177 protein-coding genes and 1 riboswitch (2 of these 178 cut by a window edge) are annotated in these 230,686 nt (G+C 58.2%); of the genes, 70 read left to right on the forward strand and 107 right to left on the reverse strand.

What is annotated here, in order from left to right:
* Positions 1 to 1,429, forward strand: the end of a protein-coding gene (locus GSQ81_RS13915; protein WP_158911301.1) for a glycosyl hydrolase. The gene continues 1,613 nt to the left of window position 1, outside the view; the window shows 1,429 of its 3,042 coding nt (coding positions 1,614–3,042); its start codon lies off the left edge, out of view; the stop codon is at positions 1,427 to 1,429.
* Positions 1,430 to 1,492: 63 nt separating this feature from the next.
* Here the strand turns inward: GSQ81_RS13915 and GSQ81_RS13920 are convergent, their stop codons facing one another.
* A complete protein-coding gene (locus tag GSQ81_RS13920) occupies positions 1,493 to 2,338 on the reverse strand; it encodes a FadR/GntR family transcriptional regulator (protein ID WP_158911302.1) in 846 nt (281 codons plus the stop codon).
* A gap of 277 nt (positions 2,339 to 2,615) precedes the next feature.
* On the opposite strand from GSQ81_RS13920, the gene GSQ81_RS13925 reads away from it, so the two are divergent.
* The 7 genes from GSQ81_RS13925 to GSQ81_RS13955 all read left to right on the forward strand — a co-directional run bounded on the left by GSQ81_RS13925 (position 2,616) and on the right by GSQ81_RS13955 (position 14,356).
* Complete coding sequence (locus GSQ81_RS13925; protein ID WP_158911303.1) at positions 2,616 to 5,918, forward strand: TonB-dependent receptor; 3,303 nt, start codon at positions 2,616 to 2,618, stop codon at positions 5,916 to 5,918.
* A 17-nt stretch (positions 5,919 to 5,935) separates the two neighbouring features.
* On the forward strand, positions 5,936 to 7,681 hold the full coding sequence (locus GSQ81_RS13930; protein ID WP_158911304.1) for a beta-xylosidase: 1,746 nt from the start codon (positions 5,936 to 5,938) through the stop codon (positions 7,679 to 7,681).
* A gap of 13 nt (positions 7,682 to 7,694) precedes the next feature.
* Positions 7,695 to 8,984 (forward strand): MFS transporter, encoded by a 1,290-nt coding sequence (locus GSQ81_RS13935; RefSeq protein WP_158911305.1) that lies wholly within the window; start codon positions 7,695 to 7,697, stop codon positions 8,982 to 8,984.
* Positions 8,981 to 10,153, forward strand: coding sequence for an L-rhamnonate dehydratase (locus GSQ81_RS13940; protein WP_158911306.1), 1,173 nt, complete (start codon positions 8,981 to 8,983; stop codon positions 10,151 to 10,153). The genes GSQ81_RS13935 and GSQ81_RS13940 overlap by 4 nt, the downstream gene beginning before the upstream one ends.
* A 10-nt stretch (positions 10,154 to 10,163) precedes the next feature.
* Positions 10,164 to 11,180, forward strand: coding sequence for an AraD1 family protein (araD1, locus tag GSQ81_RS13945; RefSeq protein ID WP_174237968.1), 1,017 nt, complete (start codon positions 10,164 to 10,166; stop codon positions 11,178 to 11,180).
* 26 nt (positions 11,181 to 11,206) lie between these two features.
* Positions 11,207 to 12,094: an NAD(P)-dependent oxidoreductase gene (locus GSQ81_RS13950; protein WP_256369689.1), complete on the forward strand. Its 888-nt coding sequence runs from the start codon at positions 11,207 to 11,209 to the stop codon at positions 12,092 to 12,094.
* A 105-nt stretch (positions 12,095 to 12,199) separates the two neighbouring features.
* Complete coding sequence (locus GSQ81_RS13955; protein ID WP_158911308.1) at positions 12,200 to 14,356, forward strand: glycoside hydrolase family 3 C-terminal domain-containing protein; 2,157 nt, start codon at positions 12,200 to 12,202, stop codon at positions 14,354 to 14,356.
* Here the strand turns inward: GSQ81_RS13955 and GSQ81_RS20095 are convergent.
* The 8 genes from GSQ81_RS20095 to GSQ81_RS13995 form a co-directional block, all read right to left on the reverse strand.
* Positions 14,353 to 14,580 carry a cytochrome P460 family protein gene (locus tag GSQ81_RS20095; RefSeq protein ID WP_254060190.1) on the reverse strand — a complete coding sequence of 76 codons (228 nt, stop codon included), beginning with the start codon at positions 14,578 to 14,580 and terminating at the stop codon, positions 14,353 to 14,355. The two genes, GSQ81_RS13955 and GSQ81_RS20095, sit on opposite strands and share 4 nt — an antisense overlap.
* A gap of 1,025 nt (positions 14,581 to 15,605) precedes the next feature.
* A complete protein-coding gene (locus tag GSQ81_RS13965) occupies positions 15,606 to 17,075 on the reverse strand; it encodes an efflux transporter outer membrane subunit (protein ID WP_254060191.1) in 1,470 nt (489 codons plus the stop codon).
* Positions 17,072 to 18,334 carry an efflux RND transporter periplasmic adaptor subunit gene (locus GSQ81_RS13970; protein WP_158911309.1) on the reverse strand — a complete coding sequence of 421 codons (1,263 nt, stop codon included), beginning with the start codon at positions 18,332 to 18,334 and terminating at the stop codon, positions 17,072 to 17,074. Before GSQ81_RS13970 ends, GSQ81_RS13965 begins: the two co-directional genes overlap by 4 nt.
* A 3-nt stretch (positions 18,335 to 18,337) precedes the next feature.
* On the reverse strand, positions 18,338 to 21,622 hold the full coding sequence (locus GSQ81_RS13975) for an efflux RND transporter permease subunit (protein WP_158911310.1): 3,285 nt from the start codon (positions 21,620 to 21,622) through the stop codon (positions 18,338 to 18,340).
* Positions 21,623 to 22,146: 524 nt separating this feature from the next.
* On the reverse strand, positions 22,147 to 23,226 hold the full coding sequence (locus GSQ81_RS13980) for a hypothetical protein (protein ID WP_254060192.1): 1,080 nt from the start codon (positions 23,224 to 23,226) through the stop codon (positions 22,147 to 22,149).
* Positions 23,227 to 23,356: 130 nt separating this feature from the next.
* On the reverse strand, positions 23,357 to 24,412 hold the full coding sequence (locus GSQ81_RS13985) for a hypothetical protein (RefSeq protein WP_254060193.1): 1,056 nt from the start codon (positions 24,410 to 24,412) through the stop codon (positions 23,357 to 23,359).
* Between the two features lie 238 nt (positions 24,413 to 24,650).
* Positions 24,651 to 26,066 (reverse strand): tetratricopeptide repeat protein, encoded by a 1,416-nt coding sequence (locus GSQ81_RS13990; RefSeq protein ID WP_254060194.1) that lies wholly within the window; start codon positions 26,064 to 26,066, stop codon positions 24,651 to 24,653.
* 96 nt (positions 26,067 to 26,162) lie between these two features.
* Complete coding sequence (locus GSQ81_RS13995; protein ID WP_158911314.1) at positions 26,163 to 29,975, reverse strand: TonB-dependent receptor; 3,813 nt, start codon at positions 29,973 to 29,975, stop codon at positions 26,163 to 26,165.
* A gap of 338 nt (positions 29,976 to 30,313) precedes the next feature.
* On the opposite strand from GSQ81_RS13995, the gene GSQ81_RS14000 reads away from it, so the two are divergent.
* Positions 30,314 to 34,147 (forward strand): FG-GAP-like repeat-containing protein, encoded by a 3,834-nt coding sequence (locus GSQ81_RS14000; RefSeq protein WP_158911315.1) that lies wholly within the window; start codon positions 30,314 to 30,316, stop codon positions 34,145 to 34,147.
* Positions 34,148 to 34,346: 199 nt separating this feature from the next.
* Complete coding sequence (locus GSQ81_RS14005) at positions 34,347 to 36,023, forward strand: CRTAC1 family protein (protein WP_254060195.1); 1,677 nt, start codon at positions 34,347 to 34,349, stop codon at positions 36,021 to 36,023.
* Positions 36,024 to 36,084: 61 nt separating this feature from the next.
* On the opposite strand, the gene GSQ81_RS14010 is transcribed toward GSQ81_RS14005, so the two are convergent.
* Entirely contained in the window at positions 36,085 to 37,728 is a 1,644-nt protein-coding gene (locus GSQ81_RS14010; RefSeq protein ID WP_158911317.1) for a tetratricopeptide repeat protein, read from the reverse strand.
* A 477-nt stretch (positions 37,729 to 38,205) separates the two neighbouring features.
* Between GSQ81_RS14010 and GSQ81_RS14015 the strand changes: the two genes are divergently transcribed.
* Positions 38,206 to 41,499, forward strand: a complete 3,294-nt coding sequence (locus GSQ81_RS14015) for a carboxypeptidase regulatory-like domain-containing protein (RefSeq protein ID WP_371715345.1) — start codon at positions 38,206 to 38,208, stop codon at positions 41,497 to 41,499.
* A 36-nt stretch (positions 41,500 to 41,535) separates the two neighbouring features.
* Here GSQ81_RS14015 and GSQ81_RS14020 read toward each other — a convergent pair whose 3' ends face one another.
* Both GSQ81_RS14020 and GSQ81_RS14025 read right to left on the reverse strand, forming a co-directional pair.
* Positions 41,536 to 43,434, reverse strand: a complete 1,899-nt coding sequence (locus GSQ81_RS14020; protein ID WP_158911318.1) for a family 2A encapsulin nanocompartment cargo protein cysteine desulfurase — start codon at positions 43,432 to 43,434, stop codon at positions 41,536 to 41,538.
* On the reverse strand, positions 43,421 to 44,338 hold the full coding sequence (locus GSQ81_RS14025) for a family 2A encapsulin nanocompartment shell protein (RefSeq protein WP_158911319.1): 918 nt from the start codon (positions 44,336 to 44,338) through the stop codon (positions 43,421 to 43,423). Before GSQ81_RS14025 ends, GSQ81_RS14020 begins: the two co-directional genes overlap by 14 nt.
* A gap of 238 nt (positions 44,339 to 44,576) precedes the next feature.
* Between GSQ81_RS14025 and GSQ81_RS14030 the strand changes: the two genes are divergently transcribed.
* Positions 44,577 to 45,080 carry an Lrp/AsnC family transcriptional regulator gene (locus GSQ81_RS14030; protein WP_158911320.1) on the forward strand — a complete coding sequence of 168 codons (504 nt, stop codon included), beginning with the start codon at positions 44,577 to 44,579 and terminating at the stop codon, positions 45,078 to 45,080.
* Between the two features lie 257 nt (positions 45,081 to 45,337).
* Here GSQ81_RS14030 and GSQ81_RS20365 read toward each other — a convergent pair whose 3' ends face one another.
* Positions 45,338 to 45,400: a hypothetical protein gene (locus GSQ81_RS20365; RefSeq protein ID WP_371715346.1), complete on the reverse strand. Its 63-nt coding sequence runs from the start codon at positions 45,398 to 45,400 to the stop codon at positions 45,338 to 45,340.
* A gap of 344 nt (positions 45,401 to 45,744) precedes the next feature.
* Here GSQ81_RS20365 and GSQ81_RS14035 point away from each other — a divergent pair, with 344 nt between their 5' ends.
* Positions 45,745 to 47,574, forward strand: a complete 1,830-nt coding sequence (locus GSQ81_RS14035; protein ID WP_158911321.1) for an MFS transporter — start codon at positions 45,745 to 45,747, stop codon at positions 47,572 to 47,574.
* Between the two features lie 231 nt (positions 47,575 to 47,805).
* A complete protein-coding gene (gene agaR / locus GSQ81_RS14040) occupies positions 47,806 to 48,627 on the forward strand; it encodes a transcriptional repressor AgaR (RefSeq protein WP_254060198.1) in 822 nt (273 codons plus the stop codon).
* A 68-nt stretch (positions 48,628 to 48,695) separates the two neighbouring features.
* Here agaR and GSQ81_RS14045 read toward each other — a convergent pair whose 3' ends face one another.
* Together GSQ81_RS14045 and GSQ81_RS14050 are read right to left on the reverse strand one after the other, a co-directional pair.
* Positions 48,696 to 50,462, reverse strand: a complete 1,767-nt coding sequence (locus GSQ81_RS14045; protein WP_254060199.1) for a chloride channel protein — start codon at positions 50,460 to 50,462, stop codon at positions 48,696 to 48,698.
* Complete coding sequence (locus GSQ81_RS14050) at positions 50,459 to 51,643, reverse strand: tetratricopeptide repeat protein (RefSeq protein ID WP_158911322.1); 1,185 nt, start codon at positions 51,641 to 51,643, stop codon at positions 50,459 to 50,461. The genes GSQ81_RS14045 and GSQ81_RS14050 overlap by 4 nt, the downstream gene beginning before the upstream one ends.
* A gap of 475 nt (positions 51,644 to 52,118) precedes the next feature.
* Between GSQ81_RS14050 and GSQ81_RS14055 the strand changes: the two genes are divergently transcribed.
* From GSQ81_RS14055 to GSQ81_RS14065, 3 genes are all read left to right on the forward strand, one after another.
* On the forward strand, positions 52,119 to 53,945 hold the full coding sequence (locus GSQ81_RS14055) for an ABC transporter ATP-binding protein (protein ID WP_158911323.1): 1,827 nt from the start codon (positions 52,119 to 52,121) through the stop codon (positions 53,943 to 53,945).
* Between the two features lie 84 nt (positions 53,946 to 54,029).
* Complete coding sequence (locus tag GSQ81_RS14060; RefSeq protein WP_158911324.1) at positions 54,030 to 58,529, forward strand: glucoamylase family protein; 4,500 nt, start codon at positions 54,030 to 54,032, stop codon at positions 58,527 to 58,529.
* An 84-nt stretch (positions 58,530 to 58,613) separates the two neighbouring features.
* Entirely contained in the window at positions 58,614 to 59,909 is a 1,296-nt protein-coding gene (locus GSQ81_RS14065; protein WP_254060200.1) for a DUF2264 domain-containing protein, read from the forward strand.
* Between the two features lie 12 nt (positions 59,910 to 59,921).
* Here GSQ81_RS14065 and tdh read toward each other — a convergent pair whose 3' ends face one another.
* The gene (gene tdh / locus GSQ81_RS14070; RefSeq protein ID WP_158911325.1) at positions 59,922 to 60,959 is read right to left on the reverse strand and encodes an L-threonine 3-dehydrogenase; all 1,038 of its coding nucleotides are present in this window, start codon (positions 60,957 to 60,959) and stop codon (positions 59,922 to 59,924) included.
* 377 nt (positions 60,960 to 61,336) lie between these two features.
* A riboswitch (cobalamin riboswitch) is annotated at positions 61,337 to 61,539 on the forward strand.
* A gap of 100 nt (positions 61,540 to 61,639) precedes the next feature.
* Between tdh and GSQ81_RS14075 the strand changes: the two genes are divergently transcribed.
* Both GSQ81_RS14075 and GSQ81_RS14080 read left to right on the forward strand, forming a co-directional pair.
* The gene (locus GSQ81_RS14075) at positions 61,640 to 64,036 is read left to right on the forward strand and encodes a ribonucleoside-diphosphate reductase subunit alpha (protein ID WP_254060201.1); all 2,397 of its coding nucleotides are present in this window, start codon (positions 61,640 to 61,642) and stop codon (positions 64,034 to 64,036) included.
* Between the two features lie 15 nt (positions 64,037 to 64,051).
* Positions 64,052 to 65,071 (forward strand): ribonucleotide-diphosphate reductase subunit beta, encoded by a 1,020-nt coding sequence (locus tag GSQ81_RS14080; RefSeq protein ID WP_158911326.1) that lies wholly within the window; start codon positions 64,052 to 64,054, stop codon positions 65,069 to 65,071.
* A 17-nt stretch (positions 65,072 to 65,088) separates the two neighbouring features.
* On the opposite strand, the gene GSQ81_RS14085 is transcribed toward GSQ81_RS14080, so the two are convergent.
* The 5 genes from GSQ81_RS14085 to fusA form a co-directional block, all read right to left on the reverse strand.
* Positions 65,089 to 66,615 carry an efflux transporter outer membrane subunit gene (locus tag GSQ81_RS14085; RefSeq protein WP_158911327.1) on the reverse strand — a complete coding sequence of 509 codons (1,527 nt, stop codon included), beginning with the start codon at positions 66,613 to 66,615 and terminating at the stop codon, positions 65,089 to 65,091.
* Positions 66,616 to 66,639: 24 nt separating this feature from the next.
* Positions 66,640 to 69,762: an efflux RND transporter permease subunit gene (locus GSQ81_RS14090; RefSeq protein ID WP_158911328.1), complete on the reverse strand. Its 3,123-nt coding sequence runs from the start codon at positions 69,760 to 69,762 to the stop codon at positions 66,640 to 66,642.
* Entirely contained in the window at positions 69,759 to 73,073 is a 3,315-nt protein-coding gene (locus GSQ81_RS14095) for an efflux RND transporter permease subunit (protein ID WP_158911329.1), read from the reverse strand. The genes GSQ81_RS14090 and GSQ81_RS14095 overlap by 4 nt, the downstream gene beginning before the upstream one ends.
* Entirely contained in the window at positions 73,070 to 74,305 is a 1,236-nt protein-coding gene (locus GSQ81_RS14100) for an efflux RND transporter periplasmic adaptor subunit (RefSeq protein WP_158911330.1), read from the reverse strand. The genes GSQ81_RS14095 and GSQ81_RS14100 overlap by 4 nt, the downstream gene beginning before the upstream one ends.
* A gap of 263 nt (positions 74,306 to 74,568) precedes the next feature.
* Positions 74,569 to 76,740: an elongation factor G gene (gene fusA, locus GSQ81_RS14105; protein WP_158911331.1), complete on the reverse strand. Its 2,172-nt coding sequence runs from the start codon at positions 76,738 to 76,740 to the stop codon at positions 74,569 to 74,571.
* Between the two features lie 565 nt (positions 76,741 to 77,305).
* Here fusA and GSQ81_RS14110 point away from each other — a divergent pair.
* The 3 genes from GSQ81_RS14110 to GSQ81_RS14120 all read left to right on the forward strand — a co-directional run bounded on the left by GSQ81_RS14110 (position 77,306) and on the right by GSQ81_RS14120 (position 86,252).
* A complete protein-coding gene (locus GSQ81_RS14110) occupies positions 77,306 to 80,650 on the forward strand; it encodes a glycoside hydrolase family 38 C-terminal domain-containing protein (RefSeq protein ID WP_158911332.1) in 3,345 nt (1,114 codons plus the stop codon).
* Positions 80,651 to 81,033: 383 nt separating this feature from the next.
* Entirely contained in the window at positions 81,034 to 84,585 is a 3,552-nt protein-coding gene (locus GSQ81_RS14115) for a carboxypeptidase regulatory-like domain-containing protein (RefSeq protein ID WP_158911333.1), read from the forward strand.
* Between the two features lie 59 nt (positions 84,586 to 84,644).
* On the forward strand, positions 84,645 to 86,252 hold the full coding sequence (locus GSQ81_RS14120) for a glycosyl hydrolase family 39 (RefSeq protein WP_158911334.1): 1,608 nt from the start codon (positions 84,645 to 84,647) through the stop codon (positions 86,250 to 86,252).
* Positions 86,253 to 86,262: 10 nt separating this feature from the next.
* Here GSQ81_RS14120 and ligA read toward each other — a convergent pair whose 3' ends face one another.
* The 3 genes from ligA to GSQ81_RS14135 form a co-directional block, all read right to left on the reverse strand.
* Positions 86,263 to 88,383: an NAD-dependent DNA ligase LigA gene (gene ligA / locus GSQ81_RS14125; protein WP_158911335.1), complete on the reverse strand. Its 2,121-nt coding sequence runs from the start codon at positions 88,381 to 88,383 to the stop codon at positions 86,263 to 86,265.
* 237 nt (positions 88,384 to 88,620) lie between these two features.
* Positions 88,621 to 89,481 (reverse strand): hypothetical protein, encoded by an 861-nt coding sequence (locus tag GSQ81_RS14130; protein ID WP_254060202.1) that lies wholly within the window; start codon positions 89,479 to 89,481, stop codon positions 88,621 to 88,623.
* 32 nt (positions 89,482 to 89,513) lie between these two features.
* Positions 89,514 to 90,731, reverse strand: coding sequence for a glycine C-acetyltransferase (locus GSQ81_RS14135; RefSeq protein ID WP_158911336.1), 1,218 nt, complete (start codon positions 90,729 to 90,731; stop codon positions 89,514 to 89,516).
* Between the two features lie 182 nt (positions 90,732 to 90,913).
* Between GSQ81_RS14135 and GSQ81_RS14140 the strand changes: the two genes are divergently transcribed.
* The gene (locus GSQ81_RS14140) at positions 90,914 to 91,783 is read left to right on the forward strand and encodes a hypothetical protein (protein ID WP_254060203.1); all 870 of its coding nucleotides are present in this window, start codon (positions 90,914 to 90,916) and stop codon (positions 91,781 to 91,783) included.
* A gap of 103 nt (positions 91,784 to 91,886) precedes the next feature.
* Positions 91,887 to 93,323, forward strand: a complete 1,437-nt coding sequence (locus GSQ81_RS14145; RefSeq protein ID WP_158911337.1) for an MBL fold metallo-hydrolase RNA specificity domain-containing protein — start codon at positions 91,887 to 91,889, stop codon at positions 93,321 to 93,323.
* Between the two features lie 121 nt (positions 93,324 to 93,444).
* Here GSQ81_RS14145 and GSQ81_RS14150 read toward each other — a convergent pair whose 3' ends face one another.
* The 5 genes from GSQ81_RS14150 to GSQ81_RS14170 are packed head-to-tail and all read right to left on the reverse strand — an operon-like array spanning position 93,445 to position 97,030.
* A complete protein-coding gene (locus GSQ81_RS14150; RefSeq protein ID WP_158911338.1) occupies positions 93,445 to 93,942 on the reverse strand; it encodes a cytochrome P460 family protein in 498 nt (165 codons plus the stop codon).
* A 2-nt stretch (positions 93,943 to 93,944) separates the two neighbouring features.
* The gene (locus GSQ81_RS14155; protein WP_158911339.1) at positions 93,945 to 94,898 is read right to left on the reverse strand and encodes a heme-binding domain-containing protein; all 954 of its coding nucleotides are present in this window, start codon (positions 94,896 to 94,898) and stop codon (positions 93,945 to 93,947) included.
* Between the two features lie 33 nt (positions 94,899 to 94,931).
* Complete coding sequence (miaA, locus tag GSQ81_RS14160) at positions 94,932 to 95,861, reverse strand: tRNA (adenosine(37)-N6)-dimethylallyltransferase MiaA (protein ID WP_158911340.1); 930 nt, start codon at positions 95,859 to 95,861, stop codon at positions 94,932 to 94,934.
* Complete coding sequence (locus GSQ81_RS14165) at positions 95,855 to 96,013, reverse strand: hypothetical protein (protein ID WP_158911341.1); 159 nt, start codon at positions 96,011 to 96,013, stop codon at positions 95,855 to 95,857. The genes miaA and GSQ81_RS14165 overlap by 7 nt, the downstream gene beginning before the upstream one ends.
* A gap of 6 nt (positions 96,014 to 96,019) precedes the next feature.
* Positions 96,020 to 97,030, reverse strand: a complete 1,011-nt coding sequence (locus tag GSQ81_RS14170; protein ID WP_158911342.1) for a TonB family protein — start codon at positions 97,028 to 97,030, stop codon at positions 96,020 to 96,022.
* Positions 97,031 to 97,185: 155 nt separating this feature from the next.
* Between GSQ81_RS14170 and GSQ81_RS14175 the strand changes: the two genes are divergently transcribed.
* Positions 97,186 to 97,698: a molybdenum cofactor biosynthesis protein B gene (locus GSQ81_RS14175; protein WP_158911343.1), complete on the forward strand. Its 513-nt coding sequence runs from the start codon at positions 97,186 to 97,188 to the stop codon at positions 97,696 to 97,698.
* Between the two features lie 14 nt (positions 97,699 to 97,712).
* The gene (locus GSQ81_RS14180) at positions 97,713 to 98,369 is read left to right on the forward strand and encodes a YqaA family protein (RefSeq protein ID WP_158911344.1); all 657 of its coding nucleotides are present in this window, start codon (positions 97,713 to 97,715) and stop codon (positions 98,367 to 98,369) included.
* 142 nt (positions 98,370 to 98,511) lie between these two features.
* Here GSQ81_RS14180 and GSQ81_RS14185 read toward each other — a convergent pair whose 3' ends face one another.
* The gene (locus GSQ81_RS14185) at positions 98,512 to 99,060 is read right to left on the reverse strand and encodes a DUF6580 family putative transport protein (protein ID WP_158911345.1); all 549 of its coding nucleotides are present in this window, start codon (positions 99,058 to 99,060) and stop codon (positions 98,512 to 98,514) included.
* Positions 99,061 to 99,316: 256 nt separating this feature from the next.
* Here GSQ81_RS14185 and GSQ81_RS14190 point away from each other — a divergent pair, with 256 nt between their 5' ends.
* From GSQ81_RS14190 to GSQ81_RS14200, 3 genes are read left to right on the forward strand one after another with little or no spacing between them, the layout of a single operon-like run.
* Positions 99,317 to 100,054 (forward strand): hypothetical protein, encoded by a 738-nt coding sequence (locus tag GSQ81_RS14190; RefSeq protein ID WP_158911346.1) that lies wholly within the window; start codon positions 99,317 to 99,319, stop codon positions 100,052 to 100,054.
* Positions 100,051 to 100,668 carry a class D sortase gene (locus tag GSQ81_RS14195; RefSeq protein ID WP_158911347.1) on the forward strand — a complete coding sequence of 206 codons (618 nt, stop codon included), beginning with the start codon at positions 100,051 to 100,053 and terminating at the stop codon, positions 100,666 to 100,668. Before GSQ81_RS14190 ends, GSQ81_RS14195 begins: the two co-directional genes overlap by 4 nt.
* A gap of 12 nt (positions 100,669 to 100,680) precedes the next feature.
* A complete protein-coding gene (locus GSQ81_RS14200) occupies positions 100,681 to 101,943 on the forward strand; it encodes a hypothetical protein (RefSeq protein WP_158911348.1) in 1,263 nt (420 codons plus the stop codon).
* Here GSQ81_RS14200 and GSQ81_RS14205 read toward each other — a convergent pair whose 3' ends face one another.
* From GSQ81_RS14205 to GSQ81_RS14240, 8 genes are all read right to left on the reverse strand, one after another.
* On the reverse strand, positions 101,944 to 104,658 hold the full coding sequence (locus GSQ81_RS14205; protein ID WP_158911349.1) for a TonB-dependent receptor: 2,715 nt from the start codon (positions 104,656 to 104,658) through the stop codon (positions 101,944 to 101,946).
* 137 nt (positions 104,659 to 104,795) lie between these two features.
* Entirely contained in the window at positions 104,796 to 105,101 is a 306-nt protein-coding gene (locus tag GSQ81_RS14210) for a carboxymuconolactone decarboxylase family protein (protein ID WP_158911350.1), read from the reverse strand.
* Between the two features lie 118 nt (positions 105,102 to 105,219).
* A complete protein-coding gene (locus GSQ81_RS14215; RefSeq protein WP_158911351.1) occupies positions 105,220 to 106,284 on the reverse strand; it encodes a metal-dependent hydrolase in 1,065 nt (354 codons plus the stop codon).
* Positions 106,285 to 106,319: 35 nt separating this feature from the next.
* The gene (locus GSQ81_RS14220) at positions 106,320 to 107,624 is read right to left on the reverse strand and encodes a dihydroorotase (RefSeq protein ID WP_158911352.1); all 1,305 of its coding nucleotides are present in this window, start codon (positions 107,622 to 107,624) and stop codon (positions 106,320 to 106,322) included.
* Positions 107,621 to 108,622, reverse strand: coding sequence for an aspartate carbamoyltransferase catalytic subunit (locus GSQ81_RS14225; protein ID WP_158911353.1), 1,002 nt, complete (start codon positions 108,620 to 108,622; stop codon positions 107,621 to 107,623). Before GSQ81_RS14225 ends, GSQ81_RS14220 begins: the two co-directional genes overlap by 4 nt.
* An 8-nt stretch (positions 108,623 to 108,630) precedes the next feature.
* Positions 108,631 to 109,212: a bifunctional pyr operon transcriptional regulator/uracil phosphoribosyltransferase PyrR gene (pyrR, locus tag GSQ81_RS14230; RefSeq protein WP_305794255.1), complete on the reverse strand. Its 582-nt coding sequence runs from the start codon at positions 109,210 to 109,212 to the stop codon at positions 108,631 to 108,633.
* 84 nt (positions 109,213 to 109,296) lie between these two features.
* Positions 109,297 to 109,983 (reverse strand): zinc ribbon domain-containing protein, encoded by a 687-nt coding sequence (locus tag GSQ81_RS14235; protein ID WP_216846441.1) that lies wholly within the window; start codon positions 109,981 to 109,983, stop codon positions 109,297 to 109,299.
* Between the two features lie 120 nt (positions 109,984 to 110,103).
* Complete coding sequence (locus tag GSQ81_RS14240) at positions 110,104 to 110,697, reverse strand: hypothetical protein (RefSeq protein WP_158911355.1); 594 nt, start codon at positions 110,695 to 110,697, stop codon at positions 110,104 to 110,106.
* Between the two features lie 178 nt (positions 110,698 to 110,875).
* Here GSQ81_RS14240 and GSQ81_RS14245 point away from each other — a divergent pair, with 178 nt between their 5' ends.
* Positions 110,876 to 111,394 carry a MerR family transcriptional regulator gene (locus GSQ81_RS14245; protein WP_158911356.1) on the forward strand — a complete coding sequence of 173 codons (519 nt, stop codon included), beginning with the start codon at positions 110,876 to 110,878 and terminating at the stop codon, positions 111,392 to 111,394.
* On the opposite strand, the gene GSQ81_RS19825 is transcribed toward GSQ81_RS14245, so the two are convergent.
* Entirely contained in the window at positions 111,391 to 111,768 is a 378-nt protein-coding gene (locus GSQ81_RS19825) for a hypothetical protein (RefSeq protein ID WP_216846442.1), read from the reverse strand. The genes GSQ81_RS14245 and GSQ81_RS19825 overlap by 4 nt on opposite strands.
* Between GSQ81_RS19825 and murJ the strand changes: the two genes are divergently transcribed.
* The 3 genes from murJ to GSQ81_RS14265 all read left to right on the forward strand — a co-directional run bounded on the left by murJ (position 111,758) and on the right by GSQ81_RS14265 (position 117,750).
* Positions 111,758 to 113,353: a murein biosynthesis integral membrane protein MurJ gene (gene murJ, locus GSQ81_RS14255; RefSeq protein WP_254060304.1), complete on the forward strand. Its 1,596-nt coding sequence runs from the start codon at positions 111,758 to 111,760 to the stop codon at positions 113,351 to 113,353. The genes GSQ81_RS19825 and murJ overlap by 11 nt on opposite strands.
* Before the next feature lie 39 nt (positions 113,354 to 113,392).
* Complete coding sequence (locus GSQ81_RS14260; RefSeq protein WP_158911358.1) at positions 113,393 to 114,538, forward strand: VWA domain-containing protein; 1,146 nt, start codon at positions 113,393 to 113,395, stop codon at positions 114,536 to 114,538.
* A 185-nt stretch (positions 114,539 to 114,723) separates the two neighbouring features.
* Positions 114,724 to 117,750 (forward strand): LssY C-terminal domain-containing protein, encoded by a 3,027-nt coding sequence (locus GSQ81_RS14265; protein WP_158911359.1) that lies wholly within the window; start codon positions 114,724 to 114,726, stop codon positions 117,748 to 117,750.
* Positions 117,751 to 118,108: 358 nt separating this feature from the next.
* Here the strand turns inward: GSQ81_RS14265 and fabF are convergent, their stop codons facing one another.
* From fabF to rmuC, 3 genes are all read right to left on the reverse strand, one after another.
* Positions 118,109 to 119,359 (reverse strand): beta-ketoacyl-ACP synthase II, encoded by a 1,251-nt coding sequence (gene fabF, locus GSQ81_RS14270; RefSeq protein WP_158911360.1) that lies wholly within the window; start codon positions 119,357 to 119,359, stop codon positions 118,109 to 118,111.
* Positions 119,360 to 119,364: 5 nt separating this feature from the next.
* Positions 119,365 to 119,610 carry an acyl carrier protein gene (locus tag GSQ81_RS14275; protein WP_158911361.1) on the reverse strand — a complete coding sequence of 82 codons (246 nt, stop codon included), beginning with the start codon at positions 119,608 to 119,610 and terminating at the stop codon, positions 119,365 to 119,367.
* A 145-nt stretch (positions 119,611 to 119,755) separates the two neighbouring features.
* Positions 119,756 to 121,246, reverse strand: a complete 1,491-nt coding sequence (gene rmuC / locus GSQ81_RS14280; protein WP_158911362.1) for a DNA recombination protein RmuC — start codon at positions 121,244 to 121,246, stop codon at positions 119,756 to 119,758.
* Between the two features lie 243 nt (positions 121,247 to 121,489).
* On the opposite strand from rmuC, the gene GSQ81_RS14285 reads away from it, so the two are divergent.
* Both GSQ81_RS14285 and GSQ81_RS14290 read left to right on the forward strand, forming a co-directional pair.
* On the forward strand, positions 121,490 to 122,539 hold the full coding sequence (locus GSQ81_RS14285; protein ID WP_158911363.1) for a VWA domain-containing protein: 1,050 nt from the start codon (positions 121,490 to 121,492) through the stop codon (positions 122,537 to 122,539).
* Positions 122,540 to 122,569: 30 nt separating this feature from the next.
* A complete protein-coding gene (locus GSQ81_RS14290) occupies positions 122,570 to 123,235 on the forward strand; it encodes a YukJ family protein (RefSeq protein WP_158911364.1) in 666 nt (221 codons plus the stop codon).
* Here the strand turns inward: GSQ81_RS14290 and folP are convergent.
* A complete protein-coding gene (folP, locus tag GSQ81_RS14295; RefSeq protein WP_254060204.1) occupies positions 123,232 to 124,134 on the reverse strand; it encodes a dihydropteroate synthase in 903 nt (300 codons plus the stop codon). The two genes, GSQ81_RS14290 and folP, sit on opposite strands and share 4 nt — an antisense overlap.
* A gap of 75 nt (positions 124,135 to 124,209) precedes the next feature.
* Between folP and dacB the strand changes: the two genes are divergently transcribed.
* The 4 genes from dacB to GSQ81_RS14315 all read left to right on the forward strand — a co-directional run bounded on the left by dacB (position 124,210) and on the right by GSQ81_RS14315 (position 127,544).
* The gene (gene dacB / locus GSQ81_RS14300) at positions 124,210 to 125,841 is read left to right on the forward strand and encodes a D-alanyl-D-alanine carboxypeptidase/D-alanyl-D-alanine-endopeptidase (protein ID WP_158911365.1); all 1,632 of its coding nucleotides are present in this window, start codon (positions 124,210 to 124,212) and stop codon (positions 125,839 to 125,841) included.
* Between the two features lie 209 nt (positions 125,842 to 126,050).
* A complete protein-coding gene (locus GSQ81_RS14305) occupies positions 126,051 to 126,791 on the forward strand; it encodes a sulfite exporter TauE/SafE family protein (protein WP_158911366.1) in 741 nt (246 codons plus the stop codon).
* 27 nt (positions 126,792 to 126,818) lie between these two features.
* On the forward strand, positions 126,819 to 127,163 hold the full coding sequence (locus tag GSQ81_RS14310; RefSeq protein WP_158911367.1) for a cytochrome c: 345 nt from the start codon (positions 126,819 to 126,821) through the stop codon (positions 127,161 to 127,163).
* An 18-nt stretch (positions 127,164 to 127,181) separates the two neighbouring features.
* Positions 127,182 to 127,544, forward strand: a complete 363-nt coding sequence (locus tag GSQ81_RS14315; protein ID WP_158911368.1) for a hypothetical protein — start codon at positions 127,182 to 127,184, stop codon at positions 127,542 to 127,544.
* Positions 127,545 to 127,766: 222 nt separating this feature from the next.
* Here GSQ81_RS14315 and GSQ81_RS14320 read toward each other — a convergent pair whose 3' ends face one another.
* The 14 genes from GSQ81_RS14320 to GSQ81_RS14385 all read right to left on the reverse strand — a co-directional run bounded on the left by GSQ81_RS14320 (position 127,767) and on the right by GSQ81_RS14385 (position 141,340).
* Complete coding sequence (locus tag GSQ81_RS14320; protein ID WP_158911369.1) at positions 127,767 to 128,522, reverse strand: YIP1 family protein; 756 nt, start codon at positions 128,520 to 128,522, stop codon at positions 127,767 to 127,769.
* Positions 128,523 to 128,692: 170 nt separating this feature from the next.
* A complete protein-coding gene (locus GSQ81_RS20275) occupies positions 128,693 to 129,184 on the reverse strand; it encodes a biotin/lipoyl-containing protein (RefSeq protein ID WP_158911370.1) in 492 nt (163 codons plus the stop codon).
* Positions 129,181 to 130,695 carry an acetyl/propionyl/methylcrotonyl-CoA carboxylase subunit alpha gene (locus tag GSQ81_RS14330; RefSeq protein ID WP_158911371.1) on the reverse strand — a complete coding sequence of 505 codons (1,515 nt, stop codon included), beginning with the start codon at positions 130,693 to 130,695 and terminating at the stop codon, positions 129,181 to 129,183. Before GSQ81_RS14330 ends, GSQ81_RS20275 begins: the two co-directional genes overlap by 4 nt.
* A gap of 117 nt (positions 130,696 to 130,812) precedes the next feature.
* Positions 130,813 to 131,631, reverse strand: coding sequence for a hypothetical protein (locus GSQ81_RS14335; protein ID WP_158911372.1), 819 nt, complete (start codon positions 131,629 to 131,631; stop codon positions 130,813 to 130,815).
* A 216-nt stretch (positions 131,632 to 131,847) separates the two neighbouring features.
* Entirely contained in the window at positions 131,848 to 132,282 is a 435-nt protein-coding gene (locus tag GSQ81_RS14340; RefSeq protein ID WP_158911373.1) for a biopolymer transporter ExbD, read from the reverse strand.
* A gap of 66 nt (positions 132,283 to 132,348) precedes the next feature.
* A complete protein-coding gene (locus tag GSQ81_RS14345) occupies positions 132,349 to 132,792 on the reverse strand; it encodes an ExbD/TolR family protein (RefSeq protein WP_158911374.1) in 444 nt (147 codons plus the stop codon).
* A 183-nt stretch (positions 132,793 to 132,975) separates the two neighbouring features.
* On the reverse strand, positions 132,976 to 133,716 hold the full coding sequence (locus GSQ81_RS14350; RefSeq protein ID WP_158911375.1) for a MotA/TolQ/ExbB proton channel family protein: 741 nt from the start codon (positions 133,714 to 133,716) through the stop codon (positions 132,976 to 132,978).
* 121 nt (positions 133,717 to 133,837) lie between these two features.
* On the reverse strand, positions 133,838 to 134,563 hold the full coding sequence (locus GSQ81_RS14355) for an energy transducer TonB (protein WP_158911376.1): 726 nt from the start codon (positions 134,561 to 134,563) through the stop codon (positions 133,838 to 133,840).
* Positions 134,564 to 134,679: 116 nt separating this feature from the next.
* A complete protein-coding gene (gene secF / locus GSQ81_RS14360; RefSeq protein ID WP_158911377.1) occupies positions 134,680 to 135,642 on the reverse strand; it encodes a protein translocase subunit SecF in 963 nt (320 codons plus the stop codon).
* Positions 135,643 to 135,706: 64 nt separating this feature from the next.
* Positions 135,707 to 137,314, reverse strand: a complete 1,608-nt coding sequence (gene secD / locus GSQ81_RS14365) for a protein translocase subunit SecD (RefSeq protein ID WP_158911378.1) — start codon at positions 137,312 to 137,314, stop codon at positions 135,707 to 135,709.
* A 157-nt stretch (positions 137,315 to 137,471) separates the two neighbouring features.
* Positions 137,472 to 137,789 (reverse strand): preprotein translocase subunit YajC, encoded by a 318-nt coding sequence (gene yajC / locus GSQ81_RS14370; RefSeq protein WP_158911379.1) that lies wholly within the window; start codon positions 137,787 to 137,789, stop codon positions 137,472 to 137,474.
* Between the two features lie 173 nt (positions 137,790 to 137,962).
* On the reverse strand, positions 137,963 to 138,376 hold the full coding sequence (locus GSQ81_RS14375; protein ID WP_254060205.1) for a DUF3037 domain-containing protein: 414 nt from the start codon (positions 138,374 to 138,376) through the stop codon (positions 137,963 to 137,965).
* Positions 138,360 to 139,142: a HipA family kinase gene (locus GSQ81_RS14380; RefSeq protein ID WP_174237969.1), complete on the reverse strand. Its 783-nt coding sequence runs from the start codon at positions 139,140 to 139,142 to the stop codon at positions 138,360 to 138,362. The genes GSQ81_RS14375 and GSQ81_RS14380 overlap by 17 nt, the downstream gene beginning before the upstream one ends.
* 107 nt (positions 139,143 to 139,249) lie before the next feature.
* Positions 139,250 to 141,340, reverse strand: a complete 2,091-nt coding sequence (locus tag GSQ81_RS14385; protein ID WP_216846443.1) for a M3 family metallopeptidase — start codon at positions 141,338 to 141,340, stop codon at positions 139,250 to 139,252.
* An 89-nt stretch (positions 141,341 to 141,429) separates the two neighbouring features.
* Here GSQ81_RS14385 and GSQ81_RS14390 point away from each other — a divergent pair, with 89 nt between their 5' ends.
* Positions 141,430 to 141,936 (forward strand): heme-degrading domain-containing protein, encoded by a 507-nt coding sequence (locus GSQ81_RS14390; protein WP_158911381.1) that lies wholly within the window; start codon positions 141,430 to 141,432, stop codon positions 141,934 to 141,936.
* Positions 141,937 to 142,037: 101 nt separating this feature from the next.
* Here the strand turns inward: GSQ81_RS14390 and GSQ81_RS14395 are convergent, their stop codons facing one another.
* The 3 genes from GSQ81_RS14395 to GSQ81_RS14405 form a co-directional block, all read right to left on the reverse strand.
* Complete coding sequence (locus tag GSQ81_RS14395; protein ID WP_254060206.1) at positions 142,038 to 143,459, reverse strand: NAD(P)/FAD-dependent oxidoreductase; 1,422 nt, start codon at positions 143,457 to 143,459, stop codon at positions 142,038 to 142,040.
* Positions 143,460 to 143,608: 149 nt separating this feature from the next.
* The gene (tgt, locus tag GSQ81_RS14400; protein ID WP_158912252.1) at positions 143,609 to 144,745 is read right to left on the reverse strand and encodes a tRNA guanosine(34) transglycosylase Tgt; all 1,137 of its coding nucleotides are present in this window, start codon (positions 144,743 to 144,745) and stop codon (positions 143,609 to 143,611) included.
* A gap of 102 nt (positions 144,746 to 144,847) precedes the next feature.
* Positions 144,848 to 145,468 (reverse strand): thioredoxin family protein, encoded by a 621-nt coding sequence (locus GSQ81_RS14405; RefSeq protein ID WP_158911382.1) that lies wholly within the window; start codon positions 145,466 to 145,468, stop codon positions 144,848 to 144,850.
* Positions 145,469 to 145,540: 72 nt separating this feature from the next.
* Here GSQ81_RS14405 and GSQ81_RS14410 point away from each other — a divergent pair, with 72 nt between their 5' ends.
* On the forward strand, positions 145,541 to 146,512 hold the full coding sequence (locus GSQ81_RS14410) for a LysR family transcriptional regulator (RefSeq protein ID WP_158911383.1): 972 nt from the start codon (positions 145,541 to 145,543) through the stop codon (positions 146,510 to 146,512).
* A 15-nt stretch (positions 146,513 to 146,527) separates the two neighbouring features.
* Here GSQ81_RS14410 and GSQ81_RS14415 read toward each other — a convergent pair whose 3' ends face one another.
* Together GSQ81_RS14415 and GSQ81_RS14420 are read right to left on the reverse strand one after the other, a co-directional pair.
* Entirely contained in the window at positions 146,528 to 146,680 is a 153-nt protein-coding gene (locus tag GSQ81_RS14415; protein ID WP_158911384.1) for a hypothetical protein, read from the reverse strand.
* Positions 146,681 to 146,803: 123 nt separating this feature from the next.
* Positions 146,804 to 149,149, reverse strand: a complete 2,346-nt coding sequence (locus GSQ81_RS14420; protein WP_371715336.1) for a GH92 family glycosyl hydrolase — start codon at positions 149,147 to 149,149, stop codon at positions 146,804 to 146,806.
* Between the two features lie 38 nt (positions 149,150 to 149,187).
* Here GSQ81_RS14420 and GSQ81_RS14425 point away from each other — a divergent pair, with 38 nt between their 5' ends.
* Together GSQ81_RS14425 and GSQ81_RS14430 are read left to right on the forward strand one after the other, a co-directional pair.
* Positions 149,188 to 149,355 carry a hypothetical protein gene (locus tag GSQ81_RS14425; protein ID WP_158911386.1) on the forward strand — a complete coding sequence of 56 codons (168 nt, stop codon included), beginning with the start codon at positions 149,188 to 149,190 and terminating at the stop codon, positions 149,353 to 149,355.
* Positions 149,356 to 149,535: 180 nt separating this feature from the next.
* Positions 149,536 to 150,051 (forward strand): hypothetical protein, encoded by a 516-nt coding sequence (locus GSQ81_RS14430; RefSeq protein ID WP_158911387.1) that lies wholly within the window; start codon positions 149,536 to 149,538, stop codon positions 150,049 to 150,051.
* 154 nt (positions 150,052 to 150,205) lie between these two features.
* Here the strand turns inward: GSQ81_RS14430 and GSQ81_RS14435 are convergent, their stop codons facing one another.
* The 6 genes from GSQ81_RS14435 to dnaB all read right to left on the reverse strand — a co-directional run bounded on the left by GSQ81_RS14435 (position 150,206) and on the right by dnaB (position 155,631).
* Positions 150,206 to 151,234, reverse strand: coding sequence for a Gfo/Idh/MocA family protein (locus GSQ81_RS14435; protein ID WP_158911388.1), 1,029 nt, complete (start codon positions 151,232 to 151,234; stop codon positions 150,206 to 150,208).
* Positions 151,235 to 151,441 carry a hypothetical protein gene (locus GSQ81_RS14440; protein ID WP_158911389.1) on the reverse strand — a complete coding sequence of 69 codons (207 nt, stop codon included), beginning with the start codon at positions 151,439 to 151,441 and terminating at the stop codon, positions 151,235 to 151,237.
* A gap of 94 nt (positions 151,442 to 151,535) precedes the next feature.
* The gene (alr, locus tag GSQ81_RS14445; protein WP_158911390.1) at positions 151,536 to 152,783 is read right to left on the reverse strand and encodes an alanine racemase; all 1,248 of its coding nucleotides are present in this window, start codon (positions 152,781 to 152,783) and stop codon (positions 151,536 to 151,538) included.
* 39 nt (positions 152,784 to 152,822) lie between these two features.
* Positions 152,823 to 153,551 (reverse strand): YafY family protein, encoded by a 729-nt coding sequence (locus GSQ81_RS14450; protein WP_158911391.1) that lies wholly within the window; start codon positions 153,549 to 153,551, stop codon positions 152,823 to 152,825.
* Positions 153,552 to 153,561: 10 nt separating this feature from the next.
* Complete coding sequence (locus GSQ81_RS14455) at positions 153,562 to 153,945, reverse strand: VOC family protein (RefSeq protein ID WP_158911392.1); 384 nt, start codon at positions 153,943 to 153,945, stop codon at positions 153,562 to 153,564.
* A 288-nt stretch (positions 153,946 to 154,233) separates the two neighbouring features.
* Complete coding sequence (gene dnaB / locus GSQ81_RS14460; protein WP_158911393.1) at positions 154,234 to 155,631, reverse strand: replicative DNA helicase; 1,398 nt, start codon at positions 155,629 to 155,631, stop codon at positions 154,234 to 154,236.
* A 299-nt stretch (positions 155,632 to 155,930) separates the two neighbouring features.
* Here dnaB and GSQ81_RS14465 point away from each other — a divergent pair, with 299 nt between their 5' ends.
* The gene (locus tag GSQ81_RS14465) at positions 155,931 to 156,230 is read left to right on the forward strand and encodes a DUF5076 domain-containing protein (protein WP_158911394.1); all 300 of its coding nucleotides are present in this window, start codon (positions 155,931 to 155,933) and stop codon (positions 156,228 to 156,230) included.
* On the opposite strand, the gene msrA is transcribed toward GSQ81_RS14465, so the two are convergent.
* Together msrA and mnmG are read right to left on the reverse strand one after the other, a co-directional pair.
* Complete coding sequence (gene msrA / locus GSQ81_RS14470) at positions 156,231 to 156,845, reverse strand: peptide-methionine (S)-S-oxide reductase MsrA (RefSeq protein ID WP_371715347.1); 615 nt, start codon at positions 156,843 to 156,845, stop codon at positions 156,231 to 156,233.
* 115 nt (positions 156,846 to 156,960) lie between these two features.
* The gene (mnmG, locus tag GSQ81_RS14475; protein WP_158911395.1) at positions 156,961 to 159,081 is read right to left on the reverse strand and encodes a tRNA uridine-5-carboxymethylaminomethyl(34) synthesis enzyme MnmG; all 2,121 of its coding nucleotides are present in this window, start codon (positions 159,079 to 159,081) and stop codon (positions 156,961 to 156,963) included.
* Between the two features lie 120 nt (positions 159,082 to 159,201).
* Here mnmG and GSQ81_RS14480 point away from each other — a divergent pair, with 120 nt between their 5' ends.
* A complete protein-coding gene (locus GSQ81_RS14480) occupies positions 159,202 to 159,573 on the forward strand; it encodes a VOC family protein (protein WP_158911396.1) in 372 nt (123 codons plus the stop codon).
* 280 nt (positions 159,574 to 159,853) lie between these two features.
* Here GSQ81_RS14480 and GSQ81_RS14485 read toward each other — a convergent pair whose 3' ends face one another.
* From GSQ81_RS14485 to lpxC, 7 genes are all read right to left on the reverse strand, one after another.
* Positions 159,854 to 163,114 carry a TonB-dependent receptor gene (locus tag GSQ81_RS14485; RefSeq protein ID WP_254060208.1) on the reverse strand — a complete coding sequence of 1,087 codons (3,261 nt, stop codon included), beginning with the start codon at positions 163,112 to 163,114 and terminating at the stop codon, positions 159,854 to 159,856.
* Between the two features lie 158 nt (positions 163,115 to 163,272).
* A complete protein-coding gene (locus GSQ81_RS14490; RefSeq protein ID WP_158911397.1) occupies positions 163,273 to 166,668 on the reverse strand; it encodes a TonB-dependent receptor in 3,396 nt (1,131 codons plus the stop codon).
* A 545-nt stretch (positions 166,669 to 167,213) separates the two neighbouring features.
* Complete coding sequence (locus tag GSQ81_RS14495; RefSeq protein WP_158911398.1) at positions 167,214 to 167,696, reverse strand: hypothetical protein; 483 nt, start codon at positions 167,694 to 167,696, stop codon at positions 167,214 to 167,216.
* Positions 167,693 to 168,244: an RNA polymerase sigma factor gene (locus GSQ81_RS14500; RefSeq protein WP_158911399.1), complete on the reverse strand. Its 552-nt coding sequence runs from the start codon at positions 168,242 to 168,244 to the stop codon at positions 167,693 to 167,695. The genes GSQ81_RS14495 and GSQ81_RS14500 overlap by 4 nt, the downstream gene beginning before the upstream one ends.
* A gap of 22 nt (positions 168,245 to 168,266) precedes the next feature.
* Positions 168,267 to 168,719, reverse strand: a complete 453-nt coding sequence (locus GSQ81_RS14505; protein ID WP_158911400.1) for a hypothetical protein — start codon at positions 168,717 to 168,719, stop codon at positions 168,267 to 168,269.
* A gap of 405 nt (positions 168,720 to 169,124) precedes the next feature.
* Positions 169,125 to 169,604 carry a 2-amino-4-hydroxy-6-hydroxymethyldihydropteridine diphosphokinase gene (gene folK, locus GSQ81_RS14510; protein ID WP_158911401.1) on the reverse strand — a complete coding sequence of 160 codons (480 nt, stop codon included), beginning with the start codon at positions 169,602 to 169,604 and terminating at the stop codon, positions 169,125 to 169,127.
* 164 nt (positions 169,605 to 169,768) lie between these two features.
* Positions 169,769 to 170,683, reverse strand: a complete 915-nt coding sequence (gene lpxC, locus GSQ81_RS14515) for a UDP-3-O-acyl-N-acetylglucosamine deacetylase (protein WP_158911402.1) — start codon at positions 170,681 to 170,683, stop codon at positions 169,769 to 169,771.
* A gap of 167 nt (positions 170,684 to 170,850) precedes the next feature.
* Between lpxC and GSQ81_RS14520 the strand changes: the two genes are divergently transcribed.
* Positions 170,851 to 171,987 (forward strand): M20 family metallopeptidase, encoded by a 1,137-nt coding sequence (locus GSQ81_RS14520; protein WP_158911403.1) that lies wholly within the window; start codon positions 170,851 to 170,853, stop codon positions 171,985 to 171,987.
* 131 nt (positions 171,988 to 172,118) lie between these two features.
* Here GSQ81_RS14520 and GSQ81_RS14525 read toward each other — a convergent pair whose 3' ends face one another.
* The 3 genes from GSQ81_RS14525 to GSQ81_RS14535 all read right to left on the reverse strand — a co-directional run bounded on the left by GSQ81_RS14525 (position 172,119) and on the right by GSQ81_RS14535 (position 174,761).
* Positions 172,119 to 172,706 carry a nucleoside triphosphate pyrophosphatase gene (locus GSQ81_RS14525; RefSeq protein WP_158911404.1) on the reverse strand — a complete coding sequence of 196 codons (588 nt, stop codon included), beginning with the start codon at positions 172,704 to 172,706 and terminating at the stop codon, positions 172,119 to 172,121.
* A gap of 317 nt (positions 172,707 to 173,023) precedes the next feature.
* The gene (locus GSQ81_RS14530; RefSeq protein WP_158911405.1) at positions 173,024 to 173,926 is read right to left on the reverse strand and encodes a D-hexose-6-phosphate mutarotase; all 903 of its coding nucleotides are present in this window, start codon (positions 173,924 to 173,926) and stop codon (positions 173,024 to 173,026) included.
* 40 nt (positions 173,927 to 173,966) lie between these two features.
* On the reverse strand, positions 173,967 to 174,761 hold the full coding sequence (locus GSQ81_RS14535) for an NIPSNAP family protein (RefSeq protein WP_158911406.1): 795 nt from the start codon (positions 174,759 to 174,761) through the stop codon (positions 173,967 to 173,969).
* A 10-nt stretch (positions 174,762 to 174,771) separates the two neighbouring features.
* Between GSQ81_RS14535 and GSQ81_RS14540 the strand changes: the two genes are divergently transcribed.
* On the forward strand, positions 174,772 to 175,476 hold the full coding sequence (locus tag GSQ81_RS14540) for a hypothetical protein (RefSeq protein WP_254060209.1): 705 nt from the start codon (positions 174,772 to 174,774) through the stop codon (positions 175,474 to 175,476).
* 10 nt (positions 175,477 to 175,486) lie between these two features.
* Here the strand turns inward: GSQ81_RS14540 and GSQ81_RS14545 are convergent, their stop codons facing one another.
* From GSQ81_RS14545 to greA, 3 genes are all read right to left on the reverse strand, one after another.
* Positions 175,487 to 176,599: a hypothetical protein gene (locus GSQ81_RS14545; RefSeq protein WP_216846445.1), complete on the reverse strand. Its 1,113-nt coding sequence runs from the start codon at positions 176,597 to 176,599 to the stop codon at positions 175,487 to 175,489.
* Between the two features lie 203 nt (positions 176,600 to 176,802).
* Positions 176,803 to 177,435 carry a CDP-alcohol phosphatidyltransferase family protein gene (locus GSQ81_RS14550; RefSeq protein WP_158911407.1) on the reverse strand — a complete coding sequence of 211 codons (633 nt, stop codon included), beginning with the start codon at positions 177,433 to 177,435 and terminating at the stop codon, positions 176,803 to 176,805.
* A gap of 60 nt (positions 177,436 to 177,495) precedes the next feature.
* On the reverse strand, positions 177,496 to 177,969 hold the full coding sequence (gene greA / locus GSQ81_RS14555) for a transcription elongation factor GreA (RefSeq protein WP_158911408.1): 474 nt from the start codon (positions 177,967 to 177,969) through the stop codon (positions 177,496 to 177,498).
* A gap of 435 nt (positions 177,970 to 178,404) precedes the next feature.
* Between greA and mltG the strand changes: the two genes are divergently transcribed.
* Positions 178,405 to 179,394 (forward strand): endolytic transglycosylase MltG, encoded by a 990-nt coding sequence (gene mltG / locus GSQ81_RS14560; RefSeq protein WP_158911409.1) that lies wholly within the window; start codon positions 178,405 to 178,407, stop codon positions 179,392 to 179,394.
* Between the two features lie 147 nt (positions 179,395 to 179,541).
* On the forward strand, positions 179,542 to 180,426 hold the full coding sequence (locus GSQ81_RS14565) for a DUF4292 domain-containing protein (protein ID WP_158911410.1): 885 nt from the start codon (positions 179,542 to 179,544) through the stop codon (positions 180,424 to 180,426).
* Here GSQ81_RS14565 and GSQ81_RS14570 read toward each other — a convergent pair.
* Positions 180,423 to 180,605 (reverse strand): hypothetical protein, encoded by a 183-nt coding sequence (locus GSQ81_RS14570; RefSeq protein WP_158911411.1) that lies wholly within the window; start codon positions 180,603 to 180,605, stop codon positions 180,423 to 180,425. The genes GSQ81_RS14565 and GSQ81_RS14570 overlap by 4 nt on opposite strands.
* A gap of 45 nt (positions 180,606 to 180,650) precedes the next feature.
* On the opposite strand from GSQ81_RS14570, the gene GSQ81_RS14575 reads away from it, so the two are divergent.
* Positions 180,651 to 182,252, forward strand: a complete 1,602-nt coding sequence (locus GSQ81_RS14575) for a VWA domain-containing protein (RefSeq protein ID WP_158911412.1) — start codon at positions 180,651 to 180,653, stop codon at positions 182,250 to 182,252.
* Between the two features lie 8 nt (positions 182,253 to 182,260).
* Here the strand turns inward: GSQ81_RS14575 and GSQ81_RS14580 are convergent, their stop codons facing one another.
* Together GSQ81_RS14580 and GSQ81_RS14585 are read right to left on the reverse strand one after the other, a co-directional pair.
* A complete protein-coding gene (locus GSQ81_RS14580; protein ID WP_158911413.1) occupies positions 182,261 to 183,331 on the reverse strand; it encodes a hypothetical protein in 1,071 nt (356 codons plus the stop codon).
* 37 nt (positions 183,332 to 183,368) lie between these two features.
* Positions 183,369 to 184,184 carry a GAF domain-containing protein gene (locus GSQ81_RS14585; protein ID WP_158911414.1) on the reverse strand — a complete coding sequence of 272 codons (816 nt, stop codon included), beginning with the start codon at positions 184,182 to 184,184 and terminating at the stop codon, positions 183,369 to 183,371.
* 155 nt (positions 184,185 to 184,339) lie between these two features.
* Here GSQ81_RS14585 and gnd point away from each other — a divergent pair, with 155 nt between their 5' ends.
* Positions 184,340 to 185,362 carry a phosphogluconate dehydrogenase (NAD(+)-dependent, decarboxylating) gene (gnd, locus tag GSQ81_RS14590; RefSeq protein ID WP_158911415.1) on the forward strand — a complete coding sequence of 341 codons (1,023 nt, stop codon included), beginning with the start codon at positions 184,340 to 184,342 and terminating at the stop codon, positions 185,360 to 185,362.
* 168 nt (positions 185,363 to 185,530) lie between these two features.
* Positions 185,531 to 186,943 carry a glucose-6-phosphate dehydrogenase gene (zwf, locus tag GSQ81_RS14595; protein WP_158911416.1) on the forward strand — a complete coding sequence of 471 codons (1,413 nt, stop codon included), beginning with the start codon at positions 185,531 to 185,533 and terminating at the stop codon, positions 186,941 to 186,943.
* A gap of 245 nt (positions 186,944 to 187,188) precedes the next feature.
* Here zwf and GSQ81_RS14600 read toward each other — a convergent pair whose 3' ends face one another.
* Positions 187,189 to 188,691: a sulfatase-like hydrolase/transferase gene (locus GSQ81_RS14600; protein WP_158911417.1), complete on the reverse strand. Its 1,503-nt coding sequence runs from the start codon at positions 188,689 to 188,691 to the stop codon at positions 187,189 to 187,191.
* A gap of 173 nt (positions 188,692 to 188,864) precedes the next feature.
* Between GSQ81_RS14600 and obgE the strand changes: the two genes are divergently transcribed.
* Complete coding sequence (obgE, locus tag GSQ81_RS14605) at positions 188,865 to 189,980, forward strand: GTPase ObgE (RefSeq protein ID WP_158911418.1); 1,116 nt, start codon at positions 188,865 to 188,867, stop codon at positions 189,978 to 189,980.
* A gap of 190 nt (positions 189,981 to 190,170) precedes the next feature.
* On the opposite strand, the gene GSQ81_RS14610 is transcribed toward obgE, so the two are convergent.
* The gene (locus GSQ81_RS14610) at positions 190,171 to 191,253 is read right to left on the reverse strand and encodes an oxidoreductase (RefSeq protein ID WP_254060210.1); all 1,083 of its coding nucleotides are present in this window, start codon (positions 191,251 to 191,253) and stop codon (positions 190,171 to 190,173) included.
* Positions 191,254 to 191,403: 150 nt separating this feature from the next.
* Here GSQ81_RS14610 and GSQ81_RS14615 point away from each other — a divergent pair, with 150 nt between their 5' ends.
* The 8 genes from GSQ81_RS14615 (at position 191,404) to rsfS (ending at position 200,791) form a co-directional block, all read left to right on the forward strand.
* Positions 191,404 to 192,351 (forward strand): substrate-binding domain-containing protein, encoded by a 948-nt coding sequence (locus GSQ81_RS14615; protein WP_158911420.1) that lies wholly within the window; start codon positions 191,404 to 191,406, stop codon positions 192,349 to 192,351.
* Positions 192,352 to 192,483: 132 nt separating this feature from the next.
* A complete protein-coding gene (locus tag GSQ81_RS14620; RefSeq protein WP_158911421.1) occupies positions 192,484 to 194,928 on the forward strand; it encodes a TonB-dependent receptor in 2,445 nt (814 codons plus the stop codon).
* 196 nt (positions 194,929 to 195,124) lie between these two features.
* A complete protein-coding gene (locus GSQ81_RS14625; RefSeq protein ID WP_158911422.1) occupies positions 195,125 to 195,730 on the forward strand; it encodes a hypothetical protein in 606 nt (201 codons plus the stop codon).
* A 93-nt stretch (positions 195,731 to 195,823) separates the two neighbouring features.
* A complete protein-coding gene (nadD, locus tag GSQ81_RS14630; RefSeq protein ID WP_158911423.1) occupies positions 195,824 to 196,435 on the forward strand; it encodes a nicotinate-nucleotide adenylyltransferase in 612 nt (203 codons plus the stop codon).
* Between the two features lie 286 nt (positions 196,436 to 196,721).
* Entirely contained in the window at positions 196,722 to 196,952 is a 231-nt protein-coding gene (locus GSQ81_RS14635) for a hypothetical protein (RefSeq protein ID WP_158911424.1), read from the forward strand.
* 1 nt (position 196,953) lies between these two features.
* Positions 196,954 to 198,375 (forward strand): bifunctional 2-polyprenyl-6-hydroxyphenol methylase/3-demethylubiquinol 3-O-methyltransferase UbiG, encoded by a 1,422-nt coding sequence (locus GSQ81_RS14640; RefSeq protein ID WP_158911425.1) that lies wholly within the window; start codon positions 196,954 to 196,956, stop codon positions 198,373 to 198,375.
* Positions 198,375 to 199,967 (forward strand): sulfatase-like hydrolase/transferase, encoded by a 1,593-nt coding sequence (locus GSQ81_RS14645; protein WP_158911426.1) that lies wholly within the window; start codon positions 198,375 to 198,377, stop codon positions 199,965 to 199,967. The genes GSQ81_RS14640 and GSQ81_RS14645 overlap by 1 nt, the downstream gene beginning before the upstream one ends.
* Before the next feature lie 248 nt (positions 199,968 to 200,215).
* The gene (rsfS, locus tag GSQ81_RS14650) at positions 200,216 to 200,791 is read left to right on the forward strand and encodes a ribosome silencing factor (RefSeq protein ID WP_158911427.1); all 576 of its coding nucleotides are present in this window, start codon (positions 200,216 to 200,218) and stop codon (positions 200,789 to 200,791) included.
* Between the two features lie 96 nt (positions 200,792 to 200,887).
* Here rsfS and GSQ81_RS14655 read toward each other — a convergent pair whose 3' ends face one another.
* A complete protein-coding gene (locus GSQ81_RS14655) occupies positions 200,888 to 204,289 on the reverse strand; it encodes a TonB-dependent receptor (RefSeq protein WP_158911428.1) in 3,402 nt (1,133 codons plus the stop codon).
* Between the two features lie 264 nt (positions 204,290 to 204,553).
* Here GSQ81_RS14655 and GSQ81_RS14660 point away from each other — a divergent pair, with 264 nt between their 5' ends.
* From GSQ81_RS14660 to GSQ81_RS14680, 5 genes are all read left to right on the forward strand, one after another.
* Positions 204,554 to 205,009: a 23S rRNA (pseudouridine(1915)-N(3))-methyltransferase RlmH gene (locus tag GSQ81_RS14660; RefSeq protein ID WP_158911429.1), complete on the forward strand. Its 456-nt coding sequence runs from the start codon at positions 204,554 to 204,556 to the stop codon at positions 205,007 to 205,009.
* A 373-nt stretch (positions 205,010 to 205,382) separates the two neighbouring features.
* Positions 205,383 to 206,240, forward strand: coding sequence for an acetyl-CoA carboxylase, carboxyltransferase subunit beta (gene accD / locus GSQ81_RS14665; RefSeq protein WP_158911430.1), 858 nt, complete (start codon positions 205,383 to 205,385; stop codon positions 206,238 to 206,240).
* A 308-nt stretch (positions 206,241 to 206,548) separates the two neighbouring features.
* Positions 206,549 to 207,394 (forward strand): class I SAM-dependent methyltransferase, encoded by an 846-nt coding sequence (locus GSQ81_RS14670; protein WP_158911431.1) that lies wholly within the window; start codon positions 206,549 to 206,551, stop codon positions 207,392 to 207,394.
* A 115-nt stretch (positions 207,395 to 207,509) separates the two neighbouring features.
* Positions 207,510 to 208,124, forward strand: coding sequence for a class I SAM-dependent methyltransferase (locus GSQ81_RS14675; RefSeq protein ID WP_158911432.1), 615 nt, complete (start codon positions 207,510 to 207,512; stop codon positions 208,122 to 208,124).
* A 175-nt stretch (positions 208,125 to 208,299) separates the two neighbouring features.
* Positions 208,300 to 208,911 (forward strand): hypothetical protein, encoded by a 612-nt coding sequence (locus GSQ81_RS14680; protein WP_158911433.1) that lies wholly within the window; start codon positions 208,300 to 208,302, stop codon positions 208,909 to 208,911.
* Positions 208,912 to 208,943: 32 nt separating this feature from the next.
* On the opposite strand, the gene GSQ81_RS14685 is transcribed toward GSQ81_RS14680, so the two are convergent.
* The gene (locus tag GSQ81_RS14685; protein ID WP_158911434.1) at positions 208,944 to 209,669 is read right to left on the reverse strand and encodes a DUF899 family protein; all 726 of its coding nucleotides are present in this window, start codon (positions 209,667 to 209,669) and stop codon (positions 208,944 to 208,946) included.
* A 144-nt stretch (positions 209,670 to 209,813) separates the two neighbouring features.
* Complete coding sequence (locus GSQ81_RS14690; protein WP_158911435.1) at positions 209,814 to 210,506, reverse strand: DUF2461 domain-containing protein; 693 nt, start codon at positions 210,504 to 210,506, stop codon at positions 209,814 to 209,816.
* 95 nt (positions 210,507 to 210,601) lie between these two features.
* Here GSQ81_RS14690 and GSQ81_RS14695 point away from each other — a divergent pair, with 95 nt between their 5' ends.
* Positions 210,602 to 211,522 (forward strand): SPFH domain-containing protein, encoded by a 921-nt coding sequence (locus GSQ81_RS14695; protein ID WP_158911436.1) that lies wholly within the window; start codon positions 210,602 to 210,604, stop codon positions 211,520 to 211,522.
* Positions 211,523 to 211,528: 6 nt separating this feature from the next.
* Here the strand turns inward: GSQ81_RS14695 and GSQ81_RS14700 are convergent, their stop codons facing one another.
* The 3 genes from GSQ81_RS14700 to GSQ81_RS14710 form a co-directional block, all read right to left on the reverse strand.
* Positions 211,529 to 212,506 carry a TIGR03435 family protein gene (locus GSQ81_RS14700; protein ID WP_158911437.1) on the reverse strand — a complete coding sequence of 326 codons (978 nt, stop codon included), beginning with the start codon at positions 212,504 to 212,506 and terminating at the stop codon, positions 211,529 to 211,531.
* 173 nt (positions 212,507 to 212,679) lie between these two features.
* Positions 212,680 to 213,759, reverse strand: coding sequence for a glycoside hydrolase family 105 protein (locus GSQ81_RS14705; protein WP_158911438.1), 1,080 nt, complete (start codon positions 213,757 to 213,759; stop codon positions 212,680 to 212,682).
* Between the two features lie 77 nt (positions 213,760 to 213,836).
* Positions 213,837 to 214,340, reverse strand: coding sequence for a GNAT family N-acetyltransferase (locus GSQ81_RS14710; protein WP_158911439.1), 504 nt, complete (start codon positions 214,338 to 214,340; stop codon positions 213,837 to 213,839).
* A 49-nt stretch (positions 214,341 to 214,389) separates the two neighbouring features.
* On the opposite strand from GSQ81_RS14710, the gene mnmE reads away from it, so the two are divergent.
* Positions 214,390 to 215,772, forward strand: coding sequence for a tRNA uridine-5-carboxymethylaminomethyl(34) synthesis GTPase MnmE (gene mnmE, locus GSQ81_RS14715; RefSeq protein WP_158911440.1), 1,383 nt, complete (start codon positions 214,390 to 214,392; stop codon positions 215,770 to 215,772).
* A gap of 96 nt (positions 215,773 to 215,868) precedes the next feature.
* Here mnmE and GSQ81_RS14720 read toward each other — a convergent pair whose 3' ends face one another.
* From GSQ81_RS14720 to GSQ81_RS14730, 3 genes are all read right to left on the reverse strand, one after another.
* Positions 215,869 to 216,891, reverse strand: a complete 1,023-nt coding sequence (locus GSQ81_RS14720) for an LLM class flavin-dependent oxidoreductase (RefSeq protein WP_158911441.1) — start codon at positions 216,889 to 216,891, stop codon at positions 215,869 to 215,871.
* A gap of 293 nt (positions 216,892 to 217,184) precedes the next feature.
* Positions 217,185 to 218,777, reverse strand: a complete 1,593-nt coding sequence (locus GSQ81_RS14725; RefSeq protein ID WP_158911442.1) for a diguanylate cyclase — start codon at positions 218,775 to 218,777, stop codon at positions 217,185 to 217,187.
* 223 nt (positions 218,778 to 219,000) lie between these two features.
* Positions 219,001 to 219,777, reverse strand: a complete 777-nt coding sequence (locus tag GSQ81_RS14730; RefSeq protein ID WP_158911443.1) for a hypothetical protein — start codon at positions 219,775 to 219,777, stop codon at positions 219,001 to 219,003.
* Between the two features lie 19 nt (positions 219,778 to 219,796).
* Between GSQ81_RS14730 and GSQ81_RS14735 the strand changes: the two genes are divergently transcribed.
* Positions 219,797 to 220,138 (forward strand): hypothetical protein, encoded by a 342-nt coding sequence (locus GSQ81_RS14735; protein ID WP_158911444.1) that lies wholly within the window; start codon positions 219,797 to 219,799, stop codon positions 220,136 to 220,138.
* A 64-nt stretch (positions 220,139 to 220,202) separates the two neighbouring features.
* Here GSQ81_RS14735 and GSQ81_RS14740 read toward each other — a convergent pair whose 3' ends face one another.
* Positions 220,203 to 220,604, reverse strand: coding sequence for a hypothetical protein (locus GSQ81_RS14740; protein ID WP_158911445.1), 402 nt, complete (start codon positions 220,602 to 220,604; stop codon positions 220,203 to 220,205).
* A gap of 86 nt (positions 220,605 to 220,690) precedes the next feature.
* Here GSQ81_RS14740 and GSQ81_RS14745 point away from each other — a divergent pair, with 86 nt between their 5' ends.
* Positions 220,691 to 220,987: an HU family DNA-binding protein gene (locus GSQ81_RS14745; RefSeq protein WP_158911446.1), complete on the forward strand. Its 297-nt coding sequence runs from the start codon at positions 220,691 to 220,693 to the stop codon at positions 220,985 to 220,987.
* A gap of 323 nt (positions 220,988 to 221,310) precedes the next feature.
* Here GSQ81_RS14745 and GSQ81_RS14750 read toward each other — a convergent pair whose 3' ends face one another.
* The 9 genes from GSQ81_RS14750 to GSQ81_RS14790 all read right to left on the reverse strand — a co-directional run.
* Complete coding sequence (locus tag GSQ81_RS14750) at positions 221,311 to 222,078, reverse strand: isoprenylcysteine carboxylmethyltransferase family protein (RefSeq protein WP_158911447.1); 768 nt, start codon at positions 222,076 to 222,078, stop codon at positions 221,311 to 221,313.
* 295 nt (positions 222,079 to 222,373) lie between these two features.
* Positions 222,374 to 223,294, reverse strand: coding sequence for a ParB/RepB/Spo0J family partition protein (locus tag GSQ81_RS14755; RefSeq protein WP_158911448.1), 921 nt, complete (start codon positions 223,292 to 223,294; stop codon positions 222,374 to 222,376).
* 181 nt (positions 223,295 to 223,475) lie between these two features.
* On the reverse strand, positions 223,476 to 224,507 hold the full coding sequence (locus GSQ81_RS14760) for a ParA family protein (protein WP_318523795.1): 1,032 nt from the start codon (positions 224,505 to 224,507) through the stop codon (positions 223,476 to 223,478).
* A 188-nt stretch (positions 224,508 to 224,695) separates the two neighbouring features.
* Positions 224,696 to 225,298, reverse strand: coding sequence for a 16S rRNA (guanine(527)-N(7))-methyltransferase RsmG (gene rsmG, locus GSQ81_RS14765; protein ID WP_158911449.1), 603 nt, complete (start codon positions 225,296 to 225,298; stop codon positions 224,696 to 224,698).
* A gap of 235 nt (positions 225,299 to 225,533) precedes the next feature.
* Positions 225,534 to 226,538, reverse strand: coding sequence for an aldo/keto reductase (locus GSQ81_RS14770; RefSeq protein ID WP_158911450.1), 1,005 nt, complete (start codon positions 226,536 to 226,538; stop codon positions 225,534 to 225,536).
* 304 nt (positions 226,539 to 226,842) lie between these two features.
* On the reverse strand, positions 226,843 to 227,619 hold the full coding sequence (locus GSQ81_RS14775) for a gamma-glutamyl-gamma-aminobutyrate hydrolase family protein (RefSeq protein ID WP_158911451.1): 777 nt from the start codon (positions 227,617 to 227,619) through the stop codon (positions 226,843 to 226,845).
* Between the two features lie 69 nt (positions 227,620 to 227,688).
* Positions 227,689 to 228,324: a hypothetical protein gene (locus GSQ81_RS14780; RefSeq protein WP_158911452.1), complete on the reverse strand. Its 636-nt coding sequence runs from the start codon at positions 228,322 to 228,324 to the stop codon at positions 227,689 to 227,691.
* A gap of 13 nt (positions 228,325 to 228,337) precedes the next feature.
* Positions 228,338 to 229,276, reverse strand: a complete 939-nt coding sequence (locus GSQ81_RS14785) for a 1-acyl-sn-glycerol-3-phosphate acyltransferase (RefSeq protein ID WP_158911453.1) — start codon at positions 229,274 to 229,276, stop codon at positions 228,338 to 228,340.
* Positions 229,273 to 230,686, reverse strand: the 3' portion of a protein-coding gene (locus GSQ81_RS14790) for a folylpolyglutamate synthase/dihydrofolate synthase family protein (RefSeq protein WP_158911454.1). 101 nt of this gene lie beyond the right edge of the window; only the last 1,414 of its 1,515 coding nucleotides appear in the window; its start codon lies beyond the right edge, outside the window — the gene reads right to left on this strand; it ends in the stop codon at positions 229,273 to 229,275. The genes GSQ81_RS14785 and GSQ81_RS14790 overlap by 4 nt, the downstream gene beginning before the upstream one ends.

Genomic DNA, 230,686 nt, shown 5'->3' on the forward strand with positions numbered 1-230,686 from the left:
TCAGAGCGCACCTTTCTTCACCTATATCAATCGCGCGCAGTTCCTCCTCCAGCAGGGCCACGCTGTCAATGATGTCCTTTACTTCTACGGCGACGAGGTGCCGAACTTCGTCCGGCTCAAACGCGACGACCCGGCACACGTCCTTCCCGGCTACGACTACGACGTCACCAACGAAGACGCCCTCCTCCATACTCTTTCCTTAACTCCCGCGGGCCTGCGCAATCCATCCGGCAACACCTACCGTCTTCTTTTCCTTCCTCATGGGCGCCGCCTTTCGCTCCCATCTCTTGCACGCATTGCCGCCTACGTGGACCAGGGTGGTAGTGTCATCGGCGAAGCCCCCTTAGCGCCCACCGGAAACTTACCACCACGCGGCGCGGCGCGTTTCAAGCAACTGACGCGTGACCTCTGGCAAACATGCCCGGTCCGGCACACGTATGGGAAAGGAATCGTCTTCTGCGGAACAGACACTCGTGCCGCCCTCGCCACGCTTCATCTGCCACCGGATCTCGAAGGGTTCGATAAGGAGCTCGACTACGTCCACCGTCGCGAGGGTGAGATCGACATTTACTTCATTCGCAACCGTACCGCAAAGGCGATCGACGTTCGGCCTTGCTTCCGCATCGACAACAGAATCCCCGAGCTCTGGAACCCTCTCGACGGAACCGTCACGCCACAACTTGCCTACACCGAAGCCGGCGGCCGCACGGAAGTCCCCCTTCACCTTGCCCCCTACGGTTCGACCTTCGTCCTCTTCGCCCAGACCGCCGCCTTGCACGTAACCGAAGTCCTGAAGGCAGGCACCCCTGTTTCGACTCCCGTATCCGGCAATCTGAAGACCGCGCTTTCCCTGCCCGACGCTGCGCCCGGAACCTATATTCTGAAGCTCTCCGATGGCAGTGAGTTGACCGCCGAAGTCCAGCCTGCGGTGCGGACCGATCTTGCCCCATCCCAGTGGACCCTTACCTTCCAACCCAATCGAGGCGCTCCGACCACGCCACAGCGCCTCACCGCCTTCGCGGACTGGTCCAGTTCAACCGACGCCGGTGTCCGTTTCTTCTCCGGCACCGCCACCTACCGCACCACCATCGAGCAGCCTCACGCAGGCAGCGGACGTACGATCCTGTCCCTCACCGGCCTGCATGAGATCTGCACGGTGCGGATCAATGGCAAGCTCGCCGGAACTATCTGGGCCAGACCTTACCGCCTCGATATCTCAAACAGCCTCGTCCCCGGCAGCAATCAGATTGAACTGGAGGTCACCAACCTCTGGCCGAACCGCATCATCGGCGATGCCCAGCCCAATGCAACCAAAACTTACACCCAAACCAACATCCGCAAATACCGCGCCGACTCGCCCCTCCTACCCTCCGGCCTCATTGGCCCGGTCACACTTGAGCGCGAACCTGCCATAACCACCCGGCAATAGCGCGCCGAACATCAAAACCTCGTCGACGTCGCACGCCAGACCATCGATAGAATTTCCTGTTTCTCAGCGTGAGGATGGACGGCCCGCGTGCCTAACTTTACCTGTGTCCTTAGCCTCTTTCGGAGCCTTTTTCACCGCAAGGGTTGCGGAGACCATGTGATCCCGCAGCGCCCGGGCTTTCTCCTTCTCTGAACTCAACGTCAGCAGGTCGTTTGCATCGGTTAAATGGGCCGTCATAAGACGTGCTGCCAGCGGCGCATCTCGTTGTTCAATTGCGGCCAAGATAGGTTTGTGAAACGCCAACGTGTGTTCCAGATCCACAAGCTGCGAGGTCACCATGATCATGTTGAGCATCGCGCGATGAATGGTGTAAAAAAGTCGTCCCGTCAGGCGATTCCCCGAGGCCTGGAAGATGGCGCGGTGAAAGAGAAGATCGGAGGCGACAAGTTTGACCCGGTCGCAATCGCTGTGTTCGAGATCCGTAATAGATTGCCGCAGCAGGGCGATGTCATCAGAGTTGGCGCGTTCCGCCGCTTTTGCAGCCAGAGCAGGCTCTATCATGAAGCGCAGTTCGGTCAGTTCACGGATCGAGGTGTCATCCAGTAAGAAAAGAAACTCCATCGGCACAGCGAGAACGGAAGATGCGTCCCGGTTCAGGTAACTTCCATCGCCAACCTTCTGCGTAATTACGCCCATAATCTCGAGCACTTTGAGCGCCTGACGTAACGAAGAACGTGCCACCTTGAAGTGTGTTGCAAGCTCTCGTTCTGATGGCAGCTTTGTCCCCGGCTTGAGAACGCCGTCGCTCAGCATCTGCTGAAAGCGAAGGATAAGCAGGTGGGTCACGTCCTCTTTATTGTTCAGCACCTGTTCTGAAGTGCCCACCGGCAGGATGTGACGACGATTCATCCTTCTATAGTGAGGAGTTGGCCCCACAAAGTCAAAGCATATAAAGCAAATATGAAGTCCATCGGTACTACCGGTAGCTGAAAATCAAGCTATCAAAGATGATGCCTTTCTTACAACAAATAAAGAGTATTTATCTATTAAATATGGTAAAAGTACCTTTTGAAGTTTTCACCGTTCGATTTCCTGTTGACATCAACATCTCATAGGTACTACCTTTATGCGCGCTCCAGAAAATAGCGCCACAACGATTGGTGAGTGTGTATCGATGAGGAGATTGATGAAGAACAGACGTTTTTTTCGTACGTTAGAGCTTTGTGTCCTTGCGATCATGACGATGTCGATCGCCGGGGTAGCATCGGCGCAGGTTGAGCAGGGCCGCTTTGTCGGTAGGATCTCCGATCCGCAGGGCTCGGTCATCTCCGGCGCATCTATCAAGGTGACCAATACAGGAACCAACATCACCCAGATGGCCATTACGGATAACAGCGGTGCCTTTGTCGTTACGCCGGTAGCGGCCGGTATATACACGGTGAGTGTTACCGCGCCAGGCTTTCAGACCTCAACAATCTCGAAGGTTGAGGTTCAGGTTGGACAGATCGTTCGCGAAGATCTGAGGCTTGCGATTGGGTCGTCGACGGTTACGATCGATGTAACAACGGCAGCACCGCTGTTGGCGACCGACTCAGCGACGGTGGGACAAGTCATTACCAACCAACAGCTCACTGGACTTCCTTTGAATGGCCGCGGGTTTTACCGGCTTGCAGAACTAACACCGGGCGCTGCTTTGCTAGCACCTACTGGAAACTCGCTGGCGATCCGGCCTGAAATCGTGAACGGTAATGTCATCAGCGGCATTCGCGGCAGTGCGACCTCGTTTCTTCTGGATGGTGTTGACGTAACTGAACAGCATCAAGGCGGCACATTTATCCAGACATCCATCGATGCGCTACAGGAGTTCTCGGTTCAGCAAAGTCCCTATTCGGCGGAATACAACCGAGGGGGCGCTTTCTTCAACGCTACCGTAAAGAGCGGAACGAACAAATTTCATGGCGGCATCTTCGAATTCATACGAAACGATAAGCTGGATGCACGCAACTACTTTTCGCCAACGCGACAGATCCTCAAGCGCAATCAGTTCGGCGGAGATCTGGGAGGCCCAGTTTCCATTCCTCACCTGTATAACGGCAAGGACAGAACATTCTTCTTCGTCGACTATGAAGGTCAACGTCTGCGCCAGGGCGAAGTATTCAACAGCATTGTTGCCAACCAAGCCCAGCGCGGCGGAAATTTTGGCACAAAGGTCATTTACGATCCTCTTCTCACGAAGACGGTGAACGGAGCCCCGGTTCGCACACCGTTTGCCAATAATACGATCCCGACTGACCGACTTTCGCCCCAGGCGCTTGCTATTCAAAATTACTTTGCTCTGCCCAATACCAACACAGGGACGTTTGCGTACGCTCCATCTCAGGCGATCGATTTCGACCAGTACACGGTTCGCCTTGATCACTCGATCAACGCGCATAACCGTCTCTTTGCCCGCTGGATCTATGTTACTAACCGGGAGGTCGACCCTAATTCGATGCCAGATCTCAAGACGGCATCGCTGACTTCAATCGGTCAGGATATTGCGGTGGGCGTGATTACGAACATTGGGGCCAACAAGGTCAATGAGGCCCGTGTTCACTACCTTCCAAGCCATGTTCGCCTGAGCGCTTTCCTGCAGGGGCCCGACTTCAATACACAGTTCGGCGTCGCCGGCTTTGCAGCTCAGGTTCGACCAGGAAGCGGAGGGGCATTTCCAGATTATTCATGGAGCGGATATACCGCTGTACAGGGATCCGCGTTTGATCAGCGTCCCAAGTCGCAAGACCGTAAAGCAATAGAAGGAACTGAAAATTTCACGATTTTGAAAGGTAAGCAGTCGATCAAGTTCGGATTGCTCATCCGCTATTACCAATGGCTCGGCTATGATAGCGAAACTTATGCAGGGCAATTCAACTTCAATGGGAACGAGTCAGGGGATGCTTATGCGGATTTCCTGCTGGGTTACCCTTCATCCGTTGCTCGTGCGTACCCGGCGGATAATTTTGGCGGACAACAGACGTACAAACAGTTCTTTGTGCAGGACGATATCCGTTTGAGTGAACGTCTGACTATTAACGCCGGGTTGCGTTATGAATATTCCCCGTGGATGGCAGGCTACAAGGGGCAAGTGGGCACTTTCGATCCCAGCCTCGCGAAACCTATTATCGTCTCGGGCTCGGGCACTATTCCGGACCTGTCATCACAGTTTGCGGCACCAGCAGCGTATCAGTTCTTTGGCCAGTATATCCAGACAAGCAGCGAGGCTGGGCTGCCATCGAACATCACCTACACGGATAAACACCAGTTCGGTCCACGCTTTGGCGTCACTTATTCTGTTACGAATAAAACCGTTGTGCGTGGTGGCTTCGGCATGTTTTATGAGCCCGAAGGTTCGAGTGGCCGCGTCAATCTCGACATGCTGCCCTTCCGACTTGCAGAAACGGTGAATCAGACACAAAATGTCGCGCCCACGCGCAGCCTCGACAATTTCTTCCTTGGGACAGCGCTTGGCTCAGCACAGGCAAATCCGACACTCGTGCCCAGCAAGACGCACCTCAACATGGGATATAACGAGCATTACAGCCTGGGATTGCAACAGCAACTTTCGGCGAACGATATGCTCGAAGTTGGGTATGTCGGCAACCATGGCGTTGACCTGAACGGCACAAACGACTTCAACGATCCCTCAGCTGGACCTGGTTCGATTCAGGGACGCAGGCCATATCAGCCGTGGGGAACAATCACCTATAACACGCAAGACACCTCTACTAACTACAATTCGCTCCAGGCAAAGTTAGAACATCGTACTGGATACGGCTTGTCTGCACTGGTCGCCTATACATATTCGAAGTTCTTCCAGTTCAATCAGGCTCCAGCTCTTGGGGGAAACGTAGGGTATGAATATGCCCTCTCTCCGTATGACACGCCACAAAATCTTGCTGCGAGCGGAAGTTACAAGTTGCCGGTAGGCAAGGGCCAGCACTTTCTGGGACACGCGAACAGCTTTGTCGACGGCGCCCTGGGGGGATGGCAACTACAGACGATCGTCGTTCTGCGAAGCGGCGTACCTTACACTCCTGTTATCTCCGGAGACGTTGCAAACACAGGTGTAGGCGGACAGCGTCCTAACCTTAATCCAGCAGGCGGAAATCCTAATTTCAAGCGCTCTATCGCCCACTGGTTCGATCAGACAAAGTATGTTGAGCCGGGGCAATATACCTATGGCACTGTGCACGCAAACACGCTGCGTTCAGATATGTATCGCCAGTATGATGCTTCGATCTTCAAAAACTTTACGCTTCCTGGGGAGAGCGTACTATCTTTCCGAGCCGAATTCTTTAATCTTTCGAATACCACCAGCTTCAGTCCGCCGAACGCGAGCATCACGACTTCGGGAGCTTCAGCTACTGTTGACACCCCCACCGGCGCGCAAATCACCAGCACTTCCGTTCCGTCGCGTGATATTCAGTTCGCGCTCAAATATAACTTCTAGCAATGAAAGGAATCGGGATGCCTCAGATCTCAGGTTGGTTGTCGCGGACGCTTCTAGCGAGTGGCATTGGAGGACTGCAGATCTTCGCAGTAAGTGCTGCGCTGGCACAGGGAACGGTGCCGCTACCGGCACCAGCATCGACCCAAACGCCCGTCTCGATTCAGGTGAATCTGGACAAGCCGGTTGGGCCATACAAGCCGATCTATAGCTGGTTCGGATATGACGAAGCTAACTACACCACAATGCTCCATGGAAGACTGCTATTGAAGGAGCTGCACGATCTCAGCCCCGTCCCAGTGCATATTCGCGTACATCATCTGCTTACCTCGGGTAATGGCGAGGCGGAACTGAAATTTAGTTCGACGAACGTCTACACAGAAGATGTCAATGGAAAACCGGTCTACGATTTCACCATTCTGGACGGCATCTTCGACGCGTACAAGGCGGCCGGTGTACGGCCCATGGTCGAGCTTGGGTTCATGCCCAAAGATCTGGCCGCAGACCTGGCCAATCGACATGAGCCGTACGAGGTTCACTATCCTCACTCGACAATTTCAGGTAAGTCGAATAACCCTCCAAAGGATTATGCGAAGTGGGGCGAGTTGGCGCGGGTCGTGACAGCGCACCTGGTAGAACGCTATGGCAAGGATGAGGTGCTGCGGTGGTACTTCGAGGTTTGGAACGAACCGGACATCGACTACTGGCACTCGTCACCGGAGGAGTATTGGAAGCTGTACGACTATGCAGTAGCGGGCGTAAAAGCTGCACTGCCCGGTGCGAAGGTAGGCGGCCCAGCCAGTACAAGTCCGGGTAATCCAAAGGCGGATGCGTTCCTCAATAACTTCCTTGAGCATGTGAACTCAGGTAAAAGCGCAGCGAACGGAAAGCCGGTCCCAATCGATTTCATCTCTTTCCATGCGAAAGGGTCTCCGACGATCGTTGACAACAAGGTCACCATGGGTATCCAGCATGAACTGAACGATGTCGACAAAGGTTTTGAGACTATAGCAAAGTTTCCACGCTTAAAGAGCCTGCCAATCATCATCAGCGAGGCTGACCCAGAGGGATGCGCAGCGTGCTCTTCGAAGGTGAACCGAGCGAATAACTATCGCAACGGCACGCTCTATCCCGCTTATACGGCAGCGGCCTTCAAAGGAATTTTCGCGTTGCAGGACAGGCATTCCGTCAATCTGTTAGCGATGCTGAGCTGGTCCTTCGAATTTGAGGATAAGGACTACTTTGAAGGCTTTCGCTCGCTTGCGACAAACGGTATCGACAAACCGATTCTGAATGTCTTTCGCATGTTCGCACTCATGTCCGGCAACCGCGTGAGAACAAGCAGCACTGGACAGGTGCCGCTCGATACGCTGTTAACCACGGGCGTGCGACAAGATCCCGACGTCGATGCATTCGCTACCTACGGCAATCATGTGGCCGCTGTGCTTGTGTGGAACTATCACGATGTCGATGGCGCAGCCGAAGCAACGCCTACTGCTGTGACGATCAGTGGAATTCCAGCGGGCGTTCATCGGGTATTGTTGGAGCATTACAGAATCGACGACGCACATAGCAATGCCTATACCGTGTGGAAGGACATGGGTTCTCCGCAGCATCCGACAACAAAGCAGTATGCCGATTTAAAATCAGCCGGTCAGCTTCAACTTCTTACTTCGCCGGTGTGGCTCGACGTAGACAATGGGAAGGTCACGGTCGTTACGGAGATGCCGCGACAGGGAATCTCTCTCCTACACCTGAAATGGTAAGAGCGAACCATTCATGAGTTTTTTGGACAAGCAAAGACACGACAAAGTACCGCGCAGCGAGGCCAGCCTACGTTGGTACGCCGTCGTGCTCGTCACCGCAGCTATCGCAATCAGTTACTTTGATCGGCAGACTTTGCCGGTCGCGATCTCCGCCATACAACGCAATATCCCCATCTCAAACCAGCAGTTTTCTTATCTACAGACTTCCTTTCTGATTTCATATGCCGCTCTTTATGTCATCGGCGGAAGATTACTCGACAAGCTCGGCACGCGGCGCGGTTTCATGCTGATCATGCTCTGGTGGTCCCTGGCATGTATGCTGCATGGCCTTGCCTCCGGATTCACGCTCCTGCTGTGCGCACGCTTTCTGCTCGGCATGGGTGAAGGCGGTGGCTTTCCTGCCGCGGTTCGCGTAGTAGCTGAGTGGGTTCCGCCTGAAGAGCGCTCGACGGCAATGGGCTTTATCAACGCTGGTACCGCACTCGGTTCTGTTCTGGCTCCGCCGCTTATTGGTTTTGTATTACTGCACAGCAGCTGGCGCACTGTCTTTGTCTCTTCAGGCGCAGTGGGACTTGCCTGGGTTCTCTGGTGGTCTGTCTCTTATCGTGGCAACCCACTGACCATATCCTCGAATACACTCGATGCTCGACTAGTCGCCCAGCAATTTACCTTTCGCGAAGTGCTTGGAATACGCAGTGTGCAGACGCTGGTTTTCGCGAAGTTCATGAGTGATTCAGCATGGTACTTCCTGCTCTTCTGGTTGCCGAAATATCTCTATGACGCGCGTGGCTTCGATATCAAACACGTAAGTTACTATGCATGGATTCCCTATGCTGCCTCGGGGATAGGCAGCTTTGTCGGCGGAGTGTACTCGAGCAGGCTGCTTCGTCGCGGAAACTCACTCGACCGCGCTCGGAAGCTTGCACTTGGCCTTAGCGCCGTTTTTATGCCCGTTGTGATGTTGGTACCGCTGGTTCCCGTACAGCTTGCGATTCTGCTGTTCAGCATCGCGTTTTTTTGCCAGCAATCCTGGTCTGGTCTCATCATGACGGTTCCTGCTGATATTTTTCCGCTCTCGCTTGTGGGAACAGTCTCGGGTCTTGTCGGATTCGGCGGCGCGATCGGCGGCGCCATCTTTGGCATGGTCGCCGGATATCTGCTTGGCCACGGCTTCACCTACGGGACACTCTTTGTCCTCGTCGGCACATTTCACCTCATCGGCTTCCTCGCCATTGTTTTATTCATCGGCAGGATTCAACCGCTTCGGACACCTGACCTCCTGGAGATAGAGAGCAACGTATGAAGATCACTGAAGTCCGCACGCGCGTCGTTCAGTGGGAAGGCAAGACAGTACCGCTTCCCCCCCACTTCTGCACTAACCCGATGGACCTCGTTACATTTCGTGACGCATCGATGGGCAACTTTGCCTTTCATGGCTGGGTTCTTGTAGAGATCTTTACAGATTCCGGTCTCGTAGGCCTGGGCAATGCTGCGCTCTCGCCGCTGGTGACAAAGACGCTGATTGACACCTATTTAAAACCAATCTTGATCGGCGCCGATCCATGGGATACCGAATATCTTTGGCAGCAGATGTATCGACGCACCATTGCTTTTGGCCGCAAGGGCGTCGCCATGACCGCAATCTCAGCCGTAGATATCGCGCTATGGGACCTGCTTGGCAAAGATGCGAAGCAGCCCGTGTATCGATTGTTGGGAGGTCGTACGAAGGAGCGCATTCCCGTCTATGCAAGCCGGCTCTACTCTATGCCACTCGACCAGTTACGCGTCGAAGCTCAAAACTACAAAAACCAGGGCTACAAAGCGATGAAGCTGCGTTTCGGTTGGGGTCCAATCGATGGGGCAGAAGGAATGCTACGAAATATCGAGCTTGTTAGCACTGTGCGCGAGGTAATCGGGGATGGCATCGATCTGATGACCGATGCCTACATGGGTTGGACACTGGATTATGCAAAGCGCATGCTGCCGCGATTGGAACAATTCAATCTTCGCTGGTTGGAGGAACCTGTCATTCCGGATGACACGCGAGGCTACAAAGAATTGAAAAGTTATGGACGCATTCCGATTGCCGGAGGCGAACACGAGTTCACCATCTTTGGATTTCGCGCATTGCTGGAGGCGAATGCCCTTGACTATATCCAGTTCGACACCAATCGCGTTGGAGGCATCAGCCAGGCACGCAAGATTTCAGCACTGGCTGAGTCGTTCCAAGTTCCCGTCGTGCCGCATGCAGGGCAGATGCATAACTATCACGTTGTCATGTCCAGCCTGAACTCGCCGATTGCGGAGTTCTTTCCAAAGGTGGATGTCGAGGTTGGCAATGAGCTCTTCTGGTACATCTTCGATGGTGAGCCTGTTCCTACGGACGGCCATATCGATCTCGATGATAAAACACCTGGCCTTGGTCTCACGGTCAATGAAGAGTCGCTTAAGCGCTTTACCGTGATTGGATAAAACAAAGATTATGATCATTCATCTTGTTCAAATCGCCGACTCTTCTTCTCGCCGCGTAGCGCTTGTGGAAGAGCCTTACCTGCGATGCCTCACGGGCATCTCATCCGTCTATGAACTGGCGCAGGAATGTTTGCGGGCATCCCGGTCCATCGCAGAAGACGCTGTCTCACGCGCGACCGGCGAGACGCTGTTATACGACGATGTCTACAACGGCAAATCATCTTGGCGGCTGCTGGCACCGATCGATGTGCCGGGGATACCTTCGCGCCTTCTTGTTGCCGGAACCGGCCTGACACATCTTGGAAGCGCCCAGCAACGTCAAGCAATGCACCTTGCCGATCAGCCGAAGCGGGAAGAGATATTGACGGACAGCATGCGGATGTTTCAGTGGGGCGTAGACGCCGGACGCCCGCCGGAAAACCAGATCGGCATCGCGCCGGAGTGGTTCTTCAAAGGCGACGGCTCTGTCGTACGCGCACATCTTGAACCGCTGGAAATTCCTGAATGTGCCGAGGATGGTGGCGAAGAGGCGGAGATTGCGGGGATATATATTGTCGCGGAAGATGGAACGCCATATCGCATCGGCATGGCCAATGGAAATGAGTTCTCCGATCACAAGTTTGAGAAGCGTAATTATCTGAATCTGGCGGGATCGAAGTTACGCACCTGCAGTCTGGGGCCGGAGTTGGTTGTCGGGGCAGAGTTTGGCGATATTCGGGGAAGAGTAAAGATACAACGCTCGGGCGAGAGCTTATGGCAGAAAAGCATCTCCACCGGCGAGAAAAATATGTGCCACAGCCTCGCCAATCTAGAGCACCATCACTTCAAGTTCGCGGGACATCGTCAGCCGGGCAGCGTGCATGTGCACTTCTTCGGCGCGGATGCACTTTCCTTTGCTGACGACATCGTTCTTCGCGAAGGCGACATCACTGAGGTGAGCTTTGAAGGCTATGGGCGACCGCTTCGGAACTCAATTACAGAAGAAGTTAAATCGACCCATCCGGTCCGCGTCCGTTCACTGGCGTAGCGACCCGAGCGATGTATGGAGGAATGATGGAAAAAGCGTCCGTGGCACTTCTTGGACTGGGAACTATGGGCAGCGGCATGGCGAGAAACCTCCTGAGGGGAGGCTTTTCGCTGACCATCTACAATCGCACGGCTGCGAAGTCGAAGGCGTTTAGCGCACAAGGGGCGCGGGTTGCGGCAACGCCCGCAGAGGCGGTGAAGGGAGCTCGAATAATTATTTCGATGCTTGCAGACGATGCAGCTTCGCGCCAAACCTGGACAGGAATGCATGGCGCTCTCGCGGCGGCTGATAGCGGCGCGGTGTTAATTGAATCGAGTACTGTAAGCCCCGCATGGATTGCAGAGTTGGCTTCCTTGGCGAATGCAAGGGGCCTCGATCTGCTGGATGCGCCAGTAACCGGTAGCAGAATCCAGGCTGAAGACGGCCAACTCTCATTTCTGGTTGGCGGTTCTGAGGCAGCACTCGCGATAGCCACTCCCGTACTTGGAACTATGAGTAAGGAGATTGTGCATCTCGGCGCTTCAGGTTCGGGCGCGAAGATGAAGCTTGTAAACAACTTTCTCTGCGGGGTACAGGTTGCATCCTTAGCCGAGGGCATTGCATGGCTTGAGCGTAGTGGCCTCGATCGTGACAAGGCGCTGGACATTCTCAAAAGAGGCGCGCCCGGAAGCCCCTTGCTGGCGAGCATCGCCACCCGAATGACAAGTCGCAATTACGATGTAAATTTTCTGCTGAAGCTGATGGCTAAAGATCTTGACTATGCCCACGCCGCCGCTGCGGAAAGCGGAATTAGCCTGACAACTGCCGCGAATGCGAACACGCTCTTTGAGCGGGCAATCATGGCCGGCTATGGCGAGAAGGATATGTCGTCGGTTGTGGAGCCGCTACGCGATCTTGCCGCCAGTCAGGGATGATTCGGCTGCCACAAATAAACTTCGCGCAGATGTGGCACATGATGGATTGCACCTGCGGCCATTGATAACAAATAAATCTAAATCTCGTTTCACGAGGGTCGTCGTATGAAACATGCCTTTCTCTCTTTTGTATGTCTCCTCTACTGCGGATTTGCCGTAGCGCAAACCCAGGCCGCGCCTGCCTACGTCGATCCTTCGAAGCCTGTGGAGCAACGCATTGCCGATCTGATTAGCCGGATGACGCTTGAAGAAAAAGCAGAACAGCTCAATCATCTCAACACTGGCATTCCGCGCTTGCATGTACCCATGTGGGGAGGATGGAATCAAACGTTGCACGGTGTCTGGTCCAAAGAGCCAACCACTCTTTTTCCCGCGCCGATTGCAATGGGAGCAACCTGGGACCCCGACCTGGTGCACTCAATCGCAGATGCTATGTCAGATGAAGCACGGGCCCTCTATAACAGTAACGCGGATGGTCCCCGTTCGAAGCATGGTCTCGTCTATCGTTCTCCTGTAATCAATCTCAGCCGCAATCCGCTATGGGGCCGTATTCAAGAAGTCTTCAGCGAAGACCCTTATCTAACAGGAAGAATGGCTGTGGCGTATGTGAAAGGACTTCAGGGCGACGACATCAATCATCTGAAACTGGCTGCGACCATAAAGCATTTCGCTGTGTATAACGTCGAGACCGGCAGGCAGCACTTATCCGTCCAAGTGGATGAACGCAGCTTCATGGAATACTGGATGGTTGCATGGAAGGCCGCGATCACCGAAGGACATGCACAGTCCGTTATGTCTTCATACAACGCCATCAATGGAACACCTGATGCCGTTAACCATCTTCTGCTGACGGATATTCTTCGCGACCAATGGGGCTTCGATGGTTTTGTGACTGACGATCTTGGTGCCGTCGCCTTGTTGACAGGGCGCGAAGGTTCTAGCGAACCGGGCCAGCGGATTACGGAAGATCCGGTCGTGGCAACTGCTCTCGCAATCAAAGCGGGCAATGATTCCGACGATACGGAGTTCCAGACCAATATCCCCCTTGCCGTCAAGCGTGGGCTTTTATCCACGCAGGATGTCGACCGTGCACTTACCCGTGTGTTGCGCGTCGGTTTTCGTCTCGGCGCATTTGATCCTCCCGGCAGCAGCCCCTACAGCAAAATTCCGATGAGCGTAGTGCGCTCTCCGGAGCATCTTGAACTGGCGCTGAAGACTGCCGAAGAATCGATGACGCTCTTGAGCAACCGCGACAAGTTTTTGCCGCTGAGACGCGATGCTGTCCACTCGCTTGCAGTAATCGGCCCTGCCGGAGATGAGGATTACGAAACGGGCAACTATTACGGGACGCCCGCACGCAAGATCGGCCCCCTGGAAGGCCTGCGGCAGTTGCTTGGCCCTGGTGTTAACGTGCAGTACGAAAAAGGCACGGGCTTTACCGAACCCGCGGATCCGGCTGCAATAGCGCGAGCTGTTGAACTCGCGCGCAAGTCCGATGTGGCGATACTCTTTCTCGGCACGAACCTGCACATCGAGGCTGAAGGGCGCGACCGGCGCGACCTAAACCTTCCGGGTGCGCAGCAACAACTTATGGAGGCCGTCGTCGCTGCGAATCCTCGAACGGTGCTGGTATTGATGAATGCAGGTCCGCTGGCCGTCACCTGGGCGCAGGATCATGTGCCCGCGATCCTCGATGCCTGGTATCCGGGTGAAGCGGGCGGCATCGCCATCGCACGCACACTTTTCGGCGACAACAATCCGAGTGGACATCTTCCTTACACCGTGTATGCGAGCCTTTACGGTGTTCCTCCACAAAATGAATACGACGTATCGAAGGGATTCACCTATCTCTATTTCAAGGGATTGCCTCTCTATCCCTTCGGCCATGGCCTCAGCTACACGCGCTTCTCATATAGCAATTTGAAGCTTTCGGCATCCTCGGTCTCGCAGACTGGCCAGATAGAGATCTCATTCGATCTCCGGAACATAGGCGATCGAGCAGGCACCGAGGTTCCCCAGCTTTACACTCATCAGGTGCAAAGCATGGCCGCGCAACCGATTAAGAGCCTGCGCGCATTTACGCGCGTCAGCTTGCAACCCGGTGAAACTACCCATGTGCAGATGCTCTTACGAACATCTGAGCTTTCTTTCTTTGATATCGGGACCAGGAAGTTCATCGTAGAGCCCGGCACTTTCAATCTGATGATCGGGTCCTCCTCAGAAGATATACGTCTCCGATCACAGGTGACCGTTCACAATTAGGCGAAATGATGATGGAAACAACACGATGCGTTTTCGCTTCGATGTCTCGGGTTTCCATTCTTCCTATCATCGCGCGTAGTGAGTAAAAACACAGTCCCGAGCTTGGCAGGTTCGTGGCAAGAAAAGCAGGCTTTGGGCTCCGCCTCGTTTGCCGGTTTACCATCAGCAAATTTGGCGAATCCCCAACCGCCTGTCTCGGCGTACTTTCTGGAGTCCTTGACCATGAACTGAACATTCGTGGGTGACCCGGCAACAAAGACTGTTCACGGTCAAGGACTTTGTTGTTTTCCTCAGACGGGAAGTAGCTCCAGGCCAGCCGGGCAATAATCATGCCATCCGGTAACGGCAGCTTTTCGCCCTGATAAGCCTTGCGGTCCCGACGGTGGCTTGTCCGCTGCTACTTTCAGGCAGCCTTGCGCTTCTTATATATCAATGACATAGTACATAGGTTGCATATGGGGAACGGGCATCGCCGCCGATAATTCGAAGCGGCCAAGGACTGACAATCTGAGCTGCGCGAGACAGATTTCCGCACTGGCTGCCCGCCAAAGGGGCCCTTTGGTGGTTGCCTGTTTCAAAGAGAGTTTACTCAAGAACTTTATAAGGAAGTATCCCCGCATGACTTTGCCATCTGGCTTTGATCGCCCGTTTCTGTCTTGCCTCCCCGGAATACCAACCGCAAGGCAGGAAGCATTGCGATGCACTTTGTCTGCTTCGCCGTGCGGGCGGTCGCCTGCCGGGCGGCCAGGGCGATACCCGGGCCAGCGGCGCACGCCGGAGGCACCATCCCGGTGGTGAGTGGCTTTAACTCTCCCCATAGTGTAGTGGTGGACGGGAGCGGGAACGATCCAGCGAATTCAATAATGCGCTTTTGATATGTGCGGCCTTCTGGCAGCAACGAACGTTCATGCGCAGTGGATGGCCTCTTTCACCTGGAGTTACAAGTGATGCGCTCAATCTCGTTGTGTCGGCAGGAGGAGACGTGGATATAGGTTTATCGTGCCACGTCTCTATAGGCTCTCGCATTGAACATTCCATTACATTAGACGCCTACCATATCTATAGCCGTACAAAGTACGACATTACACCCGCGAAATGCGTCACTCTTTGAGAAGGGAAGGTCTGTAAAGAGGTAACTCAGACACTTTACAGAAACTCTAATGAGTCGGCCGTTTCTGGAAGGATGTCTCTGGACACATGGATTGTTGAGGCTGATCTCTTCAAAAGGCTCTTTGAGCCTCAGGATTGATTATGGGTTGGGCAGTTGAGTAGTGTTCCAACCACCGCCTAAGGCTTTGATGAGAGCGACGCTGGCTGCGAACTGGCGCGTCGTGATATCGGCATCGGTTCGTTCGTTATTCAGTTGCGCCGTTTGCGCAGTCAGAACTTCGAGGTAGGTAGTGACACCGCCTTTATAGCGTTTCGTGCTGAGAAGCAACGATCGCTGGGCAGAATCGACGGCCGTCTTTTCAACAGCAGCTTCTTGATCAAGAACGCGCAATGCGACGAGGTTGTCTTCTACTTCCTGAAATGCGACGAGTACAGTTTGCCGATAGTTTGCCACTTGCATATCGTAGGCATCTCGCGCCTGCTGGGTGATAGCATGGCGGCGTCCCGCGTCGAAGAGCGTCTCAAGTGCTGAACCACCGAGTCCCCAAAGCGCGCTGGGGCCTTGAATCCAGGTGCCGGGATTGGTGCTTTCAAAACCACCAACTCCATTAAGAGAGATCGTTGGATAGTAGGCAGAGATCGCCACGCCAATCTGAGCGTTGGCAGCATCTACGCGACGCTCGGCTGCGGCAATATCAGGTCGCCGCTCCAGTAGTGCCGAAGGAACACCGGCAGGAACGGTGGGAAGCTGGAGATGAAGCGGCATGGCAGGCAGAGAGAAGCTGGATGCCGAGGTGCCGACAAGCGTTGCAATGGCATGCTCATACTGCGACCGGGCTACACCGATATCGATGGCTTGCGCTCTCGTGGTCCTCAACTGCGTCTCTGCTTCGGCGACATCCACGTCGGTGGCTACGCCACCTTTGAAGCGAACCTGGGTGAGATTGTAGTAATCCGTGTAAGCAATCACCGTGCTGTCGAGCAACGCCTGCTGCGTATCGAGACCACGCATCTCAAAATAATCTGTTGCAATCTCGGAACGGATGCTGAGTTCAACATTGGCCAGATCAGCGGCGCTTGCCTGTGCGTTGGCGCGCGCCTGCTCAACAGTGCGGCGCACCTGACCCCATAGATCGGGCTCCCACAGAGCCTGTCCTTCAAGGGCAAAGGTATTGTATTGATACTTGGTGACGGAGCGCTGCGTGTTGGGCTGGTTGTAGGATTCGCGAGTGCGCGAGACGGAAGGCCCTGCGCCTACCGTGGGGTAGTAGTTCGAGCGAGCAACACGCACCTGCTCACGCGCCTGGAAGTATTCACCCATCGCAGCTTTGAGCGTCTGGTTGGAGATGGCAATTTTGTCCTCCAGCGCATTCAACTGGGTATCGTGATAGATCTCCCACCATTTACCGCGTAGAACAGTATCTCCGGGCTGTGCCTGTTTCCAGCTTCCATTGAGAGGATTTGGCGGCGGCACCGTTTGACTGAAAGCAGGTGCCGTAGGCGCCGAAGGACGATGATAGTTCGGCCCGACGGTGCATCCAGCCAACCCGAAGCATATAGATCCGGCAAGCGTGATGCGTAAGAACGAAGATTGGCGATTGGTTCTCACTTGTCTTCACCCTGTTGCGCCTGAGAAGGTTGACCAGCCGATTGCGCTCCAGGCTTCACGATATGTACTTTTTCTCCGTCGATAAGCGAGTCCGGCGGGTTCTGGATCACTTCACTCTGTGGTTCCAGACCGGATACGACCTCGACAACTCGGCCATCGTCTCGGCCAATTGTGATAGGCACCAATCTGGCAGTATCGCCATGCTGCACGACACTGATGCGTAAACCTTCGGTGCGGAACATAAGCGTAGAGACGGGGACGATCAGCGACGGCTTAGCGTTATCGATCTTAAAGTGAACCTGCGTGTAAGCTCCGGGCAGTAATTCCCCTTTGCTGTTGTCGACATCGACCTCCACCAGCAAAGTGCGCGATACGGGGTCGATGGCTTTAGAAGTACGAACAACCTTGCCCTGAAAGCGGCGTCCCGGATATTCGTCGAAGGTAAGGTCGGCGGGGAGTCCGGGAACGCAGTCATGCGCATAGATCTGCGGGACATTAACATAGACGCGCAAAACACGCTCGGCGGCAATATGGAAGAGTTCTTTATTCGCGCCTGCGTCGATGAGCGTGCCTGTATCTACATCGCGTGCCGTAATCGTACCGTCGAACGGAGCGTAGACTTTTTCAAAGCCAACGAGTTGCTCCAGACGTTGAACATTCGCAAATGCAGATTTAACTGCGGTGCTGGTAGAAGCTGCCTGCGTCGTGAAGGTGTCCGTATCCTGCTTCGAGACCGCATTGGACTTGAGCAGGTCCTGATAGCGCTTTGATTGAATCTGCGCATTACCGGCATTAGCCTCCGCGGTGGCCAGATCGGCCTTTGCCTGCATCAGTTGTTGATCAATCTCCGGGCTCTCAATAATGGCAAGGAGTTGGCCTTCTTTAACATGCCCTCCGATGTCGAAGTACCATTTCTTCAGATAGCCGCTGGTGCGAGCATAGAGGGGCGAGTCTTGATAGGCATAGATATTGCCGGGGAGCACGACCTCTTGCGAAGGTTGCCCCATGGTTGGCTTCGCAGTGATGACATCGGGAGCAGCGAGAGCATCCGTCTGTTGTTGCAGGGTTGTACGTGCACGAAGTCGCGGAACGATGCCAGTAGCAGCGAGTATAACGGCGACCACTAGAAGAACGAGAACCAGCAGGATTGCCTTGCGTCCCGAGATAGGCGGTTTGCCGTTCCCTGTCGGGATATGGCTATCGTGCCCCTGAATAGGAGTTTGGTCATCGCGCAGTTCTGAGTGAGGTGATTGGCTCATGGGCTAAAACTCCGATGTGGCTGGCAGGCCGTGCTGCTGACGGGCCTCGCGTTCGCGGCGGCGTCTTTCGAGCCTGCCGTGCAGGACACTAAAGAAAGTAGGAACGAAGAAAAGAGTAGAAACAGTGGCGAAGAGCAAGCCGCCTATGACGGCGCGGCCCAGCGGTGCATTCTGTTCTCCGCCATCGCCTAACCCAAGCGCCATCGGCACCATGCCGATGATCATGGCGAGCGCGGTCATCAGCACCGGACGGAATCGCACGAAGCCGGCGCTCAGCGCAGCGCTGCGAGCGTCGCCCACGGTGGCGAGCAGTCGCTCGCGGGCAAAACTGACAACCAGGATCGAGTTGGCCGTTGCCACTCCCATACACATGATGGCGCCTGTAAGCGCAGGCACACTGACACGCGTGTGAGTGATAAACAGAAACCACACAATGCCGGAGATCGCGGCGGGCAAGGCCGAGATAATAATGAATGGGTCAAGCCACGATTGAAAATTGATGACGATTAGCAAGTAGACAAGCAGGATAGAAAGCGCAAGACCGCTGAACAGGCCAGCAAATGAAGTTCGCATGGTCTGCACCTGGCCGCGCACGCTGATCAGCGAACCATGCGGGAGTTGGGCCTTGGAATCGTCGAGAATTTTCTCTATTTGTTTGTCTACACTGGCAAGATCGGTGTTGACGACGTTGCCGTAGATATCGATGACTGGCGAAATGTTGTAGTGGCTAACGGTGCCAAGCTCGGTACCGGGAGTGATGGTAGCAACATTGCCCAAGATCTGTACTGGACGTCCACCCATCGGGGCATTCGCATTATCCGCATAACTTCCCGCTCCGTTACTGAATGTGCTTGCAAGGTTTGCACCTGTGCTGGTACTGGAGGTAAGAGGAATGTTTCTGATGTCCTGAAGCGTATCGAGGGAATATTGCGGCGACTGCACAGCAATGTTGTAGCTGACGCCATTACTTGGATCAAGCCAGAAACTGGGTGCAGTCTGAAAGCTGCCGCTGGTAGCGACGAGCAGACTTTGCGCAACATCGCGCTGTTGCAGACCTATCTGCTGCGCCTTGGTGCGATCGATATCGATCGTTAGATTTGGATTGTCGAACGGCTGTTGAATGCGCAGGTCCGCAGTCCCCGCAACGTGCTTGATCTTGTTGAGCAGTTGTTCGGCATACGTGCGATTGGCAGCCAGATCTGCGCCAACAACCTGAATGTCAATGGGAGCAGGCAATCCGAAGTTTAATATCTGCGTCACCATATCAACAGGCAACGTATAAAAGGTGACACCAGGAAAATCTCGCCCTAGCTTGCCGCGCAATCGCTGTACATAGTCGTCGGTGGGGTGATGCTTCTCCGTCAGCGACACCTGAATGTCCGCGTCGCCCGGCCCGACAGGCGCAGAGTTCGAATAGGATGTATTGATTCCGCTATAAGGCAAGCCGATGTTATCAATGATAGATACCAGCTCGCCTTTTGGGATGGTCTGCCGAATCACATTGTCGATGTGATCACAGAGTTCAGCCATGTCTTCGATGCGAGTTCCCGTACGGGCGCGCACATGCAGTTTGAACTGGCCGCTATCGACAGAGGGAAAGAAATCCTCGCCCAGAAAAGGATAGAGCGCGGCTGCAGACAAGATGGCGAATGCCATGAACAGCACCAGAAAAATTCCAGCATGATTGACGCAAAGCTCTAAGACCCTGTAGTAGCCGCCGCGAAATTTTTCGAAGTAATGCTCGAAGGTCTGTTGCATCCGCACAAAGGGATTGCGCGTGGTCCGCTTCTTTGCGTTGGCCTCTTCATCATGCTCATGCAGGAGATACTTGGCCATCGTAGGCACGATGGTGCGCGACAGAATATACGAAGCCAGCATGGCGAAGACGACGGCCTCCCCGAGCGGGACAAAAAGATATCTGGCAACGCCGCTCAGGAAGAACATCGGCACAAACACAATGCAGATGGAGATTGTCGAAACCAGCGCAGGAATGGCGATCTGTTCCGCACCGTCGAGAATCGCCTGCTCGACGACCTTGCCCTCTTCGAGGTTGCGGTTGATGTTCTCAATTTCGACGGTGGCATCGTCAACGAGAATGCCTACCGCCAGCGCCAGACCTCCCAAGGTCATAATGTTGATCGTCTCGCCGAGGGCACTCAGGACCAGCAGAGACGACAAAATGGAGAGCGGAATGGATACAGCAATAATCAGTGTGCTGCGCCAGCTTCCGAGGAAGACAAGAATCATGAAGGCCGTCAGGCAAGCCGCAATAATCGCTTCACGCACAACGCCGTCGATTGATGCCCGAACAAAGATTGACTGGTCCGCCAGAGGAGTTATCTCTAGCGCGGCTGGTAGCTGCGGTTTGAGAGTAACCAGCTTGGCACGAATCCCTTTAACAATATCGAGCGTTGAAGCATTGCCTGTCTTGATGATCGACATCAGGGAAGCACGCTGGCCATTGACACGAACGATGTTGGTCTGCGGTGGAAATCCATCACGGACATGAGCTACATCGCGAATATAGACCATGGCGCCGTTGACCGCGCGAATGGGAAGATTGTTAAGGCCTGCAATGGTCGAAGGCGCGCTATTGGTTTCGATCTGATACTCGAACGGTCCAACCTTGGTTGTGCCCGAAGGCAGAATCAGGTTTTGCGCGGCAATCGTATTGACCACATCCGAAGGCGAAAGGCCTTTGGCCTGTAGCGCCTGAATGTTGAGGTCCACCTGCACCTGACGCTGCTTGCCGCCGTAGGGATAAGGAATGCCGGCACCTGGAACAGTGACCAGTGGCGTACGGATGAAGTTGAGACCGAAGTCATTGAGTTGCTGTTCCGAAAGACCCTGACCTGACAGGCCAAGCTGGAGAATGGGTACGCTCGAAGCACTGTACTGCAGGATAAGGGGCGATGTAGTGCCCGGCGGCAACTGCTTAAGCTGGGTCTGGCCAATGGCAGTCACTTGTGCCACAGCATTGGCGATATTCACGTTAGGCTGAAAGAAGATTTTGATGACGCCAATGCCATTCAGCGACTGCGATTCGATGTGTTCGATATTATTGACCGTCGTAGTGAGCGAGCGCTCGCTGCGCGTGACAATGCGGTCGGCCATCTGCTGAGGCGAAAGGCCCGTGTACTCCCAGATCATCGAGACGACAGGGATATTGATGTTCGGAAAGATATCAACTGGCATGTTACTGACGGCCAGTGGACCGAGAATCATCAATAAGATCGTAAGGACCGCAAATGTATATGGCCGTCGCAGTGCGAGGCGGACGATCCACATGAGTCTTTAGTTCCTCTCTAACATTCTTGGCGCAGATTCCGCCGAAAACGATGGGCAGTCAAGTAAGCTGCAACGAAAATAGGAAGAACCCACCCGGCTGATGATTTAAACGTATCTGCGCGGCTTTCGTTGATAGCAGTGAATGGGCAATCAGAATATAAAGAAGCTTTTATCCTGAAAGTGGATAGATCAATTGGATTACATGGAGATCGATCTTTAATTAGGTGCACGAACAAATGGTTAGGCAAAAGAGAGAACTGCGACGCGTACTGATAATGAGTAGACGATCCAACGTTGAAAAAGGATTCGCAGCAACGAAAATGCACTTTGGTTTATGCACTTCCGTTCAGATAGCCATAACCAAGTGTGTCCAGAGGCAAGTGATTGTGAAAACTCCTTGAATTCTTGATTGCTGACGCAAAACCCGCCCTGTGACGAAGCGCTCGGACGAGAAAAAAGGGACCCCTCTAGTGAGCATCAGCGTATGGGCAGATGCATCGTCTCAGGAAATCTTCAATATTCGATCAGCTTATGGCCAGTGAAAGCAGTTCTTTGAGGTCCAACGATGAGTCCGACTGCGCCCCTCTCGGCAACGATGGGGCAATCACCAAGGCTTGATTGTGGCCTTCAAACCACACGAGAAAGGACGACTGTTCTGCCCCTGTCAGCCGCTGCTGGTTGATCCAATGATAGTAGGCAGCCATGTCTGCATCGACAAGAGAGCCGCTGGGATCCAGCTCAGGATTCGCATTGGGATTGGAGAGCAGTTCGCTCATTGGTTGCTGCCTTTGTCGAGGAGCATAGCGTACCAATAAGGTCAGCGGCTGGGCACGCCGCAGCGCTTCACGAGTTGTCCACTGGGCAAATGTAGTGCTAAAGATCTGGGTCCCAGAGCCTTCAGTAAACACCCTCACCTGAAAACGATCCAGGATTGGGTCTCCAGCCTTGCCCATACCGAGATCCGTTGGCAGTAGCCGCGCCAGGCCAGAACGCAATTCTTCCGGTCCCATGCCTGGCCGAGCAATCTCAGTTTGCATGTATTTGAGTAGACTGTCACGCACGGGCCCAAGTGCCTGATAGGACACGTTCGTCAGCAGCGGAGTTTGCCTGACAACTTGTCCTCCATCAACATACCAATGGCCATAAGAAACAGGTTGCGATTTTGCCCGCGCTTCGACCGCCGCAAGAAGCAATTCGAGGCCATTGTCTGGCTTGACCTGCCCAAAGTATGTACCGTGTGCGCGCAGATTACGAAACAACGGCGAATCAAAGGACGCCACACCTTGCCCTATGACTGCAATGCCAAGTCTGCGCATAGGAAGCGGCTCAGCGGGAAGTGAAGATCGAAGGCGATCTCCATAGTCCAATGCAGCCTTGCGAAAGGCGTCAAGTTGATGAGTAGCCCAGAGGTATGCCGATTCCTCTTCTGTAAACTGAGCCGGACGATTGATCCAGTCGAGACCTTCGAGCTTGGAAGAGAGCGACAATGCCGCAAACGAATGAAACCACTCCGTAATTTGTGCAGAGGAAAGAGAGCTGAGAGTAACGAGTTCCTTGTCAATCGCAGCACGCTCTGCGGGGAACTTGAAGTCATATTCAATCACTTCTCGCAGCAAGGCAGCCAGAAAGCTAAGGGGAAGCTGTCGAAATACCATCAGATGGGCAAGGACCAGCTTCCTTGGGTACGGAGGATATCCCGCAAATTGATCGGATTGGAGATCCTGGGGCAGCATATTAGAGCAGATCCATGATTGGCTTGCCTTGAGCTTGTGCGGCAGAAAATCCCATGATTGCCCCGATCGTAGGAACCAGATCGATGGATTGCACTGGATTGTCGTACACAACGCCGGAACGGACACCTGCCCCAAGGGCCATCATCCATGTGGTTCGAGAGGCTGGATCGCCTGTACGATGATGCTGAAAACCATTTCCGCCTGAGTCCTGATCAGCATCCCGTCCAAAATCAGGGAGGATGAGCAGGGTGGTATTTCCAGCATATTCCGGCTCCTCCTGAACAGCCTTCCAGAGCTCCGCACAGAGCCGATCCGTGCGGCGAATAGCATCTACATAGAGCGAGTACGCTCCAGAGTGGGCGACATCGATATCGTGCATGGTGATCCATAGAAGGCTGGGGGACTCCTGCCTCATCAGTCGTCTGGCAATGTATACCGAAAGCTCATCAGGACTTGACAACGTCTTTGCGTGTGTTCTGAAGTCATCTACTGAAAGTTTTAATATGTTCTGCAGTTGCTCCAATTCGAATTCACCCCCTCCAACCTGCGGTGCATAAAGTGGAGTTTCGTAGTTGTCGTGCAGCAAGTGCTCGTATTGGACGCCAGTGCCCGAGGTTACTGCACTCAGGAGATGTTTTGGCAAAATGACTCGGGCTCCAAGCCCAGGACCATAGGAGCGGCAATCGCTCTCCCCTATCCGATTAAAACCATTGCTTGGCGCGACAACCCATGCATCTGAGACGGGACGTCTAAGGTCTTTGCGGAAATACTCGAACACAGTAGGATGCTCTGGCGGCACTGCGGAGAAATTATTAAGGGTTTCGTATACGCCGGTGGCCAAACTTGCGGTTGCGACATAGTGGCCTAGAATTCCTTGGTTTGTAACCTGCGTAAAAAAACTCGATTGCGGAATCAGCTCGCCCAGCATGTGCGGGATATTGATCTGCCCTTCGGGGGCGAAGGTTTCCTGATCGCGAGCGCCACCGCCAAATGTAATGACGATTACCTTCCTCTTTTTTGCAGTCGTCGCTGCATGAACAAACGGGCTTGCTCCCATAAGCGAGGCCCCCAAGGCCATTCCTGTCGCCTCACGCAGAAAATCTCGCCTGGTGTGGCCAAGATGACGAGCAATCTCCTGAGGACTGAGCGTCCTTCTGTCGGGAGAATGTGTCGTAAATGCCTTACGGAAGGATACTTGCCTCATGAAATCTCCCTATTCCCTCTTTACGGTTCGCTAACTGGCGCCACGCATCATCGATTCTGACTGTTTTCGCCCAGTCGACAAGCATATCAAGTCAAGGCTTAGTCGAGGGCTCCGGCTTAGAGGAATAAATGAACTGCTGCACCTCAGCCCTCTCCTTGTCGATTTCCGCCATGTGCTGGGCCCGGAGCTTTTGGTAAGTTGCGAACTCAGACTGCGCGCGATCCTTTTGTCCCATATGGACATAGTCCGTTCCCAGGCGATAGTGAGCATCTGGAAGATTTGGACTCAGTTCAAGCGCGCGGACATATTGAGGAATCGACCTCTCAAATTGACGTTGATCTGCATACAGATTGCCCAACTGCATATGCACTTCCGGAATCGAATCATCAAGTGTTATCGACTTTTTGAGCAAAGCCTCAACCTCTTGGAAGTCCAGGCCTGAACCTGCAACCTGCTTGCCTTTCCATAAACTCATCGCGTAATAGTACTGCGCCAACGCATTGTTCGGTTTGAGAGCAGCATATCGCCTAAACCTTAGGATTACTTCATCTGCCTGATTCGGAGAACTATCATACGCTTTGGATAAAAAGAGATAGCAGCGAGGGTCGGAGGGATTTAGATCGGCAGCCGTAAGCAACGCCTTCACAGCGTCCTCATAAAATCCCCGGGCATACAGTGCCATTCCTAGTCCAATCGCCAGTCGAGGAGATGTTGGATAGTGATGAGAAGCCGCACGGAATACCTCAATTGCAGGCTCGTAGGTGCGGTGCAAAAGCAATTCGCTTCCCCAATCAAACAAATTATCTTCGCTTGGGTCCATGCGAGCGGCAGTTTCAAACTCGTTTACCGCGGCCACAAACTTTCCATCTTTCTCGTCTACCTGCCCCAGCAGGTTGTGAAGCTCTCCTGTGTCCTTCGTTTGGATAAGGCTTTGGACAAGCTGCCGTCCCTCGGCGAGTTGTCCTGTGACAAGATCCGCCATCGCGAGATCGTAGCCATTGTCATAAGAGGAGGGATCAATCGTCTGCGCCTGTTTCAGGAGTGGAAGTGCCTCCGGAATCTTTCCGGACTTAATATAGAATTCACCCAGATTATGGTTCGTCGTATAGTCATGCGGTGCCAGCCCAAATGCCTTTCGGAGTTGTTCGCCGGCGGATTGAGCATCGCCGAGACGGGAAAGGCTGGCTGCCAGATTGGTCCTTGCAGCTTCCGAGTTCGGATTCAGGCGGACCGCTGCCTTGAGATGTAATACCGCTTTTGCGTCCTGGGACATTGAGGCATAGACAAGACCCAGAAGTTCTTCGACTTGAAAATTATTGGGAACGTGAGGTAATAGATCTTCGAGTTGCGCCGCCGCTTCTTTGAACTGTCCGGCGTCATATTGGGCTACCGCCGATTGAAACTGACGATTTAGCTTCTGTTGCTGAGCGCCTTCGGCTGTCGCGAATGTCGTCCAGGCCAATAAAGAACAAAATAACGCGTGCCGGCACCAGGCCCTTCCGCTCACAATTCCGCCTCCATGATAGCCACGTGAGCAAAGCGCTCTACAAAAGGATACGCCCCGGAAAGGTTGTGCACCTTTCCGGGGCGTATCCATCCTGCATTAGTAGTACAGCTTGAGAGCGAACTGGACCTGCCGGGGATCGTAAGGAGCATCCCGGGTGGATCCAATTTCTCCGAAGTTGCCATTGTTGAAGTTGGTGGATCCGGAGATTGATACAACACCATTGCCACCAAAGCCAGGAGCATTGAAGTTCGGGTGGTTGAAGATGTTGAAGACTTCCGTTCGGAATTCCATTGAGAAGCGATCGTTGATCGGTATTGCCTTGAACAACGAGAAGTCCAACCGATGGAACCCTGGACCCGTGGTGGTGGGACCTGCAAATCCCAGGACCGCGCTCCCTGTGTACGGAATGCAACCACCAGGCGAGTTTAGAATTGCGCCACCAGCCCCCAGTTCGCAGGGCTGCTGGAAGGCCTTAGGATTTCCGATCCAATTCACCGCGCCGTTTGAGTCTTTGTAGATGCCGAGTTTCGGGCTCTGACCTGCAACGCGAACGTCATTGCAGCCCGTTCCCGAGGTTGTGCCCGTTGGGCAGCCGAGGGATAGCGGTTGACCACCCTGAAGCGAAGCGATCCAGTTTGCCGACCATCCTCCAATTGCCGCGTTGGCCACTCTCCCAGAGTTACCGAGGAAGCGCTTATTCTTGCCGATTGGAAGTTCATATCCGCCGCTAAAGTGGACTACCTGACGGATATCGAAGTCGGCCAGACCCCAGTCGAATATAGGACCAAGACCCGGGACCGAGGGTGCGCGCAGACCGCCTGTGCTTCCGCCATTCAGCAGATCGCCAGCGTCCGAGAGCGTCTTGGAGTAGGTATAGGTAAGAAGGAAGCTGAGGCCATTGGAGTACTGCTGTTCGAGTGTCATCAGCAAGCCGTTATAGTCGCTTAGCCCATAGTTTGTCTGATAACTTCCCCCCGAGAAGTCCGGGAACGGTACTGTTCCACCTGCACCTGGATTCGAAGTGTTGGTCGTGCTTGCACCTGAAGGCAGGAGTGCAGTGACGTTGTTTGCTCCAATCCCTCCCTGAAGGTACTTCGCCTGGGTAAAGACGTATGCCGCTGTTAGAGACATGCTATGCGTTATCGAATATTGCAGCGTGGCGTTCACGCTGGTGGTACGAGGTGTCTGAGCGTTGAACTGAAGTCCCTGCAAACCCAGACCCTGGGCATTCACAGCCAGAGGTGTGAACGCTACGCAGGAGAGCCCAGAACTAATCGTTGCAGTACCACCCGGGCCGGCAGTGGAACAGCCTGCCCAAGGCGTGTTGTAACTGATTGGCGAGACCGCCGAGAGTCCGTTGGGGCTATTGGCAGGCACGACGGGGGAGTAGCCGAAGTTGAAGACAAAGGGATAGTTTTCGCCAATGTTCGGGCCATACCCCTGGTTTTCAAACGCGTTGTAGAAGAAGCCAAAGCCTCCTCGTGCGACCAGCCTTGGGTTGATCTGGTACGCGAATCCAACACGCGGCGCAAAATTGTTCTTCGGCGTCTTTACCAGACCCTGGCCATATTGGTCTGTCTGGTCCAACGCGATTCCATCTTTGGCCAGCAGCGTTGTAAAGCTGGTAGACAAGCTTCGATCGTCTTTTCCTGAGGCGGGAATAAGGAAGGTTGGAACGCCATTTCCGGTTGGACCGTTCGGCACAAAATTAGCCTGGCCACCGTTGGTCTCCTTGATCGGGCTGAAATAGTCCCAGCGCACACCCAGATTGAGAGTCAGCTTTGGGGTCACCTTCCAGTCGTCCTGTAAGTAAGTCGCCAGATAAGTTCTGGCGTCATAGGTCTTGTTGACGTTGGAAGCATTGATCGCGTCGGAGCCACCAGAGAAGTCGACTCCATTCGGGACAGTCGCTGCTGTCGGAACAAGCAGGAGCTGCGCAAGGCCCGTCCCGCCGTTATTTGCCTGCGGAACATCGGTGTACTGACCGTTGTAGTCGAAGGTTCCACGCGAGTACGCTGGCTGAAGTACCGAGAACTTCACATGCTGAGACTCAATGCCCACCTTGAAGCTGTGATTTCCCCAGATCTTGGTGAAATCGTCTGTAAGCTGGAGTGTCTGGCTGACTTCGTCCGACGGCAGAAACGAGTTACTGCCGAGTGTCGCCAAGCCGCCAATGGAAATAGCGGGAAGACCGCCGTTTTCAGCAAATTGCGGGATGCCCTGGATTCCATACTGATCCGGAATGCCGTTGGTACCGCCTGCCGGGCCGAAACGAGTGGTGTGAAGATGATTGAGCCCAACGTGGGCTACGTTGATCGTCTTTGGTGTGAATACGTGGGTATAGCCGACGACTGACTGGCTGGACTTGGCTGTCTGGGTACCTTGTTGAAATCCGCCACCATCTGCAACGCCTTGAAAGATGCTCGGGATGTATTGCGGGTCATCGACATAGCTGAATCGCCCGAAGACCTGGTCACTCTGAGTAGGGTTGACGTCGAGGCGAGCATCCATCGAGTTTTTGTGCTCGAATAGCTTGGGGCTTCTTACATAGTTATTGACGATGCCGCTTCCAGAATTGGCAGCCGGGTAAAGAGTCAATAGCTTGAGAGCAACTGGATCGAGTCTGCTGCCTGGTAGCTGATTCAAAGTGCAACCACTGGAAAAGTTGGTTGTGCCAGTACCGCCGGAGCAGGTTCCTATTCCAAAGGGATCACGAACATATCCAGTATTGGCTGCTGTGATTCCAGTCACAGGATCAACGGTGCCTGCTGTAACCAATCTCGTAGTTGCAGGATCAAGAACTGCCCCGAGAGGAACCGTTCTGCCAAGATTATCGGTTTGCGATTTTCCTTGCTGAATCAATTCGCCGAGATTGGTGAAGCCGCTGCTGACCTCGGTCGGTGTCGGCACGGAACCAGTGGAGACAGTTCCCTGCACGCGCCGGAAGCCTTCATAGTCGCCAAAGAAGAAGACCTTGTTCTTGATGATCGGGCCGCCAGCGGAGACACCGAACTGGTTCTGGCGCAACGCGCCTTTCTCAGTACCGGCATTGGTGTGCTCGAAGTAATCTGCGGCATCAAGCTTATCGTTGCGGATGAACTCCCATGCGGCTCCATGGATGCTGTTCGTACCGGACTTGATGGTAGCGTTTAGAACGGCGCCGGCAGAACGGCCCAGTTCGGCGCTGAAAGCCGCGGTCTGAACTTTGAATTGCGAGATTGCATCGACCGGAGGCAGAACGGCAAAGTTTGTTCCGTTCAGGAAGTCAACGGCGTTGGAGTTATTGTCGATGCCATCCAACAAATAGTTGTTTTGCGACGGGCGAAGGCCGTTGGCGGAGAAGGCACCGGAAGCCGCGTTACCACGCGTGTCGGCCTGGGGCGATTGAGCACCGGCGCCGAGTTGGGCGAGAAAGGTAAAGTTGCGGCCATTGAGCGGCAGATTGTTGACGCTCCTCTCGGTGATAACCTGGCCGACCGACGATTCATCGGTCTGTAGAAGCGGGGGCGCAGTATTGACTTCGACTGTCTCGGCCGTGGAGCCCAGCTTGAGCTGAACATTGACCTGCAGGGACTGCCCAACGTTTACCGCCAGATTTGTTTGGGTCGTCGTCGAAAAGCCCGGGGCGCTAACCGTAATGGTATAGTGACCGATTCTGACCGGGGAGAAGGTGTATTGGCCAGCGTTGTTCGACTTTACATCGAGCTTGATGCCCTGATCGGTGTTTAAAAGATTGACTTGAGCGCCTGGAACAACCGCGCCGGTTGCATCCTGAATGACCCCGGTAATCGAGCCTTCGTCAACCTGGGCTGCAGCGTAATTCGGTGTGAGTAAGAGCAGGCAAAAGCACGCCAGTGCTATGCAGCCGCTTCTTTTTAACCAATTCAGAATGTTGCGATCAGTAGCCATCCTAGTGCCCTCAAATTTCATCATTTTCTTTCGATTCCGTTTTGTTTTCTTCTAATCATTTAGTCATTACGGCGAAGCAGGCCCAAACTTTGACTATGCTGTAAACGGTTGCATGTTATGCGATTGCAAACATTAGCTGATAACAGAATCCATGTCAACTAAAAGATTTGATCCGGAATCAACCAAATGATTGACTGGTTCGCACGGTCGACTAAATTAGCCTATACATAGAGTTACAAGATTGAGGGCTAAAAGGTTCGAAGCAAACATGCAGGGGCAGATCAAGATAGGGTGATATTCTGCGGGCATCTTTCCTACTTCACTGCTCCCAGAAAATCATGCCTGATCGAAGCAATACAAAAACGCCACTCTCTCGGCGAGCACTACTTAAAAGCGCGGGCCTCGCTCCTCTGCTGCTCCGTGCTGCCCCTTTTTGGGGATCATCTTTTTTATTCGCGCCCCCTGATCCCTCCAACCCGCAATCCGTATTCCCTTTCACCGACGTTCGTTTCAAGCCTCATTACCCAACAAAGTCGCCGCTGACGAACGTTCTTAGCCTGGTAGCTCCAGGCTCGGATGAATATCCGACCGAGAAGTACGCCTTCGAGATTGGTTCGCTCCTCCAGCAGTGGAGCCAGTCACTTCGAGAGTCAATTCATAACCTTCCGAGCTTGTTGAAGCTACTGTCCCCGGCTATCAAAACTTCGCCTCTACATCCCGTCAAAGAGGTTTTACTGCGTTCGGGATACGGGATCGACGCAACAAAAAGACAGTTCAGTGGGGCATTGCCGTCCCACCCTGATCAATTTGTCCAGGAACTCCAAACGTGGCTCGGAGCAATCTCCAAGATTGAGGTTGCTGAATTTGAAATCTACGGGATCAAGGAGACGATCGGCGCACCTCTGACAGTCCAACTAGAGATTCGATACGATATTGTGGCAATTCGTAAAGATACTCAACGTGAGGAGCGGGTTGGGTCTTGGCAAACTGAATGGTCACGCAGCCAATCGAATGAATGGATAGCCCATGAGTGGGAGGCCAGCGAAGAGATCCTGAGCGTTGGGAACCGCACCGCATTTCTCGACGTGACTGCGAAAGCTCTTAGCGGTGTTGAGTCCTACAAAAGCCAAATGCTTCACGGAGCCGACTATTGGCGGACGATTCTCGACGGCGCTTGCGGCATCGACCTATACGGAAATAACGGTGTGGCTGCCGGCGATTACGACAACGATGGATTCGATGATTTATACATCTGCCAGCCCGCAGGATTGCCGAACCGGCTCTATCGGAACCGCGGCGACGGCACCTTTGAAGATGTGACGGAAAAGGCCGGAGTAGGTGCACTCGACAACACTGCATGTGCTCTGTTCGCGGATTTTGATAACAGAGGGCTTCAGGATCTCCTGGTAGTTTGCGGCAGCGGGCCCCTGCTCTTCCAAAACCAGGGTGATGGCACATTTTCGCTCAAGCGTGATGCTTTCAAGTTTACGAATCCCCCTCAGGGAACATTCACCCATGCCGCAATCGCTGACTACGATGGCGACGGACGCCTCGACGTCTACTTCTGCACCTACATGTATTATCTCGGTCTCGATCAGTATCACTACCCTGTTCCCTATTACGATGCGCGCAACGGGCCGCCAAACTATCTGCTGCATAATGAAGGAAATGGGCAGTTTGTAGAAAAGACAGAAGCTGCAGGGCTAAACGTAGACAATAACCGATACAGCTTTGCGTGTGCCTGGGGCGAGTCTCACTCGAACGGCCTGCCGGATTTATGTATCGCCAATGATTTTGGAAGCTCCCAGATATACCGCAATAACGGGAATGGGACATTTACCGTCGCCTCCAAAGAGGCGCACATCGAAGATGTCGGTGCCGGAATGAGCGCGTGTTGGTCCGATTTCAATAATGATGGCCGCCAGGATATTTACATCACAAGCATGTGGGAGGCGTCTGGCCAAAGGGTTTCCGAACAAGCACAATTTCACCAGGCGGCCCCACAAAGTATTCGCGCTCTCTATCAGCGACACGCACGAGGGAATGCTTTATATCGAAACCAGGGAGATGGAACTTTTCAAAACATCGGCCAGCAGGCTGGAGTAGCCATGGGCCGCTGGTCCTGGTCATCGGATTTTTGGGACTTCGACCATGATGGCTACTCCGATCTCTATGTGACGAACGGCTACATATCTGCGGTGGACCGAAGCGATATCGCAAGTTTCTTCTGGCGGCAGGTCGTGGCGAAATCGCCAGAGGACGCCACGCCTTCGCTGGCATACGAACATGGATGGAATGCCATCAATGAATTGATCCGGTCGGATAACTCATGGAACGCCTATGAAAGAAATGTGATGTTCGCGAACAATCGCGACGGAACGTTTTCAGAAGTCTCCGGCGTTGTAGGACTGGATTTCATCGAAGATAGCCGTTCCTTCGCTCTCGCCGACATCGACCATGACGGACGGCTGGAGGTCATCCTTAAAAATCGCAATGCACCTCAACTACGAATACTGCACAACGCAATGAGCGACATCGGCGACTCGATCACATTTCGGTTACGGGGGCACAAGAGCAACCGGGATGCGATCGGGGCCGCAATTACTGTTGAGACAGACTCTCTCACACAAACCAAATATTTACAGGCAGGCTCAGGGTTTCTTGGGCAACACTCCAAAGAGGTCTTCTTTGGGATCGGAAAACCAAAGGGACCGCTAAACGCAACTGTTCGCTGGCCGAGCGGCATCCTTCAGAAGTTTGAATCTTTGCCAGCAAACCATCGCATTGAAATTGAAGAAGGTAACAAGTCGTACGCGGCTAAAGCCTTTGTTGCAACACCTGAAGCATATACGCAAGTAAATCTACCATCGCCGTCGGAGTCACTTCCATCTCAAGTGGAGACGTGGCTGATCTCTCCGTTGAAAGCTCCCGAATTTTCATTGCCTGACTTGGCCGGGAATATGAGAGAGCTTCGACAACTACAGGGCAATTTCGTGCTGCTCAACTTCTGGGCGACGACATCTCCAATCTGTCGCGAGCAACTGCGATCTCTTCAGCAGCAACGGTCGAAGTTTGCAGCGAGCCGTCTGGGGATCGTTGCAGTAAATATTGACGAGACTACCAACATTCCATCCGCCCGCTCGATGGCGACAACAGAGAAGCTCTCCTTTCCTGTTCTCTTTGCCACAGAAGAAGTGGCATGCATCTACAACATCATCTATCGCTATCTCTTCGATCGTCGCCGGGATCTTGCAATTCCGACATCTTTCTTGCTGGACGCGAATGGCATGATCGTCAAAATTTATCAGGGTGCAATCGATCCTGAGCATGTACTGGAAGATGCAAGAACCGCACCGACAAATGCTGCAGAACGAAGTTCTCGTGCCATTCCTTTGAAGGGCGAGCTCTTTCAAGGATCGTTTCAGCGCAATGATTTTACTTATGGAGTGGCGCTCTTTCAGCATGGATATCTTGACCAGGCGGCGGAATCTTTCCAGCAGGTGATTGCCTCAAAGCCCGATGACCCTGAAGGGTATTACAACCTCGGCACTCTTAATTTGCGTAGAAACGATCTCTCGCAAGCACGCAGCTATCTTGATAAAGCTCTTAAATTGCGCCCGAATTATCCGGAGGCATGGAGCAACCTGGGAATGATCAACGCGCAGGAAGGACACGCCGCAGATGCCATCGAAAACTTTGAACGAGCGTTGCAGCTAAGGCCGGACTACGAAATCGCTCTGTTGAACCTGGGAAATATTTATCGGCGACAGAGGGCCTTCGGGAAAGCAGAGGAATACCTCACTCATGCTCTTAGGATCCAGCCCGATGATCCCGAAGGCAACTACAGCCTTGGGATGCTTTATGCGCAGCAGAGCCAACTTCCGACCGCAGCAGTTTATTTGCAAAAGGCTATTTTGATTCGGCCCGCATATCCCGAAGCTTTAAATAATCTCGGTATTATTTTTGTGCGATTGAAAGATTACGAAAAGGCTGAAGAGCAATTCAGGACTGGAGTACGGCTTGTTCCAGACAATGAGCAGTCATATCTCAATCTCGCACGTCTTTACACAATGGAAGATAAAAAAGAAAAAGCGAAACAGGCCTTGCAGGAGTTGCTGCTCGTGCAGCCGCAGAACTCGGAAGCAAAACAAGCTCTAGAGTTGTTGCGATAGTTATTTCCCAATAGATCGACACACAATGGCACACATCACTATCGGCCAAAAACTATCGCTATAATTGCACCCATCTATGATCTCTCCGCGACGGCGCTTTATCGGTTCTTCCCTCTTCTTACTTGGTGGCGCATTGACCGATGCACTGACCACTCCACTTTGGAGATGGAAGCATTCTCTGACCGTAGAAGCGGCTGCATTGGATTCGAAAACGTCAGAAGTTCAATTTGTGGATGTGGCCCAGCAGGCCGGGCTGACCGTTCCCAATGTATGGGGTGGTATAGAGCATAAACGATCGATCATTGAGACCAAAGGAAGCGGGTTGGCTTTCTTTGACTATGACAATGATGGGTGGCTTGATATTTACCTGACCAACGGAAATCGTCTCGACGCGACCTGGCCGCCCGGAAAAGCACCTACCTCGCAACTCTATAAGAACAATCGCGACGGTACGTTCACCGATGTTACCGGGAAGTCAGGACTGGGGATTACAGGGTGGCAGACTGGCGTCTGCGTGGGCGACTACGATAACGATGGATGGGATGATCTTTTTTGTTGTTTCCTTGGGCACAATATGCTTTTTCACAACAATGGGAATGGCACCTTCACGGACGTAGCTCGCAAGGCCGGTCTTTATCAGGAAAAAGGACGCTGGGGCGCTGGTTGTACTTTTCTTGACTATGACCGTGATGGCCACCTTGATTTATTCGTCTGCAACTACATCAAGCTGGACCTGGACCACATCCCTTCCGACAGTGCGACTCACTACTGCCAGTGGAAAGGCGTGCCCATTCTATGCGGGCCGCGCGGACTTCCCGGCGACACTAACATTCTTTATCACAACAACGGAGACGGGACTTTTACTGATGTCTCCGAGCAATCCGGGATTCTGAAACCTGGGCCACGCTATTCGATCACGCCCGTATCCTACGACTTCGACAACGATGGATGGCCAGATATTTATATTGCTGTAGATTCAGAAGCCAGCATTCTGTTCAAGAATAACCATGACGGCACATTTACCGATATCGCGGTAATGGCAGGTTGTGCCTACAACGCCGACGGACACGAGCAGGCTGGAATGGGCGTCGCAGTCGCTGACTATGATTGCGATGGATGGTTCGATATCTTCAAGACCAACTTTGTCGACGACACCTGTAATCTATACCACAACAACGGCGATGGGACCTTCACGGACGCGACCTCTCCTTCGGGCATTGGGGTCAACAATCGCTATGTGGCGTGGGGATGTGGCTTCATCGACTATGACAATGACGGTTGGCAGGACATCCTTCAGGTAAATGGGCATGTCTACCCTGAAGTCGATCGTTATAACCTGGGCGAACCATTTAAGAATCCGCGACTGGTTTATAAGAACCTTGGGAATGGGACCTTCAAGGATGTTTCCTCGGAGATGGGTCCCGGAATCAGCGAACGCTTTTCCAGCCGTGGCGCTGCATTCGGGGACTATAACAACAACGGGAATATGGATGCGCTTGTGCTAAATCTGAACGATCCACCATCCCTTCTGCGTAATGACGGAGGCAATAAGCAGAACTGGATCAAGATCAAGCTATTGGGAACTAAGTGCAATCGCACCGCCATAGGTGCGCGAGTACGAGTTATCACCGGCAAGCACATACAAATGGATGAAGTACACAGCGGTACCAGCGTGATGTCGCAAAGTGACTTGCGTCTCCACTTTGGCATCGGGAAAGCCGGCGCCGTAGACCTCGTCGAGGTGAAGTGGCCAACGACACAAAAGGTCGAACGATTTCCAAATGTTAAAGCGAATCAAATCATCACAATTCGCGAAGGGGATGGAATCGTAACATCCTTCAAACCAAAATTGACGCAAAAATCCACTGGAATATAGAAAGAACAGCCTGATACCGTTCAAGCCGAATAGTTTTATTCGTGGCTATCTTTAGGCTTATTCACTTTACTGCTGAAATTCCGGAATCTCCTGGTTGGACAATCAGGAACTGCTTAACCTCTCTCCGTTGCCTATCTACAGCTTCCGCCTGCTGTCGCTTAATCTGGTCGTGAAGCTGTAACTCCTGTTTGGCCTTTGACGACTGACCAGTCCGGTCGTAGGCCATTGCCAAGTGATAGTGAGCATCTACATTCTGAGGATTTGCTTCAATTGCTTTTTTATAGAAGTCGATCGCGCTCTGAAAAGAACGCTGCGAAGCAGAGATAATTCCGAGTTGAAGATAGGCCTCGCTGCATTTCGGGTCAATCGTCACAGCCTTCAGCAATAGAACTGAAGCCAGCTCTACTGCCTGTTTGTCGGGCGATTTCTCCTGCTGCTTCAAGATGGCCATTGCATAAAGATAGTTAGCAACTGAGTTCTCAGGCTCTTGCTGCACAAAGCGAGCTAGCTTTGGCTCGATGCAGACTAACGAATTTGGCGCCGCCATCTGGATCTTGCCCATGAAGATGTAAGGACTGGAATCACTTGGATTTAGATCGGAAGCAGCGCAAAGATGCAGTGCCGCCTCATCGTAGCGAGCACCAGCAAAGAGCGCAGTGCCTAGCGCTGTCTGCATTCTGGCGGATTTAGGATATGCATCTGCACCTCTGCGGAAAACTTCCTGCGCCTGCCAAACAGCACGATGGAGAAGTAACTCAGAACCCCATTCAAAATAATTCTGCTCGCTTGGGCTAAGCTTTACCGCTTGCTCATATTCGTGAACGGCCGACAGCGGATCACCCGATTTTTCATCCAATTCGCCCATCAATCGATACAGGCCGTCACTTTGATGATTCTCTAATAGTTCATGAATTCGCCCGTGAGCTTTCGAGAGATCACCACTCCCCACATACGCCAGTCCCAGGTCATACAGATTCCCCTCATTCTTTGAATCAATTCGATAGGCACTCTCCAACAAGGGGATAGCCTCCTGGTACTGCTTATTACTGAGGTAAAACTCCCCCATATGGAAATTTGTTTCGAAGCTGCCAGGAGCATTGGCGAGGGCCACTCGTAATTTACTTTCAGATTCCTCTTCTACCTTGGAGTCTGATGGAGCGCCTGCAGCGATATGACCTGCATCTTGCGGCTTGAGTGTGGCAGTATCACTGGCGAGAGACTCACTGGTTCGCAGGATCGAGTCCGATCCGTGCCCCCCTACAGCGGTCCAATCAGTAACTCCCGCAACAGTAAAGTTGGGCTGATCGGTGAACTCCATGGCCTGCGCTTCAGGTTGCGCCGATGGCTTGTCACTCAAAGCCAATCCTGGCTCCTGAAGCACAAGACGTATCTTTTCTATATTATTTTTGGACGGTACGAGTATTGTAAGGACTTGACTATGTAATCCTGATTTTTCTGCAGCAAGCTGATAACTGCCCGGCGCGATGGGCGAAAACTCGAAGGCACCACTTGCGTTCGTCTTCATCTCTAAATTGTCCGAGGCGCTCTTCTTCTCCAATGTAACGGCGGCGTCGCTCACCGGCTTTTCGTCGAAGCTGAGAACAATGCCTTTTATCGTCGAACCACCTGAGGGCATTGGGGATGCTTGTTGAGCAACCGCAGATGGAGATACCAGCAGCATGAGCGTTATGACAACCGACAGCACTCTGAGAAGTCCTCCGCAACCTTAGTTTGTAATAGGCATAGCTCGTAGAAATCTAACATGGTGAAGTCACAGTGGCAGCTCAGTGGAAAATATGTGCAGGTCTATCATTCATGGTCGTGAATGCTGCTGTCGCTTTGGCCGTCACGCCGCCAACTCGCCGCAAAGCAATCCCATTGTAAGGCCGCTACGTGCTTCGCGGTACAGATGGCATAAGTGTTACGGAGCAATCACCTCCCAGCGCGGAAAAGTTGCATTGTGGTCGCAACATGACGACATAACTGGTTAGAAGGTACAAGCGATCAGTAATATGGAGCAGCCAGATTATTTTCCGGGAGTGGAATGACGAAAACCTTCGCAAAAGATGCAGATGTCAAACGCATCCTCACACAGATTCCGATCAGACGGCTTTCTACAGGCCTCGCTTTGGCGCTCATCGTCCTTCTCCCGTCCTCAACGCGAATACTGGCACAAAATAATGTGGCAATCATTTGGAGGGGAGTACTACACAACGCTGCTGGTGCTCCAATACAAGGAGCATCAGTCCACCTCAAAGGGATGAGTAGAAGCATCGATGCCACCACTGGGAGCGATGGGCACTTTCAGTTGGAAGAAGTCCTGGCTGGATCGTATCAACTCTCGGTCGAGGTAAATCACCGTACTGTCCGAGATACTCGGCCAATCAACATATCCGACTCCGCGCTCATCGTCACCATTACGCTCTCGAGCCAGCAGGGCCTATCCGTCGATTCGTTGGCAGAACAACATGCTGGTACAGGTGGTGAAGCGCTTTCAAGTCAAGCGGTGAGCGAGCTCCCACTCAACAAGCGTGATTTTAGCCAGCTATTGCTACTGGCTGCCGGGACCATGACAGACACGAATGGTGCCACTAACTTTACGCAACAATTTGCCATCAACGGTCAGCGCGGCGTCGAGGCCGTCTTCGCAATGGATGGAGCGGATATTAGTGATCCCGAGATGGGCGGCTCTACATTCTCCAACTTTAATGTCGATGCGGTGCAGGAGATTCGATCAAGTTCCGGTTGGATGCCTGCGGAGATCGGCCGCGGCGGCGCAGGCTTCACAAATATCATCACCCGATCGGGCAGCAGTGGATTTCATGGCTCTGTATTTGAGTTTGTCAGAAATTCGGCATTCGATGCCCGCAACTACTTCGATCATGCTTCGGCTGAACATCCAGAACGGATACCGCCATTCCGCCGCAACGAATTCGGATTTACAAATGGCGGCCCGGTAAAAATACCCGGTATATATAACGGCCGGGGTAAGACATACTACTTTGGTCAGTATCAGGGCTTTCGCCAGGTCCTCGGAACCACCCAGGTCTTTCCCGTGCCGACAGCAGAGGAACGCATGGGAATAGATACAACAGCCTATCCCGGCGATACCTTGATTGTCCCCGTAGATCCCGGGATCGCCAAAGTTCTGGCGCGGTACCCGCTACCTAATCTTCCGACTGGTTCCTACGGGGTACACACGTATGCGACCTCCTCCAAGGTCGTCACCAATGCAGATCAGTTCTCCATTCGGCTGGATCACAATCTCTCTGAAAAAAACCATCTCTTAGTTCGGTTCAATTTCAACAACCTGACAGGACCCACTACGAATCCTGACCAAACCGCAATTGATCCTTCCTTTGGTGTGCAATACATCGACAGGCAGAGAAATATACTTGCGAACCTGACCCGTATGGTATCGCCACACTTTACGGTGGAATCATCCCTTAGCATCACCCGCAGCACACCTTCTTTCCCGACTCCGAATCGGACTGATCCGGCATTGAAATTTAGCGATGGCTCCTTTGAGGCTTTCAATTCGGCTGCCGGATCGGTAATGACTGCATTTGGCAATTTATTTCAGGCACAGCAAAATTTCGTCGTGACCGCCGCACGGCACACGTTTAAATTTGGTGGCGAGGTTCGGCTGAACCGAGATACGACATACTTTGGCACCAGTCCGAACGGCGAATACGACTTCGGTGGCGGTACAGCATATGCAAGGTCCGAAATCTCATCACAAAGTGGAACCCACGATATCCACGCCGGCGACCCTCTGCCAGATACCCTGACCGGCTTACTTTCGGGTAGCCCTTTTATCTACACCGTGGCTGTCGCACCGAGCTATTTCTCCAATGGCGAACATATTGGAGCAGCCGCGATCAATCGAAACGCTGGAGCAATTTACGTCCAGGACAGTTGGAAGCTGAGTGACCGCTTTCTTTTAGATTATGGCGTTCGCTGGGAGATCTATACACCCATCTCGGAGCGTGCAAAACGAACCGCAGGATTCTTGAATACCCCCAGCGCACAAGAGTATGTCATCAACCCGCAGCCAGGATACAAAGAGAAGCTTAATGGTTGGGGGCCGCGATTGCAGCTTACATGGCGTGCCTCCCGGCAATTGCAGTTTCATGCTGGCGGCGCGGTGACCGTCATACCGCCAAATATCTGGCAGGACAATTTTCTAACAGGCTCAACACCTTTTGCGGTCTATCCCAGATTGACCGCAGCCAAAGGAGCACCCGTTCCTTTTGGCTTCACAATTTCACCGTCGCAACTGCCACGAGCCTACACACCAGCCGGTGCAGACATCTTTGCCAGCGGTAATACAAAAGACGTAGCTCCCAATACGGTGATGGACATTAACCGATATCAGAAAGATGTAGCAGCGCTCACGCCAAGCCACGTCATCAGCCCTCTAGGCCTTAGTGGAATTGATAGATCCTTCGGCAATGGCACCTTGTATACCTGGACAGCCGGCTTAGAGAGAATGTTTGGAACCCTGACGGCGGATGTGAACTATGTTGGAACTGCAGGCGTAAAACTCCCGCGTACAAGCTTTCCAAACGCTTATCCCGGAGCAGATCCGGAATTCGCCCGCTACACGCAGTTCGACTCCTCCGGCAATGTTATTGGTGGATTTGGGCTCGAAAGCATCATCACTGCAACGGCACACTCTACCTATCACGCGCTTCAAGCTTCGCTCACAGGAAACGTAGGCCATCGGGGTCCCAGTCTTCAAGCCAGCTATACCTGGGGTAAAGCGCTCGACGATACAAGCTCGGTCTCAGGCGGCTTGGGAGCTACCGGTGCAGTGGCCCAGGCCTACGCGCAAAATCCCTTCGATACCCACTCCGAAAAAGGACCGGCTACCTTCGACATCGGACAGGCATTTACGTTGAGCGCAGTTCAGGATCTCCATGTCGAAGACTGGGGCTTTCTCACTAGCGCCAACCGTAAGGTAACCACCGGATGGCAGCTTCTGGGCATCTCAACCATCACGAGCGGATCACCGTTTACCGTCTATTCCGGAGTTCAGCAGACCGGCGCTGGTTCAAACGGCGCTGATCGCCCCGATCAAATCGCAAAACCACATCTGTCGACAGCGAGAAAGATTCGAGAAGACTACTTTGGAAAAGGCGCGAACAATGCTTCTTACTTCTCAATCCCAATCAATCTTCCTGATGGGACTGGCCCGAACAAAGGTAGGTTCGGTACCCTGGGGAGAAACACGTTTCGCGGTCCTGCCTTTTACAACTACGACTTCGCTCTTATTAAAGACACCCCGTTTGGCAGACGGAAGAGCGGCTCTGAGCTAGTCAACATACAATTTCGTTCGGAGTTCTTCAACCTTTTCAACATCGTAACGATGGGGCTTCCCGCAAACACGCTTGAAGGATCGGGCTTCGGTGTAATCAGCAAAACCGCTGGCAACTCGCGCCAGATTCAATTGTCGCTGAAGCTCATTTACTAAGCTCTAAAAACCACAGAGCAAGCCATATAAATGAACCTAACCATTAAGTTGCTTGAGACGCCGCAAGGCAGCGACGAGCGCGTCAATGTCGTCAAAGCTGTTGTAAAGTGCAAGCGATGGACGAACCGTCGTCTCTACCCCGAACCTACGCAGTGTGGGCTGCGCGCAATGGTGTCCTGAGCGCACAGCGATACCTTCACGATTCAGCGCTGCACCAACTTCCTCGGTGCGGAAACCATCAAGTACGAACGAGAGAACGCCAGCTTTTTCTTTCGCCGTGCCAATCAGACGCAGGCCGGGAATTGTCAGCAGTTCTTTTGTGGCATAGATCAGGAGTTCATGCTCGTAGTGCGCAATATTTGCCATGCCGATGCGATCGAGATAATCGATAGCAGCACCAAGTCCGACTGCATCGGCGATATTGCCCGTACCTGCTTCAAAGCGTGACGGGGGTGGTTGATAGATTGTCTTCTCAAAGGTGACGTCGACAATCATATTTCCTCCTCCTTGCCATGGAGGAGCTTCCGCTAATGCATCCGGCTTGCCGTAAAGAACACCGATGCCTGTCGGCGCGAAGACCTTGTGGCCGGAGAAGACATAGAAATCACAGTCGAGAGACTGCACATCAATGGGCATATGCGAAACTGCCTGCGCGCCATCCACCAGCACGCGCGCACCATATCGATGCGCCATCTGGACCATTTGATGCGCAGGCGTGATGGTGCCCAACGCATTGGAGACCTGCGTTATCGAAACGAGTCTGGTTCTGGGATTAAGCAGCTTCTCATATTCATCGAGCAGAATCTGACCGTCGTCGTCTACTGGAGCAACGCGCAGGCGCGCGCCCTTCTCAGCAGCCAACATTTGCCAGGGAACGATGTTGGCATGATGCTCTATCCAACTGATGACAATCTCGTCGTCCTTGCCGATGTGCCTCCGCCCCCAGCTCTGCGCCACCAGATTGATAGCCTCCGTCGCACCGCGAACGAAAACAATCTCCTTGCTGGAAGAAGCATTGAGAAAATGGGCAACCTTGGTACGCGCATCTTCATAGGCATCCGTAGCGCGTGCCGCAAGCTCATGGGCAGCGCGATGGATGTTCGAATTCTCGTGCTCGTAGAAATACGAGATGCGATCAATAACACTCTGCGGCTTTTGCGTCGTCGCCGCGTTATCCAGCCAGATGAGCGGATGACCGTTGACACGCTCCTGAAGAATTGGGAAGTCACGGCGTATGGAGGCAACGTCAAACTGCTGTCGCGGCAGATTCAAGTCCGGTAATGCAGCCAGACGAACATCTGAGGAGCGGCTTTGAGAAACCGGAAGTGGTTTAGAAAGCGCACCTGCATCCTGGAGAAAATAGAGCGATGTCGCTGAGTTAAGAGCAGTAGCTGCATCTTTCTCTGTCGGAAAAGCTGGCGATAATGGAATAGAAAAAAAGGCTGGATCCAAGGAAGGAAACATTGTGTCGAAAGCAGGCAGCGGCAACGAAAACGGAGACGGCTGAGCCTCCACAGAAGTACCACGCGCAGCAACCGGAGCGAGACCGGGCTCCGAAGCAAGATATCCGGCACCAGGCGAAGGAGCGGGAATGGAGGCTACCTCCTCACCTTGAGGCATAGAAGGCAAAAAAGCCGGAGATTCTATTGCTCCGGGAAACCTGTCCAGAACAGATGGCGATGGCATTGACGGAGCCGATCCTCCAAACTGTGGAAGTCGAGCCTCAAAATCCGGTGCCATCTGTGGCGCATTAAGAGAAGACTGCGCAATAACAGGTCCAAGCCCTTGCGAGGGCTGCGTGCGGAAAAACTCATTTGCCAGTTGCGTTAATAAAGTAACGTCGGGCAGCTCTCTGGATGCAATGCTGCCTTCCGGAGCGAGCATCTCCGCAGCCGGACGAAGACCGTCTATTCTATTTTGGTCACTTGTACTCATGGTAGTGTCCGACCTCAACGTTTTCGAGCACTCCTAACGCGTCCTCGGTAAGCACAGCCGCCGAGCAATAGAGAGAGACCAAATAAGAGGCAATCGAATTGCGATCGATTCCCATAAAACGAACTGACAGTCCAGGAGTCTGTTCACCCGGCAGTCCAGGCTGGAACAGACCAACGACGCCTTGCTTCTTCTCGCCTGTGCGCAGCAACAGGATATTGGTCTTTCCTGCTGCATCGATGCCTAATTTATCTGTTGGAACCAACGGGATACCGCGCCACGTCAGGAACGGCGAACCGAAAATTGTTGCAGTGGGGGGGGGTACCCCGCGCCGCGTGCACTCGCGACCAAAAGCAGCAATTGCACGGGGATGCGCTAGAAAGAAAGCTGGCTCCTTCCATACAACCGAAAGCAGCTCGTCGAGGTCGTCTGGAGTGGGTGCCGCCTTGCGTACCTTAACCTTGAAAGGCGATTTGACATTGTGCAGCAAACCGTAGTCCGCGTTATTGATCAGCTCGCTTTCCTGACGCTCCTTCACTTTTTCAACGGTGAGACGCAGCTGCTCACGAATTTGATCGTGAGGATGGCTGTAAAGATCGGAGACGCGTGTATGGACATCAACTACGGTCGATATCGCACTCAGCGTGTATTCGCGCGGCTTCTCAACATAGTCGACAAAAGTCTCGGGCAGTTTCCGTTCGTCGCGCGATCCGCAAGCAACTTCAATGTCTGCCTCATTCTTCACTTGGTTAACTCGGTAGGTGCCCGACTCTACCGGCACCCACGAGAGCAACTGCACAAGCCAACGAGGAGTTATAGCGGATAGCTGGGGGGGCGTCTTTGTCGTATTCGCTAATTGACGCGCTGCTGCATCACCTACGGAACGCCGATTCTCATTTGTGGCCATGGACTTAGCTCCTTTAATCTCAACTGCGCAGATGCTTTTATCGTGCCAGCGCAATCATCTTTGGCACTGCAATATTTGATTCCTCATCATAACCCTCGCCGTAAAGGACTTGAATGATGATTGTGCGGTATTTGTCAAAAATTATTCACTAATGAATGGCTTCATCAGACTTTCACCTTATATCCTAAGGACTCAGAGCATGTATTCGCTGAACGGCGGAAAGCACTAGAAGGAGTCTATGACCGGATTCGACGCACCATCCATTGATGACATCGATTGCGAGATTCTGGCAGAGCTTCAAACGAACGCACGCATTCCCTTTGCCGAGCTTGGCCGCCGAGTAGGCTTATCAACGCCGGCAGTGATTGAACGAGTCCGAAGACTAGAGGATAGCCATGTGATTATGGGCTATCGGGCGCTCGTGGATCCAGGCAAGGTCGGACTGCCTGTAAGGGCATTCGTCAAAGTGACCGTTGCTGGCGACAAGCTCACAAAGTTTGCTGCTCTGATTCGAAACTTGCCCGAAGTATTGGAGTGCCACCGGGTTACCGGCGCCGAATCTTTTATGGTGCAGGTAGCGGTGCGCGATGTAAGCCACATGGAGGAGGTTATCGATTCGATGATGCCTTATTTGGCAACAAATACTTCGATGATCCTGGCCTCTCCTGTGCCGTGGAACAAAGTTCTGCCGACGGTTCGCCACACCAAAAAGATACGGGCGCTAAAGCAGACGTCAAAATAACTCAGCGTGCATAGGTAGCATCATTATTTTTGCGACCGTCATGCCTGTGACCCGGATGAATATAAGACCTATCGCTTAACAAACGAAGGGGGGCATATTGGGAGCAAGTGCGCGCAAGCCATCAAACGTTGCGCGAGAGTTCTCCATGCCATAGACATCGCGAATTTCTGCATGAGTAGCTGTGCGGTTCATGAAACCGGGCTCGTCGATACTTTGAACTACATCTACGGGCATCGTTTAGTTGGCGAATCGAAGACCTACGGCTCGTTCATATCATTCCAAAATCCTTCAATGCCGGCGTGTTGAAAGTTACGGTACAGAGTCGCCCACCAGGGGGCGTTTGCTGACGGGTGAAGTCAGGAAAGACCCGGCACATCGAAGATGGAGGCGTCCTACTTCTGGTAAGCGCCATATATCCCTCACCGTTTTTCCAGTGGTTTCAACTCTGCCCTCCCAGTAAGGGTGTTATGCAAGATTTATTCACGAAAATAGCATATAAAAAGTAATATAAAGAAATAAACATAGCCCACTCGAAACCGAAAATGCCGCTTCACCAGCCATGGACTCGTTCCCCTGACACAAAGGGCCCACAGATCGCACTAAGAACATTGCCGGACCGTGACATGATCGATAGTTAGAGATTCGACCCAGCTTTGGAGAGTTCATGCCCAGTTACATTCCCAGCAAAAGCGATTCCCTCGCGGTCCCCGACGCACACGCCGGATACGGCCGATTTCTCCTCCTGGTTGCGGGACTTGGCGGCCTTCTCTATGGAGTCGATGTAGGCATCATTGGAGGTGCGCTGCCCTACCTTGAGGCCACCTCCGGGCTCAACGCCGGACAGCTCTCCATCATCGTGGCGGCAGTGTTGCTGGGGAGTGTCGTCTCAACCCTGTTCGCCGGAGCTCTCGCCGACTGGATGGGGCGCCGCCCCCTGATGATTCTGAGCGGGATAACATTTGTGCTCAGCATCCCCATCATCGCGCTCTCGCATGGCTACGGCCCACTCTTTTTTGGGCGGCTGCTGCAAGGCATTAGCGGAGGGTTGATCGGCATCGTCGTCCCTCTGTACCTTGCCGAATGCCTCTCTGCCTCCACTCGCGGTAAAGGAACCGGGGTCTTCCAATGGCTCCTCACGTTGGGAATCGTCGCAGCCGCGCTCATCGGCATCTACTACAGCTATCGCGTCGAAGCGGTCGCGCGGGCGTCGAGCGCCGCCGCTCTTTTTGCCTTCAAAGACCAGGCGTGGCGGCGCATCTTCTGGGTCTCTCTCCCTCCCGGACTTCTTTTTATTCTGGGCAGCATTTTCGTGTCGGAGTCGCCTCGCTGGCTCTTTCGCCAGGGGAAATATGAAGCCGCAAAAGCGGCACTCCTGCGCTCCCGTTCAGAAGAGCAGGCAAACCTTGAGATGGAAGAGATGCGCGCGATCGCCTCTCCAAACGCGCATTCTGCTGACGGGAAAAAGCTGGCTGGCTCACTGCTGCAACGGAAATATGTCGTTCCCTTCTTGCTGGCCTGCGTCATTCTTTTCTGCAATACGGCGACCGGTATAAACTCGATCATCGGCTACAACACCGGCATCCTGTTGCAGAGCGGTCTCTCCGACCTCTCGGCGCACTGGGGTTACGTCATCTTTACCATCGTCAACTTCACTATGACGATGATTGGCATGTCGCTCGTCGATAAGGTGGGGCGCAAAGTCCTCTTCATTGTCGGAACCGCCGGCATCATTCTCTCGCTCACCAGCGTCGGCCTTCTCTTTCTGAAGTCGGAAAAGATCAGCGTGGACCGCACCAGCGCCATTCAGACGATGGTCAGACCCGACCAAACGCTATCCTTAAAATTCACGCCAGGCGTGGCGCAGCAGCTTCTCTCTGAAGGCGTTCAACCGAATCAGGCATTGGACAGCCATCGCGCATCTCTTGTTGTGGTGTACTCCTGCGGCGACTTCACTGCCGCTACAAACTTCGTTCGCTCCGATGATGAAACGGCCCCCCTGACGATCTCCCGCGGCGATTGTCTTCCGCAGAGCAAGTTCGAGGCTTTCCTCAAAAACCCCTTCGCCAACCTCGACACCGCACGTTCGGCTCCACTCAGGATTGACCATGCTCTTATCGGCAACGTCCCCGAAAAGCAGCACGGTTGGCTGGTCGCATTGGGGCTTTACCTCTTTATGGCGTTCTATGCCGTGGGGCCGGGTGTCTGCGTCTGGCTCGCCCTCACCGAACTGATGCCAACCCGCATCCGCTCTAATGGCATGAGCATCGCTTTGGTGATTAACCAGCTCGTTTCGACGATACTTGCTGGCATCTTCCTCCCCTTTGTCAGCAAATATGGATATTCGACGATGTTCTTTGTCTTCGCCAGCTTCACCATCATCTATATCCTGACCGTGGCTATCTTTCTGCCGGAGACCAAAGGAAAGACACTGGAAGAAATTGAAGGATATTTTGAAACCAGGGGAAAGAGGGGAAAGCCGCTCTCTTCCTTCTAATTCTCCAGTATTTCCGCAATTTTCTGCATCCCAATCACATGGAGCCGATTTCCGTGTCGCGGCGCCGAGGACCGTTCTGATATAAAAGGAAACGTCCTTGAACCAACCGTCTGGAATCAATCAAATAGTAACGTGCCCCTCAGTTGGTATCGCTGCAGAGCGTGTTGAAGGCCGCGCAGAGAATTAAACGCTCAGGAAAGTTCATTGGCCATTCGAGATGAAGACTACAAAATGAAGACACGACACCAGGCACACGGCACGCAACCCGACTCCAGCAATGAAGCCAACAAGATGTTGATCGGTGAAAGACGGCAGCACATCCTGTCGCTCATCCATCGCGACGGACGGGTTCTCGTATCCGAGCTATCGGAGTCCCTTGGTATCTCACCGATCACCATTCGGAAGGACCTTGACCATCTTGAGTCCCATGGTCTGGCCCAGCGAACCCATGGCGGAGCCCTTTCCCCTCAGGGCAGCACGATGACCGATCCTTCCTTGAAGGAGAAGGAGCATCACCAAATCAAGGAAAAGCAGCGCATCGCTGCGGCTGCGATCAAGATGGTGAAAAACGGACAGTGCATCCTTCTCGATTCAGGGTCCACGGTGACCACCATCGCGCGCGCGCTCCGCGAGTTCTCAAACCTGACGATTGTCACCAATGCCGTGAATATAGCGGCGGAGTTGAGCGACACCAACTTTGAGATCATTCTCACCGGCGGCACGCTGCGTAAAAACTCCTTCTCGCTGGTTGGCCCAATGGCCGAAGATATGTTGATGCAGATACGCGCCGACATCCTCTTTTTAGCGGTCGATGGCTTCGACCCGAAGATCGGCATCACCACCCCAAATGTCCTGGAATCCCGTGTCAATCGAGCTATGGTCAAGGCCTCTCGAAAGGTAGTAGCAGTATGTGATTCCACAAAATTCGACCGCTCCAGCATGGCCCTGATCGTCCCTCCGACGGCAGTCCACACCGTCATTACTGACGATCAGATCTCTGAGGCAGCCGCCGACTCGCTAAGAAGCGCCGGCATCGAACTCGTCATTGTGTGAACACGAACCATCTTCCCTGGGGCTTCTTCCTCTAGCTGAAGTCGCGAAGACGCCTGCGACTGAATCTCTTATCGTCCCTCATATCGCTTTAGCACCTCAGACATAGAGACCGTTCCTTCCAGCGCTCCGCGCATGGCGCGATTGGTGATTGGCAACAGAGGCCACCGCTTGAAATGCGGCAATGTACTCGATAGTGGAAGGTCAGGAAATAAGATCGGAGTCCGTTCCGTTCCCAGCTTTGCATCGAGCGAAGCCGTCGGATCTTCGTCGGTCTTAGCGAATATGCCTTGTAGCTCCTCATACCTCGCGACATACCAAAGCCCTTCCCTGCACTGAATGAGTACAGCAGAGGAACCTTCCATGCTGTTGTATTGCGCCATGGACTTCGCCGCATCGGCAATCGTCTCCGAGCCCTGCAAAATCGGCGCAACAACAGGCTGCATCGCGTCCTCGATATGCAGCTCGTTCTCCTCGCGCTGCTCCTCCATCGATGGCAGATACAGCCCATCCTGATGCGTCAGCATTTCAAAGACAGGGACAGGCTGAAAGCTGCGTGAGATAACGTACGCGATCGTATTGGCGAGGATTACCGGAACGATGATCGAGTAGTTTCCACTGACCTCCAGCACCATGAAGACCGAGGTCAACGGTGCGCGCAGAAAGGCCGCGAAGAGAACTCCCATGCCGACCAGGGCATACGATGCAAGCGACCCGGTGAGATGCAGGTGGGGAAAATAAAGCTTCTCAAAGGAACCGATGGCCGCTCCCAACATCGCGCCGATAAAAAGCGTTGGGGCAAACATTCCACCAGGCGTTCCGCTCGAAAAGGACAACGTCGTCGCAATAATCTTGAAGATCGCCAGAACGAGCAGCATCTTCCACGCAAACTGCGCGTGCATCGCCTGATCGATAACTTCATACCCAGCGCCCATGACCTGCGGCAGGCCAAAGTAGCCGATTCCGCCTACGAGCAATCCCGCCAGGCCGGGCTGCAACATCTGCGCCCATGCCGGTTGCCTGCGCAGGCGCGGTCTGAGATAGCCAAGCGCTTTGGAAAAGATCAATGCCGCAATGCCGCCAAAAACTCCAAGCACCGTATAAGCGAGCAGTTCGCGCGAGCTGAAGGTGACCGTCGGGATGCGGAACATCGGCTCCGATCCCCAGAACGAACGCGCGACGACAACGCTCGAAACCGCGGACAGAACAATTGATCCGAGGACCGCAGCATTCCATTGCCCGATGACCTCTTCAATGACGAACAGGATTGCAGAGATCGGCGCATTAAAAGCGGCAGCAAGACCAGCCGCAGCGCCGATGGGAGCGAAGAGCCGTAGCCGCTCGCGTGACATGCCCATGCGTCGGCTGATCAGCGACGCGACACCCGCGCCGATCTGGAGCGATGGGTCCTCGGGCCCGAGAGAGTGGCCGCCGCCAATGGCAAGCGCCGAGAGCATGAACTTGCCGATCACGGTACGGAACGAGATATAGCCGTTATTGATATAGAGAGCGGCCTTGGTCTGGTTGACGCCGCTGCCGCGAACCTGCGGAAAGACATATCGCGTCAGTACTGCGATCACCAGACCGACGGCGGCCGGGACGATGAAGAGCCTTGGCTGGTGCGGGTTGGGCGCGGAGCCGAGCAGAAGCACCTGCAGCCAGTCGATGGCCATGCGAAACGAGACAACCAGGAGGCCGGAGATGATGCCGATAAAGATGGAGAGGAGCAGAAAGAGCCGCTCCTCGCGCGCAGGCGCAATCGCGGCCTTGTCGGCGAGCGATGCCGTGGATACCTCTTTCAATGCCGGCTCTTTCTCCATGAGGTTTCCTTGTTTCATCGCTCCCTATCGTCCGTCACTTCCGGAGACCTCGCCAGCAGTAGAAGCAAAGCGTTATCTCCTGTCGGCGCACCGCAAAACTGGCTGGTCTGAAGCTCCGTGTCGAAGATCAATTGCACTGCAGCATCCTGTTGCGCGAGGCTCCGCAAAAGCACCGTGCGGCTCATCGTGGCATCGCCGCTTATCCATCGCAATTTGAGCTGCTGCGGCAAAGGAGGCAAACCGTTTGCCGTGCCGAAATGGGCGATACAGCCATCGAAGCGCTTCTTTGCGATAGCGCCATCCTGAAGAATGCGGGCCACACGCTCGACCGGCCGCAGCTTCCCGGAGGGCCGCAACTCAAGAATTCGTTTCGAGTTGTCGAGCATAGCCGTAAGGTCGCCCGAAACGTTTTCCTCCTTCTCGGGAGACGCCTTCGCCTCAATCACCCGCTCGAGCAGTGAGTGCGCTTCTGCAAAGTCTCCCAACCCATACGCCGCACGCCCGGCACCTTCCAGCGCTGCCTGATTCTTCGGATCTTTCTGAAGCGCCTTCTTGTAATAGTTGAATCCGTCGTTGATATCCCCGGTCTGCATCAGCAGACTGGCCAACGTTATATTGAGGCCGGGATCGCTCGGCGAATTGCCAGCAGCAATCAGCAGTTCGATGCGGGCAGCGTTCGAGTACTTCTGCCCGATCAGGTAGCGCGCCAGCTCCAATCGAACCTCGCGCCTGCGTACGACCCCATCGCCTTCCCATGTGCCGTAAATGGATGCTCTGTAATATTTGATGGCATCCTGCGGATCGTTCTTTCGCGCCGAGAGTCGCGCCAGTTCCAGATTGATAAAGCCATCTCCTGGCTGCGTCACCCACAGGTTCATGAAGTAATTGGATGCTTCGTCGCTATGGCCAGCATCTGCCAGCGCCTGCGCCAGCAGCAGTTCGTAAGAGCGTGTGCCGGGAGCATAGGACAATGCGGTTCTAAGAGCAACCATCGCCTGGTCAGGCTTTCCGGCATCGAGCGCAGATTTGCCCCGTCCAGACCAACGAACCGCCAATTCCTCTCGATGCGAGGTAAATGAGCGAAACAAAAACAGCGTGACCAGAAAAAGCACGCCCGTCAGAAGGGTTAGGACCAGAAATGTCAGCGAATCACGAAGAAAAAGCCGTCGCTTCGCGAGCGAAACTTCAGTTCTACTCATAATCCGTCGGTAAACCTGATTGACATCTCGATGGACACCAGTTCCCCTTGATAAGTTTATGGCCTTTACCGAAGTTTCGCTACCGCAGTGAATTCCAACAAAGAGCTCACTGAATGATTTCCGCCCTCAGGAGCACTTAGCAACAAGTCCTTATGATTCACATAAAAGCCGCAATCTTTGCCGCTAAACTTATCAAGCCTGATGTCAAAGTAGGGAAGCCTGACTTGATAAAAACATTCAAGGGCCAAAAAAAAGCGAATACAAGGGGTCTTTCCGCTGCGCCGCAGGATCCGCACGGCTCCCTTAAGATGATGTTGTTCTGGAATTTTGATCGAAATCTTTAGTTTTGGATAGATTCTTTAGGAAAGGGCCAGGGAATTCGCCGCGACAAAATTGTGGTTGACCAACGCATGTCGGCTTGTCGGCATCACACAAGACTATGCTCGTCGAAGAGACGAGCCCCTGATAGAGCCCTATGAGCGAAGCCCCCATCCATAAAAAAGTGGAAAGCCCTTGGCGCGACCGGCTGACCGCGTTGCGAAACCTGCCGCCCGTGCTTCGCATTCTGTGGGATTCAGGCCCGGCGGTCGTGACGTGGGGTCTGGTTCTGCGCGTCATTGTCGCACTGTTGCCCCTTGCTATCGCGACGGTGACTGCCCTAATCCTTCAGGACATCACAGACGTTCTGCGCGGCAGGCCGCTCCCGCACAATTTCTGGATGCTGGTGGGGACGGAGGTCGGGCTGAATGTCGTCTTCGGGCTGATCACCCATGCGATCGACTACTCCGACTCGCTGCTGGCCAATCGCTACACGCAATATGTCAGCGTCAAGGTGATGGAGCAGGCCTCGCGGCTGGACCTGACGACGTACGAGAACCCTGTCTTTTATGACCGGCTGGAGCGGGCTCGGGTGCAGGCGACCGACCGGCTGGCGATGATCCAGCAGATGGGCAGGCTGTTCCAGCAGGTGATCACGACTCTCACCTTCACGGTTACCTTGGCGTGGGCCTCTCCGTGGCTGGTCCTTCTGCTTGCTCTGGGCGTGCTGCCGTCGTTCCTCGGGGAGACGCATTTTGCCTTTCTCGGCTATGCCAAGAACTTTCGCCAGACTCCGGCGAAGCGGCAGATGGATTATCTTCGCCAGGTAGCGGGAAGCCGCGAAGGAGCGAAGGAGGTCAAACTTTTTGGCCTGCACCGGTTCTTTACCGATAAATTTGAAAGGCTTGCGCATCAGATCTACGTTGAAGATGTCGCGCTGTCACGTTCGAAGCTGATTGTCGGCGGAATGCTCGGCATCATCGGAACGCTGGGCTACTATGGCGCTTATATCTATGTCATCTGGCGCACGCTTGGCGGCGCGTACGACATTGCCAAGTTCAGCCTCCTCACCGCATCCATTCAACAGGCGAGTTCCAATCTGCAGCAGGTCTTCTCGACGCTCTCCGGTATTGCCGATCAGGCATTGTTCCTTACAGACTTAATCGCCTTCTTCGAGATGGAGCCGACGGTGCACGCGAACCCGGATGGCAACAAAATGCCAGTGCCGATACGGCGCGGCTTTGAATTTCGCAATGTCTCCTTTACCTATCCGGGGACCAATCGTACGGTTCTGCATAACTTCAACTTCACGCTTTCGCCCGGAGAGCGGATTGCTCTGATCGGTGAGAACGGTCAGGGAAAGACGACCGTGGTGAAGCTGATTACGCGGTTGTACGACCCGACAGAGGGAGAGATCCTGCTGGATGGCATCGATCTGCGTGACTACTCGCTCGAAGATCTGCACCGGCACATCGGCGTTATCTTTCAGGACTTCATGCGCTTCGAGATGACGGCACGGGAGAACATCGCCGTGGGCCGCGTCGATCAGCCACACAGTGAGAGCGATCTTGAAGATGCCGCGCATAAAAGTCTGGCGGATGAAGTGGTGCGAAAGCTTTCGGGCGGCTACGACCAAATACTGGGGCGCCGCTTCGAGGGCGGCGTGGAGCTGTCGGGCGGTGAGTGGCAGAAGATCGCGCTTGCCCGCGCCTACCTGCGGGATGCGCAGCTCCTTATACTGGACGAGCCTACGGCGGCGCTCGATGCTCGGAGCGAGCTGGAGGTCTTTGAACGTTTTGCCGAACTGACCCTGGGCAAGATGGCGCTGCTGATCTCGCATCGCTTCTCGACCGTCCGCATGGCAGACCGGATTGTGGTTCTCTCCGGGGGACGCCTGATAGAAGAAGGAAATCACGAACAGTTGATGCGTGCGGGCGGCCTGTACGCTGAAATGTTTGAAATGCAAGCTGCGAGCTACCGGTAAACGCAGCGCGCTGAACCTGCCATCAAACCCTATGTCCCTGCAAGTCGTTGCAGGAACTATTGCACTAACGATAAGGAAAGCTTCATGGCCCTGTTCCCAAATGATTCCACGTCCGAGAGCCTTCCGCCGCCCACGGCTCCTGTGGCTGACCTGCCAACCAAGGGTCTGCCGGAGAAGCCGACGATTCCCGACGAAGAGCTGCGGCAACATGCAGACACGCTCATTCGTCACCTGGCTATCGTCGCTCCGGGAACGGGAAGTATCGATCTTGAAACACGCCTGAGCAGGCTGACGGTTCGACTCAATCAACGTTTGGCGATATGCCGCGAGCAGACGTCGGGCAACACGCTAACGCCGCAGTTGGAGCTGCTGGAGAGCACGCGCATATTGAAGTCGGTGCTTACCGGTACGGAAAGCGCGAAGGATGAATTTTCGCAGCTCCCACATGTTCGGCTTCCTTCAGGAGAGGTGCTGCCACAGATTATTTTTCTAGCGGAGGGATATATCTCCGCCGCGCGCATATGGTCGGCGGAATCGCTAGCCATCTACGTGCAGCAGTTCCAGCGCCGCGATCCTCTGCTGATGCGGGAGATCGGGCTGCTGCCGCAGGCACTGAAACTGGCTCAACTGGAGTACATTCTCGACCGGGCAGACGAGGCCTTTGCCGCAGGGGAGCTGCCGCCTATCGAAGAGTCGCCCTTCTCTGCTCCGCTGCATGGATTGAGACGCCTCGACCAGTGTGAGTGGCGACTTGTGCTCGAACCCCTGATTGCATTTGACGCGATCCTCCGTGAAGATCCGGCCGGAACCTTTGCAAAGATGGAGGATGAGACGCGAAGCATGTACCACCTGCGCGTCGCGACATTGGCAAGCCACTCCAACTTCAGCGAAGTTGCAACCGCACAGGCAGCGCTCAATCTCGCACGAGAATCGACAAAAGCACCGCATCCGGACGCTCGGCTCGCTCTGCGTCGCGCACACATTGGCTACTACCTTTTAGCGGAAGGCGTCCCGCAGCTTCACAATCGCATCGGCTATCATCCGACACCGATGGAGCGGCTACGCGCGATGGTGCGCCAATCGAACGAGGAGTTTTACATCCTCGGCACGTTCACGCTGTCGGTACTGCTGATTACCGCGATTATTCTTCCGCTGGTTCCTCATCACGATTACTGGGCGGTCATTGGCGCGTTGCTATTGGCGCTGCTGCCGGTGACACAGGGTGCGGTCGACCTGGTGAATGGCAGCATCACGGCTTTGATGAAGGCTGAACCGTTGCCGAAGCTGGATTTTTCGAAGGGCGTTCCTGCGGAGATGACGGCACTGGTGATCGTGCCGACTCTTCTGATGAATGAGAAGCAGGTTACGGAATTGTTTGAAGAGCTGGAGGCGCGCTACCTCGCGAACCAGGACAAGAATATTCACTTTGGGCTGCTGACAGACTTACCGGATACGACGACGCGTCCATCGGACGAAGACGATAGCCCTCTCGTGATGCTGGCGCTTCGATTCGTGGATGAGTTGAACGAAAGATATGCCGGACAGGATGGTGGCTCTTTTTTCCTGCTGCACCGTCATCGCGTCTTCAATGCTCGCCAGGGAGTATGGATGGGGTGGGAGCGCAAGCGCGGCAAGCTGCTCGACCTCAATAAGCTGCTGGTCCATGCGCTCGATACCTTTCCTGTCAAGGCAGGGCCGCTCCATCTTCTCGATCGCGTACGCTACGTCATTACGCTGGACTCGGACACGCAGCTGCCGCGTGGAGCAGCAGCACGGCTTACAGGAACGATTGCGCATCCACTTAACCAGGCGATCATCGATCCACGGTTGCGCATCGTCACGGCTGGATATGGGATTCTGCAGCCGCGAGTTGGCGTAAGCGTTGGCTCGGCCTCGCGCTCGCGTATGGCTGCACTCTATTCGGGGGAGACGGGCTTCGATATTTACACACGCGCCGTGTCCGATGCCTATCAGGACTTGTTTGGAGAAGGCATCTTTACCGGCAAGGGAATCTATGAAGTCTCCGTGCTGCATGCGCTGCTGGAGAACCGCTTTCCGCGCAATGCGCTGCTCTCCCACGATCTGATTGAAGGAGCCTATGTGCGGGCAGGACTGGCCACGGACATCGAGGTCATTGACGATTATCCCTCGCACTATTCGGCACACACTCGCCGCAAACATCGCTGGCTTCGTGGCGATTGGCAGATCATGCGATGGCTCTTCAGCCGGGTGCCCGATGAATCAGGACGGTCTGTCGTCAACCCGATCAGCACCATCTCGCGCTGGAAGATCTTCGACAACCTGCGCCGCAGCCTGATTGAGCCGGTCACGTTTCTTCTGTTTCTCTTTGGATGGTTCTTTCTTCCCGGGGGGCCTATCTACTGGACGATCGCAACGCTGATCGTTTTACTGCTTCCGGGGCTTGTTCAATTTGGCTTCAACCTCAGCCGGGCTGTATTGAACGGGAGCATCGTCGGAGTAAAGGAAAGCTTCTCAACCTTCGCCGCATCGTTTGGAATCACGATTCTCAATCTCATCTTCCTTGCACATCACATGCTGCTCTCGCTGGATGCGATTGTGCGGTCGTTGAATCGAACCCTGATCTCTGGCAGGAACCTGCTTGATTGGGAGACGGCGGCGCAAGCGGAGGCAGGCACTTCGGCGAGTTCGCTCGATCGTTATCTCAACTTGTCGCCGGTGATTGCCTTGTTGATTGCGGGAGGACTGGCCTGGACTCATTCTCATGCGCTTCTCGCTGCGGCACCCGTGCTGGCGCTTTGGGCGCTTGCACCTGTTGCCGTGTTTTGGCTGGATTCCCCGCCTCGGCGCGTGGAAGGTCCGCTGTCAGTGGATGACAGATCATTCCTGCACTATCAGGCGTTGCAGATCTGGCGCTACTTTTCGGAGTTTGGCGGTAAGGAAAATCATTGGCTCATTCCAGACAATGTAGAAGAACACGACACGCTGCAGGTTCGTACGCTTTCGCCAACGAATCTGGGGATGCTTTTCAATGCGCGGCAGGCAGCCTATGAATTCGGGTTTATTACGCTTCCGGAATTTGCCACGCTGACATCAGGAACGCTTGAGACCTATGATCGGCTCGAAAAGCATCGAGGGCATATCTATAACTGGTATAGCATCGAGAGCCTGCAGCCGATTGCACCAAAGGTCGTCTCCACGGTGGATAGCGGCAACCTTGCAGCATCGTTCTATACGCTGCATACGGGGGCGCTCGATCTGCTGAAGCGGCCTCTGCTCAATCCAACCACCTTTACAACTTTGGATGAGATGCTGCATGGAGGATTTGGAACAAGCCATCGTCGTCAACAAGAAAAGCACCGTCAGGCCGGCGGCGGCTTAGAGGCGATACAGGAACTGGTTCGCAAAGTGATGGAAGAGCAGTTGCCCTCCTCAAATACTGAAGGAGGAGCACAGGGGTGGGTGGCCGAAGAGGCTCTGCGCCGTCGCCACGCATTGACTCAGTTCGTCGAAGAGTACACGCCATGGCTCCTCCCTCGCTTTGCTCCTTTGTTTGAATACTTCGGACTGACCGCGTCGGAGAATAAGACAGATCTGCAAAATAAGCTGGATAAGCAAGTGCCGACTCTACAGGCGGCGACACAATACGTCGCTGCGCTGGAGAGGCGCATTGTGGATACCCCAATCACCCATGCAGAGGGATCGAGCTTAAACACTCTCGCTGCGGAGTTGCGCTCATTGCTCCCGCAGGCCCAAGAGAGACTGTCACAACTTCACGCTGAGATAACCAATATTGCGGCGCGGGCAGAGCGGTGTGCCGAAGCAATGGAGTTCGGCTTTCTACTGGTTGAGTCGCGGCAGCTTTTATCCATCGCCTATGACGACACTACGGGAGAGGTGCATTCGGCCTGCTACGACCTGCTTGCCTCGGAGGCTCGTATCGCATCGCTGCTAGCCATCGCCAAAGGAGACATACCGCAGCAATCATGGTTCCGGCTAAGCCGATCGCATGTGATCGTGAATGGCCGCGCGGCGTTACTCTCGTGGACCGGGACCATGTTCGAATACATGATGCCCGCGCTGTGGATGCGGACTTATCCGGATACGCTGATCGCTCGCTCCCTGCAGGCTGCGGTGCGGATTCAGCGCGACTACGTCCGCGATATCCCATGGGGCATCTCGGAGTCGGGCTTCGCCGAAACCGAGGCATCGGGCCGCTATCGCTATCAAGCCTGGGGAATTCCATCGCTCGCCCTCAAGTACGGCGCAGAAGATGGTCCCGTCATCTCTCCTTATTCCACCTTTCTTACGCTGTCACTTTTGCGAAATGATGCGCTCGCCAACCTTCGTCGTATGGCGACGCTAAATTGGACGGGTGCCTACGGCTTCTACGAGGCCGCCGACTTCACGCAAGGCAAGCAGCCGCGCCTGGTACGCTCGTGGATGGCCCATCACCAGGGAATGTCGCTGCTTGCAGTGGCCAATCTGTTGCACGAAAACATTGTGCAGCAGTGGTTTCATGCAAACCCCTGCGTGCGGGCTACACAGCTCCTGCTGCACGAGAAGCCACTCAGCAAGGACATGCTCAACTCGCTGAAGAAATAGCTGAAGACCATAAGTAACAGTTTGACGTTTGGCGAGAGCACAACCTATGGTTGCTTCTGGTGAAATAATCCAGAGGAAATGTTCATGCAGCAGCCTGGCCTCAAGACACGACGTAAATTCCTGTTCAATACGATGGCCGCTGGCGCAACGACTTTACTTGCGGGCACCGGCAATGCACAAGGCAGCGCTGCGGATACTGCTTCTGGCGCGATGCCTTCTGGGACAGATGACCGGGCCACATGGCTTGCTCTGCTGGAACAGGTCTCGGACCCCGTGCTTCATGCCCTCAGTGAGCGGCAGCTGCGTGCAACCATGCCCGTTGAGGCTGCGCCAGGGCAGGCTGCCGCCCGCGCGGTCGGCGCTCCTCTCGAGGCGCTTGGGCGCCTTCTCGCAGGCCTGGCACCCTGGCTCGAGCTGGAGCCATCTGTCGAAGAGTCGAGGCAAGAGACTGCTTTGCGTATCCGCTACCGGAAGTGGGCACTCTCTGCGATCACGTCTGCAGTTGATCCTGCTTCGCCCGACTTTATGCGCTTTGGAGCGTCTGCGCAGACAGTTGTTGACGCTTCGTTTCTTGCGCTGGCGCTGCTTCGTGCGCCTCGCCAGCTTGTGCAGCCCTTGAATGCTGCAACACGGCAGAAGCTGATTCAAGCGCTGAGAGCAGAGCGCATTGTGCTGCCGGGCTACAACAACTGGCTACTTTTTGCCGCGCTCAACGAGGCCGCACTGATGTCGCTGGGAGCCGATTGGGACCGGCTTCGTGTCGACTATGCTCTGCGCAAACATATGGAGTGGTACGTCGGCGACGGCACCTATGGCGATGGTCCGCACTATCATGCGGATTACTACGATAGCTTCGTGATTCATCCTTACCTGTTGCAGTTGATCGAAACGTTGGGAGACGCAGAACCGGCATGGAAGGATATGCTCCCTGAAATTCATGCCCGCGCGCAGAGATACGCTGCTATTCAAGAGCGAGCCATCAGTCCCCAAGGCGAGTACCCAATCGTGGGCCGCTCCATCACCTACCGTTGCGGAGCGTTTCACCTGCTAGCGGATTGCAGCCTTCGTCATATGCTGCCTGACGCAGTTCTTCCACAGCAGGTTCGCTGTGCGCTCACTGCAGTTCAGCGGCGAACGCTTACAGCAGCGGGAACATTTTCAGCAGACGGATGGTTGCAGATTGGACTTGCGGGGCATCAGCCCTCGCTCGGCGAGACTTATATTTCAACTGGAAGCCTCTATCTTGCCAGCGCGGCGTGGCTGCCCCTCGGCCTGCCTCCAACGGACCCATTCTGGTCGGCGCCAGCGGCACCCTGGACACAGCAGAAAGCATGGTCCGGCGTAGACATTCCGGTGGACCATGCTCATGATGACGTTTAGCTCAAAGACGCATCAAGAATAAAGACTGGTCCAATCGAGAATCACTTTGCCTGTCATTCCCGACATCATCGCCTGAAAGCCTTGCTCGAAATCGGCGTAGGAATATCTGTGAGTGATGATCGGCGTGATATCAACGCCTGATTCGATAAGGACGCTCATCTTGTACCAGGTCTCATACATCTCGCGTCCATAGATACCTTTGATGGTGAGCATGTTGAAGACAACCTGCCTCAGATCAATCGCCATTTCCTTGGAAGGTATGCCGAGAATCGCAATCTTTCCGCCATGACTCATATTCGAGATCATTTCGCGAAGAGCAGCGGCATTCCCAGACATCTCAAGACCGACATCGAAACCTTCCTGGAGCCCAAGCTGCTTTTGCACCTCTGCTACAGGGGTTTCCATTGGGTTGACCGCAAGGGTAGCCCCCATCTTTCGTGCAAGTTCGAGACGATAAGGATTGGGATCCGTGATGACAACATGCCGCGCACCGGCGTGGCGAACGACCGGGATACACATGATGCCGATGGGACCGGCGCCTGTGATCAGGACATCTTCTGCGAGCACATCGAACGACAGAGCCGTGTGAACAGCATTACCAAAAGGATCGAAGATGGCAGCAACTTCCTGATTAATATCCGGGTGATGGCGCCAGATATTCGTCATGGGCAAGGCGATGAACTCCGCGAAAGCACCGGGGCGGTTCACACCCACTCCTGAGGTAGCCGCGCAGAGATGCCTTCTGCCTGCGAGACAGTTTCTACATCGGCCGCAGACAACATGGCCTTCTCCGCTGACGATATCTCCAGGGTGAAAGTCGTTGACGTTCGAACCAACTTGCACGATCTCGCCGACAAACTCGTGGCCGATCGTCATTGGCACAGGGATTGTGCGCTGCGCCCACTCGTCCCAGTTGTAGATATGAACGTCGGTTCCGCAAATTCCGGTATAGCGAACACGGATAAGGACATCGTTGATGCCGATCACCGGCTCGGGAACATCCTCAAGCCACAAACCTGATTTCGCATGAGCTTTTACAAGAGCTTTCATCTTAAGTCTCCCTTTACCAGTGGAACATCTTTCGCAGCCACAATCTATTTTCAGACAGAAGAAAAGGTTGTGCTCATACCTGCCGACTCCAGAATCTAATTGATGCCCTGAGAGATGGATCTGCGTTTCGATTTAGCAATGCGGACGTGACTCTTTACAGATGTGAAGATTTTCCGAGGACACGGCCACTTTTTTTCCCTGTTGCTCGCTGCTGCGCCGGCGCGTTAGCCAAAAATTCTTCCGAGGATAGACGGCCTGGCAGATTCGAATGGCCGTAATTGCAGCAAATTCAGGCCGTTTGCCCCGTGATGCCGCGATTTCCAAATATGCACAGGTACCCCTATATATCGCGGTTGACGCGTCGGAATACGCTTGATATAGTCGTTTTACTTCACGGTACCCGATTGCGAAATCGGGTTTAATAGGGAACCCGGTGAGATTCCGGAACTGCCCCGCAGCGGTAAGCAGGAACGAACGTCCCGTAAGAGCACTGGTCCGATACCTAAAAGTCGGGCTGGGAAGCTGGGATAAGTAGGCAGCCTGCAAAGTCCGAAGACCTGCCATGAGATGTGCCGATATGGCACAAAATTCACGCACCTCCGAGGGGAGGATGGGGTGATCGGCGTGTGTCTCGGCGATCCTTCCGTCTGTACCTTCCCGGAGCGAAAGGACACCTCCCCGTGGCGACTCTACAGACGACGCTCTCTGACCTTGATCCACAATTTCCTACTGCCGATGTTGCTCCGCAGATGCAGGTTCGCAAGCGCAGCGGCGCGCTGGAACCGGTAGATGTTAACAAGATTGTCCGCGCGGTGGAGAGGTGCTGCCATGGTCTGCCCCATGTCGACCCGATCCGTGTGGCCAGCAAAACCATCGGCGGATTGTTCGATGGCGCATCAACCCGCGAGCTAGATTCCATCTCAATTCAGACCGCAGCGGCCCTGATTGCAGAGGAGCCGGAGTACTCGAAGTTGGCAGCACGCCTGCTGCTGGCGACGATCTCGAAGGAAGTAAGCGGGCAGAATATCTATTCGTTCTCGCAATCGATTGAGGTCGGCCATCGAGAGGGCATCATCTCGATGGACACCGCTGAGTTTGTCGGCGCAAATGTGCGCAAGCTGAACAGCGCCATCGACGACCGCTTCTCCGACCGCTTCGAATACTTCGGTCTGCGAACGGTGTATGACCGCTATCTATTGCGCCATCCCATCACGCGGCAAGTGATCGAAACGCCACAGCATTTCTTTATGCGAGTTTCGGCAGGCTTATCGGTGCGAGTGAACGAAGCCATCGAGTTCTACAAGCTGTTGGCCTCGCACGATTACATGCCGAGCTCGCCGACATTGTTCAACAGCGGAACCAAGCACTCGCAGATGTCGTCCTGCTATCTGCTGGACTCTCCGGCCGATTCGCTCGATTCGATCTACGACACTTATAAACAAGTCGCATTGCTATCGAAGTTTTCAGGCGGTATCGGATTGGCATTTCATCGCGTTCGAGCAGAGGGTTCGCTGATTCGCGCGACCAATGGAATCTCGAATGGCATCGTGCCCTGGCTGCGCACGCTGGATTCATCGGTCGCGGCGGTAAACCAGGGAGGCAAACGGAAGGGAGCGTGCTGCGTCTATCTCGAACCATGGCACGCAGACGTTGAATCTTTCCTAGAGATGCGCGACAACACCGGCGACGCCGCTCGACGGGCATACAACCTGAACCTGGCGAACTGGATTCCAGATCTGTTCATGCGCCGCTCGGACGAGGATGGCATGTGGTCGCTGTTCGATCCAAAGGATGTTCCGCACCTGACCGACCTCTACGGCGAAGACTTCGACAAAGCCTATGTGGAAGCTGAGGAAAAACAGCTCTACCGCCGACAGGTGAAAGCACGCGATCTCTATGCGCGCATGATGCGCACGCTCGCAGAGACCGGTAACGGATGGATGGTCTTCAAGGATGCCTGCAACATCAAGAACAATCAGACGGGCGCTGCAGGGAATGTTGTTCACCTCTCAAACCTCTGCACGGAGATTACAGAGGTTACCTCCTCAGCAGAGACGGCGGTGTGCAACCTTGGTTCCGTCAATCTTTCACGTCATCTCACCGATGGCGTGTTTGACTTTGCGAAGCTGGCCGCAACGGTGCGCCACGCAGTGCCGATGCTCGACCGCGTCATCGACATCAACTACTATCCCGTACCCCAGGCAGCGGTGGCGAACAGCCGCTGGAGACCGGTTGGGCTGGGCGTCATGGGGTTGCAGGATGTGTTCTTTCAGATGCGGATTCCATTTGATTCGCCCGAAGCGCGGATGCTTTCGGCAAAGATTCAGGAGGAGATTTACTTCCATGCATTGAGCGCATCGTGCGATCTGGCCGAGCAGCATGGCCCTCACGCTGCATTTCAGGAGACGCGGGCCGCAAAGGGCGAGTTTCAGTTTGAGCTGTGGGGCGCGACGCCGACAGACAAAGAACGATGGGAGTTGCTGCGCGAGCGAATGAAGACGGTAGGACTGCGCAACTCGCTGCTGATTGCGATTGCACCCACGGCGACCATTGCTTCCATCGTTGGCTGCTACGAATGCATTGAGCCGCAGATCTCAAACATCTTCAAGCGTGAGACGCTCTCGGGCGAGTTCATGCAGATCAACAAATATCTGGTGACGGAGTTGCAGGCGCTTGGATTGTGGTCAGAGGAAGTTCGCTCGCGAATCAAGATGGCCGAGGGTTCGATTCAGAAGATCGCGGAGATTCCCGAGGAGTTGAAGCTCATCTACCGCACGGTGTGGGAGATGCCGATGCGGTCGCTGATCGATATGGCAGCGGAGCGCGGAGCCTACATCGACCAGAGCCAGTCGCTGAATCTGTTTGCCGAGTCGCCGAACATTGGCCGGCTTAGCTCGATGTACATGTATGCGTGGAAGCGCGGCATCAAGACGACGTACTATCTGCGTTCGCGGCCGGCGACGAAGATTGCAAAGACTACGGTTGCCGTTGGCAATCGCGTGGACCTACAAGCAGCTGCGAGCGCGAATGTAAGCTGCTCGCTCGATAACCCCGAGTCCTGTGAGGCTTGCCAGTAAAGGCGGAAAATAACTATGTCATCAAAAGCACCTAGCTCCATTCTCGATCCAGGCTTGTCTCTTACGCTGCGACCGATGCAGTATCCCGTGTTTTTCGAGATGTTCAAGGACGGAATTAAAAACACATGGACCGTGGAAGAGGTTGATTTCTCAACCGACCTCGTCGATCTGCGCTCGCGCCTTACGCCGGCCGAGATTCACCTGATTCAACGGCTGGTCGCATTCTTTGCCACTGGCGATTCCATCGTCTCGAACAACCTCGTACTGAATCTCTATAAGCACATCAACTCGCCCGAGGCGAGGCTTTATTTATCTCGGCAGTTGTATGAAGAGGCCGTGCATGTACAGTTTTACTTAACGCTGCTTGATAACTATGTTCCCGATGTCGATGCGCGGGCCGCGGCGTTTGCGGCGGTGGAGAACATCCCCTCCATTACGAAGAAGGCGCAGTTTTGCATGCGCTGGATGGATTCGATCCAGAGGATCGATGAGCTGCGCACACCGGAAGAGCAGAAGCAATTTGTTCTGAACCTGATCTGCTTTGCCGGATGCATTGAGGGATTGTTCTTCTTCGCGGCGTTTGCGTATGTATATTTTTTGCGCTCGCGTGGACTGCTAAATGGGTTGGCTTCGGGAACAAACTGGGTATTTCGCGACGAGAGTTGTCATCTGGAGTTTGCGTTTGAGGTGGTGAATGTAGTGCGCACGCAGCATCCCGAATTGTTCGATGCGGCGCTCGAAGCGGACGTGGTCGAGATGATGAAGGACGCGGTGGAGTGCGAGCTGCAGTTCGCGGAGGATCTCCTCTCCGGCGGCGTTGCAGGTTTGTCTGTACGCGAGATGCGGCAGTATCTGGAGTACGTGGCGGATTCGCGCGTGGTTCGGCTGGGGATGAAGCCGATCTTCGGCTCAAAGAATCCGTTTGCGTTTATGGAGCTACAAGACGTGCAGGAACTGGCGAACTTCTTCGAACGACGAGTCTCTGCCTATCAGGTTGCGGTGCCTGGCGAAGTCGCTTTTCACGACGATTTTTAGCCGAAGGCCGACACCGTCTATCTTTGGATAGCGGTGTCGGCTTTGCTGGGTGTAGCGGTGACCTGGGACGGGGTTGGAAGCTGCGTCCTGTCCCATCCTCCGCCGAGCGCCTGGACCAATTGAACCGATGAAGTCATGCTCTGGATTTGAAGCGTAGTCAGCGTGCGCTGATTGGTGAGCAGCGTGGTCTGCGCGGTGACGACATCGACATAGGGATCGATACCGGTTTTATATCGTTCAGTTTCCAGATCAACAAATCGCTGCGACGATTGCACAGCTTCCTGCTGCTTGAGGATTTGCTGAGACAGGATGCGAACTGAGGCGAGGTAATCCTCCACTTGCTGAAAGGCTGTGAGAACCGTCTCTCGATAGGTCGCAACACTGGCATTGTAAGTTGCCCTGTATTGCTGCGCTCCAGCACTGCGGAGGCCCACATCAAGAATGGTCTCCGAGAGCGATGGGCCAATCGACCAGAAGCGGCTGGGCCAATCGAAGAGAGGTCCAAGCGAGGAGCTGTTGAATCCTCCAGAGGCACTAAGGGTCAGGTCTGGATAAAAAGCAGCATAGGCTATATCGATCTCCGCGTTGGCAACAGCCATGGCGCGCTCAGAAGCAGCAATATCCGGACGGCGTTCAAGGAGCTGCGAAGGCACACCAATGGGAATCGCTGGTGGCGTGGCATTCAGCGGCTTGACCGGGATGGAGAAAGTCGAAGGATTGGTCCCGATAAGTACCGCAATGGCATGTTCGTACTGCGCACGGGCGACGCCGAGATTCATTGCATCGGATTCAGCACTTTGCAGAGTGTTCTGTGCTTCGACGACAGAGATTTGATCGTCTACACCGGTCTCGTAGCGAGCACGGGCAAGATCGAGCGCTTTTTTGTCGGCCTCGATCGTGGAGGTGTACAGAGCCTGCAAAGCATCCTGGCCCCGCAGCTCGAAGAAGAACTCGGCGAGGTCCGCCTGTTCGGTGAGGCGCTCATTTTCAAGATCGGCTGCGCTGATCTGCGCCTGAAATTGAGCCTCGCTGATGGTGTCGCGAATCTTGCCCCAGAGGTCGGGCTCCCAGGAGACATCGAGCGGCATGGAGATAAGCGAGCTTTGCGCCCCGGCACTGGTGCCGCCGGTTCCAGTAGAATTTTTCAGATTGGCCGAGGAGCGAGAACGCGTGTACGCAGGACCAATCGAAGCCGTGGGAAAGAGCTGCGACCGTGCCTCGCGAACCATCGCGCGCGCAGCCATGAAATTCTGAAAATATTCTTTAAGGTTCTGATTGTTAATGTTGACTTGATCTTCGAGCGCATTCAACTCGGGGTCGCTGTAGATCTCCCACCATTTGCCATGAAGCATGGCGTCCTGGGGCTGTGCGACCTTCCAGCCATCGGCATCCTTGAACTGCGTGGGCGATTCTTTGTACGAGATCGGCGGAGCCTGGGCTGTCGCCGGAGGCGTGTGATATTTGGGGCCAACCCGACAGCCGGTAAGAAGCACAGCCGCTGCGATGGCGGGGTAGATGGCGGCTTTGAAGCGAAGTGTAGTCATAGTTTAAACCGTGATGGCTCGAATTTAATCTGTGGCGGGGGTTGGACCGACCGCAGGATGAAACGTGTCGTGCTTCTTCCTGCCCTGGATGCGAAGACGAAGGCGATCGAGGGTAAGGTAGACGACGGGAGTGGTGTAAAGAGTCAGGAGTTGGCTCACAAGGAGTCCTCCTACGATGGTGATGCCCAACGGGCGGCGGAGCTCAGAGCCCATGCCAGTTCCAAATGCAAGCGGAATGGCTCCAAACATTGCAGCCGTAGTGGTCATTAGAATGGGACGGAAGCGAAGCATGCAGGCTTCAAAGATCGCTTCTTCGGGGCTTATCCCCTGTTCGCGTTCGACCTGAAGCGCAAAGTCAATCATCATAATGGCATTCTTTTTAACGATGCCTATCAGCAGTACGATGCCGATGATTGAGATTACGTTCAGGTCCTCGTGGAAGAGGAGAAGCGCAAGCATGGCTCCGACGCTGGCAGACGGCAGCGTCGACAGAATCGTGATGGGATGTACCAAGCTCTCGTAAAGAATACCGAGGACGATGTAGACGGCGAAGATAGCGGTCAGGATAAGGAGAGGCTCGGTACTGAGAGAATCCTGGTAAGCCTGCAGCGTGCCGGCGAAGAAGCCGTGGACGGTGGCCGGGATGCCCAACTGATCCTGCATCTGGTCGATAGCAAGTGTTGCATCGCTGAGCGAGACGCCTGGTGCGAGATTGAAGGAGATCGTATCCGACGGAAAGAGCCCTGTGTGGTTAAGAGACAGGGGTATGGTGGTGGCTTGGTTTGTAGCCATCGTAGAGAGCGGAATATTGCCGGTTGCTGTCGGGTTGGTGCTTCCCCCTGGGCGAAGATAGATATTTGTAAGTCCTGCGGGGCTCTGCCAATACGGGGGTGCGACCTCAAGAACAACGTAGTACTGATTGAGTTGGGTGTAGATCACTGAGACTTCGGATTGACCGAAGGCACTATAGAGAGAGGAGTCGAGTGTCTGAGCAGTCTGTCCTAGTCTGGCCGCTTTAACTCGGTCGTAGTCCAGCAAGAGATCCAACCCGCCATTTTGTTGGTCGGTATTGACGTCCTGCAGGCCGGGGAGGTGCTTCATATGCGCCAGCACAATCGGACCCCATTTTGAGAGATCGGCAAGGTTGTCGGCCTGAAGCGTGTACTGATAAAGAGCGCTGCTGGATCGTCCGCCGATGCGAAGGTCTTGCGAGGCCTGAAGGAAAGTGGAGGCCCCGGTAAGCTTGTTCAACTTCGGGCGTAGGCGGTCAATCACCGCCTCGGCGCCAATCTTGCGAACGTTGAGTGGTTTCAACGTAACATAGACAAAACCCCCGTTGCCGCCACCTGTAAAGGCAATGACAGTCTGGACAGCTGGGTCTTTCACTACGACATCTTCCACCTGCTTCGTGGCAGCGTCCATCGCTGGAAAAGAAGCATCCTGTGGCCCTTGGATTCCACCTTGAATAGCGCCCGTATCCTGCTGGGGAAAGAAACCTTTGGGGATCTTTATAGCGATGGCGACATTCAGGAGAATCGTAAGGAAGAGAACCGTGAGCGTGAGGCCGGGGTTGTCGAGAACCCAGTGCAACGTACGGCGATAGAGGGAGAGTACCCACTCGAAGAACCTCTCGTTCGCCATGTAAAGGCGGCCATGCTTTTCTTTGTGCTCATCTTTCAGGATGTAGGCGCACATCGTGGGCGTAGTTGTGAGAGAGATGACCATCGAAACCAGGATGGCAGTGGAAAGCGTGATAGCAAATTCGCGGAAGAGTCGGCCAACGATTCCGCCCATCAAAATCAGCGGAATGAATACCGCGATGAGCGAGAAGCTAATGGACATGACGGTGAAGCCGATCTCCTGCGCGCCTTTGAGAGTTGCAGCGAAGGAGCCCATACCGGCTTCCAGATGGCGAGTGATGTTCTCCATGACGACGATAGCGTCGTCGACGACGAAGCCTGTAGAGATGGTAAGCGCCATCAGCGATAGGTTGTCGATGCTATAGCCGAAGAGATACATCACTGCCAGAGTGCCTATGAGAGAGACTGGCACGGCGACCGCCGGAATGAGCGTCGCCCGCGCATTCCGAAGAAAGATGAAGACAACAAAGATGACGAGGACAATGGAAAGAAGGAGCGTCCATTCAACGTCGTGAACCGAAGCCTTGATAGTGGTCGTGCGATCGAGCATGACAGTGACGTCGATTCCATTCGGAATCGAAGCCTTCATGGAAGGAATCGCAGCGAGGATTCGGTTGTTGGTATCGATAATGTTGGCGCCAGGCTCGCGGTGGATGATGATGTTAATGGCGCGTTTGCCGTTGAGATAGCCACCATTACGGATGTTCTGCACGGAGTCGATGACGTCCGCGACATCGGACAGATGAATGGCCGCCCCATTCTTGTAGCCAACGATCAGCGGCTGGTAGTCCACCGCTTTTGAAATCTGATCATTGGCAAGAATATCGGCGGTGGTGTTGCCGTCGGTAATCTGCCCCTTCGCCAAAGCGGAGTTCTGCAGGCTGAGTACTGACTGGAGATTGGCCATGGTGAGGCCGTAGCTAGCGAGTTTGGTGGGGTTTACCTCAACACGAACGGATGGAAGCGCGCCTCCGCCCACGGCTACCTGTCCTACGCCCTCAATCTGCGAAAGTTTTTGTTGAAGAACTGTAGAGGCTTCGTCGTAGAGCTTGCCCGGATCGTAGATATCGGACGTCAACGTAAGGATCATGATCGCAGCATCAGCCGGGTTGACCTTGCGATAGGTGGGATTTCCAGGGAGGTTAGCAGGAAGATAGGTGCGCGCTGCGTTGATAGCTGCCTGGACATCGCGTGCCGCGCCATCGATATTGCGGCTCAAATCGAATTGGATCGTGATCTGAGTCGAACCGAGACTGCTCGAAGAGGTCATCTCAGTAACGCCAGCGATATGGCCGAACTGCCGCTCGAGCGGTGTAGCCACAGAAGAGGCCATGATCTCGGCGCTGCCTCCAGGCAGACCTGCCTGAACCGAAATCGTAGGAAAGTCCACCTGCGGCAGAGGCGAGACCGGAAGTACGGTGAACGCAATCGCTCCGGCGATGGCGATAGCGATAGTAAGCAGCGTCGTCGCTACCGGCCTGTGGATGAAGGGCTCGGAGATGTTCATGGCTGCCCTACGTGTTGCGGTTCGTTGCCGTTGTGTGCCTTTCCTTTGTGGGAGAAGCGCGCGGCCAGATTGTCAAAGAAGATATAGATGACCGGCGTGGTGTAAAGGGTGAGGACCTGGCTAAGAAGCAGTCCGCCGACCATAGCAATGCCGAGCGGCTTGCGCAGCTCAGAGCCTTCGCCAGTCCCGAAAGCAAGCGGAATGCCGGCGAGAAGCGCAGCCATCGTGGTCATCATGATGGGACGGAAACGGAGAAGACAAGCCTCGTAGATGGCGTCGGTAGCACTTTTCCCGTGCTCTCGCTCTGCTTCGAGAGCAAAGTCCACCATCATGATTCCATTCTTTTTAACGATACCTATGAGCAGGACAAGTCCTATGATCGCGACGATGCTGAGGGACTGATGGAAGATGATGAGAGCGAGGAATGCACCGACACCAGCAGAGGGAAGCGTAGAAAGAATGGTGATGGGGTGAATGAAGCTCTCATAGAGAACGCCCAGCACGATGTAGACGGTGACAAGAGCGGCGAGGATGAGGAGTGGCTCATTCGAGAGAGAGTTACGAAAGGATGCCGCAGTGCCCTGAAAATCTGCTTGGAGGCTGGCCGGCATGTGCATGTCTTTCTGCACTTTGGTGATGGAGTCGATGGCACCCCCGAGGGAGCCGTCGGGGGCCAGATTGAAGGAAACTGTGATGGCAGGAAACTGTCCCTGATGCATGATGGAGAGCGGCTCGGTAGTCGTCTGAAAGTGCGAGAAGGCACTGAAAGGCACCGAATTGCTGATAGAAGAGCTGGTGGCACCAGCGGAACCTGCTCCCTGGGTGATGGTGGCAGCGCTGGACGTAAGAGGGCTGACCGGCGGCACCAGCACGTTCGACGAAGGAGTGTAAAGTGGCGAAGTGGTGAGAGCGTTTGATCCGGCTGACGTGGAGCCCTTACCGGAATCCGAAGAGCCGCCTGCGCCACTAGTACCCGTAGCGGCGTTGGACTGGATGTAAAGATGGCTAAGCATACTAGGGTCGAGCTGGAACTGCGGCTGGGCCTCAAGAATGACGTGGTACTGGTTAAGCTGCGTGTACATCGTGTTGATCTGGCGCTGGCCGAAGGCATCGTAAAGCGTATTGTCGATGGTGGTTGGCGCAATGCCGAGCCGCGATGCGGTGTTGCGGTCGATGACAAGATCTACGGCGAGGCCACCCAACTGCTGGTCGGTGGCGATGTCTTCAAGCCCCGGTAGCTGCTTCAGCTTATCGACGAAGCGGGCGGTCCATAGGTTGAGCTCGTTCTGGTCGGGGTCTTCGAGAGTGTACTGGTATTGGGTGCGGCTGACGCGGTCGTCGACCGTGATGTTCTGCACGGGTTGCATGTAGAGCTCGATGCCCTGCACATCTTTCAGCTTGCGTTGAAGGCGGCGAATGACGTCTGAGGCGCTGAGGTCACGCTGATTAAGCGGCTTGAGATTAATCGACATTCTGCCGCTGTTGATCGTGGTGTTGGTTCCGTCGGCTCCGATGAAGGAAGAGAGACTCTCGACGGCAGGATCTTGGAGGATGACTGCTGCCAGTTCCTTCTGCTTTACCGCCATGCTCTTGGAGCCGATGGTTGGCGAGGCCTGCGAGATGCCCTGAATGACGCCGGTATCTTGCACAGGGAAGAAGCCTTTAGGAATGATGATGTAGAGATAGATGGTGAGTATAAGCGTTGCAACAGCGACGAGGAGTGTGATGGTCTGAAAGCGCAGGACGAATTTGAGCGTGCGTCCGTAGAAGGAGATCATGCTCTCGAAGACACGTTCGGAGGCCTTGAAGAATCGGCCTTGCTGCTCCGGTGGAGTGTGCTTGAGGATGCGTGAGGCCATCATCGGGGTAAGAGTAAGCGAGACCACAGCGGAGATGACAATGGTGACGGCCAGCGTCACTGCGAACTCGCGGAAGAGTCGGCCAATGACGTCTCCCATGAAGAGCAGCGGGATGAGAACGGCAATCAGGGAGACAGTCAGCGACATGATGGTGAAGCCGATCTGTTCGGCTCCCTTGAGGGCCGCCTGCATAGGCGAGTCACCCTCTTCAAGATATCGCGCGATGTTTTCAATCATGACAATGGCGTCGTCGACGACGAAGCCGGTGGAGATGGTGAGCGCCATGAGCGATAAATTGTCGAGACTGTAGCCGAGTATGTACATCACGGCGAAGGTTCCGACAAGGGACAACGGTACGGCCACGCTGGGGATAATGGTGGCGTAGAGATTGCGCAGGAAGAGAAAGATAACCATCACGACGAGAGCGATGGTAAGGAGCAGCTCGAACTCTACATCGTCGACTGAGGCCTGGATTGAGGTGGTGAGATCAGTGAGCGTGGTGATCTGGATGCCAGCAGGAAGAGAGGCCTCAAGCTGCGGCAGCAGGCTTTTGATGCTCTTGACGACACTGATGGTATTGCCACCGGGTTGGCGCTGAATGTTAACGATGATGGCCGGGGTCTGGTTCATCCATGCGGCCTGAACGCTGTTTTCGACGCCATCGACGATGTGTGCAACGTCGGTAAGCATCACCGGCGCGCCGTTTCGATAGGCAACCACAACCTTTTTGTAGTCACCACTGGTGACAAGTTGATCGTTGGCATCGATCTGATAGTCCTGGCGCGGACCGTCAAAGTTTCCTTTGGCTGCGTTGACACTGGCCTCGCTGACTGAGGTGCGAAGGTCTTCAAGGTTCATGCCGTAAGAGGACAGCGCCGTGGGATTGGCCTGAATGCGTACCGCTGGCTTCTGTCCGCCGCTGATGCTGACGAGACCGACTCCGCTGAGCTGCGAGATTTTGGGCGCGAGGCGCGTGTCGATGAGGTCTTCTACAGCAGAAAGCGGCATCGTGTTTGACGTGATCGCGAGGGTCAGGATGGGCGCGTCAGCAGGATTCGTCTTGTTATAGATAGGCGGCGAAGGCAGGTTGGCCGGGAGATAGCTCTGCGCCGCATTGATGCCCGACTGCACCTCTTCTTCGGCGACATCGATATCCAGATTGAGATTGAACTGGAGAACGATGACGGAGTTGCCGCCCGAGCTCGAGGAGGTCATTTGACTGAGGCCCTGGAGCTCGCCAAACTGCCGCTCCAGTGGCGCAGTCACCGTGGTAGCCACTACGTCGGGACTGCCTCCGGGATAGAAGGTGACGACCTGAATGGTCGGGTAGTCAACCTCAGGCAGCGCGGAGACGGGCAACTGCGTGTAGCCTACAAGGCCAACCAACAGAATGGCCGCCATCAACAGCGACGTCGCAACAGGACGAAGAATAAACGGGCGTGAGGGACTCAAGGAGCTTCACTCCCTGTGGTGCTGGTTGGAACAGGCGTCTTGGAGATGATGATTTTGGAGTTGTCCTGCAGTTTTTCGAAGCTGCTGTCAGCAAGGACGTCGCCCGGATTGACGCCTTCGATCTGAGTGGTGTTGTCGTCCGTTACTCCCGGCTTCACGCTGCGAACGTGCGCCACATTGTTTTGAACGATATAGACGAAGGACTCCTGTCCATTGTGCTGCACTGTCGACGAGGGAACAAGGGTCACATTGTGGAGAGTGTTGACCAGCAATCGGGTATTGATGAACTCGTTAGGAAAGAGCACGCCGTTCTTGTTGTCGAACAATGCGCGGGCTTTCACCGTTCCGGTCGTCGTGTCGATTAGGTTATCGAGCGTTAGCAACGAGCCCGTGGCAATCTTATTCAGCGATGTCCGGTCAAAGGCATACACCGGAAGCTTTGCTCGCAGGCGAGGTTGAACCTGTCCGAGATTGTCTTCGGCAATCGTAAAGATCGCAGTGATCGGCTGTATCTGGGTAATCACTGCGAGCGTTGTCCCACCCGATGATTGAACGACATTGCCGGGGTCAACCAGCCTCAGTCCGATCCTGCCGGTAAACGGTGCCGTGATATGACAATAGTCAACCTGCACCTGGTCGTATTGGACAGTGCCCTGATCGTTTTTGACCGTACCCTCGTCCTGAAGAACGATCTTTTCCTGATCATCAAGAGTCTGCTTTGGAATCGCATTGCGACTCCATGCGTCCTGATAGCGAATGAGGTCCATCTTGGCCTGGGCCAGGATATTTTCATCCCTCTCCAGAATGCCCTGCGCCTGCAGCAGGGTGGCGCGGTAAGGACGTGAATCAATATCAACGAGAGGAGCGCCCTGGCGGACGATCTGTCCCTCCTGATAATGCACCGAGGTCACCACCCCATTCACCTGACTGGTGATGGACGCGGTATGAATCGGCGTGACAGTACCGATGGCATCCAGGTAAATACCGATGTCACCCTTTTGCGCCGTCGCCGTGGTAATCGTCGCCGTTCCCCCTGCACCGTGGCGCGAGGGCTTTTTCGCCGTATCGTCGTGATGATGCAGAATCAGGAAAAATCCGATCCCAAAGATCAAGAGGATGACGACCCATACGATAATCCGGACAGTCTTATGGTGCTGATGCTGCTCCGAAGTAGGGGCCGGAAGTTGATGGTCCGGGCTGATAGTTGGGTGTTCCTTTGAATCGGATGACAATGTGTCTCCTGGCCAAACGGTTAAAATTTGGACTTGAATGCTGTTAGTCCGCATACTTATGGACGTACAAGTACCCCGGTATAGACTCAGTCGGGGCGAAAGCATCTTGGTCTAATTGGCAATCAGGTGAGAAACAATCGTTTTTCTCTACCGAGAAGGTAAGTTTCCCTGCCTTGCCTATCCGATTATCAATCAAAACCGGAGCGCTCTGGCTGGAATCGTGTAACGTTTCACTGCGAGAGCCCAAATGAGCCCTATCTTCGCTATTCTTCCGCCTCGTCATGCACCATCTTCTTCGCGGTCGCCAATATCTTCTCCGCCACAAGCTGAGGTACGACATCGTAATGGTCCATCTCCATGTGGAAACTGCCGCGTCCCTGGGTGATGGAGATGAGCGTCGTTCCATAGGTAAGCATCTCAGCCATCGGCACTTCGGCGCGCACAATGGTTCCTGCACCACCGCTCTCCATGCCTTGTACCCGTCCGCGACGGCTGTTTAGATCGCCGATCAGCGCACCGGCAAACTCGTCAGGGGCCTCGATCTCAACATGCATCACCGGCTCAAGAAGGGCTGGCTTTGCCAGCTCCATGCATTTGCGAAATGCAGCATGTGCAGCCATCTTGAAGGACATCTCGCTGGAATCGACGTCGTGATAGCTGCCGTCGAAGAGCGAAACCTTGAAGTCGACCACAGGGTAACCCGCCAGATAGCCGCGAGCAGCCGACTCATGGATTCCCTTCTCGACCGCCGGGACATACTGCCGCGGGATCGAACCACCAAAAATATCGTTCACAAAGACGATGCCGCTGCCCCGTGCCAGCGGCTCCATCCGTATCTTGCAATCGCCAAACTGCCCATGCCCGCCCGTCTGCTTCTTGTGGCGCCCCTGCGCCTCGGCGTGTCCCCGGATGGTCTCGCGATAAGGCACCTTCGGGGCCTTCAGCGTCACCTCCGTATGGTAGCGCCGCTTCAGCTTGGAGACGATGGCCTCAATATGAGGCTGCCCCGCACCGGCGACCAGAAACTCACTCGTCTGCGGGTCACGGAAGAACCGCACCATCTGGTCTTCTTCCATTAACTTATGGAGAGCGGGGCCGAGTTTGTCTTCATCGGCGCGGGTCTTCGGCTCGATGGCATAGGTCATGGCCGGTTCCGGCATAGACACCGGTTCAATAAAGATCTCGTTCGCCTTGTCCCCGAGCGTATCCCCTGTAAGCGTAACCCGCAGTTTGGCGACCGCCCCAAGATCGCCTGCGTGTAGCTCCGGCACTTCGACCGCCTTGCGGCCCTGCATGATGGAGAGGTGAGCCAGCCGTTCCGGCTCCTGCCGGGTAAAGTTCTGCACCGTGGTATCGGTCTTGATCATGCCGCTGACGACCTTGAAGAACGAGATCCTGCCAGCAAACGGATCAGTCATCGTCTTATAGATATAGAGGGCAACGGGTTCCGTATCGTCGACGCGTCGCATGACAATCTCTTCCTGAACCACCTCCGGCGCACTCGTGGCCTCGCCATTGCCCGCACGAAAGGGCGTGCCGGGCGAGGTCAGGATTCCCCCCGCTGCCACCGGCTCTCGCTCGACCGGAGCGGGGGCATAAACCTTCAGGAAATCAAGGAGATGGTCCGTGCCCACATTTTTCAGGCCGCTGGCATAGAGGACCGGAAAGATCCGGTCTTCCCGTATGGCCTCGTGCAGAGCGGCGATAAGGTGGTTCTCGGGAATCGTGCCCTCCCGAAAGAACTCCTCCATCAATTCATCCTTGCCCTCGGCGACCAGTTCGACGAGCGCCTCGTGTGCGGCCTTCGCGTCGGCAGAGATCGGCTCTGGAATCTTGCCTGCCTCCCCATGCCCATCGCCATCCGGCTCATAGAGAAACGCCTTCATCGTCACCAGGTCCACTACACCGTGGAAGCCATGCTGATCGACAATCGGCAACTGCACCGGCACCACCTGGCGTCCCCACTTCTCCTGCAATAGCTCGATCATCCGCAGGCGCCCCATCCTGCTGTCCGCCTTGGGGTGGTCGATCTGATTAATGACCAGAATGCGAGGCAGGTTGACCTCGGCCGCATACTTCCACACCCGGTCCGTCACAGCCTCCGCCCCGATCTGCGCATTCACGACGATCAGCGCGGTCTCAACCGGCAGCATGGCCGCGCGCGCCTCGTGAACAAACATGTGAAAGCCGGGAGTATCGAGCAGATTGATCTTCACCCCGCCCCACTCGGCAAAGGCAAGGGCATTGGCCATGGTCGTTCGGCGCGCAACCTCCTCTTCGTCATACGCGGTTACAGCCGAACCATCCTCTACCCGCCCTTTGGTCGGCGTCATCTTTGCGGCGTGCAGCAATGCGGAGATCAGGGTCGTTTTGCCGCTATGGGAGTGCCCCACGACAGCGACATTGCGGATATCATTTCCCGAGTAAACCTTCATCGAATGAGTCCTCCTGCATCAGGTGGATCGTCAGACTCTCCTACAGCAACCTCGCCACTCTCCTCGGTTAGATACTGCCATGGCTGGCTGTGACCAACTTCAGACCCACGGAAGGCCTTCGTTCCAAGGAACAGGGATGCTATCACAGACCGAAATAATCCTTTGTTTATCTCCTGACCTCAAATTTGGACTAAACTCCCGCTGTACATTTAAATAGGATTTTTCACCTGCGTAATCGGTAACGCCAGGGAAGCGGTAAAACTTTTATTTGACAGATGAATACTCGAAACGCGAACATGTGTCGATGTGATAGCGCAATCATGTTTGGTATTCAAAGCTGCGGAACAATGATCGAACGGAACGTTCAAGAGGGTCGCGAGGCAATGAGACAAGGGGTGGGCAGGTTTTTGTGCCTCTGCACCTCAGTTCCAATCTCTCGCATTCTTCCATCACTCCCTCAGAGACAACCCGGAGCAGTGATGCTGAATGCGACGGTGGTAATTGAAAACAAGACAGCGCGCTGCTGCCTTAGACGAACAGGTATTCATTAAGTAAGGAGTTGTACATGAACGTTTTTTCGCGTCTCCATACGGTACGCAACTACGCTGGGGCACTGCTGGCTTCGGCGATATTGCTCGCACCGTTCTGCCTCGGCACCCCTGCCAACGCCCAGCATCGCAGACATGGCGTTGATATTCCGTCAACGCTCTCCCCCGAGTCGCAAAAGGTCGTCGAGCGGCTCGGCTCCTTTGACTATCTGCCCGCCGAGTCATGGCGCTCACACCTCGGCAACGTCGCCCATGGCGAAGCCGCCGATCTGGACGACAGCAGTTGGCCGGTGGTAAAGCCCGGTAGCCAGGGGGGCACCGACGCGGTCTGGTATCGCCAGCTTGTGGAGATTCCCAAGACGCTCAATGGCTATGACCTGACCGGGGCGCGCATCTGGTTCAAGTTCAACGCCCGTGGCGATCGCTCCATGCCGCAGATCATCTACTTCAATGGCCGCCGCGTCGCTCTCGGCGACGACCTTGAGCCGATCGTCCTCTTCGACAACGCCAAGCCCGGCGACAAGATTCTGGTCGCGGTCAAGCTGCTTCCCACCGTCGGCGAGAAGCGGTTCGGCGGCTCGATGCTGAAGATCGACTTCGCCTCCAACCGGCCCGACCCGTCGGATCTTCAGGATGAGTTCATCTCGACCGCTCTGCTGATCCCGTCGCTCTCCAAAAATGCGACCCAGGATTTCGCCACGCTCCAGAAAGCCATCGCCGCAGTCGACCTGACCGCACTGGACGCAGACAACCAGACGAAGTTCGATGCCTCTCTGACCGAAGCGAAAAATGAGATCGAGCCGCTCAAGCCCATGCTTCAGCAGGCGACCTTCCATCTCACCGGCAACTCGCACATCGACGCCGCTTGGCTTTGGCCCCGCACCGAGACCGTCGACGTGGTGAAGCGCACCTTCGGTTCCGCATTGCAGTTGATGAACGAGTATCCGAACTACACCTATACCCAGTCCGCCGCGCAATACAACGAGTGGATGCTTGAGAAGTACCCCGAGATGAACGCCGAGATCAAGAAGCGCATCAAGGAAGGCCGATGGGAGGTTGTCGGCGGCATGTGGGTCGAGCCCGACCTCAACATGCCTGACGGCGAATCGCAGGTGCGCTCCATCCTGCTCGGCAAACGCTGGTTCCAGAAAGAGTATGGAGTGGATGTTCGCATCGGTTGGAACCCCGACTCCTTCGGTTACAACTGGCAGCTTCCCCAGATCTACAAGCGTTCCGGCATCGACTACTTTGTCACCCAGAAGATGACATGGAATGACACCAACCAGCTTCCTCTCAAGCTCTTCTGGTGGGAGGCGCCGGACGGCAGCAAGGTGTTGACCTACTTCCCCGAGGGCTATGGAAACACCGACCTCGGTCCGGTGAGACTATCGACTGACCTGGTTTCGGCGCGCAAGCGTTCCCCCGGACTCGACTCGATGATGGACCTGTATGGCGTCGGCGATCATGGCGGCGGCGCAACCCGCTCCGTGCTTGATCAAGGCGACCATTGGGCGGAATCGAACAAGATCATTCCCAACATGAAGTATGGTCTCGCACAGCCTTTCTTCACCCACGTCGAGCAGGAGATTGCCAGCGATTCTCCTACGTGGGACTACAAAACCATCGCCAAGGGATACACCTATCCGACACCCGAGGAAGGCAAGATCCACATCCCGACCTGGAAGGATGAGCTCTATCTCGAATACCACCGCGGAGTCTTCACCACCCAGGCCAACCACAAGCGCAATATGCGCGACAGCGAAGAGTGGACAATCAACGCAGAGAAGTACGCTTCGCTGGCATGGCTCAACGGCGACTCCTATCCCAACAATCGGTTCACCGACGCATGGGAGAAGATCACCTTCAACCAGTTCCACGACCTCGCCGCAGGCTCCGGAATCGGCATCATTTATAAGGATGCCCAGAAGGACTACGATCAGGTTCGCTGGGAGACCAACGAAGCCTCGACCAAGGCACTCCATACCCTCTCGTCTGAAGTAGATACGCGCACACCCCTCGGTGTTCCCGTATTCGTCTTCAATCCGCTTGCATGGGAGCGTTCCGGCGCCGTAGAAGTTGACGTTCAGTTGCCATCGGCATCGTCGAACGGTGTCTCCGTCCTTGACTCGAACAACCACGTCCTGCCTTCGGAGGTGTTGTCCACCGATGCGAAGACCAATAGCTACAAGCTGCTGGTCGATGCAAAGAACGTACCTTCCCTGGGCTACGAGGTCTTGCACGTCGTTGCCGGAACCAAGCCGTTCGTCAGCGATCTGAAGACCAGCGGATTGACTCTGGAAAACGCGGCGCTTCGCGTCGTCGTTGACCCCTCGAACGGTTGCATCACCAGCCTCTTCGATAAGAAGTCGAACTTCGAGACGCTGGCCAAGGGTGCCTGTGGCAATCAGCTCCAGACCTTCAAGGACACTCCCAAGGACTACGACGCGTGGAACATCGATCCCGGCACGCTCGATCACAACACGCCGATCAGCGCAGTTGACTCCGTTCAGCTCGTCGATAAGGGACCCATGCGCGCTACCATCCGCGTGACGCGCACCTGGCAGAGCTCGAAGTTCGTACAGGACATCACGCTCTATGCAGGTTCGGACAAAGTCGTCGTCGGCAACGATATCGACTGGCACGAGACTCACGTACTGTTGAAGGCGGCGTTCCCACTGGCAGCGTCCGGGCCGGAGGCAACATACGAGATTCCCTACGGCACCATCCAGCGCGCAACCACTCGCAACAATAGCTGGGAGAAGGCCCGCTTCGAGGTTCCAGCCATTCGCTGGGCCGACCTTGGAGATCAGCAGCACGGCTTCAGCCTGATCAACGCAACCAAGTATGGATACGACGGACAGGACAACGTTCTGCGGCTCTCGCTGCTGCGTTCTCCCGTATCGCCTGATGCTGAGGCCGATCGTGGACCACACCACTTCAGCTATGAACTCTATCCTCACGCCGGAACGTGGAAGAGCGCTCTGACCGAGCGTGCCGGATACGAGTTCAACTACAAGTTGCGTGCGAGCCAGGTCGAATCGCACACCGGCAGCCTGCCTCGCGAGCACTCCTACATCGCGGTAAGCCCGGATAATGTTGTCCTGACCGCAGTCAAGAAGGCGGAAGACGACAACAGCCTCATCTTCCGTGTCTTCGAGTGGGCAGGTAAGCAGTCCGACGTAGTCTTTACTCTACCCAAGGGCGCGACCTCCGCGACCGAGACTGACCTGATGGAGAAGCCTATCGGTTCTCCGCTGACCGTCTCTGGAGATAAGGTCACCGTCCCCATCCATCCTTACGAGATTCTGACTATCCGCGCGGACTACCCCCACGCGCAGACAGAGGCGCAGAACAACAAGTAAGCAACACAACCAACCGAACCAGCGATGCCGCAGAGTAGCTCTGCGGCATCGCTGTTTTAACAAGTCACGTCATGCCAATGCAATAGCTCCAAAAGTTACTCGCAATAATTTTCTACGGTGGACAAACCTAAGTAACCATCCGGCATCACATCGCTTGTTAGTCTGAGTTCGACTTTCGGCACTCCCAATGCCGATGCTGCCTCATTTTCCAGGCCTATGAGGTCCTTCACTTCAGGAAGACCCAGAGACGCTGGCCTCGACAAACTTTATAAGTTGCCGAAGATCTGTTCGCGAACGGATCGTCTCCTTGCGGAGAATCGAATTCGGCGCATTTCCGGCATCGGCACCGGCAGAAGAAGTAGTTACCCCTTCGGAGGCAGTTCATGAACGCCAGAAATCCCCGCTTCTTCTTACGATTTGCACTCATCGCACTGGCACTTTATCTATCCGTACCGGCCCACGCACAGTTCAGCGCCAGCCTCTCCGGCACCGTGCAGGATTCAACAGGCGCCATCATCCCGAATGCGGCCGTTACGTTGACCGATCCGGCCACGCACCAGTCGCAAAAGGCGACAACGAGCAGCAGCGGCGTCTACCATTTCAGCGAGCTTCCTCCTGCGCATTACACCCTTGCCGTCACGGCAACCGGCTTCAAGGCGTCCACCTTTGCCGATGTCGCACTTGCGGCAGAGACGCCGCGCAATTTAAACGTGACCCTCAACACCGGCGATGTCTCCGAGACTGTGACCGTCAACGCAAATGAGGTCTCCGCGCTGCAAAATGCAGACGCAAGCGTCGGCAGCACCATCTCCAGCGAAGCCATTCAGAAGCTGCCGATCATCGGAGGCAATCCCTATGAGCTCCTCCGCACCTCTCCCGGCATTACCGGGGATGGCGCGCGCGCAGGCAACGGCAACGCAGTATTCCTCCCCAACGGCGGAGGCCCCGGAGGATCGGCCCGCGGCATCTTCCAGACCGAAAACCAGACCCAGATCTCAGCCAACGGCCAGCCCGTAGCCGCCAACACTTACAGCGTCGATGGCGTCACCGTCGACTCGCTCACTCACGGCGGCGCTGCTGTCGTGACGCCTAATCAGGAAGCCATCGGCCAGATCACCGTCCTCTCCACCTCCTACGACGCTGCCGACGGTCGCAACTCCGGCGCACAGATCAAGGTCGTCACCAAGAGCGGTACCAACGACCTGCACGGCTCACTCTTCTTCCTCTACGACGAGCCCGGCCTCAATGCCTTCGCCAAGTATGGCGGCCCCGACGAGCAACTTCCTCTGCGCGTCGAGACCAAGCAACGCACCTACGACGCCTCCATCGGCGGCCCCATCATCAAAGACAAGCTCTTCGGATTCGCCTCTTACTCCGGGTTCGGCTATGACGGAAACACCACGGTCTCGCAATATGTTGAGACTCCTGATTACCGTGCGCTGATCCCCACCGTTCGCCCCGGCGGTATCACCACCAGCATCCTTACCTCGGCTGGCGTCACGCCGCGCATTATCAACCTTCTTCCCATAGACTGCTCCGACTACGCCAACAATCAAAGCCTATATGCCCCCGTCAACGGCATGACGCAGACCGCTGCAGGCGGCCCTTATTGCAATCCGATAGGCGGTGGCGTAGACATCGGCTCTCCAACTCGCGGGGGAGCGTCACAGCTCGGCGTCTATACTCCCTCCGCAGCCACCAACCCCGCCACCTATATCGGCGGTGGTCTGGATCAAAAACCCGATATAGACTACGCACAGCTTCTCGTGCCCAACCACTCTCGCGGAAATCAGTTCAACGGCCGCATCGACTGGTACGCGACACAGAAGGACCAGTTCGCAGGCAGCTTCTACATCACCAAGCTGGACAACTACGGCACCAGCGGCGCAGCCGATTCACGCCCACAGTCCGACGTCCCCTTCAAACCGCTTAACACCGCCGTTACGCTCATCTATATCCACACCTTCTCGCCAAGCTGGCTCAATGAGCTGCGCGGCAACAGCACCCGCTTCGCCGAGAATGCCCTTCGCGACGGCGCAGGCACCGTCAACTACGGCATCCCCAATATCAACGTCCAGGGCATGCCCTTCGCCAATACCCTCAACTTTGGCGTCACGCAGAGCAGCAGCAATCCTGCGATCTTCGCCGAAAATACCTACGAGGTCCGCGATCAGGTCACGCACACCTTCGGTTCGCACATCCTCCGCATCGGCGGCGAGATACGTTTCGAACAAGATAACGACAAACTCTCCGGAACCACTCGCCCCGTCTACTCCATGCAGGGCCTGTGGAACTTCGCCAACGACGCTCCCATCTACGAGGGCATCACTGCCAGCACTCTTACGGGAGGCGCGCCCAACACGCAGCTCTATCTTCGCTCCAAAGATATCGCTGGGTATGTCCAGCACGACTGGAAGGTGACTCCGACCTTCACCCTCAACACCGGTTTTCGCTATGAGATCTATACGCCGATCAGCAACAAGACCGGCAACGTCAGCAAGCCTGTCCTCGGGCCTCCCGGCTCCGAACTCTCCGGCATGACGCTCGTTCCCACCCACGATCTCTACAACACCGACTACGGCCACTATGCGCCAAAGATCGGCTTTGCGTGGACCCCCGCCATCTATAACAACAACGTCGTTCTTCGCGGCGGATTCGCCGTCGCTTACAACCATCTCGATGCCGGACTCTTCAACACGCAGGCCATCGACAACGTTCCCGGCGCGGCGACCTTCAACGTCTGCTGCGGCCAGGACACGAGCCCCTTCGCAGGCGGACAGATCAAGTACGCTCTTGGCACCAGCAACGCAGCCGACAGCTATCCCGCCAACCCAGCGTTCGCAGGCGGCGTCAACGCCAACGGCTTCCCCGCCAATGGCGCGCAGATTGAGTTGTACGGCGTCGGCGGCCGCATCAGAAATCCAGTCAGCTATCTCTACTCTCTCGATACACAGACCCAGTTGCCATCGAAGATCGTGCTGACGGTCGGCTACGGCGGCAGCCTCGCCCGCCACAATCCCCGCCTGGTGAACCAGAACTTCCTCTACAACAACACCGGCGCCCCAACCTACGCAGCCTACTTCGCGCAGACCGATTCCGTTCAGGCCTACAACTCGCTCAATGTCCGCGTAGCCCGCACCCTCAGCCATGGCTTCCAGATCGAGGGCAGTTATACCTTCTCCAAGAACATGGACCAGGTCTCCAACGGTGACGGCGCCAACTCCAACGCCAACCAGACCAACCCTGCAGACAACAAGTCAGAGTATGGCCCCTCCGACTACGACACACGCAACCGAGCCACTATCTCCGGCCTCTACACAACTCCCAAAGTTCACTCCAGTAACTTCCTCGTCAAAGCCCTGGCCGATGGCTGGCAGGTAAATGGCATCGCCAGCCTGCACTCCGGCTTCCCATGGACGCCGGTTACCTACAACCTGCAATCGAACCTCGTTCCCAACGCGGCAGTTGTCTCGCCGACGCGTCCGCTGGCAATCCTCTACGGCTCAGGCCCCATCGGCCGAAGCTGCTCCAACAACGCCTACATCACCGGCTCCAACTTCCCCAACCGCACGCTGCCCGGTGGAACATCAGGTACCGCTGGCGGTCAAAACTACTTCAACACCACTCCGCCGACGCTGCCTCCCGGCCAGAACTACGTTTACAAACCCGGCATCGGTCGCAACAGCTTCACCGGCGCCTGCTACCGCGACATCGACATAAGCCTCGCCAAAGAAGTTCAGTTTGAAGGTCTGGGTCACACCGCAACTCTGCGCTTCCAGGCCAACATGTTCAACGCCTTCAACCTGCTCAACCTGGCTCCCATCCAGAACGGCAACTCCGACCCGGCAGCCAATATTCAGAACGCCGACTTCGGTAAAGCCACCACCGCCGACGCTGGACGCCAGATTGAATTCCTCATGCGACTAAACTTCTGACAAGGCATACTGGGGGCGGAGCCACAACTCCGCCTCAACTCACACCACCGGAGCGCTCGATGAAACTAACCTCTTGCCGCCTGCTGTCAGTCGGCTCTGCAATCCTTCTCTCTGCCTGCATCTGCATTTCATCTCCGGCTCAATCTTCCACATCACAAATGACAACCCTCCGCATCGACGCCAAAGCAGCTACCACGCCCTTCCCTCATTTCTGGGAGCAGACCTTCGGTTCAGGCCGCGCGATCCTCTCGCTGCGGCAGGGCTACCGCGAAGACCTCCGCACCGTGAAGCAAGCTACGGACTTTAAGTCCGTTCGCTTCCATGGCATCTTCATGGACGACGTAGGTCTCTACGACCCCGACCGTAGACCCATCAAATTTGCCCAGATGACGAACGCCGACGTAGCCGCGTCATCCGATTCAGGCGTCTATAACTTCTCCTACGTCGATCAAATCTACGATGGCCTACTCGCCAACGGCGTTCGCCCCTTCGTCGAATTGAGCTTCATGCCCAAGAAGATGGCCTCTGATCCCAACGCGTTGCACGCCTTCTGGTACAAGCAGAACGTCTCCCCGCCGAAGAACTATGCCGAGTGGGACAACATGATCACAGCCTTCGTCCAGCATCTCGTCAATCGCTACGGCATCGACGAGGTCGCGCAGTGGGACTTCGAGGTATGGAACGAGCCCAACATCGACTTCTGGGCCGGCAATCCTAAACAGCCAACCTACTTTGAGCTATACGACCACACCGCCCGCGCCATCAAGAAGGTCAACGCTCGCCTACGCGTCGGTGGGCCATCGACCGCGCAGGCCGCATGGGTCGCGGACTTCCTGGCGCACTGCAAGAAGGACAACGTTCCCGTCGACTTCGTCAGCACCCACGTCTACGGCAACGACACCGCGAAAAACGTCCTCGGCACCGATGAGGACATTCCCCGCGATCACATGGTAGCCCGCGCCGTAAAGATGGTGCACGACGAGATCCTCGCCTCACCCTATCCGAAGATCCCGCTCATCATGAGCGAGTACAACGCCAGCTACGCCAACGAGCCCAACGTCACCGACTCCGTCTACATGGGCCCATGGCTCGCCAGCAACATCAGCCAGTGCGACGGCCTCACCCAGTCCATGAGCTACTGGTCCTTCTCCGACGTCTTCGAGGAACAGGGCGTCACACGTACACCGTTCTATGGCGGCTTCGGTCTCATCGCCGAAGACGACATCCCCAAGCCCGCGCTCAATGCCTTCGCCATGCTGCATCAGTTAGGCGAGCGCCGCATCAAGCTTGACTCCGACTCAGCGCTCGCCACCCGTCACGAAGACGGTTCGCTCGCCATCGCTCTCTGGAACTACGCCGCACCCTACGGCAGCGGCCCAGCCTACACACCGCCACCTGCTGACCCCGGCCCATCCAAAGCCTTTACCGTAAAACTCGAAGGCGTCTCTTCCAACGCGGCGATACAGATCTGGCGGCTTGACGTCGACCACGGCAACGTCATCAAGACCTACGACGCCATGGGCCGCCCCGCATTCCCCACCCGCGACCAGATCGCCAAACTTCGCGAAGCAGGCAAAGCCTCACCACCAGAATCCTCTTCGCTTAAGAATGGCAGCCTCACCATCACCATCCCACCGCAAGGACTTGTCCTGATCACAACCCGCTAGTGCAGAACTCTCACGCTGGCGTTGTTGGACCGTGCTCCAACAACGCCAGCAGACCTTCCTCATCTATCAACGGAACACCAAGCGAGTTGGCCTTGTCCAGCTTCGATCCTGCCTCTTCGCCCGCGACGACATAGCTCGTCTTCTTGCTCACGCTGCCCGAAACCTTCCCACCCGCCGACTCAATCTTCTCCTTCGCAATCTCGCGCGTGAGGCTCGGCAGCGTCCCTGTCAGCACGAACGTCAACCCTTCCAACGTCGAAGTCGTCACCCGTTTCTCCGCCGTCATCGTCAATCCCAGCGATGCCAGGTCCTTCACCAGATCGCGGTTCTTCTCCACCGCAAAGAACTCCACGATCGCCTGCGCCACCTTAGGCCCAACCTCATTGACCGCCTCCAGCTCCTCGGCGCCTGCACTCATCAATGCATCCATCGAGCCGAAGTGCTCTGCCAGCAGCTGCGCCGTCCGTTCGCCCACAAACCGTATCCCCAGCCCAAGCAGCACACGCGCCAGCCCCGCACTCTTCGACCGCTCGATCTCCGCCACGAGCGCATCAGCCGTCTTCTCGCCAACGCGCTCCAACTCCAGCAACTTCTCGCGCTTCAATCGGTACAGATCGCCAATCGTGTGGATCAACGCCTTACGAGTCGCCACCGGCGCACCCTCTTCGATCGCTTCCTCCGCCGCGCCCAGCTCCGCATTTTGACCCAGCAGTTGCGCCACCATCGCATCGCCGAGTCCTTCGATATTCATCACACCACGGGCCGACCAGTGCAGCAGCTCTTCACGCACCCGCGCTGGACAGGAGTTGTTCACGCATCTCCAGTCGACCTCGCCCTCCACCTTCATCAGAGGACTTTTGCATATCGGGCAGATCATGGGGAACACAATCTCCTTCTTGCCTCGCGGATGCGTCGCGTCGTCCACCACTTCCACAATCTTGGGAATGACGTCTCCCCCGCGCTCCACGGAGATGTAGTCCCCGATGCGCACTCCCAGCCGCGCAATCTCGTCAGCGTTATGCAGCGTGGCCCGCGTTACCGTTGTTCCTCCGATAGACACCGCCTTCAGCACTGCCACCGGAGTCACCTTGCCGGTGCGTCCCACCTGGAACAGCACGTCTTCCAACTGCGTAATCCCGGCACGCGCAGCGAACTTATACGCAATCGCCCATCGCGGAGCCTTGCCGGTAAACCCCAGCCGCCGCTGCTGCGCCGTCGCATCAACCTTGATCACGACGCCATCGATCTCATAGCCCAGCGTGTCGCGCAGCGGCTCTGCATCGGCGATAAACTTCACCACCGCGTCGATGTCCTTCACCGTCTTCGCATTAGGGTTCACCCTGAAACCCGCGCCGCGCAACGCCTGCAACGTATCCGACTGCGATGCCAGCAGCGTCTCGCCCTCCTGCAGCAGGAAGTACGCATAGAAGTCCAGTCGCCGCTGTGCCACGATATTCGGCTCCAGTGTACGAATCGTACCCGCCGCTGCATTCCGTGGATTCGCCGCCGGAGCTAGTCCCTGCGCCTCGCGCTCCTCGTTCATCTTCACAAAGGCCGTCTGCGGCAGCACCACCTCGCCGCGCACCTCAAACTTCTGCGGCAATCCCGCCGCCTTCAACTTCGCCGCAGACACGCTGAGAGGTACCGAGCGGATCGTGCGGACGTTGCTGGTCACATCCTCGCCGATTGAGCCATCCCCGCGCGTAAGCCCTCGCTCCAGATGCGCCGCTCCATGAGCACCGGCAGCATAATGCAGAGCCAGCGAGAGACCGTCGAGTTTCAACTCGCACACATACTGCACCTTCTCAGAGGTTGGCAGCGCCTCGCGCACCCGCTGGTCCCATGCGCGCAGCTCCTCTTCGTTGTAGGCGTTGTCCAGCGACAACATCGGCCGCGAGTGCGGCGTCTTCACGAATCCCTCGCGCGGCTTGCCCCCCACTCGCTGCGTTGGCGAGTCCGCCGTCACCAGATCCGGATGCTCGGCCTCCAGCTTCTTCAGCCGGTTCATCCGCTCGTCATACTGCGCGTCGGTCAGCTCCGGCTTGTCCAGAACGTAATAGAGATGTTCATGGTGGCGAAGCTCATCGCGCAGCGCCTGAATCTGTTGATCGGTAGTAAAAGCAGCCGCCATGTCAGGATTATAAAGAGCTATCTATTTCTGGATGACCGCCTTCATCCATCACACCCGGTGCGGGACCATGTTGCTTGACAGAGGCATTACCACCCCCTGCGATTTGCGCAAAGACTTCAAAACAAAAATCTTAAGTCCAACCGCAGAGCCAAGGTCTTGATTTTACTGGCATCAGTCCGGCAAAGTCTTCAATCTAATGAGATTGATGAGCACTTTGTGTATGAGGCGGTGTCAAATCTACTGGGTATGGAAGAGCTTGTGGTTGATGTCTGGCCAAAACTCTTTGAAGGTGAAGCTGACGCCGTCGATGAGGTCGCTGGTGAGCCACTTCTGGCCGACCTTGGTCCAGGTGCGGTACTTGGTCGGGTAGTAGAGCGAGGAGACGCCTGAGGCTGCGCCGGAGCCGATGACCTCGGAGAAGTTGAAGGTATTGTCGCCGTCGTCTTTGCGAGTAATGAGGACACGGCTGGCGGCATAGAGGGCGCGATGGCCGATGGAGCCGTGGCCGAGGGTGTAGAAGCGGTTGTCCTGGTGGAAGAGGACGGGGCCAATGCCGCCGACCATGAAGTTCTCGTCAGCCGTATCGGCGAGGGTGTGCCAGTAGTAGCGGGCGTATCCCTTCACCCCCTGATGGAACTCGGGATAGGAGTCGCCGTTCATCGCGAAGCCTGCCTGCAACCCGGCGATGAAGAAGGAGGAGTAGTCGAAGGTGTCGCGACCGGCGGCGATGAACTTGTCCTTGGCCGATTGCGGCGGCAGCTTGGTGTCGGCGGAGACGGAGCGAAAGTTGGGCATGATGCCGAGGATGCGCTTGGTCTGCTGGGGATCGGTGGGAGCGGTTGCAGCGGCTGGCGCTGTCGCCTGAGCGGTTGCAGCGGCTGGCGCTGTCGCCTGACCGGTTTGCAGGTCAGATGCAGGAAGCGGAGCGTCGGGCAGCGAGTCGGCCACGGAGTCGCTCGCGGCAATCAGTGAGGAGGAGGTGCCAGCGGTAAGTTCCTGAGCGTGCAAGGTGGCGGGAGTACACGCCAGCGCAGCCAGAAATGCCGCAGCAATACACACTGCTCCGAGCTTGGAAGTTTGAAGATGAAAGGGCATCATAGATAAGACACCTGTTCGGGAAATTCGATTCGTCATGCGGGAAGAATGTTCGACTTTCTTGCGACGGTAGTGAGAATTTCAAGGGCCTGGTCGATCTGTTCGCGGGTGTGTTCGCTGGTCATGATGGTGCGAATCCGGGCTTTGCCCTCGGGAACGGTGGGAAAGGCGATTCCGGTGGCCATGAGGCCCGCCTGGAAAAGAGCGCGGGAAAAGTCCATTGTCGCACGGCCATCGCCAATAAGGATGGGGGTAATCGGGGTCTCGCTGGCAGGCGTGGTGCGGCCTCCGGTATCGAAACCGGCGGCGGTGAGCTGCTGCTTGAAGTAGCTGGTGTTGTCCCACAGCCGCTGGATGCGGTCGGGTTCTGACTCCAAGATGTCGAACGCGGCGATGCAGGTGGCTGCAACCGAGGGCGGATGCGAGGTGGAAAAGAGGAAGGGACGAGCACGGTGGTAAAGGTAGTCGATGAGGTCGCGACTGCCGCAGACGTAACCGCCGAGCGCTCCGATAGCTTTGGAGAGGGTGCCTACCTGCACGTCGACGCGTGAAGTGCAGTGGAAGTGATCGACCGAGCCGCGACCGTTGCGGCCGAGCACACCGCTGGCGTGGGCGTCATCGACCATCATGATGGCTCCGTACTTGTCGGCGAGGTCGCAGAGCTTGTCGACCGGGCCGATGTCGCCATCCATCGAGAAGACACCGTCGGTGATGAGGAGCTTGCGGCCGGGCTCGTTCTGGATCTCTTTGAGCAACTCTTCGGCGTGGGCGACATCCTTGTGGCGGAAGACTTTAATCTTTGCTTTCGAGAGGCGTGCTCCGTCGATGATGCTGGCGTGGTTGAGCTCGTCGGAGAGGATGAAGTCTTCTTTGCCGAGAATGCTGGAGACCGTTCCGGCGTTGGCGGCGAAGCCGGACTGGAAGACGACGCAGGCCTCGACGCCTTTGAAGGCGGCGATCTTTTCTTCCAGCTCCATATGGATGCGCATGGTTCCGGCGATGGTGCGGACGGCTCCTGAGCCGACGCCATATTTCTGCGTGGCGGCGATGGCGGCTTCACGGAGTTTGGGGTGATTGCAGAGGCCGAGATAGTTATTGCTGGCGAGATTGATGACTCGCTTGCCGTCGTAAGTGCAGACGGGAGCCTGCTCGTCGTCGAGGATGCGGAGCTTGAAGTGGGTGCCGCGCTGCTTCAGATCTTCAAGCTGGGCCGTGAGGTGGGCGAGCTGGGGACGGGGGGTTTTGTCGCTCATGCTTAATCGTAAACCTTTTGCATCGAGACAGTAAGGAGGGGGCGAATGGCATCTCAGTATCGTGTGATGACGGCGGAGAGCTGCATCGCGCGGATGTACCAATAAAGTCTGATACGAAGGATGAGGGCCCCAAGATGGCAACGATGGTGATTTCTGGAAGGATTTTAAAGTTTACGGGGGCAATGGCGTTAGCAGTTGCTTTGCTGGCGGGATGCAAATCGAAAGAAGATGCGGCGATTGACGCAGCGAAGAAACAGGCAGCAGCCACAGGACAGGCGCAGCAGGTGGTCTCGATCGACAAGAGTGGCAACACGACCACGGTGACGGTGCAGCCACCAGCTCCGGGGCAGACGGCTCAGGCAACAACGACAACGGTGACTCCTGCGGCGGGGACTCCGGCAAATACGGCGGCATCTGCGCCTGCGGTAACACCGGGACAGCCTGCAATCGCAGGGCAAAACGGAGGCGCGGCAGAACCTGCCGCGACGGCACCGCCTCCCGTAGCAACTCCGGGTGGCGCTCCGGTGATTCAGCCAGCCGACGTGAATGTTCCCGCAGGTACGAATCTGACGATTCGCATTAATCAGCGCATCAGCGTCAAGACCAGCCGCGCAGGCGACCGTTTCGATGGTGAGATTGTTGAGCCGGTGGTTGGGGACAACAACAACGTCATTATTCCGAAAGGCGCTCCTGTGGGCGGGATTGTGGAAGTCTCGCATCGGCGTGGGCACTTCAAGGGTGCTTCGATGCTGGAGTTGCGGCTTACTTCACTGACGCTGAATGGCAATCAGTATCGTTTGGATACTCGCGACCTGAGAAGGACGAAGAAGGGCAAGGGCAAACGGTCGGCAGCATTTATCGGCGGCGGAACCGGGCTGGGTATGCTGGTCGGCGGCGTTGCCACTGGAGGCGTTGGGTTGCTGGTGGGCGGACTTGCCGGTGCGGGAGCAGGAACCGCAGTGGGCGGCTTGACGGGCAATCGAGATATCGAGATTCCGTCGGAGTCGATTGTTCACTTCAGGTTGGCGAACGATCTTGTGGTGCAGCCCTGATCGTTTTCAGTGAGTGAGAGACGAAGGCCCATCGATCAGGATGGGCCTTCGCTACGTTCTGCTCTCTTTCAGATAGGATGGCTGTGAATTTTAAGGAGCGTGCATGGGGATTCGATTGCATTTTTGGGGCGCGGCACAGACGGTCACAGGGTCTTCGCATCATCTGGAGTGCGCGGGTCAGAACGTGCTGCTGGACTGCGGACTGTTTCAGGGACACAGGCAACAGGGCCGCGAGATCAATGCGCATCTTGCATTGCCCGTTGAACAGTTGAACGCCGTTGTGCTCTCTCATGCGCACATCGACCATAGCGGCGACCTGCCGCTGCTGGCGAAGCAGGGATATCGCGGGCCAATTTATACGACTCCGGCGACGGTGGACCTTTGCGAGAAGATGCTGAAGGACAGCGCGCATATTCAGGAGTCGGATGCGGAGTTTGTGAACAAGCGCTGGCGGCGGCGCAAGGCCATCGGCATGAACGGCGAGGCCGATGGAGCGACGCCGCTCTACACGCAGGAGGATGCGGCGCAGGCGGTCGAGCTGTTCAAGCCGGTGAAGCTGCATACGCCGCAGTTGCTGGCTGGTTCGACGGCGGATGCGGGGTTTACGACGACGACTTACGATGCGGGCCACATGCTGGGCTCGACTTGTGTGCTGGTCGATGCGAAAGAGAAGGGGCAGGCTACGCGGCTGCTGTTTTCGGGCGATGTGGGACGCAAAGGCCTGCCGATTATTCACGATCCGGATACGGCTCCGGCTGCGGAGTATCTCATCATGGAGAGCACGTATGGGAACCGGTTGCACCAGCCGATAGGGCCGGTAAAGAAGAAGCTGGCAAACCTGGTGAATCGTACCGTCGCGCGCGGCGGACATATTGTGATGCCTGCGTTTGCCGTGGGGCGCACGCAGCAGGTGGTGCTGTTGCTGCATGAGCTGATCGATGCCAAGGCGATTCCTGACATTCCTATCTTTGTGGACAGTCCGCTGGCGGTGAATGTGACGGACGTGTTTCGCAAACATGAAGAGGAGTGGGATGAGGGGGCGCGCGCGTTCGCGGATCTTCATGAAGATCCGTTTGGATGGAGTCGGCTGAAATATACACGCACGGTGGAAGAGAGCAAGGCGCTGAATGGCCTGCATATGCCGTTCATCGTGATCTCGGCCTCGGGAATGTGCGAGGCGGGACGTGTGCTGCATCATCTGAAGAACAGCGTCGAAGACCCGAGGAATCTGATTTTGATTACCGGGTTTCAGGCGCAGAATACGCTGGGCCGCGCCATCGTCGAGAAGCAGCCCGAGGTAAAGATCTTTGGCGAGCCCATGCGGCTGCGCGCCGAGGTGGATTCGATCGGCGAATTAAGCGGCCATGCCGACCAGCACGAGCTTCTGGAGTGGATGCAGCCGATTGTGCCTACGCTGAAGCAGGTCTTTCTGGTGCATGGAGAGCCGGATGCGCAGCAGGCCCTCAAGGCAGAGATTGAGAAGCTGTACAAGCTGAATGTCATCTGTCCCAAACGCGGCGACCGGTTTGAGGTGGGATAGAGCGGTTGTCCTCCCGATGTAGTTTTGATGATTCGAGCAAAACGCAGATTCCCTTCGGGAATGACAAACAAAGGAAGCTACACCTAAGAAGAAATGGCTCTAGTGTTGATGCGCGCGGCCGTCAGGGCATGACGGCTGCGCGCTGCGAGAGAAGATAGACCGCCTGCGGAATTGGCGTGGGACTTTGCTGGTCGAGGGTCTTCCTGAGCGGCGAGCCTTCGTAGGATTCGTAGGTGTAGGACGTCCGGTGATCGGCGCTGGTCTTCACGATGACGTACTCGACAGACTTCACCTTTGACGGAATCCTCGCACCGAACCAGCGTGGATCTTCCTGCTGCATCCAGGTGACGAGAGAGAGCGTGGAGCCAGAAGGATAGTCCTGCTGCTGGCTCGTTCTGGCGTATTGCACGGCGATATCGTTGCCGAAGAGCGTCGACATGGTTGAATTTTTCCTGTCGATCCATGAAGTGATGACTCTGTCCTGCAACGGATTGGACGGAAGATTGGTGGGCAGTACGGCCCCCTTATTCAGCGTCGCCACGACGGGAGGATAGGGGTTCGAGCAACCGAGGATGCTCAGGACGCTCAGCGAAAGTGTCGCGCTCAGAAGATAGCTCACTCTCATTGCTGGCCTCCTATCGGCGGGGTGTAGACGTAGTCGCTGTTGCGTACGGGATTATGACAATTGACGCATTCGCTGGTGAATCCCGCGTCTTTTCCATAAGGAACGAGGTCGGCTCCGCGCCATCTCGCCCATCCCCAGCCTTTGGTGGAAGCGTATTTGTCGCTGTCGCGAATCATGAATTCAACCTGGATAAAAGCTCCGGTTCGGATGATGCCTTTGCCATCGGGCTGTTGCTGCCATGCGACCTTGGCGAAGGCAGTTCCATTCGGCCAGGGGTTGATGTGGTTTTCCGCGATGGCCTTAACGGCGATATCGTTGCCGAGGATCTCGCGCATGGTGTGGTTGTCGAAGCGATCCGTGTTGCTGATGACCTTCCAGTTCCTGTAGTCGGGCATGAAATCGATGCCGTTGGGAGAGGGATGCACGTCAGGGACGACGCTGCTTGCCTGAATCCATCGCTCATAGCCTGCGTCGGCTACGCTGGTATCGGCGGCGGCATTGGTTGGAGATGGAGGGGCGAGCCATGATTTCAGCACAGCCAGTTGCGCCAGCGTGACCCTCGATCCGGGATGCACGCGCCGATAGGACGGCAGCGGCATCGCGCCCATCTGGATGTTGCTGATGGCTTCGAAGAGAAAGCCCTTTTGCTGCGCCGCAGGCAGCTTGCCGATCTCGGAGAAGTTGAGGTGCTTGCGCCCCTCTTTTACGTCGCTGGCGGCGATCCAGTAGGCCGGTACGACCTCATCGAACCACGGCAGCTTCGTCTCGTTCGAGTGGCAGCTATAGCACGAGTTTTTGAGAATCTGCTTCACCTCGGGCGGTGCCTGCAGGTCCGCTGTGACCGGCGGATTGGTCAATTCGGGCCGAATAAACTGGATCGCGATGAAGACAATCCCCAAGACCACTGCTATTTGTATGAGCCTGAGTCGCTGAGGCGATGTCATAGCCATGCGTGTTCCTTACTCTTCGATGGGTGGCGCGTATCAGTTGAGATGCAGGGAGACGAGTTGATGGGCTCGGGCCACGATATCTTGTTGATTTCCAAAGCCTTTAAGCCAATGAATCTCGGCATCGCGGCGGAACCAGGTGGCCTGACGCTTCGCATAGTTTCTATGACCCTGCTGGGCCTGAGCGACTGCCTGAGCGCGGGTGAGTTCGTTTCGTAGAACCGCCGATGCTTCAGCATAGCCCAACGAGGTGAGCGGGCGGCACTCGCGGCCATAGCGCTCGATGAGGCGCTCGGTCTCTTCGACGAGGCCGCGGTCGAACATGGCCGCAGCGCGATGGTTGATGCGTTCGTAGAGCCGCGGACGCGGAGGTTCGAGGCCGAGGCGCAGAATTTTGAAGCCGGTGAGGGCGTCGCGACCTTTTTCCCATTGCTGGGTGAGCGGTTGTTTTGCGGCGAGCGATACCTCGATGGCGCGAACGACCTTGGAGACATCGTTGGCATGAATGGCCGCAGCCGCCGCTGGATCGAGACGGGTGAGAAGACGATGAAGGTAGGCCGGCCCATGGGTTTCGGCCCGGCGGCGAAGAACTTCGCGGCGGCCGGGATGCGTGGGTGGTGACGGAAAGAGGCCGTCGATGAGAGCGCGTAGATAAAGGCCGGTGCCTCCGGCAACGATGGGAAGATGGCCGCGCCCGGTGATGCCTGCCAGCGATTCTCGCGCCTGGCGGCTGTAGTCTCCGGCGGTGCAGGCCTCGTCGGGCCACGCGATGTCGATCATATGATGGGGAACGAAGGCGCGCTCTTCGAGCGAGGGCTTGGCCGTGCCAATCTCCATCTCGCGATAGACGGCGACTGAATCGCAGCTAACGATCTCGCCGTTGAACTGCTCGGCGAGATGCAGCGCGAGCGCGGTCTTTCCACTGGCGGTGGGGCCACCTAGAACGATGAGCGGGCTGGTTACCATAGCCGCCACCAGCCGGGGGTGAAGACATGATGTGCGCGAAGAAGGCTGAAGAGGAGCACGGCAGCAGCGAGCAGAAGCAGGGCACGGAGCTGGCGGCGGCGCTCCTGCTGCCGGGGCTGCTCTGGCCTTTGCTGTGGAGGGGGTGCAAGCATCCGTGCCTACTCGGGAGGATTCTTGTTGACGAGGTAGTGGATGCGCAGCTCGAGATTCGGGCCGTGGAACTCCTTGGGGAGCGCCGGGAACTGGCCTACGCCGGTGATAGAGCCCCAGGCAGCGCGATCGATGGCCTGATCGTGGGTGGAGCCGTCGAGCGTCATGCCGCCGATCCGGCCATCGGGCAGAATGGTGAAGCGAATGAGGGTCTCACCCTGCTTGTTGAGCGGTGGCCGCGCCTCCTCGGGAATGAGCGGAAGCCAAGTGTGGTAGATCTCGTAGATGATCCGCTTGAGGTAGGGGTTGAAGTCGACCCCCATGGTGTCGGAGAGGATATCGACGCCGGTGTTAAGTCCCTGATGCGCTACAGGGATGCCTGTGCCGACGTCGCTGCCATCGCCGCGGTTTTGTGCCGCTGCCTGCGCCGCGCTGCGAATGGCCTCACCGGCACTCTGGTTCGGATTGCCGAAGTTTGGCCGCGTAGGCGCTGGCTTCGGAGCATCGACGATGGCCTGCTGTTGCGGATGCTGAGGCAGCGGTGGAGGCGGCGGAGCCTGTTTGGCTTGCTGAGGGGCAGGCTGTTGCGCGGCAGGCGCGGGAGGAGCCGGGGCAGGTACGCGGGCCTTCTCCATAGCCTGAAGCTGCTTCAATGTCTTTTGATCGATCGTCGACTTTGGAGTCTTGACTGGCTTTTGCGAAAGCGTCTTCGAAAGATCTTTCGGTGTGTTGAGGTAGGTGATGTTCTTGTCCCGCTCTTTAAGGACCGCCATCGGATCGATGACGCGGGGCTGATGGAAGAGCAAACGCGGGCCATAGAAGAGGAACCAGGCTAGGGCCAGATAGACGATGAGAGAGATGTAAACGGACTCGCGGAAGCGGGCGCGGGAGCGCTCGTCGTCCAGAGAGTCGAGCAGGTGGATGAGTTCGTGTTCTTCGAGTTCGCCGAAACGTCCGGTGCGCACCTTGGCGGGTGTGGTTGGCGGAACGGAGTTGGGCGGCGTTTCTACAGGTGGCATTGATTATTTGTTGAGACGGCTCCACGGAGCGAAAGTTGCGCCGCGAGCGATGATTGACCAGGAAATGAACCTGGCTTGCACAGTCTTTTTTATTTTCTCATCTTTAGGGGAGAGAAGGGTTGGGTTCGATGGCGTCCGCGCCGTAAACTGTACAGGTGAATCAGGGATTTTCTGCCGATACGCGTGCGGTGGTGCTGACGGTTAGCGACCGCTGTTCCAAAGGCGAGCAGGTCGACGTCTCCGGTCCGGCTGTTGCCCGCTTACTGAAGGCTGCGGGAATCGGTGCAGTGTCCATGCGGATTGTGCCCGATGAGATCGATGCGATTATCACCGCGTTGCGCCACTATGCACGCAACGCGCAGTTGATCGTCACCACCGGAGGGACAGGACTGGCGGCGCGGGATGTGACCCCGGATGCTACCCGGCTGGTGTGCGAGCGGCTGGTCGAAGGGCTGGCAGAACGGATGCGGGCCGATGGCCTGCAACATACACCATTTGCGGCGCTTAGCCGGGCCGTTTGCGGAATCGCAGGAAAAACCCTGGTCGTGAATCTGCCGGGAAGTCCCGCGGGAGCGGAAAGCTCGCTTCAGTCGGTGCTTCCTCTGCTGCCTCATGCCCTGGCTTTGCTGGCCGGAAATACGGCGCATTCTGGGCTGGATGCAAGGTAAAATAAGGCTTCCTCGTGAAAATCCATCCGATTGCCCTCTTTCATAAGCTGAACACCGCGCTGCTTGTCCTGATGAAGCCTTTGGGCGCCTGGGGACTGGGCGCGCTGGCGATCGTCGATACGTCGTCGATTCCGATGCCCATCGACGCGCTGATGATCGACTATGTGGCGCACGACCACGATAAGTTCCTTGTTTACTGCCTGATGGCCGCGGTCGGCTCGGCGATCGGAAGCCTGGTTCCCTACTATTTTGGCCGCGCTGGCGGGGAGCTTTTCCTGCTTAAGCGGATCAACCGGCATCGGTATGAGGCCCTGCGGGACAAATTTGAGCGGCAGGAGTTTCTGGCGATCATGATTCCGGCGATGATGCCTCCTCCCATGCCAGTGAAGGTCATCGAGTTCGCGGCAGGCGTCTTTGAGATGAAACCGCTGCTGTACTTTGGCGCGATCTTTGCCGGGAAGTTTGTGCGGTTTGGACTGGAAGGACTGATCACCATCCTTTATGGGCCTGCCATCCTGAACACGATTGGCAAAGCCTTTCATGAGCATCTGGGCCATGTGCTTGGTGTGATTGGGGTTCTGGTGGGGCTACTGGTGTTTTATATCGTCCGCAAGTTGTTCTCGAAGCGTCGGGGAACGCAGCTTCCGGCTGAAGATGGGTCAGAGGAGTAAGGCAAAGGCGAAAATACAGGGGTCTCTCCACTACAGCGGCAAAAGCGCCGCCTTCGGTCGAGATGACGTTTAATTTGTATGCTTTTGGGGATGGGAAAAGGGCTGCGAGATTCGCAGCCCTTTTTGGTGGATGAAAGTTGCCTTAGGCGATGTGGTTGCCGTGGGACTCGTCCATGGTCTCGGCGATGCTCCGAACCAGAGCAGGAAGGCCAAAGAGGGCTCCTGCGGTGATGGCGGTGGAGATGAGGTCGTTGGCGTAAAAAGGGATGGCCGCAACGTAGCAGGCGCTGAGACCGGCAACCGTGTGCGGATACATAATGCTACCCATCCAGACCGCCAGATTGCTGACAACAAAGAACGACGTGGCCGAAGCCAGAACGCCGCCAGCCACGCGCAGAGCGGAGGGCTTGCCGCTCAGTATCTGGTGGCCGAGCAGGCAGATCGCACCGTACCAGACCCAGGTGACGAGATAGGCGCTGGTGTGGAAGGCATAGCCGTAGGCAAAGACGGTGAGGTAGTAGTCGGCACCCATGAGGGCGAGGACGGCGATGATGGTCTGCCAGCGGCTGCGGCGCGCTCCGAAGTAGAGGAGGCCTCCGCCGACCGCAGTGAAGCCGATCGCGGTGGTGTTGAACAGATGCGGCAGGAAGCGGCTGAAGACCGCAAAGAGTAGAACGAGATAGGCGACCATGGTGAACCTCTGTTTCAGAAAAGCTGTGAATTTGATTGTCGGCTTTTGAAAGAGCGCGGTCAAGATTTCAGAGCCAGAGGATGGCATGAAACCGAGACTGATCTGCCTCTGCGCGTTTGATCGTGTCCAAACTGGATATTGCGATTGCACTAGGTTACCAAAGTGACGGCAAAGAAGTACCATCTATCTTCCGCGTCTGGTCGTCCTAGCGAATGAAGGGTAGTTTGTCTATTCGATTGTCTCGCAAGGAGCTCCCATGAAAATTTTCCCCATTGCCGCCTGTGCGGCCCTCTCCCTCGCGATCACACCTCTTTTTGCGAGCCAGCCCAAGAGCCCGGTCGCGGATTTCACGGTATCCAACCCGTCGAATGTTCCCGGCGCCACGTTGCCGTCGGGAAGTTACTCCATCCGCGTCGTTAATCGACTCTCGGACCGCTATATCGTTCAGGTTGACTCCGCTGATGGCGCTCTCCACTCAACCTTCATCGGCATTCCCAACAGTAAGCTGCCCCGAGCCTCTGCTTCCGGCATTGTGGACTGGAGCAACTCTGTAAAAGGAACCGACTACCTGAGAGGCTGGCACGTTGCTGGAACATCCTCCGCCGTCGAGTTCGTCTATCCGAAGGCAGAAGCCGTCAATATCGCTAACGCCAACCAGGCGAAGGTGCCCGCAATCGATCCTGCGTCGGATGGTCTCACGGCCGACCCCACTCTTTCGCCCAGAGACATGAAATTGGTAACGCTGTGGCTGCTTTCGGCGGAACGGGTTGGCCCTTCAGGGAGTGTGCCCTCCATCAAGGCAGAGCGGTACGAAGAAGTAGCCTCAAACACACAGAAGCCTGTCATAGCCAGCCTTCCCCATACTGCCAGCGATCTGCCGTGGCTATGGCTGCTGAGCGCCTGCTCCACGATGGCGGCTGCCATGCTTTGCTTTTTTAGAAGAAGGCAGGTATCCACCAGCGGGGCAGCAATCACGCTGGGACGCAATCCGTGAAGGCCTGCGATCGCATCGAAAAGTTGTTGTGGGCCGTTTCTCTGGTGAGCATCGGCTTCGTGCTCTTTTTCGCTATGCGAGGCCTGGAGTACCGCGCGCTCTCCGCTGAGTTAATGGCTCGACCTCAGCCATCCGAATCGCCCCATGCGGCGCAGGCCTTGCGTCAGGCACAATCACAGGCAATTGTGAACCGGAACATTCTAGGCAGGATCGAGATTCCTTCGCTTCACCTTGCTGCCGCTGTCATGTCCGACTACGACCCCACCAGCCTTCGGGAAGGCGTCGGCCATATCCGCGGGACGGCGCTGCCGGGAGGGCTGGGGACGGTGGGCCTCGCCGGACATCGCGACACGTTTTTTCGTCCTCTGCGAAAGATCGGGCCCAACATGCAGATCCGCCTCATCGGCAAAACCGGCACCTACTCCTATAGCGTCGACTCTACGGAGATCGTCACGCCAGACAGGGTCAACGTGCTGAACATCGGATCGCGGCCTGAGCTTACCCTTATCACCTGCTATCCATTCGACTATATTGGAGCGGCACCAAATCGCTTCATCGTCCATGCGCACTTATTGTCTGTTTCACCCGAACCCTTAGAATCGTCAAGACACTAAAAGAGAGTTTTCGTGAAACTTCAATTCGATGAAATTGTGAAACACTCGGACGCCGACCTTGTTTTGCGCACGCTAGAGCAGCATCTCCGCGAAGTGTCGCTCGAGACGGTTCGCACGGAAGACGAACTGATCGTCTACGGCCTGGGCCCATCCTTTCGGACGATGAATCCGAATGACAAAACCGTTGTGCGAGCGACTTCTCAGCCTGATGCCACGACGCTGCATACAGAAGCAAATTTTCTGGCTTCGGCCCTGGCAGGCAACGTTGCGCAGGACGAGATTGTTCGCTCCAAGATCGAGCGGGCCTTTGAGTCGCTGAAGGCCGAGCTTAACTACAGTGCAGCCTCACGTCAGACAACCTCATGGACATTGCCGGCCACCGAACCGGCTCCACCAGACCCGGTCGTTGAGACGATACCGGTGATTGCCGAAGGCAGCCCTGCTGCGCCGATCGAGGCGAAGGAGATCTCGCCCGCACCGATTAACCGCGCTCCTGATGTGATGCCGACGACATCCATCGAATCGAAGTCAGAACCGCAGCCAGAATCAAAGATCGAGTCGCAAGCAGAATCAAAGCCCGAGCCAAGTCCAGAGCCGACGCCTGTGCCGAAAAACGCCGAACCTACACTCACCGCGCCACGGCGATCCACACTGGCTCCCCCGGCGGCAATGGAAGCAGCTCCAACCAAGAGGAGGCAATCCGCGATTCTATTGGTGCTGCCGCTGCTCCTTCTTCTTTTGGCTGCTGCCATCTACTTTCTGCAACGTCCCCATTCATCACAGAGCCTCTATACTGCAAAGCCGGAAGGACACACTGCAAGCGCTTCGGTGGAGAACCAGGCCGCCGCACCAGTGCCAGACCCGCCAGCTACAGCGGTAGCGCCACCACAGCCTGTACCTGCGGCGATGCCCACGGACATCAAGGCATGGGTGCAGGCGTGGGCTGCCGCCATACGCACTCGCGATGTGCAGTCCCAACTCTCGTTTTATGCAACCCCTCTCGATCGCTATTTTCTGACGCCGGATGTCAGCAGAGAGCAACTGCTCAACGACAAGCAAGTCGAGATCGACAATAGAAAAGGGTTGTGGACGTTCAAGGCAGAAGACGTCGTTGTGCAGAAAAAGACAGCAGCCAGCGCTGTCGTTACCCTCATCAAACACATCATCGTAGAGCTTCCCTCATCGGTCATCCAGGAACAGCGCATCAAAGCACAGCTGAAACTAAAGCTCGTCGATGGAAGCTGGAAGATTACCTCGGAGCGAACCATCGGCTGATCAGAAGCTGTAGCGCACGCCTGCCTCGATGCGGCGGCCGTTGTCGGCGGCGTAGGGGCGGTTGAAGAGGGGCGAGCCGAGAACACCGCCTACGCTGGTGACGTTCAGGTGATTCAGCACATTCGAGCTGCGCACGTTGAACGTCAGCGTCTGCGGATGTTCGGCCTTGGGATTGTTCAGTTGAAGTTTGCGCTCGATATTGGTATCCATGTGGACCGTCCACGGGGTTCGTCCGGCGTTACGTGGAAATGCTCCGATACCGCCGCTTGGTACGAGCAGGCCAAACTGGGTTGGAATGGCATCGGGATCGCCGGTGGGCGCGTACTGCGGGCGGTCGTTGAAGTTGCCATCGCCGTTGTTGTCGAAGCCCGTGGTGATGTTGTAAGGCACACCGCTCTGAGCTTGCAGGTTGGTGCTCAACTCAAACTTCTCGGGCAGCTTGAGCATTCCGTTGCCGAAGATCTGCCAGCGGCCCTGGCCGTTTCGCGGCGCGAATTCACCGGCGTCGGTGCGCGAACTCTGCGGGTTGAAGAAGGTGTCGTCGTTGGTGTTGTCGATCAGGTCGACGCGGACGGCACCGAAGAAGAAGTTCAGGTGCTTCAACTCATGCTGGTTGATGCCGAAGAACTCCACATTAGCTCGACCCTGACCACTGTTGTTGGTCTGCAAAATGTTGAGGTTGGGCGTGCTGGGGCGCGGGCCGGTGGGGTTGTCGTTGAGCGGCGAGTTAATGTTGAGCGTGCGGGTGTAGTTCCAGATGCGCCCCCAGTAGACATCGGTGTTGACCGACCAGCCGTGGGGGAAGGTGTGGGTGCCCCCTACGTTCTCGATGGCGAAGGTGATGTTTTGCAGGTGCGGCGATGCCTGACGGACGGAGTGGATGATGGTCGCGCCGTCGAAGGGATCGTTGTAGATGGGGTTGTAGACGGTGCTGGTGATGCGATGGACGCCGTCCTCGCGTTGCAGCTCCTGATAGTCGGAGGTGCCATACTGGCCGGTGAAGAGGCCGACGTGCGCGTGCAGTTGCCACTTCTCTTTTTTATCGGGCGACCATGCGATGCCGAGGCGCGGTGTCGCTCCGTTCATGGTGAGCGGTGCGGTTTGCAGGTAGTAGCGGAAGCCCATGGCGATCTGCAGCTTTGGTCGCACCTTCCACATGTCCTGAATGTAGAGCGAGTCACGTATCTGCGTGAAGCTGACCTGCGGCGTTCCCGTCACGTTGTTGTAAGCTGTAGGCGTTCCGCCGGCGAGGCCGAGCTTGGCACGACGATATTGCTCGAGACCGGAGATAATCTCGGTTTGGCCGGGAATGGGGTTACCGTTGGCATCGAGCACAGGCGCGCTGCCCCCGCCGAAGGTATAGACGCCGTTGAAGTTTGTTGTGAGCTGGTCGCTGACGTTATACATCTTGAACTGCGTTCCGAACTTGAGCAGATGCTTCGCCGTGCTGAGAATGGCGTCGTCGTCGGCCTCGATCTCGAAGGTATGCAACCGCTGCTGTCCGATGGATGCGCCGCCACTGGTGAAGGCGCCAGCGACCTGTACCTGAGGCGTCGTGGCGCTGGGAACATCGGTCTCGCCGGTCCAGTCGAAGGCGACGCGTGCCTCGTGCATCAGCTTGGGTGAGACGGTGGTGACGTTCAACAACCGCAGGGTGTGGTCGTAGGTGCCACTGCTGTAGCCGGTCTCGGGCAATGATGTTCCGCCGACGCCTACGTTTTGCGAATGGTTGACGTTGCCGTTGTAGGACGTGGTGAAGGTGTTCTTCTCGTTGAGCTGCCAGCCCAGGCGCGCCGTTGCCAGCCAGAGCTGCTGTGGCGCGGCAACGTTGGCGATGGTGCTTTGCTGGTTGCCCTGATCGTCGAGCGTGATGGCGTTGACGACAGCGTAGTCGTCGATGGTGCGGTGCTCCAAGGTGAGCGCGAAGTCACTGCCCTTCTTGCGCACGGGGCCGTTCAGCTCGAAGCCGTAGCGCTGCTTGCCCAGTGCTGCCCGGCTGGTAGAGAAGGGATCACGGGCGTTCTCCCACGGGCTGCCGTTAGTGGTGAAGAGCGCGCCGTGGAATGCGCTCTGGCCGGGCCGGGTGTAGACCTCGACGCGACCGCCGTCGAAAGGCGGCTGGCGATACTCGGCGGAGAAGAGGTCGGGGTTGACCTTGATGTAGGCGATGGAACTCTTAGGCGGGAGAGGAGATGAACTTTGGAAGCCGTCTACGGTGATGGTGGTGTTGGCGGCGAGACCGCCACTGGTCGCGGCCAGTTGCTGCAGCTCGCGCTTGAGGTCGTCGGGGTCGTCGGCGAGCGTGCTGAGCTGATCGCCTGAGATGGTCTGAGAGGTGCCGTTAGCCGCGGCATCAACTTCATTGCCGCTGTCTTCACCAACATTCACCGAGGTCGTCACGTCTTCGGGCTGCAGAATGACAACCAGCTCCGCCTTTGGCTGGGGAACGTGAATATTTAATTCTTTGGGCGCGAAGCTGGTTTCGCTGACTCGCAGATCATGTTGGCCGGAAGCGACGCAGGAGAAGTGAAACTGACCGGCATCGCCGCTCTGTGTTGTTTCACCTCCGTCGAGCGTGACGCTGGCTCCGGGGATGATCGCACCCGTGGAGTCTCGTACGATGCCAGCCACTTTGGAGCCGCTGCACGGAGTCTGCGCCGACAGATTTAAGCACAGCAGTACCGTGCACGCCGCGATGGCATGAAATATCTTCATATGCATCCTTTCGATAGGGAGCAGGCACCTGCTCCTTGCAATTATCGATACGCAGGGATGCGTTCTGCGGTTCCCGGAATTACCGCGAGCCGAGAGAAAATTAGTTTTTAGAACTAACTTTTAAGGTTTTTTCTTAACTAGCTTTTGAATAAATGGGTTGCGTGCGTGATGGCAGCACCAGCACGCATCGCGGCGGCAACCGCAGCAGTCTCTGCAAGCATCTGGTCGGTCGCCCCGGCGTCGCGTGCCGCCTTCGTGTGCAGCTCAATGCAGTAAGGACATTGCGTTGTCAGCGCAACCGCAACAGCCATCAACTGCTTATGCAGAACATCGATCGTGCCTTCGGTGAAGGCAGCCTTGTCGAAGGCCCAGAAGGCCTTCATCGCGTCCGGCGCGTTTTCGTCCAGTCGCTTCAACTTAGTAAGGTTTTTCATGTCGAACATGCTGCACCTCGGATTGAAATAGGCCCACGTGCGGACTCTCGCTCATAGGAGTCGATCGACAGAGATAAGTTACAGCATCCTGATAGATTGGGTCTATCTGGCCTGGCTTCGTGCTGACTTAGTGCTGGATGTGGCCGTCCATCTCCATGCGGGTGACACGGTGGGCGGCGTCGAGGGTGACGGCGCCGGAGAGCGGCGGATGTTCGCGGCCACGCATGAACGAGGCGTCGTACAGGAAGCGCAGATCGCGAAATGTTACGGTGATCGCTCCCGTGATGGGATCGGCGTCGGATTGGGTGACGAGCGGGAGTTGAGACCAGTCGAGATAGACATGGCCGAGCCAGCTTTGTTTGGCAGCGAGTGTGGCTGCCGTCTCCGCAGGTTTGTAGAAGAGGTCGGAGTGCGCGTTGGTGGTTACGGTGTTGGTAAAGGTATCGACGGTGCCTAGCTGGTAGAAGTTGGGCGTGTCGACGATGACCTGCCAGTGGAAGGGATTGGTGGGGTAGGGCTCAGCGGAGACGCGAAGAATCTGAACGCCGCCTGGATCGGCGCCGAAGTCCTGACTATTGAGGGCGAGTTGAATGGCCTGTTGCTGCTCGACGGCGCGCCAGCCCCACAAGGCGACGATGGCGACGAGCGCGGCGATGGCCCAGCCGCGTCCGCGAAAAGCTGGCTTGCGTGCACCGACCTCGCTGTTGACGAGGCCGAAGAGCGCGGGGGCGATGAGGGCGATGAGCAGAAGACCAAAGATGACGGGCTCGAAGATGAAGACCAGCGAGGCTGCGTACCAGTGCGGGTTGAAAGGAAAGAAAGGACGGATGCCGTAGTTGTTCGTCCAGTCGAGGAGGAGATGGCTGAGGAGCGCAACGAGAGCGAAGGCATACAGCAGGCCCCAGCGCAGGGGAGCGGATTGCTTTGCGGGCTTTTTGCGGCGGAGACGCCAGCGGTGGAAGAGATAGACTGCTCCGACGACTACGGCCGCTTCGAGGGGAAGACCGAGGAGAGTATGGGTCCATCCGCGATGATGCTGGAAGGCGGCGATGGGACCACGGATGGCCCAGAGGGTGTCGAGATCAGGCGCTTCGGCGGCCAGCGTCATGGCCAGCGTGGCGTAGGCTGCCTTGCGATTGAAGCCGCTGCGAGCGAGGACGGCTCCGGTCATCAGGTGCGTGAATGGATCCATGGGGTTCCAGCATATCGCGGCTGGCCTGCCCGCGCTTACTGACGAAAGACGATGCGGCCTTCGCTGATGGTCGCGTGTACCCGTCCCAGCATGGGCGCGCCGTCGAAGGGAGTGTTCTTCGACTTCGAGCGCGATTGCTTTGCGGCAAAGCTCCACGAGGCTGCGGGATCGAAGATAACTACATCGGCGAAGCTGCCGGGAGTCAGTGAACCTCTGCCGGGGAGCAATGCAATTCCCGCGGGAGCCGTGCTCATGAGCGAAAGAATCTTGCTCAGCGATAGGCCCTGTCCGCGATGCAGAACGCGCAACGCCAGGCCCAGCGCGGTCTCAAGGCCGGTAATGCCGTTGGGAGCGCGCTCGAACTCCTGCTCCTTCTCGTGCGCGGCGTGGGGAGCGTGATCGGTTGCGATGCAATCCACCGTGCCGTCGGCCAGCCCAGCGAGAACGGCCTGACGATCAGCCTCGGCGCGCAGCGGAGGATTCATCTTGGCGTTGGTGTCGTAGTCGCCGATGGCCTCATCGGTCAGGGTGAAGTGATGCGGCGCGGCCTCGCAGGTGACATGCAGTCCCTGCGCCTTCGCCGCGCGAATGGCATCGAGAGCGCGGCCGGTCGAGACATGCTGCACATGCAGGTGGGGACGCAGGCCTTCGGATCTTTCGATCTCCTGCAACAAGCGGATGTCGCGCTCCACGATCCGCGACTCGGCTTCGACGGTCATGCCGCGCAGACCGAGGCGAAACGCCACCGGGCCGTAGTTCATGCTGCATCCGCCGGTGAGGTGCGTGTCTTCGGCGTGCTGTGAAACAGGCACCCCCAGCCGTGCAGCGGCGATGAGCGCTTCGCGCATGATGGCGTCTTCGAGGATGGGCTTGCCATCGTCGGTGAAGCCGACGACTCCGGCCTTGTGCAGCGCGGCAAAGTCGGTCAGCGTGGCGCCCATGCTGCCCAGCGTGGCTGCCGGCATGGCGAAAAGTTTTACAACAGCCCCGCGCTCGGGTGCGAGCATCCATTCGAGCCCGGCTACGGAGTCATTCACCGGAATGGTGTTGGGCATGGCGACAACGGTAGTGAAGCCACCCGCTGCTGCCGCTGCCGTTCCTGTGGCGATGGTCTCCTTGTAGGTCTGGCCCGGCTCGCGGAGGTGGACGTGGATATCGACCAGCCCCGGCGCAACCACCAGCCCAGAGGCATCGATAATCTCTGCTGCCCCCGTGCCCTTCAGGCTGCCCGGCTTGTCGATTGCGGCGACCTTGCCATCGCGAAGGAGAAGGTCGCGGGCCTCGTTGAGGCCGTTTGCCGGATCGATCACACGGCCATTCAAAATTAATACGTCACTCATACAGTTACACTCTCGAATCCGCCCTCGCTCAGGGCGCGAAGCAGCAGCGCCGAACGCACGGAGAGGCCGTTGCTCACCTGCAACTCGATCGCGGAGTTGGGGCCGTCGGCCACGTCGCCAGCAATCTCCAGACCGCGAATCATGGGGCCGGGATGCATCACCAGAGCATCGGGTGCCTGTGCGGCGAGACGCTCTCCGTTGAGCTGATAGCGTGCGATGTAGTCCGCGAGGTCAAGCTCCAGCCCGGCGAGACGCTCTTTTTGAATGCGCAGCATCATAACTACCTGCGAGCGGCGCAGGGCGGCATCGAAGTCGCGCGCGATCTCAACGCCATCGCCGAGACTGCTTGCCATTTCGGGCAGCAGCCGTTCGGGTCCACAGAGCAGAACCTTTGCGCCGAGTTGCGGCAGAAGCCATGCATTCGATCGCGCTACGCGGCTGTGCAGAATGTCGCCGGTGATAACGACGGTCACGCCGTCGAGGCTCTTCGCCGTCGCCCTTGCGGCATCGCGTCCGGGCAGGCGCATCAGCATCGTGCGTGCATCGAGCAGGGCCTGCGAAGGATGCTCGTGCATGCCGTCGCCCGCATTCAGGACGGGCAGGCTGGTCTCGCGCGCCAGCACAAAAGGTGCTCCCGATGACGGATGGCGAAGGATGATGCACTCGGCCCCGAGAGCGCGCAGGGTGAGACCGGTGTCCTTGAGGCTCTCGCCTTTTTCGATGGAGGAAGACTTATCGCTGACCAGCGTGGTGGTTGCGCCGAGCGACTTCGCCGCCAGCTCGAAGGAGGTGCGCGTCCGCGTGCTCGACTCGTAGAAGAGGAGGGCGATGCGGCGACCGGCCAAAAGCGTTGCGCGCTGTGCGTGGGCCATCTGCTCGAGCCGCGTGGTTACGGTCAATATAGCGGAGACGTCTGCGACGGTGAGATCGGCCACGCTCAACAGCGAGCCGGGAGCGTAGAGGAAGATCTTTTTCGAGCCTTGCGATTCCTGCGTCATCGATGCGGTCAATCCACCAGCTCGACCAGCAGCACCTGCTCCTGCTCGTCGATCTCTTTAAGCTTGACCTCGATAATCTCGCGCCGCGAGGTCGGTATGGTGCGTCCCACGAAGGTCGCCTGAATGGGCAGCTCGCGGTGGCCGCGGTCGATCAGCGCCAGCAGTTGCACGCTGCGGGGACGGCCGTGGTCGAACAGGGCATCGAGCGCCGCGCGAATCGTGCGCCCGGTGTAGAGCACATCGTCGACCAGCACGATGTCGCGGCCAGTCACGTCAAAGCCGACCTCGCCGGGAGCGACCTTGGGCCGCGCGCCATCGGTCGAGAGATCGTCGCGGTAGAAGCTGATGTCGAGCACGCCGGTGTCGACAGGGCACTTCTCGATCTTCGCGATCAGCGAGCCCAGCCGCTGGGCCAGCGGAACGCCGCGCCGCTTGATGCCGACCAGCCCGAGGTTTTCGCAGCCATCGTGCTTTTCGACGATCTCGTGGGCGAGGCGCACCAGCGTCCGCTCAATCTCGGAGGCCGACATGAGGCGGCCCTTCTCGCGTATCTTCGGAATCGGCTTGGTTGGTTCGGTAGTTTCACTCATAGCGATTGCGCTTGATGATATCAGCAGCCCAGCCTCGATTGAAGAGGCTGTAGGCTGTGCGAAGACCGCACGGCAGACCGTGCCTCAAGCCGAAACCTTGTGGCGCGTCCGCAGAAAGCCCCCCACGGCGCCTCCGATCGTCGAAAGCACAAGCAAAATTCCCGAGATCAGGCCAAAGCCAGCGAGCATCATTCCTGCGCGGAACTCGGGCGAATTGAGATAGCCCTGCATCGATTTTGCCTCGGGATTGGTCGCCAGCGCATGTTCAATCTGCAGGTGAAGCTGCTGGGTCAACTGGGCGTCGAAGCCAGCCATATTGCGCAGCAGATAGCGCGCCACCAGGCCGCCTGCCGCCATGGCAACCGCCAGGCTTCCGATCAGGACGACCCCGACGACGACACCGATGCGTGCGCCAATGCCTGCGTCCATCCATGCCTGTGGGCGTCGCTTCTGATAGAGGGCCAGCGTGATCAGCGAGCCGCTTACGCTTACCGTCCAAAGCCAGCTTAGGGGCGAAACCGACTCGAAGCGGGCCGCCACCAGCGTCAACGCGGCGGCGATACCGGCCACGAGCAAGGCGCAGCGAATCGCCGTCTTCCACTCGATCTGCCGGGGTGGAGGAGGCGGAGCTGCGCCGGTCGTGTTCTCCGCCAGCTCTGCCGGTTGATCATGGTCCAGCAGATAGATCTGGGGAGCGCCGCAATGGGGGCAGAAGGGCGACGAGGTGTCGTCGGAGAGCTCCCCGCCACAGCGATGGCAAAATTCATGCATATCTATGAAGCTACCGCAGCCGGTAGGGCGCGGCAAGCTTTGCCCTTCAGCCAAAAGTCCGGATGCTTCATGTTCGAGGCTTTTGAGCTCGGAACTCTGTCCCCAGCTTCCTCGACGAGCCTACTGCTCGTTCTCCTTATCAGGGGAATGTCCGGGCAGATCCAGGACCACTAGCCCCAGCTTCGTCCCTGTGCCATTCGGGTCAATCGCGACAATATGCTGGTGCTGCTTCGAGCCGGCCTTCAGCTCCAGCTTGCGCGAGATATCGTCGTTGATCGCGACGTGCTTGTTGTTGTCGTCGCAGGTTAAACCCTCTGCCGTGCGCGTCGGCTCTCCCACGGACTTGTCGTTCGAGCACTCGATGACGTCGCCGTACACACCGAGGGCCTTGCGATAGAACGCCTCGACCTTGTCGGAGCTGTCGGGGGTCTCGTAGCTCGCGGCCTTGACGCGTAGATGGAAGCTGCCGAAGTTCATGTTCACATCCGCCGCGCCGTGGTCGTGGTCCTTCTTCACCAGCGTCGCGCCGGGATAGGCCGGCAGGCCCATGCCTTCCAGCACTGTTGCATCGTTGGTCTTCACCTGCACGCCGCCGAACGGTGTCGCGATTCTCACGTTCTCGTTGCCACCTTGCTTGTTTGTCTGAACCCGGCATCCGCTCATCAGCACTGCTGCGACTATCGCCGCTGCCGCCATCATCTGTGTCACGCGCATACCAAATCTCCTCTGTCCAAGAAACGATACGCTGATTGCTCCCTGTATGTTCCAGCAAATTCAGCATAGCGAAGCGTGGACTTTCAAAGAAGAAACACTGTAATTCTGCTCACAAACCCGTCATCGCTGTCCTATACTGGCAGGAAGCCTGAAGTGTCGGCTATCCGGGAGCTTTGGCATGGCGCAGCACCAGCCAATCCGCAGAACGCCTCCATCAGCCGGGTCTGAGATCCCGGACAAGCTGTACTTCCGCATCGGCGAGGTCTCCAAACTCTGCGACCTGCCTGCCTACGTTCTGCGCTTCTGGGAGGGCGAGTTCCCCAGCCTGAAGCCGCACAAGGGTGGCACCGGACAGCGGCTCTACCGCCGCCGCGACGTGGAGATGGTTCTGCGCATCAAGAGCCTGCTCTATGACGAGGGCTATACCATCCCCGGCGCGCGCCAGATCTTCAAGGCTGAGTCGCATCATAAAGAGCCGCAGCTTACCCTCGGCATCGACGATGCGGCTGCGCCTGCTGCACCATCAAAGCAACTACGCAAGCTGCAGAAAGAACTTCGCGACCTGCACGCTCTGCTCTCAAAGCCGGTGACCCGCGCTGCGGTCCATCCCATCCGCGCGCCGCGACATACCACCACCTCTCGCCATACCGCACCGAAGCTCTTCGACATCCCGCAAAACTCCGAAGGCTCCGACTAAAGCGCCATCCATCCTGCATGGATGGCCCACAGCGAGATGCTCGCCACCACGATCCACAGCGTTACTCCCTGAATCAGCGGCCTTACGCCGACTTCTTTCAGCGTGATGCCTGTGCCAATCAGAAACAGCACCACCGTCAATACAGATTTGCCCAGCCGGTTCAACGCGGCGAAGATTCCCGCAGTCTGCGGCAGATATCGACTGCGTCTTTTCCACGCGCAGCAGTTTGCCGAGTAGCACGCCGAAGCTGAGCACGAACGGGATGCTGAGCACGCTCTTCGCACCTCGCATCGCGGGCGAACCAGTCCCGCCACCCCACCAACATAAGGCCGCCCGATAGAATCATCCTTAGCCTTGAAAACAGTGACCGCCACCGATCATCCCATTCCGCCCGTTCCCGCCAAGCGCTTCGGCTGGCTGCGTCCCTCGCACAAGCACACCGCGCTTTCGGCGACAGTGCTACTCTCCGTCTTTGCGCTGCTCTCCCGCATCATCGGCCTCGTTCGCGACAAGTACATCGCCTACACCTTTGGCGCGGGCCCCGGCACCGACGCTTACAACGTCGCCTTCCAGCTTCCCGACCTGATCAACTATCTGCTCATCGGCGGCGCGGCCTCCATCAGCTTCGTCACCATCCTCAGCCGCTACCGCGAGGCCAACCAACACGAAGAAGGAGACCGCGCCCTCTCCGTTATCCTCACGACGATGCTGCTGGTGCTCGGCGGCGCCATCCTGCTCGCTGAGTTCTTCGTTCCGCTCTACACCCATCTCTACTTTCCCGACAGCCCCTACGAGGCTGCGCTCTGCACGTTCATGACGCGCATCCTGCTGCCGGGGCAACTGTTCTTCTTTGCTGGCGGAGTCCTTGCCGCGGTCGCGCTGGTTCGCAAGCAGTTCACCTATCAGGCGGTCTCGCCGCTGATCTACACGCTCGGCATCATCTTCGGCGGTGTCGTTCTCTCGCACTCCATCGGTATCCCGTCACTGGCATGGGGCGCGCTCGCAGGGGCCTTCGCAGGCCCCTTCCTCGTCAATGCCTACGCCGCGCGCCGCGCCGGAGTCCACTATCGCCCCATCCTCGACTTCAGCAATCCCGGCCTGCGCTCGTGGGTGCGCATGTCGCTGCCCCTGATGCTCGGCGTCACCGTCGTCTTCATGGACAACATCATCCTTACGTGGTTCGCCAAACACAGCGCCGGCGATATCACGCGCCTGATGTACGCCAAACGCCTCTTCACCGCGCCGATGGCCATCATTGGACAGGCTGCTGGAGCCGCATCGCTGCCCTTCTTCGCCTCGCTCTACAGCCGCAAGCTCTTCGGCGATTACGCCTCGGCCGTCAACCGCGCCGTGACCCGCATTCTCTCGGTAGCCATCCTGCTCTCAGCCGCGATGTTCGCGCTTGCCCGCCCCGGCGTCGACCTTGTTTTGCGCGGAGGCTCCTTCAACCACGCCGACGCCGATCTCACCGCGCTCTACTTCGCCATCTTCACCATCTCTCTCGCACTGTGGGCTTCGCAGGCCATCTACTCCCGCGCCTTCTTCGCCGCTGGTGAGACCTTCGTTCCCATGCGCGCCGGAACCATCATCACCGTCCTCTCCATCCCCTGTTATTGGTTCCTGCATCTCCGCTTCGGAGTCATCGGCCTGGCGTGGGCGTCAAATCTCGCGATCCTCGTGCACACCGTCACGCTGGCCATACTTCTCCATCGCCGCCGCATGGTCTCGCTTGCCGGGCTGGACCGCCCCGAACTGGCGCGCTCTCTGCTTGCTGCCGCTGTGAGCCTCGCGGGGGTCTCGCTGTTGCTGCACGCTCTGCCCCATGCGCATGGACAGACTTATCTCGGCGATCTGATCGCGCTTGCTACTGGCGGCATTCTTTGGGTGGTGCTCTGCTATGGAGTCCTCTACTTCACGGGTTCTCCTCTCCCCCGCCAGCTCCGCTCGCGTCGCGCCTGATCTTTGGCACGGCCTTCACCGGCAGTTATAGTAGCCAACATGCACCTCCGTGCCGCAGTCGCGTTGCTCTTTCTCCCCGTTGCATTCGTCTGCGCTCAAAGCGCACCCGGCAATGCGCCCATTCCCGCAGCACCTGTTCCGACCATCAGCGCACAATCCACCCTGGTGCTTGTGCCTACGCTGGTGAAGACAAAAAAAGGCGAGCTCGTCTTCACGCTGACGGCCAACGACTTCACCATCACCGACAACACCGTCGACCAGAAGGTGCATCTCGAAGAGGACACCGGCGACCAGCCGCTGGCGCTGGTCGTGGCGATTGAGACCGGCGGCGACGGAGCAGCCCAGTTCGGCAAGTACCGCAACCTCGCCACCATGATCGAGTCGGTCGTGGGTCAGGTACCTCGCCGCATCTCGGTCGTCACCTTCGACAGTGAGCCGGAGATCTTGCAGGGCTTCACCTCCAACCTGGCGCTGATGGAAGACGCTATCCAGAACCTGCCTCCAGGCGACAGCGGAGCCGCCATCCTCGACGCCATCGACTACTCCGTCGATCTGCTGCGCAAGCAGCCTCCGCAGTACCGCCGCGCCATCCTGCTGATCGGCGAGACCGTCGATCACGGCAGCAAGGTCAGGATCGAGGATGCTCTTCGCGCCGTCAGCGACACCAACACCGCCATCTATAGCCTTGCCTTCTCCTCCTCGCGCAGCGGCATTAGTCACGAAGCCTCAAAGCTCAACGACCCAAACCCCGGCCCCGAACACGGCTGCTTCTCGCACGATCCCAAGACCGATCCCACGGTGAGAGACGACGGCACCAAGGGCGTTGCAGAAGAGTCCAAGGGCACGCAGTACTACGACTGCCTCGCCGAGCTTCTGCCGCCGCTGCGTCTCGCCAAGATGGCTGCGATCCTCGGCATGAACGGCCTGCGCAAGAACGCGCCTGAGACCGTAGCCAATCTGACCGGCGGAGAGTACTTCCACTTCAGCAGCCAGCGCGACCTCGAACGCGGCCTCGCGACCATCTCCAACCACGTTCCCAATCGTTACGTCCTGAGCTTCCAGCCGCAGATGCCGCAACCCGGCCTCCACGCCATCACGGTCACGCTGAAAGACCACCCCGACCTTGTCGTCACGGCACGAAGCAGCTACTGGGCTGGCGACACGACAACGGAACCGCATCCTTGAAGCAAGTCCCGACATCCCACGTCATCTCGACCGAAGGCGGGGTTCTTTCCGCCGCAGTGGAGAGAACCCTGTATTTCATCCACTCGCCACAAAATCATCCGTCCGCAAAGATCAAGCGCATCCGCAGTTACACCCCGGTGATATCCTCGGAAACACTCCCCGCATCATCGACCTGAGCGATGCCTATGCGAAATTGCGATACTGCTGCCGCTAAGACGACCGCACTCCTCCTCGCTCTGTTCAGCGTGATGCCCCTCTTCGCCAAAGCAGCCGAACCGCCTCCTGTCACTACCATTACCATCATCCGCAAGGATGGCCATAAGGATGGCGTGGCCCAGATGACCGTGAGCGGCAGCAAAGGCAAGCCGCGCAGTATCACCAAGCACGCCATGCAGGCGTGGCCCGTCCGAGATGGACAGGGTGCTCTCATCCTTGTCGTCGAAAAGAAGCATTATCTGCTGCGCTACTACGATCTCGACTCCGGCCGCCGCCGCAATCTCGGCATAGTTCCCTTCGGCCATGCCTCGCTACAGGAGACGAAGCTCCCCAACGAAGGCTGGGCCTTCGCGCTCAGCGGCACAGACGCCACCACGGGCCAGCCGCTAACGCTGGTCGGCAGCACCGACGCCATGACCGGCGTTTTGCCCGGCGAGTCTTCGCCGACCTTTGTTGGCGACTCACTCTCCGGCACCACCTCAGAGGGCAGGCAGACCGTTAAGGTCGCTTCGCTGCTTGGCACGAACCTCGGCGATATCTACACCCCGCCGCAGACCTCTGCTACGTCGCCCGAGTACCTGCAGGTCTTTCCCAACGGCGCGGCTATGACCGTCGACCACGACGGCACCGTCCACAAAGGCCGCTGGCACACCGACGGCGCCACGCTGCACATCGTCACCGGCACGACAAATCTCTCCTTGCCGCAGCCTTCGCTGGAAAAGATCACGGGTGTCCCCGCTGGAACAAGGTTTTCTGTCCGCCTGCTCCAACCGCTCTCGTCTCGCAAAGCGAAGGAAGGCATGACGGTAAAAGCGGTCTCCATCACGCCACTGATGGTCGATGGACTCATCTTCCTCCCGCAGGGCTCAACCATTGAGGGCACCGTCACCCAGGCAAACGGCGTCGGCTGGGGATTCAAACATGAGACCGCGTCGCTCACCATTGACTGGAACCACGCCACCACGCCTGACGGCCATTCTCTGACCATGGATGCTCGCATCTACCAGGTGGAGAACTCGCAGGAAAAGGTAACCTCCAAGGGAAAGATCCAGGGGATCCGATCTACCGGGACCCCGGGCCACTCCGCAGAAAACGGTGTCCTTACCTTCGCGGGGATCGACCCCATCGCCTATATCTTCGCCTCGGCGGCGAGCAGCGCGGTCCTCGGCTTCGCGGAGCCGGAGATTCTCTACAACGGCGGCACCGAGTTGATTCTCGAATACGTCAAGCCCCTCATCACCACGCAGACCTATCCCTTCTCCGTCCTTCCCTCCGCAAACTCCGAGGCAGAGCGCGAGCATCTTCAGGCGCTGGTGAAGACTCTGCCCTTCCGCACCCGCACCAAGGCAGGCAACAAGGTCTCCGACCTCACCAACCTCGTCTTCATCGGATCACCCGAAGCTCTGCACCGCGCCTTCACCGCCGCCGGATGGCTGCCCTCGGACGAGCTCACCGCAGGCTCGACCTTCCGCACCCTCAAGACCCTCAGCGGCAACAAGACCTACACTCAGGCACCAATGTCCGTGCTTCTGCTCGACGAGCGCGAGCCCATCTACACCCTCGGCAAGACCACCAACACCTTCGCCGCGCGTCATCATCTGCGCATCTTCCCCACCACGGCGGAATGGGACGATCAAGCTGTCCTCACCGCCTCTTCCACGCAGGACATCGGCATCGCCTTCTCCCGCAAGCAGAGGACGTTCATCCACGTCATCGATGAGCACATCGACAACGAGCGCTCCAAGATCGTCAACGACCTGAAGTTTACCGGCTGCGTCACCAGCCTCGACATGGTGCCGCGCCCCTGGGCACCGACCGACGCCTACAACTCCACCGGCGACCGCCTGCTGACTGACGGCCAGGTCGCTGTCCTCCACATCAGTTCATGCGATAGCCCCCACACCACACCGGAAGTCGTTCCACCGCCGCCGAACCGCTTTCAGCGCAGCACCCGCAACACCGCGCTTACCATCCGCAACAGCGTCTATCGCGGCAACCTCATCTATCAGGGCATCTCCGGCAGCTTCAAGGTGCATGACTATCTCCGCAGCAGCAGCGAGCTGCCCCAGGACTACGGAGCATGGCGCAAGACCGATGCCTCCGGCGCGCAGTATCAGGAGGCGGGAGCCGGGCCGGGCCTGATCAAGCGCTCCTTTCGCCCACACGACCGCCTCGTCGAGCCCGACGTTCCCTATCAACCTGCGGTAAGCCACAAATGGGACCCGCCACGCTACGAGCTGGCCATCGAAGGAGGCTATCTCCATCTTCGTGAAACTTATCTAAGCCTCGCTGGAATTGTGCTTGTGCCGACTCACCCTCCGGCTCCGCTCTTCGAAATCGATCTATTCGATGAGGTAGGCGATGGATGGGCCGCCGGTGGCACTGCGACCATCAACAGTTGGAAGTACTTCTCCAATGAGTTCTCCTACTTTCGCCAGCAGGGGAAATACACGCTTGGCTCCGAAGTGTATGAAGGCGACTCCGACCAACCCGTTGTAGACGACGACATCACTGTGGACTCGCAGCGGGTCGGCCTGACCACTCGTCAGTTCGAATACAATCTGCTCGCCCATCTCAGGCCGCCCACCTCGCGATGGAGGCCCTACATCGCTGTCGGCCCCACGTTTCAACTCATCGCCCTATCCGATTCGCCGCTTAAGAAACCCGCAGGCCCATTCAAGCTCGGACTGGGCAATCTCGGGCTGTTCAAGGCTGCCTTCGACTTTGGAAGAACCGCGCCGCTCGATGGTGGCGGCATCTTCCAGTTTGGATTGCAGTATGGCGGTGGGATCAAGTACCGCATCTCTCCGCGAGTGATGCTGCGCGCCGACTATCGAGAGACCTGGAGCAAGAATCCGGATATTATCAGCAGCAGTTATAAAGATTTCAACATCGTCATCGACAATGACGACTACACCGCTGTCATCTACACCCTCAAACCGCCGCAAAAGTTCTTTCAGGACCGCTTCACCCTTGGCGTCGCCTTCACCTTCTGAGGCGAGTTTGCCGATGGTGTATGGACACCCTAAAAGCAGATTCCTTCGCTTCGCTGCGGAATGACAAAAGGAAACTCTCCCCCAATGAGCATTCTGCTCCAGGGAAGGCCTGATTGAGTTCTGAACAATCCTCGGGGGCTAAAGCCCCGTGATAGATGTGCGATTTGCGGCGTGGCTGAAGCCACGCCCTTTCAAAACGAAGACCTAATCAAGAGGTTCACTAGGCCAGTCGGCGCAAGGGCCAAAGGCCCGCTCTATACCAGCCTGGGGCAACGCCCCAGGTAGACAGGAACCCGATCACGGAGGACTGAAGGCCCGTCCTATAGGTCTATATCTGCATCTGCTTCCGAGTGACGCCCTACTCAGTCCAGCGTTTGAAGACCAGCGAGCCGTTGGTTCCACCGAAGCCGAAGGAGTTTGAAAGCGCGTAGTCGATCTTCGCTGCCTGAGGCTTGTTGGGAACATAGTTCAGGCGGCACTGGGGATCCAACTCGACGATGTTCATCGTCGGCGGAGCCATCTGGTTGAGCATGGCGAGGATGGTGATGCCCGCCTCCAGCCCGCCCGCGCCGCCAAGAAGGTGACCGGTCATGGACTTGGTGGAGCTGACGAGCAGGGTGTGGTTCTTCGCCCGCTCGCCGAAGACGTTTTCGATCGCCTGCGACTCCAGCGCATCGCCCAGCGGCGTGCTGGTGGCGTGGGCATTGACGTAGTCGATCTTGTCGGGCGAGATTCCGGCGACCTTGAGGGCGGCAGACATGGCGCGGAAGCAGCCTTCGCCCTCGGGAGCCATGCCGGTCATGTGGAAGGCATCGGCGGACATGCCGTACCCGATGACTTCGGCGAGGATATGGGCACCGCGTGCCTTGGCCATCTCCAGCTCTTCCATGATGAGGATTCCGGCGCCTTCACCGACCACGAAGCCGTCGCGGTCCTTATCGAAGGGACGACAGGCGTGCTCGGGATCATCATTCCGGGTGGAGAGTGCCTTCATGGCGGCGAACCCGCCGACGCCCATGGGCGTGATGGCGGCCTCGGTGCCTCCAGCGATCATGGCATCGGCATCGCCGCGCTGAATGATGCGGAAGGCATCGCCAATGGAATGCGCGCTGGAGGTGCAGGCGGTCGCGGTGGCTTCATTGGGACCACGGGCGTTGTAGCGGATGCTGACGTGACCGGCGGCAAGGTTGACGATAGAGCCGGGGATGAAGAAAGGCGAGATCTTGCGTGGGCCGCCCGCCAACATGGCCGAGTGCTCGCGCTCGATGACATCGAACCCGCCGATGCCGGAGCCGATATGGACACCAAAGCGGTCACGGTTGCTCTCGTCGATGACCAGGCCGGAGTGCTTCATCGCTTCGTCGGAGGCGGCAATGGCGAAGTGGATGAAGCGGCCCATCTTGCGGGCCTCTTTTTTGTCGATGAACTGGAGCGGGTCGAAGTCCTTGACCTCGGCCGCAAAGCGGACGGGATGGCCGGTGAGATCGAAGGCCTTGATCTCAGCCATGCCGCTTTTGCCTGCAAGCAGGCCGTCCCAGACCTCGGGCGCGGTTTTACCGACCCCGCAGACGAGGCCGAGGCCGGTGACGACGACGCGACGCTGCTCCATGTTGGTTACTTTCCTGTCTTCTGGTGTTTTTCGATGTAATCGACGGCGTCCTTGACGGTCTTGATCTTCTCGGCGTCTTCGTCGGGGATCTGGATGTCGAAGGCCTCTTCGAACTGCATGACGAGCTCGACGACATCGAGGGAGTCGGCCCCGAGGTCTTCCTGGAAGCTGGCGCCGGGGGTGACTTCGGCTTCATCCACTTGAAGTTGCTCGACGATAATCTGTTTTACTTTCTCATCTACTGCGGCCATTTGTTTCTCCTGTTTACGTCTTGCAATCAAAATTTGGATGACGGTGCGCGAACTCAACACCACCATGCTCAAGAATACTGAGCGCCTAGCAGAGTGTAAAGCAAACCGGGGCTGGGCGTAATGGGGGCATCACGGTGGAATTCATTTATTCACCATCATTCTCATCTCCGGAAGCGGCGAGAAGAGGGGCTATGCCGTTGTTGTCCTCAAAGGAGATAAGGTTTGAGGCTGGGGCATCCAGCTCGCCCACCTCGCGCAGAGTGCGGTTGATGGCACGGGTGCGGACGCCAAGCTTCTGAATCGTGTTCTGGACGGTGCCAACCTGCGTCTCCATCTTGCCCATCAGGGCTTCGAAGGTGTTGAACTCGCGCTTGGTGCCTTCGAGGACCTTCCAGACCTCGTCACCTTTTTCCTGAATCGCGAGCATATGGAAGCCCATCTGGAAGCTGGTGAGGATGGCGGAGAGGGTGCTTGGCCCGGCGATGGTGACGTGGCATTTGGACTGGATCTCGGCCTGGAGCGCTTCGCGGCGCATGACCTCGGCGTAGAGGCCCTCGGTGGGCAGGAACATGATGGCGTGAGGCGTCGTCACCGGTGGGTTAATGTATTTTTTGCAGATCCGTTCGCCCTCGGTGCGGATGGCGGCGTCGAAGGCCTTGCGCGCGGTGACGATGCTCTCCGGGACATTGCTCTCGTAGGCAGCTTCGAGACGCTCCCAGTCTTCGCGGGGGAACTTGGCGTCGATGGGCAGCAGCGTCTCCCCCGCCAGACCGGGGAAGCGCACCGCAAATTCGACGACCTCCTGCGTGCCTTCTTTCACCTTGGCGTTGCGGATGAACTGGCTGGGGGCAAGCATCTGCTCGAGCAACATCCCGAGCTGGACTTCGGCGAAGCCTCCGCGGGCCTTGACGTTGGTGAAGATGCGGCTGAGGTCGTTGACGCCGTCGGAGAGCTTGGTCATCTCGCCAAGCCCGGTATGGACCTTGTTGAGCTGGTCGGTGACCTGGCCGAAGGATTCGGTGAGACGCGTCTGCAGCGTGGCGTTGAGCTTCTCATCGACCGTCTGGCGCATCTTTTCGAGCTCTTTGGAGTTGTCCTCGTTGAGTTTGGTGAGGCGCTCTTCGACGGCGGTCCGAAGCTGGTTTTGCAGAGTGGTATTGCTGGCCATCAGGTCGTTGAGCTTGGTGTTGAGCGACTCGCGCAGATTGGTGTGCTGGACGCTGGTCTCGGCGGTAAAAGACGACAGCCGCTGGGTGATGGTGTCCATCTGGCTCTGAACGGCGGTGCGAAGCTGGTCGGCGGAGGATTTGTTGTCGCTGCGGAAGTCGGCGAGGCCGGTGTTCAGGGTCGCGCCAAGGGTGGCGATGCTGGCAGTGATCTCGGTGCGGAGGGCAGCGAAGGCAGTCTCGCTCGCTTCGCGAGTGCGCTGGGCCTCGGTGGCGATGTCGGTGCGCATCTGGGCGAACGAGTTGCGGATATGCTCGTCCGTGGCCTGCTGGCGGGCATCGAGGCGGGTAAGCTGGTCGGGAATCTGGCCGAGGCGCAAGTCCTGCTCGGGAGCCTGCTGCTTCCGCAGGAGCAGGAAGATAACGAGGAGTAAGGTGACGATCTGGAGGATGAGAAGCGGGAGAGGCATTTCGTTTTTCCTTCGCCAAAGGATAGCATCTGGCACGGTGAGGATTCTGAAGATGGAGCAGCAGCCATCAAGGGTAATGGAAGCAGGGACAGCTCTTTCTGCAATGATTTGCGCTTCAGGTTCAATTTATTAGACTTACCCGCGCCTAATCGCGTCTATCCTTCTAGATGGTCGCGCGGATGCATTCCAACCGCGACCTCTCTCACGAGGGATTCTGGTCTTCGTCCGGGAAAAAGGGAAGACATGTCAATCGAGACCCGCTTTTGCGCTCTGCTCCTCCTTCTGGTTCTACCCTCTGCCGCTCCGGCCTTCGCACAGCAGGGTACCCCCATAACCCAGGCCTCCAACAGTATTCATTTGGATGTTGTGGTCACGCCAAAATCGGGAACGCCGATCCCCGGACTGAAGCAGCAGGACTTCACCGTCCGGGACAATAAGATTTCGCAGCCGATTACCTCGTTTCAGGCGGTCAGCGACAGCCAGGCGCCAGTGGAGATCGTCCTGCTCGTCGATGGGGTCAATACTCCTTATCTACGCCTCGCCTATGCGCGTGAGGAGATCGACAAATTCCTGCACGCGAATGGCGGTCACCTCGCGCATCCTCTTTCGCTCGCCATCTTTACGGACACCGGCACCCAGATTCAGAATGGCTCCTCAACCGACGGCAATGCCCTGAGCACCGTTCTCGATCAATCCGCGATCGGGCTGCGCAGCATTCGGCGCTCCAGCGGCATCTACGGCGCCGATGAGCGCATCCAGCTCTCTCTCCAGACGCTTCGCCAACTCACCGCGCTAGAGGCAGCCCGCCCCGGACGCAAGATCATCCTTTGGCTCTCTCCCGGCTGGCCGTTGCTGTCAGGGCCGCGCATCGACCTGGGCGCAAAGCAGCAGCAGAGGATCTTCACCGAGATTGTCGGGCTCTCCAGCGCCATGCGACAGGCGCATATCACCCTCTACAGCGTTGATCCGATGGGGGCCGGCGAGTCTGTTCTCAGCAACTCTTATTTCTATCAAACGTTCCTCAAGGGCGTGGGCAAGCCGGACGACGTTCAACTCGCCGACCTGTCGCTGCAGGTGCTCGCTGCCCAGAGCGGCGGCCTGGTCCTGAACGGCAACAACGACATCGCCGGGCTGCTCGCGAAATGCGTCGCAGACACGAGTGCCTACTACGAGCTCACCTTCGATCCGGCCCCCGCCGAGCACGCCAACGAATATCACCATATCGAGGTCAAGATGGCAGATCCCGGTCTCACCGCACGCACCCGCCAGGGATACTACGCACAGCCGCGATGAGCTTCTTGCCGAAGACCGAAGGAGGGATGAATGCCGATTACAAACTACAGTGTGCTGGCAGGCGACCCGGTCTCGGGCAAGGTGGTCACGGGATCGAGCACGCATTATCAGATCACGATGAACGCTCCCGGCGGCCCGTTTACCGTGGCAGTGAACATTCAGTCGGTGGATGGCTCGGAGGTCTTGTACGCGATTGAGGAGGGATTTACCCCACCGGATATTGCCGGACTGCTGGCGCTCCCGATGGGGATGACGCCGCTGAAGAGCGTGCCCGGTGGGCTGGCCCTCGATTATGTGCGCTCGCAAGTGAACGGCACCTCAATGATTACGCGGGATCAGATGACGCTGTTGCCGCAGATGCGCTCCAAAGGCAGCGAAGAGGAGCGGATGCTGGCTCGCGCACGGGCCAGCGCGCTCCAGAATGCGGTGGTGACGCTGCTGAACATGACCATCGCAGACAAGGACGGCGTCATCTACGCCTTCGGCAGCTCCTACGCCGATCAGGGCAAGGTGGATGGGATTCACGATATCCACATGAACCAGGGAAACCCCGTGAATAACCACGGCGGCGACAACGGGATCTGGCAGGACGGCGCCCTGCTGATCCATCTGCCGTCGAAGGGAACGTGGACGGCTGTCTTCATCGCCTTCCAGACCGAGTCGTGGACGACGGACTCCAGCGGGAACCCGGCTTAGACTGCGGCGAGGATGCGGTCGGCGATGGCGGCAGCTTCGACGGCGGGGAGAACATCGTGGGTACGGATCATGTGGGCTCCGTTGAGGATGGCGGTTACGTTGGCCGCAGTGGTCGCATGGAGACGTGCCTCAGGCGGGGGCAGGGTCTCTTCATAGAGCGGAGCCAGTGCCTGGGCGAGGAAGCTCTTGCGGGAGACTCCGGCGAGGATCGGCAGGTTGAGCTGCTGGAGCCGATCGAGATGAGCCAGCAGCGGATAGTTCTCGTCGAGCCGCTTGCCGAAGCCGAAGCCCGGATCGAGGACGATCCGGTTAAGCGCGATTCCGGCGGAGGTCGCGGCATCGATGCGCTCTTTCAACCCGTGGAGCACCAGAGGAACAACTTCTTCGGCAGCGATGGGCGGCTGGTCGAGCCAGTCATGCGGGCGGCCGCGTGTGTGCATCAGGACGGTGCCGCAGCCTAGCTGGATGCAGGTCATTGTCATGGTGGCATCCCACAGGTGGCCGCTGACATCGTTGACGATCTCAACCCCGGCTTCGACGGCGCATACGGCGGTGGAGGCATGGTGGGTGTCGATCGAGAGGATGGTGTCGGGCCTCTGGGCGAGGATCGCCTCGATGACGGGGAGGATACGGGCCTGCTCTTCGTCGGCGGAGAGCAGGATGGCGTTGGGGCGGGTGGATTCGCCTCCGATATCGAGGATGTGCGCGCCGTCGTCGAGCATCTGGTGGGCCTGGGCGAGAGCGCGTTCGGGCGCGTGTTCGGGGCTGTAGAAGTGGCCGCCGTCGGAGAAGCTGTCGGGAGTGACGTTGAGGATGCCCATGACGAGGGTGTGCTGGCCAAGCGCAAGGGTTCGGCTGCGAAGGCTCCAGTCAAAACGAGGACGTGCAGTGAGGGGCATAGGTAAAGTTTAGATGCAAAGAAAAGTTTTACGGCAGAGGCCAGAGCAGGGACAGCAGGGTGCTAGACTGCGCGAATGATGAGGTTCGCCGGGCGCTGCGCCGTGATCGTGCTGAGTGGGATGTTGTGCGTGTCGGCGAGTGCGAAGCCGCACCGCAAAGCGCATCCTGTGAAGCCGTTGAAGTTACAGGTTGCCCGTCTTCTCGCCGACCCGGCAGTCTCGCGCTCGCATTGGGGCATCGCAGTCACGAAGATGGATGGCAAGCCAATCTATGCACTGAACGCAGAACAATTTTTTCACCCGGCCAGCAATGCGAAGCTCTTCACCACGGCGGCGGCGATGGCTCTGCTGGGGCCAGAGGCGACGGTAAAGACTACCGCCCGAATTGATGGGCTCTTCAATGGAAAGGAGCACATCAAGGGAGACGTCTATCTCTATGGGGAAGGAGATGCGAACCTGTCTGGCCGAACCATTCCTTATGCTCCTGATACGAGCGAGGCATCTCCGCCGCTGCGCGATCTGGATGATATGGCTGCGCGAATCGCCAGCACAGGCGTGAAAACTGTGGATGGAGATGTGATCGGAATCGGCGACCACTTTGGCAATGAACCCTATCCGCAGGGCTGGAGCGTGGATGACCTGCCGTGGGGCTATGGCGCACCAGTGTCGGCGCTAAGCGTAAACGATAACCAGTTGAAGGTTACGATTACTCCGGCAACAGAGTTGAGCAGCCGCGCCAGTATCGAGATCATCCCGGCTGTGCCCTACTATACCGTCGTCAATGATGTCATGACCGTCAGCGCGGGGGAGCCGACAAGCATCGCAATCGATCGTATGCCGGGATCGAAGACGTTGCGTGTCTATGGCCGGATGGCAATGGATGCCACCCCGGAGACAGACCACATCTCTATCGATGATCCGGCGGAGTTTGCCGCAGTCGCCTTCAAGCAGTTACTTGAGCAGCATGGCATCACGATTTCGGGACGAGCGAGGGCGGAGCATGTGGTGTCGCAGGACACGCGCAGCTTCAATGAGATATTGCATGAGCCGATGGACCTGGCGCAGTTGAAGACGATGGGCAAAGGAGAGCCGGATGCCGCTGATGCCGTCTGTTCCGGCTCTTGCGATCCGGCAAAGATTCCACACAGTCTCGTCGTGGTTGGACACATCTCACCCACCTTGCTTGAAGACATCGTGCTTACAAACAAGTCCAGCCTTAACCTGCATGCGGAGCTGATATTGCGGAGGCTGGGCGATCGTTTCGCCTTCGACCCATCGAGCGGAAGCTTTGCCCAGGGGGCAAGAGTCGTGCGCCAGTTCCTCATCGACGCCGGTATCAGCGGAGACGACTTCTATTTCTACGATGGCTCGGGACTCTCAAGTTATGACCTGGTAACGCCGCAGGCCACGTCAAAGCTGTTGCAGTATGCCGCCACGCAGCCATGGTTTGCGGATTGGAAGAGTTCACTTCCAGTCGGCGGCGTGGACGGAACGCTTGTCGGACGGTTTACGCAGGCTCCATTGAAGGGCCACGTCTTCGCCAAGACGGGGACGCTGGGCGAAGCGCGTGCGCTGTCGGGCTATCTCGATTGCGCGAGCGGGCGGACGGTAATCTTTTCCATCATGGTGGACAACCACGCTCCACACAGCCATGCGGATGAGGCCACGATGGACAAGATTGTGGCGGCGATTGCTGAGACGAATTAGCATCTTTCCAATCTCTCTACGACATCAACAGCACGTCATCTCGACCGGAGCGAAGCGCAGGGGAGAGACCCCTGTATTCCACCCTTTTGCGTTACCTGCCCACTCCCTCTTCAGCCACTTAGGAGAAAGGGCAGCACGTCATCGAGCAATTAGAATAGAGAGATGAAGAACAGCCGGTTGCCCCCAAAAAAACTCTCTCTGCGAAGCAGATGATGGATGCTGCTACCTTGCAGGTGCTGGTGGTGGTGTTTCTGGCAACCTTCATCCGGTCGGCGTTCGGTTTCGGCGAGGCGCTGTTCGCCGTTCCCCTGCTGGCGCTTTTTATTCCGCTCAAAGTCGCCGCTCCGCTGGCCGTGCTGGTCTCCATTACGATTGCCGCGGTAGTCGTCGCGCAGGACTGGCGCAAGATTCACCTGCGCAGCACCGGCTGGCTGGTGGGTGCGACGCTGTTTGGCATTCCTGTCGGATTATTCCTTTTGACCAGCAGCCACCAGCAGGCAGTTAGGATTGCGCTGGCAGTCTTCATCATGGCGTTCGCGGCCTATTCACTCCTGGGCAGCAAGCCGCCCGAGTTGAAGCATGACAGCAAGGTGTGGCTGCTGGGCTGCGGCTTTGTCGCCGGAGTATTCGGCGGAGCGTATGGCATGAACGGCCCGCCGCTGGTGATCTATGGAGCGATGCGGCGATGGTCTGCCCAGCACTTTCGCGCGACGTTGCAGGGATACTTTCTTCCGGCCAGCATTATCGGTATGGCCGGATACTGGCTGGCGGGACTTTGGGTTCCGGCGGTGACGCACTATTATCTGCTGAGTCTGCCGGTGCTGCTGCCTGCAATCTGGCTGGGCCGCGTGGTGAACCATCGCCTGCATGGAGACACGTTCCTGCGTTATGTCTACGTTGGTTTGGCTGGCGTTGGCGTGGTGCTGCTGGCGCAGTCCGTGCATCGGTAGGGCAGTGGCGGATGAGAGAATAAATCTATGGTTCGAGCTTGTTTATTGCTGATGCTGGCTTGTGCGCTGGCAGGGTGTAAGTCGGTGCCTCCGCCAACGCCGCTCTCGCAGTTGAATGAACAGCAGATGCATGGCCATGCGGTATTCGAGACACACTGCAGCGCCTGCCACTATGACCGCCGCGATGCCGCGCTGCATGGTCCTTCGCTGCTTGCCGTCTACAAAAAGCCCTATCTGCCGAGCGGCGCTCCAGCGAATGACGACCGCGTGACCGCGACCGTTCTGCACGGCCATGGGCTGATGCCCGCAGCAGGAAATGACATGGACCAGCAGGATCTCGACGATCTGCTGGCCTATCTACACACGCTTTAGAGAACAGGAGCAGGAACGATGGCGGATGAGCGCAAAGCTGCTGTAGGACAGATGCTGCCGGGAGTGGCGGGAATCTGCCTGTTTATGCTGTTCCTGACACTGATGAACGTGTTTGGCGCCTTGCACAACACGTTCGGCATTGGGATGGCAAAGTACGGCGTACTGGCGCTGTGCACGCTGCTGGTAGCGGGCATCTTCGGTCTGCTGCGAATGCGGCGGTGGGGATGGGCGCTGGTGCTGGCAGGATGCGTCATGCTGTTTACCGGGGACTTCTTCTTCTTTGAGAAGACCCGCAGCGGCTTCTTCCTGATTCGGGGAATGTTCTCGCTGGTCTTTTTTCTGTACCTGGTGCGGGACGAAGTGCGTAGCCGGCTGCGTTGAAATGTTTTTTGCCGTCCTCCAGAGAGTGGAACAAGCAACGACAAGATACAGGGGTCTCTCCACTGCGCTGCGCTCCGGTCGAGATGACGTGAGTATGGATGACACAAAATTCACGTCATCTCGACCGGAGGCGTGCAGCTTCATCGCACATCGTAGCGGAGAGACCCCTGTATTTGCGTTTCGCCGGGAGCCAGAACGATCTCTGTCATCGACAAACAACCGCTAGTTGAAAGCCGCCGCCGCGGCTGCACTGACGATCAGGATCAATACCCACCATCCAATAATCGCGGCCGCTGCCTTGCCGCGGCTCACCTTCGCCACGATCGACGTCGCAAGGATGAGCAAGATCAAGGACCAGATGCCAATCACATCGAAGAAGCCAAGCGCAGCTTTAATACCCGCCCCGGCGTCAGGGAAGTAGTAGCCGAGATTTGTTCCCACCGGGTTCTTCATGTCGTAACTCTCGGCGTTGCCGCCGACGTAGAGCATCAGTATTGTCAGCAGCCCAATCAGCAGCTTCGGCAGCCCGCAGTACATCCATACGCAGAACATCTCGCCAAAAGTGGTGCGCGCGCCCAGGCCAAAGTTGAACGTCGCCCACAGACCCAGCGCGGCGATCGCGGAGAAGAGCAGGACCAGCACCGGGAAGGCATAGGACGTGTACTTGTATCCAACGCTCATGCCGTGCACACGGGCCGTACGCTGCTCCGGCGTCAGGCTGGACAGCGAGTCCTGCTGTTTGGGGCTGGCCTGGATCTGGTTCTCAACAACCCGGTCCCATCCCACCTGCGAGGTGACCGCAAAAGTCACTCCCCACGAGATCAACACAATCAGAAGAAAGGGGAGCCACCAGCTCCTGCTCCGCAAAATGTCAGTGAAGGTTTTTGAAGGAGCGATAAACGTGTCCACTACCCGCTCGACCTGAGTCAATCCCGGTCCCGTCGCCTGTTCTTCCGCCACAACTACGCCATCGCCCATAAAGGCCACCCTCGATCAGCAAGATTACGTTCGAAGGAATTGTAGCCCCGAAGCCGTAAATTAGCATGAGGATTCGCAGTCCTGGCGAGCTGGAAGTCCCCCTATTGCTTTATTTCCTCGTTTTCAACCATGGTGGAGGACTGGGTGGAAGGTGCGCAGTCAAGATCCTTTTACTCGACCACGGCCAGCACGTCGCCTGCGCCCACGGTGTCCCCCACCGCGACGGCTACACGGCCTACTCTCCCGGCCTTGGGCGACTTTAGCTCATTCTGCATCTTCATTGCTTCGATCACGATGACGCCCTGCTGCTCTGCTACCTCGTCACCCACAGCAACCAGCACCCGCACCACGCGGCCCGGCATGGGTGCCTTGATGGCTCGCGGCCCGGCAGCACCACCACTCGCGCCGCGCCGTCCCTGCAGCGATCGAGGATCACTTCTCTCGAATGCAAATCGCCTGCCGCCGATCAGCACGCCATCGCCGTCGAGAACGCAGCGGTACTGGCGTCCTTCGATCACCAGTGACATCACTCCCGGCTGCAACATGTACGCATTCGCGACGATGGCCTTGCCATCCACAACACACTCAATCGCAGCCTCAAGCACGCTGGACGGCAGATCGACCCGGCGCTTTTTTCCTTCCACCTCGAGCCAGACTGTCACGACCGCAGCCCCTCATGCCGGCCAAGAGCAGCCCATTTGCTCGCCGGAGCGCTATCCATTGCAGAGGACGATGCGAGCGGCCTCTCCGCCGCAGCAATCAGCAAAGCCGCCGCGACCGCTACGACATCGTCAGGAACCGTCGCCTCTTCTACCAGCGAAACGCCTGCCAACAGCCGCTCCAGATAGCCCGTGTCGATGCGCGCGGCACGAAAGTCCTCATCCAGCAAGATCCGCCGGAACAGGCCGATATTCGTCTTGATGCCGCCAATTGCATATTCATCGAGCGCCCGCAGCATTCGGTCAATGGCCATCTCGCGGGTCTCGGCGAAGGCTACCAGCTTGGACAGCATGGGGTCGTATTCAAGAGGCACCGTCCATCCTGCATAGACGCCGCAATCCTCGCGAATGCCCGGCCCGCCAGGCTGCGCCAGCCGCGTAATCAGGCCCGGTGAGGGAAAGAAGTTGTTCTCAGGATCTTCGGCATAGATGCGGCACTCGATCGCATGGCCGCGCAGACGGATCTCCTCCTGCTTCAGCCCCAGAGGTTCGCCCATGGCTACCCTGATCTGCATCTGGACCAAATCAAGGCCAGTGACCAGCTCGGTGACGGGATGCTCGACCTGCAAACGGGTGTTCATCTCGAGGAAGTAGAAGTTTTCAGCGCTATCGACCAGAAACTCCACCGTGCCCGCATTGACGTACCCTGCGGAGAGCGCCAACCCCGCCGCAGCCTCGCCCATTCGGCGGCGAAGGTCTTCGCCCACCACTGCCGATGGAGCCTCCTCGATGACCTTCTGGTGACGCCGCTGCACCGAGCACTCGCGCTCGCCCAGGTAGAGGCAGTTGCCATGCTCATCGGCCATGAGCTGAATCTCGATATGCCGAGGCCTCTCGATGAGCTTCTCCAGATAGACCTCACCCGACCCAAAGCTGCGCTCGGCCTCGCTGCTGGCCGCCACGTAGGCCGCAGCCAGATCCTCGGGCGCGGACACCGCGCGCATCCCCTTGCCTCCGCCTCCTGCCGCAGCCTTGAGCATCACCGGATAGCCGATCTCCTCCGCTACCAGCAGCGCCTCCTGCGTAGACGCCAGGCCAGTGACGCTGCCCGGTACACGCGGCATGGCTGCCGCATCCGCCGCCTGCCGCGCCTTCGTCTTGGAGCCGAGCACTCGCATGGCGCTCGCAGGCGGACCGATAAAGATCACTCCCGCCGCGGCGCAGGCATCGGCGAACTCCGCATTCTCCGAGAGGAAACCATAGCCGGGGTGAATAGCGTCGGCCTCTGACCGCCGCGCGATGTCGAGGATAAGATCGCCGCGAAGATAGCTCTCGGACGCAGGCGCTGGCCCCAGACGGTACGCCTCGTCGGCGTGAAGCACATGGAGCGCCGCTCGATCGGCATCGGAGTAGACAGCCACCGTCCGCAAGCCCATCTCACGGCAGGCGCGAACCACCCGCAGCGCGATCTCGCCGCGATTCGCAATCAGGACTTTTTGTATGGTCCGCCGCAAGCGGCAATTTTACCGCAGGCAGCTATCGTCTGCGCAGAGTGTCCTTGTCCTGCAACGAGAAGGGCCTCTCCGAAATGGAGAGGCCCTTCTGATGCTTCCGAACGAGGAAGACAGCGACTACATGGTGACTCCACCAGGGGTCTTCGCTTCCTTCTTCTTCTCGTTGATCTTGCGTGCGCCCAACGCCTTGTTGTTCCAGTCGTCGGCTTCTGCGAGATCAGCCTTGCGTGCCGCGTCGTCGCCGCACTCCATCTGCGCCTTGATGCGGTTGGTCAGATTGAGATAGGACATCGCCTCATCGTAGGTCGGGTTGATGTCGACGGCCTTATGCAGGTTCTGCAAGCCATCGGTGACGAGGTCCGTATTCTGGTCCTTCATCTTCTGGCAGGCACCCTTGCTCTTCTTCACGTTGCCGTTGGCGTCGTCCGTGAGACCGTCAGCCGCAAGAATCGAGATCATGTTCTTGTACGACTGCATCCAGTCCACCACGCCGATGGTGTAATACGCCTCGGGATCGTTAGGATCCAGCGCAATGACCTTCTTCTCGTACTCTTTGGCAGGCTCGAACCGCTTGATGTTGCGGTTGATCGATGCCATCTGCCGCAGTGCTGTCAGGTTGTTCGGATCATGCGCGAGGGTCGCCTGAAAACCGTCCAGGGCTTTCTGAGCAACCGCGATGTTTTCCGGTGTATCGAGGTTCGGCACCACCTGATACGAGTAGGCCGTGGCGAGATACAGCTTCGCGTCCTCGTAGTTCGGGTCGAGCGCGATCGAGTTCTGGAAGTGATTCACCGCTTCTTCATATTGAGCGTTCTTAAAGGCCTGTACACCCTTGGTGAGCTGGTCGCGTGCCTTCAGGCGGTTGCATCCAGTTACAGAACCAAGCAGCAGCGCCAGCAAAGCTGCAGTAACCGGAATCCGTGCGGTTAATTTCATGGGGTGTATCGTCTCCTTCAAAATAGGCGCGTTGATCTCTGGGACAAAAAAATGATATATCGAATTCTTCAGCTTACCCGCTTGATTGTAATGTTATACGCCCCAGCGTGGCTAGAGGACGCATCGTTTGTCTTACTAAACAGAATTTTGATAGGACAAGCAATGGGCGGCAGCTCCATAGCCACCGCCCATCGCCCGAATTTCAATACGGGCCGCTCACTGGCCTGCTGCAACCCTTGGTGTAATCATGGCGATTGTGTCGACCCCGGCCTGATGGCCAAAGTCAATCACCTCGGCTATCTTCGAGAAGTCAAGGTCCTTGTCGCCCTTGATGAACAACACCTTTTCATTTCGTGTCGCGTAGATCTGCTCCAATTGCGATTCGATCTGCGATTTATTGAAAGACGTCTCATTGATCTTGTATGCAGGAGCGCCCGCGCCATTCGACAGCACCTGAAGGACGACGGTGCGATCGTTCGGCTGGTCTTGTGTCTTGTTCTTGGGTGGCTGCGGCACCTGCGTCTGTAGGCCTCGCGGCGTTACCGGGACAATCACCATGAAGATGATCAGCAACACCAGGAGAACATCGATAAGCGGGGTTACATTGATCTCGGAAACCGCTCCGCCCGAAGTTCCAGTGCTCATGCTCATAACAAATCTCCTTGTCTACTCTGGCTGCCCGAGATGAATCGGGTCGGCCGCCTTACAAACGATGATCTACTTGCCCGTCATTACGTCGGTGTCATTGTTCTGCTCCGTGAGAAGCCCCAACTGGTTGACGCCGGCTGCGCGGATGCCATCGATAGCATCCATGACCTTGCCAAAGTTGGCGCGCTGATCCGCGCGCATGTAGACCTCTTTGTCGGTCTTCTTTTCCAGAAGTGTTGAGATCTTGGGGCCAAGGTCGTCCATAGTAACCTGGCTGGCGCCGAGAAACATCCTGCCATCCCGCGTAACAGCCACAGTGACAGCATCTTCCTTGTTGGCGTTCTCCATCACGATTGCCGAAGCGGCAGTCGGCAGGTCCACGTTGACCTTATTGTTCAGCATGGGGGTGATAACCATGAAGATAATCAGCAGCACCAGCATCACGTCCACCATCGGCGTCACGTTGATGTTTGAGTTGACCTTCTTGCCTTCATCCCGCTTATTGATGCCCATAACGTTGGCTCCGTCCGGTTTGTCCGGCTTTGCGATTTCCCTGCGGTCCTACGATCCCTGCGGTAGCACTCTGCCCTTCGAACGCCGTTCGCTGGCGGCGTCCGAAGGGCCTCGGCTGAGGCGTGATTCTCGCAGGCTTGCTTCTTGCTGCTACTTCCTAACTACATATTGCTTGATGACTCTTTACCGGTGGCTCTGCTTGATGAAATAGTCCACCAGCTCGCTGGAGCTGTTGTCCATCTCGACATCGAACGATTCCACCTTGCCGGTGAAGTAGTTGAACGTCATAACGGCGGGGATGGCGACGAGCAGACCCATGGCGGTCGTCACCAGGGCTTCCGAGATACCACCGGCGACTGCGCCGATACCGGAGGTCTTCTGGGTTGCGATCTGCTGGAAGGCGTTGAGAATACCGACGACGGTTCCGAACAGTCCGATGAACGGCGCGGTCGAACCGATGGTCGCCAGACCGCCGAGACCACGCTTCAGCTTGGCATGGACGATCGCCTCAGAACGCTCGAGAGCGCGCTTGGAGCTTTCCACCTGCTGCTCGGTGATGTTGCCGCCGGAACCGAAGCTGCGGAACTCCTGCAGGCCGGCCGTGACGACCTCTGCGAGGTGCGACTTCTTGGAGCGGTCAGCAACCTTGATCGCCTCGTCGAGACGGCCATCCTTCAACGCACCGGCAACCTTCGGCGCGAACTCGCGGGACTGCTTGCGGGCCGCCGAGAAGTACAGGGCGCGATCGATGATGACAGCTAGCGACCAGATCGACATGATGAAGAGGACGATAACGACGCAGCGGGCCAGCCAGCCCATGTTGCCCCAGAGACCGAGAACAGTGAAGCTGACCTGGGCATCGTCGAAAAAGAGACCGAGCGAAGCGGGTACGTGAGCGAAATTTGCGAGATGAGCGAGAATCACTTGGATATTTCCTCCTGGTGTAAATCTATTCTTCTGAAGCTTGACCCGTGAATCCCCCGAACGTGCGATGAAGCTTCAGGGAGGCTCACGGATAGACGATGCTGAGCCTGCAAAGGTTGTTCTAGCCGCCCATATTGAAGTTGACGGACACGGTCGTATCGACTTCCGTGGGGTCGCCATTCAGAATGTAAGGCTTATAGCGCCAGGTACGAACGGCATCGACCGCACTGGCCCGCAACATCTCCGGCCCGCTGATCACCGTCAAGTTCGTAATGGTTCCCGTCTTGGAGATGATGGCGTGCAGAACGACCGTACCGGATACATGCGCTGCGCGAGCGATCGGAGGATACGTCGGGTTGACCCCGCCGATCTTCGAGCCCGCGACCACACCGCTGGATACCCGAACCGGGCCCTTTGGCTTCTCAACGCGCACTACCGGGGCCGGCGCATTTCCGATGCCGCCCATGACGCCTCCGGGGACACCGGTGCCGCTACCCATACCACTCATACCGGCAACGCCTGCAACCTGCGGAGCAGCGTCTTCCTTCAGCATCTTGATGTCCTTGGGGATCTTGGTCGGGGCATGAAGGCCCTGGTCGATCTCAGACACCATCTTGATCGGCTTGACGATCTGCTGCGGTGGTGGTGGCGGAGGAGGCGGAGGAGGCGGAGGAGGAGCCGACAACATTGCTGTCAACGCGGTATGCGGCAGCGCGTCAGGATACAGCAGCGGAATCAGGATCATGGTCGCCACGATCAAAGCGTTGAAAATCAGCGTCCCAATCATCCAGTACTTGGACTTGGTCTTGATCTTCCCGCTGGACTCGATCATTGAATCTTCAAACATAATATGCAGCCTCTTTACTGTGAAGAAGAGCTATGTTTCTTAGACACCGCCCCGTCAGGATTTGTTCCCGCATGAGATCCAAGCCGAGATCGCACCCCGGAAACCACCCAAACGCCCTACGTTCTGGCCCGCTTTGCCGCTGGCAGAACGGCCGTCTTGCCCCGCTTTGTCCGCCACTGCTGGTACGCCACCAACATCGGTGCCGCCACGGCAATGGAGGAGTACGTCCCAATCAAGATACCGATGACGAGCGCGAAGGAAAAGCCATTCAACACCTCGCCACCAAACAGATACAGACAGAGCACGGTCAGAAACGTCAGGCCCGAGGAGATCACGGTCCTGCTCAAAGTCTGATTGATGCTCCGGTTCACCAGATCGGCCAAGGGTTCCCTCCGCGACAGCGCGAGGTTCTCGCGGATGCGGTCGAAGACGACAATCGTGTCGTTCATCGAGTAGCCGATCAGGGTGAGAATTGCAGCGATAACGGTAAGCGATATTTCCTTGTTCGTCAAACTAAACGCGCCAATGGTAATCAGGGTGTCGTGAAAGACCGCCGCGACCGCCGCCACGCCATAGATCAGCTCAAAGCGGAACCAGAGATAAATCAGCATCCCCAGCAGCGAATAAAGGGTGGCCTCGATGGCCTGTTCCTGCAACTGCTTGCCCGCCGTGGGGCCGACAATCTGGACCTGCTCGATGGTGAAGCCGGAGTCATGGTAATTGGCCGACAGCGCATTTTCGACGGCCTCACGCCCGGCATCGTGCGCGGTGTCGGACGCCGTGGATTCAGGCAGCGAGATGATGACCTTGTTGGCCGCATGACCGCTGGGATCGCTGACGCGCTGGATGGTGAAGTCGCGGACACCAGCCTGGTCCATCGCATGACGGACGTGCTCTTCGTTCGGCATCTGGGTGAAGTCGACGCGGATCTGCGTTCCGCCCTTGAAGTCGACGCCCAGCGGAATGTGATGCCAGAACGCCATGCTGAGAATGCCGGCGATCGAAAAAATCAGTGAAAATCCCAGGAAATACCACTTCTTCCCGAGCCAGTCGATATTCGGATTATGAAACAGTTCCACGCTCTTTAACCTCTTTGACTGCTAGCTTCCAGCCATTAGCTTTCTAAATCGACAGCGATGCGAGCTAAATCGACAACGATGCGCCGCGTTCTTTTCTCTCCAGAATGGCGTCGAAGATCACTCTGGACACATAGACCGCCGTAAACAGGTTGGCCAGAAGGCCGAATACCAGTGTCACAGCAAAGCCCTGTACCGGCCCCGATCCAAACAGGAACAGGATCGCCGCCGACACAATGGTCGTGACGTGAGTATCGAAGATGGTCGTCCAGGCATGGGCAAAGCCCTGCTGCACGGCGACCGGGGTGCTCTTGCCATTGCGCATCTCTTCACGGATGCGCTCGAAGATCAGGACGTTCGAGTCGACGCCCATACCAATCGTCAGGATGACGCCCGCGATGCCCGGCAGCGTGAGCGTAGCTCCTGCGAATCCCATGAAGCCCAGCAGAATCACCAGGTTGAGGATCAACGCAAGGTCCGCATTGATGCCAGCGCCCTTGTAGTAGATCAGCATGAAGATCATGACCGCCAACATACCGGCAACGGCGGCGATAACGCCCTGACGAATGGAGGCTGCACCAAGGCTCGGGCCGACCACGCGCGTCTCCAGATAAGAGATCGTGGCAGGCAGTGCGCCTGTGCGCAACATTAACGAGAGGTCCGAAGCCTGCTGCTTGGTGAAGCCGCCCGTAATCTCGCCGCTGTCGCGAATGGCGCCGTCGATCCCGGCAACTTCCTTCACCTTGTTATCCAGCACGATGGCCATCGAACCCGGCGTCGAGCTGCTCTTGCTGTGCGTGGAGGTGTACTTGTAGAAGCGGTCCCCGGCCTCTGTCGTCAGGGTGAAGTGAATGTTTGGCCGGCCGTTCTGGTCGGTGGAGGGCTGCGCGTCGCGGAAGTCCGTACCCTCGACCTCGCTGGTGCGCTTCAGCAGCCAGACCTGGTCAGGCATACCGGCAGACCCCGATCCGAGCATCAGCACGGAGTCCGGCGGAATGGCTCCGTTATTGGCCTGCAGCGCATCGGCATCGGTGCCGTAGGGGCCGCCCGAAACCGCATGGATCGACAGCTTGGCCGTCGATTGAATGACGTCTTCCACCTCGGCAGGATCCTTCACGCCCGGCAGCTCGACGAGAATCTCGTTCTCGCCCAGGCCGTACTTCTGAATCTGCGGCTCAGTCACGCCCAGCTTGTCGATGCGCGCGCGAATGGTGTCGATCGACGTATTGAGCGTCCGCGTGTACAGGTCGGAGATCGCCGACTGCTTCATCGTCAGCGTCGAGTTGCCCGCGGAGTTGGTGGCCACATCGTAGTTGGCGTAGTCGTTGCCCTGAATCACGCCACGCGCATCCCCCAGCTTATTCGGCGAAACTCCGCTGATCACGATGGTCTCGGGGTTCGCAGGATCGGTCTTGCCGACCGTTGCCCCGGTGATGCCGGCCTTCTGCAGGTCGGCTTCGAGCCGCGCGACGTCATGATCGGTCGTCGAGGTTAGAGCCTCGGAGACGTGCACTTGCAGCACAAGGTGGACGCCACCCTTAAGGTCGAGCCCTAGATTGATATGCCTCAGAATCGACTGCTTCAGGCCACCATGCGGTATGCCAAGGAAGCCGAAGACGAAGACCAACAGTATCCCTACGATGAATGCCGCCTTAGCGGTCAGATTCTTGCTCATGATCTTTATTGAAGGTGCGGCTGGCAGGGCCATGTTGCTGCTCCGCCATCGTCATCCTTGTTTCTTCCTCGTCCGTAAATTAACGGTTGAATCTCTGCCTGCTCAAACTGTGTATTTCCTGCGCGCATTCCAGCGCGCACCGGGTGCCCTGCAAATTCTATGCTGCCGGGGTGTCGGTCGTCACGGCGGCGACGGCCTGCTTGGCAAACTCCAGCTTCACTCCGTCAGGCTGCACGCGCAGAATAAGACCGTCATCCTTCACCGTGATGATGGTTCCCTTGATGCCGCCATTGGTGGTGACACGGTCGCCGGGCTTCAGCTCCGACAACATGTTCTGCCACTTTTTCTGCTTCCTCTGGTTCGGCACGATCATCAAAAAGTAAAGCGCGACAAAGAACAGGATCGGCAATGCCAGTCCGCCCAAATTGCCCAGCCCGAATCCACCTGCCGCACTCTGCAACCACATTGCCAGCATCAATAAAACTCCGTTCCACCGCTTAAAAATTGCAGCCTGCGCCGTTTGAGAACGTGCACAACCGAAGCGCTCATACCGACGCAGCTTCGCGATCAGGCCATAAAAGGGTGCCTAGCCCCTAAGCATCGCGTAACCGTCCGCCTCTGTCAAGGCGACGACGGCGCGAACACACATCAAGCCGTGCCAAATCCGGCTTGCCCTGCCAGCAGCCGCCGCGAAAGCTGCTCGATCGTCTGTCCCAGCGTCAATGCCGGAGCCTCGCACAGTCCGCTGTGCACAGGCGAGACCTGGATGATCGTGCTGCGCGGCGAGACCAGCCAGTGAAACCGCTCGCGCTGGCTCAACCGCGCAATCGGCCCAGCCGACGGATCACCCGCACAGATCTTAGGAATCGCCTCCAAGTGCTTGCGTACCAACTCGATATCGATCTCCGGCCACAACGCCTTCAGCCGCGCCTCATCCACCTGTACCCGCGCCTCAAGAAAGCGGTGTTCGAGGCAGAAGACAATGACGCCCGCATTGATAAACTCACCCCGCTCGACGCGCGGCACCACACGCACGACGGCGTAATCAAACGAGCTGGGCACGGGCACGGATCGCCTCCTCAACAAAATTCGATGAACCGTTCAGCCGTCGCGTGAAGAAGTCGAGATACACCGCCCGCTTCTCCGCCGCACTCAAATCCTTCGCCTCAGGCAGCAGCCAGGCCTCAGGAACATCCTCAAGAATCGCAGCGAAGACCTCTGCATTCAACAGCTTGTGCGCCGTGGCATCAGCCTCCGGCAACGTACTCGCCCAGGGCAGCAGAATATGTTGCTTCGCCTGTGCGAACGGATTCTCCGCCTTGTCCGCCATGCTCTTCCAGTCGTGATGAAAGTAGAGCGCTGCGCCATGGTCGATGAAGTAAAGCTCCCGATGCCAGCACAGCAGGTTCGCGTTGCGTGGCGTGCGATCCACATTGGCCACAAACGCGTCGAACCACACCGCAAGCGACGCCGTCTCCGCATCCGCAGTGTCTCCCGCTGCCGGATCGAACATCGACGACCCCGGCAGATAATCCAGCGCCAGGTTCAGCCCGACACTCGACCGCAGCAGATCGCGAATCTCCTGATCCGGCTCGTTCCGTCCCAGCGCGGCATCGACCTCCACCAGCACGAGCTCAGGAACGCGCAGCCCCAGCGCACGGCCAATCTCGCCGGCAACCAGCTCTGCCACCAGCGCCAGCGGGCCTTGTCCCGCGCCGCGAAACTTCAACACATACAGGCCCAGATCGTCCGCCTCGATAATCGCAGGCAGCGATCCGCCCTCGCGCAGCGCCGTAACGTACTGTGTCGCTCGAACCGTTCGAATCATTCCCTCACACAGTAGTGACTAAAATTACCGCCGACCAGCGGGAGGCCCAAGGCGAAGCCGGTACACACCCCACGAAGTGGGCGCCGCCCGCGCAGGGCGCACTCTCCTCACTTGGTCTTTGGCGCAGTCTGAAACTCCACCATCATCCAGCTCTTCAAAGCATCGATACTCTGCGTACGCCCCATAAAATCCTTCACCAGGACCGCAGCAGGTTTCGTCGCGCCCGGCTCCAGCACCGACCTGCGATAGCGCATCGCTGTAGGCCCATCGAGCAGGTTGCCCTTATCGAACTGCGCAAAGAAATCCACCGCAATCACCTTGTCGAGCACGTAGGTGTAGTAGTTCGATGCATATCCGGCCAGATGCGTGAAACTCGTGTACATGCGGTCGCCATCGACAAACGTGAACGGCGAAAACCGCTTCGTATCCTCCTGCAGCAGAGCGTCGAAGTCCACATCCCCCGGCTGACGATCATGCAACTGCAAGGCATAGTTGGAGTACAGCAACTGCCGCTGCACCCAGCGCCCGCGTCCATAGGCATCGGCAGCGTTCATACGTTCGAACAGGGGAGCTGGAATCGTCGCGCCGGTCTTATAGTCCTTGGCAAACGAAGAGATGATGGTCTTGTCGCGGAACATCTCCTCCAGCATCTGCGACGGAGCCTCGACAAAATCTCCCTCGACGTTGAAGCCGCCCTGACCCGACCAACGCCCCTGTCCACCAAGCACATGATGCATCAGGTGGCCAAACTCGTGGAAGAACGTCACCACCTCGCTGTACTCCATCAACCCCGGATCACCCGCCGTGCCACCGGAGAAGTTGCAGATCAGCGCACCCTCAGGAAGCTGCCGCCCGCGAATCCCCGGTACCAGCGGAGCGCTCGAGAACCACTTGTCCTTGCCCTCGCGCGGGTGCATGTCGAGATAAATCCTGCCCAGCTTCTTCCCTGCGCCCGGCTTCGCAGCGTCGAAGACATCGAAGACCGCCACCGAGGCGTCCCACGTCTTCGCGTCCGTCACCGGCCTGAACTCGACATGGAACAGCCGCGCCGCCGTCTTCAAAATCCCCGCCTGCACCTCGTCGTAGGGGAAGTAAGGCCGCACGCTCTGCGCATCGAAGTCATACTTCGCACGCCGATACTGCTCCGACCAGTAGCCCGCATCCGCATCCGAGATGCTGGTCAGCCCCGGCTGCTGCTTCTGCGCAAACTCCAGGAGCAACGAATACTCCCGCTTGCCGATGTCCCGAGAAGCATCGTCCACCTGGTTCAGAAATACCTTCAGATTACTCGCCGAGCCGATCATCTGGTCCGCCGTCGCCAGATCCGCATAGGTGGCATAACCCAGCGTGGTCGCCAGCTCCTGCCGCGCCTCCAGAATGTCCTTCAACACCGCAACGTTCTTCGGATAAGCCCGCTCGGTATAAGCAAGGAACATGCGCTTGCGCAGGTCGGCGTCTTTGGCAAAGCTCATCACCGGTGTGCTGTCCGGCGAATCCGTCGTCAGCGTATACGATCCATCAGCACCGGGCTTGTGCCGCGCAATATAGTCGGCGGGCAGCCCATCGAGCTGCGCCTTCGTCGCCGTTACCTTGCGCACATCGTCGGCGATGTTTCTGCCGAAGACCAGCGTCGTCTGCGTAATACGGTCCTGCAACTGGCGAATCTTCGCTCGCGTGGCATCGTCCTTGTCCACACCCGAGAGGCGATACTCCAGCAGTGTCCGCTCCAGATAGTGCTTCGTCGCCGGATCATTCGCAGGCAGCGGCACCGCAACCAGCGCCTGATAGACCTTCTGGTTCAAACTCAGGTCTGTCCCCGCAGTGGAGACGATCGCGACCATCGCCTGCCCCTTGTTGCGCAGGTCCGCCGAATCGCCCACCGCAAACATCAGGTATGCCTCGTTGCCCGCGATCGCCAACTCATTCTGCGCGTCGTCGAAGGGCAGCAGCGTGTTCTCCACCGTGTGCGCTCCCTCGACCGAGGTCACCTTATCGATATCGGCCTGCGCCGCCGCCAGCCGCTGATGCACCCACGCATCGAGCGACGCCGGATCGCTACCTGCATTCCATGCATGAAGCGGGTCCGCGGCCTGCGCTGGCGCTGCACTCGAGAGCGCCACGATCAGCGCCCCCGCTCCGGCGATCCACAGACCACCACGAACGAATTGATTACGTCGCGACAGGAAATCAATGGCCACATAAGCCTCCTCATGTAAAAAGGTTGGAGCTGCAAATACTTTCGTTCCGCGAGTATATCGCCGCGAAGCAGCCGAAAAGGAATTAACCGATGGCTATCCACGAAGACCTCGCTATCATCGTCCGGCAGGAAGCCGACCTTGTCTTTCCCGCCTTCGATGCAGAGACCGCATGGCGGCTTGGCCTCTCCCTGCGCGAGCTCGCCGTCACTCGCGGCCACTCCATCGTCATCGACATCCGCCGCTTCGGTCAGCCTTACCAGCCGCTCTTCTACACCGCGCTCACCGGCACCACGCCCGACAACGCCCGTTGGGTCCAGCGCAAATCCAACGTCGTCGCCCGCTTCCACCGCAGCTCCTACCAGCTCGGCCTCTACCTCAAGCACAACAACACCACGCTCGCCGAAAAATACTCGCTGTCCGACGCCGACTACGCCACCCACGGCGGTAGCTTCCCGATCCACGTCGCCGGAGCAGGCATCATCGGCTCGGTCACCGTCTCCGGCCTGCCGCAACGAGAAGACCACAACCTCGTCGTCGAAGCCCTCTGCCTCGAACTCGATCACGACCACGCCACCCTGCGCCTGCCGCCCGAGTGAAAACTTAGCCCCAATTTAGAGATAACGTGCCCCAATAAAAGCACGTCATCTCGAACGGAGCGAAGCGGAGTGGAGAGACCCCTGTATTTCGTCCTTTATCTCTACCCAAAATCCTCCAGCGCCCGCAGCCCCGCCAAATGTCCACACATCCCATGCACTCCACCCCCCGGCGGCGTCGAAGCCGAGCACAGATACAACCCCTTCGTTCCCGTCCGATACGCCGACAGCGAAGGCCGCACCACCATCTGCCCCAGCGTCATCGCCCCGCCGCCAATATCGCCGCCGATCAAATTTGCATCCCACTCCTCCAGCGCCTGCGTCCCCATCGCATGCCGAGCCAGCACGCACTCGCGAAACCCCGGCGCAAACCGTTCCACCTGCGCCTCAATCGCCTCCAGCGCCGAACCCTTCCACCCATTCGGCACATGGCAATAGGCCCACGCCGTGTGTTTACCCACAGGCGCGCGTGTCGCATCGAACAAACTCGGCTGCACCACCAGCACAAAGGGCCGCGCCGCAGCCTCACCGCGCCACGGAGCACGCTCAGCAGCCGCAATCTCCTCCATCGTCCCGCCCACATGCACCGTAGCCGCTCGCAGACACTCCTTCGCCCGCCACGGAATCGGCTCACTCAGCGCCCAATCCATCTTGAACGCACCCGGCCCATAGGCAAACCGCTCCATCTTCTCCGCATACTCGTGCGACAGCCGCTCCCCGGCGATCTGCCGCAACTGCCGCGGCGAAACATCGCACAGGATCGCATCCGCATCTCCCAACTCGCGCAGATCCGAAATCCGCACTCCAGTCCGAATCTCTCCGCCCAAACTCACAAGATAAGCCGCCAGCGCATCCGACAATGCCTGCGCTCCACCCTCCACAATTGGCCACCCCACCGCATGAGCTGCCACCGCCAGCACCAATCCCACCGCCGAACTCGCTACACTCTCCAGCGGCCTCACCGAATGTGCAGCGCATCCCGCAAACAAAGCTCGCGCCCGCTCGCCCCGAAACAGCATCTTACCGAGCGCCGTTGCAGGCAGCATTGCAAACAACCCAAATCGTCCCAGCAATAAAGGATGTCGCGGCACATGCAACACCGGCCCAAGAATCTCGCCGCACAACTCCGGCCAGCCTTCGACCAGCGGCCCCATCAGCCGCCGCCAAGTATCGCCATCCACCCCAATCCCGGCCGCCGTGGCCTCAACGCTATGCTCCAGCATCACCGCCGAGCCATCATCCAAAGGATGCGCCATCGCCGCCGCAGGCTCAATCCAACGCAGCCCGAACTGCTCCAGCGGAAGCTCTCGAAAGAACGGCGAAGCCACGCCCAGCGGATAGACCGAAGACCCCACATCATGCCGAAACCCGGGCAGCGTCAGCTCCGCCGTCCGCGCCGCGCCACCTACCGTCTCCGCAGCCTCAAAAAGAGTCGTAGCCACCCCGGCCCGGGCCAGAGTAATCGCCGCGCTCAAACCATTCGGCCCCGCCCCGACAATTGCCGCCCGCCTCATCAAGCCGAGCATAGCGCAAACCGCCGCCCGTCTGCTCGCACGATCGCCTAGCTATTGCCTTGGCTGTTGCTTATCCTTTGCTTGTCATCCTTCCGCGAAGCGGGAGGATCTGCTGTTACCGTTGCCTGTTTTTAAATCGGTGTCATCGGTGCAAATCGGTGTTAAGTTTTTTTAGCCAGATCGCCCCGCACCCGAGCCATGGTGTCCAGATAAAACGCCAGATTATGCACTGAGTTCAACGTAGCGCTCAAAGCCTCACCCGACACATACAGATGCCGCAGATAAGCCCGTGAATATCTCCGGCAGACCATGCAACCGCACGATTCATCAATCGGCCGCGCATCCTCCGCATACTCCTTACGTTTGATGTTCATGCGAACCACCGGCCCACCGGGCTCTTCACGCATGAACACCAGCCCATGCCGTCCCGCCCGCGTCGGCAGCACGCAGTCCATCATGTCCACGCCCATCCGCGCATACTCTTCAATCTCGTCGGGATAACCCACACCCATCACATAACGCGGCTTATCCTTGGGCAGCCACTCCAGCGTGCGCGCAATCATCTCCCGCGTCACCTCGCGCGGCTCGCCCACCGCCAGCCCCCCAATCGCATAACCCGGCAGCTCCATCTCCACCAGCCGCTCCGCGCTCTCCTTGCGCAGATCCGCATACATGCCACCCTGCACAATACCAAACAAACTCTGTGTCTTTCCTCCGCGCTCCTCAAACCAGGGCACGCGTTCCTTGTTCGCCTCAAAGTGGTCCTTCGAGCGCTGCGCCCACGCATGCGTCAGCCCCATCGAATCCCGCGTCCGCTCATACGTCGCCGGATGTTCCACGCACTCGTCGAAGACCATCATCACATCCGCGCCCAGCGCAATCTGCACATCCATCGAGTGCTCCGGAGAGAAAAAATGCTTGCTCCCATCCAGATGCGACCGAAACTCCACGCCATCCGGCGTCACCTTGCGCAGACTGCTCAAACTGAAGACCTGAAAGCCGCCCGAATCCGTCAGCATGGGCCGCTCCCAGCTCATAAACTTATGCACGCCGCCCATGTGCGCAATCAACTCATGCCCCGGCCGCAGATAAAGATGATAGGTATTCGCCAGAATAATCTGCGCACCCACGCTATCCGCGCCGATCTCCTCCAGCACACCCTGCTCGACCGCCTTTACGCTCGCCGCCGTTCCCACCGGCATAAATACCGGAGTCTCCACCACTCCATGCGGCAGCACCAGCCGCCCGCTCCGTCCCCCACCAGCATCCGCCCCATCAACCTGAAATTCAAGACCCATCTCTGAATTGTAGAGGCAGCATTCCGCAGCCTGCCTGACGACGACGAAAGCGCGATTGCCCTTCCTCAGCAGGCAATCGCGCCCAATCATCACGCCTGCGGTTCAGCACTCACAATAAACACCAAGCACGTCAGCGCGATCCGCCCAGACGGTTCCCGGATATTCACGAACAAGCGGAGCCCACGCTTCGGCAATTGCCATCAGGCTCTTTCCCGATCTCCGGTACGCGGCAACGCCCCGCCACCAAAGCGCCTCTGGAAGATTCTTGGCGTTCACATACTTCTGAACCGCTGCGTCGAGCGTCTCGAACGCACTCTCCCAATCGCGCTGATGAAGTGCATGGAAGCTCAAGCAGAGTTCCAGTTCCAGCAGCATGTCCTCAGGAGGAAGATACCCCGTCGTACGCCTCAACTCCGTCCCATCCGGTGCGCGGGTTACAAGAAGAGGCGAGAAGGCATACATTGCATTGCCATTCAGTCTCTCGAAATTTTCATCGGGTTGCCAGCCGTTGTACATCACAGGAATAAAGCGATCATTAAGGGCCGCAGCCACTCGAGTATCCAGATACGTTGTGGCTTCCAGCTTCTCGCACCCCTTGCAGTTGATGGCAAAGAAGTCGATAAACAAAGGCTTCCCCGATTCCCTCGATGCGGCGATCGCCTCTGCGGCCTGGGATTGTTCGAACCAGTGGACGAGCGGTTTTGTTTCAGTAAGTGTTGTCATAGCGAAAGCCTAGTCAAAACCAGACATGAATAAAAGAGAATGTTATGCATCATATTCATGCATAATTTGCATATGAATTCACTCAATCTCTCCCGCGAAGATTTTGAATTGGCAGTAGCCATCCATCAGCATGGCACCGTCACCCAGGCGGCGGAGCATCTCCATCTCTCGCAGTCCGCCCTCAGCCACCACCTGCGCGGGCTTGAGGATCGCCTCGGCGAGCCGCTCTTCCAGCGCTTCCCGCGAAAGATGGTGCCCACCCCTATCGGCGAAGAGCTCGTCGCCATCGGCCGGCAGATCGCTCTCAGCTTCCGCGACGCCGAGCACCGCATCCTTGCCATCGCCCACTCTGGCCCGCGAACACTCCGCATGGCCACCGAATGCTACACCAGCTATTACTGGCTGCCGTCGCTCATCGAGGAGCAGAGAAAAGAAGGCAGCCACGCTGAAATCCAGATTGTCATGGAGGCTACTCCTCGCGTGAGAGAGGCACTCAAAGAAGGAGAGATCGACGTAGCCATACTGAACTCCCCCGTCGAAGATGATTCTCTGACGCTCTGGCCACTGTTCCGCGATGAAGTTCTCCTCATCGTTCCGGCGAATCATCCTCTCGCTCATGCAAAGCAGGTGGAACCCGAGCTATTGGCAAGCGAAACTCTTCTCCTGCACACGTCGCCCGGTTCGCGCAACGCAATCATGGATGACTTCTTCACGCCCGCAAAGATCGGGCCCAAATCAATCCAGTACATTCCCTTTACCGACGCCATCCTTCAAATGGTAGGTGCCGGCCTGGGCGTCGCACCCTTCGCACGCTGGCTGATCGAGCCTTACCTTCACACACACAATCTATGTGGCTTGCGACTTGGCCGCAGCGGCATACACCGGGACTGGCGGCTCGCAGCAAGACAGTCCCATCCCCGCGAACAAGAGTTTGGCCGCCTGGCAAAGGCGCTACGCACCAGCCTCCGCCTACAGATGCAGCCGCACCCACCGCGTGGAGCCAACAGTCACCCTGTCAAGCTGAAACGCAAGACCCGCAAATAGATCTTGTCGAGCCTCCTACGGCTGCGCCTCCAACCAGTAGTTCCTTCGCGCCGAAACCATCAGCACGGAATGGTGCGCCAGCCGCACCGCAATCGTATGCAATCCCGGCGCGTGCGAAGTCGGGTAGAAACTCAGGATGTAGCGGTTGCGAATATGATTCGCCAGCACACCAAGATCATCCGCAAATTCATTCCGATTGTCGAAGCTGCTCGTCTCCCTCCCTGCTAACACCGCGGCCAGAACGCCGAATTTGAGAACGGTGAAGTTTATCAGCCGGAGATCTTGGTTTGATCAATGAGCTTCCGGCATCGAAAAAGGCCGCGCCGCCACCGAGGTCGCCCACGTCTTATTCGGCGTGCTGCCCATCACAAACCGCAGCTCGCCTCCACGAACGATCTCCTCCTGCCGCAGAAAACTGCGCGTCAGCGGCTTGCCGTTCAAACTCACGCTCTCCACATAAGGATGGCTCGCACTCAACCCCTCCGCCACCACCTCGAACTTCTTTCCGTTCGGCAGATTGATCGTGGCCCGCTCCACAAACGGCCGCCCGATCACATACTCATTCGACGCCGGAGCCACCGGATAGAACCCCATCCCGGTAAAGAGCAGCCACGCCGACATCTGCCCCAGATCGTCGTTGCCCACCAGCCCATCGGGAGCAGGCCGGTACTGGCTCTCCACAATCTGGCCCAGCCGCTCCTGCGTCCGCCACGGCTCGCCCGCGTAGTCGTAAAGATACGCGAGATGATGGCTCGGCTCATTGCCGTGGACATACTGCCCAATCAACCCCGCCATGTCCTCCACATCCGCATACTGCTTCGGATCGACCTTCGCGTCGAACATCGCGTCGAGCTTCGCCACCAGCTTCTGGTCGCCGCCCAGCAACCGAATCATCCCCGCCTCGTCCTGCGGCTCGTACCACGAGTACTGCCACGCATTGCCCTCGGTAAAGCCGCTGTCCGCGCCCGCTCGCGCCGGGTCGAACGGCTCGCGATAACTTCCATCCGCCAGCCGCGGACGAACAAATCCGACCTTGGGATCGAAGACATTCTTCCAGTTCTCCGCACGCTTCTCGAACCGCTCGGCGACATCGTTCCGCCCCAGCTTCCGCGCCATCCGCGCAATCGTCCAGTCGTCGAACGCATATTCCATCGTCTGCGAAGTTGCCTCTCCATGCGAGCCGGGAGCACCACCATCCACCGGCACATAGCCCAGCTTCATGTACTCGCCCAGATGCCCATACGGTGCATACGTCGCCGTAGCCACCATCGCGTCCAGCGCCTTGTTCGCGTCGAAGCCGCCGATGCCCTTCATATACGCATCCGCAATCTCCGGCACCGCATGATAGCCAATCATGCACCACGTCTCGATCCCCTGAAACTGCCACACCGGCAGCATCCCGAACGGACTCTCCTGCTGCGAAGCCAGCATCGACCGCACCAGATCGCTGGTGCGCGCCTGCGGCTCAATCAGTGTCATCAACGGCTGCTCCGCGCGATAGGTGTCCCACAACGACAGGCTCGAGACAAACTGAAACCCCTGCGCCCGATGCACCTGGTTGTCCGGCCCGCGATAGCTCCCGTCCACATCCATCGACAGGCTCGGAGCCAGCAGAGCATGATAGAGCGCCGTATAAAGATTCTTCCGCATCGCCGGCTCGGCCTCGAAGCTCACCACGCTTAGCGCCTTCTCCCACGCCGCCCGCGCCGTCGCATGAACAGCGTCGAAGTCGAAGCCCGGAACCTCTGCGTCGAGATTCGCAATCGCGCCGTCTTCGCTCACCGGCGAGATCGCAACCTTCACCACCAGCGGCCCGCTCAGCTTGCCAAAGTCGAACGTGGCGATCAGCCCGCGGCCCTCTATCGACTGCGTATTCTCCGGCGTATCCCCTGGTGTCTTGAAGCCCTTGTACTCCACCGGCAGGGGCTCACGGTCCACCAGTGCGTGCCCAGTCACAGGCCGCGAAAACCGCATCGCAAAATAAAGCTGCCGCCCCGGAGCCCACCCCCGCGTCTCGCGCATCCCCGTCACCGTGCCGTCCTTGCGAAGGCGGACCCGCGACCACAGCACCTTGCCGGGATAGTTATAGATCGACGACCGCATATCCAGCAGCAGGTGCGCCTCCCGGTCCGCCGGAAACGTGTAGCGATGCACGCCCACCCGCGCCGTCGCCGTCAACTCTGCACGAACGCCGTAGTCGCTCAGCGTCACCGCATAGTACCCCGGCGCAGCCTTCTCGGTCGTATGGCTAAACCGCGACCGATAGCCCGAGAGCGGTTTGTCTACATCGCCCGGCTCCAGCCGAACCTCTCCCGCAATTGGCTGAATCAGAAAGTCGCCAAGGTCCGAGTGCCCCGCCCCTGAAAAGTGCGTCTCCGAAAAGCCAAGGATGCTCGAGTCCTCGTAGCGATACCCGGCAGCCCACTTATAGCTGTGTTTGAAATTGTTGATCTGCGTATCCGGGCTAAGCTGCACCATGCCAAACGGCACCGTCGCCCCCGGAAAGGTATGTCCATCGGCCCCAGTGCCAATCAACGGATCGACCGAATCATAGCCGCTCGACTGCGCCGCAGCACGTCCCCACGCAGGCAACGCAACTAACGCAATCGTCAAAAAGCCGACACAAACAGAACGCACAGACATCCGGGCAAACGCACCATTAACCATGCCATCGATTGTCGCAGCAGATCGCGGCCCAGTACCTGCACTTCAGCAAAATTGTCTTGGCAGCAATTCAGGCGAAAAAGAAATTTAGGAGCCTGTTCAAATCTCAAAACATCAAGGATTACTTCCCAGAAGCCGACTTGCCGGTACTGATCCCAGTGCAGCATTCGGGAGATTAATGTCCGTCAATGAAGAGAGAAAGATAGCTAAGCAGGAGGAGCGCGATGCTGCCGAGAATGAGGCGCCGGCGCCACTGATTCGCAAAGGTAGAAAACAGGAACGCTAACGCCGAGGCGCATAGTGCTGCTGTGACCGCGAAAAAATTCCACGAGTTCGAGTACCCTCCATGACCGTCCGCAATGAGTGGAAACGGATGCGCCAAAGCCAATACTGCTGCCGGTAAAGCTAGGGCGATTGTCACGAGGGAAAGCCAAGAACACCATACTCTTAGTTTTGAGAGCGGCACCTACACCCTCCACAACTGCCAGTTTATTGATTTCGGCGTTCTTATTCGAATCGGTCCCGATAAACGCCGATCCGTTGAGCGAAGCATAGCTTATCAATTTCACTACTGGATGCGTTATTTGTCACACTTGCCGTTGCAGCTAAGTACAGCGAGGCTTCAGCCTCGCGCCTCAATTAAACCGCCGCGAAGCGGCTTCCACTCTGCCGAAAGCCGGAGTGAAGGCGAAGCAGAAACGACAGATTTAATCGCCTTTGCCTCGCCCAAATCAGCCCCAGCCTCAAAATTCCGGCAAAATTCCTGTCAAGCGCCCACCCTTCCCGACAACTCAAATAACCCAAACAAAAGAAACAACTTAAACCCAAAAAATATAGTCCCAAAACCTGCAAAACAGTTTCCGTCGATTCGCTAAAATAGAAACAGCAAAAGAAAAAGTCCAGCCAAACGCTGGGCCTAACTTGTTTAGAAAGAAGACTTTGCCTATAAGACACAAAGAATGAAGACTTTGCAGAATTTACCTAATAGAATCAAGACTTTGCGACCAAAGTACCCCAGGGGGTGTACCCCTAAAGTCCGGTCCGCACGGCATGTTCCGCAATCGCCCGATTGATCTCCAGCGCCAACGCCAGCGCAGCGCGCCCATCCTCGCCCGAGACCACCGGAACCGAACGCTCCCGCACCGCCGCCAGAAACGACTCAATCTCCAACCGCAGCGGCTCGCCCTGCTCCACCGCGACCTTGCTCAGCGAGAGGCCCGCCGAAGGATGCTGCCCCGCAGCCTGCGCCAAAGCCGCAAGCTGAGCCGGGTCCATGCCAGCCGCAGCGGCGACATCGATCAGCAACAAATCCTGCCGCGCAAAGTCGAGCGAGAGATACTGATGCGGCTGAAAGAAGCGCAGCTTCCGCACCCGCTCCGTGCTCACGCGGCTGGCGGTAAAGTTAGCGACACAGCCGTTCTCGAACTCCAGTCGAACATTGGCGATATCCACCTTGTTCGATAACACCGGCAAACCCACCGCACGCACCTCGCGCACCGGCGAAGCCACCAGGCTCAGCACGATATCCAGATCGTGGATCATCAGGTCGAGCACAACATCCACATCGAGCGACCGCGGCGTAAAGATGCTCAGGCGGTGCGCCTCAAAGAACATAGGCCGGTGCAGATGCCGTCGCGCCGCGGTCACCGCAGGATTGAACCGCTCCAGATGCCCAGCCTGCACGATGCGGCCATGCATCCGCGCCAACTCCAGAATTCTGTCAGCATCGGCGAGGTTCGCGGCCAGCGGCTTTTCCACCAGCAGATCGACGCCCGCAGCCAGCAAAGGCTCCGCCGCCGTGGCATGATGCACCGTAGGCACGCAGACCGAAGCAGCATCGAGCCTGCACCCCGAACTCAGGCAGGCAGCAACGCTGTCAAACGCAGGCACGCCAAATTTAGTCGCAGCCTCAGCCGCAACCGCAGCATTCTGATCGACAACGGCAACAAGCTGAACCTCGTGGCCTGCATCCTGAAGCTCGCGGTAGACGCGGAGATGGTTGCGCCCGAAGGCTCCCGCCCCGACGACAGCGACACGCAGTGGACTCGTACCCGCCACTTATTTGATAGGCGCTTCGACAGCCTGGCGGCAACGCGCATACAGTTCGAGCAGGTGAGTCACCTGGTCATCTGGCTTCGCCGTAGCCGCCACGCCAAAGCCGGTGGCCCCAGCCCCTTTGCTGCCGACATTGGCCTGTGCAGCGACAAACTTCAGCAGATCGAGCGCGATATCTTCCGTGCGCCGCGCCGTTGTGGTGGATTCCATGAACTCGTCCCTCATTTCTCTTTAGCCGATCTTAATTGCCCATGAGACAAGGCGCAAATGAAGCTGATACTTTTGCGCCACAAAAAACCGTACGTCATCTCGACCGGAGCGCAGCGGAGTGGAGAGACCCCTGTATTTCGCCTTTGTCTCTCTTTACCAACCGCGACGCCGCCCTCATACCGCACACAATCTCATACGCAATCGTATGCGCCAGCCGAGCATGATCGTCCGCCGTCATGCCATCTCCCAGCAGCACCACCTCATCGCCTACGCTCACGCCGGAGATCTCCGTCACATCGACCATCGTAAGATTCATCGAGACCCGACCAACGATCATCGCCCGCTGCCCGCCAATCATCACCCAGCCGCCCGTCGCAGCATCCGATCCCGAGAGTTCGCGCCGCAATCCATCTGCATATCCAACCGGCAACAGCGCCAGCCGCATCGGCCTCTGCGCTGTAAAGACCGCGTTATAGCCCACCGTGTCGCCAGCCTCGACCTCGCGCACGCCGATCACGCGCGTCTTCCACGCCATTACCGGCCGAAGCTCAGGCTCGACCATCGCCTCACCGCCTTCAACCGGCAGGCAATATCCATAAAGCGCAATGCCGGTTCGAACCATCGCCCCCCCACCAGCACTTGAAGCAACTTCACGCAGCCACACCAGCGAGCCGCGATCATTCTCGCTCACCGCGCTGTTATCGACCGTTGAAGAGTTACCCGCATGAACCCAAACCGGACGCAGCCCAGACGCAGCAACCTCTGCCATCGCCTGCTCAAACCGTTCCCGCTGCTTGAGCGTCAGCGGCGAGTCCGCAACCTCCGCCGAGGCGAAGTGCGTCATCACGCCATCCAGCCTCAGGCTCGGCTGCGCAGCCAGCCAAGTCAGCAACTCGAGCAGCTCGTCACCCGGCGCAACACCCTGCCGCGCCATTCCTGTATCAATCTCCAGATGCAACGCCAGCGGCTCCGCACCCTGCCGCGCAACCGCCTCAGCGAGCCACTCCATCTGCTGCCACGTCCACACCACCGGAGTCAGCCCGTGGTGCACAACAGCCTCGGCATCCTCTTCGAGCAGCCCCGACATCACCAGAATCTTCGGCTGCTGCTCTGCCGCAACTCCAGCCAGCGATGCACGAACGGCCACGCCCTCTTCGGCATCCGTAACTCCAAGCCACTCCACTCCGGCATTGGCCAACACCGGAGCGCACACCTTCGCCCCATGGCCATAAGCATCGGCCTTGATGACCGCCATCACCGCCACGTCGTCGCCAGCAACCCTGGCAAGCGCGGCGTAATTTGCAAGCAACCGCTCTTCGGAGATCTCCACCCAACTCTTCACAACTCTTATCCTAACCGCCGCTCGCAGCGCCTAATTATCCTAATTGGCGCCCGTCACCAACCCTTGACGACCCGGCAGCCGCTCATCCTTCGGCGTCGCTGCGCGGATAAAATCATCAAGCGTCTGCCCTTTGCGCAGGACGAAGGTGCGCTCCAGCACCAGCACGTCCTCCATGCGGTCGATGCGAAAGGCACGGAAGTCGTTGCGCAGCTCGCACCACGAGGCCAGCGTCCACACACCGCTCCAGAACGCAAGCGCCAGCGGACGCACCGCGCGGTTGCTGCGCTCGCCGTCTTCGCGCGCATAGCCAAACTCGATGGCGCGTTTTGCAATGCAGGCCGCATGCAAGGTGTCGATCCGTTCGCGCAGATGCTGCGCCATATGAAATCCACCCGGTGCAAACAACAAAATGGAGTCGAGATCATTTCGCAACTCTGCTGGCAGCACAGCCTCAATCCGTTGCAGCGCTTGATTAGCCGCAACAACATTCTCCGCCCCACCCCACGCCTTCACCAGCCGCATGCCCAGCACCAGCGCCGTCAGCTCGCTGCGCGTAAACATCAGCGGAGGCAGGTCATGGTCACGCCGCAGCGTATAGCCAACCCCGGCTTCACCCTCAATCGGCATCCCCGAAAGCTGAAGGTCCTGAATATCGCGATAGATGGTGCGCTGCGAGACCTGCAGCTTCTCGGCCAGCTTCTGCGCCGTAAGCAAACGGCCGAGGCGCAGAAACTGCACGATGCGGAAGAGTCTGTCAGCACGTCGCATAAGTGTGATCCTAGTGCGAGTGCAGACCGACGTGATTGCCTTCGGTATCGCGAAGGCAGGCAAAGTGGCCGTATCCGCCGGGAACCTCGGTCTTGGGCATCAGCACAAGACCACCCGCGCTGGGTACGCGTGCGAGCACGGCATCCAGATCGCCGTCGCAGTTCAGGTAGACCATCGGCCCGGTCGCGCCCGGTTTGTGGAACACCCGCTTCACCAGCGTTCCGCCGGTTCCTGATTGATCGACGGGGAAGAGAGACATGGGAACACCCATGTTTTCGCGCCGCATCTTCTCTCCCAGCAAAGTCTCGTAAAAGGTCGTGGCACGGTCCAGATCTGCGCAAGGGATCTCGAACCAGTTGATTGCATTCTGGCGAACTGTCGTCGTGTTGCTCATGTCGCTCTCCTCATAATTGGCTGACTTGAGACCAAGCATAGCGAGGGGCTGCTGACAGCATTATGTCAGTAGGTTTTAAAATTCGTAGGGCGAAGATAACTCGAAACAATTCCGCCTTTTGCGCCGCTATCGCATCAACAAACTGCGCGAGCTGCTGCTCGTCATTCCACTCACCACTCAGACCAAACACAAAGCACGTCATCTCGACCGAAGGCGGCGCTTTTGCCGCCGTAGCGGAGAGACCCCTGTATTTCGCCGTTGCTCTTCCCCTAAGCCCTTTAGCAGCAATCAGTAGCCTCCGCCGCCGCCATCCCCTTGCAGATTCTCAAACCGCGTATAGTCCGCCAGATAAGCCAGATGGACGCTGCCGGTCGGGCCGTTTCTCTGCTTGGCGATGATGATCTCCGCCTTGCCCTTCGACTCGGGGTCTTCCTCGCCGTTCTCGTCCTTGTTGTAGTAGCTGTCACGATGAATAAACGCCACCACGTCAGCATCCTGCTCAATCGAGCCCGACTCGCGCAAGTCACTCAGCATCGGCTTCTTGTCGCCGCCGCGCTGCTCGCTCGAACGCGAGAGCTGCGACAGCGCGATCACCGGAACCTTCATCTCCTTGGCCAGCGCCTTCAGCCCGCGCGACACAGACGAGACCTCCTGCGTGCGGTTCTCGAACTTCTTCTGGCTGCCGCCCGCCGAACCCGTCATCAACTGCAAATAGTCGATCACGATCAGGTCGAGCCGCCCCTCCTGCTGGTGTAGCCGCCGCGCCTTGGCGCGCATCTCGGCCAGCGTAATGCCCGGCGTGTCGTCGATAAAGAGCTTCGACTCCATCAGCCGCTCCAGCGCGGCCAACAACTTGCTCTTGTCTTCCTTGGGCAGAAATCCCGTCTGAATCTTGCGCGAATTTACCAGCGCCTCCGACGCCAGCAGACGGCGCAGCAGACTCTCTTTCGACATTTCCAGCGAGAAGACCGCAACCACCTTGCCATCGCGCACGGCTGCATTCTGCGCAATGTTGATTGCCCACGCGGTCTTGCCCATCGAAGGACGCGCCGCAATGATGATCAGTTCCGAGTCCTGCAAACCGCTGGTCATGCGGTCAAATTCGATATAGTGCGTCGCCAGGCCGGTGATCTCGCGGCCCTGCTCATACAGCTTGTCGATCGAACCGAACGACGACTTCACAATCTCGCCGATGTCCGAAAATCCACCGGTCACCGCATGTTCCGAGATCTCCATCAGCCTGCCGCTGACGTTGTTCAGTACATCCAGCGCCTCCTGGCTCTGGTCCGCCGCGTCGATCATGCCCAGATCGCACACCGCCATCAACTGGCGCATGAGGCTCTTGTCGCGCACGATGCGGACATAGCTCTCGATGCTCAGCTTCCTCGGCAGGCCTTCGCTCAAAGACGCGAGATAGGGCAGGCCGCCAATCGAATCCAGCTCCTTGCGCTTACGCAGCTCCTCACCCACAGTGACGATATCGACCGCGTGGCCGACCTCGGACAGGTGCAGCATGGCCGTATAGATTCTGCGGTGCGAATCCAGCGCGAAGTCGTCCGCCTTCAGCAACATCGTCGCATCGGTAATCGCCATTGGCTCAACCAGCATGGCGCCGAGAATGGTCATCTCGGCATGGAGGGAGGCGGGGCGTTCCTGCTCGCCGACGATATGAGGATAAGTAGCCATCGATTGATTAATAACCTGGGGCGATGAGTTAATCACTTGGTGCGGTGAGTCTGAATTCGTTTCACTAGCCAAGGGTCGAAGACCCGCTCTATATCAGCCTGGGGCAACGCCCCAGGTAAGGTTCCAGCACAAAACCAAGGGCTGAAAGCCCGTCCGATGCTGCGTTCACTTCAGACTCACTACTCTAGCCGAAGAGTTCCTGCGGATGTCTGGCTGCTTTTGTGGATTACTGCGTCCAAGACACCTTTGCAAAGTTTACTCTTACACACAGACCTACACGGCACAGGAGGAGCATCAAGATGGGATCGGAGAAAATTCTGAGCGTTCCACCGGCGGCACAGCGCGACAAGGCCTCCTTCGAGGTGCTCCGTGTCTGGATCGCCGAGCAGGGTCAACACGTTAGCATCCGCAGCGGAGCGTGGGAAGACCCCTTCGCCTGGGGCATCGTCCTCGCCGATCTCGCCCGGCACATCGCTCTCGCCCACGAGCTACAGGGCGAAGCCGTCGATAAAGACGCCTTCCTCGATCGACTCCTCGAAGGCTTCAACGCCGAGATCGACAACCCAACCGACGAGCCCGAGGGCGAAGTCACCCAGTAGCTACTCACCCCTATACTTCTGAAACAACTCAGGAAAATCCCGCTTCAACGTCTCGATCTTAGGGCGGTCGCAGACCTGAATATAAGGATTGTTCGGATTGTTGGTCGCATAATCCTGATGGTAAGACTCCGCATCATAAAACCCCTTCAACGGAACCACCTGCGTCACAACCGGCTTCGAAAAAATATGCGCCGCTTCCAATTGCGCAATATAGGCCGTCGCAATCTTCTTCTGCTCGTCGTTCGCATAAAAGATCGCCGACCGGTACGACGTCCCTACATCCGGCCCCTGCCTGTTCAACTGTGTCGGATCGTGCACCGAGAAGAAGATCTGCAAGAGCTGTCCATACGTCAGCTTCGACGGATCGTAGATCACCTTTACCGATTCCGCGTGTCCGGTCGTCTCCGTCGTCACCTGGGCATAGGTAGCCGTCGACGCAGATCCGCCAGCGTACCCGGCAGTCGTCGCCGTCACCCCCTTCACCCGCTGAAACACCGACTGCGTCCCCCAGAAACATCCGCCCGCAAACACCGCCGTCTCGTGGCCTGATTTAGCAGCCTTCGTCTCATCGACGGCAGGCACGGGAGCTTTCGCCTGAGCATTCACTGGGGTCATCCGCATCCCCCTCCACGCCACCAGAACCACCGCAACTACCAGCAGCGCCATCCATCCGAACCGCGTCAACATTTTGCCCGTCTGCATCTCAAACCTCCACTACATCCCACTCCTGTTAATACGCGCTCATACCGGTCACAGATTCATTAAGCTGAGCAGCCGCACTCCGTCGCCGCCCCTGAATCTCAATATATCCATGAATCAAACTCACCGCTGCGGGCGTCACTCCAGCAATGCGGCTCGCCTGCCCCAGCGTCTGCGGACGCACCCGCGACAGCACCTGCTTCATCTCCGTCGACAACCCGCTCACCGCCGCATAGTCGAACCAGTCGGGAATCAACCGCTTCTCGGCCTTGCGCAGCTTCTCCATCGACCGCCGTTGCTGGTCGAGATAGCCCGCATACTTGATCTCCGTCTCGACCGTCTTCATCTCATTGCGAACCCACGCAGGCAGCCGCGCCACAGAACCGGGTGCGCGGTCGCCCTGCTGGAGCACCACGGAACCGGGTGCCCCATATCTCGATTCTGAGATGTGGGTATCGTGCGCAGCACGACCGTCCTCCTTCAAATTCAACGAAGCACCATCCATCGCCGCAACCCAAACAGCAAGCACATCGCCTTCCTTCGCCAAGCGCTCACGAAGCAGCGGAGCAATCTCCTCCACCACAACCTCAGGCCGCTTCAGCAACTGCGCAAACGTCTGCCCCGCAACAGCACCATCGCCATCGAGCCGAGCCACCAGCTCAGCAGGCAGCTCACCTGTCTTCACCCGCGCCGTCTCCAGCAGCTTCTCAAACCCCACACCGCGCGACTGCTTCGCCTCATAACCAGCCCACGCCTCATCGTCGATCAGCCCCAACCGACGCCCATACGGAGTCAGCCTGCGGTCCGCATTATCGATCCGCAGATGCAGCCGAAACTCCGCCCGCGAGGTAAACATCCGGTAAGGCTCGTTCGTTCCCTTACTGATCAGATCGTCGATCAGAATCCCCGTGTAGCCTTCCGTGCGATCCAGCGTAAAGCCATCCTCACCCCGAACCGCAAGCGCAGCATTAATACCCGCCATCAATCCCTGGCAGGCCGCTTCCTCGTAGCCGCTCGTCCCGTTGATCTGCCCCGCAAGATACAACCCCTGCATCGACTTCACCCGCAGCGTCCGATCGAGCTCCGTCGGATCAATCGCGTCATACTCAATCGCGTAGCCGGGCCGCAGCATCTCCGCATTTTCGAGGCCGGGAATCGAGTGCACCATCGCCGCCTGAATCTCCATCGGCAGACTGGTGCTCATGCCGTTGATGTAGACCTCGTGCGTATTCAATCCCTCCGGCTCCAGGAAGAACTGGTGCCGCGTCTTATCGGGAAAGCGCACGATCTTGTCCTCAATCGAAGGGCAATAGCGCGGCCCGATGCCTTCAATCTGCCCCGTATACATCGGCGAACGATGCACATTCTCGCGGATCAGCCGCAGCGTCTCCGGCGTCGTATGCGCGATGTGACACATGATCTGCCGCAGCGGCAGCGAACGCGTGCGAAAGCTGAACGGCGTCGGATCAGCATCGCCCGGCTGCTCCTCAAATTTGGTCCAGTCAATCGTCCGCCCATCCAACCGAGGCGGCGTCCCTGTCTTCAAACGGCACTCGCGCAGCCCCAGCCGCTTCAGCGCTTCGCCCAGCAAAACACTCGCAGGCTCGCCGCTGCGACCCGCCGTGTACTGCTGCTCGCCGCAATGAATCAGGCCATTCAGAAATGTTCCGGTCGTCACCACCGTCGCCGCAGCATGAATCACACGCCCATCCCGCAGCTTCAATCCACGCACCACGCGCTCTGATGAACCTTCTACCTCTTCCACAATCAGGTCCACCACCTCGGCCTGCTTGATGAAGAGATTCCTCTGCCCCTCCAGCACCTCGCGCATCTTCACGCGATACAGCGCCTTGTCGCACTGCGCTCGCGGAGACCACACCGCAGGGCCACGCGATGTATTCAGCAGACGAAACTGAATGCCGCAGGCATCGGCGACCTCGCCCATCACGCCGCCCAGCGCATCCACCTCGCGCACCAGATGCCCCTTGGCAATGCCGCCAATCGCCGGGTTACAACTCATCTGAGCAATCAAATCAAGATTCAGCGTAAAGATCGCCGTACGCAGTCCCATGCGCGCCGCAGCCATCGCCGCCTCGCATCCGGCGTGGCCTGCGCCCACCACGACCACATCGTATTGTTCCGTAAAACTCACACTTCTATTTTAGGCTTCGCCGTAAAATCCGCGAACTTCGGCATCTCCCCGCCGCAGGTCACTCATTCCGCACCCGCCGCATCCCATCGTCAGCTAGACTTATCGCGAACAGGAGCAACTATGACTCCCGACAGCAAACTCATCGGCTTCATCCCCACCCGCGACGCAGATAGCGCCCTCAGCTTCTATCGAGATCTTCTCGGCCTGCGTTTCGTCAGCGACGACGCCTTCGCCATCGTGCTCGAATCGAACGGCAACATCGTCCGTCTCGTTCGCATCGAGGAGTTCACGCCTGCCTCTTACACCATTCTCGGCTGGCAGGTCGAAGACATCGAGAGCACCGTAAAAGAGCTGGCCGCCAAAGGACTCGCCTTCCAGCGCTATTCCTTCCTTCAACAAAGCGAAGACGGCATCTGGACATCGCCCAGCGGGGCCAAAATCGCATGGTTCCACGATCCCGACGGCAATACGCTTTCCTTCTCGCAGGATTGAGACGCAATTGTCCCAAAATTTAATTCGTCATCGAAGCGCAAAACCACGTCATCTCGACCGAAGCGAAGCGTAGTGGAGAGACCTCTGTATTTTGTTTTTGTTTTGCTGTTGTCTGTTTTTGATGACCGAGCAGCTTTGCAAATTTGATGGAACAGGCAACGGCAACGGCGAAATACAGGGGTCTCTCCACTACGGCGGCAAAGACGCCGCCTCCGGTCGAGATGACGTGCTTTGATAGCTGGCACTTCGGTCGAGATGACGTAGTTCCAAGTCTTTACCACTAAAACTCCAGCCTTAACCCAAGCTCGACCCGCCGCTCGCCCGACTGCCCCGTCGAAGCCGAAGTAAACGTTCCGAACGGCTGCACGTTCAACTGCTCCGTAGCCACCGCAGCCACATCCTGGAACATCAACGGAGTCACACCGTTCACCGCCGTCCCCACCAAAAACGCCCGCTGCATAATTCCCGAATAATTTACCCGATTCGTCACGTTAAATATCTCCGCCACACCCTTCACTCGAACCTTCTCCGCAGCGCGCAGCGTCCTACTCACGCGTAGATCGAGGTTCGCCGCATCCGGCAGCCGCAGCGTATTCCGTCCCACCGTAGGCAGATAGACCGCGCCGCCCGAGCCATTGATGCTCTGATGCCCGCCAGCCAACCGCCTGCCGCCATAGATATTAAAGCTGTACGGCCTCCCACTCCGCTCCGTAAACAACGGAGCCACCGACCACCCACTCCCCGCCACTCGCAGCCACCTCCGTCTACTCGAAGCCTTCGGCTCCCACACCGCGCTCGCCACCAGCTTATGCGGATAGTTCAACGCCGACAGCCCCTTGTCGTAGCGCAGATCGAACGGATCGAACTGCCCATTCGTTCGCGGCGTCGCTCCAGCGCTCTCGCCAAAATCAATCGCCTTCGACCACGTCCAACTCGCGCGAAACTCCAACCCGCCCACACTGCGCCGCCGCGCTTCGATCACCAGAGCGTTATAGCTCGCATTCGCGTCTGAGACCAGGTCCGTCACCGGTCCATAGCTGGCATCGACGCGCTCAGAGTAGACCGGCACGGCAAACATCTCGCCATCGCGCACTCCCGGCGCCCCTGTTCCGCCCTGTAGCTGAAACGTCTCCACGCTCGTCGCCGGAGCAATGTTGATGTCCACCGAATCCGGCAACTGCCGATCCAGATTCAGCAGATAGCTCGCGCTCCCCACTACACCCACGCCCACCTTGCGCTCCACCGTCAAGCTACCTTGCTGCACCGCAGGCAGGCGAAAGCCGCGATCGAACACCGTCGCCGAGGTCGTCGTCCCCACCGCCGCCGGAGGCGTCGTCAGGTAAGCGCACGCATAGCCAAAGCCCTGGTTCGGCACTTGCGGGCAATCCGTTATCGTGGTCGGCGTAATTCTCACATGCGTCGCCGAAGTCGGCAGCGCCGTATTCACCAGCGCACTCCGCACCGTCGCCCCCGGCAGCCGTCCATAGAACAACCCATACCCCACACGAACCACGCCGCGCCCCTCGCCCAGCGGCTCCCACGCCACTCCTACGCGAGGCCCGACATTATTTCTGTCTTCAGGAAAAACGCTGCTCGCTCCACGCAAACCAAACTCAGCATCGAGCGCTATATTCGGCCGCTGCGGAAGCGGCAGCAGCTCATACTCATAGCGCAGCCCGGCATCGACAGTCAGCCCGCGCCGCACCTGCCAGTGGTCCTGCACATACCCGGCCCACTCCTGCGTATCGAACGTGACCGCAGCCTGCCCAAAGCTCTGCGTAAACGACGTGAAGCAAAAATAATGCAGTTGCGATCCAATTGTCCTACACTCGCCATTCGGATAGGCATTCACGTTGAAGGTGTAATCGGTAATCCAATCCACCAGCCCACCGCCAGCCGCGCCGCTGTCATAGTGAAACGCCCCCTCCTGACCGCTCAGCGAATCAATATAGTCATGCACCAGACTCAAATCTCCGCCAACCTGCACCTGATGATGCCCACGTACCAGCGTCACCATGTCCGCGAACTGCACTCTCCTCTCATCGGGATACGCCTTGCGCCCCAGCGAAGAAGGCGTGCCAAACGTCAGCCCATTCGGCCCAATCACCACCTCGGGAGCGTATCCACCCGGCCCCACCGCAGGCTCCTGCGGCAGCGGAGCCGATGCCTCCTCATACTGAAAGTCCCTGCCCACCGCCAGCCGCAGCTCATTGCTGAACTTCGCGTTCTTCGACCAAAGCCACCGCCCCAGCAGCGAGTCCACCTTCACATAGCTACTCCCCAGACTCGCTCTTCCTCGATCCACCACCGCCGACGATCTCACTCCCCCCGGAGCACTAGACCGCGCCCGATCATACTGCACACTCAGCCGGTTCTTCGCCGTCGCCTGCCAATCGAGCTTGCCGAAGTTCACCGTCTGGTTCTGCCGCCGCGGCACCATTCCCGTCAGGCTATCCAGATAATCGAGCGCCGTATTCACCTTCGACGCCGATACCCCACGCCCACCCAATAAGTCCATCTGCCCCAGCGTCAACGCATAGAAGTCCGCATTCTGGGGCGAAGACACCGCCGGAAAATCGCGCCGCTGTTGATCGAACGCATAAAAATAAAACAGCCGATTGCGCACCGCCGCGCCGCCCACACTTCCGCCAAACTGTTGTCGCAGGTCATGCGGCTTCACCACACCACTCGTCACCACGCCATCGGCATAGTGCGTGGCAATTGAAAACGGATTCGCCGCCGCCCATGCACTATCCCGCGCCAGATAAAAGGCCGACCCATGCAGCGTATCCGTGCCGCTCTTCGACACCGTCGTCACCACGCCGCCCGCCGCGCCTCCATACACAGCCGAGTAGTTCTGCCCGCTCACGCGAAACTCCCGCACCGCTTCCTGCGAAAACGTATAGGCCGCGCCTCCACGCCGCGCCACACCGCGCTCGCCCTCCGCTCCTGTTCCTCGCGGCACCGAGCCAAAGCTCTGATCGTCGCTCACCCCATCGACCGCCGTGCTGTTCTGCGTCACCGCGAGGCCGCGAAAGCTCAACAGCCCCGCCACATCCGCATTCGCCGCAGGAGTCAGCAACGCAAAGCTCTGCCATCGCCGTCCACGCACCGGCAGCCGCTGAATCTCGCCAGCCGTCACCGTACTCGCCACCGCCGTCGATTCAACCGTCGAGCTTCCACTCGCTGTCACCGTCACCGTCGTAGACACACCAGCCACCCGCAGCCGAGCATCCACACCCGTCACTGCGCCCACCTCCACAACGACGTCAGCCAGAACCAGCCGCTCAAACCCCGCCGCCTCCACGACCACGCGATACGTCCCCACCGGAACCCGCGCCACCAGAAACTCGCCACCTTTATCCGAACCAGCACGCGCTACAAAGCCACTCGCCGCATCTTCCACCTGCACCGAAGCTCCCCGCACCGCAGCCCCGCCTGCGTCCACCACCACCCCGTGCACAACGCCGTCCACCGCCGTCTGCCCCAAAGCAGCCGTCAGCGCGCCAAGCAACATCAGCGACAAAACAATCGCGCGCAAGCTCTTCCTATCCAAGCTGATTGATTAATAGATCAGCCGCAGGGTACCGAACTTCCGCTAAATAAGAAATGCCACCTTCGTTCCACAAAGAAAAAGGGGCGGCAGCCGAAGCCACCACCCCTAAGACAATTAAGACAACGAAGACAATCCGTCTCAAGTTAGAACAGGAACCGGAAGCCGATCTGCACCTGTCGCGGCGTATACAGAAAGCCGCTCGAGTTGGAGTTGTTCGGCGTGCCGAACAGGGCCGTGCTCCCGGTCCCCGACTGGAACGTCGCCGTGGCCGTATTCGCCGTCGCGCCGCTGCCCGATTGCAGTGCATACGCCAGGCTCTGAACGCTGGTCACGTTCTGATGGTTGTAGAGGTTGAAGAGGTCGAGCCGCAGCTCCGCACGATACCGCTCGGTAAAGGCAAGCTGCTTCTGTACCCGAAGGTCCTGCACGATGTCGCGCGGATACTTATAGGTATTGCGCCCGATCATCGGAATGAACGATGTACCGCCCGCTCCGTTCCAACTGCTGTTCAACGCTCCAAAAGAGCCATAGCCGCTCAGCGTCGCCGAGTAAGGCAACCCATTCTGCAACTGGAATGCGCTATTCAAGGCCCAGTCATTGGAGACGTATTTCAACCAGCCGTCCTGTTGCCGATTGGGGAAGTTGTAAAGCACATAGCCCGCAAGCCGGTTGGGCACGTTGTAGTTGGAGTTCCCATAGTCTTCTTTCAGACCGCCATAGGGATCGTATTGATTGTTCGTTGTGTTCGTCGTCGTTGCGTTCTGGCTGTAGTCCAGCGCATGCGACCACACATAATTCACATCGAACTGGATCGAGTGCAGCGACCGGTTCTGGATCTCGGCAACCAGCGCGTTATAGTTCGAGTTGATATTGCTCGCCACCTCGGTGATGCTGGTGAATTTGCTGGCAGCACTGCCAAACAGCGCAGTATTGCCATACGAGGTGTACTGCGGAACCACATACGTGGCTCCATTCTGTAGCGGCCCCTTGCCGGTCGCATCGGAGATGGTAATCGTCGTCGGTGTCGTCGCCGGGTTCAGATTTCTATCCACGAAGTTCGTCAGCTCTCTGCCCAGCGCTCCAAGGTAGCTCACCGAGAAGACGGTGCCCCGGCCCATCTGCTGCTGCACCACAAGGTCGAACTCATGCACCATCGGGTTCTGCAGGTTCGAAGCCAGGTAGTACGAGCTTGGCGTTGGTGGCGTAGCGGCTGCAATGATGTTGGGGAAGATTGGAGCATTTGCAGCAGCGGGCTTGATGCTCGCCGTGAACTGTCCCAGCGGACTGCCGGTGTTCAACAGCACATTCAACAGGACACCGTTGGTGATGCGGCCAAAGAACATGCCGTATCCGCCACGCAATACCGTCTTGCCGTCGCCGAACGCATCGTAAGCAAAACCGAGCCTTGGGCCGAAGTTATTGTTATCGCTCGGCGCATTCGTCAGCCCGGTATACGGCACAAAGGTCCCCGATGCCGCCGTCAGCGTCGCATTCGACGAAGCTCCCGGCAGGTTCTCCTTGTCATAGCGAACGCCGAGCTGCAACGTAAGTCGCGGCTTGATCTTCCAGTTGTCCTGCACAAAGACGCCATAATCGAACGTCGAGATCGCAAAGACCGGCGGACCAAAGCCCTGTGCGAACGTGCTGTAGCAGGGAGATGTACCTACCGCACTCGTCGTCGCTGTAGCGGCGGCCAACGCAGTACTGTTGCAGGTAGGCGCACCGTTCTTGCTGGCCAGGTCGGCAAGGAAGTTGCCGGTATAGCCATAGGTGATATAGCCGTTGCTCTCGTAGGTGTTGTTGATCAGGTCGTAGTTGTGCACCGCGTCCAGACCGATCTTGATGCTGTGGTTGCCGTGGTTCAGATAGAGCGTATCGCCAATCTGCCACTTGCGTTCATCCGGCAGCGCCTTGCGGTAAGAGTAGTAAGGCGATCCAAGGTAGAACCCGGTTGAAGTCGCAAGCCCGACCTCGGGAACATTGCCGCCCGTACCTACAAGGTTGTTCTTGGTGAACTCACTGAACGGCTGCTGGCCTTCGTCGTTGAGCTCGCGCCCATATTGATACAGCAGCTCGTTGCTGATGTTCGAGGAGATCAGCGTCGTCCACTTGGCTACGCCGTAATCCAGCTTCACAAAGTCCGTACCGAACGTATCCACAGCGTAGTTGTTGGTCGCCTGCGTCTGCACGCCGCCCGGCGAATCCCACCGCAGACGGTTATAGAGCAGGCTGACATGGTTCCTGTCATTAAGCTGATAGTCCAGCTTCGGCATATTGACTTCCTGGTCGCCCGTGCGCGGCACGCTGCCAAGGTCGGTCAAGAGATTGCCGAGGCCAGCACCATACGCCGCCGCTCCCGCCGCGTAGCTCGAAAGCTTCTCGCGCGCCGCCAAAGTGCAGGCATAGCTGTCGAGCGTGTAGTTGGAGAAGTAGTTCGAGTCCGTGGCCTTGGCGCTACCAGTAAGGTATCCCGTTGCCAGATTGCAGGTCGGAGAACCGTTGAGCCCGGTCAGCGAAGCATCCGGCTGGCTGAAGAACGACGAGGGCGAGTTCGCCTTCGCTGTTCCCGGAAAGTTCCTGTGATGCTGGTCATACGTGTAATACCAGAACAGCTTGTCCTTGATCAGAGGGCCGCCCGCCGAAAAGCCCCAGATCCTGCGCGAGTCGGTTGGCTTGTACGGTGTCGTCGTGAAGGTATACCCACCCGAAGAGTTCTGCGTCCCAACCGTGTTCGACGTGTACGGGTTATAGGTGCCCCAGTCGGCCTCGCGGTCGTAGAAGTATGCCTGCCCATGCAGCTTGTTGGTTCCGCTCTCGGTCACCGAGTTGATGACGCCGCCCGCTGCGCGTCCAAGCTGCGCCGAGTACACGCCGGTGTTCACCTGAAACTCGCGGATCGCCGTCGGAGGGGTCGAGTACGCCTCACGCGTACGGCCACGCTCTTCGGAGTAGTACGCCTGATTGTCGTCCGCACCATCGATCAGAACATTATTCAAAATCGGGCTGATGCCGCGAATGCTGACCAGACCAAAGCCATTCGAGTCCGACACCACACCCGGCGTCGTCAGCGCCAGGCTCGACCAGCGAAGATTGTTCACCGGCACATTGTCCAGCGCGCGCCGGTTCAGGTTGGCCGAAAAATCAGGAGAGTCGAAGTTCAACACCGGCGCCTCTGCCGTTACTTCCACCACAGAAGTCGATGCGCCCGTCACCAGCTTCGGCGATACATCGGTCAACTGCCCGACCTGCACCGTCACCTGGTTCGTCTTCGAATCGCTGAACCCCGCGCTGCTCACGGTAACGGTATACGTTCCCGGCTCCAGTAGCGGAGCTTTGAAGTAGCCGCTGCCATCCGCTGTCAGATGGATCTCAGCATTCGTTCCATTATTGTGGATGGTGACGCTGGCACTCCCAACCACGGCGCCCGTCGTATCGAACACCGTTCCGCCGATTGCGCCCTGTGTACTCGACTGCGCCAGCATCGTCCCGGCGGTTAAACACACGGCAGCAAAAAGCCCGAGCCTCATTAGCATCTTCATAATCTGGTCTCCCGAAAAATGTTCCGTACATCCGCCCATAGACATCGGTGCAATCCATGCTTACAGTTCGGATACCCTTATTCTACGAGCTACTTCAACGTCGCACATTCCCATGAATGCACGATAAACGCAGATCCAACCTCGTTTACCTCCAGAAAAACCGTAACCACTTACGGCTCAGTTTATTACGGCGCAAAAAAAGAAGAGGTGTCATAGACACCTCTTTTGGAGAGCATTACTGAAATCGCTAGACCCAAGCCTAGCCCTCGCTTCTTTTCCTGTCATCGCCAATACGGCCTGTTTTCACCTCCCCATTTCGGTGGAGGCCCTAAAACATGATTACGGCCTTCGACGGAGATCGGCACGTCATCTCGATCAGCGCAACGGGCCACAACTGCACGTCATCTCGGCTAGCATCACTAGCCATCACTGCACGTCATCTCGACCGAAGCGAAGCGCAGTGGAGAGACCCCTGTATTTCGCCCTTGTCTTTGCCATTGCCTGTTCTTCTGAGATTCAAAAAGGAAATTCTTCTGACAGCTTTCTCAGGAAGCCCCATGCCAAACGCCTCGCCGCCTGTCCTCGCGAAGCATATAAAACGCGCCCACGCCGATACACACCATTGCAATCCCCACGCCCACCGCGGCCGTCTCCACCCCAGCACCCGCCCAGCCGTGCATCCAGTCGTGATAGCCGGAAGAGTAGCCTATGCGAGAGAAACCCCGAAGCACCCACAACGCAAAGGCCACCACGCAGCCCACGCTCAATCCGCGCATAAAGATCAGCGGCCGCGTCGCCCGCTTCAGAGCCATCGCCTGCCGCTCGGCCTGCGCCCGCCGCCAGATCGCATCGGCACCACCAACCGTAACCTGTAACCCAGAGGCATACCGCAGCAGGCTCCCCGCCACTCGTCGCGTCTCTTCGCAGGCAGCACAACCACCCACATGCTGCTGCAACTCTGCCGTCCAAACTCCCGTCCGCAGGGCCTCTGCAACACTCCTCTCGCACTCGCACCGGTTACGGTTCATGCCTTCTCCTCTTCCGGCCGCAGCAACGCCGCCGCCCTTCGCCGCGCCCGAAACAGCAGCAGCCGAACGCTCATCGCGTTCAGCCCTGTCGACTCCGCAATCTCAGCATGACTCATTCCCTCGACGTACGCCAGCCACAACAGCTCCCGCTCCCTCGGCTTCAGCGCACGCATCGCCCGGCGCACATCCATCTGCAGATTCAGGTCGGGCGCGCTTGCATCCGGCAGAGGCTCCTCGTCCACCGCTTGCCATTCCTCATTTCTGCGCCACTGATCACGAAGCAGATTAGTCGCAATCCGAAACAGATACCGCCGCGCATGATCGTCTGCCATCGCCGCCGGCTGCCGCACCAGAAACCGGCAATAAGTCTCCTGCAACACATCATCGGCAACGTCCCTGCGCCCGGTCACGCCCGTCAGATAGGCCAGCAGGGGCCGCGCCGTCGCTTCGTACAGCGCCTGAAACTCCTCCTCGCCCATGGCGGCATCGTCCTCTTCGATCCATCGAAGCGGTGCCGCCAGCGTGTCGGTCTTTGAGAGGGTAGACATAGGCCTCGGCATCCAAACCTCGTTACACGCGCTCATCCCGCTTCAACAGGCCAAACGACTGCGACAGAAAATAAGTCGCCAACGACGCCAGCTCAAAGCCGATCCCAAGCGCAATCGCCAGCGTACCGAAGAAGCGGCACACCTGCGGCCCATCTCCATTGACCATCGAGTGCAGCGACACCAGCGCTATGCCCATGGCGATCAGGATGATCCCGGCGCGTACGCCGCTCAGAATACTCCGATGCGGAGCCGACCGCTCCGTCTGCTCCACCGCCAGCGAGTTCAAAAAGTTCCGCCCGGCTTCCGTATCAGCATAGGCAAGCACCGACTGGCTCGAATCGATCTTGTCCAGCAGCTTCATCTGCACATCCGATTGCAGCCGCGCGATCTTGTACCGGCGAATCGACGAGAGCACCACCCAAGCAATCCACCCAATCGTGAAAAACACAATAAACGGAATCCCAATACCTTCCATGTCGTTCCCTCTTTCCCGAAAAGCAGCCCTCAAAGACAGCCTTCACCCAATACAACGCATCCAGAGGGCAAAAAGTTAACACCTCAGACGAAAAAGAATTGCTCGCCTCCGTCGCCTCGACCACTCCACCACAAACGCACGTCATCTCGACCGAAGGTGGCGCTTTTGCCGCCGCAGTGGAGAGACCCCTGTATTACGCAGTTGCTATTGCAATTGTTCTTGCTGTTGTTCTTGCTGTTGCAATTGCTCTTGCTGTTGCAGCTAGGTACAGCGAGGCTTCAGCCTCGCGTCTCACAAAAACAGCCGCGAAGCGGCCTCCGCTCTGCCGAAGGCCGGAGGGAAGGCGAAGCCGCAACGACAAATATCGCCGTTGCCTATTCTTATGTTCTTAAATAAACCGAAGCCCTAAGCCACCATCCCCGCAACCAGCATCTCCCCCACCGTCTTGCCCAGCACCGGATGCACCATCCCCGGCGCGATCTCGGTCAGCGGCTCCAGCACAAACCGCCGCTCATGCATCTCCGGATGCGGCAGCGTCAGCTCCACCGTCGCCATCACCACCGCCTCGTACAGCAACAGGTCCAGGTCGATCACTCGCGGCCCCTTGGCGATCATCCGCTGCCGCCCCATCGCGTGTTCGATAGCAAGCAGCTCGCGCATCAGTTCCAGAGGCTCCAGCTCCGTCTCCAGCACCAGCGCCGCATTTAGAAAACGCGGCTGCGCCAGGTACCCCACAGGCTCCGTGTCATAAAACGACGACACCGCCCGCACCGTCCCCAGCGCTCTCATTCTGCGCACCGCCTCGCGCAGGTTTGCCTCGCGGTCGCCGAACTCCGACTCCAGGTTCGACCCCAACGCAACCGCAGCTACTCCTGCCACAACCATGCAACATCCTCGAACAATGAAATGAGTGAACTTGAAAACTCTTATTTGATTTTAAAGATTGCTCTGCCGATGAAGTTTTTGAAGGAAGGTCCCACCCCGTAGGCCTTAGGGGTACGCCATACAAATTACCACGTCACCGGCAGCAGAGGCCACGTCAATCGGGCTTAGGCAGAGACCTGCTGCAACCCCATCGGAACAGCCTCCGCATCGGGCACCTCATCGTACCCATGCGCCAGCTCCCACGCCGAGCGGTCCCGCATCAGCCGTTGCACCAGCGCCGTATGCATGGCATGGCCCGCTCTCTCCGCCACCACCCGCCCCTGAATCCGCCGTCCCGCCAGCGCCAGATCGCCAATCAGGTCCAGAACTTTGTGCCGCACAAACTCGTCCTCGAACCGCAGCGGCCCATTTTCAACGCCTTGCCGCGACAAAATAATGGCGCTGTCGTCCGAGACCCCGCGAATCAGCCCCATATCGCGCAGCATGGCCTCGTCTTCCTTGAAGCCGAAGGTCCGCGCAGGAGCGATCAACTTAACATAGTCGCCAGTCGCCAGGTCACCCGTAAACCGCTCATAACCAATCGGCTCAGGAAAGTCGATCGTGTACTCAATGCCATACCCCGAACCCGGATAGACGCCGATAAACTTCGACCCGTCGCGCACCTCGACGTCCTTCAAGATGCGGATATACTCCCGCCTCCGACGCTGCTGCTTCAGCCCAACAGAATGAAACGCCTGCACATAAGGCAGCGAGCTTCCATCGAGGATCGGCACTTCGAGGTTGTCCATCTCCACGATGACGTTGTCCACGCCAAACCCGATCAGCGCCGACAGCAGATGCTCCGTCGTCGAGATCAAAACGCTCTGCCGCATCAGGCTGGTCGCGTAGCTCACCTTGGCCACGTTGCGTCCAATCGCTGCAATCTCGAAGTTGTCCAGATCGGTGCGGCGAAAGACGATACCCGAACCCGCAGGGGCCGGAACCAGTCGCATCGTGACCGGCGCGCCGCTGTGCAGCCCCACACCGCTGAACCCTACCTCCGACCGGATTGTCCGCTCAAAGTGAGCCTCAAATGCCACGAATCTAAATCTCCTGCAAGATCTCCTGCAAACAGCCTCGGGCTAGATTACAGGCAGATCAACATCGGGCGATGTGGTAAAAACGCCACACTCAGAAAAAATGGTTGACCATTTTTATCCCTCCCATTGCCTCCCTATAAGCCATCCATTTGCTATAACATCCGTGCATGAACCCTAAAGCCGTCCTCGCCTGCGCCGAAACCCGAAGCGAATGGATTCGCACCAGCCTTCGCGATCTCGTCCGCCAGGAATCCCCAAGTGAGGATCGGACGGCAGTTAACGCCGCAGTAACTCTCGTCGAAGCCCATGCCCGCACCCTCGGCGGCCGCATCAAACGCCATCGGCAAAAGCAGTTCGGCGACGTCCTCGAACTACGCTTCGGACCCACCCGTTCCCCGCGCAAGCCCATCCTCCTGCTCGGCCACCTCGACACCGTTTGGCCGATGGGAACCCTCAAAACCATGCCCTGGCGCGAAGAAGGAGTCCACTTTTACGGTCCCGGCGTCCTCGACATGAAGGCCGGAGTCATCATGGCGCTGGCCGCCATCGACATCCTACGCGAGCTGAAGCTCTCACGCCCCGTCATCCTTCTGCTCAACAGCGACGAAGAGGTCGGTAGCACCGTCTCTCGCCCCATCACCGAAACGCTCGCCCGCGAATGCTCCGCCGTCTTCGTGCTGGAACCCGCCCAGAGCCTCGCCTACAAGACCGCCCGCAAGGGAGTCGGCCAATATGAAGTGCAAGTCACAGGAGTCGCCGCACACAGCGGCGTCGACTTCGAGCGCGGCCACTCCGCCATTCTCGAACTGGCAAAGCTCATCCAGACCATCTCCAGCTTCACCGATCTCTCCATTGGCCGAACCGTAAACTGCGGCCTCATCTCCGGCGGAACCCGCTCCAACGTCATCGCCCAAAGCGCGACGGTCGAGATAGACGTCCGCATCGCCAAGGCCAGCGACGCCGCCCGCGTCGAAAAGCTCTTCCGCAGTCTCAAGTCCTCCGACCCCCACTGCAAGCTGCACATCACCGGAGGCATCAACCGCCCACCGATGGAGCGCAAGTCCGGCACCATCGCTCTCTTCAAACAAGCTCGCAAATTAGCCGTTGAATTAGGCTTCGACCTACCCGAAGCCTCCACCGGCGGCGGCTCCGACGGCAACTTCACCGCCGCACTCGGCATTCCCACACTCGACGGCATGGGAGCCATCGGCGAAGGCGCTCATGCCGCCCACGAACACGTCGTCACCGAGCACCTCGTCCCACGCACCGCGCTGCTGGCCGCCCTGCTTGCGAGTGCTGACTAGAACCATAGCTCTTTCCTTTCGGGCGTAGCTTCCTTTGTTTTCGGCTCAGGCGTAGCTTCCTTGTTTGTCATTCCCGAAGGGAATCTGCGTTCTGTCCGAATCACCAAAACTACATCTGGAAGAGAGCCGCTCTAGCCCGCTAATCCGGCGTCCGCTTCGGCAAGCAGAGCGACAGTCCGCGCAATCGGCAACCCAACCACATTGAAGTAGCAGCCTTCAATTCGTGGAATCCACCGCGCAGCATAACCCTGAATGGCATACGCTCCGGCCTTGTCCAGCGGCTCACCGGTGGAGACATACTCATTGATCTCGCCATCGCCGATGACGTTGAAGGTCACCTGCGTGATCTCCACCTCGCTCTTGACTCCCTTGCGCGTCACCGCAGCCAGCCCGGTGAGCACCGCGTGAGTACGTCCACTCAAAAGCTGCAACATGCGCCGCGCGTCGGCAGCGTTGGCAGGTTTGCCGAGAATGTTTCCCTCGCTGACCACAGCCGTATCGGCCCCGAGTACGATCAGCGGGTCTGCCTCCGTATCGACAGCCGAGTGGCGAGCCCACACCGCCTGCGCCTTTTCGACAGCCAGCCGCTGAACATAAGCCGCAGCAGCCTCATCCGGCAACCGTTCTTCGTTCAGATCGGCGGCTTCAACGGTAAACGAGAGAGCCGCCTGAGTTAGCAGTTCGCGGCGACGAGGCGAGGCAGAGGCAAGTATCAGCATGAAATTCAAAGTCCTTCTCAATTGATCCCAAGTATCTGCTTCTCAGAATATCCTCACCCTGCAAGGCAGCCTGTTGAGCTTCTTCAAATGGCAAGAGAAGAACAGGCAACAACAAAATACAGGGGTCTCTCCACTACGCTGCGCTCCGGTCGAGATGACGTAGGTTAGCAGGTCGAGAAGATGGCAACAAAGCACGTCATCTCGACCGAAGGCGTGCAGCTTTATCGCACGACGCAGCGGAGAGACCACTGTATTTCGCCGTTGTCGTTAACTCACTTACGCTGTTCTTCAACGATTGCAGTTTCAACCAGCCCGCTTCAATTCACAAGAGGGTTCTTCTCCACCGAGATCACAGCCTGCATCGCGTGCGTCTCTCCCGGAGCCAGCGTCACCGTATTGGCCGCTGCGTTGACCGTCTCGACGCACAGCATCTCATGCCATTCGTCTTCGCCTAGATCGGCCATCGCCTTCCACGGATTGAAGACGACAGTGGTATCGGAGTTTGTCTTCGCCACCGTAATCTTTCGGCGTCCGGCAGCATCATGCAGAACGCAGGTGGCAGCCGTGCTCTGATAGACGCGGTCGGTAGCCCCGGCAAAGGTGAGCGGCGCATGGGCGGCAGGCTTCTCGCGCATCCCGTCGGCCTTGTCGATAAACGGCGTCGGCTCCAGCCCAGTCACCGTGACCTCATGAACATCCATCACGGAGTAATAGGTGTGCAGCGCCTCTTCAAAGACCAGCGGCACCGCAGCATCGTTGGCCACCGCAAGCTGCATGGTGAGCGTCCTGCCAATCACCAGCCGATACGCCAGGCGGAAGTTGTCGAAGCCCAGCTCGCGGCTCATCTCTGTGGGAGCCAGCGTGAAGGTCAGGTGCAGGTCCTCTCCCGCGAGCGCGGCAAAGGCAAGCGTCCAGTCCTGAATGCGGGCAAAGCCGTGCGACGGCCCGGCCTTGCCGTCATGCCGATTGGCAAACCATGGAAAGGCAATCGGCACACCGCCGCGGATGGGTTTGCCCGGCACAAAGTCGCTCTTACGGCTGAGAAAAAGCACCGGTCGCTCGCCCGCCGGCTGCCACGCCGTCAGGTGCGCGCCCTGCAGATAGATCGTGGCCGTCGCATGGGGCGTCGTCACGTCGGCATAGATCAGCCCGCCGGGGATCTGGTGAAACCCCAGAACACCAGGGATAGCGAAGTGTTCGTTAAGCTCAACAAGTTCCATGTACTTCTTATTGCCTTTCGTCGATATTTCTTCGGCGCAGTTAAATCTGCGAGTACGGTGCCGGGCTGAGAATCAGGTTCGAGATGTTGCTCACGATCTGCTCGAAGGCGTAGCGCGGATCGCTCGACAGCTTCTTCCAGCCGGGATCGCTGCCGAATGCCTTCCATTTCTCGGTCAGGTCCGACAACTCGGGATAGCTGAGCATGTAGGTCAGGTTGGGCATACGTGGCCCAATCAGCGTGTCGCCATAAAAGACCTGGTCAAAGCCCGCCTTCTGAAAGTACTCGAACTCGCCTTTGTGGAACATCTCCACCTTGCGAACGTGGTCGGCATCGCTTGGGCTCTCGTAGGTGCGAAGCTGAAAGACGCGCTTGCCGTGCTGCGCCGCCGAAGGCGGAGGAGTCAGCCTGGGATGGCCGGGGAAGGCGCTGAGCAGCGTGCTCTCCGTGCGGATGAACGCGGGCGCAGTGGCAGGCGCGCTCCAGAACGGCTCCGCCGCTTTCATGAAGGCCTCGTCCTCGGCCAGCCGCAGATCGACGTTCACCAGAGTCTCAAGATTAGTCGAAGGCATCAGCACATAGAGCTTCGGCGTCTCCGGGCCCAGGTCGAGATGAAATGCGCCCACCGGCGCAATGCCCAGCCGGTTCAGCGCGGGAATCAGCGCGTCGCCCACAAAGTTGTCCGTCAGCTTCGTCTGCGGCCCGGTCTGCAGGTGGTACTTGCGCAGGTGATAGTACTCGCGGGGACCGGCGGCAGGGGTCTGCGATTGTGCCTGATTCGCAAACGCAAGAGTGGACGCGGCAAGGGACGAGGTCAAGAATTCACGCCGTTTCATTGAATCTCCTGTGAATAGATTGTCCACCAAAGCGGGACAAGAACGCACCTCGAAGCATACCGCGAACCGGCTGCCGATGTCCGCTCGCCTCGCATGGCTTTATGCTGGAAAGATGATGCGCCGCATTCCGGTCGGTCTTTTGCTCTCCTGCGCTCTGCTGCTCAGTGCCACGCGCGCTGCCTCTGCCATCGAGGTCAGGATCTCGTCGCAGGCGCTCGAGCGCACCTTGCGCGCGCAACTGTTCAACGGCCCCGAGGGCCGCTACTACATGCGTGGCGACATCAAGTCGGCCTGCTACGTCTATGCCGATTCGCCGCATGTCACCTTCATGAAGGACCGCATCGTCGTCCACGTCCACGCGCGGGCCAAGCTCGGAACCTCGGTCCACGGCGTCTGCATCGGCGTGTCCATGGATACCGAGGCAGACGTCTCCATGGTTCCCGAGGCGCAGGAGGAGAGCATCGGCTTTCGCGACGCCCACATCGAGCACCTCAGCGAGTCGAAGGAGCTGAACTTTCTTCTCGTGCCCTTCCTCGACCGCAAGCTGCCCGACCAGATGAAGGTAAACGCCGCCACCCTGATGCGTCAGTTGCTCAGCCAATCGACCCAGACCACGGGCTACGCCTTCACCTTAAGCTCGCTGAAGCTGCACTCCCTCTTCGTCGAGGGCAAGATGCTGGTGCTCGACGCCGACGCCGGATTGAACGTGGACTGAAGCCGCGTGGCTATTGGGCCGTGGTGTCAGCCGGAACGCCGACCGGGGCTACAGGGGAAGAGACAGCAGGCGTCGAAGGAGAAGGTGCTGCCGGTTCACGATGGTGCAGTTGCGGCTCACTGTCTGCGGCCGGCTGCACGGAGGTCGCTGGCGCAGCAACCGTGCTGCCCTGCGTTGCACCAATGGCCTGGATATCTCCCGGCAGCAGTTCCTGTGGCGAATTTTTCGGCGCCTTGAAACGGCCATCCGCCAGATAGGCCACGATCATTCCGGCAGTGACCTGCGGGCTCAGCACAAACAGCGGCACCACATACTTCTTCGACTTCACCAGCGACTCCACCACGCCATTAATCGGATGGCTGCGATGGATCGTGCCCGGCACCTGCGGAATCACGTACGTGGAAAACTCCAGTTCAGGATGCCGCTTGGCATACTTGGTCAGCGACCGCGCCACCTGCTTGGGAGTAGTAATGCCCACGTCGATAACGAAGTTCCGATGAATCGAGTGCGGATAGTAGACATTCAGCAGCATCTTCGAGAAGTCGGCGCAGTTATGGAAGAAGAGATTGAAGTGGCTGACGTTGCGGTTATCGTTGAACTCGGCGATAAAACGCGCATCGGCCTCGGGCGTCGTCTCGATCTGGAAGCCGTAGATCTTGCGGTCGTAGGAGGCGCCGATGAGCTGAATCCAGTCCCCCTTGGGCGCCTCACCCGCGTCTTTTCCTTCGCTGACGTCGGGGATGATATCGAGCAGATGTTTGCGCCGATAGGCATCGCGCAACTGCGCTTCCAGCTCTGCGTCCGCCGTTGACGGAATGTCCTCCACCCGGTCGACCGCGTAAAGATAGGGCACCAGCGGAACCGCCAGCCAGTCATAGCCCGCGACCCTGTGATAGCGGCTGATGACGACGCCGAATTCACCGGGGCGGCAGGCACGCAGTTGCGTCGGCGTCTCCGCGCAGATGTGGTTCAGGTAAATCGCCGCATGACCAGTCGGATTGAGCGCTCCAAAGGTGCCGTAGGGCTCTTCCATCAGCAGCGACGCATCGGCATAGGCGCGCACTCCACCCGCTGCTGCGATCAGCGCCGCCAACACCATGAGAGCCGTTCGTATGTGTTTCATCCAAACCTTTCCGCGTTGGGACATCTGGGACTTCAAAAAACGCTACTTGATATAACACCACTCCACGCGGTCTGGTTGCGGAACTTCCACCGTGACGCTCGCTTTTAGTTGGATGCATCAATAGAAAAGCTGAAGAAGATAGCCCCCGTGAAGAGCGGAGGCCGAAGCACTTCGCTGAAACGAACCGACTAAGCCATCAACGATCAGCGCGTCGGCAATAATTTTCGGCGTTCGGTTTCGAGATAGGTATACCGAATGCGGTGGATCACCGTCGTCGTCGAGAAGAAGGCGAGCACCCAAAGCGCGGCCGCCATCACTCCCCAATGGTTGCACAGCGCACCAAGAATGACGCAGACGATACGCTCGGGCCGTTCCATGAATCCGACCTTGCAGCTCCCGATCAGCGCCTCGGCGCGTGCGCGCGTATAGCTCACCATCAGCGATGCGGTCATGACGAAAGCCACCAGCCCGACATAGAACAGCCGGTTGCCGCGGGCATAAAAGACCAGCAGGCCGAAGAAGATCACCACGTCGGAGTAGCGGTCGATCACCGAATCGAAGAACGCGCCGAAGACCGAAACCTGGTTGGTCTGGCGCGCCACCCGGCCATCGACCATGTCGAAGATACCGGCGCCGATGATGATCAGCCCCGCATAAAAAAACATGCGATCGGCATTGCGGACGCGAGCGAAGCCGAAGAAGAGCGCGGCAACAATGTTGATCAGCAGGCCGATAAAGGTAAGCACGTTGGGTGAGATTCGGGTAAGTGCAAGACCGTTGACGATCTTCTGCAGCAGCCAGCCGCTGCCCTTGCCGAATGCACTTGTCCAGGTCAAAAAACTTGCCTCCAAAAAGACTGCCTTACCTTACTACTGAAATTCGTGGCCCGACTGAATTTATTCGGCGGTGTCGTGAATCGTGACCAGCTTCAGCACTTCAAGCTCGCGATTGCCGTTCGGTGTAACGACAGTGGCTACATCGCCAACCTTCTTGCCCAGCAGGCAGCGCCCGATCGGCGAGGTCGTCGAGATCAGCCCCTGCGACACGTCGGACTCTTCGCTGGTGACCAGCTTGTACTTGATCTCTTCGTTCTTGCCGGAGTCAAACACCGTGACCGTCGCGCCAAAGCCCACCTTGTCGTGCGGGATATTGACGAGGTTCACCATGGCAAGCTCGCCCATCCGCTTCTTGAGCTGGCCCAGGCGCGCATTGACGAAGACCTGCCGCTGCTTCGCCATGTGATACTCGGCGTTCTCGCTCAGGTCGCCCAGCGCGACCGCCTTCTTGATCTCTGCGGGCAGTTCGGTCGTAAGCTCGTACTCAAGCTGCCTGATCTCTTCTTCGAGCCTTTTCTTTACATGTTCTGGCATGGGGCCTTCCAGGTCGCGCTTGCTTGTTCGCAACATGATTGCGGCAGCGGGTTAGAAAATCAAAAGACGATTATACGATGCGGCCGGATCGGAGGGCACACCGGGGGATAGACCTGCCCCAACCACAGCAAAATACAGGGGTCTCTCCACTGCGCTGCGCTTCGGTCGCGATGACGTAGCTTTCTGTTTGGACCGTCCCAGTTCGCGTTATTTGCCGCCTCCCCCAAACGTCATCGCGACCGAAATCGGGCGCCCCCAAAGCACGTCATCTCGACCGAAGGCGGCGCTTTTGCCGCCGTAGCGGAGAGACCCCTGTATTTCGTCTTTGCCGTTGCTTGTCTTTAAATCGGTGCAGGCCTTTTCCCCGGGCCGGGCCGCACCCGTAAAATAGTCCAAACACGATGCGTCGACACGCACCGCCGGAGGGCCACGGGCTTGAAGTTTCTGGGAACACTGCTGCTGCTCATCCTGATCGCCGTAGGCCTCACAGGCTACGTCATCTACACCCCCTTCGGCCCGCAGACCGAGACCTTCGTCGATATCGCACCCGGCACCGGCACCCCGGCCATCGCCGCCGAGCTTCAGGCGAACGGCATCATCCGCAACCGTTACGCCTTCGACTTCCTGCACCTCAGAAAGCACGGCACGCTCAAGGCGGGCGAGTATCGCTTCGACCATGCCGCACCCATGACCGAGGTCTACGCCCGCATCGTGCGCGGAGACATCTACACCATCGCCCTGAAGATTCCCGAGGGCTACAACATCTTCGACATCGCCCAGGCCGTCGCCAACGCCGGGCTGGGGTCGCGCGACGCCTTTCTCGCCGCGGAGCGCCAGCACACTGAGCTGATCGCATGGCTGCCCCCCACCGGTACGCAGCCGCAGTCGCTCGAAGGCTATCTCTTTCCCGACACCTACTCCTTCTCCCGCCACACCACCCCGGTGCAGATCCTCACTGCCATGGTGCATCGCTTTCGCCGGGCCAGCGCTCAGCTCGGCCTCAGCGGAGATGTGCAACAGACCGTTACCATGGCCTCGCTGGTCGAGAAAGAGGTCAACCAGGACACGGAGCGCCCGCTGGTCGCCGGAGTCTTCCTCAATCGCCTCGCGAAAGGAATGCCGCTCGCCACCGATCCCACGGTCATCTATGCGGCGCTGCTCGATGGCCGCTGGAGCGGCGTCATCCACGCCTCCGACCTGCAGGCCGACTCGCCCTACAACACTTACAAGCACACAGGGCTACCGCCCGGCCCCATCTGTAATCCCGGCATGGCATCCCTGCGCGCGGCCATGTCTCCGGCAAAGACCGACTACCTTTATTTTGTGAGCGATGCCGCTGGCCACAGCCGCTTCTCTACCGACTTGAAAGAACATGCAGCCCAGGTACAGGCCTATCGGGAGGCACAAAAGGCCCAGACTCCCTGACCGAGTCCCGGCTATACAAAAAGAAACGCAAAGGCGCTCCGCAACATCCAATCCGATGAATAGAGAAAATCACCCCCACGCACTCGCAAAGGTACCTCCTGCCTGCGTTTGTGCGTTCTCGGACAGATATACTTGAAGTTTGTGCCCATGAGTTTAAAAAAGACGGTAGCGGTGGGATTGATTAGCCTGGTTCCGGCGCTGACCGGATGCCTGACGCATACCCGCATCGTGCCCCGAACTCACCTCGCCGAGATGGTGATCGGCACCTCCCTCGACCAGTTGGTCCATCAGATCAATACCCAGTACGACGCCATCAACACCTTCAAGGCCTCGGTCGAGATCACCGCAACCACAGGTGGCTCGTTGCAGGGCCAGGTCACCGAGCATCCCAGCTTCAGCGGTTATATCTTCATGCGCAAGCCCGAAGACCTGCGCGTCATCCTGCTCCTCCCCGTCCTGCGCAACCAGGCGATGGACATGGTGAGCGACGGGAAGACCTGGAAGCTGTGGATTCCCCCCAGAAATCGCGCCATGGATGGCACCAGCCAGGTGACCACCCCCTCGAAGAATGGTCTTGAGAACCTTCGCCCCGCAGTTATCTTTAACTCCCTGTTTATTCGCGGCCTGGACCCTGACGAGATCACCTCGCTCACCACCGATATTCGTATTGTGCAGGACCCGAAGAAGAAGAAAGACCTGATCGAAGAGCCCGACTACGAGCTACAGATCCTGTCGCAGCCCCAGGGCCAGACGGCGCACATTCATCGCGTCATCCACATCAGCCGCATCGATTTGGAGCCGTTCCAGCAGGACATCTACGATGCGGACGGCAAGGTCGTCACCCAGGCCATCTACAGCAATTACCAGAAGTACGGCGACATCTCGTTCCCGTCGAAGATCGTCATCACGCGGCCTCTGGATCAGTACAGCCTGACCGTCACCATCACCAAGCTGACGCTAAACCAGCCGCTCGACAACGACCAGTTCGAGATGAAGATCCCCGACAACGTCCCCGTCCAGCACATGAACTAGGCATCATCGACCGGACAGCAAGCGAGCGTCATCTCCACCGCCGCGAGAAAAAGCACGTCATCATCAACCGCAGCAGCAAAAAGCACGTCATCTCGACCGAAGGCGGCGCTTTTGCCGCCGCAGTGGAGAGACCCCTGTATTTCGCCGTTGCGCTTGCCTGTTTTTTCATCCAGATACATGGCAAGTTTGCTCATCCCGGAGTACGTTGAAGGGGAGGATTTTTCATGCTGTCGATGCGTGCACTTCTCTCCGGGGCCATGTTGTTGGGCGTTCTATCTTTTCAGGCAGCAGAGGCACAAAGCGCTGCCTCGCAAAACCAGCCATCGGCCAGCGACGTTCCCACATTGCACGTCACCTCGCGGCTGGTCTTTCTCGACGTCACCGTTCTGGACGCGAAGGGCCATCCCGTCGTGAAGGGGCTCACCCAGGACGACTTCTCCATCACGCAGGACAAAAAGCCGCAAAAGATCTTTTCCTTCGAGGCCCCCGACGCCCATGTGGCGGCAGGCGATGCCGCAGACGACAACCCCGCAGGCAAGGCCCCCGTCACCATCTTTGTGCTCGACCAGTTGAACTCCACCTTCGAGCAGATGGCCTATATCCGCTACTGCGTGCAGCAGTATCTGGCGAAGGAGCCGAAGCAGCTAAAGGCACCGGCCGAGGTGATGGTACTGGGCAACGAGTCGCTGGAGATGGCGCAGGGTTATACCCGCGACAAGCGGGAGCTGCTCTCGGCGGTAGAACATGTTCCGGCAGCGATCCCCTATAAGCTGAATCCTTCCTTCTTCACCGAGCGGTTTCTCCAGTCGATCAATGGGCTGCGTCAGATCGCGCTTGAGAACAGCGGCATCCCCGGACGAAAGAACATCGTCTGGATCGGGCACGGCGGCCCCAGCCTCTACACCTCCTTCCTCGACGGCACCACGGCCGACAAGGTCACCGCCTATGTTCACAAGACTGCGAACATGCTGGTGAATGCGCGCATGAGCCTGTTTCTCATCTATCCGGGGCTGGAGGTCGCGCCCTACCGCACCTTCTCCAGAAGCGCGAGCGCATCCGAGGAGGAGATCGGCGACGACGACCCCTTCTCGGGCGACGTGAACTTCGGCATCTTCGTGAATGAGACCGGCGGCAGACTCTTCTATAACCGCAACGATCTCGACCAGCTCATCCGCACCTCGGTCGAGCTGGGCTCGCACTACTACACGCTTACCTACCAGCCGCCCGAGGACATTGCGAACGGAAAATTTCTCCGCGTCCGTGTCACCATGCGCAATCCCGCCCTGCAAGCACTCACCAAGGCAGGCTACTTTTCGCCGGACAAGGGCCAGCCCACCGATCCGCGGCTCGACGCTCTCTACAACATCGCCGAAGCCGTACAGACCAACGTGCCGTTTGCGGGCCTCGATATAGGGGTGGAGAACATCGTGCGCCATAGCGATACCAACTCAGCCGAGTTCACGGTGAATGTGAACATGAAGAACGCGGACTGGAAGCCCGGTACCGATGGAAAGAGCGCGGTCGACATAGGGTTCGCCGGGGCGAGCCTGTCCAGTCGGCACCTTGTGCTGGCTTCAAAGACCGAGGCCTTCAGCCTGACCAACCCCTCGCAGGACCCCGATCATCTGAAGGCGCTGCAGGCGCACCTTACGATGACTCTTCGCGTGCCACGCAACACAAAATCGGTGCGGCTGGTGGTCGGCTCGCTGCTCGGCGGACGCATCGGCTCGGTGGACGTAGACCGCAAGATGATCGACACCGCGCCCGACCTGCCCACACCGGAGCCGAAGCTGCTGCCGCAACCAGCCAAACGGCCGCCGCAATAGGCAAGACTTTACTGAGGTGGGTCTGAATGCTCCGTCTTCGGCACCACATGCAGCGCCTTGCCTACATGCTTCGCCGACGTGCCGAGCGCATGGCCCGTCTTGCGATAGCTCTTCTGCAACGCATTGCCGGTCGAATCTTCCGCCACCGAGATCGCAGCATCGGTCGAATCGCCCGCGCCTGAAATCGCATTCGTCGTATTGCGGCCGCTCTGCGCAAGCGCTCCTTCGGTCGAGCTGCTGATGGCGATGATGCCCTGCACCGGATGTCTCCCCGCACGGAACCACGCAATGTCCGTCTCCGGCAGCCGGTTGAGCCGCGCCACGGCAGCCTCGGGAAAGTTCGTGGTCTCCATCTTTCCTGCGAGCGGCCACAGGCTCGACGAGATGAACAAGGCGCTATTCATAGGGTGTCCCGGCTCGCCCAGGTTGATCAGCTTGCCCTGCCCCAGTGGCTTCATCTCCTCGCATCGGTCCGCGCCGCATCCCCGCTGGCAGAGCGTCGAATTCAAATACGACGCATGTTTGCCGGGAGAGACCCACACCCTCGCTCCCCGATCTTCCGCCTTCAGCGTCGAGGCCCGGGCAATCTGGCTCACATCGCACACCGTGTTCTCATGCGCCGCCGCATACCAGTACATCGCCGTCCACTTTGCCGAAGCCGGATCGCCGTCCGAAGAGCGTACCAGCACCGCGACATGCTCTGCATCCAGCGGATGGGGATGCTCGCCGCAGTCCAGCTTCCACAGATGGTAGAAGTGAATCTCGACCAGCGGCTCATCCGCGCCCACTCCCCTCACAGATCCCTTCGCCGGAAAGACCTCGCCGTAGATCGTCCTGTTCTCCGCCTTCACTATCGGCCTGACGCTGCCCGGTCGAAACTCCGCAGGCACATCCGAGCAGTCATGCCGCCCAATCATGAACGTCGGAGCGAATTGCACCAGCAAAGACTGCTCCAGAGCGTCGCTCAGGCCATCGTGATCGGAGTCAATTTGGGACGAAGCATGTCTCTGCGCAGGCAAATAACCGGCAAACCCTAAAAGAAACAGCACAATGACCCATCGCAAAACAGAATGTCTCATCAACTTTTAGATGCACCTCAAGTCGGCGCTCAACGATTCATTTTGGTTGGATCGTGGCAATCGGCAGCTCCAGCAGCTTCTCCACCAGCACCGAGAGCCGCTCAACATGCTCTGACAGCTCCTGCGCCAGCGCCTTTGCATCGCCGCCGCCCTTACCCTCAGCAGCCAGATACACAATGTTGGTCATGCTCTGCAGCGGGTTGTTGATCTTGTGGGCAAGATCGTTCGCCATGGCTGCCGCCGCCGTCGCACTCGCCTGTTCCATCAACTTCTTCTGTTGCCGTTGTTGCCTTACCCCCATCGCGGCAAAGTTCGCCAGCACCTGCATCATGCGGGAGTCGTCCCCATCGAACGCCTCCGTTCTTCCATGCGCCATGATCCAGATGGTGCCGCGCGTCTCTTCCGTCTCCCATGGCAGTAGAAGACCGTCCGTCACCGTCGGCGCATCGACGCCCATCAGGTCGAAGAAGCGCTGAGTCACGCGAAAAAGCTGTGGCCGTCCTCGCTCCAGGCAGACACCGCAAGCGCTGGGATAGCGGGGAAGCGTCGCGTTCAGAAAACCCGAGTAGCTGCCCGACGTAGCGACCCAATGCCAGAAATTCTCGTCGGTCTTTTCCTCTTGCTCTACGCTGATACCTGCACTGTCGGCACCGCACAGATCGACCGCAACCTCGACCAGCTCCTGCAGAATCGTATCGGGGCGGGTGACAAAGGCCCGGGCCAGCCGATGCATCCCCTCAATCTGGGTCGCGACATCGCGCGTATGCAGGCGTCTCTGCCCGAATGCAGGGTCGCTCTCGATATCCAGTACTTCCAGGCCGGTGTCAGCCGGGTTCGAAGCAATTATGCTCATCTCACCCTTTCCCGTGCCGCCGCATCCTACTTGCTGTGTGCCCACAGAGTCCTCATTCCCCGTCGCTTCCACTTAATGCAAGGAGAGTAGTCTATTTTAGCGGCTTCAGGGAAGCGTGAGAATCTGTCCGGCAAACAATTCGCAACGGAGGCGGTATGCAACTTGGAATGGTAGGACTGGGACGGATGGGGGCCAACATGGTCCGGCGGCTGACGCGGCACGACCACGAATGCGTCGTCTTCGACATGTCGCCCAAGGCCGTCGACGAGCTGGCCAAGGAAAAAGGCGTCACCGGCTCCTCTTCGCTCGAAGACTTCGTCAGCAAGCTCGCCAAACCCCGTGCCATCTGGCTGATGATTCCGGCAGGCTTTGTCGAAGAGACGATCGCCAAAATCGCCCCTCAACTCGAATCCGGCGACATCCTGATCGACGGCGGCAACTCCTACTACATCGACGACATCCGCCGCGCCAAAGAGCTTGCCCCCAAAGGCATTAACTACGTCGATGTCGGCACCAGCGGCGGCGTCTGGGGACTCGATCGCGGCTACTGCATGATGATCGGCGGCCCGCAGGCCGCAGTCGAACACCTCGATCCCATCTTCAAATCCATCGCGCCCGGCATCGGTGACATCGACCGCACCCCCGGCTTCGACAAGCTCGGCGGCACCGCCGAGCAGGGCTATCTCCACTGCGGCGCCAGCGGCGGCGGCCACTTCGTCAAAATGGTGCACAACGGCATCGAGTACGGCATCATGGCCGCCTACGCCGAGGGCCTGGGCATCCTTAAGGCCGCCAACATCGGCAAGCAGGCCGGCGAGGTAGATGCCGAGACCACGCCGCTACGCGATCCCGAGAATTATCAGTTCGACTTCAATCTCACCGAGGTCGCCGAAGTCTGGCGGCGCGGCAGCGTCATCGCCTCGTGGCTGCTAGACCTTACGGCGGCTGCCCTCACCGAAGACCCTGCGCTATCCAAATTCGGCGGCAGAGTCTCCGACTCCGGCGAAGGCCGCTGGACAATTAAAGCCGCCATCGACGAAGGCGTACCCGCTCCCGTCCTCACCACAGCGCTCTACGAACGCTTCAGCTCCAGAGGACAGGCAGACTTCTCCGACAAGCTTCTATCCGCCATGCGCTACGAGTTCGGCGGCCATCTCGAAAAACCCGCCACAAAGTAACCGGCGTTCTCCTTTGCGGCGCAATGAGATACGTCATCTCGACCGAAGCGAAGCGCAGTGGAGAGACCCCTGTATTTGCCTTTCGCTGCACCAGCTAACATCCGTACGATTTGTGAAAACGTCGTAGCAACTGCGGGAATACGCCGCAAAAGAAAGAGTTCCACAAATATGGCCACACAGCACTCCGATGCACTCGTCTTCTTCGGCGCCACCGGCGACCTCGCCTACAAGAAGATCTTTCCGGCGCTGCAATCGATGGTCAAGCGCGGCACTCTCACCGTTCCCGTCATCGGAGTCGCCAAGGCCGGATGGAACCTCGATCAGCTCAAGGCGCGCGCGAAAGACAGCCTCGAAAAACACGGCGGCCTCGACGCCGACGCATGGCAAAAACTCAGCGGCCTGCTGCGCTACGTCGATGGCGACTACGCCGACCTGGCCACCTTCACCGCCGTGCGCAAGGAACTCGGTTCAGCCCAAAGTCCCGCGCACTACCTCGCCATTCCGCCATCGCTCTTTGAAAAAGTTGTGGAGCAGCTAGTCCAGTCCGGCTGCGCCAAAGGCGCACGCATCATCGTCGAGAAGCCCTTCGGCCACGATCTCGCCTCGGCGCAGGAGCTGAACCGCATCCTGCTCTCCGCCTTCCCCGAAACCTCCATCTTCCGCATCGACCACTATCTCGCCAAGGGGCCCGTGCACAATATGGTCTCCTTCCGCTTCTCGAACTCTTTCCTCGAGCCGCTGTGGAACCGCAACTACATTGAGAGCGTCCAGCTCACCATGGCAGAGAACTTCGGCATCCAGGGTCGCGGCCCCTTCTACGACCAGACCGGAGCCATCCGCGACGTCGTGCAGAACCACATCTTCCAGGTCATGTGCAATCTCGCCATGGAGTGCCCCGCGCGCCGCGACAGCGAGTCCATGCGCGACGAAAAGGTCAAGGTACTCAAGGCCATCCCGGCCATCGAGCCGAAGAACCTCGTCCGTGGCCAGTTCAACGGCTACCTCAACGAAAAAGGCGTCGCCCCCAACTCCAAGGTCGAGACCTTCGCCGCGCTGCAATTAGAAGTAAAGTCGTGGCGATGGGACGGCGTGCCCTTCTACATCCGCGCCGGAAAGGACCTGCCCGTCACCTGCATGGAGGTGATGGCGCGCTTCCGCAAGCCGCCCACCACCAACATGACCGAGCCGGGAACGCCGCAGAACTACATGCGCTTCCGCATCAGCCCCGAGATGACGGTGGCCATGGCAGTCTCGGTGGCATCGCCAACCGGCACCGGCAAGCGCGCCGCCGTCGAGATGGTGGCCAGCCGCCATCCCCGCCCCGACGAGATGGAAGCTTACGAGCGCGTCCTCGGCGATGCGATGGCAGGCGACGCCACCCTCTTCGCCCGGCAGGACTACGTCGAAGAGGCATGGCGCATCGTCGATCCCATCCTCAAGGCAGACACACCCGTCTACGTCTACGAGCCCAACACCTGGGGCCCAAAAGAAGTAGACCAAACCGTCCTTCCACCCGGCGGATGGGACGAGCCCAGCGGCGAAGAGCAGGAAGACTTCCGCATCGTCGAACAGCCAAAGTAGAGCAGTTGAAGCAATGAAAATGAAGCAATGAAGTTGTCATCCTTCGCGAAGCGGAGGATCTGCGTTTGCCTTTCCCCAACCCCACCACAAATCTACGGGTGCCCCATCCTTCGCAGCCTCATCGCGAAGGGTGGGATCCACAAACCTCATCTCAACCAAAACGAACCACCAAAAAAACACGCCATCTCGACCGAAGCGAAGCGCAGTGGAGAGACTCCTGTATTTCGCCGTGGTCTTTGCCGTTACTACCGCAGATTCTCCGGCTCCCAGGCCCACGCTGGCACAGGCGCACCAAGCGGTCTCGGCGAAGCCCCCGGCGGCGTAGTGATGTCGCCTTTGTTCTGTTTCAACTTCGCATAAGCCTCCACCACATGCGGAGGGAATGAAGGCATCTGCGCCTCCAGCTCTCCCATTAACTCCGCCACCAGCTCCGGGTGAAACTTGGCCACGTCGTAGCTCTCCGCCGGGTCACGCGACAGGTCATACAGCTCCGGATGCTGCAACCACGCACTCCCCCGCGCATTGGTCGTCCTGTCGTTGATGTAGACCTCGCCCTTGACGCCCTGCGCCACGCGCAGCTTCCACGACTCCTTGCGAATGCAGTGCACGTCGATGCCGCCATTGCCCATCGCGCTGAAATAGAGCAGCGGCTTACGCTCCACCGCTCCCTCATGCCCCAGCAACACCTTCGAGACATCCACGCCATCCAGCGGCTTCTGCGGCAGCCCCAGCCCGCACAGCGAAGCCATCGTCGGCAGCACATCGAGGTTCGAGCACCACGTCTCCACCACCTTGCCCGGCGCAATCACTCCCGGCCACATCGCCAGAAACGGCACGCGAAACCCGCCCTCGAACGTCGAAGCCTTGCGTCCGCGCAGCAGCCCCGGGCTGCCCTGATACCAAGGCCCATGATCGCTGGTGAAGCAGATCAGCGTATCGCCGCTCAACCCCTTCTCTTCGACGGCGCGCACAATCTCACCTACACTCCAGTCGATCTCGGCGACCGCATCGCCATAATCTCCCAGCACGGTCTTGCCGCGAAACCGCTCGGAGGCCCGTGCCGGATCGTGCGGATAAGAAAATCCAAGATAGAGAAAGAAGGGATGCTCGCCATCCTGCTCGCCGAAATACTTCACTGCCTCTTCCGTATAGCGCGGCGTCAGCAGATCGCGGTCTGTATTCTGCTCAAGAATCTCGGTGTCCCGCATCAACGGCAGCGGATTCATGTCGTCGCTGTAAGGCACGCCGTAAAACGAGTCGAAGCCGCGGCTGGTCGGCAGATACTCCTTCGCCTCCCCCAGGTGCCACTTGCCGATGGCCTTGCTCCTATAGCCGCCATCATGAAACAGGTTCGAGAGAAAGGTCTCATCGAGCGCCGTCCCCTCTATCTTCGCGCCCGGCGTATACGGCCCAAAGGCCCCGGTCGTCCCGGTGCGCGTGCCATAGCGCCCGGTCATCACCGCCGACCGCGACGCCGAGCAGATAGGATGCCCCGCATTGAAGTGCGTGAAGCGCAGCCCATGCGCGGCCATGCTGTCGAGATTCGGCGTAGGCAGCTTCGATCCATAGCAGCCGGGATCGCCATACCCGAGGTCATCGCAGATCATGAAGATCACATTGGGCCGCCGCCGCGGAGCACCCACCTTCGCAACAGCGGCACCTTCAACCACAGGCAGCGCAAACGAAGCCACCGGAGCAGCCGCAACACCAGAAGACATCAGAGCAATAAACTTTCGCCGGTCCATCATCTCTCCCCAAAGCAATCACAAAATTATAGGTTGTCGTTTTAAATATCATTTCGATCTGCACAAAGCACGTCATCTCGACCGGAGCGAAGCGGAGTGGAGAGACTCCTCTATTTCGCCTTTGCCCTGCGCCTCGCACGAGCAATCACCCACCCTAGTACACTAAATATTGACCAATGTTTATTGATGAAGCACGAATCCGAATCAAGGCCGGTGACGGCGGCAACGGCTGCATGGCCTTTCGCCGCGAAAAGTTCGTTCCCCGCGGAGGCCCCTCCGGCGGCGACGGCGGCCATGGCGGCGACATTCTCATGTCCTCGTCCCTCAGCCACAACACCCTCGTCCACTTCCGCTTCAACCCCGAGCACAAGTCCAAGCGCGGCGAACACGGCATGGGCTCCAACTGCTCCGGCGAGTCCGCCGAACACCTTACGCTCAAGGTTCCCGTAGGCACGCTGCTCTACGATGACGACACCGGCGAACTGGTCCACGACTTCACCCGTCCCGACGAGACCATCGTCATCGCTCGCGGCGGACGCGGCGGACGCGGCAACCAGCACTTCGCCACCAGCACCCACCAAGCTCCGCGCGAGCACGAGCTGGGCCGCGCCGGCGAGGCGCGCAACTTCCGCCTCGAGCTGCGCCTGCTCGCCGACGCCGGTCTGGTCGGCTACCCCAACGTCGGCAAATCGACGCTGATTTCGCGGCTCTCCGCGGCCAAGCCCAAGATCGCCAACTACGCCTTCACCACGCTCCAGCCCAACCTCGGCGTCGTGCAGGTCGGCGACTTCCCGCACACCGAGTCCTTCACCATCGCCGACCTTCCCGGCCTCATCGAAGGCGCGCACCTCGGCCACGGCCTCGGCATCCAGTTCCTCAAGCACATCGAGCGCACCAGCGTCATCGTTCACCTTGTCGACGTCTCCGACTCCAGCGCCACCGAAGGCACCGCCCGCCTCGACGCCGTGGCCGACTTCAAGGTCATCACCGAAGAGCTGCGCAGCTTCGACCCCTCGCTCGCCACGCGGCCCACCATCGTCGTCGCCACCAAGTGCGATGTCGCCAACCCCGACAAGCTCAAAAAGCTGACCGCCATGGCCAAACGCCGCAAGCTGCCCTTCTTCGCCATCTCTGCCGTCACCGGCGAGGGCATCGAGCCGCTCAAGTACGCCATCGCCGAAGCTGTCGCAGCTCATCGCCCCGCCCGCATCGAGATCGAAGCCGTCCCGGCCACAACCAAGCGCAAGGCCAACTATCCGCCACCTGCTCCCTCGGCGCGCCGCCGCGGCTAACGCTCTCTTTAGAAACAACTCACATCAACCCGCGGCAAACCACATCATCGAAGCACCACAAACTCAAGTCCCCTCGACCAAGGCGGGTGCCCCATGTCCCGCTTTTGGGACATGGGTTGACTACCATCACGCCATCCCAAACGTACGTCATCTCGACCGGAGCGAAGCGGAGTGGAGAGACCCCTGTATTTCACCGCTCAGCATCTGTAAAAATCTCCCACTCCGTACGCTCTTCCGCTGTCAGCGAAACCGGCAGCACCTTCCCCTGCGCGCCCGACGCAAACGAAGCCTCCAGCACCGCCATCACCGCCACCGCATCCCTCACGGAAACCGGCGGCGCGCCCTCACCGCGAATCGCATCCCGCATCGCAGCATAAAACCCCCTCTGATCCCCTCTCGGCGACGGCACCTCCGTCTGCGTGCCGGTCGCACCGTCGTACACGATCCCCGGACTGGGATCATAGCCAAACTGCGGATCACCCGGCAGCATCCCGCTCTTCAACTGCTGCTCCTGCACATCCGCGCCGAACTTCGCCCAGCTCCCGCGCGTCCCATGCAGCACCGAGCGCGGCCCACCTCCCGACACCAGCAGCGAAGCATGAAGCACCACCCGCAGCCGCTTGTAGTTGAGCTGCACATGCGCCCAGTCGTCCGTCAACCCACCCTCGCGCAGCGTAGCAAAGCTCGCATTCACCGAATCGGGCAATCCGAACAAATACAACGACAGATCGATCAGATGCGGCCCCAGATCGAACCACAATCCCGCGCCCGGACCCGGCTCTTCGCGCCAGCGCTGCCGCACGACCGGCCGAAATCTATCCATGTGGCATTCAAAATGTGAAACCTCACCCAGGACTCCACTCTGCAAAATCTCCTTCGCGGCCAGAATCTCGCTCTCCCACCGCCGGTTGTGAAAGACCGATAGAATGCGCCCATGCTCCCGCGCTATCTCCGCCAACGATCGCGCCTCCGCCAGTGTCACGGTAAACGGCTTGTCGACGACCACATGCTTTCCCGCGCGCAGCCCAGCAGACGCCAGCGGAAAGTGGCTCTCATTCGTCGTAGCGATCACCACCAGATCGACCTCCGGGTGCGTCGTCGCCTCCATCGCCGAACACACGGCAACCCCCGGATACGCCGCCTGCACCGCCTCGCGCTGGCTCGACCCCACCACCGTCAGCCGCAACCCCGGCACCGACGCGATCAGCGGGGCATGAAACGTCCTGCCCGCATAGCCATAGCCAACTAACCCGACGCGAACCTCTGAACTCATCTCGCTCATGCATTCAGACTAGGCCATCCGCCGTCAAAAACAATTCTTCCTTTCACGCAACCTGCGGCAGAAAAAATATCTCAATTCGATTCGTATAGAATCGTCATTAATGCCCTTCCTTCATCTGCCCTCGCTGAGAGAAGAACGCCCATGACCTCGGACAGAAGAGGTCAAAGCAGGCGAGAACTTCTCAAGCGCGGCGGCACGCTCATGGCAGCGGCAATCGCGGCTGGAATCCCCTCCACTCTGCTGGCCGAAACGCTGGCAACCCTCGACGTAGCCTCCGCTGGCAGCATCCGGCCCATGCTCGAAGGCCCCTTAAAGACAGCGGCGGCGCAGACGCTGAAGCTGGATCTCCACACGCACGCCAAGGGAGCCGATGCAGTCGCCCAGTCCATCGTGGATGGCAGCCTTCGCGCGGACGTCTTTATTCCCGTCACGCCCGGTCCCATGCTCACCGTCATGCACGCAGGCAAGGCGGAGACGGCATACCCCATCGGCACCACCGAGATGGTGCTCGTCTACAGCCCCAGGGGCCGCTTCGCTCCTCAGTTCGAGGCAGCAGCCAAAGGCAACGCAAAGTGGTGGGAGATACTCCAGCAGCCCGGCCTCCGCTTCGCGCATGGCAATCCCGTCGGAGACCCCGGCGGACGTAACGCCATCTTCACCATGATGCTGGCCGCAAAAAAATACAGCCAGCCCGATCTGGTCACAAAACTCTTCGGCACGACGTTCACGCCACCACCTGAGCCTCCCGGCAGCAACAATCAGGAACGTCTGCAAAGTGGCGATCTGGACGCCACCACCTCTTACAAGATCGCGACGGACTGGGTTCACCTGCCCTACCTTGATCTCCCCGCAGACATCAATCTCAGCGGCCAGAACGTCCATGCCGAGCATCCCGACGTCAGCCTGACTCTCGGCGACAAAACTTTTTACCCGGAGCCGCTGGTCTACTACGCCGCGGTCCTCAAAGGCGCTGCCAATCCGCAGGGCGCCCTCGCTTTTACCCAATGGCTACAGGGCCACGAAGCCCAGGCTATCTTCCGCAGCCACAAATACGGTTCGCCACGCAGCGCACCTACGCTTCACGCATAAACAGGAAACGCGGCTGAAAAAAGAGGAACGGCGCCACGTGATCGTGCCCCCCTGATCCGCCGATCGTCAGGCCGTTTGCGGCAATGCCGCATGGCCCAAAACAAACGTCATCTGTCACCTTTAAGGAGTCCCATGCATCGTCCATCCCTTCGCCCCTCCGGCATTTTGAAGCCGTTCTTCACGCTTCTGTTTCTTATTGCGGCGCTTCCGCTGCTCGCTCAATCCGGCCAGCTCTCCGGCGTGGTCAAAGACCCCACCCAGCTCGTCGTCCCCAACGCGCAGATCACCCTCACTGACACGCAGAGCAGCATCACCGCCAGCGCCACGACCAATCAGCAGGGCGTCTACCTCTTCACCGGCGTCGCTGCCGGAACCTACCGCCTCACCGCGCAGGCCCAGGGCTTCAACTCCATCGTCATCCCGCAGATGGCCATCGAAGCAGGCCAGAGCGCGACCCAGGACCTCACCTTCCACTTAGGCACAGCGACCGAGACCATCAATGTCTCTGCCACGGCTCCCGGCTCGGCAGAGAGCGGCTACCGCGTCGATAACGTGGCCCCCGGCGTCCTTGGCACCGCGCCCATCGTCAACACGCCCTACGTCATCAGCGTGCTCTCCAACACCCTCATCGCCAACACCCAGACCAAGAGCCTCCGCGACGCCATCAAATACCTTCCGCTGGTCTCCTTTCAAGAGCAGCAGGGCTCCGACGTCATCCGTCCCGAGACCCGCGGCATCGAAGGCAGCAACATGCAGAACACCCGCATGGACGGCATGGGCATCGCCATCACCAGCGCCAACCCGATGGAGCAGTACCAGCAGCTCGAAGTCGTCAACGGCCTCGGAGCCTCCATGTACGGCCCGGCGAATCCGTCCGGCATGTTCAACTTCATCCTCAAGCGGCCCACGGAAGAGCGCTTCACCAACCTCTCGCTCGACTACGACAACAAATCCATCGGCACCATCTACGCCGACACCGGCGGCCGTCTCGGCCCGCACAAGATCTTCGGCTATCGTGGAAACCTGCTCTACGGCGATGGAACTTCCTACGTCGAGGCCAGCCGCCTGCGCCGCCGCCTCGCCGAGTTCGCCTTCGACGTTCGCCCCACCAACGCCACCCTCATCGACGCCCACTACAGCGCCTATGACGTCGTGCAGCGCGGCTACCCCGGCTGGTTCACCTACGGCCCCGATCCCAAGGACAAGACCAATCACCCGCCCCACACCCTCATTCTTCCCGCCGCGCCCGATCCCACCCGCGTCGGCTACGGACAGGCTTACGCCGGAGTCAACCTCACCACCCAGACCACCAGCGGCCGTCTTCACCACGACTTCTCCCCCAACTGGCACGCCCTGGCTGGCGTCTCCTGGCAGCGCCTCGACCGCTTCATCGACACGCCGGTCAATAACCTCACCGACAACAACGGTGACTACAGCAGCTCCCTCGCCAACGGCTTCGCTCCACGCTTCGGCGTCAACAGCGATCTCGGCTACATCACTGGGACCGTCAAAGCGCTGGGCATGACCCACGATCTCGTCATCGGCAGCACAGGATACGAGTTCACCTCCTACAGCGGCACCAAGCCCTCCGCCGCCAGCGTCCTGCTCGGCACCGCCAACATCAACGCTCCGCGCGTCTTCGCCGCTCCCGCTGCGCTACCTCGCAATATCAACCTCTATCACTCCAGCATCGTGAACCAGCAGGGCTTCAACCTCGGCGACTTCATCACCCTTCCGGCACACTTCCTCGTCCGCCTCGCCGCCAGCCAGGACTGGATCGGCGTCGACAACTACAGCTCCGCCACCGTCCGCTCCGGCGGCTCCAACAAGAACGGCGTCAGCCCCTCGGTCAGCCTTCTGTACAAGCCGCTCGACAACATGACCATCTACGGCACCTACGCCAGCAGCCTGCAACAAGGCGACACCGCGCCCGCCGGTGCAGTCAACGCCAACCAGGCACTCCCCCCCTACCGCAGCAAGGAGTGGGAGGTCGGCTACAAGGCGCAGGTGCACACCATCGCCCTCACCACCGCGCTCTTCCGTATCGAGCGGCCCTTCGCCAACACCGACGCCAGCAACGTCTTCCGCATCACCGGCGATCAGGTCAACTACGGCGCCGAGATCTCCGCCCAGGGAACCCTCTTCCATCGCCTGCTCCTCGACGGCGGCTTCACCGCGCTGAACCCAAGGCTCAACGACACCGGAGTCACCGCGACCAATGGCAAGCTCTTCGTCGGCACGCCTCCCTACAAATCCAACATCCTCAGCGAATACCAGCTTCCCTTCCTCGAAGGCCTCACCGTAACCGGAGACTGGCAATACATCGGCCGCCGCCCGCAGGACGACGAGAACCTGCACTTCACCAACGGCTACAACACCTTCGACTTCGGCCTGCGCTACTCCCACCGCGTCTTAAGCAAACAGACCACATGGCGCGTCGCCTCCAACAACATCACCAACACGCGTTACTATTCCACCCTCGGCCCCGGCGACATCACCGGCACCAACGCCAGCAGCAACACCGCCCACCTGGGCGAGCCGCGAACCGTGGCCGCCTCCATGCAAATCGCCTTCTAGCCTTTATCTCTTGCAGGGGTGGGACTCCGGTCCCGCCCACCTGCCTCCAGCAACCTCAATGGCAGCGAAGCGTCGGCCAGTACTCCTGCCATCGATTCAAAATGCCGCGCAAACCGACATCTCATCGCCGCTGCCGGAGCAAAAAAATGCGCCCGGAAATCCCATAAAACACCGCAGCAGGTAAACTAGACGCTACATGAACCTCCGTAAAGCACTTCTCCTCCTGGCCGTCGCCACCTTCGTCACCGCCACTGCCCACGCCCAGTTCGGCGTCTATGGAACCTTCACCGCGAACCATCTCAGCGGCATCAAGTCTTCGCCGGACGCGACCACTCCCAGCGCCCTCAACAACGATGTCTCCCCCCTCGGCGGCACCGGCGGCGTCTACTACGACTTCTTCAAGCTCGGCCGCCTCGTCAAACTGGGCGTAGACGCGCGCGGCAGCATCACCACCACCAAGCGCGGAGCCTACATTGCCGCCAACGGTGGCGGGGCCCGCGTCAACTCCGGCCTGTTCGGTGTCCGCGCCGTCTTCGATGCTCCCGTGCTGCACACCATCCTGCGGCCCTACGTGCAAGGCTCGGTCGGCATCGGCAGCTCCAACTACGGCATCCTCTACGGCAACAACGGCGTCATCACCCGCAACAACTTCGAGTACATGGGCTTCGCCGGCGTAGACATCCCGCTCGCTCCCTTCATGGACTTCCGCCTCGTCGAGCTCGGCATCGGTGCCCTCAACAACAACCACACCTATCCCCTGCAATCGGTGAGCTCCGGCATCGTCTTCCACCTGCCTTTCTAAAGAAGAAAGAGCCAATCCTGATATCAAAAGAGAACCGATTCTGATATCAAGAAGTGGGCCGATTTTGATTTAAAGACGGGAGGGGGTCAGGCTTTGCGCATCGCGCTCTTCGGCGGCACCTTCGACCCTCCCCACCTGGGCCATCTGGCCATCGCCAAGGCTGCCGCCGACGCGTTTCACCTCGACGAAGTCCTCTTCGCCCCCGCAGGCCGCCAGCCGCTCAAGCCCAACGGAACTCCCACCCCCTTCGCCGACCGCCTTGCCATGGTCACTCTGGCCTGCAAGCAGGACCAGCGTTTTCGCGCCTCTAACCTCGACGCGCCTCGCTCCGACGGCCAACCCAACTACACCGCCGACACCCTCGCCGAACTACAGCAGACCACACCCAACGCCACGCTCTTCAATCTCGTAGGCGCGGACAGCTTTCTCAATCTTCCTCACTGGCGCGACCCCCTCCGCCTGCTTGCGTTAGCGGAGTGGATCGTCGTCAGCCGCCCCGGCTTTTCGCTCGGCTCCTGGCACGACGATCTCTCCGCGCTCCAGCTCACGCCACAGCAGCGCGCCCGCGTCCACCTGCTCGAAACCGTCCACGAAGACCTCTCGGCGACCAGCCTGCGCGAACGCCTGCACTCCGGCGATCCCTGCGCGGACCTGCTTCCGGCAGAGGTTTCAAGCTATCTCCAAACCCATCGTCTTTACCTCTGAGAATGCTGCGCATACAGGCAACAACTTAGCATTGATTCCATCAATAAAAGCGATAAAAAACACCAAAGCGTTGCAGATAAAAGCAAATTTACGCGTCTTTAGCGGACACGTAATCGTCTCTTTATCCGTATCTGTCGGCGCTATTTCGTGGCCAATCCTGTTTTGATCGATGCAAATCGATATCAAACAGTATTTCTCCAACCGCGAAACTATTGCCGCCGTGCCGTGTTTCCACCTAACTAGGCAGTAGAAGCCCTTTGTTCTCAATCCGTCCGGGAGAGTCACCATGGCGTTGAAACTAAAATATTTTGCGATAACGGCAGCTCTCTTTATCGCGCTCACGTTCTGCTTCGAACGTCCCGCCTACGGCTACGTCGATCCGGGTTCAAGCCTCCTCATCTTTCAAAGCCTCAGCGCCATCGTCACCGGGACCATCTTTTATTTCCGCCGCAGACTAAAGGCCCTCTTCTCCCGGTCTTCCACGGATACGACCGACGTATCGAGCAAATCGCGCTGACATGGGGGAATCGTCTTCCTTCGCCTTTCTCCCCACATTTCGCGATCCCGCAGGACACGTAGAGATCAAACCAGACGCTGTCTACCGCCTCATCCGCTCCCCCTTCGACGCGGAGATACTCGAATTTCTCGCATTGCCACTGGCCTCCTCGCTGGTCTCGGAAGGCCGCCTCGTCGCCAGCGAGGTCATGCCCCGTGCTTCTGATCCTGCCTCTGATTCAGGCGCGCTCACCCTCCGCCATCCACGCATCGCCTTCCAGTCCTATCCATGGGAGTGGTCGCCCGCCCTTTGGCTCGCCGCCGCGGAGCTGACGCTCGACCTGTGCAGCGACCTCATCCGCCAGGGCTGGATATTAAAAGACGCGACGCCGCTCAACGTGCTCTTTCAGGGCATCCAGCCAATCTTTGTCGATGTTCTCTCCATCCAGAAGATGGTCCCCGATCAGGCCATCTGGTATCCCTATGGACAATTTGTCCGTACTTTTCTTCTGCCCATGCTCGCCTACTCGCGCCTCGGCTGGCCCTTGCAGGCATCGCTGACCCGTCGCGACGGCTACGAGCCAGAGGAGATCTACGCTGCGCTCTCCTGGCCGAAGCGCCTGCGGCAACCCGCGCTCTCTTCTGTGACGCTCCCCTCGCTTCTGGCCAACAATAAGAAGCTCAGCGACGGCAGTCTCTCCCCCCGCTCCGTCAAAGACCCCGAAGTAGTCAAACACATTCTGCTGAAGACCCTCAAGAATCTACGCGCGCACATGCGTCAGGTCACTCCGGCGCACAAGTCGTCAACCTGGTCCGACTACGCGGAGACGGCAACCCACTACAGCGACGATGACCACACCAGCAAGCGCAGCTTCATCGCTCAGGCGCTCGCCGCTGCTCAGCCCGCACACGTTCTCGACGTAGGCTGCAACACCGGCGTCTACTCCATGCTCGCCGCCGAGGCAGGCGCCGAGGTCGTCTCCATCGACACCGATCTTCAGGCCGTCGATCGTCTCTGCGCCAAGCTGAAAGGCAGTGGGAAGAAGGTCCTTCCCCTCTGCGTTGACCTCGCGCATCCCACGCCCTCCGTCGGCTGGGAGAACAGCGAGAACGCCTCCTTTCTCAGTCGCTGTTGTGGCCACTTCGATACCGTGATGATGCTCGCAGTGATCCATCATCTTCTGCTCCGCGGCCAGATCCCCCTCGACAGCATCGCCGCCCTGTGCAGCCGCCTCACCACACGCAACCTCATTCTCGAATGGGTGCCGCCCACCGACCCCAAGTTCCGCGAGCTGGTGCGCGGGCGCGACAGCATCTACGCCCATCTCACCGAGACCGCATTCCGCGAAGCCTTCGCCACCCACTTCACCTTCCTCAGTGAGCACACCCTGCAGAACGGGCGCATCCTGCTCCATCTACAAAAAAATAAGCAAGAAAGTCAGTAATGACCAAGCGGTTCTTCCTTCCAGCTTTTACTGCCTTCGGCATAGCCACGCTCTGTCTTCTCGCCATCCTTGGCCCGCTCATCTCTTCCTCGCATCTCCTGATCTACCACACCAGCGGCCCGGCGCTGATGCTCTTTGCGACCGCTCTGTTCGACTTAGGTATGCTTTGGGCACTGTTCACCGCCGTGCTCCTTCTGGCGGAGAAGCCCGGCCGCCGCCAGTTCATGATCTGGGCTGCAATCGTCCTTGCTCTTCCAGCGATCGTGCTGAAGAACGCATCGATGCTGACGGGCTACGTCCCCGCTCGCTGGATGAACGGCTCTCTGCTTGCTTTGTCATTGACCGCTTATATTACGTTGGCGATTTACTGGAAACCGGCGTTTCTCTCCCGGTTCCAACGAGCGCAGCGGTTCCTGACCGTTGTCTTCGGGTTCGTTGCCCTGAATGGCATTCTCGTCGTGGGACAACTGCTCTGGTATGGATGGCAGGCCCGCGGACTCAACACACCCATCGCGCTCCACCAATCCGCCGCAGGCCCCGCAGGTCCTGCCGCAGGCCCGCGAGTGATCTGGATCGTACTCGATGAACTCTCGTACCAGCAGGTATACGAGCGGCGGTTCCCAAACCTGAAGCTTCCTGCCTTCGACGAGATCGCCCGGCAGTCCACGGTCTTCACGCATGTCGTTCCAGCGGGCAATTTTACCGAAGAGGTACTTCCCGCGCTGATCACCGGTTTGCCCGTCGATCGCATCCGCGTGTCTTCCAATGGAAAGGCGCTCTCTCTGCATCGTCCGGACACCGAGAGGTGGCAGGCTTTCGATCCTCACCAGACCGTCTTTCAGGATGCGCTGAACGCCGGCTACAGCACCGCCGTCGCCGGCTGGTTTAACCCCTACTGCCGCATTCTTCCGCAGGTCCTCGATCGCTGCTTCTGGACCTATCAGCTTCCCAACCCCGGCGGCATTGTCGCAGGTCGGTCCCTTACAGATAACGTCCTACACGAGATCGTCCACCGCGTTGAATCAACATCGACGCTGCTGCCGGGCAATGACTCCGTTCTGCCCATGCTCGCACTCGAAGCAGAGATGCATATCGCGGACTACCTTGAACTCCGCACCGCCGGTGATTCGATCCTCACCGACCCGCATGCCGGCTTTGTCTTCCTGCATATGCCGATCCCGCATCCCGACGGCATCTACGACCGCCGAAATCAAAGGCTGACAACAGGGCCATCCTCTTACCTCGATAACCTCGCGCTCGCGGACAGCTATCTCGCCCATGTTCGCGAACTCCTGCAGCAGCACGGCACATGGGACTCCTCTGCCGTCGTCATCATGGGAGACCACTCCTGGCGCACCAGCCTTATATGGGCGAATACGACGAGTTGGACGCCGGAAGAACAGGCAGCCAGCCACGGCGGCCAGTTCGACGACCGGCCCGCCTACATCGTCAAACTGCCCCACCAGCAGCAGAGCGCGCGAATCGACCTCCCATTCAAGGCAATCGACACCCGCTCACTGCTCGATGCTCTTATCGCCGACCAACTGCACACCCCCGACGACCTCAAAGCATGGGCAAAGAAGCAGAACTAGCATCGTGCCACTCCAAAAACACGTCGTCTCGACTCGGGGCCACCAATAAAGCACGTCATCTCGACCGAAGTGCGGGGTCCCCGGCGAGCGCACCTGCTCGTTGGGGTGCAAGGCGGCGCTTTTGCCGCCGCAGTGGAGAGACCCCTGTATTTCGCCGTTGCCTTTTTCTTCCCACTCCATCACCGATGGCAGCGCTGAACACTGGCTTCTGCGGCCACAACCCGCTACCATTGACTACAAGGAGCCTCATGCCATCCACGGAAAGCAACCAGCTACTGCTCGCCGCCGCCGCGGCCTGCGAAGACAAGAAGGCTGAAGATATTCGGATTCTCGCGTTGGACCCGGCGGAGAGCGGCCTCACCGACTACTTCCTCATCTGCAACGGCACCAACGACCGCCAGAATGTAGCCATCACCGACGAGATCGAGATTCGCCTGAAACGCGAGTTCGGCGTCTACCCCAACTCGGTCGAAGGCCGCCGTCAGGCGGAGTGGATCCTGATGGACTACGTCGACTTCATCGTCCATGTCTTCTCGCCTGAAAAGCGCGCCTTCTATGGTCTGGAACGCCTGCGCAAGACCGCGACCTCGCTCAATGTGGCCGACCTCAACGCCGAGTTGAAGGCACGCATCACCACGGCGCGAGCGAAGAAAGCCCCAGCCAAGAAAGTGGCCGCAAAAAAAGTAGCCGCAAAGAAGCCAGTCAAAGTCGCAGCGAAGAAGGCAGCAGCGAAGAAGACGCCTGTTAAAATGGTGACGACGAAGAAGAAGGTTGCGGCAAAGAAAGTCCCGGCAAAGAAGACCAGCAAGACCAGCAAAAAGTAGCGCGCTGCCGCTTCCTGCGCCATTCGGAACTGCCATAAAAAGGAACGACCCGCCCTGAGGATCAGGCGGGTCGTTCCTTTTTGCATTGCTCTTAGCTTAGAAGATCACCTTGATGGCGCCCTGAATCTGGCGAGCACCGGTCGTGCCATCGTTCTGGCCGACCTGCGACTGCGACACTCCAAAGGTCGAAGACGCAATGCTCAGCGAGGCGAACGGAGGGGAAGACAGATTGGGATGATTGAAGACGTTGTAGCTCTCGGCGCGGAAGACCAGCTTGACCTGCTCGCGCAATGTCTGGGTCTTTTGCAGGACGACGTCCGTGTCAATCAGGCCGGGGCCGGAAAACTTGTTGCGGTGGATGGAAACACTCTCGCCATAGGGCGCGTTGGAAAAAGCAGCGGCGGAAGGCCCGGTGATCTTGCCTGTCGCGACGATGGTCCCGCGCCCGGACGGATAAGGCGCTCCGATGAGCTCCGGCCGGTTCGTGACGCTGGTGTGGAGATTATCGATCGTGCCGCGCAGGTCGAAGGGCAAGCCAGTCTGCACCTGTTGAATGCCGGAGATCTCAATGCCTTCGAAGACGCGGCCGAGCAAGCCGCTGTTCAGGTGGGCAGCACCGGTGCCGATGGGTGTGTCATAGCTGGCCGCAACCGTGCCACGGTGGCGCACATCGGAGTCAGAGTTGCCGTACTCCGGACCGAGGTCGAAGCTGTTGCGCGGAAGTCCGCTGCCGCCAGCGCCGGGGACGATAGGATCGCTGCCGTTGTCGAGCGAGTGGGACCAGGTGTAGCTGCCGGTAAGGGTAAGGCCGCCAAGCCGGCCGACGATCCTGGCCTGCAGAGCGTTGTAGTTGCTGCTGACCACCGAGGTCTGGAAGAGCTCGTTATAGAACGCAGTATTGTTGACGACGGGGTTGAAACTGGTGCCGTTGTCGTCAGTACCGCCAAAGTAAAGGTTGCCGAATTGCAGGGCCGATGGGAGCACTCCCGCATTAAGGGCGGCTTGGACCAGTGAGGGCTGCGGCGGAGCGCCGTCGATCTCGCGAAGTCCGTGAAAGCTGTGGTTGCCGACGTAGTTCACCTCAGCCGTCAGCTTGTTGTTGATCTGGTGCTGGACGCCGATGTTGTAGCTTTCGCTGGTCGGCATCTTAAGGCGAGGGTCGATGACCACCGGGCCTGAAAGGTAGTCGCCGTTCGAGATATTTGCCGAGGGCGTCAGCGACCCCGGAAAAGGAGCGCTAGCCACGGTGTAAGGACTGTCTCCGATAATGGGATAGTCATTGAACTGGGCCTGATAAGGCGGATTGCTCTTGGCATTGCCGAACAGGTTATCGAAGATGCGGTCGTGGAAGATGCCGAAGCCGCCGCGAATGGCGGTCCTGCCATCTCCGTTGACGTCATAGGAGAAGCCGATGCGCGGCTCGATCATCTTCCAGCTATTGGCATAAAGCTGGTTCCCGGTTCCCGGCCCGACCGAGGTAAAGCTGAAGTAGCCCACCGCAGGCTGAGCAGCGGAGGCATCACCGTAGAAGTTCGAGAAGTTTCCATCCTTCTCATAGGGCACGCCGTTGAAGGCGTAACGAATGCCGAGAATGGCCGTAAACCGCGAATTCACTTTCCACGTATCCTGCCCGAAGAGCGCCCACTCGTGCTGGCGGAAGCGAGAAAGGTCATTGGCGCGGCGGTTGCCCTCGCGGGTAAAGAACTGGGTCTCGAAGTTGTTCGCGACACCGCCCTGCGCACCCCAGACGAGGTCCTCAAATCCAGGGAGGCTGGGCGAATCCGGATTACCGGCGAAGTTATACGACGGAATCTGGAAGTCGCCAAACCCATTCAGCGAGAGCAGGTCGCGCGAATCGAAGTTGTCATAGTTATTGTCCTTGACGCTGCGATACTCGCCGCCGAACTTCATCGAGTGCGCGCCCTTGGTCACGGAGAAGGTATCGGCAAACGAGATCGTCGAGCTAAGCCGGGCCTGACCATTGCTGTCGCCGAGATCGACGCAACCGAAGGTGAAGAAGTAGGGAATGGAGACGTCGCGGCCATTGCCGAAGGTATCGAAGCCGGTAACCGCATCGATCCCTTTGTGGTTGCAGAAGAAACCATCGTTCGTCTGGTTGTAGCCAGCCTTGAAGAGGTTGGTCGTATTGGTCGAGAGTGCCGAGGCGAGCGAGATGACGCCGTTATGCGTCGTGGCAATCGAAGAGGTGTCGCCATAGCCGGGCAGTACCTCATCGTGAAAAGGGTCGGTCTCAGCCGAGTGGCCATAGATATAGCGGACCGTAAGCTGGTGCCTGTTGGTCAGCTTGTGGTCCAAGCGGCCAGTGAGGTTGTAGTCGTTCAGCGCATCGGGCGAAGCGAAGGAGTAAGTTGTGCTGACGCCGTCGCCGTTATCGGCCTGCCCCACGGGAGCAAGGGCGAGGATATTTGCGACAACAGGATCCTGTAGAAGACCAGAGAGGTTGTTTTTATTGGCGGGATCGGTAAGATCGACCGGGGTCACGCTGCCATCGGTCGGATCGATGTAGTTGAACTTGCCGGTCCGGAAGGCCGCAGTGGGAGTCGTCTGGGTGGAGGTACGGGTGGTGCGGAAGCGCTGCACCTCGCCGTTGAGGAAGAAGAAGGTGTTGTCCTTCCAGATCGGGCCGCCAACCGAGGCGCCGAAGTCGTTGCGAACGTAGGGGTCCTGCGGATCGCCCTTCTTGTTGAAGAAGTCGCGCGCGCCCAGAGCGTTGTAGCGGCCAAATTCGTAGGCGTCGCCGTGGAACTGGTTGCCGCCGCCACGAGTGACCACGTCGATGATGGCGCCCGTATTGCGGCCAAACTCCGCGTCGAAGTTGTTGGTGATGACGCGGAACTCCTGCGTCGAGTCAGGATTGGCCGACGAGATGCCGCCCGGGATGCCGGGGACCGAGGTGTCGTTATTGTCCGCGCCGTCCAGCATGAAGTTGTTGTTGCGATCGCGCTGGCCATTGACCGAGAAGCCGCCATCGTTATTGGTCGAGGAAACCACGCCCGGAGACAGCAGGGTGAGCTGGTAAGGGTCGCGCAGGATCAGCGGCAGATCATTGATCTGCTTGGAGTTAACGACCGTTGAAAGCTGAAAGCTGTCGGTCTCCACCGGGGCAATGGTGACATCCTGCACATCGATCGAGGCGACCGCACCGGCAAGCTGCAGGTTAAAGTTGACCGGAAGCGTCGCCGCGACGTTCAGCACCACGTGGTTGCGGGACGTCGTCTGGAAGCCCTGGGCCTCGACCGTCACCGTGTACACCGACGGCGGCAGAGCGGCAAAGTTATAGATGCCCGCGGAGGTGGTCGTCGAGGTGCGCGTTAGCGCGGTTGACTCGGATTTTGCGGTGACCGTGGCGTTCGGAACGACGGCCCCGGCAGGATCGAAGACCTGGCCGGTAACACTACCGGTCTGCGCGAAGCTTACCCCAACCAAGGAGACGAGAAACAGCAAGGCAATACCTGTACTTCTAAAGCAAATTCGCATGTATAACTCCTGGCCCCACGGCATCGGTGTTAAAACTTATGAGCGACAATGAAACTGGTCTGATAGGTCGGCCGTATTCTCTAAACATGCTCGACAATAGTTACCGCTTTCCAATGCGTTGAAGCACGCCGTACGCCATTGCCTTTTTCTCCGCAACAAATTGCAAAATGAACACGATACGATATAAATGCTGATAAATAAATATGAAATTCTAGATAATTTGGAAAGACAATCTGGGAAAATGGATTTTTTGGAAAGATAATCATGAAAATTGTCTTGACTGCTGTCGCTCCCCGGCGGACACGAACCAAATCGGAGGCGACCGACCGCCTGCTGGCCGACTATATCGAGCGCTGCGGACGATATCTACCCTGCGAGTCGCAGGTCTTCGAAGAAGAAGCAGCATTTCTGGAGTGGCTGTCCAGGCAGGCAGGGCGAGGTCCGGCCTATGCCATCCTGCTCGACAGCCGTGGCCAGCAGTTTTCGTCCGAGGACTTCGCCGCCCGGTTCGGCGACCTGCGTGACGGAGGCAGCCAGCGGGTGGTGCTGGGGGTTGGCCCCGCCAATGGCTGGTCGGCGGCAGGGCTGCAGCGGGCAAGCCTGCTGTTGTCGCTGGGAAGGATGACGCTGCCGCACCAACTGGCGCGGGTCGTGGCCGCCGAACAGGTCTACCGTGCACTGACGATTCTCGCCGGGCACCCCTACCACTCCGGCCATTAGGGAGTGTCTATAGCTATCTCCTCTCAGGTGTAGCTTCCTTCGTTTGGCATTCCCGATTCCTCGCAGGTATAGCTTCCTTCGTTTGGCATTCCCGAAGGGAATCTGCGTTTTGCTCGAATCAGCAAAACTACATCGGGAGGAGAACCGCTCTAACGCCACAAACTTACGTCATCTCGACCGAAGCGCAGCGCAGTGGAGAGACCCCTGTATTTCGCCTTTGCCTTCGTCGTTGCCCGTTCTCGTCCTTCTCCGTGTCGTCCGACGTCGGCCAATGCTAAACCCAGCACCTTCAGCACACCCCGGCATCAAGCCGTCGTCCCGCCCCAGACATCGGTACAATGGACAGGCACGACTTTGAGGGCAGCGAAAGCACATGAGCTGGTTCAAACGCGAAGACAATGAGATCGTCAACGATCCCGAGAAGACCGTTCGCACCGAAGGTCTCTGGGTACGCTGCGACGGATGCCGCGAGATCATCTTCAAGGCCGACCTCGAGGCCAACCTTCAGGTCTGCCCCAGGTGCGGCAAGCACTTCCGCATCGACGCCCGCGCCCGCATCGCCAATCTGCTCGAGCCGGGCTACGAGCTGGTCGACTTGGAGCTGCGCTCGACCGATCCGCTGGAGTTCACCGACCTCAAGCCGTACAAACGCAGGCTGGCCGAGGCGCAAAAAAAGACCGGCCTCAACGACGCCATCATCAACGCAATCGGCACAATAGGACCGCACCCCGTCGTGTTGAGCGTGATGGAGTACAGCTTCATCGGCGGCAGCATGGGCTCGGTCGTCGGCGAGACGATCGCCCGCGCCGTGGACCGCTCGCTGGAAACGCGCCACCCTTTGATCATCATCTCCGCCTCGGGCGGCGCGCGCATGATGGAAGGCATCGCCTCGCTGATGCAGCTCGCCAAGGTCTCTGCCGGACTCGCTCGCATGGACGACGAGGGCATTCCGTACATCTCGGTCATGACCGACCCCACCACCGGCGGCGTCACTGCCAGCTTCGCCATGCTGGGCGACCTCAACATCGCCGAGCCGGGAGCGCTGATCGGCTTCGCTGGGCCGCGCGTCATCGAGCAGACCATCCGCCAGAAGCTGCCCGAAGGCTTCCAGCGTTCGGAGTTCCTGATCCAGCACGGATTCCTCGACGCCATCGTCCCGCGCAAAGAGATGAAGCAGTATCTGATCCAGGCGCTCTCGTGGATGACAGACAGCGACACCAAAACGGCCTGATCGATCACGGATCAACGCGGACAGCCACGGATTTCAAAACTTAACACCGATCTGCACCGATGACACCGATGACACCGATTTAAAACAAGAAACAAACGCACGTCATCTCAACCGAACCGCCACAAAAGCACACGCCGCTCAGCCACCAGAAGCACGTCATCTCGACCGGAGCGAAGCGGAGTGGAGAGACCCCTGTATTTCGCCATTGTCGTTGCCTGTTCCTAAAATCCGCGCAAATCCGTGGTCGACTTGTATTTAAATCGGTGTCATCGGTGCAGATCGGTGTTAAGCCTCTACAGGAAATCTTCATGGAACCAGCCAAGCCCTCCCGTACTGCCCTCCGCGTAGCCATGCGCCGCGCCGCGCACCAGATCTACGACGCCAGGCCGCTCGTCTTCGAAGACCCCTTCGCCGTCTCCATCCTCGGCGACACCTACGCGGAAGAGGTCCGCCGCACGCCCACCCGGCCCGACCGTCCCTTCTCCGTCTCGCTGCGTGCCTTTCTCGTAGCGCGCAGCCGCTACGCCGAAGACAACCTCGCCCGCGCCGTCGAGCACGGAGTCACGCAGTATGTCCTTCTCGGCGCGGGTCTCGACACCTTCGCGCATCGCAACGCCTACCCCGGCCTCAAGGTCTTCGAGGTCGATCACCCGGCGACCCAGCAGTGGAAGCGCGAGCTGCTCGAAGCAGGCGGCATCGCCGCGCCCGACCGGCTGACCTACACCCCCGTGGACTTCGAGCGCGAGTCGCTGCCCGAACAACTTGCCGCCGCAGGCTTCGACGCCACCGCGCCCACTTTTTTCGCGTGGCTTGGCGTCGTGCCCTACCTCACCGCCGAGGCCTTCCGCTCCACGCTCGCCTTCATCGCCGCGCAACCCCAGGGCAGCGGCCTCGTCATGGACTACGGCCAGCCGCGCCATGTGCTGCCACTGCTCGAACAACTCGCGCACGACTCGCTGGCCTCGCGCGTCGCGCTGGCGGGCGAACCCTTCCAGCTCTTCTTCACGCCCGAGCAGATCGCACAGGAGCTGACAGCATTTCGAGAGATCGAAGACCTCGACACCGGCGAGATCAACCACCGCTACTTCGCCGGACGCACCGACTCGCTCTGGCTTCGCGGCACCGCCGGACGGCTGCTCTGCGCCTGGCGATAGGGCCTTTCTAAAATCTCTGAAAACACTAACGCCCCTCGAAGACAAGTCATCAGTGCCGAGCATATCGGGATGATTTTTTATGTTCTTGGATAATAGATTGAGGCGGTAACCGGATTTGAGACAGCGAATCTTTGCGTGGGCGTTTGCGCGCTTCAATCACCGATACGAGCAGTTCGTCTCGGCCTATAAGCAGCGGCTGTTCGCAGGCCTGAGCGGTACCGTGATCGAACTTGGAGCGGGCACTGGAGTAAACCTGCGCTATCTCGACCGCGACCGCGTGAGCTGGATCGGAGTCGATCCCAATCCTTTTATGCGGCCTTATCTTTTGCGCGAAGCCGACAGGCTGGGCATGGCGGCGGATTGCCGCATCGGCACTGCCTATGAATTGCCGGTCGAGGATGAAAGCGTCGATGCTGTGATCAGCACGCTGGTGCTCTGCTCGATCGACGACCAGCAGCGTGCGCTGCGCGAGGTGCTGCGAGTGCTGAAGCCGGGCGGGAGATTTTTATTCATCGAGCATGTAGCCGCGCCGGTTGGGAGTCGTCTGCGCCGTATGCAGCGGCTGATCACGCCACTCTGGGGACAGCTTTGCGATGGCTGCCATCCGAATTGCGAGACCGCGGCGCAGATCAAGCACGCCGGTTTCACAGCGGTCGAGTACGAAGAGATCGTAGCTCCGCTGCCGATCGTCAGCCCGCAGATTGTAGGCATGGCGAGGAAGATGAGTTGAGAAAAAAGGAGACCGGCGGCGGTCTCCTGCTGTTTTGATCGATGCGGTGTGTAGTCGAGTTTGGGGTATCAAGTGGTGAGTCGATCTGAAGTACACTCAACCTGATTATTTTTCTCTTGTCTAAAGAATGGCAGCACGACAGGATGAATATATCCGACAGTCAGAAGGATCATGTATGAAACAACGGGGCTACAGTGTTCGAGTGGAAAAAGACAGTGTCTCTGTTGAGCATCGTGCTTCTTTTCGGCCTCGCACTATCGTCTGCATGGCGATTGCCTATGTGTATTACAGCTTCTTCCCGAGTGTTAGGAGGGTTCTCACAGATTTCTTCGCCACGTGGGACCCGGTGATTGGGTGCTTTGCGTTGCTGTTGTTGCTCATTCCACTTTTATTTGGAGCGACGTGGCTATTCTTCGCTTCAGGCGAAGTGATGCGCTGTGATGCACAGGAACTGCGTTTTGCGCGAAGGCGATCCTGGGGCCGTTGGCACCGTTTTCGGTTTTCCTCCGCACAGGTTCGAGAACTTCGCCGAGATTTCCGCGGCTCAGGCAGAACCCGTCATTTCACAGTGCTGACCTTCCAATATGAGGGGCGAACGTTCGACATGCTCGAAGATCTTAGCCTGACAGATTCGGAGAGCGTCTTACATGCTTGCAAGTCAATGGGCCTGGACGTAACCCTTCCAGTCGACGAGGCTGCTGGCATGTTGCATGATATCGAGCAACGAGGCTGGTTCATCAATCCATTGCGATCTGATCGCAAAGAGAATCCTGCTACCAAGCCGTGAGCTTGCATGTCGCTGAGTGGCCGATCTGGTTGCTATTTGATGGTGGTAAGTTTTTGCGGCGTGTAGTCGAGCTTGGGATACCAGGTAGCGCCGCGGCCTTCGGGAGTCATATCGAGGATGGTCCAGACCGGGTCGATGTCGGGAGCGCCGCGCGGGTCTTGTCCGGGGTCTGCGGTCTCGGGGCCCATCTCTCCGCTCCAGAAGTGGCGGATGATGCCATCGCGGCGGGTGAAAACGTTGAGGGCGGGGGCATCGGCGTCTTCGGCACTGACGTAGGCGCGGGTGTAGTCGCCCTGCATGTCGGAGTAGAGGGCGAGGTGCTGCCAGCCGCGCTCTTTTTTGAAGGCGAGCAGGCGCTCGATAGGCGAGCGGGCGATGATGGCGAACCCGGTGTGTTGAGAGACGCCGGGAGCGGAGCCGTCCCAGGCAGAGAGCAGCGAGGTGCAGCCGGGACATGGCCGCTCGCGCTGAGGGCCGAACATAAAGCTGTAGAGGACGAGGGTCTGCTTGTCGCCGAAGAGGTCGGCGAAGGTGTGCGGGCCGTCTTCGCCGATAAAGGTGTAGCCGTCGGGGACTGCTCCGCCTGGCAGTAATGAGCGGCGTTGCTCGGAGACGCGCTCGATGTGGCGGCGAAGCTCGATCTCTTCCGCGAGCAGCGCGGTGCGCGCCGTGCGGTACTCCGCGGACTCGTTGGGGAAGCGGACGGGGCTTTTGGCTGCCAGCTCGGTTGCTGAGGCGAGGGGGGTCTTTTGGGACATCAAGCTCTCCTTCTTGGGGGTAGGATCGCGGCTCGCCCTCAGGCGAACACTTTTTACAATCGTATAGCCATCGCGAGAGATCTTGCGTCGTGCACCAGCTTATTTGATGCCGAAAGATGCTCGCGTGGGTGCATGTGACGTGGTCTAGAACATGGGCTTGCGCGGCTTCGGTATCAGCGGGGCGTTGAGCAGCGCAACGATCGGCGCGGCGAGCTTGAGGTGTGCCACGATGTCTTTGACCAGCGTGGGGCGTAGCGCAAACTCGGCGGGGAGGCGTGCGATGACTCCCCATTGCTTCGCGAGCAGAAGGTCGATCGCAGGGTGTTCGGCGGGGAAGCCTTTGGGCGCACGCGTGAGGCGCTGGCCATCGATCTCCTGCATAGCGGACTTCAGTTTTTTTGCTGCAAGCAGACGGCGCATCTCCGTGTGGTGGTCGAGTAGATGGCGACGAATGGCGAGCAGTTGTTCGCGCTCAGGCATGAAGACGCCACCGGCGATAGTGACCTCCGTGCCACTGACGTCGATGTAAAAGCCCCCGCCCGAGGTCTTCTCCAACCCCTGCCGCGCCCACCATGCGGCCTGATGGACCTTATAGGGACGCTTGTCCTTGCTGAAACGAATGTCGCGGTAGATGCGCATGATGGCCTTCTGCGGGGCACGAACATTCTCAGGCGCGAAGTCGATCATCGCGTCGTTCACCTCGGCGACAAGCGCGAGCATGGGGGCTTTTAATTCGCGCTCATAGATATCCTTGCGCGCGGCAAACCACTCGCGGTCGTTGTTCCGTTTCAACCCCCGCAGAAACTTCAGGGCTTCGTTGGAAAAGTGTGTCGCCATAGCTTCCATCTTAACTCGCACATCCTGACATCCACTGTCACCGGTACTTCCCGGCAACAGAACTCATGTATCCTCGCTGCGAGGCCAATTCGCATATGGAACCGCTGAACGCATTTCTGCTCGTTGTTCTTTTTATCGTCGCCATCGCCGTCCTCGTCACCGTCCTTAAGACGCTCTTTACTGTGCGTACCTATACTGCCGGTGTCGTCGAGCGCTTCGGCAAGTTCAATCGCATTGTGCGGCCCGGCCTGCATGTACTGATTCCCTATGCCGAGCGTGTCTACTTTGTCGACCTTCAGGTGAAGCAGGCGCAGTTCTCGGTCGAGACCAAGACGCACGACAATGTCTTCGTGCAGATTCCGGTGTCGGTGCAGTACCAGGTGCTCGACGACAAGATCTATGACGCGTTCTATAAGCTCAGCGCCCCGCAGAAGCAGATCGAGTCGTTCGTCTTCAACAGCATTCTCGGGCATGTGCCAAAGCTCTCGCTCGACGAGACGTTCGAGCAGCAGTCGGGCATCTCGATCAACGTCAAGACCGAGCTTGACTCCATCATGTCGGGCTTCGGCTACAACATCCTTACGGCACTCGTCACCGACATCGTTCCCGATATTAAAGTGAAAGCCGCGATGAACGACATCAACGCGGCCCAGCGAGCGCAGGTCGCGGCGCAGGCGCGCGGCGAGGCCGACAAGATTCTGAAGGTGAAGCAGGCAGAGGCTGAAGCGGAGTCGAAGGCGTTGCAGGGCAAAGGCATCGCCGCCGAGCGGCAAGCTATCATCGACGGCCTGCGCGCTTCGATCGAGCACTTCCGCGAATCTGTGCCCGGTACGACGGCAGAGGATGTCATGGCGCTGGTGCTGTTGACGCAGTACTTCGACACGCTCCGCGACATCGGCACACGCAGCGGCTCCAACACGATCTTTCTGCCGAACAACCCCGGCGCGGCAAACGACTTCATGACGCAGATCCTCGCCGGACTGCGCGGCAACAGCGGTCTGTCTTCGCATCCGTAGGGCGAGTTAGTTCTCCGAAGGCTGGCTGATGCTGTCGATGACCAGAACTTCGACCGGGCCTTTGGAGGGGTGAAGCGTAAGACCGAGCTGGTCCCGTACCGCAGTAAAGAAAAATTGGCCTGTACCATCGGATTCGGCCTGAGACCAATTCATCTCGCAGTCATAAGCGCCTTCGAGGCCAGTCTTGTCGATCACAGGACGACCTTGAAGCTCGGGCTGGTGGCTAAGCGTCGCGACGATGAGCCAAAACGGCCAGCCCTTGGTGCGCAGGTGCAAGGATTGCATGAGGACCTTCTGCTCAGAAGGTGAGGGCGGGTGCCAGCCCGGTGGAGGCGGCGGAGGCGCGGGCGCCTCGGACCAGCGGAAGCGCGGATTGGAGGGGTCGGCAATGGCGGGCTTAGAGGTGGTGTCGCGCGGGCACTTGAGACCACCCTTCGCAATTTCTAGGAGGTAGAGGGGAAGCTCACGCGTCTCGAAGTGGTAGGTAAGGTGAAAGCGCTCGACGAGCATGGATTGCACCATCAGGCTCATCTGCACATCTCGGTCGTCGCGGCTTAGCTTGCGAAGGCTGGCAACCTGCTCTTCGTCCAGCTTGCCTTGAATGTCGAAGTGGTCATTTGTAATCCACGAGGGTGCGTTCGCAAGCTCTTTGTCGTATCCGAGGCCGAAGGCATAGGCAAGCACCTGCTTGATGGTGGTGCGCTCTGCGCGATAGCTGTCGGGGCTGACGCTGCCGCGCCCGAGATCCTGGTTGGGGTTGGTGGGGCGCACACTGACGACGTCGAAGCTGGGCATGGGAGATGCCGGATGCAGAAGCTGCGCAGAGGCCACGCTACACAACAGGAGGATGCAGGGAAGAAGAAATCTGCTCAGTGTCATGAACGAAGTGCCTCCGTACGGGTAAGGCTGGACTGGCCGATGCGCGGCGCGAAAGTTGGAGATAGAGAACGTTGACTGCGACATGGCTCCAACGGCAAATGTCATCTTTCGAACCTCTGTAAAGGCACGGTCTCAACCTATGTAGCATTCTACTGTTTGGCATGTCAAGTAAGTCGCCGTCGAGGCGAATTCCTCACGATCCAGCTTGCGATAAAAAACCGCACGCCCTTAATTCAGAGGACGTGCGGTCTTCACTACTTTGCTCTCAAACTGCGTTGCTATTTATCGCGAAGCAGGGCGTCGGCGGCCCACAGGACCGGTGCCTGTCCGTGGAAGTCGCCGGTGCGGCGCTTGCGCTGGTAGTAGTAGTCGAGATCGTTCTTCTTGCCGGTGCCCTCGCAGACCTGGGTCACGTCGTGGTTCTGATCGACGTAGCCAACGACGGCGATCCAGCTTTTACGCGCCGCCGGGCCGTAGGTCGCGGCATCGAGCCAACCGTTTTTGACACCGGTAATCATGGCGAAGCTGAACATCGCCGAGCTCGAAGTCTCGGGCCATGCGTCGTCCTTGTCGATGAGCTGGCGCCACATGCCGTCCTTGCCCTGGTACTTCAGCAGGCCGTTCATCATCAGGCGATAGCCCATCATGATGCGGCCGCGGTCGGGATGGTCGTTAGGCAGGCTGCGCAGCATCTCCGCCATGCCCGCCGCCACCCATCCATCGCCGCGGCCCCAATAGAACTGCACGTCGGGCGCGTGGAAGAAGAGGCCGTTAGGCTGTTGCAGCTTGTCGAGATAAGCGACCATCTCTTTCGCGTCGCGGTCGAGGTATTTTTTGTCGCCGGTGGCGCGATAGGCTTCGAGCTGCAACATCGTCAGCATGTACATGTCGTCGATCCAGTAGCGCGTCTCGTCGGACGTGCCATCGGCCAGCGGATGGTTCCACTGCTCGTCGGCGAAGGTCTTGCCGAAGTCGAGGTACTTGGAGTCCTTGGTCTGGATGGCGATCTCCATCGGCACAACGCCGAAGATCTGGTCATCGACGTGGTGGCGCTTCGGGATGCGGTCCGCCTCTGCTCCGCCGGGCATCAATGGGTCGAAGCGTTTGATCAGCTCCTGCCGCAGCGCGTCGTCGTGGGTCAGCTCGGCGAACTGGAGCGCGCCGTACCACGCGCAGACCTCGGAGTAATGAATGGTCTTGGTGTACTGGTGCGGGCTGGCCACGAAGTGTTCCGCAAGCGCCTTGCCTACCTCTTGCGGCGAGTCGCCCGCAGGCCATTGATCGAAGTAGTTCTGCTGGGCCGAGGCTACACCGAGACAACCGAGCAACAGGCATCCGGACAACAACATCTTGTTCATCTTCAACGCTCCAAAATGGATGAGTTTTCTACGTGAAACATTTTACGCATTGAGGATGTTGATGGTCGCGGAAGGCATTAAAGGCTGCGAAGATAGCGGACTTCTTCGACGGTGATGCCCCAGATGGTGTCGTTTCGCCGATGGTCGTCGCTTGTCCAGCCGTCGCGTCGATAGAAGCGTTCGGCGCGAAGGTTGCCAGCCAACACCCAAAGGAGGGCATGCTGAAAGCCTGCCTGAACGAGGTGCGCGCGAGCTGCTGCCATCAACGCTGCGCCGATGCCTTGGCCCCATTGCTCGGGGTCGACATAGAGAGCATAGATCTCGCCGTAGCTGGGCAGGTCAGAGTCGCGCGACGGCGCGGCGGTGACAAATCCGCGGATGCATCCATCGTCTTCTGCCACGATGGTTCGCGGCTTCTGCGGGTCAAGGGTAGCGAAGTCGTAGTGCGGGGCGCGGTCTTCGGCACGAAGCTGGTCGAGGTAATCGTCGGGGAGCAGCCTTCGATAGGCAACCTGCCATGACCGCACATGCACACTGGCTACAGCGAGAGCATCGTCGGGTTGAGCGGGTCGCAGTAGCATGTCTTAGGAGAACAATAGCAGTGAAAGAGTGGGAGAGAATTAAACCGGCATGAGCGACAACGACACCATCGTGGCTATCTCGACACCGCCGGGGCGCGGTGGAATCGGCATCGTCCGGCTGTCCGGCCCGTCTGCTCGCGCGATTGCGGAGCCGCTGCTTCGATTGCGGCATCCGCTTGCGGCTGGGCAGGCACGGTTTGCCGAGATTCTCGATATAGAAAAAAAAGATAAAACGCCGTTACTAAGAAAAGAGAGCATCGTTCTCGACGAAGCTGTCGTCACGTATTTCGCAGCCCCAAACTCTTACACCGCCGAAGACATCGTGGAGATCGCGGCGCACGGATCGCCAGTGCTTCTCGACTATCTTGTGCGCACCTGCATCGCCAACGGCGCGCGGCTTGCCGAACCCGGCGAATTTACGCAGCGCGCGTTTCTCGCAGGACGTCTCGACCTGACGCAAGCCGAAGCCGTTCACGACCTCATCGAATCGACCACGCTGCACCAGGCACGCGTCGCCGCGCAGCAACTCGGCGGTGCGCTCTCCCGTCAGGTCGCTCCTATTAAGGAGAAGCTAGTGCACCTCATCGCGTCGCTCGAAGCTGGAATCGACTTTGCCGAAGACGATATCGATCTGCTACCTGCCTCTGCAATCACCGCGCAGATCCAGGCGATCGAAGTTCCGCTCGCTTCATTGGAGAAGACCTTCAGCTACGGCCGCATCGTTCGCGACGGATTCACCCTCACCATCGTAGGCAGGCCCAACGCAGGCAAGTCGTCGCTCTTCAACCGCCTCGTCGAACGCGACCGCGCCATCGTCACCGCAACCCCCGGCACGACCCGCGACCTCGTCACCGAGCGCGTCTCGCTTGAAGGCATTCCGCTGGAGCTTGTCGATACGGCAGGCCTGCGCGATGCGGCCGACGAGGCCGAGACCATCGGCATCGCCAAGTCACGCGAGGCCATGGCCGAGGCCGACATCGTGCTGCTCGTGCTCGACGCCACCGCGCCGCTGCACCCCGAGGATGAAGCCGCGATTGCCGCGCACACAACGCGGCCTCTGTTGATTGCGCGTAACAAGCACGACCTTGCCCCCGGCACATCGCTGCCCAATCAGCACCATCGCGTCCTTCAAACCTCGGCGCTCACCGGCGAAGGCATCGCCGAGCTGCGCCGTGCCATTCTTGCGCTGATCACCACCGCCGCGCCGAGCAGTGAGACAGCCCTGCTGACGAACCTCCGCCAGCAGCAGGCGGTCTCGACAACGCTCGCTGCACTCGCCCGAGCCCGCACGGCCGTGGCCGCTGCCATTCCTCACGAGATGCTTTTGCTTGATCTCTACGAAGCGCTGCAATCGCTCGATAGTTTAACCGGCGTCACAACCACCGACGATATCCTTCACCTGATCTTCAGCACCTTCTGCATCGGAAAATAGTAAGAGATCTTAGGCAGCATCGCAGTCAAACAACACTGCAAAGGAGCGCCCAGCCCGCTCGCATACGGCCTTCTTACAGGCACACGAAATCGCGATTCAGCGCCAGCCCAGTGCGGGAGCCACCGTCGTCAGAATCGCCTCCATCACATGCGCGTTGTAGGCAACGCCCAGTTGGTTCGGAACCGTAAGCAATAGCGTATCGGCCTCTGCAATCGCCTCGTCTCCTCGAAGCTGCTCCACCAGCACATCCGGTTCCGCAGCATAGCTACGCCCAAAGATCGCCCGCGTCGTGGGGTCGATGAAGCCGACCTTGTCCGCTTCCTCAGCTCCCCGTCCGAAGTACGCACGATCACGGTCATCGATCAACGCGAAGATACTGCGGCTGACAGAGACGCGCGGAGCGCGGGCATGGCCCGCCTCCTTCCATGCCGCACGAAACACGCGAATCTGCTTGGCCTGCTGAACGTGAAACGGCTCACCCGTCTCATCGTCTTTGAGTGTCGAAGACTGCAGATTCATTCCCAGCTTCGCCGCCCACACCGCCGTCGCATTCGAACCCGCGCCCCACCAGATACGCTCGCGCAATCCCTCCGAGTAAGGCTCAAGCCGCAGCAGCCCCGGCGGATTTGGAAACATCGGGCGAGGATTCGGCTGCGCAAATCCCTCGCCGCGCAGCAGCTCAAAAAACTCCTCGGCATGCCGCCGCCCCATCGCCGCATCGCTCTCGCCCTCGGCCGGACGATAGCCAAAATACCGCCACCCATCGATCACCTGCTCCGGCGAGCCGCGACTGATCCCCAACTGCAAACGCCCGCCCGCAATCAGGTCCGCCGCCCCCGCGTCCTCCACCATGTAATGCGGATTCTCATACCGCATATCGATCACGGCCGTGCCGATCTCAATCGTGCGTGTCCTCGCACCCACCGCCGCCAGCAGCGGAAACGGTGACGCCAGTTGCCGCGCATAGTGATGAACGCGAAAGTAAGCGCCATCCATCCCCAGTCGCTCCGCCTCCACGGCAAGATCGATGGACTGCAAAAGAGTGTCAGCCGCCGACCGCGTCTCGGACTGCGGCGAAGGCGTCCAGTGACCGAATGAGAGAAATCCAATTTTTTTCATGCAAGCTAAGTCTACCGTTCCGGCTCAGAGAGCGGCCCTGGACAAGCCAAAATCCACCACGCACCGGCCACGGCAACTTAACCAGCGCGGCCAGCCGCTTTTAGAACCTGTCCAAAAACTATGGGAATTGTCCGACGCAACCCGAATGTACGTCATTTCGACCGAAGCTGCGCAGTTTTATCGCGCGGCGCAGTGGAGAAACCCCTGTATTTCGTCTTTGTTTTTCTCCACACTTGTAGTTTCTGGACAGGTTCTTAGAAGAGTCGCGTCCCAATCAACATCAAAGAACTGCGTTACATGATCTTCGTAGGTATCTCGCTGGCCGCTGACACAATCCGGTCGCGGCCGTGCCGCTTGGCCTGATAGAGCGCTTCGTCCGCCGCCTGGATCAGGTTGGCCGAGCTGCCGTCGTGGGGAAACTCATACGTGGCAGCACCAATGCTGATGGTGACGAACTGCCCGATCGGCGTCTCGTTCTTCAGATGCAGCGCGCGCGCGAACTCCCGCATCCTGAACGCGACCGTGTCGGCACCGCGCGCGTCTGTCGCCGAGAGAATCACGCCGAACTCCTCGCCGCCGTAGCGTGCCAGCAGGTCGGCGGTGCGCGGCAGTGCCGATTGCAGCGCCTGTGCGATCTCGATAAGGCAGGCGTCGCCGTAGGGATGGCCGTACTTGTCGTTGAGGTTCTTGAAGTAGTCCACGTCGATCATCAGCAGCGACAGCGGGCTCTTGCGCCGCACCGCTCGCCGCCACTCCACCTCGAGCGTGCGGTCGAAGCTGCGCCGGTTCGCGACGCCGGTCAGGCTGTCGGTCAACGACATCGCCTCCATCGTGTCGCGGGCGGCCTGCAGCTCGTGCTGGGCCTGCATGTAGCGGCTCTGCAACAGTGTCGCGCGAACCGCATATACCGCCAGCGCCACGGCGATGCCGCTCATCCCGATATAGAAGTGTTGCCGAACCAGCGCCGCTCCAAGCACAAGCAGCGCGACCGTGAAGAAGATGGGGCTGGCGTTGTCGATGAACAGGGTCAGCGGCTTGCGCCGAGACGACTGCACCGTCTCCTCGCACTCTCCGAAGAGCGCCACTGCGGCGACCGAGAGAATAGCAAAAGGAAGCGTGGTCAGCAGGTCGTACAGGCCGGTGTGCTCGTTGGTCGAGATGGTGATGTGGTTGTACAGGGCGGCCAGCACGGCATAGATCCAGAGATAGCTGCACAGCACCTGATAGAAGCGCCGCTCTTCGCCGTCGGTGGTATAGGCCAGCAGCCGCAAGGTTGCGACGGCGGCCAGCGCGAAGCCCTCTATGTTGTAGGTCACCAGAAGCCGCGAGACCGAGAGCGGATTTTGACTGCGATGCGCGAAGGGCAGCACGGAAAAGACCGCCACGTAGATCAGAAACGCCGTCATCAGCACCTGAATGGCGTCGAGCCACACAAACGCTGCGTTCTGTTCGCCTTCGGTCGGCGAGGAGATTGCCAGCAGCACTGGCATCCCATAAACGAAGAACAGGAAGTCGGAGAAGTCCGCGCCCGCCATCGGGTTGTAGAGCGAGAGGTCTTCCCGCGCCGCAAACAGAATTCCCACGCCCCAGATCGCGAGTGCCGCGCAAAGCAGCATCCAGAGCAGGCGCGTGCGCACGGCATGGGTGCGGGCGTGCCACCAGCAAACCGCCAGCGCAAGCCACGGAGCCAGGATCATGAACGGGTAGGAGACACCCATCGCATGGGCAGGAACCAGCTTGATACATGCCGCTTGAAGGCCCAGATACGCCATCGCGAACAGAATTACGTGCTTCGATTTCAACGGACGATTCAACAAAGGTCCCATAGGGTCGCGGTGATTAAACACATGAATTTTTGCTTCCTGAGAAAAAGTAAAGAAAAGCATTCCAGCAATCAATCAAGTAAAAGTAGGATGCAAAAAGCCACATTTAACAGGCCTTGCTGACATTACACGGTTTTTTAGCGAAAGCAATTCCCAGTTCGGGTAATTCCGCATCTAAAGTACGGATTAGAGATGCCCGATGAGCGCACCGGTTCCAGGCAGAGTCTCCCCTCCCCTTCGCAAACAGCGAATCAATCAACCTTTAGGATGAGGACGCGACCGCTCCCTAAGCCCGGCGGCGATAACGGATAGCGAACTCATAGCTCGGATTCGGCGGAAAGAGCTTTGCCACCAGCCGCAGCCGGTCGGCCAGCGCCTGCGGGGCCAGCAGCGGATACTCTCGCTCGCGCAGCTCGGAGTAGTCGAAATCCACCGAGAGCGACAACTGGTAGATGGCCACCGCATCGGAGAAGGCCGACTCCAGAAAGCTCGACTTGGCCTTCTCGTCGATCGCAGGTTTGCCCTCGACTTTTCCCGAGCTCAGGTCGCCCTTGAGCGACAGGTTCCGGCTCTCCCACGAGTCCTGGCTGGTCTCTCCGCGCACATCGGCCAGCGCCTGCGTCCACACCAGATGGTTGAACTCCTCCGGCACGCCCGCCACGTCCACAAAGGCATGGCCGACGTTGATGAAGAACTCGAACGCCAGCGCGAACCGGTCGCCCAGCAGCCGGGTCGAGATGAAGACGCCCTCGCCGTCATCGAGCGTCACGTTGCGGTGGCACGTCGCCTGGTCGCCCAGTTCGGGAGAGAAGGCAGGCGCAACCAGCGTCGTCTCGCTGCCCCGGCTCTCGCTCAGCGCAAGCGGCACAAAGTAGTAGGTCTTCCGCGCAAGCGCATGGGCAACCGCCACCGGCACCGCCTGCACCATGCGATCGAAGTCCTTTTGCTCCAGGCTGTTCTCGCCGAACACGGCATAGCTGACACCGTTGGCGGCCTTCTGCGCTACCGCCTCGCGGGCAACCTGCGCCGCCTCAATCAACCCGTTCTGAACGCTCTCTGCCATAAAGCAGTATTCTACTGGTATGACGCAGACCTCGCAGAACGGGACCCTGAACGGAACATTGAACGGAACACTGGCTGCTCCCCGCGCCTTCGGCTCAGGCTATCTCTTCGGCATTCCCCTGGGCGACCTCGGCTTCTTTACCACGCTGATTATGAGCGGCGCGGTGGCCTTCGCCGCCTTCTTTGCCTCGACCTTCTGCGCCATCGTCGTCCTTCTCTTCGACAAGGCAGCCACCAGCCGCATGCCCGACTTCACCATCACCTATAAGTGGGTCGGCCTTCCTGTAGGCATCGCTGTACTGGTCCTGACGCTCGGATATCTGGGCACGCTATGGATCAAGCGCAAGCTACGCAAAGCCTAGAGATTTAAAATCCCACGCGCGTCCTATTAACCTTAACCGGGACACTCAGCCACAACGCGCATCATCATCTCGAACCGAGCGCGCAGCCACAACCCACGCCATCACAACCGGTCTCCTTCAACCACAACGGCACGTCATCTCGACCGAAGCCGCGCAGTTTTATCGCGCGGCGTAGTGGAGAGACCCCTGTATTTGTTCTTGCCGTTGCCTGTTCTTCCGAACGTTCCCCAGGCATTCTTCCACAGTTTGAGTCAGCCTTCAGCACCTCAAACCACCCTCTCCCATTCAGCCTTTTACCCGCTTTTTGCCCCAAAATGAACCAAAATCCGAACAAAACCGGCAAAAACCCGAAAAAACCTGTGGAAACCGAAGAAATCGGGTTGACAAAGCGCTCGGAAAAGCCGAAGGTGAATTGCGGTACGGTTCTCCGCACCCGCATGAACACTGGTGAACACGCATCCGGCAACGGATGTTTTTCCTCACCGGATCTTCACGCGGGCAAGGCGAGCGGGCCCAGAGTTTTTATATTTTGAACGCAAGAAGGAGTAATACATGGCAAAGGGAATGACTAAGACAGCACTGGTTCGCCACCTGGCGGAGAAGCTCGAGATCACCAACAAGCAGGCAGCAGCCGGCATCGAGCTGCTCGCTGAGACCGCAGTCAAAGAGACCAAGAAGAACGGCGAGTTCACCATTCCCGGCATCGGCAAGCTGGTAAAGGCAGAGCGCAAGGCCCGCCTCGGTCGCAACCCCCAGACCGGCGAGACCATCAAGATCAAGGCAAAGACCGTGGTCAAGTTCCGCGTCGCCAAGGTTGCCAAGGACACGATCGCTCCGCCCAAGAAGTAACTTTGTCGCGGTAGCATCATGAATGAACTACGATAGCCCGTTGTGTCCCTGCCACCCGGCAGAGGCACAACGGGCTATCGTTTTGCCCAACCCAGACCACCACAAACATACCCGTCACAACCGGCAGCGAAGCCGCCACAAAAGCACGTCACCGCAATCGGATGCGTCACCACAAAAGCACGTCATCTCAACCAGAAGCATCTCAAAGCACGTCATCTCGACCGAAGCGAAGCGAAGTGGAGAGACCCCTGTATTTCGCCCTCGCCGTTGCCTGTTCTTAAAATCCCCGCAGAGCCGCGGTCGGTCTTCGCCTTTGATTGGTGCTAATCAATCGGTGTCACACCATCCTGCGGCACCGATGCCTTCGGAATCAGCGCACGCGCCACCAGCGACACACCCAGCGAGACGATCACGCCCTGCGTAATCAAAAACGCGTTATACCGATACCCCACGGCGATAAACGCAATCGCCACACCCCACATATAAATCTCGCCAAGCAAAGCCGTACCCCACGCAGCAGGCGTCTGCGATGAAGCCACACGCGGCGTAAGCGCAGGCAGCAGCCGCGGAACCCGCGCACAGTAGGCCAGATAAGGCTCGCCCAGCTTCGCCGCAAGAAAAGCCTCTTCGCCCAGAATCAATCGAATCTGAAAAACCACAATCGCAACGATCGTGAACACAGCGCCGCTCGGCGGCATCAGCAGCGCCAGAGCCAGCACATGGATCACGGTCCCGAGGTAGAGCGGATTGCGCACGAAACGATAAGGCCCGGAAGCGACCACGCCGTTGCCCTGAAACGTATGCGCCTTGACGGTATTGGCTCCTAGATACGCCGAGCCCCATGTACGCAGCGCAGCACCCGCGAGCGCACAAACAATGCCAACGATCAGCAGCACGTTGAACGCGGTCGCAATGCCGACCGTACCCGACTTCAGCATCGCCAGATAGGCCGCCAGCGTCCCCCAGACGTGCGCGTTAGGGCCAGACGAGTCCACATGCAGCCAGCGGTCCCACGGCGCCGTAAAGCCCAGCACGATGATGACGAAGTGAATCAGGAAGCGAAACCGAAACTCAAACATTGTAGCTTTCATCTCTCCGCTCAGCGGACCTCTTTCTTTCGCATTCCACCACGCCTGCAACACCTATAGCTATTTCCTCTCAGGTGTAAATCTCTTCGCTTGTCATTCCCGAAGAAAACAGGTGTGGCTTCCTTTTGTTTGCCATTCCCCAAGGGAACAGGGATAGCTTCCTTTCGCTTGTCATTCCCGAAGGGAATCTGCGTTTTGCTCGAATCACCAAAGCTTTATCCGGAGGAGAACCGCTCTAACTCAACCGCAGATCCCAACAAAACCTCAACCCAAAATAAGTAACCAAATTAGTTACAAATTAATCCTGCCCACCCAGCGCAGTTAGAATCGCATCAAAATCCTCCAGCCCGGAGTACTCGATAATCACCCGTCCCTTGCCTTTTTTATCTTCGATCTGGACTTTCAAGCCCAGCGTCCGCCGCAGCTTGTCCTCGGCCTCGCGAACATTGGGGTCCACCTCGGGCTTCGCCTTGTCCGCCTTCTTCTGTTTCGACTCCGGATTGATCAGCCCCTGAACATACGTCTCCGTCTGCCGCACCGACAGAGACAGCGCAATCACCTTTTGCGCTGCCGCACTCATCGACTCCGCCGTATCCAGCGACAGCAGCGCCCGCGCATGGCCGAAGCTCAGGTCGCCGGACTCCACCTTCTGCTGCACCGTCTCCGGCAAACGCAACAAACGAAGGAAGTTAGCCACACTGGCCCGCTCCTTGCCGGTGCGCGTCGCCATCTGCTCCTGTGTCAGGTGAAACTGCTGGCTCAACCGCTGATACGCCCGCGCCTGCTCCATCGGGTTCAGATCGGCACGCTGCAGATTCTCGACAATCGTGATCTCGAGCGTCTGCTCATCCGACACCTGTCGCACGATCGCCGGGATCGTCGACTTGCCAACGCGACGGCTCGCCAGCCAGCGGCGCTCGCCCGCGATCAGTTGATAGCGGTTCGGCACATCCAGCGGCCTCACCAGGATCGGCTGCACCACGCCCGTCGCCGCAATCGAAGCGGCCAGTTCGGCCATCTTCGCGTCATCAAAGCGCGTACGCGTCTGAAAGGGGTTGCGCTCAATATGGTCGAGCGGAATCTCGAGCGGCTTGCCGTTCGATTCGACGGCAGCCGTAGCCGCGATCTGGGGAACGACTGCCGGACGTGCAGGCAGCAGAGATTCGAGACCTTTGCCCAGCGCCCGGCGCTTAGGATCGTGAGTGGTAGCGGTTGGCATATTTTTACGCTTTCTGTTGTCTTTCCCTTGACCTGTCTTGACTTTGATTTGTCATCCTTCCGCAAAGCGGGAGGACCTGCGTTTGCCGTTGCCTTTTTCTAAATCGGTGTAAAGCCGGGTGCCCCATGTCCCGCTTCTGGGACGTGGGTTTTCAAAGCGGCACAAAATCCAACTCCAACCCTTACTTCGAAGACCGCCAAAACCTCTTCTTCTCCGGCTGCTGGAACGACTTCAGCGAACTCGCGGCAGCAGCAGCGGAAGCCTTGCGGCGCTGCTCCTCGGGGCTCTTGATCTGGTTGCGCGCCAGCAGCTCCATCGCGAGCTCGCGGTAAGCCTCCGCTCCCCGCGACTTGGGATCGTAGAGCGAGACCGGCTTGCCGTGGCTGGGCGCTTCGGCCAGCCGAATGTTACGTGGAATCGTTGTCGTCAACAGCTTGTCGGCGAAGAACCCCTTCAGGTTCTCCGTCACCTGCTGCGAGAGGTTGGTGCGGTCGTCATACATCGTCAACAACACGCCCTCCAGCGACAGCTTCGGATTAAAGGACTGCGTCACCCGGTCGAGCGTCGACATCAGCTCCGAGATGCCCTCCAGCGCGAAGTACTCCGCCTGCATCGGCACCAACAACCCATCCGCCGCCACCAGCGAGTTCAGCGTCAGCAAATCCAGCGCGGGCGGACAATCCAAAATGATGAAGGGGTACCTGGCACGGACCGGCTCCAGCGCATCGCGCAACCGGTACTCGCGGCGGTCCTGCGCTACCAGCTCGATGTTCGCGCCGATCAGGTTTTTGCTGCCGGGAATCAGCGAGAGGTTCTCGACCTCGGTCGGCACGATGATCTTGTCGGCAGCGGCATGGCCCATCAGCAGGTCGTAGATGCTCGAACGCTCTTCGTCGCGCCCGAAGCCGAGGCCGCCGGTAGTATTCGCCTGGGGATCGCAATCGATCAGCAGGGTCTGCAGGCCCTCCAGCGCGAGCGCGGCGGCAAGATTGATAGCGGTAGTCGTCTTGCCGACTCCACCCTTCTGATTGACGACTGCGAGCACCTTGGAACCGGTCGCGCCGGATGGTTCAGGGGTGGGCTTGGAACCGGAAGGAGCGCTTGGCTGAGGCTTACTGGATGGAGGATTTTCGGGCATGGCTTGGTAGATGAAAGGGTATCGGGCATAGGCCGCATGCGCAATATCGTTCTCGGTGTGGAGAAGCGCCGCCATCTGTGGAGAACTTGTGGAATCCGCCTTTTCGGGCATATTCAGGGGAGTTAGGGGTGGCGCGGTGTGGAAAACTTTTGTTCCACGTGGAACAATTAGCGCGAAGCTGGGTGCCCCATGTCCCGATTCTGGGGCGTGGGTTTACGAAGCGCCAAAAATCTTGCCACCCACCCAATGTTCCACGTGGAACATCAACCCCGCGAAGCAATCAACAATACCCCGCTCTGCGAGCCGGGTATAGCAACCGTGGTCTGTAGAGGAAACTTCACCAGCGCCGGAGCACTGGCCGCACTTGTCAGCAAAACCACCTGACGCAGCGCACGCGACTCGGCCGCAGCAACCGCCACAGCCATATTATCCACGGCCCGCAGCGCCACGCTGTGGAACTGCCGCTCTGCAGGCATCGCCTCCACCCGGCCGGCCCAGACCTCGGTCGAGAGCCCAAGCGTACGCACCACCTCGCGGAGAAAGCTCGCCTTCTTGTTCTGCGACTCTGCAAGGGTGACCTGGATCTCAGGATGCAGCAAAGCAATAGGAACTCCGGGAAAGCCCGCCCCAGAGCCTAAATCAAGCAGCGTCGGCGTGTCAGCAGCCAGATGCCGTGCGGCAAACAGGCTTTCGCCAAAGTGGCGGCGAACGATCTCTTCCGGATCACGGATGGCAGTCAGGTTGGTACGGGCATTCCACTTAAGCAAAAGGTCGAGATACGCCGAAAGCTGGGGAAGAATGCCCGCAGGCGGCGCGAGGTAGGGTTGTAGCAGGCTTGCAATTACGGACTCTGAGAGCGTGGCCATGGGGATGGTTCAGTATCTCAGATGGGTGCAGCCACAGCAGGAAGGCTTAACACCGATCTGCACCGATCACACCGATCAAAGACAAGAGTTGACCACGAATACCAGGGATAAGTGCGGATTTTAAAGCAAAGGCTTATCTCTTCCGTATTAATCCGTGGCATTCGTGGTCGCTTTATCGGTGTGATCGGTGCAGATCGGTGTTAAGTAGTTGCATGTTCCACGTGGAACAATCCAATCAAGCTGACTTATCGATCGACTTCAAACTGGCCTCCGCGTAGCGCTCACCCGTAATCTCCTCCTGCGGGACGGCTGCGGCAAGCTCCTCAACCTCGGCTGGCGTCAGCTTGATCGAAGCGGCTGCGGCGTTCTCTTCGAGGTATTTGCGCCGCTTGGTTCCGGGGATCGGCACAACGTCCTCTCCCTGCGCCAGAACCCAGGCCAGCGCTAGTTGCCCGGCCTTCACCCCTTTGCGCTCGGCGATAGCACGAACGCGCTCGACCAGAACCTGGTTTTGTGCGAGGGCCTCGTTGCTGAAACGGGGATATCGAGCGTTGCGGGTGTCCTTTTCGCCCAGATCGCTCACTTTGGCGATGGTTCCGGTCAAAAAGCCGCGACCCAACGGGCTATACGGAACGAATCCGATGCCAAGCTCGCGTACCGTGGGCAGAATCTCGGCCTCGACGTGGCGCTCCCACAGAGAGTACTCGGTCTGGAGCGCAGTAATGGGGTGCACCTTATGGGCGCGGCGAATGGTCGCCGGAGACGCCTCGGATAGCCCTAAGTACCTTACTTTGCCTTGCTTTACCAGTTCCGCCATGGCTCCGACCGTGTCTTCAATGGGAGTATTGGGATCGACGCGGTGCTGGTAGTAGAGGTCGATGTGGTCGAGGCCGAGGCGCTGGAGCGAGGCATCGCAGGCGGCGCGAACGTACTCGGGCTTTCCGCTCAGCGACCATGTGTTTGGGTCTGCCTTGGTGCGGAGGTTGGCGAATTTAGTGGCGAGAAAGACCTCGTCGCGACGGCTGGCGATGGTTTTCCCGATAAGCTCCTCGTTGTCGCCGATACCGTAGACGTCGGCGGTATCGAGAAAATTGATGCCGAGATCGAGGGCACGCAGCAAGGTCGCTGCCGACTCCTCATCGTTGCGCTCGCCGTAAAACTCACTCATACCCATACAACCGAGACCCATGCGGGAGACGATTGCCCCTTGTGAACCTAACTTTACCTTTTCCATGCTCATAAAGGGGTTAGATGGCGGGCAGGAGAGTTATGGTGCGGTTGGCGCAATCATTGTCGCTTCAAAGCCGTGCCATAAAGCACGTCATCTCGACCGGAGCGCAGCGTAGTGGAGAGACCCCTGTATTTGTTTTGTATCGCCATTAACCCCCACACTATCAATGACGTGATTCTTTTGGTCGAACGAGCCAATGCAAATACAGGGGTCTCTCACTGCGGCGTGCGATAAAGCTGCACGCCTTCGGTCGAGATGACGTGGTTTTGTGCGAAGGGGGTGGTTCAGGAATGTTCCACGTGGAACACTGCCTCTACTTCGAGACCGAGATATGGATGGAGCGGGGAATCCACGCAGTGGCCTCAGCGATAAAGCGGTGGAAGAGGGCGCGGGAGGCAGCGCTGATCTCATAGCTGCGCTCGGGATGCCACTGGACACCGAGAACGAAGTGGCTGCTGTCGGGCGTTTGGCCGCCCTCGACGGCTTCGATGACGGCGTCCTGCGGACAACGGGCCGAGACGCGGAGGCCGTCGCCGGGGATGCCGATGGCCTGGTGGTGGCTGGAGTTGACGGGCAGGCGGAGGTAGCCGTCCTGCTCGGGAGCCTCTTCAAGAGGAATCATGGTGGCGAGCAGGGAGTCGGGCGCGATGGCGGCAGTGTGGGCGACGGCCACGCTGCGCCCGGCGGGGTGGTTCACCGGCATGGGGGCGAGATGCTGCACGAGGGTGCCGCCGCGCCAGACGTTCAGCGACTGCGTGCCGAAGCAGATGGCGAAGATGGGCTTATAGAGGTTGTGGGCGTCCTGAATGAGCAGCTCGTCTACATTCTCGCGGCCCGCGTCGGCTGGTTTGCACTCGGGGACGGGGTCGTGGCCGTATTTGTGCGGGTTGACATCGGCGGGGCTGCCGGGCAGCAAAACGGACTGGCAGGTGTTGATGAGGTCGGCGGTCTGACGCGGGGAGAGGTTGAGGGGGATTTCTACGGGGTGGCCGCCTGATTTTTCGATGGCAGCGGCGTAGACGGGCCAGGCAATGCGGTTGTACTCGGCGTCGGTGCTGGTGGGGAGCGGAATGGCGATGCGCGGCTTCATAGCTGGTCTTTATGATACGGCTTACGGCTTAACGACGATCTACACCGGTGGCACCGATTAAGGACGGTTTCAAGCAGCGGAAATATCTGAGAACGCAACGCGACGACCAACAAACGCGAAGGCAAACAGAAGAACGGCTGTGAGCCAGGCACCAAGGCTGACAGGGGCAGGCACGTACATGGCGATCGCAACGCCACTCACGATCAGCGTTGCGGAGAGAACACCAAATTGCCACATGCCGTACATAAAGATGAATGGAAGATAGTGAGCCCCCAGGACAATCATGAACGCTGGATAGAACCATACGGGGTGAAGTGCTGCAATGCCGATCACCAGCGGCAGCGTCAACGGCAGAGTGAACGCGACCTGGATCCCAAGTGCGTTCATGGGGTGTCCCTTGGGCAAGGCGTAGGCATGCCCCATGCTACGGAGCAGCAGTTGGGTCAGAGGAAAGATCAGGAACCCACCTAGAATGAGGATCCACTCTCCAAGCAGGAATGAGTGCCATGTGCACGCTGCAGCGGACACAGACCACAACACAGCCGAGACGAGCTGACCCGCAAAGCCGCCCATGAACGTTTCGCGAACATCTTTCTGCGCGGCGACGATTTCCATGACGCCATCATAGCGGCAGGGGCGCTTTTTATCCTCAAGATATAGTTTTGGTGATTCGAGCAAAACGCAGATTCCCTTCGGGAATGACAAACCATAGGGGTTCCTATTCCCTGGTCCCTGGTCCATGCTCCCTGTGGTGCTGCATATAAGTGGTGGTGATGACTTCGCGGAGACGCTGGGTAAGGGCGTCGGCGTCGCGGGTGGTTAAGCCGGTGGTGGGGATGGGGTCGCCTACGATGATGGCCAATGGGCGCGGCGTGAGGTGGTAGGTGTGGATGGGGAGCAGCTCGTAGGTTCCGACCAGCGTGAGCGGGATGAGGGGGAGCTGCGCCTTGATGGCCATGTAGGCTGCGCCTGAGACGAAAGGTTGGGTCTCGCCGGTGGCAGCGCGGCCACCTTCAGGGAAAAGGACCAGGGGGAGACCGGCTTTAAGTGTGGCTACGCCGCGATTTAGGCTGACGATGGCGGAGCGGACGCCGGATTGGTCGACCGGGACCTGGCCGGAGCGGTTGAGGTACCAGCCAATAAAGGGGATCTTCCAGAGGGCCTGCTTGGCGAGGATGCGGAACTGGAAGGGCAGCTTGGCGAAGAGGACCGGGGTGTCGTAGTAGCTGAGGTGGTTGGAGGCGTAGACAGCACTCTCATGCTCGTGGAGCTTTTCGGCCCCGATGAGGGTGACGGGCGAGAGGCTGAGGAGGAGCAGGACCTTGGCCCAGGCGTGGGCGATGGCGTGTTGCTGGCGCCCGGACTTGTCCCACAGGCCGGCGATGAGCGAGACGCAGCCGAAGGCGATGGTGGCGAGGGCAATCAGAGGCAAGAGCAGGAGGTAGGTCAGCCAGGGGAGGAGGCGGTTCTTTGACGGGATTTGCGGGTCGCCCAGCTCGGAATCTGACTTGGAGTTCTGTGGTGGTTCGGGCGAAATACAGGGGTCTCTCCACTCCGCTTCGCTTCGGTCGAGATGACGTGCTTCTGTTGCAGCTCCGGATCGGCCACTTTGGTCGAGATGACGTGCTTTTACTGCCTCGTCAATCGGCTCGCTCATGCGGGGCTGTCCCCCGAGGTGAGGGCCAGGTTGCGGACCTCGCCTACGAGGTAGACCGAACCGGTGGCGATGATGATGCCGTCGGGTGGGGTGACCGCGCGGGCTTCAGCGAGAGCGGCGGCGATGTGCGGCGCGGCGTGGGCGGGGATGTCTAGGGCGTGGGCGGCGGCGAGCAGATCGGAGAGCGAGGCGGCGCGCGGGTTGTCGATGGGGGCGAGCAGGACGTGGTCGCGGACGCGGTCGGGGTCGCCGCTGTTGGAGTCGAAGAGAGGGAGAAGGATCTGCGACATTTCTTTGAGCGACTTGTCGCGGAGACAACTGAAGATCAGGGTGCGGGGCTGGGCGGAAGGAAGCTGGGCGATGGCGGCGCGGAGGGTCCAGGCACCGGCGGGGTTGTGGGCCACGTCGAGCAGGAGCGGCGGATGGCCGGGGATGAGTTCGAGACGGCCGGGCCAGCTTGTGTTGCGGATTCCTGCTTCGATCGCGGTGTTGGTGATTTTGTAACTGGTTTGGTTACTTGTAGTGTTTGATTTGTAACTAATCTGGTTGCGTAATGCTACTGCGGCTGCTATGGCCAGGGCGATGTTGCGTTGCTGGTGCTGGCCGTGGAGCGGGGAGTTTATTTCGAGGGGTTGGTGGTCGAGGGTCAGGGTGTAGTGGTTGGGGGGGAGGGTTTGTGGGGCTTCGGAAACCCACGTCTCAGAATCGAGACGTGGGGCACCCGGTTGTTGTGCTGCGGGAACTCTGGTGGGGGGGACGAAGGGGGCGGCGCTGATGGCGGTGAGGTTGAGGGTGGCGGCGGCTTCGCCGATGGCCTGGTTGGCCTCGGGGTGCTGGGGCAGGGTGATGAGGGTTCCGTTGGCGCGGAGGATGCCTGCCTTTTCGCGGGTGATGGCGGCGATGGTGTCGCCGAGGTAGTCCTGATGGTCGAGTGCGATGTCGGTGATGATGGAGAGGAGCGGCTCGACGATGTTGGTGGCATCGAGACGGCCTCCGAGGCCGACTTCGAGGACGGCGACTGCTACGCGCAGGGCGGAAGGCGCCTCCGGCGCGGAATCTGAGGCGGAGTCTTCTGCCTGACCGGCGAAGTAGAGGAAGGCGAGGGCGGTGAGGACTTCGAAGAAGCTGGGGTGGTGAGGCAGGGCGCCTTCGAAGACGAGGCGGTTGGCGGCGTCATCAACCTGGAAGTAGAGGCGGGCGAAGTCTTCGTCGGAGATCTGGATGCCGTCGATCTGGATGCGCTCGTTGACGCGGATGAGGTGCGGCGAGGTGTAGAGGGCGGTGCGGTAGCCGGCGGCGGTGAGGATGCTGGCGAGGGTGGAGGCGGTGGAGCCTTTGCCGTTGGTCCCGGCGATGAGGACGGAGGGGAAGGTGTTCTGCGGATCGCCGAGAGCGGCCATGAGGGCGCGC

It is taken from the genome of Granulicella sp. L56 (assembly GCF_009765835.1).
GTDB lineage: Bacteria > Acidobacteriota > Terriglobia > Terriglobales > Acidobacteriaceae > Edaphobacter.

Coding starts and splice junctions, on each gene's coding strand:
- GSQ81_RS14285 (WP_158911363.1), top strand. CDS start 121,490: ATGTCAATCGAGACCCGCTTTTGCGCTCTGCTCCTCCTTCTGGTTCTA.
- GSQ81_RS14455 (WP_158911392.1), bottom strand. CDS start 153,945: ATGAGCAACACGACGACAGTTCGCCAGAATGCAATCAACTGGTTCGAG.
- GSQ81_RS14305 (WP_158911366.1), top strand. CDS start 126,051: ATGATGGATGCTGCTACCTTGCAGGTGCTGGTGGTGGTGTTTCTGGCA.
- GSQ81_RS14760 (WP_318523795.1), bottom strand. CDS start 224,507: ATGGCGGCGCTTCTCCACACCGAGAACGATATTGCGCATGCGGCCTAT.
- GSQ81_RS14520 (WP_158911403.1), top strand. CDS start 170,851: ATGAACCCTAAAGCCGTCCTCGCCTGCGCCGAAACCCGAAGCGAATGG.
- GSQ81_RS14050 (WP_158911322.1), bottom strand. CDS start 51,643: ATGAGTAGAACTGAAGTTTCGCTCGCGAAGCGACGGCTTTTTCTTCGT.
- GSQ81_RS14615 (WP_158911420.1), top strand. CDS start 191,404: ATGACCTCGGACAGAAGAGGTCAAAGCAGGCGAGAACTTCTCAAGCGC.
- GSQ81_RS14440 (WP_158911389.1), bottom strand. CDS start 151,441: ATGGAATCCACCACAACGGCGCGGCGCACGGAAGATATCGCGCTCGAT.
- GSQ81_RS14215 (WP_158911351.1), bottom strand. CDS start 106,284: ATGGATCCATTCACGCACCTGATGACCGGAGCCGTCCTCGCTCGCAGC.
- tgt (WP_158912252.1), bottom strand. CDS start 144,745: ATGGGTCTTGAATTTCAGGTTGATGGGGCGGATGCTGGTGGGGGACGG.
- GSQ81_RS13940 (WP_158911306.1), top strand. CDS start 8,981: ATGAAGATCACTGAAGTCCGCACGCGCGTCGTTCAGTGGGAAGGCAAG.
- dnaB (WP_158911393.1), bottom strand. CDS start 155,631: ATGGCTACTTATCCTCATATCGTCGGCGAGCAGGAACGCCCCGCCTCC.
- rsmG (WP_158911449.1), bottom strand. CDS start 225,298: ATGGCCACGCTCTCAGAGTCCGTAATTGCAAGCCTGCTACAACCCTAC.
- GSQ81_RS14390 (WP_158911381.1), top strand. CDS start 141,430: ATGGCTATCCACGAAGACCTCGCTATCATCGTCCGGCAGGAAGCCGAC.
- obgE (WP_158911418.1), top strand. CDS start 188,865: ATGTTTATTGATGAAGCACGAATCCGAATCAAGGCCGGTGACGGCGGC.
- GSQ81_RS13925 (WP_158911303.1), top strand. CDS start 2,616: ATGAAGAACAGACGTTTTTTTCGTACGTTAGAGCTTTGTGTCCTTGCG.
- GSQ81_RS14210 (WP_158911350.1), bottom strand. CDS start 105,101: ATGTTCGACATGAAAAACCTTACTAAGTTGAAGCGACTGGACGAAAAC.
- GSQ81_RS14315 (WP_158911368.1), top strand. CDS start 127,182: ATGGCGGATGAGCGCAAAGCTGCTGTAGGACAGATGCTGCCGGGAGTG.
- GSQ81_RS14660 (WP_158911429.1), top strand. CDS start 204,554: ATGAAAATTGTCTTGACTGCTGTCGCTCCCCGGCGGACACGAACCAAA.
- GSQ81_RS14085 (WP_158911327.1), bottom strand. CDS start 66,615: ATGACTACACTTCGCTTCAAAGCCGCCATCTACCCCGCCATCGCAGCG.
- GSQ81_RS13975 (WP_158911310.1), bottom strand. CDS start 21,622: ATGTGGATCGTCCGCCTCGCACTGCGACGGCCATATACATTTGCGGTC.
- GSQ81_RS14730 (WP_158911443.1), bottom strand. CDS start 219,777: ATGGCAGAGAGCGTTCAGAACGGGTTGATTGAGGCGGCGCAGGTTGCC.
- GSQ81_RS14480 (WP_158911396.1), top strand. CDS start 159,202: ATGACTCCCGACAGCAAACTCATCGGCTTCATCCCCACCCGCGACGCA.
- GSQ81_RS14700 (WP_158911437.1), bottom strand. CDS start 212,506: ATGACATTTGCCGTTGGAGCCATGTCGCAGTCAACGTTCTCTATCTCC.
- GSQ81_RS14405 (WP_158911382.1), bottom strand. CDS start 145,468: ATGACAACACTTACTGAAACAAAACCGCTCGTCCACTGGTTCGAACAA.
- GSQ81_RS14260 (WP_158911358.1), top strand. CDS start 113,393: ATGCACCTCCGTGCCGCAGTCGCGTTGCTCTTTCTCCCCGTTGCATTC.
- GSQ81_RS14205 (WP_158911349.1), bottom strand. CDS start 104,658: ATGAAGATATTTCATGCCATCGCGGCGTGCACGGTACTGCTGTGCTTA.
- GSQ81_RS14335 (WP_158911372.1), bottom strand. CDS start 131,631: ATGAAATTAACCGCACGGATTCCGGTTACTGCAGCTTTGCTGGCGCTG.
- GSQ81_RS13935 (WP_158911305.1), top strand. CDS start 7,695: ATGAGTTTTTTGGACAAGCAAAGACACGACAAAGTACCGCGCAGCGAG.
- GSQ81_RS14625 (WP_158911422.1), top strand. CDS start 195,125: ATGAACCTCCGTAAAGCACTTCTCCTCCTGGCCGTCGCCACCTTCGTC.
- GSQ81_RS14240 (WP_158911355.1), bottom strand. CDS start 110,697: ATGCGCGTGACACAGATGATGGCGGCAGCGGCGATAGTCGCAGCAGTG.
- GSQ81_RS14065 (WP_254060200.1), top strand. CDS start 58,614: ATGCAGCAGCCTGGCCTCAAGACACGACGTAAATTCCTGTTCAATACG.
- GSQ81_RS14735 (WP_158911444.1), top strand. CDS start 219,797: ATGACGCAGACCTCGCAGAACGGGACCCTGAACGGAACATTGAACGGA.
- GSQ81_RS14685 (WP_158911434.1), bottom strand. CDS start 209,669: ATGTCCCAAAAGACCCCCCTCGCCTCAGCAACCGAGCTGGCAGCCAAA.
- ligA (WP_158911335.1), bottom strand. CDS start 88,383: ATGGCGGCTGCTTTTACTACCGATCAACAGATTCAGGCGCTGCGCGAT.
- GSQ81_RS14265 (WP_158911359.1), top strand. CDS start 114,724: ATGCGAAATTGCGATACTGCTGCCGCTAAGACGACCGCACTCCTCCTC.
- GSQ81_RS13930 (WP_158911304.1), top strand. CDS start 5,936: ATGCCTCAGATCTCAGGTTGGTTGTCGCGGACGCTTCTAGCGAGTGGC.
- GSQ81_RS14610 (WP_254060210.1), bottom strand. CDS start 191,253: ATGAGTTCAGAGGTTCGCGTCGGGTTAGTTGGCTATGGCTATGCGGGC.
- GSQ81_RS14155 (WP_158911339.1), bottom strand. CDS start 94,898: ATGGCTATGACATCGCCTCAGCGACTCAGGCTCATACAAATAGCAGTG.
- GSQ81_RS14570 (WP_158911411.1), bottom strand. CDS start 180,605: ATGTATCTGGATGAAAAAACAGGCAAGCGCAACGGCGAAATACAGGGG.
- GSQ81_RS14670 (WP_158911431.1), top strand. CDS start 206,549: ATGGAACCAGCCAAGCCCTCCCGTACTGCCCTCCGCGTAGCCATGCGC.
- GSQ81_RS14115 (WP_158911333.1), top strand. CDS start 81,034: ATGAACGCCAGAAATCCCCGCTTCTTCTTACGATTTGCACTCATCGCA.
- GSQ81_RS14355 (WP_158911376.1), bottom strand. CDS start 134,563: ATGTTTGAAGATTCAATGATCGAGTCCAGCGGGAAGATCAAGACCAAG.
- araD1 (WP_174237968.1), top strand. CDS start 10,164: ATGATCATTCATCTTGTTCAAATCGCCGACTCTTCTTCTCGCCGCGTA.
- rmuC (WP_158911362.1), bottom strand. CDS start 121,246: ATGCCTCTCCCGCTTCTCATCCTCCAGATCGTCACCTTACTCCTCGTT.
- GSQ81_RS14275 (WP_158911361.1), bottom strand. CDS start 119,610: ATGGCCGCAGTAGATGAGAAAGTAAAACAGATTATCGTCGAGCAACTT.
- GSQ81_RS14545 (WP_216846445.1), bottom strand. CDS start 176,599: ATGAAACACATACGAACGGCTCTCATGGTGTTGGCGGCGCTGATCGCA.
- GSQ81_RS14640 (WP_158911425.1), top strand. CDS start 196,954: ATGGGGGAATCGTCTTCCTTCGCCTTTCTCCCCACATTTCGCGATCCC.
- GSQ81_RS14655 (WP_158911428.1), bottom strand. CDS start 204,289: ATGCGAATTTGCTTTAGAAGTACAGGTATTGCCTTGCTGTTTCTCGTC.
- secD (WP_158911378.1), bottom strand. CDS start 137,314: ATGAGCAAGAATCTGACCGCTAAGGCGGCATTCATCGTAGGGATACTG.
- miaA (WP_158911340.1), bottom strand. CDS start 95,861: ATGGTAACCAGCCCGCTCATCGTTCTAGGTGGCCCCACCGCCAGTGGA.
- GSQ81_RS14380 (WP_174237969.1), bottom strand. CDS start 139,142: ATGATTCGAACGGTTCGAGCGACACAGTACGTTACGGCGCTGCGCGAG.
- GSQ81_RS14020 (WP_158911318.1), bottom strand. CDS start 43,434: ATGAGTACAAGTGACCAAAATAGAATAGACGGTCTTCGTCCGGCTGCG.
- gnd (WP_158911415.1), top strand. CDS start 184,340: ATGCAACTTGGAATGGTAGGACTGGGACGGATGGGGGCCAACATGGTC.
- GSQ81_RS14410 (WP_158911383.1), top strand. CDS start 145,541: ATGAATTCACTCAATCTCTCCCGCGAAGATTTTGAATTGGCAGTAGCC.
- GSQ81_RS14120 (WP_158911334.1), top strand. CDS start 84,645: ATGAAACTAACCTCTTGCCGCCTGCTGTCAGTCGGCTCTGCAATCCTT.
- GSQ81_RS14725 (WP_158911442.1), bottom strand. CDS start 218,777: ATGCTTTTCTTTACTTTTTCTCAGGAAGCAAAAATTCATGTGTTTAAT.
- msrA (WP_371715347.1), bottom strand. CDS start 156,845: ATGACCCCAGTGAATGCTCAGGCGAAAGCTCCCGTGCCTGCCGTCGAT.
- GSQ81_RS14635 (WP_158911424.1), top strand. CDS start 196,722: ATGGCGTTGAAACTAAAATATTTTGCGATAACGGCAGCTCTCTTTATC.
- GSQ81_RS14080 (WP_158911326.1), top strand. CDS start 64,052: ATGTCATCAAAAGCACCTAGCTCCATTCTCGATCCAGGCTTGTCTCTT.
- fusA (WP_158911331.1), bottom strand. CDS start 76,740: ATGAAGGTTTACTCGGGAAATGATATCCGCAATGTCGCTGTCGTGGGG.
- GSQ81_RS14430 (WP_158911387.1), top strand. CDS start 149,536: ATGAGTGGAAACGGATGCGCCAAAGCCAATACTGCTGCCGGTAAAGCT.
- GSQ81_RS14185 (WP_158911345.1), bottom strand. CDS start 99,060: ATGGTCGCCTATCTCGTTCTACTCTTTGCGGTCTTCAGCCGCTTCCTG.
- GSQ81_RS14600 (WP_158911417.1), bottom strand. CDS start 188,691: ATGATGGACCGGCGAAAGTTTATTGCTCTGATGTCTTCTGGTGTTGCG.
- agaR (WP_254060198.1), top strand. CDS start 47,806: ATGAAGACACGACACCAGGCACACGGCACGCAACCCGACTCCAGCAAT.
- pyrR (WP_305794255.1), bottom strand. CDS start 109,212: ATGAGTGAAACTACCGAACCAACCAAGCCGATTCCGAAGATACGCGAG.
- GSQ81_RS14035 (WP_158911321.1), top strand. CDS start 45,745: ATGCCCAGTTACATTCCCAGCAAAAGCGATTCCCTCGCGGTCCCCGAC.
- GSQ81_RS14620 (WP_158911421.1), top strand. CDS start 192,484: ATGCATCGTCCATCCCTTCGCCCCTCCGGCATTTTGAAGCCGTTCTTC.
- GSQ81_RS14135 (WP_158911336.1), bottom strand. CDS start 90,731: ATGAGCGACAAAACCCCCCGTCCCCAGCTCGCCCACCTCACGGCCCAG.
- GSQ81_RS14320 (WP_158911369.1), bottom strand. CDS start 128,522: ATGGGCGATGGCGTAGTTGTGGCGGAAGAACAGGCGACGGGACCGGGA.
- GSQ81_RS14720 (WP_158911441.1), bottom strand. CDS start 216,891: ATGAAAAAAATTGGATTTCTCTCATTCGGTCACTGGACGCCTTCGCCG.
- accD (WP_158911430.1), top strand. CDS start 205,383: ATGAGCTGGTTCAAACGCGAAGACAATGAGATCGTCAACGATCCCGAG.
- GSQ81_RS14045 (WP_254060199.1), bottom strand. CDS start 50,462: ATGAAACAAGGAAACCTCATGGAGAAAGAGCCGGCATTGAAAGAGGTA.
- GSQ81_RS14190 (WP_158911346.1), top strand. CDS start 99,317: ATGAAAATTTTCCCCATTGCCGCCTGTGCGGCCCTCTCCCTCGCGATC.
- yajC (WP_158911379.1), bottom strand. CDS start 137,789: ATGCTGGCAATGTGGTTGCAGAGTGCGGCAGGTGGATTCGGGCTGGGC.
- folP (WP_254060204.1), bottom strand. CDS start 124,134: ATGCCCCTCACTGCACGTCCTCGTTTTGACTGGAGCCTTCGCAGCCGA.
- GSQ81_RS14505 (WP_158911400.1), bottom strand. CDS start 168,719: ATGGAAGGTATTGGGATTCCGTTTATTGTGTTTTTCACGATTGGGTGG.
- GSQ81_RS14705 (WP_158911438.1), bottom strand. CDS start 213,759: ATGAACAAGATGTTGTTGTCCGGATGCCTGTTGCTCGGTTGTCTCGGT.
- GSQ81_RS13995 (WP_158911314.1), bottom strand. CDS start 29,975: ATGGCTACTGATCGCAACATTCTGAATTGGTTAAAAAGAAGCGGCTGC.
- GSQ81_RS13950 (WP_256369689.1), top strand. CDS start 11,207: ATGGAAAAAGCGTCCGTGGCACTTCTTGGACTGGGAACTATGGGCAGC.
- GSQ81_RS14785 (WP_158911453.1), bottom strand. CDS start 229,276: ATGAGCGAGCCGATTGACGAGGCAGTAAAAGCACGTCATCTCGACCAA.
- GSQ81_RS14775 (WP_158911451.1), bottom strand. CDS start 227,619: ATGAAGCCGCGCATCGCCATTCCGCTCCCCACCAGCACCGACGCCGAG.
- GSQ81_RS14500 (WP_158911399.1), bottom strand. CDS start 168,244: ATGTCTACCCTCTCAAAGACCGACACGCTGGCGGCACCGCTTCGATGG.
- GSQ81_RS20095 (WP_254060190.1), bottom strand. CDS start 14,580: ATGGTCAAGGACTCCAGAAAGTACGCCGAGACAGGCGGTTGGGGATTC.
- dacB (WP_158911365.1), top strand. CDS start 124,210: ATGATGAGGTTCGCCGGGCGCTGCGCCGTGATCGTGCTGAGTGGGATG.
- GSQ81_RS14580 (WP_158911413.1), bottom strand. CDS start 183,331: ATGAGACATTCTGTTTTGCGATGGGTCATTGTGCTGTTTCTTTTAGGG.
- rsfS (WP_158911427.1), top strand. CDS start 200,216: ATGCCATCCACGGAAAGCAACCAGCTACTGCTCGCCGCCGCCGCGGCC.
- GSQ81_RS14225 (WP_158911353.1), bottom strand. CDS start 108,622: ATGACGCAGGAATCGCAAGGCTCGAAAAAGATCTTCCTCTACGCTCCC.
- GSQ81_RS14165 (WP_158911341.1), bottom strand. CDS start 96,013: ATGCTTGCACCCCCTCCACAGCAAAGGCCAGAGCAGCCCCGGCAGCAG.
- GSQ81_RS14110 (WP_158911332.1), top strand. CDS start 77,306: ATGAACGTTTTTTCGCGTCTCCATACGGTACGCAACTACGCTGGGGCA.
- GSQ81_RS14450 (WP_158911391.1), bottom strand. CDS start 153,551: ATGCGACGTGCTGACAGACTCTTCCGCATCGTGCAGTTTCTGCGCCTC.
- GSQ81_RS14525 (WP_158911404.1), bottom strand. CDS start 172,706: ATGCTGATACTTGCCTCTGCCTCGCCTCGTCGCCGCGAACTGCTAACT.
- GSQ81_RS14755 (WP_158911448.1), bottom strand. CDS start 223,294: ATGCCAACCGCTACCACTCACGATCCTAAGCGCCGGGCGCTGGGCAAA.
- tdh (WP_158911325.1), bottom strand. CDS start 60,959: ATGAAAGCTCTTGTAAAAGCTCATGCGAAATCAGGTTTGTGGCTTGAG.
- GSQ81_RS13985 (WP_254060193.1), bottom strand. CDS start 24,412: ATGGGAGCAAGCCCGTTTGTTCATGCAGCGACGACTGCAAAAAAGAGG.
- GSQ81_RS14345 (WP_158911374.1), bottom strand. CDS start 132,792: ATGGGCATCAATAAGCGGGATGAAGGCAAGAAGGTCAACTCAAACATC.
- GSQ81_RS14770 (WP_158911450.1), bottom strand. CDS start 226,538: ATGAGCATGGAAAAGGTAAAGTTAGGTTCACAAGGGGCAATCGTCTCC.
- GSQ81_RS14565 (WP_158911410.1), top strand. CDS start 179,542: ATGAGTTTAAAAAAGACGGTAGCGGTGGGATTGATTAGCCTGGTTCCG.
- GSQ81_RS14745 (WP_158911446.1), top strand. CDS start 220,691: ATGGCAAAGGGAATGACTAAGACAGCACTGGTTCGCCACCTGGCGGAG.
- GSQ81_RS13970 (WP_158911309.1), bottom strand. CDS start 18,334: ATGAGCCAATCACCTCACTCAGAACTGCGCGATGACCAAACTCCTATT.
- GSQ81_RS14220 (WP_158911352.1), bottom strand. CDS start 107,624: ATGAGTGACGTATTAATTTTGAATGGCCGTGTGATCGATCCGGCAAAC.
- GSQ81_RS14140 (WP_254060203.1), top strand. CDS start 90,914: ATGGCGTTAGCAGTTGCTTTGCTGGCGGGATGCAAATCGAAAGAAGAT.
- mnmE (WP_158911440.1), top strand. CDS start 214,390: ATGAGCGACAACGACACCATCGTGGCTATCTCGACACCGCCGGGGCGC.
- GSQ81_RS14310 (WP_158911367.1), top strand. CDS start 126,819: ATGGTTCGAGCTTGTTTATTGCTGATGCTGGCTTGTGCGCTGGCAGGG.
- folK (WP_158911401.1), bottom strand. CDS start 169,604: ATGGTTGTGGCAGGAGTAGCTGCGGTTGCGTTGGGGTCGAACCTGGAG.
- GSQ81_RS14130 (WP_254060202.1), bottom strand. CDS start 89,481: ATGATGCCCTTTCATCTTCAAACTTCCAAGCTCGGAGCAGTGTGTATT.
- GSQ81_RS14535 (WP_158911406.1), bottom strand. CDS start 174,761: ATGAAACGGCGTGAATTCTTGACCTCGTCCCTTGCCGCGTCCACTCTT.
- GSQ81_RS14170 (WP_158911342.1), bottom strand. CDS start 97,030: ATGCCACCTGTAGAAACGCCGCCCAACTCCGTTCCGCCAACCACACCC.
- greA (WP_158911408.1), bottom strand. CDS start 177,969: ATGCCAGAACATGTAAAGAAAAGGCTCGAAGAAGAGATCAGGCAGCTT.
- GSQ81_RS14465 (WP_158911394.1), top strand. CDS start 155,931: ATGGGATCGGAGAAAATTCTGAGCGTTCCACCGGCGGCACAGCGCGAC.
- GSQ81_RS14495 (WP_158911398.1), bottom strand. CDS start 167,696: ATGAACCGTAACCGGTGCGAGTGCGAGAGGAGTGTTGCAGAGGCCCTG.
- fabF (WP_158911360.1), bottom strand. CDS start 119,359: ATGGAGCAGCGTCGCGTCGTCGTCACCGGCCTCGGCCTCGTCTGCGGG.
- GSQ81_RS14000 (WP_158911315.1), top strand. CDS start 30,314: ATGCCTGATCGAAGCAATACAAAAACGCCACTCTCTCGGCGAGCACTA.
- GSQ81_RS14585 (WP_158911414.1), bottom strand. CDS start 184,184: ATGAGCATAATTGCTTCGAACCCGGCTGACACCGGCCTGGAAGTACTG.
- GSQ81_RS13955 (WP_158911308.1), top strand. CDS start 12,200: ATGAAACATGCCTTTCTCTCTTTTGTATGTCTCCTCTACTGCGGATTT.
- GSQ81_RS13920 (WP_158911302.1), bottom strand. CDS start 2,338: ATGAATCGTCGTCACATCCTGCCGGTGGGCACTTCAGAACAGGTGCTG.
- GSQ81_RS14575 (WP_158911412.1), top strand. CDS start 180,651: ATGCTGTCGATGCGTGCACTTCTCTCCGGGGCCATGTTGTTGGGCGTT.
- zwf (WP_158911416.1), top strand. CDS start 185,531: ATGGCCACACAGCACTCCGATGCACTCGTCTTCTTCGGCGCCACCGGC.
- GSQ81_RS14645 (WP_158911426.1), top strand. CDS start 198,375: ATGACCAAGCGGTTCTTCCTTCCAGCTTTTACTGCCTTCGGCATAGCC.
- GSQ81_RS14490 (WP_158911397.1), bottom strand. CDS start 166,668: ATGAAGATGCTAATGAGGCTCGGGCTTTTTGCTGCCGTGTGTTTAACC.
- GSQ81_RS14290 (WP_158911364.1), top strand. CDS start 122,570: ATGCCGATTACAAACTACAGTGTGCTGGCAGGCGACCCGGTCTCGGGC.
- GSQ81_RS14340 (WP_158911373.1), bottom strand. CDS start 132,282: ATGAGCATGAGCACTGGAACTTCGGGCGGAGCGGTTTCCGAGATCAAT.
- GSQ81_RS14025 (WP_158911319.1), bottom strand. CDS start 44,338: ATGGCCACAAATGAGAATCGGCGTTCCGTAGGTGATGCAGCAGCGCGT.
- GSQ81_RS14030 (WP_158911320.1), top strand. CDS start 44,577: ATGACCGGATTCGACGCACCATCCATTGATGACATCGATTGCGAGATT.
- GSQ81_RS14690 (WP_158911435.1), bottom strand. CDS start 210,506: ATGGCGACACACTTTTCCAACGAAGCCCTGAAGTTTCTGCGGGGGTTG.
- GSQ81_RS14710 (WP_158911439.1), bottom strand. CDS start 214,340: ATGCTACTGCGACCCGCTCAACCCGACGATGCTCTCGCTGTAGCCAGT.
- GSQ81_RS14395 (WP_254060206.1), bottom strand. CDS start 143,459: ATGCTCGGCTTGATGAGGCGGGCGGCAATTGTCGGGGCGGGGCCGAAT.
- GSQ81_RS14680 (WP_158911433.1), top strand. CDS start 208,300: ATGAAACAACGGGGCTACAGTGTTCGAGTGGAAAAAGACAGTGTCTCT.
- GSQ81_RS14090 (WP_158911328.1), bottom strand. CDS start 69,762: ATGAACATCTCCGAGCCCTTCATCCACAGGCCGGTAGCGACGACGCTG.
- GSQ81_RS14145 (WP_158911337.1), top strand. CDS start 91,887: ATGGGGATTCGATTGCATTTTTGGGGCGCGGCACAGACGGTCACAGGG.
- GSQ81_RS14060 (WP_158911324.1), top strand. CDS start 54,030: ATGGCCCTGTTCCCAAATGATTCCACGTCCGAGAGCCTTCCGCCGCCC.
- GSQ81_RS14750 (WP_158911447.1), bottom strand. CDS start 222,078: ATGAAAGCTACAATGTTTGAGTTTCGGTTTCGCTTCCTGATTCACTTC.
- GSQ81_RS14245 (WP_158911356.1), top strand. CDS start 110,876: ATGGCGCAGCACCAGCCAATCCGCAGAACGCCTCCATCAGCCGGGTCT.
- GSQ81_RS14530 (WP_158911405.1), bottom strand. CDS start 173,926: ATGGAACTTGTTGAGCTTAACGAACACTTCGCTATCCCTGGTGTTCTG.
- GSQ81_RS14235 (WP_216846441.1), bottom strand. CDS start 109,983: ATGCATGAATTTTGCCATCGCTGTGGCGGGGAGCTCTCCGACGACACC.
- GSQ81_RS14055 (WP_158911323.1), top strand. CDS start 52,119: ATGAGCGAAGCCCCCATCCATAAAAAAGTGGAAAGCCCTTGGCGCGAC.
- GSQ81_RS14695 (WP_158911436.1), top strand. CDS start 210,602: ATGGAACCGCTGAACGCATTTCTGCTCGTTGTTCTTTTTATCGTCGCC.